Raw genomic sequence first — 230,686 nt, 5'->3', positions numbered from 1 at the left:
AAGATTTATTTTTTGCCTTATCCATTGGTTTTTACTGAAAATCAGAATCATTAAAAAATTCTTTTAGTGTAATGTTAAGCCCATCACATAAACGTTTTACGGTAATGATAGAAACATCCTCCCCTTTACTATTCATAATACTGTATACGGTAGACGGAGTTACGCCAGAATGAACGGCCAACCAATGCAGCGTAATATGGCGTTCTTTGCACAATTGCTGTAGTCTATTTGATACAGCAGATTTCATGGTTATCTTCATCACCCTCATTTTTATCATTCCCTGTTCTATTAAAATGTGTATGGAACATTTGATATGACAGGTTCCATGTTAATTGTTTTTATACTTCTACTATATCATGAATCATCTGATTGTCAATTACATGGATACAATTTATTAGAAGAAACAAAAAATTTGTCGAATTATAGTAAAATAGAATGAAAAATCGAAGATTCTTGAGTGAATTCGTAGAACCTTCGATTTTTTAAATTCATATCATTCCATTTATTTTTTGTATGATGTTTTTTTCAACTTTTTCTTGCGTAATTGTTGAAAAAAATCCGATAACAACTGGCTACATTCCTGTTGAAGCAGTCCACCTTCCAAAATAGGTTTATGGTTATAAGGAAATTCAGTCAATGGGATAACAGATTCGCAGGAACCCGCTTTTGGGTCCAATGCGCCGTAAACCACCCGGTCAATACGGGAATTGATAATAGCCCCCGTGCACATAGGGCAAGGCTCCAGTGTGACGTACAAAGTACATCCAAACAGACGCCATCCGCCAAGCCTTTTGCAAGCACGGTCGATTGCCAGTAGTTCCGCATGTGCCAATGCGTTTTTGTCCAATTCCCTTCTATTATAGGCTGTTGCAACAATGGAATCATTTTTTACAATAACAGCTCCCACTGGCACTTCCCCAAGAGATGCTGCGATTTTTGCCTGTTCTATGGCGAGTTCCATATAATCAAGATCGGTCAATTTGGTTCTCCTTATTGTTTAAATGATAGTAAATGTGCTGAATATTTGGAAACAGCAACAGATAATTACGCCAATCATAAAAATATTACCAAAGGCATACCGAATTTTTTCACTGTTGTTAAAATAAGTTTTTTTATCGTAAACAACAAATAAGTTTGGATCTCGGTTTACTAAAATAATTAGGCTTAAAGAACCAATCAGCAGGCAGATGATATAAATCATGTACACAATTGTTTGATTTCCATCCATAGAAAGCTGGATCCAGTTTAAAAATAGTACCATGCCATTATTAATAAAATGCAGTAACATCCCTGTTAACAAGCTGCCAGTACGGATGACAAAATAGCCAATAACCAACCCCATAATAAATGCGTTCATTGCGGAAGGAAGGTTTCCGTGCATTATTGCGAACAACACAGAGGAAAGGATAAGCGCAAATGTATCCCCATGACGGCGGAGCGCATACAGCATAACCCCATGAAACAAAACTTCCTCAAAAAAGGCGGGCACAATGGTTAAAGAAAGACCATATAATATCAGTGCCACAGGGTTATTTGGGTACACCGCAGCTGGTTGCAGCACGTAAATATGAAAGTGGTTTAACAATGCAGTAAAATTGGATATTCCAATATTGGCCACCACAAATACACTTAACATCATTGGGATAGACGCAATTAAAATAGTGCGGTTTGGGATACGGCACATCTTTTTAATACGATACCGGTATCCCTGAAAACTATAATACAGCAATACGGTGGGAATTAAATAAACAATTGCAAAAGTGAGGATGGAAAGAGATTGTGTGATGATTTGACCATAATCTGTATAATTGGTTTTTACCCAGTGTTGGATAATCCAGTTTTGCAAAAGTGGAACGGTAGCGGATAATAAGAGGTATAACAATAGTACAATGCCAATATTGGAAACTGTATGCACAATTGCCCTTTTTTCCAGGATAGGAGCAGGGATATTGGATATGGGAGAGTACTGATTGATAGAATCCTGTTTCGGGTATTCGTTCATTGTGACACCTCTTTTCTATTTTAAAATGGTTTATTCTATAGAGGAGGATGTTCCGATCTCAATCGTAGTCACCTGGCGGTAACGGAAGGCGTCTTCCTGGAATTCTAGCGTTACAGTATCCCCCTGTTTTAACATTGGTAAACCGTCGCTTAATTCAATGGAAGCAACATAGATTTCTTCCGGTTTTCCATCCAGAGTGAAATAGTAATAGGTATTCCCCTCTTTTACAGCACTGGTGATCTGCGCGATTGTACCGGACGCAGAAGTTGTTTCTGATTCGGGCGCCTGCCCAGAGGATTTTAACTGTTTAATATAGGAGTCCTGCGCACTGCTTAAGGTATCTCCAACCCCAACAGTCTGGTAATTTTCCACTGATACAAACGCGAATTCCTTTACCAGCCCTGCTGCGTCTTTTAAGCTGACAAAATAGGTCGGCCGTTCTGCCACATTAATTAAGATTGGGAAAGTAGCAACGTATTCTTTTTCCTGTACCTTACCTTCTGCTGAACCCATAGCGGAAGATTCATCCGCACCATTAATTTGATAGTAACGGGTTTCTTTGGTGCGTTTGTTTACCAGTAGGAAACCGATATTGGATTGGTCCGCAGTAACAGAACTTAGCCCAGTGTACATCCACAGGTCATCGTCCAATGCCAAATGGTTGTATCCGTCGGTGGTTTTAATTACATTTTTTTGCCCAATTACCGAGTTGATAAAGCCGTTGGTATATTTCCCCCAGTTGTTTGCCTGGGTATTCAATAGATCATCCGGATAAACCTGGTCGATCCATTGTGGCACATCGGCTACGGAGTAATGGGTCATTTCTCCAGATACCGCATCTACCAGAACAATACCTGTAATATCCTTACCACCAATTAAACCAATTTTATAATCATATACAGGAACCACCCAATATGGATTTCCATCGTCATCCACTTCAAAAGTAGGATCTTCAAACATCAATGTTGGGTATGCAAAACGTACATGACGTTCCAAGCGGCGGTTAAAGTACTCGCAAGGGCTGTATTTCATTGGTTTTTCTAATTCGACCAATTGGGTATCCTGGGTAGCCATATCAATTTTGATGTAGTAAGGGATCCCTTCGCTCTGATTTGTAAGCCATTTGATAGGGTCAGCGTATACCAATGGGGATACACGGGTTGGTGCATTATTCATATTAATTTGGGAGTATAATGGAGATACCTCAAATTGGGAGGTTAGTTCTACAACTTCTCCCAGTTTACGGTCTCCTAAACGGATTGCGGTATCCTTGTCCACAATTGGAATTTGAGAGATTGGAATTTCCGCTACGTCTTTCTGGAAATCACGGGTATTCACCGTTAATTGTTGCTGATATTTTTTGGCGTTGGTAATTTCGGAGGAGGTTAGCCAGATAATACCTGCGCCAACCAAAAGGATGCCAACAACCCAAGCAGCAATTTTTAGTTTTTTCTTGCTGGTAGGCTTCATATCCGCAAATACCTTTTCTCCACCATCTTGGTGCTGATCTTTAAAATCCGTTACTTTGTCGCGAATTCCACGAATGGAAAAGGTAATAATCAACCTTGTTACAATAAATACTACAATTAAAAACAGCAAAAAGCTGTAGAAGCTAGAGGATTTCAAGTTAATTGCAGGTATGGTAATATAAAACCAAACAAACCCCAATACAACTGAAACCAGCAAAGGGATTACAATTTTTTTAATCTTCTTTGACATAAGGACTCCTTTTCACGAAAGTTTCTTTTTGGTTTATGTTGATCAAAACCATAATAATTGGCATGGTTTTCCCTCCTATTATAACATACGGGATATAAAAAGAGGAATAAGACTTCAAAAAATTCAAGGTTTATTTTCAATTTTAACAATCTTCCTACTATTATATATAGCACAAATTTTTATAGCTTGTAAATAGAGAAATTTCCTGTAAAATTGCTAGCGATCCTTTGAAACAGGGATTGACTCCCTAAAAAAGGGATAATACAACGGATTTTATTACAAAACTCTTTCAGATATCCCGTTTACATTGACATATCTTTAAAAAGAGATATAATAAAGAGGTTAGAAAAAATAATAATAAATGGTGACAGTATGAAAGTATTGCTTTACTCAGAGGCGATGAATCTGATTAAAAAGTCAGGGGTGGGTAAAACTCTGAGCCATCAGATGAAGGCGCTGGAAAAAAACGGCGTCCCGTATACCTTGGACCCAAAAGATACCTATGATCTGGTACACATCAATACAATTGGCCCAAAATCTTATCAATTAGCACAGCGCGCTAAGAAACAGGGGATTAAAGTAGTTTACCATGCGCATAGCACAGAAGAAGATTTCCGTAACTCTTTTTTATTTTCCAATTTAATTTCCCCTTATTTTAAAAAATGGCTGATTAAATGCTATACTTCAGGGGATTGTATTATTACACCAACCCCTTATTCCAAACAATTGTTAGAACAATATGGTATTGACAAAAAAATATATGCAGTTTCCAATGGAATTGAAATTGAATTTTTTAAAAAGGACCCTGTTAAGTCCAGGGAATTCCGGGAACGGTTTCATTTTTCCCCTACGGATAAGATTGTGATGGCGGTAGGGTTATACATTGAACGAAAAGGGATTTTAGACTTTGTGGAGTTGGCAAAAAGGATGCCAGAGTACCAGTTTATTTGGTTTGGGCACACTCCCCTATATTCTGTCCCCAAAAAGATTGGAAAGGCAGTAAAGACGAAATTGCCCAATCTGTTCTTCCCAGGTTATGTGGAAAGTGATATCCTACGTACCGCCTATTCTGGTTCTGACCTTTTTATCTTCCCTACTTATGAGGAAACAGAAGGTATTGTGTTGTTGGAAGCACTAGCTTGTAAGCAGAATGTTCTTATTCGAGATATTCCCATTTATCAGGGATGGTTTGAGGATGGAAAAAATGTTTATAAGGCCAAAACATTGGACGAGTTTGAACAGAAAACCAGAAATATTTTAGAGCGGCGTTGCCCTGATTTAACAGAACAGGGATACCAGGTTGCAGCGGAGCGGAGTTTGGAATCTATTGGAAAGCAATTGGTTCAAATTTATCAAACAGTATTAGAACAATAAAAAGCCAGCAGGGAACGGACTGCTGGCTTTTCCTGTTTTTTCAAGGAATAGACTATGACAATTTTCGATTCTATGATATAATTTAATGGAGTAAATTGTTGAAGATAGAAGAATAACCAGATGAGGAGGTTTCTCAATTGACAGAACAAAAACCAGTAGAAAACAAAATGGGAACAATGCCTGTAAATAAGCTTTTAATTACAATGTCTTTGCCGATGATGGTGGCGATGCTGGTACAGGCAATGTATAACGTAGTGGATAGTGTTTTTGTGGCCCAAATTGATGCGGAAAGCCTAGGATTGGCAGCTGTTTCCATGGCGTTTCCTGTTCAGTCATTGATGATTGCGTTTGCCACTGGAACCGGGGTTGGCGTAAATGCGTTATTATCCCGACGCCTTGGGGAAAAGAAATTGAAAGAGGCGAGCTTAACCGCTAAAAACGGTATTTTTGTAATTCTGATTACCTATATTGTGTTCGCTTTATTTGGAATTTTTGGCTCTAGACTCTTTTTCTCCCTGCAAACAACAGATACCCGTGTGATCGAAATGGGAGTACAATATCTTTCTGTGTGTTGTATTTTTTCTTTTGGATTGTTTTTGGAGATTATATTAGAACGCCTGCTGCAATCCACCGGTAAAACGATTTATACGATGTTTACCCAAGGGGCAGGTGCAATCATTAATATTATTTTTGACCCGTTACTGATTTTTGGAATTGGTCCCTTCCCAAAGATGGGTGTACAAGGGGCGGCGGTGGCAACCGTTGCTGGACAAATTGTAGCGGCAGCTTTGGCGTTTCTCTTTAATCACTGGAAAAACCATGAAATCAATATCAGTATGAGGAAATTTCGTCCCCATGGTCAAACGATCCGACAGATTTATTCAGTAGGGATTCCGTCTATTATTATGCAATCCATTGTTTCTATTATGACCTTTGGGATGAATAAAATTTTAATGATCTTCCCTACCCAAGGAACGGTTGCGGTATCTGTTTTTGGGGTATATTTCAAATTACAAAGCTTTATTTTTATGCCAGTGTTTGGGCTGAACAATGGAATGGTACCAATTATTGCTTATAATTATGGTGCAAAGAATAAACAACGTATTACGCAGACGATTAAATTGAGCATTATCATTGCGGTTGGATTTATGGTTGTAGGGTTGCTAATCTTCCAGTTGTTACCAGACCAATTGTTGCTATTGTTTAATGCTTCAAAAGATATGTTGGAGATTGGCGGTTACGCATTGCGTATTATCAGCTTAAGTTTTATTTTTGCTGGATTTAGTATTATCATTATCTCTGTATTTCAGGCGTTGGGGAATGGTGTTTATAGTTTGGTGATTTCCGCAGCACGTCAGTTGGTGATTATATTGCCAGTAGCGTATTTGTTAGCAGTAACAGCAGGATTGCACTCTGTTTGGTTTGCGTTCCCTATTGCGGAGTTGTGCTGTGTAATATTGTGTTTTATCATGTTGCGCCATATTTATAACCAAAAAATAAAACAGCTTTAACTACAGTGGTTTTGTTAATGGGCAGGAAATTTGTTCCTGCCTATTTTTTATTACGAAATATTAAAATGTACCGCAGTAAAAGAAAATATTGCCCGTATAGAAAAGAATCCACGATTATTTTGCTTTTATTTGGTGAATTCTGATAGCAAAAAATTCCTGTGTAATTTTTTCAAACGGAGGTGATTCTTTGCAACGCACCAGTATAGGAATCTTGCAATTGGTCGTTACAAGAAGGGAATTTTGCCAGATTTATGATGGAAGCTTTCTTTTTATATGCTGTGAGTGTGGGTAATATGAAAGCATCGCTGTTGTGATGAGATATTTTCTGTTTTTATGAGACAGTTTTCGTCTGGCACAATGGACAAAAAAGAAACATATTATGGAAGAAAAGCACAGTAGAATAGGTTGTTTGAAATAGAATTACAAAATAATCCTGTATTTGACAAATAAACAAATATTTCTGGGTAAATTGACAAAATGTTATATTTTTCATCTGATGGAAATCTATGAAATAGTAATTTATCCGACAAAATAATTGAAAAAAGAACAAATTATATAATTTCCAGGAAAGAACAAAATTGTAATTTTTAGTTAAAATAATTTTGTTTTAGGGGATATTTTATATAATATTTCTCAACAATTATGGAAATTACATATTGAAATTAGAAAAATAATGATGTATACTAAAACCACAATCAAACAAATAGGAAAGTTATAACAAAAATAGACGGGATAGGGAAAATAGTAAAAAACAGTAGATAAAATAAAAATGAAGGCAAAAAAATAAATGAAAATATAAAAAATAACAAAAAACGGTTATTCTTGTTTTGCTGGCGGTTGTGTGTGCAACGGGCAGGCAGCCAACAAAACTTGCAATAAAAAAGAAGACTGCAACAAGAAGAAAAAATGTTCAAAAGAAAGGACGTGAATTTTTATGTTAAAGAAGAAAATAGCGGCTGCTCTAGCGGCAGCAATGTTAGTGGGCGCAGTGATGACAACTGGCGCAATGGCGGAAACGGTTCAGTTTGGGATTGCTCTGTCAGGCTATAGTGATCAAAGAGCGATGAAATCAGCACCTAATACAGCTGCTTCAGTATCAGTGACTAATAATACCACACGAGGGTATGTTACCTATCGTATGGCGTTTACTTCTGGATCTTTTGCTTCTGGTGGCGTGGGATTACAAAATATAGGTAATGTTACTATTGGTTATAATTCTGGTATGGGACAGCAGTACACGTATTATAAAGTATATGGAAGCGGTTCCGGTATGGTAGCTGGTTCCTTTACTCCATGATTATGACAACAGGTTATTTTAAATCAATGTAACATGTAATCCATAGTGGAAGGGAAGGACGGAAGCCTGCACCGGCCTTCCCTATTTTGATAGTTGAGGAAAGAAGGTGGAGAGAAGGATGAAACAATTTTTGTCCAGTGTATGCCTGTTGTTGGCAGCATGTATCTTATTGATTGGTTGTTCAGAGCAGAAACAACAGGAACCAACCGAAATCAACGCAGATGCGCAATTGGACTATACCGATGTAGCGGACTTTTCCAACTACCCCGACTATATCCGGAAACAGTATGATAACCGTACCTTTTTAGATATGGAGGTTGCGGTACCAACACCAAAACAGTTTAATACCTATACTGCTACCTTGAGAATACCGGATACACAGTTATGGTTAGATACATTTTATCCAAATAATCAAAACGAACTTAAAAAAATTGAAGCCCCTGAAGGTGTTATAACAGCACAACCAGATACAGATGTAGGGTATACTAATTCAAAAACAGGATCTGGAATAAAAATAAGTCGAGAGCTTCCAGCTTATGGTTCCAGTGACAATGAAGGTTATGGAGGATCATATGGATTTTTAATGCGGGCAAATGGAGCATTGTATCCGCCCATGTCCAAATACGCTTCTGATCAAGAATTAAAATCCATTAGCAAAGAGGAAGCAGTAGAACAAGTGAATAATATTAATGAAAAACTAGGATTATCAGTGGATCAACCACCAGAAGTTTATACTTTATCCTATGAAAATATGAGGAAAGTAGCAGCATTTCCCGGATACGGGAGTGGAGTAAAAGAAGGATACTTTATTGTATATCGTTGTTCATTAGATAATGTACCTATTTTTGCAGATTATCATGCAAAGGTGGAAGTAGAAGATTTAATTGCTGGATATGGAAGCGCAGTTTCAGCAATTGTGACAAAGGATGGATTGCGGCAATGGGACGCTTTAGCGTTTTACGACACCCAGCTACAACAGGAAAATGTGAGTATTATCTCCCTGCAAACAGTGTTGGACAGTGTATCCCAGCGTCTGGCAAAAGCGTTTGAGGATAGGAAATCTTTGATAAACCGTGCGGAACTCTGCTATTTCCCAATAGCAGACCAGCAATATGATTTGGAAGTTACCTTGCAGCCGGTGTGGGTAGTAGATACTTTTTCCATCGCATCGGATGATATTAGCCTGGAAAACCTGGAAAAATTCTCAAAAGGGCAACATGTGCGGTATTTTATCGACGCTACGACAGGCAACTATATTATCACTGGAGACGTTACGAGAGACCCAGTATAAATGAAACCCCAAAGGTTACAAAACAGAAACAAGCAATTGTAGGATAGTTCTATAAAAACCACAAAATATTGTGGAAAATGGGAATTGAAAACCCAAAAGAAGAGAAGTATACTAAAATTGTAAAACAAAAGGAATTGTAATCGAAAAAGGGGGAAAAACAATGAAACAATTTTTGTCCAGTGTATGCCTATTGTTGACAGCATGTATCTTATTGATTGGTTGTTCAGAACAGAAACAACAGGAACCAACCGAAATCAACGCAGATGCGCAATTGGACTACACTGATATAGCGGACTTTTCCAACTACCCCGACTATATCCGAAAACAGTATGATAACCGTACCTTTTTGGATATGGAGATTGCAGTACCCACGCCAAAACAGTTTAATATCTATACTGCAACAGTAAAGATACCTGACCAACAATTATGGATTGATACTTTTTACCCAGATAATCAAGACGTTTTATCCGTACATGTTCCTCCTGAAGGTGTAATCATGCAAATTCCAGATACCGATGTTAACTATGATGTGAAAAATAGTAATACAATCTTTGGAGTTAGTAGAGAAAATTCATCTTATTTCGTAAGTGATAGTGAAGGCTATGGGGGACCATATGGATTTTTGATGCGGGCAAATGGAGCATTATATCCATCCATGTCCGAATATGCTTCTGATCAAGAATTAAAATCCATCAGCAAAGAGGAAGCAATAAAACAGGTGGATAGTATTATCAAAAAACTGGAATTGCAGGTGGATCAGCCACCAGAAGTATACGCCTTACCTTATGAACAGATGAGAAAGGTAGCAGGGGCAGCAGTAGGATATGGAAGTATTCAAGAAGGATATTTTATTCAATACCGTTGTTCTGTAGATGACGTGCCTATTTTTGCAGATTATCATTCTCGTTTAGAAATTGATAAACTTATTTCTGGGTATGGAAGTACAATTGCAGCAATTGTGACAAAGGATGGATTACGGCAATGGAACTCTTTGGCATTTTATGATACCCAGTTGGAGCAGGAAAATGTGAGTATTATCTCCCTGCAAACAGTGTTGGACAGTGTATCCCAGCGTCTGGCAAAAGCGTTTGAGGATAGGAAATCTTTGATAAACCGTGCGGAACTCTGTTATTTCCCAATAGCAGACCAGCAATATGATTTGGAAGTTACCTTGCAGCCGGTGTGGGTAGTAGATACTTTTTCCATCGCGTCGGATGATATTAGCCTGGAAAACCTGGAAAAATTCTCAAAAGGGCAGCATGTGCGGTATTTTATCGACGCTACGACAGGCAACTATATTATCACCGGAGACGTTACAACAGACCCAGTATAAATGAAACCCCAAAGGTTACAAAACAGAAACAAGCAATTGTAGGATAGTTCTATAAAAACCACAAAATATTGTGGAAAATGGGAATTGAAAACCCAAAAGAAGAGAAGTATACTAAAATTGTAAAACAAAAGGAATTGTAATCGAAAAAGGGGGAAAAACAATGAAACAATTTTTGTCCAGTGTATGCCTGTTGTTGGCAGCATGTATCTTATTGATTGGTTGTTCAGAGCAGAAACAACAGGAACCAACCGAAATCAACGCAGATGCGCAATTGGACTATACCGATGTAGCGGACTTTTCCAACTACCCCGACTATATCCGGAAACAGTATGATAACCGTACCTTTTTAGATATGGAGGTTGCGGTACCAACACCGAAACAGTTTAATACTTATACTGCTACCTTACAGATACCGGATGTACAATTATGGCTGGATGTCTTTTATTCAGGTCATAAAAATATAGTTGAAGATCTGCCACCATCAGGTTCTATAGTGGCTCAACCAGATACAGATAAAGCATATAAAAACACTAAAACAGGCTCTAATATAAAAATAAGTCGAGAATTTCCATCTTATTACGCCAGCGACAATGAAGGGTACGGAGGCCCATATGGATTTTTAATGCGGGCAAATGGCGCATTATACCCACCAATATCTGAATATGCTTCTGATCAAGAATTAAAATCCATCAGCAAGGAGGAAGCAATAAAACAGGTAGATGGTATTATCGAAAAACTGGGATTGCAGGTGGATCAACCACCACAAGTATACGCCTTACCCTATGAGCAGATGCGGCAAGTAGCTGGCATGTCAGCAGGATATGGAAGTATACAGGAAGGGTACTTTATTGTATATCGTTGTTCATTAGATGACGTACCTATTTTTGCAGATTACCATGCAAAAACAGAAATAGAAGATTTAATTGCTGGATATGGAAGTGCAGTTTCAGCAATTGTGACAAAGGATGGATTGCGGCAATGGGATGCTTTTGCATTTTACGATACCCAGCTACAACAGGAAAATGTGAGTATTATCTCTCTGCAAACAGTGTTGGACAGTGTATCCCAGCGTTTGGCAAAGGCATTTGAAGAGAGGAAATCTTTGATAAACCGTGCGGAACTCTGCTATTTCCCAATAGCAGACCAGCAATATGATTTGGAAGTTACCTTGCAGCCGGTGTGGGTAGTAGATACTTTTTCCATCGCGTCGGATGATATTAGCCTGGAAAACCTGGAAAAATTCTCAAAAGGGCAACATGTGCGGTATTTTATCGACGCTACGACAGGCAACTATATTATCACCGGAGATGTTACAAGAGATCCAGTATAAAAACCATCTTTATAAAAAACAAATTGAATATAAGGAGAGTGATCGAAATGAAAAAAAGAATAACAGCAATTGGGTTATTGCTAGCAGTAAGTTTGGTATGTACTGCATGTTTCCCCACTGGAATGCGGACAAAAGCTGATTTATCTGTTACAGACCCCTCCCAATTAAGCAACCTTCCTGATCATTATACCGAACAATTAGGTGATCAAATCTTAGTGGACGCAGATATTTTAGTTCCAGATAATGGTATCTATAACATCTATAAAGCGCAGCTCACTACACCTGATTTTGTCGCATGGCGTGATTTTTGTTATGGCGATAAAGCTAGTGAAACCAACCTGGTTCGTGATGAAATGGCAACAGATCCTTCTCCTTATGTCCAGTCGATATATGACCATCCAGAAGGTAGTGTAATCAGTTGTTCAAGGGCCTGTACCAACTTTGCAAAACGGTTCCAACAACGGGAATATATGTTTTACAATACTTATGATGGAATTGACGCAGCTACTTATTTACCGATTTCCAGCATATTCCCCAAAAAAGATGCGTCAGATGTAAATAAAGAAGATGCATTACAAACTGCAAATGACTTGATTCATACCTTACAGTTACCTGTAGAACAGGATCCTACAGTATATGCATTTAATCAGGATGATTTGAATAGTTTATTAGAACGCTATGGAAATGCTTCGCCTTATCCAGATAAAGAAGAAGGATATTTTTGTTATTATAGATCGTATCTTGATCATGTTCCTATTTATGATGGACAGTATACCTCCTTGGACAATGTAATGATTTACGGAAGTTATTTGGGCATTGCTTATACACTATATGACTTTGACGAAGCGTGGACAGGAGGATTCTACCAGACCACAGAATGTACCCAACAAAATATTGATTTAATTTCTTTGGAATCTGCTTTATCTGTAGTACAGGATTATTTTGCTGGAATGGTTGATATTGGACCATTGCTTATCAATAATATAGAGTTATGTTATTTACCAACTCCTAATGATACCTATAATAATGACTATACTTTACTACCCGTTTGGAGAATGAATACCTATCAGTTCGTGGAAGATATTGATTGGAGTAAAGTCAAATCTGTAGAAGATATTGATCCTGAAATCATGTTTAACTATAAACAGTATTTTGTAAATGCCAATACAGGAGAAATGATCTTGACAAATTAAATAAACAGATTTAGATATATTCCATATAAGGGGGGATTTTTATGGGGCGTATGTTTTCCAGTTGGAAAGCAGATTGTAATCGGTTTATTTTTAATTCCCGTTTTTGGTTAAGTGTCTTTTGCATAGTAGCGATCTGTTTTTTGAGCAGTTCTTATTATATATGGGAAGGAACAGGCGGCATTACAACAGTAAGTAATATTTTGTATATGACAATTGTCTTTTCTAATTCTATTATTTTACTAGTATTGTTCGCATCTTTTCCCGCAGCTTCCAGCTTTTGTAGTGACTGGAATTGCCAGTATATCCGCTGCCATGTTTCCCGAAGTGGAATAAAAGGATACATTGGAGGACGAATTTTAAGCTGTATTACATCTTCTTTTTTGGCATGTTTTTTAGGAATATTGTTATTTGTACTAATATTGCTTACCTTTTTTCCTTTGGCAAATGCGGAGCGAGATGTTAGTTTGAATGCGATTCCAACTTTACATAAGTTATATCTTATTTCACCATGGTTGTACCTCATTTATCATATCTTTATTATATCATTGGCAACAGCTACCTGGAGTGTAGTTGGGTTATGTATTTCTGCATGGATTCCCAATCGGTTCATTGCCCTATTATCACCATTTATTTGTTATTATATATTGGATACATTTTCTTTGCAGTTGCCAATGTTGATAAACTTTTATCATATCAACAAAGGAACAGATATTTTAAATATGGGAAATCCTTGGCTCAACTTATTATATATTATAGCAATATATACTGTTCTAATGGCCTTATTTGGCTGCTTATTTGGAAGGACAGTAAAAAGGAGGGTTGGCAATGAGATTACTTAAAAACTCCTGGTTTGTATGTTGCCAAAACTTCCGGAAATGGCGGCATGACTACCGTATTATATTGGCGGCAATTTTAATTTTGATCGGGGTAAATTATTTTTCCGGTACATTGGGCAGTGTGTGTACTGGAATGGGATTGAAAATGTCACCTTGGCTATTTCCTTTTTTGTTTACTTCGAGTTTATCCAGTGTCATTCTGTTTTTACCATTATTGCTGATTTTTTGCAATGCCCCTTTTATAGATGCCAATCAACCTTATTCTATTATCCGTACAGGACGTACTGCATGGAGCATAGGGCAGATTGTTTATATTGGTTTGACCAGTATCGTCTATTTATTATTTATAATTTTTGCGAGCATTCTGTTACATATCGGCCACATGGAATTTACAACAGATTGGGGCAAATTTTTTACTAGTATGGGAAATTTGACCTTTCATACAGATGTTTATATTCCAATTTCCATTCCCACAAGGATTATTAACTATTTTACACCATTACAGGCAATGTGGTTTACTTTTTTATTTTTATGGTTTAGCTGTATGTTTGTTGGTTTAATTGTTTATTTGTTTAATTCGTTGACGAATACTCGGATTGTTGGCGTAGGAATTGCGGGTGCCTTTTTAGTGTTTGATGCGTTTTTATCTTTTACATTGGCACATCCAAATGTAAACTATTTTCTATACCATTTTTCACCGGTCACCTGGAGCCATTTAAACCTGATTGAGATTGATTACGGCACCACACAGCCAACTTTTCCTTATGTGATGATAATGTATATTATACTAACTGTAATTTTGACTGTAAGCTGTATTTGGGCAAACCGTAAACAAACCATTGAAGTTTTACCACCTGTATAAAAGAGAGGAGTGTCTATTATGGCAGATTATGCGATACAAGTCAAACATCTAGTAAAATCATTTAAAACAGCAACTGTATTAAACGATATCTCCTTGAATTTTGAGCGTGGAAAGATTCATGGATTGATTGGTAGGAATGGATCTGGAAAAACCATGCTGCTAAAGTGTATGTGTGGTTTTGTAATACCCACCAGCGGGGAAATTACCATCAATGGAAAACGGATCGCAAAAGATATAGATGTTCCGGATGACATCGGTATTATCATAGAAGCGCCTGGATTTTTGCCTAATTATGACGCTTACCATAATCTAAAATTTTTGGCAATGATCAAAAATAAAATTGGAAAAGAAGAAATTTTAGCGGCAATCAAACGAGTCGGATTGGATCCCGATAGCAAGAAAAAAGTAGGAAAATTCTCTTTGGGGATGCGCCAGCGCTTGGGGATTGCCCAAGCTTTGATGGAAGACCCGGAAATTTTGTTGCTAGATGAACCGATGAATGGCTTGGATAACCATGGTGTGGATGAAATCCGTAAATTATTGTTGAACCTTCGGGAAGAAGGAAAAACCATTTTGATTGCCAGCCACGGCAAAGAGGACATTGAGATTTTATGCGATACAGTGCATGAAATGGATCATGGAAAAATTATTTCCGAAATCATCAAAGAAAAGGAACAAGCTGTTACTGTGGAACCATCAGGCGAATAATTTGTTTTTCTTCCAATAAGAAATAGCTCTACTTTTTATATAAAAGGTAGGGCTATTTCTTTGGTAAAATTACCAATTGATAGATGAAACTAAACATTAGATTTGAGATTGATTGTGATAAAAATCGACAAAAAACCACAATATAGATTGAAAACATCTACCCTGCGTTGTATACTAAAAGTAGAACATAGATGTGAATACTTTGATTACTCGCTAAAATAACAGTTCCATGGAGTAAATGAGGTGGTATTATGAGGAAATTTTGGATAATTTGTATCGTTCTGACGGCTTGTTTGACCTTTACAGGATGTCCCAATACTAAAGAACAGGCACAGGATTTTAGTTACCTGGAAGTAAATGCAGATGTAGATTTATCCACCACAAATCCAGAAGAATTTTCCAATTACCCCAATTATATCCGGAAACAGTATGATGACCATACTTTTTGGGATGTGGAAATTGAGGTGCCATCCCCACAACAGTTTAATACCTATTATGCAACTATGAATCTGCCGGACCACCAGTTGTGGATTGATACCTTTTATCCAGGAAGGCAGCAGGATGTAACAGTACGTATTCCTCCGGAAGATGAAATGGTAGACTTACCTGATACGGACCAGCAGTATGTTGTAAAAAACGATACCATGATATTTACGGTAAGCAGGGAGAATTCTTCTTATTATGCCAGTGATCAGGATGGTTGTACTGGAGCGTATGGATTTTTAATGCAGGCAAACGGCGTCTACTATCCCCCATTGTCCCGTTATGCTTCAGAGGGAGATTTGCAGTCTTTATCACGGCAGGATGCGGTAGAGCAGGTAAACAATATCATTAACCAATTGGGGCTAACAGTGGATCTCAACCCAAAAGTATATCCCTTAACCTATGAAAATATGGTACGGGCAACAAAAATTGACCTTTCTTATGGAAAGAAAATAGAGGAAGGATATTTTATCCAATATCCTGTTTCGGTGGATGGCGTCCCCATTTTTTCGGACTTTCATTGCCGGTCCGAAATGACAGATTCGATTTATGGTTATGGAAGTACGGTAGCGGCGGTTGTTACGAAGGATGGAGTACGGGGATGGCAATCCTTCGCGTTTTATGATACTCGCTTAAAAGAGGAGAATGTGCCTGTCATTTCATTACAGGAATTGCTGGATAGTGTATCGCAACGACTGGCGAAAGCATTTAAAAACCAAAAATCCCTGGTAAACCGTGTAGAACTTTGTTATTTTCCAATGGTGGATACCCCGCATGCGACAGAAGTTATTTTACAGCCGGTTTGGGTAGTGGATACATTTACATTAACGTCGGATGAGATCAGTTTGGAGAGCCTGGATAAATTCCAAAGTGGGCAGCATGTCCGGTATTTTGTGGACGCGACCACGGGAGCATATCTTGTTATTGGGGATATGATTACCCATCAGTGCTAAATCTATGTGCTATAATTTGGGTGGAAATGATTACTGTATTTGGCATAATAAACGAGAAAAGAGGATTCCTCAATAAGTTAAGGAATCCTCTTTTTGTACGGTCTAGCTTGAAACACCCCAGTTCGATTACTGATTGAAAAAATTTCCACAACAGGTTAATTAGTAGTTAAGTGGTAGCTTATCTATTTGTATACAATAAAGTTGTTCCTAAAAATTTAGTAGAAAGTAAGCTGAAAGTAACTACTTCTAAAGTGGACGTACAACACCAGCTTATTGGCAGGTATCCTTTGTGGTTTGTCTTTCTATTATAATGAAATACCAAATAACCGGCAGGTGTTTTCTCTGGCGTGGGCAACCAATTCCTGCGGGGAAACCTGTTTGATTTCCGCCAGTTTTTCCACTGTGTAAGGCAGCATAGTGGAATCGCAGCGCTTTCCTCTGCATGGGACAGGCGCCATATAGGGGCAGTCGGTTTCAATCAACATCCGGTCCAATGGGACTACTTCCGCCGCGGAAACAGTTTTTTTGGCATTTTTAAAGGTAATCACTCCGGTAAATCCAATGTAGTACCCCATATTTAGCAGTTGTTTCGCGGTTTCCGCACTGCCGCTAAAACAATGAATAACACCGGTTACTTCGGGAAACTCGTTTAAAACTTCCAGAGTATCCTGGGTTGCTTCCCTGGAATGGATTACCACTGGAAGATGTAACTGTTTTGCCAATTCCATCTGTTGACGGAACACGTTTTTCTGGATATCCCTTGGACTGAGGTCATAATGATAATCCAATCCGATTTCCCCTATGGCAACTACCTTGTCATCCTGGGACATTTGCGTTAATTCTTCCAGATAGTTTTCCGCAACCCCTTCCGCTTCGTGGGGATGCACCCCAACAGCGCACCAGAAAAAAGGGTATCGGTGTGCTAGCTGAAAACTATTGCGGGAAGTTTCCATATCGCTGGAAGCATTGAGTACTGCCCGGATACCATTGGAGGAAAGGGACGAAATCAAATCCTCCCGGTCTTCCTCAAATTTTGGGTCATCATAATGGGCATGGGAATCAAAAATACCAGTTAATTGCATCTTATCACCTTCTTACGAGAATAAAAGGACCAGCCTGCGGACTAGCCCTTTTTTGTTTATCTAATTTTTGCGCCGCATGGAATGGATTCATCCACAAACAGTACTTTTACTTCTTTTTCGGAACAATCTGCTGCAAGGATCATTCCCTGGCTTTCCACACCACGCAGTTTTGCTGGCTTTAAATTGGAAACAATAATTACTTTTTTGCCAATTAAGTCTTCTGGTTTATACCAAGTGGCAATACCAGAAACAACTTGGCGTCCTGCTGCTCCATCGTCCAATTGCAGTTTTAATAATTTATCGGATTTTTCTACTTTTACGCATTCCTTAATTTGTGCGACGCACAACTGTACCTTTGCGAAATCATCAATTGTAATGACGCCTGGAACTGTTTCTTTTTTCTGCTGTTTTTTCGGAGCTTCTTTTTTTGGTTTAGCGGCTTCGATTTCCGCTTGGATTTCCGCCAGTTTTTTTGCCTCGTCAATACGGGCAAACAGTGCTTTTGGTTGACCTACTTTGGAACCAACTTGAATGCCGTTGAATCCCTCTAGGGAATCCAAACTATCTAAGCTGCTGTTGATCTGGGCAAGTATTTCTTTGGAAGTATCCGGCATGAATGGGGATAGCATTACCGCAATCCAACGAATACCCTCTAACAGATTGTACAATACCGTACCCAAGCGAGGCATAGAGGATACTTCTTTTGCCAAAGACCAAGGAGTGGTTTCATCAATATATTTGTTGCAACGGCGGGCAAAAGTCATAATGGCGTCAATGGCGTCGGAGGTTTTGAATGCTTCCATACAGGAAATAAACTTTTCTTTTGCTGTTTTGGCAGCGGAAACTAGTTCCTCATCCAATGGTTCTTTAGCGGTAGGCTCACAAACGCTTCCTTCAAAATATTTGTTTACCATGGTGACAGTACGGTTTACCAGATTGCCCAATGTGTTTGCCAATTCAGAGTTATATCTTGTAATGACATTTTCGTAGGTAATGCTACCATCCTGGGCGTAAGGCATTTCACTTAAGAGGTAAAAACGGACTGCTTCCATAGAGAACTGACGGGAAAGGTCATCGGCATAAATGACATTGCCGATAGATTTACTCATTTTGTCCTGACCAGATAACAGCCATGGGTGGCCAAAAATCTGTTTTGGCAGTGGGAGGTCTAACGCCATTAACATGATTGGCCAGTAAATGGTATGGAACCGGAGAATATCCTTTCCAATAATATGGACATCGGCTGGCCAGTATTTCTCGAAAGTTTCACTGCTGCCATCTGGGTCATATCCTAAGGCGGTAATATAGTTGGTTAGAGCATCAAGCCATACATAAACCACGTGTTTTGGATCAAAATCCACAGGGATACCCCATTTGAAGGAAGTTCTGGAAACACAGAGGTCTTGCAGCCCTGGTTTTAAGAAGTTGTTGACCATCTCATTTTCACGGGATTTTGGTTGAATAAATTCAGGGTGGTCCTGAATATACTGCATTAAGCGATCCTGATATTTGCTCATACGGAAGAAATAAGCTTCTTCTTTGGTTGGAACCACTTCCCTGCCACAGTCAGGACATTTTCCATCCACCAGCTGGGTTGGGGTCCAAAAGGATTCACAAGGGGTGCAGTACATCCCTTCATATTCACTTTTGTAAATATCCCCTTTATCGTATAATTTTTTAAAGATTTTTTGCACTACTTTTTCGTGGTAAGGGTCGGTGGTACGGATAAAAGTATCATAACTGGAACCCATCAAATCCCAGATCTGTTTGATTTCCCCGGAAACCTGGTCTACATATTGCTGTGGAGAGATACCAGCGGATTTCGCTAACTCCTCTACTTTTTGACCATGCTCATCAGTACCGGTACAAAAATGCACATCATATCCTTGCATGCGTTTAAAGCGGGCGATTGCATCCGCCAATACAATTTCATATGTGTTGCCTATATGAGGCTTTCTAGAAGCGTAGGCAATTGCCGTTGTCAGATAGTATTTTTCTTTCATATTCTAAAACTCCTTCCGCCGAATGGGGCGTATGATATTCCTAGGGCTATGATCCTTAGGGGATAAAAAAGATATATCAAAATTATTATACCATATTTCTGGAAAAACCCAATGGTTTTTATAAAAATTCTGTTTTTGTTCAATACTTATACTCTATAAACTGCGGTAATGGCAGTGTCACCTGATAATAAATGGAACAGAACTTTATTTTACAACAAAAAATATCTTTTTCTTTCCAACCATTATACATTATCGCAACAGCTATCATCGCCGAAAAAGCGTAACAAAATCCCCTTGACTTTGCCAGAATCCCTATGCTATAATAAAACTTAATATCTGGGTGTAGCGCAGCTTGGTAGCGCGCCACCTTGGGGTGGTGGAGGCCGTGGGTTCAAGTCCCGTCACTCAGACCATGACGAGTGCTCTTCACAATGGGTGAAGAGCCTCTTTTTGTATTGCAAAATAGTGGACGATTACCGTAAAGGAGCTTAAAAAATGGATTGGTTTTTTGATATTCGGATTGATATTGTTCTTTTCATTGGTTGTTTCATCTTCGGTTTGTATGTCTTAATTGGAAAACCAGCATGGCTATTAAGGATGTATCGGAAACAGAATGAGAAATACCACCGTGACAGCAAGCCAGAAGAAGAAGCAAAGATGTACCGAAATACGGGGCTTATTTTTCTTGTGGCAGCAGTAATTGAAATTATTATCATTGTATTTCATTTTACCAAAGGTGCTTAAAACAGAAAACAGGCGCACCAGCGCCTGTTTTTCCTTATCCTATTGTAATCTGAAAAAAGGGGCGACCATTAATCCTGAAAAGGTTCGCCATATCGTCCAAACGAAACTTTTTGGCTAAATTCTTCTCTTGGGCGTTGTTTTGGCTGGTAAAGCGGAACACCGACAGGGGCAATACAATAGATGTGTTTTTCCATTGGTATTCCCAGTGCTTGCTTGAGTGGGTCCTCATCCATAATTTCGCCAGCGGCAACCGTACCGAGACCGGCATCATGGCATGCCAGCCAAAAGGCATAAAAGGAAGTGGCGGCATCCGCCATAAAATATTGTTTTCCCTGCGGAGTTTCTACTTTGGAAGGATCTGCGATACAAACTACTACATACGGTGCCGTAGACAGGCATTTATAAGCGGGGTTGGTTTCTGGAATGGATTGTGCCATAAACTGCTTCGTAGCTGGATCATCTACCACAAGGTATTCCCAGCACTGGCTGTTTTTCCAGGAAGGTGCTTGTAACGCAAGTTCTAACAGCTCATGGATCGTTTGTTTACTTACAGGGTCCTCTGTAAATTTACGGACGCTGCGGCGTTCTGTAATGGCTTGACGTAATTCCATAAAGTACATCTCCGTTTCCATAGTATTTAGTTCTATATTATAGATATGGTTTTATTATAGCACCTTGTCATGTTGTTGTAAATTCTGTTTTTGCGGGAATACATTCAAACAAAATACATATAACTTTATAAGAAGTTTCATTCCTTCAACACTTTTTCATCACATTGCAAGGGTACAATACAGACATAGACAAAAAAAGAAGTTACAAACAGGAGATCACAGAAAGGGTAGTGACAAATATGGATGAAAATAAAAACTTTATGACAGGTGAACCAAACGAACCTGATAGAGATAGAACAAATAATTCCCCTTATCATGAAGGGGCACAAAACACAGCAGAACAGGCGACACCTGTTACCCCAACCAACCAGGATGCGTCTACAGAACCTTCTGCTCAGGTGGTAGGTCAAGGCAGTACAATACCAAAACAGGAACCCCCAACCCCTGTTTCCCCTTCCTACCAAACCACTTACCATGACCATACCAATACAGGTTCCCAAACATATCAGGGTTATGGTTACAATTATAATCAATACATGGCACAGCAACAGGCGGCACAAACACAGCAGCCATCAGGAAACCCAACATCAAATCCACAACAGACAGAATTTTTGGATTCTATCTCCCCTATTGTAACTCCAACCCCAGAATCGAAACAGAAGAAAAAACAAAAATCGCACTCTGGCTGGGGAGTTAAAATTGCGGCAATTGCTTTGATATGCGCTTTAGCTGGGGGGGCTGTTGGAGGTGGAACGACCTACTTGCTATTAGGAAATAATCCTACTAATAGCAATAGCTCCACACCGGCTACCAATGTGAATATTGATGAGAGCTATAATTCCTCTGTAGAGGCAATTGCGGATAAAGTATTGCCATCCGTGGTAGGAATCCGTGCTAGTTATCAGAGTGCTGGTGGATTTTTTGGACAATCAACCCAGAGTTCTTCTGAAGGCTCCGGTGTTATTTACCGGGAAGACGGTTATATCATCACCAACTACCATGTGGTAGAAGGTGCAAAGGATAGTGGTACAATCAATGTTTATATGGATGAAAACGACAGTGATGGTACAGAAGCTACGATTGTAGGATATGACGCAGGTGCGGACCTTGCAGTATTGAAAATTAATAAAACAGGGTTAACACCGATTGAAATCGCGGATTCTGACCAAATCAAAGTAGGTCAGGTTGCTGTAGCGGTTGGTAACCCAGGTGGCTTACAGTTTATGGGCTCTGTCAGCGAAGGAATTGTCAGTGGTTTGAATCGTACCTTGACTTTGGAAAGTGGTCAGAGTATGGGCTTAATCCAGACAGATGCGGCAATTAACCCTGGTAACTCTGGCGGTGCTTTAGTAGACGGTACCGGGAAACTGATTGGCATCAACAGCGCGAAATTAGCGAGCAGTTCTAGCTCCTCCACTAGTTTTGAAGGGATGGGTTTTGCGATTCCTTCCAACGAAGTAGTGGAAATTTGTGACCGATTAATCAATAACGAAGGCAAAAAAGCCGCTTACCTTGGCGTTACCATTGATATGAGATATACTACCGATGTACTGCAAAGTATGGGTTATCCACAAGGAATGGTTGTTTCCAGCGTGGTGGAGAATTCTCCTGCTGGTCAGGCTGGAATACAAGGTGGGGATATTATTACCGCTATGGATGGAACCGAACTGACCAGTTATGATATCCTTGCCAGTGAATTGGCAAAACATGCAGCTGGAGACCAGGTTACCCTGGAGGTGTTCCGTTTAGGCCAAACCTTAAATGTTACTGTAACATTGGGTGAAACCAGCGCAAGCTAATATAATTATTTTGCTATCTTCTTTTTCATATATAATCTTCTTTTTACCCTCGAAAACAGGCTGCCTTTTTGGTGGCCTGTTTTCCTTTTGTCATGAAAGAGCGTAACTGGTCCAATTTTGTCTTTTTTGTCTGATTTTATTGGAATTCTTGTTTGCAACCGTTGACTTTATAAGGATAAAGATTTATAATAAAAAATAATTATCCTAGGAGAGTATAACATTTTTTACTTTCTGCTGTACAGTCGGTTCTACCGGCATTGTCCACAAGGTTATATTTCAAGATAAGGAGAGTACGATTATGGCTTATTTTTACGAAGGAACATCCCATACCTTTAGTGAATACTTGTTGGTACCAGGTTATTCCTCTGCTGAGTGTATTCCTGACAACGTCAGCCTAAAAACACCAGTTACCAAATTTAAAAAAGGGGAAGAACCAGCGGTTACAATGAACATCCCAATGGTATCCGCAATTATGCAATCTGTTTCGGATGACAAAATGGCAATTGCCTTGGCAATTGAAGGCGGTATTTCCTTTATTTATGGCGCTCAAACCGTTGAGGATCAAGCTGCAATGGTAAAACGTGTAAAAGATTATAAAGCTGGCTTTGTTGTAAGTTCTTCTAATATTCAGCCAGATAAAACATTGCAGGATATCTTGGATTTAAAAGAAAAGACAGGGCACTCCACTGTTGCGGTAACAGACGATGGTACTGCACATGGAAAACTGTTAGGGGTCGTTACTGGCAGGGATTACCGTGTGAGCCGTATGTCTTTGGATACCAAAGTGTCCGAATTTATGACGCCATTTGAAAAATTGATCTACGCTGACAAAGGCACTAGCCTAAAAGAGGCAAACAATATTATATGGGACCACAAATTAAACTCCCTCCCTATCGTTGATGAAAACCAAAAATTATTGTATTTTGTATTCCGCAAAGACTATGCTTCCCACAAAGAAAATCCACGTGAATTACTGGATGCCAAAAAACGCTATGTTGTGGGTGCCGGCGTCAATACCCGTGACTATGAAAAACGTATCCCTGCTTTGGTAGAAGCTGGTGCGGACGTTTTATGTATTGACTCCTCAGAAGGCTTCTCCGAATGGCAAAAACGCACCATTGATTTTGTGCGGGAAAAATATGGTGATACTGTTAAAATCGGTGCAGGTAACGTAGTAGACCGTGAAGGTTTCTTGTTCCTGGCGGAAGCAGGGGCAGACTTCGTTAAAGTTGGTATTGGTGGAGGCTCCATCTGTATTACCCGTGAAACCAAAGGAATTGGCCGTGGACAGGCTACTGCAGTCATTGAGGTTGCAAAAGCTCGTGATGAATATTATGAAAAAACCGGTATCTATGTGCCAATCTGTTCGGATGGCGGTATCGTATACGATTATCACATTACTTTGGCTTTGGCAATGGGTGCGGACTTCGTGATGTTGGGTCGTTACTTCTCCCGTTTTGACGAAAGCCCAACCAATAAAGTAAACATTAATGGCAACTACATGAAAGAGTATTGGGGCGAAGGTTCCAACCGTGCTAGAAACTGGCAGCGTTATGATTTAGGCGGAAAAGGTGGGCTTTCCTTTGAAGAAGGAGTGGACTGTTATGTTCCATATGCTGGTCCATTGAAGGATAATGTGAGCTTGACATTGAAAAAGGTTAGCTCTACGATGTGTAACTGCGGTGCGTTGACGATTCCAGAATTGCAGAAAAAAGCAAAATTGACACTGGTATCCTCTACCAGTATTGTAGAAGGTGGCGCGCATGACGTCCTATTAAAAGAAAAAACCGCAACTACTGTAAAATAATATTATTTTATCATAAAAAAGGATGTTACCAGCGGATTTTGCTTGTAACATCCTTTCTTTTTCTATCTAAATGAAATCCCGAATTTTATGGAGGATAGGAAGAGGAAGCTTTACCGGAGCAAAGTAAATAGAACAGAAACCAATGGTTAATTGGACAGATTGCCGGTATCTAATGGAACCTGTTTATGGATAGTAGGGTGTATGATGTTCAGTGTCCATTGAGCTAAGTCAATAGCAGACCCATCCAGGATCTATGTATGCTACAATCTCAGCGGTTGTCTTGATAAATTATTTTTTGAATTTTAGGATTTCACAGATAAGATAAAAACACACGGTTTACAATAGAACCTATTATTCCCTGTAAAAACTGTTTTTATCGTTGCGACAGTGAAAGGAATTATAAAATAAGGTAGGCGGATAAAAAATTATCGTCACTGCTTATCAAGATTCAATACTATCATGTAAATAAAAAACATCAGTTACTCACTGATGTTTTTTCATTTAATATTCTATTACTTCAATTAATTTCCCATTTTGGTAGATTGCTCTTGGTACACGTTTGCTGATTTGACAAACCAGTTCATAACCAATGGTACCAATGCTTTCCGCAACCTGATCTGCGGTTATTTCCAAATTACCGTCTTTTCCAATTAGAGTGACAATATCCCCTTGCTTTGCGGGAATTCCTGTCACATCCAACATGAGCTGGTCCATACAGACATTGCCGATAATGGGAACTTTTTGTCCGTTTACCAATACATATCCTCGGTTCGATAATAGCCGTGGCCAGCCATCTGCATATCCAATACAGACAGTGGCGATTTTTGTTGCTTTTTTAGTGGTAAAGGTTCTAGAATATCCCACTGTAACATTCGCTTCAATTTCTTTTACCATCGAAATAACAGATTTTAGTTGCAATACTGGTTTTAATCCAGGGATTGTTACTTGGCCACTTGGGTGTAATCCATATAATACAATGCCAGGGCGCGCTAAATCATAGTGGTTCCCTTGTAACATTTGGATACCTGCACTGTTTTGTATGTGAGAAACCCCTGTGTGATATCCTTTTTGCTGTAGCTGTTGTATCATTTGGTCAAAAAGCTGCTTTTGGTGTAAGGTGAAATTTCGTGGTCCCTCTTCTGTACTGTCAGCATGACATAAATGGGTAAAATAGCCCTCTATTTTTAGATGGGGGTAGTGATAAAGCCGTTCAATCTCCCCTATTTCCCAACAGGATTGGGTTGCCTGGAAACCAATTCGGGACATTCCTGTATCCAAAGCAACATGGACTCGGACTGTAATACCAGCTTTTTGTGCTGCCAGATTTAATTCTTGAGCGAACTCAGGTGAAAACACGGTTTGTATAATGTTGTATTTTACCAATTCTTCCGCTTGTTCCACAGGGGTATACCCTAAGATTAAAATATCGCCTTGAATTTGGTCATCTCGCAGTGCAGTAGCCTCATCGATATTGGAGACACTAAAAAAATGAACTCCTAACTCTTGCAAATGCCGTGCCACAGGTTCTGCACAGTGTCCATAGCCATCCGCTTTGACGGTGGCAATGATGTCAGTCTGGGGCAATAATGCTTTTATTTGATGATAATTGTGTTCCAAACAATCCAAGTTAATTTCCGTCCAGGTACGTTTTGTATAAGGCTGCATAGCCGTTCCTCCTCGGAGAAAAATTCTGTGTTATTTATGATACTACTTTTTATAAAAAAGTGCAAATGTTGAATATTCAGGCGGTTTTGCAAGAAAAATGTAATTTATTAGAAATAGAAGGAATTAAAAGGAAAATAAATGATTACATGTGGTAATATTTTATGGAAATAAACCTACTTTCAACTTTTTCAACACACTTTTCAACAAATGTGGAAAAGTCAATTTTTAAAATCAACCCATTGTATTATGGATAATTTGCTGAAAATACGGGAACTATTTTATTTACATTTCCCTTTTTTTAAAATATACAGAAAGTTTTCATCATTTTCCACAGAGTTTTCAACTAGTTAGTAAGTTGCTGGTTTTTTTCTGGATAATAATAGGAGTTGTGAATAATTTTCAACATAGAAAAGCGGTATTCTGGAAAAATAAGAAAAACAATCAAAACAAGACTTATTCTGTAAAAATAAAAGATAAAAGCGCCTGTTGCCCACAACAGACGCTAATCTCGATCACCTGTAAAAAAGGGAATCCTATGAATTGTAGGTTTATGCAACACCGCAATCGTCATAGTCTTTCCATTTATCTTCATAAGCACGTTTGCTGGATACCTTATAGAACCAGAGCGCTACGGTAGAAGCAATAGCAGCAATGCTTAACAGGATTGATATAATTGTTATTGATCTTTTATGCGCTTTTTTACGTTCAAGCTGTGTTGACATAAGACCACCTCCATTATTTATTTATATGATAATATAACTTGGGTATTCTGTCAAATGTTTTGTAGAATGTTTACAAAAGGGAAATAAAAATCATATGGGATACAAATGGAGTTTACAACAAAGAAAAAAGCAATCCCTGAGAGGTTAACGGGATTGCTCATATTTTTCTTATCTTTTAAAAAATTAGCCGTTCAGTTTTTTCATCAGCTGGGATTTTTTACGTGCAGCAACGTTTTTGTGGTAAACGCCTTTTGCAGCAGCCTGATCCATTTTTTTGATGGCAACTTTTACAACCTCAGCTTTATTGTCAGCGTTAGCAGCTACAGCAGCATCAGCAGCTTTTAAAGCGGTTTTTAACGCGGATTTTGTCATTTTGTTTTGCAGAGTTTTGGTTTTAATCACTTTAACTCTTTTTTTTGCGGATTTAATATTAGGCATGGTGACACCTCCTTAGTATTTTCTTCCACAGATCTCGAACTCATCTGATTCAGATAATTTCGCAGCAGGCACGAGACACTGATACCTACTGACAGCATTAATTATGATACCATGTTGTACAAAAAAAATCAATAGTAAAAAACATAAAATATTCCCTGTGTTTTCAAATAATCCTGTATGAATCTGCCCATACTAAAAGAAAAGCATCGAAAGGAATGAGGTTATGGGTATTCGGACAGATTTGATGATAGAACATACCGCTTTTGCAAAAGAGATTACTCCGGATGGCATTACCCGGAATGTGATTCAAAAAGGGCATGTAACCGTTACCAGGATAGTGGTGGAAACAGAACAGGCTGCCCAACGGTTGGAAAAGCCCCAAGGGAGGTATCTTACGTTAGAGATGGACTCCTTAAAAGGATATTCCGGACAATTTGAACAGGAAGTAGAACTAATTGGAAAAGAAATTTCCCCTTTGTTACCCAAAGAAGGGTTGATTTTCGTAGTCGGTTTAGGTAACTCTCAAATTACTCCAGATGATATTGGGCCACATACCTGCCGTTACGTTTTGGCAACAAGGCATTTAATCAACGGGATTGCAGAACAGACGGGGCTCGACATGTTACGCCCCGTAGCGGTAGCTGCCCCTGGAGTATTGGGTCAAACAGGGATGGAAACAGTAGAAATAGTCGCCGGTATTTGCCAAAAAATCAAGCCCGCAGCTGTGGTAGTAGTAGATGCCTTAGCGGCTCGGGATATCAACCGTTTGGGTAGGACTATCCAAATTTCGGATACTGGTATTGTCCCAGGCTCAGGAGTGCAAAATCGGAGGAAAGAACTCTCTGTTCATACGTTAGGGGTACCGGTTATTGCAATTGGAGTTCCAACCGTAGTGGATATGGCAACAATTGCAAGTGATTTATTGCAAACTAATAATCAGATTCCAGACCGAGCGAAAACAATGATGGTGACACCTAGGGAAATTGACCAAATTGTAGCACAATCCTCGAAAATGCTCGCTATGGGGTTAAACTGTGCACTTCAGCCAGAATTGAGTGTATCCGAATTAATGGGATTAACAGCATAATTTTTTATTTCCATTCATATAATGTGTGGTAACCGAATGATATAATAAGGAGGAAACCACATATGGCAAGGCGGCATAAAACCATCCCCATAAAAAAAGCAGCATTGGCGGCCGGTATGGTGTTTGCGCTGCCGTTGTTGGGAAAAGGGTTTGTGATGAGTATCCCCTATGTCAGCGCTATGGCAGAACAAGCGGCGTTTGTTTCCGCAGGAATTACCCTGCCTGAAGGAACAATGTCGTTTTTTACCCAAGCAAAACAAGATAATGATGCTTCCCAGCCAACAGAACAGACAGAAGTTCAAACAGGAGGACAACAGGAGAATACTTCCCAACCGGAAACTAGTCCCTCGCCAGATTCTGTTTCTACCCCACAGGACGTTGGTATTACACAGGAAGAAATTGATACCTATAGCAACCATGACGGAACGATTGTTAGAAAACAATATACAGCGGGAAGTACTACTCAATATTTAAATATTGGGGGAAGCGCTTATATCTATAATACCACAAATGTGGATAATAACACAGTATTGCAGGCGGCTAACAGCTTACCAGACTTTAAAATAGCAGCGGATGGCTCCCCACAGGTATTAATTATGCATACCCATACGACAGAGAGTTATGACTTGGCACCAAGGGATTTTTATGATAACCGGGTCCCTTCCCGAAACCGGGATACCTCTCGGAATATGGTGAGGGTTGGGGATGAAATCGCCAAACAATTAGAGGCAGCAGGGATTGGAGTAATCCACAGTTCCGCAGAGCATGATTACCCTTCTTATAATGGAGCTTATGACCGTTCCCGGGAAACTGTCCAGACCATTTTAAAAGAAAACCCTTCGATTAAAATAGTATTGGACATCCATCGTGACGCAATTTCCACTAAGGATGGCACCCGTTATGCCCCTATAGCAAACATTAATGGGAAAAACGCAGCTCAGGTCATGATTGTTTCCGGCTGTGATGATGGCACAATGAATTATCCAAATTATTTAAAAAACCTTAGCTTTTCATCTTTATTACAAAAACAGATGGAAAGTGATTATCCAGGGTTAACCCGTCCCGTTGCTTTTAAATATAAATTTTATAATCAGGATTTAACAACAGGCTCCATTTTAATCGAAATGGGCGGTCATGCGAATAGTTTGAATGAAGCGGTATATTCTGGAGAACTAGTGGGAAAATCATTGGCAAAGGCTTTGTTAAGTATACAAGAATAGGATAGTATGAAACAGGAAAAAAAATATTTTTGGCAATTATTTTTTCAAGCGGCAGCAGCTACTGCTGCGGTAATCATTTTTTTTGGCTTGTTATTTGTGGTAATGAACCGCAGTCAACAAGCAATCGTGGGGGTTGGTATTCAGATTTATCCTCATGCCAATGGTGTAGTAGTCGACTTATATGGCAATGGATATCTTCTGGATTTTACCCCTTGGCAGCAGTTCCAGGCATGGTGCCAGGAACACTGGATTTTGGTCCCGCGTTGGATTCGTGCAATTGGGTATCTGTTGGGGTTGAGTTAAAATTCCAACAGATATTTTTATGTTCCAAAAAAATTGTTACAAAGGAAAGATAATAGCTGAAAAAAATAAATTTTTTGCAAAAAAGTGTTGACAAAATAAAATGAATCAGTTATAATAATAAAGCTGTTTGATTTACAGCAATATACAACTTACGGGGTGTAACTCAGTTTGGTAGAGTGCTTGGTTTGGGACCAAGATGCCGCAGGTTCAAGTCCTGTCACCCCGACCACTTTTTTAAATTTAGTGTTGACAAGTTGTGTTTTATATGGTAAAATACCATACATCCTACTATGCTGGTGTAGCTCAGTTGGTAGAGCAGCTGATTTGTAATCAGCAGGTCGGGGGTTCGAGTCCGTCCACCAGCTCCATTTTTTGTAGGAGCATTTAATTGAATATGGGAGAATTCCCGAGTGGCCAAAGGGGGCAGACTGTAAATCTGTTGCTTTTCAGCTTCGGTGGTTCGAATCCACCTTCTCCCACCAGACTGAGTCTGGACGCAATTTGCGTTCGGACTCATTTCTTTTTCCGGGCAAAGTGCTCGCATTTAAAGTGTTTACCTCTTCCAAAAAGAGTCCAGATGTAATTTACATCTGGACTCTTTTTTTGATCAAGAAACTGCCGATGAAATTGGTATCTAAACCATATACCCTTTTTAGACCTGCGATCGCTTTTTCATTGTGTAGCTTGACTATAAGTAGAATCTACCGAACTATGTCTAAATTTAAAATAGAATTACACTTTAACCATATTAAATCTATAACGAATTTATTAGATTTGCTGTACTTTAACAGTTTTTCGAATTTATGGTAGCTTAGGAATCTTTATAGTCTGACAATAAAACTAAATTAATGGGTTGCTTTTAGAAAAGTAAAAGTTATTTTCAAATGGTATGGGACCTTTATCTAATTTTTCCAATTGGAGCTATCATGTGTGAAACATATAAACTTTGTTTTTGTTACAAAGAAATAAAGTTTTTTAATTGAGTATTGGTTTATTCAAAGAATTACTTTATAATAGTTTTAAGGAAAAATACTAACTAACTTTAATTTCCCAGTTTTAAGCCTTTTTGAAATGATAGTATAATTAGGTTTATTTGTTTCCTAAATCACAGTATTTATTGGATACCAATGTTAAAAAAGCTTTGCTAGATTAATACCCCATCATGTTAGTAATTTAAGTGGTAAATCCGTTGTTTCTCAAGAGGAATTATTAGTACACTTCTTCTAACATAGATAGTAAAAATAAGTAGATACAAGTTTGAAAGGTGGTTATTATGGTTTCTTATCTGGAATATGGACCTGTAATTTGTTTGGAGGGTTCTTTTAAGGGACAAATAGGGTATCTCGATGATTTTGATGAGGATAATGGTAAAATACTTGGAATAGTGTATTTTGGAAACCCATTATTATGTTCCTCTTACTTCCTTATCCCGGTTAATTATTTGTCAAATAGTATTACAATGCACGATATTATTCAATGTAAAGAAAAATTAGCGAGCCGAATATCCCGTCAAAAAGACAATAAAAATAAATCTCAATTATTATTGGAACTAGAATTTGTAAACACACTATTTTATGAGAGGCGTATTACGACGCATACTTTATCAAAAAGTGGATTGAAATTATTTATTTCCCATTCATCCCAAGATAAAGGTTATGCCAATTTATTATATGCTGATTTAAAGGATGCAGGTTGTATCCCGTGGTTGGACCAATGGGATATCTTAGGCGGTCAGTCTATACCAACTGAGATTGAAAAGGGAATTGATAATAGCGATTTCTTGTTGATTTTATTATCCAAAAATTCCGTTGCATCTAGTTGGGTTAGGGCTGAATGGGAATCCTCTATTTGGGATGAAAATCAAGACAAACAGGTGCGAGTAATACCAATCTTGATTGAAGAGTGTACAATACCGAGATTTTTAAAAACAAAAAAATACATTGATTTTAGGCAAGACTATGGAAGTGCTTTCCGTGAGCTATTATATACAATTGATAAATTAAAATAAGTTTGGATCTATATTAGAACAAAATAAAGGGGCCAAAATCCTGTAAATTTAACCCTATACTAACATTAATGGAATGAAATACTTAGTCTCCTAATACGATTGATCAATAAGCCATAAGATACCTATTAAAAGAAGCAAAGCTGTAGGTATAGAAAAATTTTCAAATCTGTTTGAAGGATAGCAATCAGCAATTTTACATCGTATATCGAGTGCTTTCTATCATTATTTCCCAGAAAATATTTACTTGTTCTGTGACGTCGTTAGCCCTAAAACCTTATCATAACTATATCGAAAACTACATTTTAGATAAAATACCGTGTCCCTACCCTATGTGTTTACTGAAACAATATTGAAAACATCGTACCAGTTTTTTGAGTTCTCCTTTTTAAATGAAAATATACCATACAGGAACAGTTTGTAGAGATAGAGCATAGATATAATACATGATAATAGAGAGGAAAGGGGTAAAAATAATGGGGGAAATATGGGTAAAACGCCTTAGTAACCTTTTATGTGTAAAAAGCATTGTCACTTTAATTTTATCGGTAGCATTTGCCTATCTCGCTATTGTGGGTAAAGTTTCAAGCCAGGATTTTCTCACTGTTTTTTCAGTGGTAATCGCTTTTTATTTTGGAACACAAAGCCAACGGTTAAACGATAAACTGGGTACAGGTGAATCGAAAAAATCTTCCTTGCCAGAAGAAAAATAATAAGTAAATTTCATGGGAAGGATAGTTTGGAGAAAATCTATCTTATATAGGAATACCCCCATATTATAAATCGAAATAAAAAACCGGTAGGTGAAGTATTGCTCCATCTACCGGTTTTTATTATTTCTGATTGGAAGAGTTTTCTTGTTGTTCTTTCTTTTTCTTTTGGTCCATTTTGTGTAATTTGTAATGGAACCAAGGACACATCGCAATGATAGAACCTACCCAAGCGCATGGGCTGGCTAAACATACTGCAGAATATCCAAATTTTTTTACCAAAAAATACGAAACTAAAATTCTGGCTGTTAACTCGAATATACCACCTGTCATAGAAGCTAGGCCGTTCCCTATCCCCTTTTGCGAATTTGTATAGATATGTACCAAACAAAGCAATGGAAAGAAAAATGAAATGGTGCTGATATACTGGAATGCATATGGAACAGATTGTTCCCCATTGGCATTGATAAACAGCTCACAAATTTGCCAACCAAATAATTGTACAATAGCAAAACAGGCAATACTGGCAACGAGTTCCCAACGGAAAATAATCCAAAACCCTTTTCTCAACCTGATAAAATTTTTGGCGCCGTAGTTTTGCCCAATATAAGTACCAATTGTGCTTCCAAAAATGGCCATAGGGGAAACAATGATACTTTCCACTTTTGTTCCAATGGTGTAGCCACTGATTACCGCTGTACTCAAGGTATTAACACCACTTTGCAGAATAACAGAACCTATGGAGATGCCCATACTCTGGAATCCAATTGGAACCCCTAATTTTAGAAGGTCTTTTGCGATCTGACTGTTCCATTGGAAATCTTTTTTTTCAAATACAAACCATTCGGATTTTTTTCTCATATATAAATAGAAGATAATTGACAAAACCACTTTTGAGATAACACTTGCAAAAACGATGCCAGCAACCCCAAAAGAAAATACTTTAATAAACAGGTAATCTAACCCCGAATTAAAAAACGTGTTAGCGATTAAGTAAACCAGCGATGTTGTACTATCCCCCATCGCATTCATAGCGCAAGACAATAGAGATGACAACTGGGTAAAGATCATGCTACCCAAAGAAAGACACATATAGAGGTGGGCGCTGGGCATCAATTCTACCGGTGTGTTGATTGTTTCTAGCAGAGGGTATGAACAAATAATCCCCAAACCAGAAATAAAAATAACAAAAATCAACATAATATATGCTGCCATACAGATAGACTGGCGCATCTTATGTTGGTTATGCGTCCCAAAATACTTAGCAATTGTCATTGTAGTGGCGCCTACAATCCCACCGATAAACCCTGAGAATAAAAAGGTAACGGAATTTGTTGCGCCAATAGCGGCCAACTCACGCATCCCTAAAATCTGCCCTATAATAGCTGTATCAAAAACGCTCTGTAGTTGTACAAATGCGGTGCTGATAAAAATAGGGATCGCAAAGCTTATGAGTTTCCGGGACGGTATGCCGGTTGTCATATCTTTGATCATATATTTATCCTTTTCCTTTTCCTGATAAATTATAGTTTATCATTCTTATAAAAATTAGGTAGTTACCCCCTATTTTTTATAGGATTTTTTATCTCATTAACCAGAATGATAAAGTATACTTTTTATTCATTATATCATTTTTATAAAAACAAGTCAATTTAATGTAAATAATTATTATATTTGCCCTAAATTATAGTAAAAATTTTGGGATATCTGATAGAGGATTTTCTATAATCGGCAAGATTCGTCCATTTTTATGTATAAAATCGAGTTTCTTTATATGGGGTGGTAAAAAATTATCAACCCTTTTTCTGTAAAAAAGGCGAAAAATAAAGTGAAATAATTTATAAAAACAAACAAACTTTTATCTATTTTGCACAAAAGAAAAAAAGATTACGATTTGGTAAAAACACCAATAGAAAAAAACAAATTTTTTCATAAAAAACCAGGAATATCAAAATATAGTTTCGGTTTTCCAAGTGTAAATTGATACAGATTGTGTGATTATATATATTTTATATAAATATCAACAGTATTTTAGCCTTGACAATTGCTATTTTACTGCATATAATAGCTACAAAACGGTTACAAACAGTAACAATCTGCAAAACATATATCCATAGTGATATGTTTTGTTCATTAAGGAGTTAAACACATGCAATCATTTTTACGTAAACTGAAAGAGATGTGTTCTGCTAAAACAAGAACCATTGTCATCAGTGGGGTGTGCGCTTTTGTTATGCTTTCTACACCAGTATTAACTGGTATTGCAAGTTTTAATTGCAGAGTAGAAATTTATGACAACGGACAATTCGTAAAATCGGTATTGACAAATAAGCAAACAGCAGATGAAATCCTAAACGATTTAGGAGTAGAAACTTCTGCCAATGATGAAGTGCTATGGATGGATGTTGATAACAACCATGCAAACATCCGAATTAACAGGGCGTTTGATGTTTCTGTTACAGCGGATGGAAAAACAGTACAAGTACCTATGGTACGTGGAACTGTTCAGGATGCACTGGAGTTGGCAAATGTGGCGGTAGGTTCAACAGATACGGTGTCAGAGGATGTAAACAATGTAGTAAAAGAAGGAACATCCATTACCGTTGTCCGTGTTACCACCAATGAGGTAGCAGAACAAGTTGAGCTGCCATTTGAAACCATTTATCAAGAAACAGATGGTTTGTTAAAAGGGGTAACCCAAGAACAAACTGCAGGCTCTACTGGTACACGGGTAGATTATTATTCCTGCACTTATGAGGACGGCAACCTTGTTTCCCGTTCGGAACAGCCGGTTCGATCCGAAGTAACCGTTCAACCGGTAAATCGTGTCGTTTTAGTGGGGACAAAAACCCCAGTAGAACAAAAAAGTGTAGCAGGAAAATCTGTTATTTCTGAATTGGATACACCTGCGGGGATTAGCTTTGATGGAAATGGAATCCCTACCAATTATACAAAAGTAATTACAGGCCGTGGGGTAGCTTATACCGCTCCAGCAGGCGCCCGTACCTCAACAGGTAGAACGGTAAAACCTGGTTATGTTGCCGTAAATCCAAATGTGATCCCTTATGGGACAAAGATGTATATTGCCAGCGCAGATGGGCGTGTATATGGCTATGCGATTGCAGCTGATACTGGTGGATCCTGTATGAAAAACGAAATCTTAGTTGATTTATTTATGAACTCAGAAGGTGAATGCCGTAATTGGGGTTCTAGGACTGTAAATATTTATATTTTGCCATAACCAAAGAGTTAAAATACCGATGCAAAAGCTTTGATTGATATCAATCAAAGCTTTTTTGTTTTATCTAATATAGAAAAAATAGTATAACATAAACTTTGTCTTATAATGGATCGCTTAATAAAAGCTGGCTTACTATATTTCTTTATGGGAAGCAGGAATACTTTTGAGTTTTACTTCATATGCAATGGATATCCTCAATAAAAATATTGGTTATAACAATAAATCTGGACAGAAATCATGATTTGTGGTATACTCAAAATAAATAGAGATGTCCAGCCAGAAAGGTGGAATTGCAATGAGTGAATATAATGTGATGTTTACGATGTATATTATAGTATTACTGGTGAGCATATGTTTGGTCGTGATCCCGCAGTATGTATTAAATGGAATAGCTTATATGAAATTGGCAAAACGGAGGAATATGCCAAACCATTGGCTTGCTTGGGTTCCATTTGCCAATTCTTACTTAATTGGCGCTGTTGCGGATAACATCAATGGGCAATATCAAAAACCAACCAATCGTCGCGTTCTTTTATTAGTACTTTCCATTATTTCTGTTGTGACAACCACAATTTCTTCCATATTTTCTGTCAATATTATCTTTGATCTTTTATACAATATTCAATGGATTGAGCAAGGTATGTATACCCCTGACCTTTCCTCTTTTGGATGGATGATTATATTGATGAGTGTACTGATGATTATTGGGGTTACGGCATCTATTTGGGGAACTGTTTTGCAGTTTATGAGTTACTATACGGTATTTAAAGAGTATGCACCGGATAATAGCGGGCTTTTTATTGCTGTGAGTTTAGTAGCATATTTATTGCTCAGTATGACTTTTTTACCTGGGATCTTTATTTTAATTATCCAAAAAAATACCCCTCAATTTATTTTATTAAATACACGTAGTGCATATCATTATGGGCCTTATGGGCAGCCACAACAGCCTTATCAGGGAGGACAGCAGCCTCCTTATGGAAATCCTCCATATCCACCACAACCACCTTACCAACAGCAACCACCACAAAACCAGAATCAAAATAACGATAATAATCCATATCAACAGTAATAAAATTTTTCTATAAAAAAGCCCAGATTTGGTTTTTTATTTTAGTGGGAAAAATGTATTAGGGATTTTTGTAAGCATTCAAAGGGCGTAACAAACGTATAAACTGGCACTAATTTTTGTTTCATCTGTTTCTTCGTTCTATCTGCTTTTATGATGAAATTATGTGTGGATTATCGTATTTATGAATCAAATCCATATGTGGATTCCACTATTGTGCTATTGATGTTATTTTAGGCATGTTTCCTTTTCGTGATGATATTTTTACATAAAATACCCCCTGTTCTATTAGAGCAGGGGGTATGTTTGCTGTATATGATTAAAATTTTTTGGTTCTATTGGAGATTATAAAATAAAAAAGATGTTATGTACAAGGAAAGATAGTGATTTTTTATCACGAAAGTAGAGGCAGTAACTTATATTGTATTTTTATAAAATATTTTTCATATAGTTACAGGTTACATGATCTATATTGCTTTTATTTGATATAGATAAGAAGTATTTATATTCCTTTATCCGGGGTTCGAAATCTGTCTTATTGGAATTCATAAGGAAAATGTTCCAAATTGGTACTGGTGTGAATTCTTTTCCGATACTCAGATGGTGTCATTTGGTATTGTTTTTGGAACACACGGTAAAAGTAGCTTCGATTCGAGTATCCTACTTCTTCCACAATATCTGCAATAGAAAGGTCAGTCTGTTTTAAAAGCTGACAGGCATGACTTAGTTTAAACCCTTGTACAATATCAGAAAACCCCTTCCCGGTATATTTTTTCAGCAAGCTGGGTAAATACTTTGGGTGATAATTAAAGTGCTCTGATACTGATTGTACGGTTACTGTTTTATAATTTTCCGCAAGGTAAGCAATAATATTGGAGAGGTTTGCTTTTGAAAATTCTTTACGGCTAGTATCCTCCAACTGTTTTTGATAACCTCGGGTCAATTCTACAAATAAACAGGATAATAAAGATTCCACTACGCTTTGTTGATATAAAGCAGTATGAAAATATTCGGTTAAAATCCGTTTTAGATATTCTTGTATTGTCGTTTGATTTAAATATTGTTGAGAAAACACCAAATAGTTTTTCTCCTGTTTTTTTTGGAACAATGAGTCTACAAAAAAATTGGCTAATAACTGGTTGTCTAAAATTAGGTTCATAAAAGATTTTTCAAACAAATCATTGGTCATCAAAATATTTAAGGCGAGGGCATTTTCACCGATGGTAACAGGGGTGTGGATGGCATCTGGGTTCATCAGGCAAAAATCTCCCTGTTCCAGATCTATTTTGATACGGTCCACCTGGTTCTTCATTCTTCCCCGATAGACATAGATCAACTCAAAAAAACTATGCTTGTGCGCAACCTGGATTTTATTAAATTCCGGAATATGGAGGTTGATCCCAATATCGTTTAGTTTGAAGTATTTTCCCATGGATTCTTTATTGATCCTCCATCTTGCATGGGGATTTTTCAATTCTTCCGGCTGAAATGGCTTCAGTTTTTCCCGGTCAGGGTTTCTTTGCTGGTGGAGCATTGTATCCATAATTTTATCCAATTCCATAAAAAATCCTCCTTCCCTCCATTCTTTATTATAATAAAAATTGTTGTAAAAATCAATCTATTAAATAAAATAACTGGATATAGTGTACAATTTATTGAGGTTTACCTTACATTACGATACTGACAATATTGTTCCATTCTATTATACTAAAAATATCATAAATACAATGATTTTTTATTAGTAATAGAAAAAGGAGGATCTATTATGAAAAAATCTCATAAACTGTTGGCAGCAGTTCTGTCGGCAACTATGCTGTTATCTGCAACAGCGACCGTTCTGCCAGCCAATGCGACACAAGCGGATTCCAATTCGGCTATCTCTTATTTTAAGAATCCGGATTACACCGCGAAACCAATGGCAAGGATGTGGTTCCCCGATGCGACCGCTGGAATTGATGACAACGATGTTATTGAAAAACAAATCAATTCTTTGGCAGAAGCAGGGTTTGGTGGCGTTGAAATCGCCATGCTTTCCGACTCCACTAGTTATACCAATGACCAGGCGGAATACTGCGGATGGGGTTCTGATTCCTGGGTAAAATTACTGAAAAAAGTTTACAAAGCGGCAAACGCTATTGAAGGTGGTTTTGTTGTTGACCTGACGATTACCGCACACTGGCCACCATGCGTGAACACCATTGACCCCAACGACCCTCAAACTTCCAAACAAACAGCAGTATCCTTTACCCCTGTTACCGCGGAAGATATCCAAAATGGTTCTGTTGAACTAAAATTACCGGAAACCAAAACAACAGATGGCAAGAACGCTCATTTTATTTTTACCGATACGTTGGTTTCTACCAACCTGGCAAAAGTGGTTTCCGTAACAGATAAAGAAGAAAAAGGAACTCCTTATACAGAATATAACCTGGATTTCTCCAGCTTAAAAGGGATGGATGCTTCCGAAATTGAAGGAAAAACAACACCAGCAGGTATTCCAGACAAAGCGTATGCGGAATCCCAAGGCTGGGACTATCAGGAGACCCTGGATGCTTTCGGCCCAGAACAGGCGGACCCAAATGAAACAGCAAAAGTGGACGCCGATGGAAACAGAAAACGTATGGCAGATGAACAGCACTACTATCAGGCGGATTTATCTGGACTCACCGCGGATGATGTAAGCGATGGGGATTATGTGCTGGTTTCTGTTTATTACCGTGGTACTGGACAGTTGTTTAACGGTGGTTCTTCTGTAGTAATGCACAACAGATGCTATGTAATGGATTTCTTTAATGACGATGGCATCAATGCGATTACAGACTATTGGGATAACTATATCTTAAATGATACCGAGCTGGCGGCAATGATCCGTGAAAACGGCGGCAGCATTTTTGAGGATTCCATTGAAGCAAATAAAACTACCAACCTGTGGGCACCTGACCTGAAAGAAGAAATTGCCGCTTACTATGGAGAGAATTACCAATATCAGGATGTTATAGCAGCGGTTGTCGCCAGTGAACGCACCTATGGTGGATTTGGTGCAAGTGCTGATCCAAAAGATTTGGTTTATACCTATGACAATGAGGAAGAAAAAGAGTTAGGTGCCAGAATTGTTGAAGACTATAACGATATTATGGGGCATCTCTACGAAACACAACACTGTATTCCAGCGAATAAATGGGCAGAAAGCATTGGATGCAACTACCGTGCGCAAACTTATGATTTAACAGGTTTGGATATTGCAGGCGCTGCTTCAATTGTTACAATCCCAGAAGGGGATAACATGACAAAAGGGGATGGTTTACGCCAGTTGTCTGCAGCGGCAAATTTATATGACAAAAAATACCTGTCTATGGAAGCGATTACAGGACGTACTATCTATCAATACAACTGGGAAGATATTCTGTTTGAACTGACAGCCAACTTCTCCTGGGGTGTGAATAGGGCGATCTTCCACGGAAGCGCTTATTCAAAATCCATCAATGGATTCCATGCGGACTGGCCAGGTTGGGACCCATTTGGCGGTTCTTTTGGTGAACCTTATAGCTACCGTCAAACTTATTGGGACAAAATGGATATGGTAACCGATTATGTGTCCCGTAATCAAGCCCTGCTACAGTACGCGAACCAAAAAGTTGATGTCGCTGTTATACGAGATGGCCCATTGGCATTTGAATTCCCAAATGGAAACTCTATGCAGGCATTGTTGGACAACGGTTATTCTTACAATATCATGAGTGAGGCACTGATCAATGGCGAAAATGCCCATGATGTACAAAACCAGATGATCTATCCGGATGGCCCTGGCTATAAAGCGTTGGTATTAAGCGAAGTTTCCACCATCTCTGTAGAATCAATGGAAACCATTCTGGATTACGCAAAAGCTGGTATACCAATTATTTCTTATTCCAGCAATCCTTCCAAAGTATATGGGACAGAAAAATCAGACAATACGGATGCAAATGCTCATGTACGGTAAGGAAGCAAGCAACCGAAAACAAGAGATAGACCGCCAGCACTACACTATTCCGAACCAAAGACCAAAAGATAAGCATTGTGGGAAAATCTAAACTTTTGGATTTTCCTACAATGCCGACTACGGCGGAATCCCTCCCACTCCTTATATCTTTCTTTCCGTATACATTGAATTTGTATTTAGTAAATGCTATAATGTCCCTATTCAAATTATAAATGTGTTGAATTAGTTACATGTACATATTTTTTGTGCCGGAGGAAGTGAAATGAAACAAAAAATTTATCTCATTACAGGCTTAATGGCTTCTGGAAAATCTACAGTTTCCGATTTACTGGCAAAATCAATAGAAAAATGCGTCCATCTTCGTGGTGATGTGTTCCGAAAAATGATTATTTCAGGCAGAGAAAATATGTCAGCTACCCCATCAGCGGAAGCAGTCCGCCAGCTGTACCTTCGATACAAATTGACTGCTGATGCGGCAAGGTCATACTTTGACAACGGCTTTTCTGTAGTGATCCAAGATAACTACTACGGTGATGAATTAAACCGAATGATAAATTATCTGCATAAATACCCTGTTGAGGTTGTCGTTCTTTGTCCAGATGTGGAAACAATAAAAGAAAGGGAACGATACAGGGAGAAAACAGGCTATTCCGGCTTTACGGTTGAAACCTTATACGATACATTTATGCAGACAACACCACGGATCGGCTTTTGGTTGGACAATTCCAACCAAACACCACAGCAGACAGCAGAAAACATTCTGAACGCTAGGAAGCCGGTATGATTGTTACATATAAGGGGAAGAAAAATTTCTTTTAGGTACTTGCTTTCCTAAAACTGATGTGATATAATAGCTTCATTCCAGAAAAGGAGTAAAAAATATGCGGCAAGGTATTCTTAAATAAAACTATAATCAAATAGTGGGAACAAAGAATTATGATAGCTCCTTTTGTGGGGGCTTGGTTTTTTGTACCCAATTTAAGAATACTTTTGCCTTATCAATTTTGACATATTCAAAAAACAGCAATCACAAATAGGTGTATGCTGTATATGTGTATGTCCGCAAATTAGAATCCCCAGTGGTAAAAGTATTTTACTGCTGGGGATTTTTATGCCCTTTGGGGCTGTAAAGGGAGGACAATCACATGAAAATAATCAATATTGGAATTCTTGCCCATGTAGACGCTGGAAAGACGACCTTGACGGAGAGCCTGCTATATGCCAGCGGAGCCATTTCAGAACCGGGGAGCGTCGAAAAAGGGACAACGAGGACGGACACCATGTTTTTGGAGCGGCAGCGTGGGATTACCATTCAAGCGGCAGTCACTTCCTTCCAGTGGCACAGATGTAAAGTTAACATTGTGGATACGCCCGGCCACATGGATTTTTTGGCGGAGGTGTACCGCTCTTTGGCTGTTTTAGATGGGGCCATCTTGGTGATCTCCGCTAAAGATGGCGTGCAGGCCCAGACCCGTATTCTGTTCCATGCCCTGCGGAAAATGAACATTCCCACCGTTATCTTTATCAACAAGATCGACCAGGCTGGCGTTGATTTGCAGAGCGTGGTTCAGTCTGTTCGGGATAAGCTCTCCGCCGATATTATCATCAAGCAGACGGTGTCGCTGTCCCCGGAAATAGTCCTGGAGGAAAATACCGACATAGAAGCATGGGATGCGGTCATCGAAAATAACGATGAATTATTGGAAAAGTATATCGCAGGAGAACCAATCAGCCGGGAAAAACTTGCGCGGGAGGAACAGCAGCGGGTTCAAGACGCCTCCCTGTTCCCAGTCTATCATGGCAGCGCCAAAAATGGCCTTGGCATTCAACCGTTGATGGATGCGGTGACAGGGCTGTTCCAACCGATTGGGGAACAGGGGGGCGCCGCCCTATGCGGCAGCGTTTTCAAGGTTGAGTACACCGATTGCGGCCAGCGGCGTGTCTATCTACGGTTATACAGCGGAACGCTGCGCCTGCGGGATACGGTGGCCCTGGCCGGGAGAGAAAAGCTGAAAATCACAGAGATGCGTATTCCATCCAAAGGGGAAATTGTTCGGACAGACACCGCTTATCAGGGTGAAATTGTTATCCTTCCCAGCGACAGCGTGAGGTTAAACGATGTATTAGGGGACCAAACCCGGCTCCCTCGTAAAAGGTGGCGCGAGGACCCCCTCCCCATGCTGCGGACGACGATTGCGCCGAAAACGGCAGCGCAAAGAGAACGGCTGCTGGACGCTCTTACGCAACTTGCGGATACTGACCCGCTTTTGCGTTGCGAAGTGGATTCCATCACCCATGAGATCATTCTTTCTTTTTTGGGCCGGGTGCAGTTGGAGGTTGTTTCCGCTTTGCTGTCGGAAAAATACAAGCTTGAAACAGTGGTAAAGGAACCCTCCGTCATTTATATGGAGCGGCCGCTCAAAGCAGCCAGCCACACCATCCATATCGAGGTGCCGCCCAACCCGTTTTGGGCATCCATAGGACTGTCTGTTACACCACTCTCGCTTGGCTCCGGTGTACAATACGAGAGCCGGGTTTCGCTGGGATACTTGAACCAGAGTTTTCAAAACGCTGTCAGGGATGGTATCCGTTACGGGCTGGAGCAGGGCTTGTTCGGCTGGAACGTAACGGACTGTAAGATTTGCTTTGAATACGGGCTTTATTACAGTCCGGTCAGCACGCCGGCGGACTTCCGCTCATTGGCCCCGATTGTATTGGAACAGGCATTGAAGGAATCGGGGACGCAGCTGCTGGAACCTTATCTCTCCTTCATCCTCTATGCGCCCCAGGAATACCTTTCCAGGGCTTATCATGATGCACCGAAATACTGTGCCACCATCGAAACGGCCCAGGTAAAAAAGGATGAAGTTGTCTTTACTGGCGAGATTCCCGCCCGCTGTATACAGGCATACCGTACTGATCTGGCCTTTTACACCAACGGGCGGAGCGTATGCCTTACAGAGCTGAAAGGATATCAGGCCGCTGTCGGTCAGCCGGTCATCCAGCCCCGCCGTCCAAACAGCCGCCTGGACAAGGTGCGCCATATGTTTCAGAAGGTAATGTAAAGATACATAATCGTCAAGACGGCAACAATCAGAAGTTATGGAGGGTAACAATGGAATATAGTAAGGAAGATTTAATGGAAGCAAAAAAGCAAATTTGGGGAGTGGGAGAGAACATGGGAACAGAGGAAAGTAAAAAAATCTGGGAGGAGAACGCACAATTTTGGGATAATGCAATGGGTGACGAATCTAATGAATTTCACAGAGAGGTAGTGCGTCCCAAAGTAACGGAACTTCTATCTCCTAATCCTGCGGATTACATTTTGGATATTGCGTGTGGCAATGGAAATTATTCTTCGTATCTTGCACAAAGAGGCGCTTCGGTTGTCGCTTTTGATTACAGCAAAAAAATGATAGAATTGGCTAAAAGACGGCAATCACAATATGCAAAACAAATTGAATTTTGTGTGGCGGATGCGACCGATAGAAAAAGTATATTAGAATTAAAAAGAAATCGAGCCTTTACGAAAGCAGTTTCTAATATGGCAATTATGGATATTACGGATATTGAACCACTTCTTATGGCTGTTTATGAACTGTTGGAGGAAAGCGGAATTTTTGTCTTTGCAACGCAACACCCTTGTTTTATCACGTTGACTGAAAAATATATGACACCGCACAGTTACTATGGTATAGCGATTGAAGGGCAACCGGAGGAGCAGATTTATTATCATCGTTCCATACAAGATATTTTTAACCTTTGTTTTAGAGCTGGATTTGTCATTGATGGATTTTATGAAGAATGTTTCAAAAACAACAAAGAAATTCCTATGGTAATGATAGTAAGGCTTAAAAAGGTAAAACGTGATAGCTTAAAATAAATTCAAGTTTGCCGGATAAATAGCAAACCTGGCCGAGCCAGTCAACGGTCAAGATGAACGGGCTTCGCCCGCCGTTGACAGCCCCGCCCGGTTTTGCAGTTAGGCAGTCAAGGAGCGACAGCCTAAAGTGCTGCCGCCCCTTACTATCATAAAAAGCAACTACTAACCAGCCACAGCCCTTTTGGGAGGAAAGGGGGATTTTCCATGACCTGTACAGAAGAATATCGGGAACATATCGAGTACACTTTCCATGCCTTTTGCAAAGTCGTTATCCGAAATGCAACGATCAACGCAGCGAGGACACGGAGCAGGAAGCACAAAAGAGAAATATCCCTTGAATACCTCACAGACGAAAAGCACTACCCTTTAGGCACGACAGATGAATATTTCCAAGCCCCGGAGCCGGACGAGGAATACATACTTACCCTTTGCGGCGATACGGTCATTTTCAGCAGCGGCTTACTTGCGGAAGCCCTGTCACGGCTGGACGAACGGGAGCGGGAAATGATTTACCTGTCCTTTTTCAAGCGTATTCCACAGCACGAAATTGGCAGACAGTACGGGCGCAGCCGCAGCACAGCGGGCTACCATATCCGAAAAGTCCTACGGCAGCTCCAAGCGGAAATGGAGGGAATGGCATATGAGAAATAATAGGCTTCTCCCCTATGAAACAATCGTCCAAGCCACCAGCGGGGAGCCGGAAGCGGTGGGAACTGTATTGCAGTATTACCGCCGCCGCATACAATGTGCCGCCCGTGTGAATGGACGGGTAGACCAAGATACAGAGGACTACATCACCCAGACGCTTCTCACAGCTATTTTCAAGTTCCGCTTTGGGAGATAGCCCTACCGCCTACAACTGAATAACCGCCGCTTCGCCGGCAACCAGAAAGCAGTAAATCTATTCAACAGATTTGCTGCTTTTTTTCGTTCCTGTTTGGCATTTTTGAAAATCCCCAGTATGAAAAAACAAAAGGGAAAATTGCCGCCGCAGTTGGCAAAATCCCTTACTTATCCGTGGAGGGTATCAAAGAAAAAAATACTGCCATTGTCCGCCTTTTTCGGCTTGCGTGGTGTTGTAGGGAATAAGGGGAAATTCTAAAAATCTCCGTCCATTTTGCTTTGCGTGGTGTTGTAGGTAGTGAAAGGAAAATTTTCAAGATATGCCGGAATAGCGGGTAGCAAAGCCCTTTTGAAACGTCTTGTTAGCGGAAAGTACGGAAGCCGGGGAACGCCGGAGTTTTTCAGAGCAAGATTCTACCGCAGTACCAAAATTCGCTTATCGCTCATTTTGCCCCTGCGGGAATCTTGTTGGGGAGTGCCTTCCCCAAACCCTGCTTATGCGGCTTACGCCGCTGGAAAATCCCTCAAAATAATTTTTCGGATTTTTCAAAAACAGTTCCGCTTTACACCCTGTTTTTCTCCTATTAGTGAGAGGACACCACGCACAGCCGAAGGAGGTTTTACCATGCGAAAACGATATAACACGCCGCACCGCAGCCGGGTAGTCAAGACACGCATGACCGAGGAAGAATACGCCGAGTTTGCGGAAAGGCTTTCTGCTTACAACATGAGCCAAGCCGAGTTTATCCGGCAAGCCATAACCGGGGCAGCCATACGCCCCATCATAACCGTTTCCCCCGTCAATGACGAGTTGCTTGCCGCTGTCGGGAAGCTGACCGCCGAATACGGCAGGATCGGCGGCAACTTAAACCAGATAGCCCGGACGCTGAACGAGTGGCACAGCCCCTACCCGCAGCTTGCCGGGGAGGTACGGGCGGCGGTTTCCGACCTTGCTGCCCTAAAGTTTGAAGTCTTGCAGAAAGTGGGTGACGCTGTTGGCAACATTCAAACATATCAGCTCTAAAAATGCGGACTATGGCGCAGCGGAAGCCTATCTCACATTTGAGCATGACGAGTTTACCATGAAGCCCACCCTTGATGAAAACGGGCGGCTGATACCGAGGGAGGATTACCGCATTTCTTCCCTCAACTGTGGGGGCGAGGATTTCGCTGTTGCCTGTATGCGGGCTAATCTCCGCTATGAGAAAAACCAAAAACGGGAAGATGTGAAAAGCCACCACTATATCATCAGCTTTGACCCACGGGACGGGACAGACAACGGCTTGACCGTAGACCGGGCGCAGGAGCTGGGCGAGCAGTTCTGTAAAGAGCATTTCCCCGGACACCAAGCCTTAGTCTGCACCCACCCGGACGGGCATAACCACAGCGGCAATATCCATGTGCATATCGTCATCAACTCCCTGCGGATTTATGAAGTCCCGCTTCTGCCCTACATGGACAGACCAGCCGACACACGGGAGGGCTGCAAGCACCGCTGCACCAACGCCGCTATGGAATATTTCAAGAGTGAAGTCATGGAGATGTGCCACCGGGAGGGGCTTTACCAAATCGACCTCCTAAGCGGCAGCAAGGAACGGATAACCGAACGGGAATACTGGGCGGCAAAGAAAGGACAGCTTGCCCTTGATAAAGAGAACGCTGTCAGAGAAGCCGCAGGACAGCCGACCAAGCCCACCAAGTTTGAAACGGACAAGGCGAAGCTGCGCCGGACGATACGGCAGGCACTTTCCCAAGCTGGCAGCTTTGACGAATTTTCTTCCCTTTTGCTGCGGGAGGGTGTGACCGTCAAGGAGAGCCGGGGGCGGCTTTCCTACCTCACGCCGGACAGGACAAAGCCTATCACAGCCCGGAAGCTGGGGGACGATTTTGACAAGGCTGCTGTCCTTGTCCTGCTTACGCAGAACGCCCACAGAGCCGCCGAACAGAGCAAAGCCATACTCGAATACCCTGCCGCGGTTAAAAAGCTGTCACAAGGGGAAAAAACCACAAAAACCACCCCGGCAGACAACACCTTGCAGCGCATGGTTGACCGGGAAGCCAAGCGAGCCGAGGGCAAGGGCGTGGGCTATGACCGCTGGGCGGCAAAGCACAACCTAAAGCAAATGGCAGCTACCGTTACCGCCTATCAGCAGTACGGCTTTTCTTCCCCGGAGGAACTGGACGAAGCCTGTTCTGCCGCCTATACCGCCATGCGGGAAAGCCTTACAGAGCTGAAGCAGATGGAAAAGACGCTGAACGGGAAAAAGGAGCTGCAACGGCAGGTGCTTGCCTATTCCAAGACCCGCCCTGTCCGGGACGGGCTGAAACAGCAGAAAAACGCCAAAGCAAAAGCAGCCTACCGTCAGAAGTACGAAAGCGACTTTATCATAGCAGACGCAGCCGCCCGCTATTTCAGGGAAAACGGCATTTCCAAGCTGCCGAGCTATAAAGCCCTGCAAGCAGAGATTGAAACCCTTATCCAAGAGAAAAACAGCGGCTACAACGATTACCGGGCAAAACGGGAGGAATACCGCCGCTTACAGACTGTCAAGGGCAATATCGACCAGATTTTACACCGGGAGCGCAAGCCTGTGAAAAGGCAGGAACAGGAACGATAAAAACCGCCCCAAAATGTACCCGAACCTATACAGAACAAGGGGGCTGCCCCGTACCCTATCCGCAAATACCAAAGGATTTTTTAACGGGCTTATAGGGCAGAAAAAACCCGAAAATGATACCGAGATGATACAGAATTACCGCCGATACCGCCACACCAGCGGAAACGGCAGAAAGGAGCGCACCCATGCCAAGAATGAGCAAGAAACGGCGGCTGGAATGGTCTTTTTTCCTGCGGCAAGTGAAAGTCGGGAATTCCACCTGCGATCGTATCACATACAATGACCTCTGCCGGGGCTGTACCCATAGCTGCAAGCAGAGCTTCCGGGCGGTTATCATACTCTGCCCCCACTACTACTCCAAACGCCGGAAAAAGGAGGACAGGGACAATGGCAGATAACCGCAAGTATTACTACCTCAAGCTGAAAGAGAACTTTTTTGACAGCGACTCCATTGTGCTGCTGGAAGATATGAAAGACGGGATTTTATACTCCAATATCCTCTTGAAGCTGTACTTAAAATCGCTGAAAAACGGCGGGAAATTGCAGCTTGACGAGCATATCCCCTACACAGCGCAGATGATAGCGACACTGACCCGCCACCAGATAGGGACGGTTGAGAGGGCTTTAGAGATTTTCCGGCAGTTGGGGCTTGTGGAGCAGCTTGACAGCGGGGCTTTCTATATGACCGACATTGAGCTGATGATAGGACAGTCCTCTACCGAAGCCGAGCGGAAACGGGCTGCAAGACTGGAAAACAAGGCACTTTTACCGCCCCGGACAAAAGGCGGACATTTGTCCGACATTCGTCCACCAGAGATAGAGATAGAGTTAGAGAAAGAGATAGAGATAGAAAAAGAGAGAGAGGGAGAAACGGGACACCCCGCCCCCGCCGCTTATGGCAGATACAACAATGTGATACTGACCGATACAGAGCTTTCCGGGCTAAAAACAGAGTTGCCCGACAAGTGGGAGTATTATATTGACCGGCTTTCCTGCCATATCGCTTCCACCGGGAAACAGTACCACAGCCATGCAGCCACCATTTACAAGTGGGCGCAGGAGGACGCTGCCAAAGGCAAGGCTGCCCCGAAACAGGGCATACCCGATTATTCATGCAAGGAGGGCGAGAGCTTATGAAAAACGGAATTGAAGCTATGATTACGGACATTACAGCCACTACCGCCGAAGCGGAGGACTACACAGGCGAGGACGGGCTTTTATACTGCGGTAAGTGCCATACGCCCAAAGAAGCCTATTTTGCAGAGGGAAAGACTTGTTTCGGGCGTGACCGCCACCCGGCAGAGTGCGACTGCCAGCGGGCAGCCCGTGAAAAGCAGCAAGCCGCCGAAAGCCGACAGAAGCACCTTGAAAAAGTGGAGGACTTGAAACGCCGGGGCTTTACCGACCCTGCTATGCGGAACTGGACATTTGAGCATGACAACGGCAGAAACCCGCAGACCGAAACCGCCCGCTTTTATGTGGAGAGCTGGGAAACCATGCAGGCTGAAAATATCGGCTACCTGTTTTGGGGCGGCGTGGGGACGGGAAAAAGCTACCTTGCCGCCTGTATCGCCAACGCCCTTATGGAAAAAGAGGTTGCCGTCTGCATGACAAACTTTGCAACGATACTGGGTGACCTTGCCGCCAGCTTTGAGGGCAGGAACGAATATATTTCCCGCCTTTGCAGCTACCCTCTGCTGATACTTGATGATTTCGGTATGGAGCGAGGAACAGAATACGGGCTGGAACAGGTTTACAGCGTGATTGACAGCCGTTACCGAAGCGGCAAGCCGCTGATCGCCACGACCAACCTCACGCTGGAGGAATTGCAGCACCCGCAGGACACGCCCCACGCCCGTATCTATGACAGGCTGACTTCCATGTGCGCCCCCGTCCGCTTCACGGGCAGCAACTTCCGAAAGGAAACCGCACAGGAAAAGCTGGAACGCTTAAAGCAACTGATGAAGCAGCGAAAGGAGAGCCTATGACAGAAACGAAACAGACAAGCACCACCAAAACAGACCGCCGCCCGGACTGTGTGACGGAAATCCGCATGGGCAACTCCGTCCTTACCGTTTCCGGCTTCTTCAAGCAGGGCGCAACCGACACCGCAGCCGACAAGATGATGAAAGTGCTGGAAGCGGAAGCTGCTACACAAAAAACGGCGATTTGACCGACCATAAAGAAGCAGATTTGACGCTTTTGCCGCTATACAGACAGCCGCCCCATGTGGTACAATCAAGGTACGGAATAGTGGGGCTGGCTGTCGGAAACGGAGGATTTTATGTTAAGACAGACCAACCAACAACCAATTACCGCCCTTTACCCAAGACTATCCCATGAGGACGAGCTGCAAGGCGAAAGCAATTCCATTTCCAATCAGAAGCGTATCCTTGAAACCTATGCAAAGCAGAACGGCTTTTCCAATCTGCGCTGGTACACGGACGACGGTTATTCTGGTGCGAACTTTCAAAGACCCGGTTTTCAAGCCATGCTTGCGGACATTGAAGCCGGAAAAGTCGGGACAGTTATCGTAAAGGATATGTCGAGGTTAGGGCGAAACTACCTGCAAGTGGGAATGTACACGGAAATGATTTTCCCACAGAAAGGTGTCCGCTTCATCGCTATCAATGACGGAGTGGACAGCGCACAGGGCGACAATGACTTTGCCCCGCTGCGGAATATCTTTAACGAATGGCTGGTGAGAGATACGAGCAAGAAAATCAAAGCAGTAAAACGCTCAAAAGGCATGAATGGCAAGCCCATCACAAGCAAGCCTGTGTATGGCTACCTCATGGACGAGGATGAAAATTTCATTATTGACGAGGAAGCTGCACCCGTAGTCAAGCAGATATACAACCTCTGTCTTGCCGGGAATGGTCCGACCAAGATAGCCCGTATGCTCACAGAGCAGCAAATCCCCACGCCGGGAACGCTTGAATACCGCAGGACGGGCAGCACCCGCCGCTACCACCCCGGCTATGAGTGCAAGTGGGCGACCAATACCGTAGTGCATATCCTTGAAAACCGGGAATACACAGGCTGTCTGGTAAATTTCAAGACAGAAAAACTTTCTTACAAAGTCAAGCACAGTGTAGAAAATCCCCCGGAAAAGCAAGTGATTTTCGAGAACCACCACGAGCCTATCATAGACACCCAAACATGGGAACGGGTGCAGGAGCTTCGCAAACAGCGCAAACGCCCAAACCGCTATGATGAAGTGGGTTTGTTCTCCGGCATACTGTTCTGTGCGGACTGCGGCAGCGTGATGTATCAGCAGCGATACCAGACGGACAAGCGCAAGCAGGACTGTTATATCTGCGGCAACTACAAGAAACGCACCCATGACTGTACGGCGCACTTTATCCGCACCGACCTCTTGACCGCTGGTGTACTCTCCAATCTGCGGAAAGTGACCAGCTATGCGGCAAAGCATGAAGCCCGGTTTATGAAACTCTTGATTGAGCAGAACGAGGACGGGGGCAAACGCAGGAACGCCGCCAAGAAAAAGGAACTGGAAGCCTCCGAGAAACGCATAGCCGAGTTATCCGCTATCTTCAAGCGGCTGTATGAGGACAGCGTGACCGGGCGCATATCAGACGAGCGTTTCACAGAGCTGTCGGCAGACTATGAAGCAGAGCAACGGGAGCTGAAAGAAAGAGCCGCTGCTATTCAAGCGGAGCTTTCCAAAGCACAGGAAGCCACCGTGAACGCAGAAAAGTTTATGAATGTTGTCCGGCGGCATACCAGCTTTGAAGAACTTACCCCTACTCTGCTGCGGGAGTTTGTAGAGAAAATCGTTGTGCATGAGTGCAGCTATGACGAGAACAAGACCCGCAGACAGGACATTGAGATTTATTATTCTTTTGTTGGCAAGGTGGACTTGCCCGAATAACCGCCCGACCTATCCGACACAATGCGCAAGTGCCGGATAGGAACGGCAAAATTTTTTACACTTCTATTACTTCTTTATCGCACATCAGTAAAAGTACAGGAATTATATCAAGAACTGTTAAATTTTGACAATGTAAAAGAAACTTCTAATAAAGATGAAATTCCTGAAATTTTAGAATCCTTGGACATTACCGGCTACGCCAACTATAGCATCCCAAAACTGGAAACCACCATGTATCAGGATACCATTGATGGAACCAACTATTACTACATGTTTAACGATGTTTCCACTTTCCAGGGTATGTTGACCGCAGGGTCTTCTAAAATGTACAAAACTGGGGAATATGGTGAAGCGATCCAGGATGCTATTGTAACACTGGAAGGCTCCGGAACCCCTTATATGCTGGATGCTATGACCGGGGAAATCACACAAATTGGAGAATACACTGACAATGGCGATGGTACCATCACCCTCTGCCTGGATAATCTGGATCCAGGAGCATCTACCATCATTGCAATTACCAATAATACAACCGACTTCCCTGCTCCATCTGACTATGTAACAGATGTGAATGCAGACAATGGTGATTACGAAATCGCACGTGACGTGGATCATAATGCGGTATTCCGCTCCAACACAGCGGGCAGTTACCAAGTTAGCTTGTCCGATGGCACAACAAAGGATGTTACCATTGATAAATCCGGTGAGGTATTGGATTTAAGCGATGCGAAATGGAATTTGACCATCGACAGTTATGGTCCAAAATATAAGGACGCAAGTAGTATGGTAGACCCAGAAACTGGAATACAAACCGTAGATCCTTCCGAAACAGAGATTATTACCGTTGATTTTGGAGAACAAAACCTAGTGAACTGGGCAGATATCCAGGCAACGGAAGAACAGCTGGCTACTTTAGGCGTTGCTTCTATGGATAATGTATCAGGACGTGGATACTATACCACTACATTTGATTGGGATGGTTCCAAAGCAAACCTGTGGATGTCCTATGGTAATGACCAAATTACCGGTATTACGATTAATGGTCAGGAAATTGATGTGATTAACAATCTGACAGATACGGTTGATTTAGGAAAATATTTAGTAGAAGGCTCCAATACTTTAACCATCGAACTCACTACTACCTTGAACAAACGTGCACGGGTAGAAAGCGATGTATTTGCTGGTAAGAGTACAAAAGCAGCAACAGCGATTACAGATAATGGCTTGGTAAGCGCAGTATTGACCCCATATACCGAAGTTGTTTTGGCTGATCAGGAACAAGCGGACAAAGGTATCCTGAACGCAGTAATTGCATACGCAGATGCAGCAAAAGCAAGTGGTGAATATGATAATGCCATCGAAAGTGTACAAAAATCCTTTGATGAAGCGTTGATGAATGCGAAAGCAGTTGCAGAAAATGATGCAGCAACTCAAGAAGAAGTGGATGCAGCATGGCAGACCTTATTGAACGAAATCCATAAATTAGGATTTGTAGCAGGCGATAAAACAGAGTTAGCAAGCTTAATCGCAGCAGCAGAAGGAATCGACCTGAGCAAGTATGTAGAAGCAGGTCAAGCGGAATTCACCGCAGCATTGGAAGCAGCTCAGAGCGTATACAAAGACGGAGACGCAATGCAGGCGGAAATCAATGAAGTAGCGGATAAGCTGTTAAACACAATGTTGAACCTGAGATACAAAGCAGATAAATCTATTCTGGAAGAAGTAGTAGCAAAAGCAAATCAGATAGATGCGAACGCATACACAGCAGAAAGCTACGCAGTACTGGAAGTAGCATTAAAAGATGCGGATGCAGTATTAGCAAATGAAAACGCAACCCAGAAAGAAGTAGACGTAGCAGTACAATCTGTGCAGGCTGCAATGGATAGTTTAGTAGCAGTAGAAGGAACAGAAACACCATCTGATAACAATGCTACTCAGACTGGACAGGAAAGCACAACAACCAAAGCAAACGCAGCGAAAACAGGGGACTTTGCCCCAATCGCAGGGTTGGCAGTATTGGCAGTAGCAGGTGCAGCAATCCTGATTACTCGTAAGAAAAAATAATATTGTAAAACTTCTTTTTCTCTTTTCTATCATTCATGCGCATATAGTTTATGCGCTGCTATAAAAATATCCCGCGGAATCAAGTTCCGCGGGATATTTTTATATGATGTCTTTCGATCTAGAAAAGCTTCCTAGCTTTCGTGAGGGAAAAAAGAATAGTACAACAATCATAATAGCGAGTTTTATACGAGCCGAAAAGGGAAATATTGTACGAAAAATAACGAATAAAAATAGGCTCATTTACAAGTGTACGTGTGATGCAACAATATAATTTAGTATCCCTTATAGAGGCTGTGCAATCCACTGATTGAACTGGTGGTCTTGACTGCTTTTAATGAAATAATATTAATTTACAGAGAAAATATAAAATTAGACTACTGTTTGACTGGAAATGATACTTGGAATAGCAGTTGTTTTCAACGGCGTTCGTAAATGAGGCCTGTAATGCCGTTACTGGTTTGGGTTTTGATTAATTTGAGCGGAAGTGCCTGTTCCATTTGTCCAAAAAGAGGGACTCCTTTTCCCAGAAGGATGGGAATAACCGAGATATAAAATTGGTCAATTAAATTTTCACGAATCAACTGTTGTGCCAGGTTTGCACCACCACAAATCCAGATATTTTTCCCTCTTTGCTGTTTTAACCTGGTGACTAACTCACAGGGATTTTCGTTGACAAACTGGATTTCACTGGTAGATATTAATTTTTTATGGGTTACAACAAAACTAGATATTCCATTATAGACCCATTGATTAGGAGAAAGTTCTGTTACAATTTGATGATAAGTATTCCAACCTAACACAACGGTATCAATAGTTTTCATAAATTCATCATAGTTACTATCCGGTATGGAAGTGGGGTCTTGCCCATTTAACCAATCGACTTGTCCGTTACCATCGGCAATATATCCATCTAAACTAATTGCGATAAATAAAATTACTTTTTTCATAGTGCTACCTCAAATCCATCTACAAGGGAAAATTGCTATTTTACCTAGCATGTCCGGTTATTGCGATGTATATTGCGTTTTGGGCAAAAAAATTCGGCAGAGATTTTTCAATCCCTGCCAGAAATAAAAAAAGAGAAAAAGAGAAAAAGAAAAGAAGATAAGACAAATCAATTAATTGATTTGTTGACTATATCATACCATCTTTTTTTGGTTTGTGCAATGTTTCAATTTGACATATTTCTGGTAATATTGTGACATTTCATGACCTGTTTGCGATATTTTCTTTTAAAAAGGGAATATATAGAAATTTATACTATCCATTCTGTAACTATTTTTTCGATATTATTTTTCAATTTGTAAGAACATACAGAATTTTTGCTGTTAACCATTTAGTAATCCGTTTAATAAGAAATAATTTCTACTTTTTCCACAAAATCAGCAATAAAAACAAATTTTAGTTTATCGAATTTATTTTTGTTTTATTCACAAAATACCGCCAGTATCTTCTGGCGGTATGTTTATTCTAGTTTATTTGGAAAAGAACAGGTTGATAGCCTTTTTTATAGTCCATGTTGATTTTATGCGGATAAAAAGGTATTGTTTGTTCGTACCAAACCTGTAGATTCGTTATGAAGGAGCATTTGTTTTTCCGATTAACGAGACTCTTGGATGCGATTGATCCATTTGTTGGAAAATTTTTGGATTAGATCAGGATAATTTAAATCATAGGTATCAATCGTAATTGAAGGAGTCTGTATGGAAACGGTCTTTGTTTACGGATTTTCCTGGGAAAATGTTGTATTTACCAGACGATAAGTTTTATATCCGCCGCTCAGGTTATAAACATCAAAGCCATGTTGCAGCAAAATTCTGGTTGCGATATTCCCCCGCAGACCTACACGGCAGGTGACATAAATTTTTTTATTTGGATCCAGTTCACTGAGACGTTCCCGGAGTTCATCCAGTGGAATATTGATTGCATTTGGGATTGTCCCCATCAAAACTTCTGGTGGAGTGCTTACATCTACAAAAATAGAATTTTCCTGATCAATTTGTGGGATCTGTTCTGCATAGAATACCGGCATTTCCCCTTTTAAAATATTAGCTGCGGTGAATCCCAGCATATTTACAGGGCTTTTAGCGGAGTTAAATGGTGGTGCATAACAAAGTTCTAGTTCCTCCAAATCGTATACGGTTCCCCCAAACTTCATCACAGTGGCGATGACGTCAATCTGTTTTTCTACATTTTCAGCCCCAACAGCTTGTGCCCCAAGAATTTTGCCATCTGGAGCAAACAGCATTTTCATGCTGATCTGGGTTGCACCGGGATAATATGTTGCGTGGGAAAATGGATGCACATAGGTTTTAAGATAGTTCTGATTGGATTTAGCCAACTGCTTTTCATTCAAACCAACAGAAGCTGCAATTAGGTCGAATACTTTTACTACAGAACTGCCGTAGGCGATTTTTCCGTTGGTTTGGTGCTGGCCCAATACATTGGCGGCAACACTTCTGCCCTGTCGGTTTGCCGGTCCCGCCAAAGAGATCAACGCCTCTTCCCCACTGACACCATGAGTAACTGCAATGGCATCCCCAACCGCATAAATATCCGGATTGGATGTTTGGAAAAACTCATTTACTTGGATGCTATTGCCCACAGAGAGCTTTAATCCAGCTTGTTGGGCTAAACCGTTTTCTGGTGTTACCCCCATAGCCAGAACTACCATACCGCAATGGATTTGCGACTGATCGGTAAGAGAAACTATCAAACTATGATCGGATTGGGATTCTAATTTGCTGACGCCGGTACCCAATTTTAAATTTACTCCTTTTGAGATGATCTCCTGATGGAGGATATTTGCCATTTCCCGATCCAGTGGTGCCATAATCTGGTTGGTAAATTCCACCAATGTAACCTCCATCCCACGTAAACGGAGATTTTCCGCCATTTCTACCCCGATGAATCCTCCACCTGCCACAACGCAGGAATTTACTTGATTTTTTTGGATATATTCATCAATTTCTAGAGTGTTCCGTACATTGCGTACAGTAAAAATACCTGGTAAGTCAATCCCTTCAATAGAGAATTTTTTAGGGGACGCCCCTGGGGATAGAACCAGCTTATCATAGGTTTCGGTATAACTTTCGCCAGTTAGATGGTTCCTTATCTGGATTACCTTTTCTTGTGGATGGATTTGGGTTACCTCACTCGATGTGCGTACGTCAATGCGGAAACGCTTCCGCAACAGCGCGGGAGGAGTAACCAATAACGCCTCTTTTTGTTTAATTTCCCCGCCAATATAGTATGGCAACCCACAGTTTGCGTAAGAAATATCTTCCCCTTTTTCAAATAAAATAATCTCCGCCTGCTCATCCAAACGGCGTAGTTTGGTAGCTGCCCCAGCTCCCCCTGCAACGCCGCCAACAATACATATTTTCATATTTTTCTACCTTGCCCTTTCTATAGGTTGTTGTACTAATTATATTCTATTTTTCCTTTTTGCTCTGTAACTACGTCACATAGCTAAGGAATTATTGTGAGAATACATCATCTTTTTTCAAATTCGGCGTATTGGTAAGCGTCTACTATATAAAACATGAAAAACGAGACAATAGGTTTGCAGGAATTGTTTCTTATAAAATCACTAAATTTTTTATTAAAATTTATCGGTGATAAGGCTGGTATGTTAAAATAAACGAGGCACAAAACATGTAATACTGGAAATGGATATTTTTAAAAATGTCCAAATCCTATGCAACCGGATTCCTTAAAAACAACAGTTAAAATTGGAACAAAAATAACAATAACGGATATTTTCAATTGTAAAACAATTTAGGGGAAAGTTTTCGATATTCAAACAAGGTTATGATAAATTATTTTTATCATAATTTGAAGTAAAATAGTGTGCATACGCACCTTTTATTAAATAAATGATAGAAAGCAGATGTTTCATATGCTTGATAAGAGAGTTGGAAAACGAATGAAAGAACGCAGGCAAGAACTTGGATTAACATAGGAGCAGTTTGCTGAAAAAGTCGATTTATCCATAAACTATATATCAACGGTGGAGTGAGGTGACTGTTTTCCACGATATGAAAGCCAGATTAAAATCATCAATGGACTAAAAACTTCTGCTGATTCCATTGTCTTAGATGTTATCTTATATTCCCGTAACGGCCAGCCATTACAGTTCCCCGAAAAATTTTATATCCTGCCCTTAGCCATACAAAGAATTACTTTGAATATAATAGATATTATAGCAATATAAAGAAAAATAAAAAATTGTCTGTATTCCGCTATTTGTGCTATAATAGATTTTACCAAGGGGAAAACCATATTTCGGGCAAGGTTGGATGAGGAGAATTTATAAAACCATGATTACTGCTGAGATGTTAATTGATTTATTGGAACAAAAAAGGGCGCAGTCTCTACGGGCAAAGGAGGCTTTTCATATGAAACCTTCCATCGAACATGGGGTACAGATATTTACCGAGGCAAATCATTTTCGCGATGGAAGCAATGTAGAGATCACTGTACACCGTACCCCAAAGGATTTACCACAGAATGTACCACCAAACATGCTGCCCCACAAACATGACTTTTATGAGATAGCATATGTGTACCAGGGGGAATTTATCAACGAATTTCCAGATGGCAACAAGCTAGTTGCTACAGACGGTCATTTGATTTTGATGAATCCATATGCGGCACATCTTCCCTACACGGTACATCGTGAGGATATTGTATTTAATATTTTATTGCGGAAATCCTATGTGGAACAGATTTTAGTTAATTTACTTTCTGGTAATAAGTTATTTTTAAATTTCTTTTTGGATAGTATTTATGGACACCATCAAGAAAATAATTATATGATTTTCGCCAATAACCTGGAAATCCAAGATTTGCTATTTAGTTTGATTTTAGAGAACTGTGAGCAAAAATTGTATTATGAACAGGTTGTAGATTCCTATTTTGTGGCGTTATTCGCGATTTTATCCCGGCTGCACCAAACGGAGATTGAACATAACATCCAAAAGTACGTACAAAATAGAACATTAACCGATGTAATTTCTTATATTAAATTAAACTATTCGGATGTAACTCTGGATAAAGTAGCGGAAGCGTTCCATTATTCTACTGGATACCTTTCTCGGTGGATCAAACGGAAGACAGGCTCCAGCTTTTCTGACTTGGTGTCCCAGTATCGCCTAGAGGTGGCAAAACGTTATTTGCAAAACTCTATGCTTCCCATTGAAAAAATTACTGAAATAATTGGATATAGCGACACCAGCTATTTTTATAAATTTTTTAAAAAGCAGTTGGGTATCTCACCTCAGGAATATCGGAAACAGACAGTGGAAAACCAATATCATTAATTACAAGGGCTTATTTCCCAAAGATGGGGAAGATAAGCCCTTGTTTTGGAAAATATTACTTGACAAACTGACTCCAGTTTGCTATACTGCTATATTGTTAGTTGAAACTAACTAACAGGCGTTTGACAACGCTTTGTTTTTCTCACAAAAGTTAGTTAAACCTAACTTAATTAATTTCTTTGTGGTTTATGGAAGGAGGAGCTATGAACCAGAAAACTTTAAAAAACAGCGCTAGGGTGCTTAGCTTTTTGTTGGCGTGCATTTTAGTACTGTGTGCAATCCCATTCACTACTGCTTTCGCCGCCGATGCGGATAAAGAATATATTATCAATGATAGCAGTTTTGACATGGACGATTATTTAGCAGGCGCAGGGGATGCCAATATCATCAAAATCAGCGCTAACTTAACAGGCTTAGGGGAAACTGTAATTCAACAGCCAGTCACCCAACTGTTAGGCTGGACCAAAAACTTTTTTGAGGATGTCCCCTCTGTACGCACCATTAAAGACAAACAGGATGGAACACTCCGTTTTGCCGAAGGCGTTGATGTGCTGGTAAGGGATTTGATATTTGATACCGCACAGCCAGTGGTAGTAGAAAAAGGTGCAAATGTTGCCTTTGAAAACTGTACTTTTGTACAAACACCGGTGAACAATGGCACAATCATCTGCAAGGATTGTACCTTTGAAACCGGCAAAATCGAAAACAACGGTAACGCTTCTTATACCGGTACAACAGAGGAACCGGAAAATATCGCGCAGCCATCCCATACCCCATTGGATATAGAGGTTGTTCCGGATACATTGCCTTACGCAATGGTAGGGTCTGCTTATAACCAGCAGCTGACTTTCACACTATCCGGTACAAATAAAGACAATGCCACTGTACAGGCGCAAATCACCCCAGAAGGTTCTGGTTTGATAGCGAATGTGGCAGGTAACACCGTTGCGATCTCCGGCACATCGGAACAGTCCGGCGAATACACTGTTACCATTACCGCGGCCGCAGAGGGGGACTCTCCTGTTTCTAAAACGATAGCATTGCATGCGGTTGTGGAAACCGAATATATCATTGACGACAACAGCTATGATTTCAGCGATTATCTGGCTTGGGCTGGCACAGCAACAACCGTTAAAGTCAGCGCTGATTTAACCAGCTTAGGAGAAGCGGTAATCCAGCAGCCAGTATCAAAACTACTTGGCTGGGAAAAGAACTTTTTTGCGGATCAGGCCAAACTGCGCACCATCAAGGATAGCAGTGATGGGACACTCCGTTTTGCCGAAGGCGTTGATGTGTTGGTAAGGGATTTGATATTTGATACCGCACAGCCAGTGGTAGTAGAAAAAGGCGCAAATGTTACCTTTGAAAACTGTACTTTTGTACAAACACCGGTGAACAACGGCACAATCATCTGCGAAGATTGTACTTTTGAAACTGGTAAAATTGAAAACAATGGTTCCGCAGTATATACAGGAACTACAGTAGAACCTGAAAATATTGGGACAGAACAGCCTTCCCACATTGCTTTGGGAATGAACCTGGCCCCAGAAACACTGCAAAACGCCATTGCTGGGACAGAATATAACCAAACACTAAATGTGGAACTGTATGGTACCAATAAAGACAATGCCACTGTACAAGCCAGTGTCACACCAGAAGGTTCTGGCATTACCGCGGCTGTTCAGGACAACCAGGTGGTTGTAAGCGGGAAAGTGGAAAAGCCAGGCAGTTATACTGTTTCTGTTACCGCAACCGCGGATGGCGACCAGCCTGTAACCAAAACGGTTTCTTTTGAAGCAAAACAGAACATTTCTGTTTCTTTGGAAGGAACATTGGATGCTGTTACAGTGGGGCAAAGTGGTTATCAAAACTATCTGGATGTTTTTGTAACAGATGAAAACGGTGATCAAGTCAACTACTACGATTACAGCCAGGCTAATCCAAATACGAAAATCTCAGTATCCCTTTCTCCAGAAGGAAGCGGTATGCGCGCCAGCTATCTGTTTGACAGTGTTGTGGTAAGCGGCACACCAGAAAAACAGGGAACATACCAGGTTTCTGTAACAGTGACCAATGATGTTCAGACAGCAACCAGTAATACCGTTGATTTGAGAATCTACCAAGATGATAAAACTTTACAGGAACGCTTTGATGCCCTGAATCCATCCATCACTTCCTGGGATATTGAACCTTATGAAATTTCCCAAAGCGGCAATGCTGTTGTTCCGATAAATTTAAAGGAAATTTACGGCTCCCATGAATCCGGTTTGTACGCCACTTTAGGGAATAATCAGGGTTACGCAACCGATACCCTGACCATTCCAGCAGGATGTGACGTGGTATTTGAAAACATAAAATTCTATAGCAGTATTCAGATCATTGTAGAAAAAGGCGGTTCCTTAACCCTGAAAGATTCTGTGGCTTATGGTGGTGTAGTGGTGAATGGGGGTACTTTCTCAATGTCCAACTACGCTGCATTGGTTGACAGTTTGACCTTAAATGATGGCAGTGTACTGAAAAACGCTACAGTAAATTCCCATGGCCGTTACCTGACCGATGGTTCTGATAAACCGGATGCTCCGGCAGTTGTAATTGTAAATGGGACTGTTACCGCTTTAGGCAATAATACAATTACAGGGGAACCTGGTGATTCTGTCCTGGCTGGACAGGATGCATTGGTTGTAAACGGTGAACTGGTAATCCCAGAAGGTTCTGTGTTGACAGCACAGGGCGGCGGAGATTACGCTCCAGCACGTGTTGGCGGAAATGGTGTTGTATTGAATAATGGGGAAGTTTCTGGACAAGGCAAATTGGTTGCTTTGGGCGGTCATGGCTATGAAGGCGATGGCGGAGATGGTATTACCGGTGTAGGCACTATTTCTGTAGTGCATCTGGAAAGTATCGGCGGTGACGCAAAATCCCTCTTTAATGATCCAAAACAGGGTGGCGATGCCATTGGTTCCAAAGTAATCGTGACTACCGAGAATTATGTTTTAAAAGGTGGTGCTGGGAATCCAGCGGGTTCCGCTGAAATCACACCAGTTACTGCAAATAAATCTATTTTGAATCAAGTCATTGAATATGCTGAAGCGCAAAAAGCTTCTCCAGAGTTTAACAAGGTAATTGCAGACGTTCAAAAAACCTTTAACGCAGCATTGGAACAAGCCAAAGCAGTGGCAGATAACAATGTTGCAACCCAAAAGGAAGTAGATACAGCCTGGCAAGCGTTGTTGAACGAAATCCACAAACTGGGCTTTGTCAAAGGGGATGTTACCTCTTTAGAAAAACTGGTTGAAACCGCAAAAGGGTTTGATTTAAGCAAATACGTAGAAGCAGGCCAGGCGGAATTAAAAGAAGCATTGGCTGCGGCGGAAGATTTGCTTGCGGATAAGGACAACGCGATGGAACAGGAAATCCAACCAGTGGAGGAGAACCTGTTAAATGCAATGTTAAATTTAAGGTTAAAGGCGGACAAATCCATTTTGGAATCTACGGTATCACAGGCAAACAATATAGAGGCAAACCTCTATACCCAGGAAAGCTATCAGGCATTAAAAACAGCTGTTGCAGCAGCAAACGCGGTGCTGGCGGATGACAGCGCAACACAGAAACAGGTGGATGCGGCTGTTGATGCGGTAAAAGCAGCGATGAATGGTTTGGTAGCGGTTGATAATGGAGAATCCACCAAACAGAATAATGCTGTGCAGGGAATTCAGATCGGTCAAGTAACAACCAGCAACAATGCTGTAAAATCAGTAAAAACTGGCGATGTAGCACCAGCTGTGGGTATCGCAGTATTAGCATTGGCATCTGCGGCAGTAGTAGCTCTCCGCAAAAAGGAAACCAACTAATTTGATATCCTCAATACCAATATCCTTTGGTCAGAACCCTCTGCAGCTGCGGGGGGTTCTGATATTTTTCTTTTTCTATTAGGATAAAACGGCTTTATCGCGGATAATAAGTTGACAAAGGGGAGATATTCCGATATAATAAGGTAAGAAAAGTATCGTAATAAAACGAAGTGAAATATCGGATGATATTTTTGCTGCGTTGCGAAGTACATTGTACCAAAAAGGGCGGAGCCCAATAAAAAAACTGGCTGAGATGAGAAAAACCAACAAGCCAATCCCAATAGAGAGGGGCCGTTGCTGGAAGTGCCCTGGTGATTGTAGTTGGAGGCCAACTCGGAGCCTATACGTCAAAAAAACGTATCGTATTCCCTGCGTTAAAGGAGAATCAAAGTGGCTGTACAAGTATGTGCAGCAATTTGGGTGGTACCACGGAAACAGCAAGTTCTCGTCCCATAGGCGGCGAGAGCTTTTTTTATTTGTTTTTGGTACGGCCTTTGTAGTAAAAACAGAAATAGATAGGAGGAACAAATCCAATGAAATGGATGGGTTTAAATGAATTAAGGGAAAAATACCTGAGCTTTTTTGAGAAAAAAGGCCACTTAAGGTTAAAAAGCTTCCCTCTGGTACCACAAGGGGATAACAGTTTGCTATTGATTAACTCCGGCATGGCGCCAATGAAAAAATGGTTTTTAGGGCAGGAAACCCCGCCAAAAAACCGTGTAACAACCTGCCAAAAATGTATCCGTACCCCGGATATCGAAAACGTAGGGAAAACTGCCCGTCACGGTACCTTTTTTGAAATGTTGGGCAACTTCTCTTTTGGCGATTACTTTAAAGAAGAAGCAACCGAGTGGGCGTGGGAATTTGTTACCAAAGAACTGGAGCTCCCCATTGACCGCATCTGGGTTTCCATTTATGAAGATGACGATGAAGCGTTTGAAATCTGGACAAAACGCCGTGGTGTAAGCCCTGATCACATTGTACGCTTTGGGAAAGAGGACAACTTCTGGGAAATCGGTTCTGGTCCATGCGGTCCATGTTCTGAATTGTACTTTGACCGTGGTGTAGAAAAAGGATGTGGCAAACCAGACTGTAAAGTTGGCTGTGAATGCGACCGATTTGTAGAATTCTGGAACCTGGTATTCTCCCAGTTCAACAGCGATGGGGAAGGCAATTATGAACCAATGGAACATCCAAACATTGATACTGGTATGGGGCTGGAACGTCTAGCTTGCATTATGCAGGAAGTAGACAACCTGTTTGAAGTAGATACTGTTCAGAATATCATGAAACATATCAGCCAGATTGCTGGCGTAACCTATAAGGAAAATCCACAGACGGATGTTTCCCTCCGTGTTATTACTGACCATATCCGTAGCACTACCTTTATGATTGCGGATGGGGTAATCCCTTCCAATGAAGGCCGTGGCTACGTACTTCGCCGTTTGCTCCGTCGTGCTGCCCGTAATGGTAAAATGATTGGAATCCAAAAACCATTCCTGTATCAGGTAGTTGACACTGTTATTAAAGAAAACCAGCCAGCTTATCCAGAACTGTTGGAAAATGCGGATTATATCAAAAAGATTGTAAAAGCAGAAGAAGAAAACTTTGCTTCTACTATTAATAAAGGTTTGAATTTATTGTATGATATGATTGATAATATTGATTCTTCCATGGAACAGAGGATGCTTTCCGGGGATCAGGCATTTAAATTGTATGATACTTATGGTTTCCCTCTGGATTTAATCAAAGAAGTAATTGAAGAACAAAATATCGCTATTGATGAAGAACGGTTTATGGAACTGATGAACGCACAAAAAGAAGCTGCTAGAAAGAACGCAGCGGCAAATGATGTGGCATGGGATGAAAATGAATTGGTATTCACCGATGATGCTACTGAATTTTTAGGATATAGCATGTATGAATGTGACGCTACCCTAAAACACATTGTTATGGATGGTAAAGAAGTGGAAACTGCATCTGAAGGGCAGCAAGTAACACTGGTATTTGACGTGACTCCATTCTATGCGGAAAGTGGTGGACAGGTTGGCGACCGTGGCGTATTTGTGTATGGCGATAATATTGTGAATGTCACCGACTGTAAAAAAGCGAAATCCGGGCATTTTCTCCATTCTGGTGTTGTGATGGCTGGAAGCATCTCCCATGGGATGAACGGCCATCTGGCAATTGACGAAAAACGCCGTCAGGCGATTGCCCGCAACCATACTGCGGCACACTTGCTGCAAAAGGCTTTACGTGATGTTTTAGGCAGTCATGTCCATCAAGCTGGCCAGCTAGTAGACGACCAGCGGGTTCGATTTGACTTTAACCACTTTGAGCCAATGACCCCACAGGAAATCGCTGATGTAGAAGCAGCAGTAAACGAACAGATTTTGAATGCATTGGATGTCAATGTACAGGAAATGAAAATTGAGGAAGCAAAACAACTGGGCGCAATGGCGCTGTTCGGCGAAAAATACGGCGATGTTGTGCGTGTTGTGGACGCTTCCGGCTATTCGATTGAGTTCTGTGGTGGTACCCATGTGGATAATACTTCTAAATTAGGGCTGTTTAAAATTATCAGTGAAAGCTCTGCCGCTGCTGGTATCCGCCGTATTGAGGCTACTACTGGTACCGGTGTATTGAATATGATTCACGAAAATCACTTAATGATTGCTACTACCTGTTCTGTGTTAAAACTGACCAACCCTCATGAATTGCCATCCAGATGTAAAAACTTGATGGACGAGCTAAAGGAAAAAGACCATAAAATTGATGAGATGACACAAAAACTGGCTTCTTATCGGTTTGAGGAAGTATTGGATTCCGCCTTGGAAGTAAACGGAATACAGGTAATCTCCGCAAGCTTTAACGGGTTAAATACCCAGTCCCTCCGTGCTCTGGGGGACCGTGTGAAAGAACGGACCAATGTAGTGGCTGTCTTTGCTAGCATTGCGGAAGGAAAAGGAACAATGCTTGCTGTATGTGGAAAAGAAGCGGTAGAACGTGGCGCCCATGCCGGAAACATTGTCCGTGAGGTTTCTGCCCTAGCTGGCGGGAAAGGTGGCGGACGACCAGATAGCGCAATGGCTGGCGTCAATGAAATATTTAAAATTGATGAAGCTTTGGCTCAGCTTCCTTCTGTTGTGCAGAAGTTTGTGAAATAGGAGGCGTCTTATGGATTGTTTATTCTGTAAAATTGTTGCAGGTGAAATTCCATCCAAAAAGCTGTATGAGGATGACCAGGTGTTGGCGTTTTATGATGTTGACCCTCAGGCTCCAGTTCATTTTTTGGTGATTCCAAAAGAACATATTGCTTGTGCAAGTGAAATTACACCGGAAAACTCCCAGATTATCGCCCATATTTTTGAGGTGATTGCAAATCTAGTGAGCACGTTAAAACTGGCGGATGGCTACCGCATTGTCAACAACTGTGGCGTACAGGGCGGCCAGTCTGTTCCACATCTGCATTTCCATGTTCTTGGTGGCAGGGATATGTCTTGGCCTCCAGGCTGATTGGCATAAGAATAAGTTTGAATTCCCGACAAGTAGCATTATTTGTCGGGATTCCATTGAATTGGAGGATTTTATATGGCAAACGAGTATTATTCTTTAACGGTAGCGGGCTTACAGCGCCAGCTCTCTATTTGCCCGTTAAATGATAAATTGTCCATTGCAGGGTTTATTATGTTCTCTGATGTGGAACTGACAATAGCCTGTGCGGAAGAATTATTGAAAAAATGTCCGGAAGCAGATTACATTGTGACTGCGGAATCCAAAGGAATCCCACTGGCATATGAAATGTCCCGCCAGTCCGGCATCCCCTATTTGCTTGCCCGTAAATCGGTGAAACTATATATGCGGGCGCCCATTCATGAAACGGTAAAATCCATTACAACGGCGAATGAACAGACTTTGTATTTAGATGGACAGGACGCCGAAAAGATGAAGGGTAAACGGGTTTTGATCGTGGATGACGTGATTAGTACCGGAGAATCTTTGCGGACACTAGAACACTTGGTGAACTCCGCAGAAGGGAAAATTGTAGGAAGAGCCACCGTGTTGGCGGAAGGGGATTCCGCTGACCGTGACGATATTATTTTCCTGGAAAAGCTCCCATTGTTTACAAGCGATGGTACACCAATTGAATAAAACATTCAGTATAAATAATAAGGCTTGAACCAGATTGCTCTGATTCAAGTCTTATTTATTATCATTGATTAGTTGGGAAAGCAGCCAATGAAGTAAATCCTTATCAAAGGGAATCGTAGAAGCGAAACATAAAAGGAAATATTGTGTATTTATAGATAACACAACAAAGTGATACAAAAATATTCCACGTACCCGTCAATTATAGAGCCCTATAGAATCTATTCAAGCTATTAACTTAGATGATTATCCTAGATTTTCAGATTTCAAAGCGCCATCTAAAAGGACGGTTTGTTATTATTTCTGAATTCTGCCCGATCAGAAATCTTTCCTAACCTTACTAACCTCGCCGCTATTGCGCCATTTGTCCGTTTGAAATAGTCGCAAATTTCTTTTGTTGTTCGGTTTTGGTCGAACATATCGCAAAGTAGTTGCTCTTCTTCTTCTGACCATGGAGCACCATCATTTTCTGGTTTTTCACGATGCTGTTTTCCACGAGATAATTCCATTAAAACCATATAAATTGCCCGTATTATTTCTGGTTGGTTGCATATGTGGTCCTCTGGTAATACTTCGCCAGTTAGGGGGTCCACACCATCCGCTAAGCTTTTTAAAATCCCTTTTGCGCCATTTAGATCCATTTTTTCATCTCCTTGGAATAGTTTAGTAGATATTTACATTATAAACCAATTCAGAAATGAATTCAACAAATTTTGACAAATTAATCGTAAAAAAGGGTGAGCCATACCCGTTTATTTTGTTGTTTGGCATACTGGATGGTTTTTTCTGTCCCTCCTGGGGTGCCATTCCAGATTGCTAGGATGATGTCAGCGTGGTCAACCATATACTGGTTTCTTTTTAGCATGCAATTGGAGGTGTAGTATTTTTGCAACACAGTTTGTGTATCGCATTGGGATAAAATCATTTCATACCGATTTTGCAATGATTTTGACCAGCGTTTCGATTGGGATTCACAGGGGATGGCACACTCCAGTTGAATGTGAGGGTAGTTTTGTTTTAGTTGCAGCACAATTTCAGCGGCAAACAAATCCACCCCCAATGCCATGCCGGTAATAAAGTATGTTACGTTCTGTTGGGTAATCAAATACTCAATGCGTTCCCGCAATACCTTTTTCAGGTTGTTACATCTGGGGTCATGCTCGTTAAAGCCAAACGAAAATTTTTGTGGACGGTGCCCGGTAAAACAACATTTTATAATTTGTTCCATGTGAACTCTCCGTTTACTATGTATTAAAGAATTAGAATAATATGTTAATACATAGTATAACACAAAAATTTTTTAATGTATATGACAAAAAATAAAAAACCTATGTTCAAAACATAGGTTAAAATTATTTATTTGTTTTTCGCTTCTTTAATCATCAGTTCCACAATATTCAAGATCCGTTGCTGGTCTTCCATAGGCAAATGACTTAATTCTTCCGATAATTGCGAAGTTTTATAATTGGTTGAGTGAATAAGAACATCACAGAAAATAGCGTCAGCAGAGGTTTCCAGTCCGTTCAGAATTTTGATTAATTTTTCACATCTTGGAAAGGATGCACCCCGTTCCACCGTTGAAATATAATTTGTGGTTAAACCCACCTTTTCCGCAAACTGTTCCTGGGTTAACCCAAGTTCTTCCCTGCGCTCCTTGATGCGCTTGCCAATCCTTTTATCAATCATATTGCCTAATCCTTATCTATTGGTTCTCATTTGCTTATCCTTAGTATAATCAAAATTTGGGTTGCAATACAGATATGTTAATCCATAGAATCTGTATGAACGAATGAGTAAAAGGATATTTTTTCTAATTTTTCGGCAAAAAAAGAAAACGCCTGCTGTCCACAGGCGTTATTTTTCAGGTTGCCCCATCAGAATGTTGGATAAACTGCTTTCATATTCCTTTTGTAAGGTAAGATATTTTCGATATTCTTGTTTGTATTTTATTTTAGTTTTCCGATAAGGGAAAATCAGTATCAGGATTAAAATGATTGCAATGATACCATCAAAAATAAAGATTCGTTTTAGGATAGAAGAAAATTCATTCGATATTTTTTCTACCTGAAATAGAATGGTGTTCCCTTTTTGTAGAGTAGATAAAGTTTTTGATTTCAGCAAAAAGATTCCGGTTTCCCGATATTCCACTTTAACCGTTGCTCCGGGAGTAATTTCATGTAAAAACAATTCACGGTTCACCTTTTTGCTGTTTCCACTTGAAATTGCATAAGAATCATTTTCAGTAAAAATTACATAAGTTTTAAAACCGCCAATCTTGGAATAAATTTTTGTTTCTTTTACCGTGATTGTATCCGTTTGGTAAGGGCGAAAATAGGTTGAACTGGATAGAATAGAGCAACACCATGCAATGATAACGATGATTCCGATTAATTCAATGCGTTTGATAAAGCGCAGTGTGGAAAAAAGGCTATCGCATTTCTTTTTCTGGTCATGTACTGGGCGCAACGCCTGGTATTTCTGTTTTTGCTTTAACTTTTTCTCTCTTATTTTTTTGGACGCCATTTTCTTCTTTCTCTTTCTATTGTTTTTCATACAAATAATTGACAACTGCCAATAAACTGGTTATAATAAAGTTAGAAAAGGCATTACCGGATAGACGGTTTGCCCCAGTTCTTATTCATTTAAAAAGATAACCACTGGATAGCAATAGGGCGGTTATCTTTTTTTATTGCTATGTAGAATACGATCAATCAGCAATAACAATATTGCGAACATAACCAGATATTCCATGGGCAACACCCCATTTTTGGGGCAAGATTCAACCGCCTACCGTTTTACAGGTAATGTCTTACGACAAATTATAACAAATTTTTACTGCCAATGCAATACAGGAAACAGATTGATTCCAAAGGAACACAGTTGGTCTGTTTGTGTGGGGCATGATTGGATAGGCGATTGATCCTATTGTTGATCGGTGAAAAAGATAGCCGCTACATCTGAACTGTAGCGGCATCTTTTTTGCTGTATAGAATAGGATGAGTTGAGGATATTGCCAGATATTCTACGGGCAAGTTCATTTCTAAAGCAAGCTCAAACTTGCCCGCTGTTTGTAAGAATATCTTATAATAAACCAATAAAATACCACATAATTCTCATACCATACTATATTATTTTGAAATTTTCTGTGTTTGTTTTATATTTCCCTACATGATCCATTTTATTGTTTATAGAACCAAAGTTATTTTTATTGCAAAAAGGCCTGATGCATGCATCAGGCCTTTTTGTGGAAAATAGTTAGAGAATTGAAACAATGAAATATAAAAATAAAGGTTGATTGTAATATAAATATTATATATGGGTCCATATCAGGGTAAATGTGGTTCCTTTTCCCATTGTACTGGTCACCTTAACATCCGCGCCCAAATAGGAGGCGCCGTGTTTTACAATGGACAAGCCCAATCCCGTTCCCCCAATTTCTTTGGAATGGCTTTTATCCACACGGTAAAACCGTTCAAAAATACGCTGCTGGTCGGATACCGGAATTCCAATACCAGTATCCTTTACCGCAATACTTGTTATCTCATCTGTTTGTTGAATGATAACCTGTACAGATCCACCCCGATTATTATATTTAATAGCGTTGTCGCAAAGGTTATAAATTACTTCTTCAAAAATTGGCTTTACAATCTCTAATGTAGCGGAACTTTGTTCGATACAAAGCCGTACATCCATTTTTTCTGCCGCTGGAGTAAGACGGTCTAAAATTTCTTTTGCTGTTTTGTAAAGGTCCACCGTTTCTTTTTCGTATGGTAGAACACTTTCATCCAACTGAGAAATTTTTATAATATCACTTACCAATGTGATTAAACGTTGTGATTCTGTAAAAATCCGTTCTGCAAATTTTGGGATATCCTCTGGTAACACAAGGCCATTTTGAATGATTTCCGCAAACCCTGAAATAGAAGTCAGTGGAGTTTTTAATTCATGGGAAATATTTGCGGTAAACTCATTCCGCAACTGTTCCCTCTGCATTTTCTCGGTAATATCAATTAGAAGAAGAACAGCCCCCTCTATTTCGTCATGATGGAAAACAGGGTTCCCAGTCAACCGATAAAACAAATCGTTTATCTGCAAAACAGCTTCTGTCCGTTCCCCAGACAGTGCTTTGTTCACCACTTGGCGGAACGGTTCACTGCGGTTTAAAATAAAGATGCTGCCCTGTGGTTTGGTTTCTTTTGCCCCTAGCAACTGCAACGCGCTGTTGTTATAAGAAAGAAGTTCTGTCTGTTTGTCAATTACCAGCAGCCCTTCTTCCATATGATTAGTAATCAAGGAGAATTCTTCCTGTTGACGTTTGGCTTTGGATAGTTGACTGCGTATGGTTCGTTTTTGACGGCTGATTTTCGTTAACAATGGGGCAATTTCTTCATAGGGTTCATTGATGTCTGGATTATTCAAGTCCAGCTTATTTAATGGTTCCACAATTTTTTTAGATGCACGGAAAGAGAAAATGGTTGCCAGTAATACAATCAAGGCGAATATCCATAAAATTGGTTGGATTAGATTGAGCAGCAAGGTAGCCACATTATATTGTGTGCTGGATACACGTAAAATCTGGCCGTTGGAGAGTTTTAAAGCATAATAGATATTTTTATGGCCTAAGGTATTGGATTGCCGAACAGCTTTTCCTGATCCATTTTCTCGTGCTTCTTGCACTTCTTCTCTGGTATTGTGGTTTTCCATGGTTGCTGGATTGGAAGAGGTATCATATAGTACGGTACCATCCGTACCTATAATGGTAATCCGCTCCTTTCCCTCTGGAAGGTCATCTAGAGCCGAAATCCCTTCATGTTCTACGGCAATGGAAAGATAATAGGCCGAATTTTCTAGTTCCCGCATTAGTTGGTTGTCAAAATATTGATATAAAATTCCAATAACAAAGGCAAGGCCTACAAAACAGGAAGCAATGGAAACCAATAAAATAGAGCGAAAAATCCGTTTTGTCATTTGTCCGCATCCTCTATTTTATAGCCTATCCCCCGCACTGTTTTAATTAGGCTACCAGCTTCGCCTAATTTTTGCCGTAACGTACGGATATGGACGTCAATCGTACGGCTCTCCCCGTCAAACTCATAACCCCAAATGCGATCCAACAGCTGGGATCGAGTAAGCACTGTACCTCGTTCCGCCAATAACAGGCAAAGCAACTCAAACTCTTTTAGCGTTAATGTGATGTTATTTCCATCCACAGTCACAATATGGCGAGATGGGCAAACATATAAATTCTCAATTTGATATTCCTCTATGGCAGCCTCTTCATCGCCAGCGCGGCGTAGGGTAGCGCGGATACGGGAAAGCAGTTCCATCATACGGAATGGCTTTGGAATATAGTCATCCGCACCGCTATCCAGTCCACGAACGGTATCATATTCGCTTCCCTTTGCGGTAAGCATAATTACCGGAAGCCGTTTTGTCATGGATGAAGTGCGGATTTTTTTTAGGATGCTAAACCCATCTTCTTCTGGCAACATAATATCCAGCAAGATTAAATCCGGAATACTTTTCTGCATCGCCTCCCAAAATTCACTGGGTTTGGAAAACCCTTGGGCTTCTAGGCCCTGAGTATTTAAGGTATAGGTAACTAGTTCGCGGATGCTTTCATCGTCTTCTAAACAGTAAATCAATTGTTATCGCCTCTTTTCCGCCTTTTATTGTAACATAAATTACTTTTTATGAAAACCCAAGACAGAGTATTCTACACACTCAGCTAAATTTACTGCATGGTCACCAATGCGTTCAAAGTATTTTGCTACCATTAAAAGGTCCAATGCAACCCCTGCGTCTACTGTATCCTGACGGATTAAACCAATCAGTTCTTCTTTTACACTATCAAACATTTGGTCTACTTTATCATCATTTTTTTCTACCTGATGTGCCAAATCCAAATCCTGCTTTACAAAAGCTTCTACACTATCGGTCACCATAGATACAGTAGCTACAGCCATTTCTCCAATATGGACTTTACTTTGCACCATATTATCCGCAATATACGGAGCCAGTTCGGAAATATCAGCAGCTTGGTCGCCAATACGTTCCATATCCGATATCATTTTTAACGCTGCGGATACCGAGCGTAAATCCCTTGCTACTGGCTGCTGTTGTAAAATCATTCTCATACAGAGAGATTCAATATCCCGTTCCATGTGGTCAATTTCACGTTCCAAAGAGCAAACCTTTTGTTTTTGCTCCTCATCATTATTTTGAAGCAGTTTTGCAGAGATCGAAATAGCCTCCTCACACAAACTACCCATTGTAATTAGTTTTACATGTAATTCTTCTAATTGGCTATCAAACTTTGACCGCATGATTATCCAAACCTCCCTGTAATATAGTCTTCTGTGCGTTTATCCTGTGGCATAGAGAACATCTGCTCAGTATCATTGTATTCTACCATTTCACCTACCAAGAAAAATGCTGTATAATCAGAAATACGGGTTGCTTGCTGCATATTGTGGGTAACAATAGCAACTGTATATTTCTCTTTTAAGCTGCCCATTAACTCTTCAATCTTGGAGGTAGAGATTGGATCCAATGCTGAGGTAGGTTCATCCATTAATAAAACTTCTGGTTCTACAGCCAGCGCTCTAGCAATACAGAGGCGCTGTTGTTGCCCACCAGAAAGCCCTAACGCGGATTTTTTTAGCCGATCCTTGACTTCATCAAAAATTGCGGCATCCCGTAAACTTTTTTCTACGATTTCATCCAGCTTAACTCGAGAACGAATTCCATGGATTCTCGGTCCATATGCAATATTATCGTAAACGCTCATGGGAAAAGGATTTGGCTGCTGGAAAACCATCCCAACCTTTTTTCTCAACAAGGTAGTGTCTACTTTTGGGGAATAAATATCTTCCCCATCCAGCAACACTTTTCCCTCTATTTTTACGTTTGGAACCAAATCATTCATTCTATTTAACGTTTTTAAAAAAGTGGATTTCCCGCATCCAGATGGTCCGATAAAAGCGGTAATCTTATTTTTAAAAATATCCATATTTACATTTTTTAACGCATGGTTTGTTCCATAATGTAAATTTAAATTTTCCACATGGATTGTAACTTGTTCTTTTTCCATACTGTCCTCCAACTTGTTATTTTTCTTTATTTACATCAAGTTTACGGCTTAAAACTTTTGTCAATAGATTAATGGCTAGAACGATAATAATCAGTACAAACGCAATACCAAATGCATCATCATATTTTGCCTTTGTCATACTCAAATACATTTGGATTGTTAAAGTGCCACCCGGTGAAAGAGGATGTGTAAGCCAATTATGTACCATTAAATAACCGCTTCCCGCTGTAAACAAAAGGGCTGCGGATTCCCCTACAATTCTACCAATAGACAAAATAACCCCGGTTATAATACCTGGAATCGCACTGGGGAGGATAATAGTGCGAATCATATACCATTTTGTCGCCCCAATGCCCAGAGCACCACTACGATAGCTTTCTGGAACGGTTTTTAAGGCTTCCTGTGTTGTTCTTGTAATAATTGGTAATATCATAATAGTCAATGTCAAGGCGCCGCACAAAATAGAAAAACCGAGCCCTAACACGTTTCCGAAAAACACCATACCGAATAAGCCAAAAATAATGGAGGGAATCCCAGATAACGTCTCTGTCGTAAATTCAATTAGTCTTACTAACTTTCCGCCCTTTGCATATTCGTTTAAATAAATGGCAGAGCCAATACCAATTGGTGTTGCAATGACTAAGGTAATTACTATAATATATATCGTATTAATAATATTAGGCAATATGCCAAATGTACCTTCTAATGCACTTTGTGCCTTAGAAATAAAATCCCAATTTATTGATGGAAGCCCACGGTATATCACATAACCAATAATCCCAACCAATAATAATACTGCTAAAAATGCACAGGCGTAGATTAAAACAAGTAAAATAATATCACCTGGACGCCGTTTTTTATCATAAATACTTACGCTAGTTGTCATCTTTACTGCCTCCCTTTTTCAGGATAGCACTCAGTATAATATTAATTATCATAATAAATGCAAATAATACCAAACCGATTGTAAACAATACTTCACGGTGCAAACCACCAGCATAACCCATCTCAGAGACAATGGCGGTTGTTAATGTTCGAACTGAATTAAATGGTAATGGAAGATTTACTGAGTTTCCACATACCAGAACAATTGCCATTGCTTCCCCAAGAGCTCGTCCAATACCGAGAACAACACCAGTAATAATACCGGATTTTGCTGCTGGTACTGTTACTTTAAAAATAGTTTGAATTTTACTTGCACCTAGCGCTAAAGAAGAATTTCTATATTGTTGTGGTACTGCGCGTAATGAGCTTTCACTAATATTGATAACAGTAGGCAAAATCATAATAGCTAACACAATTACAGCTGATAATAAATTAGCTCCACCTGTAAATTGATGGTCTGGATCATTTTTAAAAATAAATTGTTCCAATTTATATATAACGGGGTTTATCATTAAAATACCCAATAAGCCATACACAACAGAAGGAATGCCCGCCAATAGCTCAACTGCTGGCTTTACAATATGCGCTAATTTTTTATTCGAAATCTCTGATAAGAATATAGCTGTCATTAACGCAATTGGTACACCAATTAAAATAGCTAATGTAGTAGCTATAATAGAGGTTAAAATAATATACAATATACCAAACTTAGGATCTGTAGCTGTAGGAGCCCATTCTGTTCCAAATAAAATATCTAAAATCCCAACTTTAAATAATGCAGGAGCCCCTGAATAAATCATATAAACTGTAATTGCAAGAACCGCAAGAATCGCAACAACTGCACATATAAAAAAGATAACATTAGCTGTAAGCTCAATGGCGGACTTTGTTTTGTGGCTTCCAATAATGGAAATAGGTTTTTTTACTCCACCATGGGGTTTCATGATATTACACGCCTCCTTTTTCTTGACCACACATAAATTTCATGACGATATCCCCAAGAATTTTAAAATCTTGAGGATATCGAATAGTATGTAAGATTTTTTCTTTTTTATTGTTTATCTGGAACAATCAGTCCAACTTTTTGAATGATTTCCTGACCCTTGTCAGATTCAATATATTTAAACAGTTCTTGAACAGCTTCGCTTTGTTCAGAAATTTCACCTTTTGTTGCCATTACAAATGGACGGCTTAAGAAATAATCACCGGATTTAATATTTTCTTCTGTTGCTTCTACACCTTCCAAATTTACACAGGTTACAGTATCATCCAAAACATCTAAAGAAACATAACCAATTGCGCCTGGAGTAGAAGCTACTTTTGCCATAACACCACCAGTGGAATCAACTTCTTGTGCATATTTGCATGCGTCTTCAATTTCAAGCAATTCTTCAAATGCGCTACGGGTACCAGAGCCGGATTCACGTCCAATTACAACAATCGCTTGGTCATTTCCGCCTAATTCACTCCAGTTCGTAACATCACCTTTATAAATACTAATCAATTGGTCTTTTGTTAAATTTGTTACTGTGTTCGCAGTATCAACTACTACTGCAATGCCATCAATCGCTACAATATTTTCAACAATTCCTGCAGATTTTTCATCGTCTTTTAATGCTCTGGAAGCGTTACCGATATCAACGGTACCATTGGTTACTGCTTCGATACCAGCGCCGGAACCTGTATACTCAGCGGTTGCGGCTGCGTTGCAATCTGCGTTGAAAGATTCGGTTAATGCGGAACAGAATTTTTCCATAGAAGTAGAACCGGACATTGTAATTTTAGCTCCACCTAAATCAACATTACCAGAAGTTGATGTAGAAGATCCTGTAGATGCATTAGAACTACTATTTCCATTGCCTCCACATGCGGTTAAACTTACTGCCATAACGCCAGCTAATAAAGCGGCAAGAATTTTCTTTATTGTTTTCATTGTTTGTTTCTCCTTTATCATTAGATTACGTTTTACAGTATATAAAAGCTATGTAAAGTGTAAAATCACAGTTATGTAAAATATAAGTAAAACAGAAAAAACCCAAATGTAAAATGATAAACTAGTTCTTGTTTGCTTTTTCATACAAGAACTAGTTGTAAATTGTTTCCGAAATCCATCTATTTTGACTATTTTTTGTAAAATATACGAAATCTGGAGATTTTTCTTAAAATCTATGTTATAATGGTAAAAAATGGAGTGTTTGATAGAAAAGGAGGGCTTATATGTATTTTAGAATTACAAAAGGAGAAAAAGGGCTTAACATTAAAACATATCCTTCTAATACCGATAAAATGGTTACTTGGACAGGGATACCAGCTACCTGTACTCCTACTTACCCAGAACTGGATAAACTGTTTTGGAAATTGCAGGATAGCCGAAAAATTGTTAAATTTTGCAAAGCAGAGGTGTACCCAGAAATCATTATTGGAACCTTGGGTATTCCAGTAAAAATGTATCAGGATCACTATAACTCAGCTTCTTTTTGTATTCAAAAAGATCAGATTATTATTTTAGACCACACAAATTTTATAGATCATCTGATATTACAAATTCCACTAACACATTATGGACGTCCCATTAAGATGGGAAAATTCCTATATGACCTGTTAAATTTGTTAATTGATAGAGACTTAATCTTTATGGAACAACTTGAAACAAAACTTTTACAGCAGGAAGAAGAAATCGAAGAAGAGGAAGGGGAAAAAGCAGGTGATATTCCATATTCGGTACAGATACGAAAAAAAGCGTTTTGTCTTTACCGATATTACAAACAACTGGCTGATGTAGGAAGAAAATTAGCGGAAGATGAAAATGAGTATTTTGAGGAACAGGACCGATATATTTTTCAATTATTTGTGGAGCGTGTAGAGCGTCTAGCTAGTGAAGCAAAGATGCTGCAGGAATATTCTATGGAACTATGGCAGTTACACCAGGCTAAACAGAACGAAAAACAAAACCGTACCATGTTGGTATTGACCATTATATCGGCTATTTTTATGCCATTGAGTTTAGTTGTTGGATGGTATGGAATGAATTTTATAAATATGCCAGAATTACATTGGAAATATGGTTATGCATTAATTGCGGCACTTTGTGGGTTATTTCTTTTTATTAGTTTAGGTTATTTAAGCTACAAAAACTTTTTTATGCACCCCAAAAAAGAGAAACAGAAAGACGAGCAAAATAAATAGGAGGCTTCTTACAAGGAAGCCCCCTATTTATTTTATGGTTCCTGTTTATAGGGCAAAATAAACCGTTTTGCCTAGGGTAGATAGAAAAACCATAATAACCAATTCATCTATTCGATAAAAACAGATTTCATTTATCCGGGTTCTAGATAAGCTAACATACACCTGTACTACGTTAATCACTATAGTTTACAAACTATATCAGTGTTGCAAGGATACTGTTGGATACCAAAAAACCTGTTGGAGTAAAATGAATACGGGAATCCTCCTGTACGATAAAACCTGCTTTTTGGAATGGCTCTATCTTTTTAGCTAGTTGGCTGGATTCAACTGGATATTTCTCTTTTGCCTGTACCAAGTCAATCCCTTTTTTTAGGCGCATTCCCAACATAATATAATCTTCCCAATCCCCACCGGGTTGGGAAAATTCCCGTTCTTGAATCCCCAGTTTCAAATAAGACTGGATATCCCTACTATGCCCATAGCGGATTCCCTGATAAAAGGAATGGGCGGCAGGACCAAATCCGATGTATTCCCCACATTCCCAGTATTTCAGATTATGCCGGCTTTGCTTGCCTGGTTTCGCAAAGTTGGAAATCTCATATTGTTCAAACCCCATATTAAAGAGACTTTCCACTGTTTTCAAGTAAATATCCGCTGTTTGGTCCTCATCTGGACAAAACTTTAAACATTCCGCGCCAAAATAACGAGTTCCTGGCTCGATTTTCAACAAATAAGCAGAAACATGTTGAATGTTTAACTGATTGATAAAATCGAATGACTGTTCTATGCTGGAAACCGTTTGGTATGGAACTCCCAACATTAAATCAACCGAGATATTTTCAAATCCTGCCTGTTTTGCCATCTTCACCGCCCGCTTCACCTGTTCTGGAGAATGTTTCCGTCCCAAAGTTTCCAATTCCCTCGGTACTGCGGATTGCATCCCAAATGAAATCCGGTTGAACCCGCCTTTTCTCAATTGCGTTAATTGGGACAAAGAAACAGTATTCGGATTCGCTTCCAAAGTAATTTCACTGGAATCCTCCAATTGATAAAAGCGTTTCGCCTGTGCCACAATCTGCACCAGTTGTTCCGGATACAGTAATGTTGGGGTTCCCCCACCAAAATACAAGGTATCCGCCTGCTTGGTATGGTCCGCCCGTTCCAGTTCGGTCAAAATGGCTTGGACATATTCCTGCTTCAACGTTTCAGAGGCTGCCGTGGAATAAAAATCGCAGTAAGGGCATTTTCCATTGCAAAACGGTACATGTACATATAAGCCAATCTTATTCATCTAATTTGAGCACTGCCATAAATGCTTCCTGTGGGACTTCTACGCTGCCCAACTGGCGCATACGTTTTTTGCCTTCTTTTTGTTTCTCCAGCAGTTTCCGTTTACGGGTAATATCCCCGCCATAACATTTTGCCAGTACGTCTTTTCGCATCGCTTTTACGGTTTCCCGGGCAATAATTTTTCCGCCTACCGCTGCCTGGATTGGCACCTCAAACAATTGGCGTGGAATTTGTTCCTTTAATTTTTCCGCAATTCTGCGTGCCCTTGGATAGGCTTTATCCTTATGCACAATAAAGGAAAGGGCATCCACAATGTCTCCATTTAATAGGATATCCAGTTTTACCAACTGGGATGGGGCGTAACCCATCATCTCATAGTCAAAAGAAGCGTAACCTCTGGTTCTGGATTTCAGCGCGTCAAAAAAGTCGTAAACAATCTCATTCAATGGCAGTTCATAATGCAATTCCGCACGGGTTTCCTCTAAATATTTCATGTCCTTAAAGACGCCACGGCGATCCTGACACAATTCCATTACATTGCCTACAAAATCGGTTGGTGTTAAAATAGAAGCCTTCACCATTGGTTCTTCTGCCAATGAAATAATTCCTGGGTCAGGGTAATTGGTTGGGTTGTCAATGTACTGTACTTCCCCATTGGTCAAAGTAATTCGATAAATTACGGATGGGGCCGTAGTAATGATATCCAAATTATATTCCCGTTCAATCCGTTCCTGAATAATTTCCATGTGCAGCAAGCCAAGGAAGCCGCAACGGAACCCGAACCCCAGCGCAATTGAAGTTTCCGGTTCAAACGTCAAAGAAGCATCGTTTAATTGGAGTTTTTCCAGTGCTTCCCGCAAATCCTCATATTTTGCACCATCCACAGGATAAATCCCAGAGAACACCATGGAATTTACCTGGCGATAGCCCGGCAATGGTTCAGTAGCAGGGTTGTCCACCGTGGTGACGGTATCCCCCACCTTGGTATCCCGGATGCTTTTAATGGATGCGGCAATATATCCAACTTCCCCGGCAACCAGCCCTTCGGTTGGAACAAGGTTTACAGCGCCCATATAACCCACTTCTACTACGGTGAATTCCGCGCCGGTTGCCATCATTCGGATGGTCTGCCCCGGTTTTACCGTCCCTTCCTTGATTCTGACATAAACAATAACACCACGGTAGCTATCATAATAAGAGTCAAAAATCAACGCCTGTAGTGGTTTTGTTTCATCTCCGGTTGGCGCTGGGATATCGGTTACAATCCGTTCCAGCACTTCCTCAATATTAATGCCGTTTTTGGCGGAAATACGTGGTGCGTCCAGCGCTGGGATTCCAATAATATCCTCCACCTCGTGACAGACACGGTCTGGGTCAGCGGATGGAAGGTCAATTTTATTGATGACTGGCAAAATTTCCAGGTCATGGTCAATTGCCAAATAGGTATTTGCCAATGTTTGCGCTTCAATCCCTTGTGAAGCGTCCACCACCAATACAGCGCCTTCACATGCCGCTAAGGAACGGGATACCTCATAATTAAAGTCCACATGCCCCGGTGTGTCAATCAGGTTAAATTCATAGGTTTGTCCGTCTTTTGCCTGGTAGTTTAGCTTTACCGCGCGGGCTTTGATGGTAATTCCACGTTCTCGTTCAATTTCCATGTTATCCAATAGCTGAGATTCCATATCCCGCAACGCTACTGCGCTGGTTTTTTCCAGAATACGGTCCGCCAGGGTGGATTTTCCATGGTCAATATGTGCAATAATCGAAAAGTTACGAATGTTCTCACGTTTGGTTGACAAATTAACACTTCCTTCTAAATGGTTCAAAATTTTATCAGGTTGTTTCTATTATAGTAGCTTTATCGGCGTAAACACACCATCCCAATCAAAAACGCATAGAATAATAGAAATCTGGTTATACTGAATATACAATCATTTTTATAGTAAGGATATTATACCACAACCACAAACAGGATGACAATAAGAATCCCTGCTGTGAAACCGCAGAATTTTGGGATAAAATTGGGGTAAAATAACCATAAAACAGGAAGAAAAAAATTTTTTGAATTTTTTTCGAAAAAAGTGTTGACAAAACGTTGTAGGGCTGTTATAATAAATAAGCACTTTGATGAGAGACAACTTCAAACACCAAGTGCTTTTTATAAGAGTGAGAGCCACTAGCTCAGTTGGCAGAGCATTTGACTTTTAATCAAAGGGTCCGGAGTTCGAATCTCCGGTGGCTCACCATAACAAACGGTCTATTAAATTTTATCTGAATGACTTAATATCGCAATGACGCAATTGCTCGGAGTGGTGTTAAGAGGCGTTGGGGCGTCAGGTGTAAATTTAATAGACCGTTTCATTTTATCCAAAACCAGACGGATGTTGTGATCTTATTCTGGTTTTTCATACTTTTTCATTCATAAGGAAACAGACAAAAAAAGACCCATATCGGGTCATAATTAATATTCAACAGCATATTAAAGCTAAGCTTGAAAAAGTATACATATCCTAATGCTTTATTAAAAAATTGGACATTTACTTTATCCGTTTATAAAAGACAGGAAATGAAGATGAAAAAAGGAATACAGCTGAATCCGGTTTTAGACCGGATTACATTAAAACAGGTCAATCGGATTTTATCTGTTATTTTTATTATTTCTTTAGCGCCATTGTTGATACTGGCATTTTTTGACCATCCAGCAATTGACGATTTTGTGTTTGGGGCACAAATCCATCATACAATCCAGGCAGGAGGCTCTATATTTGATACAGTAAGAGTTGCGGTAGAACAGACAGCCCAAGTTTATCAGGAATGGCAGAGGAGCTTTGCCGCAGTGTTTCTATTTTCTTTCCAGCCTGCTGTATGGGGTGAATCTTTTTATTGGATCACTCCGTATATTATGCTGGGTATTTATGTGATAAGTACTTTTTTCTTTGGAAAGGTTTTGTGTGTGGATCTGTTAAAGGCATCTAAAGCACAGTGGTGTTTGTTGTCAGTCTTGATTATGGGGATTTCGATTCAGACAATGCCTTCACCGGTTCAAGGAATTTACTGGTATAACGGTGCGGTTTATTATACCTTCTTTTATTCTTTGAGTTTATTGTTATGGGGCTGGATTTTACAGGAACACTTGAAACATCCTTCTTTCTTGCGAAAGGGTATCATCCTTGTCTTTTGCGTTTTGATTGGAGGAGGAAATTATATAACAGCTTTGTTAAGTGTATTGTTGTTATTTATATGGCTTGCGGTTCATATCTATCGCAAATTACCTGGGCGCTGGTTTATTTTTGTTGCGCTTGTAGTGTTAGCAGGGGCTTTTGTCGTTAGCATCATTGCTCCAGGGAATCTCGTACGTGCTCAAAGCTATGAGAAACAATCCATTTTAATGACGATTTTAGACTCCTTTTATTATGGTAGTTATTTTATTCGGGAATGGAGTGAGCCCCTCTTTTGGGGAGTCTCCATTGCAATGGCACTGGTGTTTTGGAAGATGGCTGGAAAAACGACCTACCATTTTCGTTATCCGTTGCTGGTTAGTGTAGGAATTTTTTGTCTGTATTGCGCGCAATTTTCTCCAGCACTATACGGTATGGGAAGCTATGGGGAAGGGCGTATCCTCAATATTATCTATTTTTCGTTTTGGTTATTATGGGCTGCGCAATTGTTTTATTGGTGTGGATGGCTCCGCAGAAAAATAAACCACTATTGCGCAACACATAGGGAAAACCAATGTGGAATGAGAAAGGGTTTTCGAAAATCCAAACCTTATATGATTGCTTTCTGCACCTTAATAGTAGTTGCTGGATGCGGCATCCGTATGGTGAAAGATGACTCTGCGGATTTTCATGGGCTGATCAGCTTGGAAGCGACCTATTCTCTGGTAAGTGGGGAAGCGGCCAGCTATGACCAGGAATATCAAAATAGGTTAGAATTGTTAGAGGACCCCGCTATCCGACAGGCAAAACTTACCCCCTATACTAAACGCCCCTATTTGCTTTATTATGGAGATTTAACACAGAAGATTGATTATCCATGGTCCAATCGAGCGATGGAAAGATATTACAAAAAAGAATCTGTCTGGGCTGACTGGAAAACCTATCATCAAATATTTCCAGATTAAAACTGCAATCCAGCTATTACTAACTAGGAATTTTAGCACAATAGAAAAATGAAAAATAGGAGACATAAATATGTCTCCTATTTTTTAAGGTAAAGATATTTTTCCATTTTCTTGTTTCATAGATGGAATAGCCATATTATCTTTTTTCCAAGAAGCATATTGCTTTGGGGTAATTTGAAAAGCTTTTTTAAATGCTTTTTCAAAGCCATTTCGGTCGCTGTATCCCAGGTTGGCGGCAATGGTTTCGATATCCAAATCACTGTTGCAAAGAAGTTCTTGCGCTTTCCTCAATTTTAAATGGTTGACGGTTTCACTAAATTTTTTTCCAGTCTGTTTTAAAATAAATTGTGAAATATAATTTTGGGAATAATGGAACTGTTCCGACAATTCTTTTAAGGTAACTGTTAAAAAATGGCTGTTGATATATGCTAGTACATCAAAAATTTGTAGGCTTTCCTTTTGTTTTGCGGATTTAAGCTGTTTTTCATATTGGCGGGATAGTTCTACCATAATGGAACAAAGCATATAACACATCATGGATTGGTTCAGCCTTTGTTTTTCCATATATTCCTGTAATAGGCGCAATAAATAAAACTCAATGTGGCTGTTATTTGTTACGTCAAACTTGATAAAATCAGGGATAGGACTGGGATCATATAAGGAGCGGGTAAAAAACTGGTAAAACATATCGTTGCTATCCAACATGGATAAGATTTTATCGGTAAAAGTAGAGCGTTTTACTAAAATATTAATTAAATTAGTGGTTTCATCCACCAATAGAACGCTATGGGATTGCTGAGTATTTAAAACACAGATGGAGCCAGGCTTTAGACGGTACTCTTTCTGATTGATGAAGCAACAGCATTCTCCGGAATAAACATAGTACAGCTCAAAAAAATTGTGCTGATGCAGAAATTTTTTTGCAAGTTGATACCGATTTTCAAACGAATCCCCCTCTTTGGATGGAAAGATAGGGGAGATAAAATCAAGATAAACGGTAATTTCCTCATTTTCATCCAAAAAAGCCCGTTCATCAAATCTAAACTGGGCTGGAGGAGCAAGTTCTCCAGCTTGGATTTTTTCCCTTAACCGCTGCATACGATGGATCATATTTGTCATATGTACTGGATGTTCCCGTATATTTTGAATAATAGCATCAATCTGTTGACGGATTGTTTTTTCCATATACTCTTCTCCCTTTCTTGGTAATTTTATCATAACAAGTTGGTTCTGATTTGTCAATCTTGCTAATAAATATTTTAAAGTGATAGAAATTTTACGAAAAACAGCCTGTTTGTAGAGAAAATGAACCTGTATTTTCCACTTTTATATATGGTAAACTAGAGGTGTTGTGAAACGGAAATCACAAAAAATAAAAATGGAGGGAAATTTATGAAGAAAACAAAAATGAAAATTGCTGCTTTTGTGGTAGCGGCAGCGATGGCAACAACTATGGTTCCAGCAACCTTATTTGCTTCTGCTGCACCTGATGTATCAACCACAATTGTAAACATGAAAACCGATGGTTTGGTTAACCCATTGGGGATTGATGATACTGTGCCAGAATTCAGCTGGCAGATGGATTCTAATGTAATTGGAGCAAAACAGGAATCCTATCATATTGTAGTAAAAGATAAAAAAGGTGCTGTAGTTTGGGATTCTGGTATTGTAAAAGATTCGAAATCCACCTTTATCAAATATGCTGGTGATGCTCTGGATACAAAATCTACGTATACCTGGACGGTAACTGTAACAGATGAAAATGGAAAAACCTATACATCTGATCCTGCCATTTTTGAAACAGGGCTGATGAGCACTTCCCAGGATGCATGGGGAGGAGCAGAGTGGATTGGTGCAGATGAATTGACATTTGATGCAACTTCTGCCTGTTATTTTGATTTAGGTACTACCATTACCATTCCAGAAGGAAATACCAAAGCATCCTTAATTTTAGGCGCAAATGATTTTCGTCTAAATAACGAATATTTTAATATCTGGCGGGATGGTGGAGAAAATTATTTCAAATATGAAATTGATATCACTGATCCAAACGCAGCCAAATTAAATATTTATGTGGTTGGCATGCCAGCAATGCTTCCTGTATTTGACGAAAATGGAGACCCTGTCATGGAAGATGGCTGGGGTGGTCCAACACAGAAGATGGAAGCTCAGGAAGTAGAAAATGATCCTTCTGTCCCCGATATTACAATTGATATCAGTAAAGTAATCAATGCGGAGAACGCACACCAACCAATCACAATTTCTGTGGATACTGCTTCTCAGGAAAGCAGTAAGGTAACCTGTACGATTAATGGTACTGTAGTGGATAATGGACGTCAACTTAACCCATTAGGAGCAGGCGGGAACTACAACAGTTTCCCAAATGTAAATTCTGTTGGCTTTGCGGTTCCAGCTGGTGAAACCGCTACTTACAGTAATTTTGAAATCCGTAATCCAGGTCCATATAGCACTGGAATGCTGTTTGACGCTACAACAGGTGCAACCTATGATATCTTTAAAGGGTTGGATGGTGTTACGGTTAACGATGACAACACCATTACTGTTGGAAAAAAGGATGCGGATGTTCTAGCATACGCTGACCCATCCTATGGTTCCGCCCCAATGTTGCGTACAGAATTTAACGCAGACAAAGAAATTGCTTCTGCCAGAATGTATGTTACCGCAGCTGGTATTTATGAAATGTATATCAACGGCGAAAGAATGGGCGATGACTGGTTTAATCCAGGAAACACCGAATACCGAGAAGAAATGGCCTACCATACCTATGATGTAACCGATATGCTCAAACAAGGCGAAAATGCAATCGGTGCAAAATTAGGGGAAGGCTGGTGGAGTGGTTATATGTCCTTTACTGCCAGCAATTACAACTACTATGGCGATAAACAAGCTTTGATGGCAAAACTGGAAGTAACCTATGCGGATGGTTCCACTGAGACCATTGTAACCGATGATGCAACTTGGGATTATTATGGGGATGGTCCAGTAGAATATGGTTCCTTCTTCCAAGGGGAACGCTATGACGCTACCAAAGAAGCCGCCATTGAAGGATGGGATGAAGCTGGCTATGATGATTCTCAGTGGAGAGATGCTGAAGTGATTCCATTCCGTGCGCAATTCGATGATTTTGATATGGTTACCCGTTATGACGAACCAGCAGGTATTGTAAACGAAATTCCTGTGCAGGAAGCTTTAGGGGAGTCCCGTCCAGGTTCTGGTTCCTACATCTACGATATGGGTGAAAACGTAATTGGTGTTCCACAAATTACAATTCCAGAAGGATATGTAGAAGAAGGACAGGAAGTAACTATCCGTTACGCGGAAATCCTTTATCCAGATAACCTAGAAGAATATACAAGCGCGGATATTGACGGCCTACTGATGACAGAAAACTACCGTGCCGCAATGTCTACTGATTTCTACACTGCAAAAGCTGGCGAAAATGTAATTGAACCTCATTTTACCTTCCATGGGTACCGCTATCTAGAAATTACAGGATTAAAGAAAGAGTTACCAGCAGACTGCATTAAAACGTTAATCATCTCCTCTGTAGATACCACTGCCACTTATGATAGCTCCAACGCTTTAAGCAATAGGTTGTTTAAAAACGTTCAAAACTCCCAGACAAGTAACTTCTTATCTCTACCAACTGACTGTCCACAGAGAAACGAAAGAATGGGATGGACTGGCGACGCTCAGGTATTCTCCCGTGCGGCAAGCTATAATGCAGATGTATACAACTTCTATCGTCAATGGTTAAATTCTTTACGTGCAGAACAGGGCGAGGCTGGTGACCTGCCAGTATATGCTCCAGCATTTGGTTCCTATGACTTAGAAGATACTTCCAGTGAAGTTGGTACAGGAAATCCAGGTGGCTTTAATGGTGTTTCCTGGGATGCGGCTTTAACATTGGTTCCATGGCAAATGTATCGTCAATATGGAAATCCATCCATTATTGAAGATAATATTGATGCAATCTACAAATATTTGAATTATCTTGACAATAATGATATGACATACACCAATGAGGATGGCGAACAAGTAACAGAACCATCCTTAACCAGCAAAACTGGTTTCTTGGCAGACTGGCTCTCCCGTGTATCCACAGATGCTGCGTTAATTAATAACGGCGTATACATTTATTTAATGGATGTTGCTTCCCAGATGGCAGAAGTTGTTGGAAGAACCGATATGGCTGCCGAACTGCGTACTCGTTACGATGCGGCAAAAGAGGCTTGGAATAGAATTTATGTTGATCCAGAAACCGGTAAAACAAAAACTCCAAATGGAAAAATTCAGGATACAGAAGCTTCCTATGCAACCGCACTGGTTTACAATGTATTTAATGAAGCAAATAAAGAAAAAGCGGCCGAAAACTATCTTAATACTGTTAAAAATCCGGACCAATCTTTTGTAGATGATAATGGAAATATCAAGCCTTATACGATTACCTCTGGATTCTCTGGTACTCCAAATTTAGTTCCAGCATTAACCCAAAATGGTTATATTGATGATGCTTATAAATTGTTTGAATCCACCGATTATGCTTCCTGGTTGTATCCAGTAACCCAGGGCGCAACCTCTGTATGGGAACGCTGGAACTCCTATACCGTAGAAAACGGTTTTGGTGGAAACAACTCAATGAACTCCTTTAACCATTTCTCCTTAGGTGCAATCTCCGAATGGATGATGGGTTACCAATTGGGGATTACAGGCGATGACGCAAATCCAGGTTATCAGGAATTTATCCTGCAACCAACAGTAGGTGGAAGCTTTACGTATGCAAATGGTTCCTTTGAATCCAACTATGGTGAAATTTACAGTGGATGGACAGCGGATAATGGTACAATGACTTCTTATGAAGCAGTAGTACCAGCAAATACAACAGCAACCTTATATTTACCAGTAAGTGAAGAGGCAGTTGCAGAATTTGAAAATATTGCAGGCGTTACCTATGAAGGTATGACAATTAACAACGAAACCACTGTAGCGAAATTTACAGTAGAAGCGGGCGGCTACAACTTTGCACTGCAAGATGGTAAATTGGTAGCAAGCATTGCAGATGGCTATGTAGCAGATGAAACAGAAACAGCAGATAAAGGTATCTTAAATTTTGTTATCGAATACGCAGATGCAGCGAAAGCAAGCGGTGAATATGATAACGCCATTGAAAGTGTACAAAAATCCTTTGATGAAGCGTTGACAAATGCGAAAGCAGTAACAGAAAATGATGCAGCAACCCAGGAAGAAGTGGATGCAGCATGGAAAACCTTGCTAAATGAAATCCATAAATTAGGATTTGTAGCAGGCGATAAAACAGAATTAGCAAGCTTGATCGCAGCAGCAGAAGGAATCGACCTGAGCAAATATGTAGAAGCAGGTCAAGCGGAATTCACCGCAGCATTGGAAGCAGCTCAGAGCGTATACAAAGACGGAGACGCAATGCAGGCGGAAATCAATGAAGTAGCAGATAACCTGTTAAACGCAATGTTGAACCTGAGATACAAAGCAGATAAATCTATCCTGGAAGAAGTAGTAGCAAAAGCAAATCAGATAGATGCGAACGCATACACAGCAGAAAGCTACGCAGTACTGGAAGCGGCATTAAAAGATGCGGATGCAGTATTAGCAAATGAAAACGCAACCCAGGAAGAAGTAGACGTAGCAGTACAATCTGTGCAGACTGCAATGGATAGTTTAGTAGCAGTAGAAGGAACAGAAACTGAAACACCAACTACCGACAACAATGCTACCCAAACGGGACAGGAAAGCACAACAACAAAGACGAACGCAGCAAAAACAGGGGACATTGCCCCAATTGCAGGCATCGCAGTATTGGCAGTAGCAGGTGCAGCAATCCTGATTACCCGTAAGAAAAAATAAAATCTAATTTTATTTTAAAGACATCCTTTTCTCTTTCTCTATTAAGAATCCCCAGGAAATTTTTCCTGGGGATTCTTTATTGCTGCCCATAGGCTTAACAAAACCCCTGATAGAATCAGGGGTAAAAAAGCATTGGCAGAGTAAGAAACTTTTGCAGATGTAGAATGCCTTATGGTTGAAAATGGAATGGAAGATTTCGGAAAAGAAATTCGGGGGTTTTTGCATACAGTTTTATTTTTACATAAGGGTATGGAAAGATAGACCAAACTGGTTACCAGTAGCGGAACAAACGTTGTGATGGTAGCCCTTCAATATCCCTTCCGTGGGTTAGCAAGTACTAACCTGTCTGGGATCTGAGCAAACCACTAGTTTACTAGTGGCTTTGAGACCATTCCTATTACATGAAAATAAATAAAAAATAATAAATAATAAAAGGGCGAATCTATTGCTTGATTTTTCCATGTAAACTAGCAATGTTCTAAAGTAATTCTCGTGTAAAACTTTTTCTCTACTTCTGATAAAATTAAGAGGTTATCATGGTTAAACGACAAAAAAAGAGTCTGAACGCATTTACATTCAGACTCAACTTGGCGGAGAGTCAGGGATTCGAACCCTGGGTCCCTTTTGGGGACACAGCATTTCGAGTGCTGCACCTTCGACCACTCGGACAACTCTCCATAATAAAATATTATACCTTGTTCCGAGCAGATTGTCAAATTCCTTCTTTTTTTCATTAAAAAGAGAACACTCTATTTGCTCTAACCGAATTTAATAACCAGTGTCTTTAAAATCTTTATAAATGGGAAGAAGTTCTAACAGCAAATTTAGATTTTACTTTTAGGACAAACTAAAATTGCCAATTATAAGTTGGTTATCCTTAAATTTCAAAAGAAGATATTGTAAAAACGCCCAGGAAAATTTTCCCTGGACGTTTTTATTATGGAAAAGGAAAAATAGTGGAAAAACTATTTCTTTTTGCGTGTTACTATAACAGTGGAAACAGCAGCTGCTAAAACAGTAGCTATTCCAGCGATTGGAACAACATCCCCTGTTTTTACCGAATCAGTGTTGCCAGTATAGTCACTTCCCTGTGACGAAGAACCTTGCTCTCCTTGAGAAGGGGTAGAAGATGGATCTTCTAGCTGTTCCGCATGGGTTATTAACATAGTATCCTGGTAAGGAGTTACCACAGTACTCATCAATCCATGGGTTGTTCTATCTGCAGATTGATGGGTTGCATTAAAGCGATTGGTAATGGTGCTGTCTACTTTGACAGAGATGGTATTTTCTCCTGCAACAAGGTAATGGGATAGGTCTACAGAGGTTGCGAATGTATCAATATTGTGTATCACATTGCCATTTATAGTTACTTCCACTACTTCATCGTTTTCATTTTTCGCAAAATTAAAGTATGCGCCATTGTTGATGTTCCAATCCTCTGACAAGGTAAAGGTTGCAGAGTAAGTCCCGATACCGGATACATCCGCCATTGAATTAACTTCAAGCTGTTCTAGTTGTTCTGTTGTTGCAGGCAGCTGATCCCAAGTAGTACCTGTTGCCACATGGTTGAATAAAACAGTTGTTTTTTTACTAATGGTTGGGTTAACATCATTTACAGATTCATCTGGGCCCCAGCTTTCCAGAGATAAATCCCATTCCTGTATTGAAATTGGGGATTCTACATCTTGATCTACAATCTGTTTGATAGAACCATCTGACATTACCACACCGTAACTTCCGTTTTCAGTTGACCGATGTATGAGAGATTCCCCATCGTAAACAGCTTGACCTCCTGTAACAGCTGTCACATGGGTATCCTCTACTTTTGGAAAATCTCCACCTTCCGGTGCAACTGCAATGATTACAGATTGTTTTGCGCCTAAATCAAGGTGGATAGAAACCCCGTCTTCCTGTTCTGTATAGGTTGCAATTGGTGTTATCTCACCTGTCCATGGATCTAAAGTGTAAGGTACACCATTCCCTTCCAATTGTACAGTAGTGGACACCGGTTGTTCTGTATTATCGTTAAACAAGTAGTAATAATCCCCCACATTATCTTGACGATGGGAAGTTTCTAATCCATTGACATCGGTATACTGTGCACTGGAAGAAATATTTAGCTCTGCCAACACATCCATTAATTCCTGTTCTGTGGTAACAGATTTTACGTTGTCCATGTTTTTCAATTCTGCAATCCACGCAGTCAAATTATCCACATTATTTTCACCTTTTTCTGTCCCATAAATTCTTTGTGGATTACTGTTTTTCAAAATGACTGGTAAACCTGCTTTTGCATATTCAATTAGTTTGAAAGCGGTAGGAGCAGACAACATATTAACATTATCCAATACAATGGCCTTGTAAGCAGGCCCGTTTTCATTTAATACCCTATTGGTAACAACAGCAGAATCCAAATTTAATACGCTTTCATCCAAAATATTGTAGGAATATCCGTTATTTAATAACTCCTGGTTGGAATTTTTAGTAATTAAATGAAAGGATTGCTCGGTGTCGTTTAAGATTGCTAAGTCAACTTTTGCGGTACCATTCTGCATCACTGCCTGCGTTCTAGTAATATATCCATTGAGTGCATCAGCATCATCCCAGAAAATTTGGCGGCTATCCCATGCTGGAAATCCTGTCCCACCACCCCAGTTCCAACCTGGCCAAGAATCTTGGTAATTATTTAAAGTAACAGGATAAGCGCTTCCATGTACAATGACGCGGTTTACTCCCTGGGAAGTGTTTTGATTCATTTCTTTTAAAATGGTCTGCCAATTAAAATCCGCCTTTGCAAAGGTACAGGATTCTAAAGAAAGGAATTTTTCCCCTTTCATATTGACGGCACTGGAAAGTTGGCGCAACGCATCCTTATAAGTGGAGTTGTCCCCTTCTGTTACATCAGTCATCAATGCCGCCCCTACAATACTTAATCCTGGTAAAGAGTATGCTGGCGCACGGTAATTATAGTTAAACCCAGCAGCCCAATCTTGAATAGTCTTTACATGTTCTGTCTCAAACAAGTGCGCCAATGCTAAATTATAATCCTCAATAATCCGTTCGGATTCATCATTTTCCGATTGGAAAATAAAATCGGCGTCACGTGTAACAATAATATCTGGCGCTGCTTGTCCAGGTACATCCACGAATGTTTTGCTTGTTCTTCCGGACATATAAACCGGAGCATATAGGGTAGTATCATACCCTAAATAGTTGGTCATATCTTCCATTAAGTCAGCGGACCAGAAGGGACCATTGTGGGTAGTTTCGATGGAATCCTCAAAAATGCTACCACCGTTTTTCTCCATCAACGCCCTTACTTCGTCATATAAAATACATTCGTTCCAAATATCCAACGCTTTTTGGATACCATCGGATTCAAAATAGTTGGTTACATAAGTGCGATTTTTCATCGTTGTATTTGCGCCGGAAACGGCTTGCCCTGTTCCACGGCAGTAGCTGCCAAATAGCACATAATCTCCAACAGCAAAGGTTTCGTCGTTGTTTGGATGGTAATCCTGTAAATTGAGTTTTGTCAAATCAGTTTCGTAAAGGTATTGCCAATCCGCCATTCGTTTGCGGTTTCCGTCTTTGTCAATTTTTCCTTCAAAATCATTGGTAGATGGTTCTGGACCAAATTTGGCTAAAATCTGTGTATCGTAATCAATACCATCCGCTTCGGCTACTTCCCTGGAAGGAATACCAGCCGCATACCCAGCGTATTTTATACCGTTTTCTTCTTTATAGCATTCCCCTTCCACTGCAATTTTTTTGGTAGTTACGTCAGTTAGGTCTCGCAATGTTTCAAATTGAAAGATCGGTTTATTTGTTTTTTCCTCAAATCCAATCACCTGCGCTACAGTAGCTGCAACAAAACGGTCAGTTTTATAAAAGGGTGTTCTAGCCAAATCTGTTTTTTCTTGTATAGGAAGGGGAGTATCAACAGTACCAGCAGCCAAATCATCCGCTGTAATCTTTTTATAAGCATAGGAAAGCTCTGTCGCGGCTTCATCGTCATTTGGATCTATTGTATTGGAAATTGGTGGCCAATGAGGCGTAATGGTAAAATCTACTTTAAATCCACCTTCAATGGTATTAGCGGCTTTTAAAATCTTTTTCACTGTTTTTTTCCAGTTTTCTGTGCCCCAACCATATTCTCCTGCTTGATCGTTTGTCATGTTGGAATTATCTGCTAATAAGGCAATTTCCACTCCACCAAATCCGGATTTTGCCATACCTGCCAAATGCTCGGCAATGATATCATTTTCAATCGCTCCAGCCTGCCCATCTACAAACCACATTCTTGCCATCGGTTTAGCATCTAAATCCGGATTTTGAAATGCAGAAATAATATCTGATTTTGTGTATTGTGGAATAGCACCTACTGAAACCATACTGGTAGCTGTTACACTGGCGACAAGAGCTGTAGTAGTAACTGCTGCCAACAATTTACGAATTGATTTTTTCATTTTTTCCTCCTTAAACGAAATACTTTTGTGTATAAAGTATAATTTTGTTTATTATAGCATTGCATTTTTCTTCTAACAATGTACTTCTAGTACCTATTTTGGTATTTCTATTACCTTTTGATTGTGATACAAATTTTTTGGCGGAGAAATTTTATCCATTAAAAAATGTACAAATGCGAATTACTTTCAAGGATAGATATCAATTTTTTATAGTTTTTGCTATTCATTGATAATTACGGTAATGATATGTTCTTCTTCTCGGAAACCAATAATTTTTTACTTGACTCTGATAAAATTTAGAAGGCTCATTATATTAAAATAGGAAATTAAGGATAGCATATGCGATTGAAATTTAGAGAATCTAAATTCAATATATACGGAATTTTACCATAGCATCACATAACAATCTGTTTTTTCCTAAAAAAGATGTTTTAATCATAGGAATATGTTAAAAAATCCAGAGGCAATATACCTCTGGATTTTTTATAAAAGAAAAGAGAAAAAGAAGTTTTACAATATTATTTTTTCTTACGGGTAATCAGTACCGCTGCACCTGCTACTGCCAATACTGCCATACCTGCGATTGGGGTAAAGTCCCCTGTTTTCGCTGCGTTTGCTTTTGTTGTTGTGCTTTCCTGTCCAGTCTGAGTAGCATTATTATCAGATGGTGTTTCTGTTCCTTCTACTGCTACTAAACCGTCCATTGCACTCTGTACATTTTCTACTGCTGTGTCTACTTCTTCCTGAGTTGCGTTTTCATTTGCTAATACTGCATCCGCATCTTTTAATGTCGCTTCCAGTACTGCGTAGCTTTCTGCTGTGTATGCATTCGCATCTATCTGATTTGCTTTTGCTACTACTTCTTCCAGGATAGATTTATCTGCTTTGTATCTCAGGTTCAACATTGCGTTTAACAGCTTATCTGCTACTTCATTAATTTCCGCCTGCATTGCGTCGCCATCTTCAAATACGCCTTTGGCTGCTTCCAATGCTGCGGTGAACTCTGCTTGACCTGCTTCTACATACTTGCTCAGGTCGATTCCTTCTGCTGCTGCGATCAAGCTTGCTAACTCTGTTTTATCGCCTGCTACAAATCCTAATTTATGGATTTCGTTTAGCAAGGTTTTCCATGCTGCATCCACTTCTTCTTGAGTTGCTGTACCATTTTCTGCTACTGATTTTGCATTTGTCAATGCTTCATCAAAGGATTTTTGTACACTTTCGATGGCATTATCATATTCACCGCTTGCTTTTGCTGCATCTGCATATTCGATAACAGAATTTAGGATACCTTTATCCACTGTAGATTTTTGTTCATATAAATTCAATCCAGCTTTCGTCAAACCGTAGTTAGCAGTTGCTTTTCCATCTTCACGATTTTCCAACGTTGTGGTCAACTTAACAGAGATTGTGTTTTTACCAGCTGTTAATACCTTGCCTAAATCAACAAATTCATTTAATGGGTTGATATCCCGTATAGTAAAGGTACCATTTTCATTGGTGACTGTTACAGCTGTAATCATATCCTGGTTAGTTTCCATAATTTCTTTGGTTTCACCGGAACCGCTACCAGAACCGCCTGGGAAACCGCCACCGGATTGTACAAGACCTTTGTGTTCAAAAGTAAATTCTGCGCCCATATTGTCAGTATCCCAATCATCTGGCATGGTTACATCAATGGAATAAGTACCAATACCGGAGAGTTGCCCTGAGCTTTCAACGCCAGCTTTCGCGAGTTCTTCTTCGTTGATGGTCAAGTTTTTCCATAAGTCAAGGTTGATCTCACCAGCAGTAATTTCTGTTTTTGTAGATTGTGATGGGTCATAATCATTTACAGATGCGTCTGGCCCCCAGCTTTGGATATCTAAATTCCATTTTTCGTTGCTTAAATCAATGCTATCTGTGTAGGTTTTTTCCGCTGGAGCAGTAGATGGATCTGGAAAATCTTCCGTATTACTGGTTACTGCTAAAATAGTTGTGTTAAGTGCTTCGAGAGAAAGGGTCATTTCAATTTTTCTATCTTCTGTTACAGAGTAATCAGAGATTGGGGTAATCTCACCGGAAATCGGGTCTAACATATAAGGAGTGCCTTCTCCTTCCAGAGTAACGGTGGTTTCGATTGGCTGATAATCAGCTTTGCTGAAGTCCGAACCAATTCCCATGCCACCAGAAGGGTCTTCCCCAATATTGTGTTCATTAAAGAAGAAATAATAGTTTGTATCATCGGCACTATCTTTTACATGGGTAACTTCCAACCCTTCTTGGTCATAGCTAACTCCTGTTTCGATATCACAGGAATCCAGGTATGCTAATAATTCTTCTTCTGTAGTTACTGCTTTAAAGTTTGCGTTTGTTTGCAGTTGAGCATATAGTTCTTGCAGTTTAGCATCAGAATTATCCGCTTTTTCTGTGCCATATACGCTAGTCGGATTGCTGTTATAAGAAACAATTTTCACACCGGCATTGGCGAAGCCAATGATTTTTTCCAGTGTTTCACAGGACATGCTATTCACTTCTTTTAACACCAGAACCTGATAACCCGCTGTATCTGGGCACAGAACACCATTTGCAGCAACCGCACCCTCATCTTCCAATACAGCTTCACTTAGAATATTGTAAGTATAGCCATTGTTCAGCAAGGTTGGGAACATGGTACCGTTCAAGCATTGGAATGATTTTGTTTTATCATTCATAATAGCAACTGGAATTTTTACTGTCCCCTCTTGGGTAACAGATTGGATTCTCGCAAAGTAGTTGCTCATAAGATCCATGTCCTCCCAGAATGGTTGGCGAGGAGCCCAACAACCGTATGACATAAAGGTCCAGCCTGGCCACTCGTTGTTTACATCGGTATAGGATTTTGTAAATGGGATGCCATGTAGGATAATGCGGTTTATCCCATCGGATAAATTCATATTAATCTCACGAAGTGCTTCATACCACACTGGATGGTCACTAGCGGAGGTCAGGGCTTCCATCGAAAGGAATTCTTTGTCACCTACATTTGCAGCGGACGCCAAATTACGGATACCATCTCCAGCTGTAGAGTTATCCCCTTCTGGAATATCAATTGCATTTGCCGCACCAGCAACATCCAATCCAGATAGTGTGTAAGCTTGAGCACGGTATGTATAGCCAAAGGATTTTGTCCATTCCATAATCTTATCAGCATGGTCGGAGGAATACAGTTCCCCTAATACCAAATTGTAGTCTTCGGTAACACGTTCCGCTTCATCTGCTTTATTAGTGGAAACTCCGGCGATAACACCAGCGTATTTTCCAACATCATAGCCTTGGCTGGCTTCAAAGTCTTCCAACATGTTTGCAGTCCAAATGCTACCTGTACGATGGATTTCAATGGAGTCCTCAAAAATACTACCACCGTTGATTTTCATCAGTTCCGCCAAACTTTTTCCGCCACAGTCTGGGGAAACATGTGGCAGCATGTTTTCATTCCAGTAATCAATGACTTCCTGAATTCCCTCTTCGTTGAAATAATCAACAGCATACGTCCTGTTTGGCATAGTAATGGTTTGTCCACCGGACATAATCTGACCGGTACCTCTGCGGTATGTATTAACCAAAACATAATCGCCAGCTTGGATGGTGTCATCAGAAGAATTTTGGATTGCTTCTACTGCTTCTGCACTGAGATCGCTTTCATTTACCTGATAAATATCCTGCCAATCCGCCATCCTTTCCCGGTCACCAAAAGTATCGTTATTAACTACAGCTACTAGCCCTTCGTTAGAGTAAGTATCCGTAGCTTCATCGTATTGTACTAAAGTCCCTTTATCAAATATTGTTGCCTGAGATGTGATATCTTCCCCATTTAATGTTACTTTTGTAGAAGCCCATGGCATACCGGCATTTTCTATTTCCACAATAGCGCCTTCGATGATTTTACCTTTATTTTCTCCAGTTTTCCAAATAACCGTTTGTTCGTCTAAAAGCATATATCCATTTTCACCAGGAGTTACCGCAACCATAGCGCCGGATTTATCCTGTTTTAAAGCGGATACCCCTTGTTCTGGAATACCAACCGCATAACCTGCGTCTGGTTTTACAGATGTGTTTAATTCTGTAAGGGAATCATAATCAATTACTGGATTGCCGTTTTCATCTACAGAGGCAACTTTCGCAATTGCAGAAGAAACAATTTTATCCTGGAACAGGAAAGTAGCAATTAAATTTTGGGTATTGGAAAAATCCTGTGTTTTCATTTCTGGCAAGTCCAGGTCGATTGTGGTATCGCTTAAATCCGCATTGGTCAGTTTTTGTACCACATAAGTAAGTTCCTGTTGCTGTTGGTCATCATTTGGATCAATGCTGTTAATAACTGGTGGCCAATGTGCTGTAATGGTAACATCCACACGGAAGCCGCCCTCAATTTGATTGGCAGCATAAACTGCTTGGGAAAGCACTTCAGCCCACGCGTCGGAACCCCATCCGATTTCTGCGGCTGTGTCGTTGTCATAACTGTTGGAGTCAGCCAGCATGGTAATTTCCACACCACCAAATCCACCATCAGCTAGTTGGCGGATCAAATCTCCTACCATGTTCTTATAATCCGAATCTGGCAAACCCGCACCGGCATCCGGGAACCAAAAACGCGCCATTGGTTTTGCTTCTGAAGATGGGTCTTTAAACGAATCCACAACCGTTGCGGTTACACTGTCATCTGTAGCGAAAACCGGAAGGTTTGCCCCTACTACAGAACCAGCCAATGCCGCCGCCAAAAGGGCGGAAAGCACTCTTGTACGTTTTTTCATAGTTCATTCTCCTCCTTAAGAACGTCAATTTTACCTATAAAATAATCCATTAAAACGTTATGCTATCTTTTTATCAAAAAACAGCATGATTCATAATATTTTATAGGTAGTTTGTATAAATAACAGAAGTTATTTTAACGCTTACTCCAATAAAAAACAACGGTCTCCCATGACCTTACAACGGTTTTTTATGACTGTTCTTTCTTTTAAAAGAAAAATATTCCCTTGATTTTTCTCCTTATATCAGGTAGTATGAAAGAAAAAGATCATTGATTGAATGAAAGGATAAAGAAGATGGCAACTCTGGATTACTATACTATTCGGGAACACATTCCTGCCCCCATTGTTCTACCTAACACAGAACCATTGCATTCCATTATGCAGCAGATTGAAAAAACAGGGGAGTTCCGCATTTTACAAAGCAGTTTGATGGAACATGGCTGGGCAGTTGATATAAATCTTCATGATCCTGTCACTCCAGGACCTCATATTAAATATCCCCATTATCACGATTTTTTTGAACTAATCTATGTTTATAAAGGAGAAATGCACACCATTGTAAACCAAAAAGAAGATATTTTACTAAATCCAAAACAGCTGCTTTTGATGAATCCCGATACCCGCCATGTCTTGAATTGTAACGATTCCAACGCCGTTATCTACAATATTATGATCCAACGGGATTTTGTAGAAAAACAGCTTTTAAATATTATTGATAAGGATTATACAATTTTCCATTTTTTCTTTCATTCTACCTATCATGATGAAATGATTAAAAATTACCTGGTGTTTCCCATTGATCCTGAAATGGAACAGTATATTCACGCCTTAATCCTAGAACATTTTGACCGGAAGCCATTCTATAAACAGATGGTGGTAGCAAATTTAATCTTAGTATTAGGGCAGATTGCCAGGATACACAAAAACCAAGTAACGGAGCAAAATCATCAGTTAATACAATCGGGAAAGCTACCGGAAATTTTACAGTATATCCAATTGAATTACGCTACCGTAAATTTAGCTTCAATGGCGGAGCAATTCCATTATTCTGAGGCCCATTTATCCCGCATGATTAAAAAACAGACTGGAAAAACTTTTTCTGAGATTTTATCCGATATACGGTTTCAGATTGCGGAAAATTATCTTTGCCAATCAGATTTAGGCGTAGAAACCATTGCGGAAATGGTAGGATATCAAAACGTGAGCAATTTTTTTCGCAACTTCAAACAAAAATACCATTGTTCCCCAAAAGAATATCGAAGCCAGCATAGAGCTTCCCGATAAAAACAGCAAGGAAATCCACCTGGATTTCCTTGCTGTTTTTATTGTTCCTATTTGTTCGTTGTATATATTGCACAAAATAAATCGGTATTTTTTTGCTTCACGCAAATAGATGTCAAGTTTCGCAATTCTTATCATCATCTAAAGTCATTGTTGTACAGGATATAAGGTGATAAAATGATAGCAACATAAACCATTTCACACAAGATAATGTTTTATTAGGGAGGAAAAAATGAAACGAACAAAATTATTGGCAGCCGTCTTGGCAACCGCTATGGTAGTAACCAGTGTTGCCACTGCTTTGCCAGCAGGCGCTACTGACCAAACAGCATCCGGTTCTGTTATTTCCGCATTTCAGAACCCAAGTTATACACAAAAACCAATGGCTAGAATGTGGTTCCCAGATGGTGGTGCTGGTATTGATGAATATGACACTGTGGAAAAACAGATTATGGAATTGGCAGAAGCCGGTTTTGGTGGTGTAGAAGTTACCATGCTGTCAAGCTCTAGCAATATTGCTAGTGAAGATGCAAAAGTAGTAGGCTGGGGTACTGAAGCATGGAATAATACTTTAAAAAAGGTATTAAAAGCCGCTAAAAAAGTAGAGGGTGGATTTATTGTAGATATTACGATTACTGCACATTGGCCAACAACCATTAATAATATTGACCCTAATGATGATGCTGCTTCTCAAGAAATTACAAGTACAGTTACAAAAGTAACCGCTGATGATTTACAATCCAATTCTTACAAACTAACTTTACCGGAACAAAAAACACAGGATAGAGTAGAAGCGCTAAAACCAGGAGTATTTCTCTTTACAGATACTTTAGTATCCTCTTCTTTGGTAAAAGTAGATTCTGTAAAAGAGGATGGCACCGTAATATATGATTTGGATTCCATCATTGATTTAAATACTTCCACCACAGGGGATGGATATGCGGCCGGCGTACCGGATGAAGCAACCTTCAATGAATATCAGGCAGACGGCCGCGTTGACGCCTCAATGAATTACCAAAACAATGTATTGAATATCTTTGGTGAGGCTCCAGCGGAAGACGCGGATTTTTCTCAAAGCTTTAACAAAAAAATTGATGAAAATGGAAACCGCAAACGAATGGCTGACTGGCAGAACTATTACCAAGCTGATTTAAGTGCCACAAATATTTCTGGTTATACTTCCAGTGAAGGAGACGCTATCCAAGCCGGCGATTATGTTGTTGTTACTACCTACCGCCGTGGTACAGGACAAATTATGTCTGATGCTCCATTTGGTGGAATCAGTGATGCAATGTACGCAAGATCTTATGTTACAAACTATTTTAATCGCGATGGTGTTGATGCGATCTTTGATTATTGGAATAAAAGTATCTTAAATGATGAAGAACTAGTCTCTTTATTAAAAGAAAATGGTTCCAGTATTTTTGAGGATTCTATTGAAGCCAGTCATACCGGTGCTTTTTGGTCTTATAATCTAATGGAGGAATTGGAGCAGGAAAATTACCAATATACCGATGAGTTCCCAATTGTTATGGCGTTGGGAACAAACAGTTTTAATGATACTTCTTTAAGCGAAAAAATCTCACAGGATTATAACAACCTATTGGGTGAATTATATGAAACTGTCCATGCCGCTCCAATTAGCGAATGGGCCTCTACTTTTAACTACACCTATCGCGCGCAGCCATACTCCTTACCAGGTTTGGATATTGCTGGTGCTTCCGCAACACTGGATATCCCAGAAGGAGATAATGGAACCAAAGGTGATGGTTTAAGGAACTTATCCGCAGCAGTAAATCTGGCTGACAAAACCTATTTGTCCATGGAAGCTGTTACTGGATTTGGTAATCTACAAATTAATTGGGCAGACGTTGCGACAGAAGTAACCCAAAACTTCTCGGGTGGGGTGAATCACTTGATTCTTCATGGAACACCTTATTCCAAATCCTATAATGGCTACAACGCAAGCTGGCCAGGCTGGATGGCGTTTGGCAACAATTTCTGTGGTTCTTATTCTTACCGCCAACCTTATTGGGAGGATATGGATACCTTAGCAAACTATATGGCACGCAACCAAGCAATCCTGCAAACAGGAGAAGCAAAAGTAGATTTAGCTATTCTAAATGATAAGTTGACAACCTTCTCTAATGCACACGGAAACAATTTCCAAGAATTATTGGACAACGGCTACTCTTACAATATTATGAGTGAAGCTCTGTTGGATTTGGACAACGCAACTGTAAAAGATGGCGTTATCTACCCAGAAGGTCCAGGATACAAAGCACTGGTCTTAAACGAAGTTTCTACCATTTCCACCGATGCGATGCAAACCATCCTGGAATACGCACAAGCTGGTTTACCAATCATCCTCTATAATTCCCAGCCAACCCAAGTATATGGAACCGGTACTGCTACTAATAATGATAAGGCAATGCTCGCATTATTTGACCAGTTAAAAACCTATAACAATGTAAAAATCGCTTCTACCGAAGCAGAAATTTTAAGCTTATTAGAGGAAATGTCCGTTTCTTCTTATGCTTCTTATACTGAATCTCAGTTGGAAACCTCCCATTATGTGGATGCTACAGATGCAAGCAACTACTATTTCCTTTACAATAATCCAGTACAGCAAAACTCCGGTATGATTGATGATGGTGAAAATGAAAAATATAAATCCGGCAAAAAAGTGGATACAGATGTTACTTTAACCGGAGATGGTATCCCATATATGTTGGATGCTTGGACAGGAGAAATTACTCCAATAGCGGATTATACCGTAAATGGGGATGGAACCATCACAACCCACATCAACTTATCCGGCGGCGAATCCACCTGGATTGCGATTACAAATGATACAACAAACTTCCCTGAAGTGCAGGATGTGCATGCGGTTTCTAAAACTGGCGGTACGGTACAATATAATAAAGATGGAGAGATCACCCTGCGTTCCAACGAAACTGGAACCTATGAAACTACCCTATCAGATGGATCCACAAAATCTACAACCATCAATAACCATTTTGAAGATATCGATTTAAGCGGCGAAGGATGGAGCCTAGAACTACAAAGTTGGGGTCCAGACAAGTCTACTGATAATATACAGGATGAAATGATTCCAGGTGTAGAACCAACCTATCCATTGTATAAAGACCCAAGCAAATCCGTTGTTACCACAGTAAACTTTGATAATGTTGCTTTGGGTGATTGGAAAGACCTTCCTGTGACTGAAGAACAATTACAACAATTAGGTGTAGCTTCTATGCAAAATGTGATTGGTATTGGATATTACACCAAAAAATTTAACTTACCAGAAAACTGGACCAGCGAAAATGGCGCAACCATGAAGTTTGCATATAACCATGACCAGGTAACAGAAATCTCTATTAATGGTATGACAATCCCAGACATTGATAACATCACCGATACTGTCGATTTAGGCGGCTATCTAAAAGCCGGTGAAAACGAAATTACTATTAAATTGGCGACTTCCATGTTTAACCGTGCAGTGGTAGAAAATATGGCGTATACACCAGAAGGTGGCATGCCTCAAATGAATGGTACTGATCCAATTTCTTTGGGATTGACCTCGGTTATATTAAGCCCATATACAGAGGTTGTCATTTCTGCGACACCACAGGAAACAGCAGATAAAGGCATCTTAAATTCTATTATCGAATACGCAGATGCAGCAAAAGCAAGTGGTGAATATGATAATGCCATCGAAAGTGTACAAAAATCCTTTGATGAAGCATTGACAAATGCGAAAGCAGTAGCAGAAAATGATGCAGCAACTCAAGAAGAAGTGGATGCAGCATGGAAAACCTTGCTAAACGAAATCCATAAGTTGGGATTTGTAGCAGGCGATAAAACAGAGTTAGCAAGCTTGATCGCAGCAGCAGAAGGAATCGACCTGAGTAAGTATGTAGAAGCAGGTCAAGCGGAATTTACCACAGCATTGGAAGCAGCTCAGAGCGTATACAAAGACGGAGACGCAATGCAGGCGGAAATCAATGAAGTAGCAGATAAGCTGTTAAACGCAATGTTGAACCTGAGATACAAAGCAGATAAATCTATCCTGGAAGAAGTAGTAGCAAAAGCAAATCAGATAGATGCGAATGTATACACAGCAAAAAGCTACGCAGTACTGGAAGCGGCATTAAAAGATGCGAATGCAGTATTAGCAAATGAAAACGCAACTCAGGAAGAAGTAGACGTAGCAGTACAATCTGTGCAGGCTGCAATGGATAGTTTAGTAGCAGTAGAAGGAACAGAAACTGAAACACCAACTACCAACAACAATGCTACCCAAACGGGACAGGAAAGCACAACAACCAAAGCGAACGCAGCAAAAACAGGGGACATTGCCCCAATCGCAGGTATGGCAGTATTGGCAGTAGCAGGTGCAGCAATCCTGATTACCCGTAAGAAAAAATAGTTATAATAACAAAACTGAAAGCCTTATTAAGGCTTTCAGTTTTGTTTCTATGTTTGTGAAATTTTCAATATAATGTTATTCAATAGCATTTTTTAAACATTCAACAAATTAAAAGTTGAAAAAATAAAAGAAATAAATATATTATTGTTAAAAAATGAATCTAAGTACAATAATTTAGGCAGTATTTTAAAAATACTTAACAAACAATTCCTATTATTTAAATGTTAAATTATATCAGTACAAGTAAAATATTTTCATATTACATGTAATATGAAGAGTTTATATCGCCTATACAGATATTAACAATCAATGTATATGGCTTAAAAATTGATTTTTTATCTTATTTCTTAAATAAACCATGCAGTTGAAACAGGAAAATAAAGTTTATACTAATAAAAAAGACCGTACCTAACCGATACGGTCTTTTATTTTTTGTTTATTATAATGCAGTATGATAATAGCACATATCCAACAGTTCACGGATTTGATGAGTGGTTGGAACACGTGGATTAGAAGGAGTACAAGCATCCGCCATTGCATTTTCTGCAATAATATTGCGGAACCCTTTGTAATCATCTTCATTAATATCCTGATCTCTCAAACTTACTGGAATACCCAAAGCGTCAATTAATCCTTCTACTAATTGAATAAAGTTCTTTACACTTTGGCGATTACTTCCTGCACCGACACCCATTAAATGGGCTAATTTTGCGTATTTTCTCATAGCATAAGAACAATCTTCTTTGGAAATTACACGCATACCAGCATTAAATGCAATAATATACGGTAAAATAATTGCATTGGCACGGCCATGTGGAACATGGAATTTAGCGCCGATTGCATGGGCAATGGAATGGTTGATTCCCAAATTCGCGTTATTAAATGCCATGCCAGCCATACAGGAAGCGTTGTGTAATTTTTCACGCGCATGAATATCATTTCCATTATCATACGCCATTGGCAGATATTTAAAAATAATCTGTACGGCTTTTTCTGCTAATGTATCAGAAAAATCAGTTGCACCAGTAGAAACATAAGCTTCAATCGCATGGGTTAAAACGTCCATACCAGTATCTGCAGTAACAGCCGGTGGAACGCTTAAGGTTAATTTAGGGTTGAGGATTGCCACATCTGGCAGCATAATATCATCAACCAATGGATATTTTACATTTTTTTCTTTATCAGAAACAACTGCAAATGCGGTTACTTCAGAACCAGTACCAGATGTAGTAGGAATAGCAACACAGAATGGTTTTGGAACCTGAGCGATTTTCATGTAAAAATAGCTGATTGCTTTTGCAGTATCAATCGCAGAACCGCCACCCATCGCCATGATGGAATCTGGTTTTACTTCCATTGCCTGGGCAATACCATCGATGATAACATTCATTGGTGGATCAGCAACAACATCGCTGAAAACAGTATATTTTGCTCCCATCTGATCCAGAACATCGGTCAGGTTTTTAATCATGCCAGAAGAAGCTGCAAATGGGTCAGTAATAATATATACATTTTGGATTGGATAGCCCTTTAGATATTCAAACGCATCTACGCCTGAAAAAACTTTTGTTTTTACAGCAAAAGAACTCATAATTTTCTCTCCTTACTATTTAGAAAATTCCGAAAAAGATAAGAATCTAATTTATATTATACTCCATATACAAGCTAATGTCAAAACATTGTCAAAGAAAATTCTATTTTTTGATGTAAAAAATTTGTCATAAAAAAAAGGATATTTTTATTTAAAAGATTCAACCCTTATTTCTAAGTTAATTTAATCTGTAAAATCGTTTTTTACCCCGTCCCGTAGCAGTTCTAGAGCTTTTTTTTCTATCCGGGAAACATAGGAACGTGAAATCTTTAAGAAACTGGCAACTTCCCGTTGTGTCATTGGGCGGTTTCCATTAAGGCCATATCGCATACAAATAACCTTTTGTTCCCTAGGAGAAAGTAATTTTCGAACACTTTGATAAAGCTGTTCCGATTGCAGTTTTAAATCTACCATATCAGCCATATCGGTTTCATCTGCGATAATATCCAGCAGTGACAGTGCGTTTCCATCCTTATCAGTATCAATCGCATCATTTATGTAAACATCGCCAGCAGTCTTTTTTAAATTCCGAAAATGCATTAGAATTTCATTTTCTATACATCTAGAGGCATAAGTAGCGAAACGGGTGCCTTTCGAGTAATGGAAAGTATTTACTGCCTTAATAAGGCCAATGGTTCCAATCGAGATGAGGTCATCCTGGTCATCGGTAGAGGCATAGTATTTTTTAATAATATGGGCTACGAGACGGAGATTATGCTCAATTAAACGGTTACGGGCATTGGTATCTCCTTGTTCCATTTTCATAAAGCATTCTTTTTCTTCTTTTGCAGAAAGCGGTTTTGGAAACGACTGATTTCGCTCCACGTGCAATGCCAGATAGCATAAGTGCCGGATGATGGTTCCGAAAAATTCAAATAGCAAAGTCATCACATCCTTTTCCATTGCTATTAGTTTATGAAAGGAAAAACAGAATGTTGTATGTCCGCCAGAATTCCAATTGGTTTCAACATAGGATATGATGTAATTTATAAAACTTTTTTGTTCTATCAATAGATTTGTCATATAAATTCATTATCCTTTATACTAGGATCGTATTCATATTAAGAAGGGGAATATATGGGTCAAAAATTACGTGATTTTTGGAAGCACAATTGGATCTATTTAGCAGTATTGCTTTTTATCTTTGTTTTTTGCCATTTTGTCGCATGTTTTTCGTTGGTAAATGGTCCTAGCATGGAAAATACCTTACAGGATCGTGATTTTGTAATTGTGTGGCAGTTAGGGTATACCCCAAAGGCAGGAGATGTTGTAGTTACAGATAAGGAAAATGATTTTGATGTGAATTTGGTAAAAAGGGTAGTTGCAACAGAAGGACAAACAGTAGAGATACAGCAAGGTAAATTGTTCATAGATGGGAAAGTAAAACAGGAAGATTATCTCAAGGAAGGCAACTGGTATGGAGATATGCCACCTATTGTTGTACCAGAAAATTCGGTGTTTTTAATGGGGGACAACCGGAATCATTCCAGCGATAGTCGTGAAATTGGCTGTTTTTCCAACGATGCCTTACTAGGAAAAGTTGTATTCCGTGTGTTTCCATTTCAGAGGATAGGAGCAATTCATTAGTGATAAAAAATGTTATTTTAACTGGAAAATGGGCCTCTATGACTTGGTAGGCTAGTTGGTTTACCAAAATTAGTGGCAAAATTATTTTTTGTCGGGAAAGCTATTGACTTTTTTCCGATGTTTTCATTATAATAAAAGTAAGTTATTTATGCAGTTTTACTGGGAAGAAGATTTTCTTCCGGGAATATGGTGAAAATCCATGACAGCTCACACCTACTGTAAGCAGTTACGAAACTTCAAATCCCACTGATTATTGCGCCATCGGGAAGGGGAAGGATTAGGTTTGAAACTGTAAGTCAGGATATCCATAAATAACAGGAATCATTTATCTTTTGGTGAGAATAGATAGGGGATACATAATCAAGAAAAAACAGGTGTATTGCCTGATTTTGTTATGTCAGCCTTTCTGTCTATCAGAAAGGCTTTTTGATTGGAATGGATTCCATACTCTAAACTTCCTCACCATAAATTAAGGCGTTGCCTAAAAATGGAGGAAATGGATATGAAACAAAAATTAATTGCTTTATTTACCACTATGGCAATTATGGTTGGGATGTTTGCTTTCCCAGTCAGCGCGGCAGAAAAAAAGGATTTAAGCCAGGATATCCAGGATACTGCAGCATATTTGCAAACAATGTATGATATGGAAACAGAGCAACCAAATGAAAGCAGTTATTGGGATATGATGTATCTTGCTCGGGCAGGAGTAGAACGCGATAATATTTTATTTAAACTATACCGCAGCAATATTGCTACTGAATTACATGAAACCGGAAAATTGGAATATGAAAATTGGGATGGAACAAAATCCGAAAGCGCTATTTATTATGCAGCAAACGCTTTGGCACTAGCGATGATTGGGGAAGACCCAACTAATATAGATGGATTTAATCTAGTAGATAAATTGGTATCAATGGACCGTAGTGCTGTTACCTCATTATACTATACCAACTTACCAGTTGTTTTGATTGCAGCAACCCAATTTGATGATGAAATTACAGATAAAACCTTTGCGGAAGATATCATCAATGTCTTGAAAACAGAATATAACGCCAGCCAATGGGGGGCCAGCTGGGGTGCAGATAGCCCAGCAATGGTAGTAGCTGCTTTGATAGATTATACTGATACAGACCCAGAAGTAAAAACCATAGTCGATGAAACTGTAGCATGGTTGCAGGAACAAGTAAAAGCGGATAAAATGACAGTTTCCAACACTGCGGAAAAAGTGTTGACCGCTTTGAGCTTAGCGGGACCAGAAGCGGTAGCAGCCGCAAATGATTCTACTGGTAAAAACATTGTGGATATTGTATTAAGCTTTCAATCGGAAACCACACCAGGTGCGTTTACCTATAATGGAAGCGATAGCTATATGGCTACCCAGCAAGGGATGGAGGCTATGTTAGCATACCAGAGAATGGTAGATGGTAAAGTTGGTTTATACGATCTTTTCGATACTCCAATCCAACAATACAAACAATTAATTGAAAAAATTAGCCAATTACCAGAAGTAATTGATTTAGAAGACGAATCGGCCATTGTTGCGCTACGCCAACTGTATAATAGTTTGCCTGCTGCGTTCCAGACAAAAGTAACCAATATTGCGGATTTGGAAAAAGCGGAACAAGTGCTCCAAACCTTAAAAGAAGTTGCAGGATCGAAACCAGATTCCAGCAAACCAGAATCCAAACCAGAAAGTACAACATCTTCCCATCCTATTCCAGCGACAGGGGATATGGGAGTAGCTTCTGTTGTTGCCCTTTGTGGCTTAGCTGGTGTTTCCCTGGTTGCTTTGCACAGAAAACAGAAATAATAGTAGGATTGTTCCAAACAAGGACATTTCCAAAATAAAGATAAGCTGATACCTTGTTGGAGCCTCCTGACTGGGGGCTCCAACCTGTTTATCTTATGAAAAAGTAATTTATTATAAGTTATTTTTTCATAGGACAAACCAGAATCCATTGAAAAAGGAGAGCATAACCATGAAACGTTTTGTTTGTTTCTTATTAAGTCTTATGATTGCGATTTCTTTTGCCGGATGTGGAGGATTTGAAACCGTGGAAGAACATAATAAAAAACTGGAGTCTTCCTATGGTTCCAGTGAAGCATCTTCTTCCCAAGAATCTAGTTCCTCTTTCAATCAAGAGAAAGAGGGGTCCCAAATAGAGGATAATCCAACTTCAGGTTCCGGTCAAGAAGCAGGAGGGGAATCTTCTAAATCAGGAAATGAAAAACAGCCCTCTTCCGCCAAACCAGGCGGAAACCAGCCTGCGGCAAACCAACCATCTGAGGATCAGCCAAATTCCGCACAACAGCCATCTGGGCAGACTCCAGCAGCACCCCCTGCGGAAACAACGCCATCCCAAGCACCGGAAACCCCACAAACCATCCAGGTCACTATTTCAGTACAGTGTAAGGTGTTAGTTGGGAACAACAATTTAGCGGAACCATACCGCCCATATGTTCCTTCAAATGGGTATATTCAAGGGACAACTCAGGTGACAATTCCAAAAAACGGAACGGTGTTTGATGCTTTACAGGCATTGAATCTAAACCCTGCCCCAACTTATGATGGCTCTGTGAAAAGGAAAGATGTTTACATTACATCGATTCACCATATTCCGCAAAGGGCATGTGGAGGACAAAGTGGATGGAAGTATAAAGTAAACCAGGATATTCCCAACCTGTCTTGTAGCGCATATCAGCTACATGGAGGGGAAACCATTGAGTGGTATTATACGGAACATATTTTTGATTAATTAAGGGGGAAAACAGATGCGTACCAACTATTTCTCACAATTACATCCTGGAGTATGCTGCTGTTTTTTTCTATATGCAGTGACATTTAGTGTTTTATTTAATCATCCTATAATGATGGCCACCAGCTGTTTAGTAGCTTTATTTTGTGCAGGTTCTACGAGTGGGTGGAAAACTTTAGGGATTAGTGTTTTGTTTACGATACCTACCATTGTGATTTTTGCGGTGGTGAATCCTTTTTTTAACCACCAAGGAACTACCCCACTATTTTATTGGAATGACCAACCAATTACATTGGAATCCACCTTATATGGATTGTGTTCTGGTGTTATGATTATCTCTATGATCATGTGGTTTATCTGTTTCCAAAAGACGGTGGAAAACCATAAGCTACTCTATTTGTTTGGTAAGGTGATCCCCACCATTGCACTGATGGTGACGATGATTTTGCGATTTATCCCTTATTTTAAAAGGAAGTTGGATCAGATCGCAGCTACTCAACGGATGTTTGGAGTTTCTACCAGTTCTGGAAGTATCAAAAACAGGCTAAAAGCGGGTGGTAGTATTTTGTCTGTGCTATTTTCGATTAGTATGGAAGGAACGGTAGGAACATCGGATTCTATGCGGGCAAGAGGATATGGATTAAAGGGAAAAACCCATTACAAAAGTTTTTGCATGAAACCGCGGGATTGGTTTTTCCTTGGAGTATTGTGTGGCGCGTCAGCTTTTCTCATCTGGGCTTTTTATGCAAAGCAATTTCAGTTTTATTTTTTCCCTGCTATGACGGATTGGCGGCTAAATCCTATCCAATTGGGGATTTGTATTCTTCATTGCATCATACTTTGTTCACCACTGCTTTATAATGGATGGGAGGGATTGCGTTGGCACAGAATTCAGGTAACAGCATAATGCCAGTATTTCAAGCAAAAAATTTGAGTTTTTGTTATCATAACAGCACACATTCTGTTTTACAGGATGTGAATTTTACCATTCAACCAGGGGAGTTTATTTTGCTGTGTGGACAATCTGGCTGCGGAAAAACAACCCTCTTGAGGCATTTAAAGCATTTAATTGCACCGGTAGGGAAGATGACTGGAGAGTTGTTGTTTGAAGGAGAACCAATCCAAACAATCAAAGAACGCCGGTTGGTTTCGGATATAGGGTTTGTATTCCAAGTACCGGATGATCAGATTGTTTGCGACCGTGTTTTCGCGGAAATGGCATTTGGTTTGGAGAATTTGGGGATACCTTCGGATGAAATTCGACGCCGTGTTGCGGAAATGGCGAGTTTTTTTGGAATTGAACACTATTTTTCCCAAACCATAGAGACTCTTTCTGGTGGACAAAAGCAGATTTTAAATCTAGCTTCAGTGATGGCTATGCAACCTAAAGTATTGATATTGGATGAGCCTACTTCTCAACTGGACCCGATTTCCTCCTCGGAATTTTTTGCGGTTTTATCCCGGTTGAATCAAGAACTGGGTTTGACCATTATTATAACAGAACATAAATTAGAGGAAATCTATCCATTGGTAGACCGTGTTTTTTTAATGGAAGAAGGAAAATTTTTGGTGCAAGATACACCGAAAGCAGCAGCATCCTGGATTGGGAAGCACCAGCATAACATGAGGTATGCTCTACCAACTGCCAGTAGGATTTACCAGCAGTTGGATTGTCCTGGCGAAATTCCTTTGACAGTAAAAGAAGGACGGGAGATGCTGGGGCAATTAGAGGTTATTAAAACTACCCCATTGGAGAAATGTACCCAGCCGAAACAAAAACCGGTATTAAAAGTAAAAGAGGTTTGTTTTCGCTACGAAAAAAACGGGTCTGATGTTTTACATAACCTTTCGTTGGAGGTATTCCCTGGGGAATTGCTTTCTATTTTGGGTGGAAATGGTGCGGGAAAAACCACCTTATTGCATTTGTTATGTAAAATGTACCGTCCTTACCAAGGCAAAATCAAGCTCAATGGCAAGGATTTGGCAAAACTACCTCAAAAAGAAATTTGTCAGAACCATTTGGCGTATTTACCTCAGAATCCTTTAATGGTTTTTGTAAAAGACACGGTAAAACAGGATTTACTCTTTTTAGCGGAAACACAAAAAATTGATCCAAAACAAATTGAACAGACCATCCAGGCATATTCTTTTTTCCAGGATATCCTGCCGTTGATGGAGCGTAATCCCATGGATTTAAGTGGTGGTGAACTGCAGCGAGCAGCATTTTTAAAAATTTTGCTGTTAAAACCCCAGGTTATTTTATTGGATGAACCCACCAAAGGATTGGATGCGTTTTCCAAACATGATTTATCCTTTATTTTAAAGGAACTAAAAGAACATGGTATCACCATTTTAATGGTAACCCATGATATAGAATTTTCAGCGGAATACTCTGACCGGTGTGCCTTGTTATTTAACGGGGAAATTGTATCAACCGGAACCCCAAAAGAGTTTTTTTCTTCTAACCATTTTTATACTACGGCAGCCAGTAAAATCAGCAAAGGAAGGTTGGAACAGGCTGTGACTTGTCAGGATGTGGTAGAACAATGCAAAAAATAACCAAAATAATTGCGTATTTGCTGTTTGGGGTTGCCATTTTCTTGTTGGGATACGCAACGGTTACGGGAATGACCCATAATTATATGCTATTTAGTTTTTTACTGGCAGCAGGAATCTGCGGTTTGTTTTTTGTGTCATTTGAATCTAGAAGGCCAGCACTACGGGACATTATGCCTGTGATTATTATTTGTACACTTGCTTCGGCAGGAAGGGTTATTTTTGGATTCCTTCCACAGGTGCAACCTGTGACGGCGATTGTGATTATTACAGGCATTTGCTATGGCAGGCAAACAGGATTTTTAACCGGAGCCCTTTGTGCATTGGTATCCAATATGATTATGGGGCAGGGACCTTGGACGCCTTGGCAGATGCTAGCATGGGGAATTATTGGATGGATTGCTGGTATATTCGGAAAATTTTCCTGGGGTAAGCGGTGGATTCCAGTATTGTGTGATGGTGCTTTATCAGGGATGCTGTTCAGTATGATTACGGATATCTGGACCGTGGCCTCTTTGGGGATGAGCATTACCGCGGCTTCTACCTGGATGATATTTGTAACCGGATTTTTATTTAATATCTCCCACAGTGTGGGGAACGTCATCTTTTTATTGTTGTTATACCGCCCAATGTCAAAGAAAATGGAGCGAATGAAACAAAAATATGGGGTGCTGATTTCATAAATGATATTAGGAAAAGATGAATATCCCTACTATACTTAAGTAAAAAAATAAATTCTCCTTTTGATATCATGGTTACAAGTTTAGTAATTATGATATCAAAGGAGGATTTCTATATTTTAAGAGAAACACTCAAGTAGATAGAATTATTACATAATTTTTTATTTTTATACTTAAGAAAAATAGAATAAGTATGAATATATTTGAAGTAAGGATAATAGAAAAAATCAGAAATATTTTGTCCTGTTATCAAAATATAGAATGGATTTGTTTCATGAAAAATATCTTCTGAAAAGATATACAATCAATATTTTTTTCAAAAAAAGATGGTTGAAAGCCAAACAAATTGGTATAATAGAATGAATAGATGTTATTACGAACAATGGAGGATGAAGTTATGGAACAGACCTTGTATTATGGAGGGCCAGTAATTACCATGGAAGGAAGCCAGATAGCAGAGGCAGTCCTGACCGAAAATGGTATCATCCGTTTTGTAGGAAAAATAGAAGATATTGCGGATACGGATATTGCAGGTGCTCGATTAGTTGATTTGAAAGGAAAAGCATTGCTACCTGCATTTATTGACAGTCACAGTCATATTACCGCGTTGGCTACCACTATGGGTATGGCTTGCCTTTCCAATGCCAACAGTTTTCAAGAAATAGTAGATATTCTGAAAAAGTCCTGTAACCAGTTAAAAGAAGGCCAGTGGCTCATCGGATTTGGGTATGACCACAATAATCTACAGGAGAAACAGCATCCTGATAGGACTGTATTGGACCAGATTTCTACTGAAATTCCTATCTTGATTAGCCATGTTTCCGGACATATGGGGGTAGCGAATACCATGGCACTGAAAGAGATGGGGATCACTCAACAGTCAGACGATCCTGCTGGTGGAAAAATTGGTAGAAATGAAGATGGCAGTTTCAATGGGTACTTAGAAGAAAACGCCTTTTTTATGGGAAGTTCAAAAATTCCATCTCCAACGATAGAGCAGCAATTAAATCAATTGAAACAGGCAGAAGAGGTTTATCTAAAAAATGGAATTACCACAGTACAGGACGGCTTAACCAAGCAGCCAGAATGGAGCCTGTTGCAAACAGCATCTGCGCAAAAACAGCTGACTGTAGATATAGTAGCCTATCCAGATTATATACAGGCAAAGGAATTAGTGCAGAAAAATAAACTATATGTAAAAAACGACTTAAACCACCTGAAAATTGGAGGATATAAGCTAATTTTGGATGGTTCCCCACAAGGAAAAACCGCATGGATGAGCCAACCTTATGAAGGGGAGTCCAGCTATTGTGGCTATCCGGCTCATACAGATCAGGAAGTATTAGAATGCCTGTCTACCGCTTTGGAAGAAAAACTGCAAGTTTTAGTCCATTGTAATGGGGATGCGGCTGCCCAGCAATTGATTGACCAATATAGGTTGGCAAAAGAACAAACTGGCAGCACACAAAATATCCGTCCTGTTATGATACATGCTCAGACTGTACGGAAAGACCAACTAAAACAGATGGCTGAATTGGATATGATAGCCTCTTTTTTCATTGCCCATACCTATTACTGGGGGGATATCCACTGTAAAAACTTAGGGCAACGAGCAATGTCAATCAGTCCCGTCCAATCTGCCATAGAAAACCATGTTGTATATACATTTCATCAAGATACCCCCGTACTTTTACCAAATATGATGGAGACTGTCTGGTGTGCGGTAAACCGCATTAGTAAACAGGGGACAGTAATAGGACAACAGGAAAAAATTTCAGTGTTAGATGCGTTAAAGGGAATTACCATAAATGCCGCATACCAATACGGGGAGGAACGGAAAAAAGGTTCTATTAAGATGGGAAAACGGGCCGATTTTGTAATCTTAGATCGGAATCCGCTTAAGACTCCAAAATTGGAGCTCAACCAAATTCAAATATTACAAACCATCAAAGATGGAATACCAGTATATCAATCCTTTCAAAATAAAAAATAAAATATTTTAAACTTAAGTAAAGAAAAAGGATATCCAAAAAAATCTGGATATCCTTTTGTAATTGATTTTGAGCTATTTCAAGTTAACAATGAGAGTATGCTATTTTAAATTTTTTCCGATGGAGTACGCTTTTTTCATAATGGCTCCGTTTTCTTTCAGGTCCGAATCCCCACCAACCACAATTTTTCCAGCCAGCTCCATCCCTTTAGCGGTGAATAAACTGAGGTACCAGTCGTAATTAGCTTGATATTTTTCATAATTTTCTGGAGCTCCTTGGGCAAATACACCAATTAACTGGATACCCGGTTGTAATCTTGAGGAACGGTCTTGATTTGTCATACAATAATGTCGGTTCATAAACGTAATCATCTGGCCAGAAATCTGAGAGTAGTAATTTGGGGAAGTAATCAATAATGCGTCACAATGATGTAATTCGCTATAATAATCCTGCATGCCATCATGGATGATACAGTCCGTACCGTTTCGGCGGCAGCTTCCGCAGCCAATACATCCTTTTAGTTCCATCTGGAATGTTTCGTAAATTACAACTTCATATCCATTTTCTTTTGCTCCACGGATAATTTCCATTGCCACTTTTTTGGAAGCGGATTGTGCTCTGGAACTTCCTAATACAGCTACTAATTTTTTCATGCGAGACCCTCCTTTTCATTACTTCTATTGTATGACAAAATTTTATGTATTTCAATGCTAATGCGAAAATATGTGAAAAATGACGATAAAAATCAGGTTTAATGAAAAAGAAAACCAGAACACTTTATAAAAATAAGGAGTATATTATGTTGCTTTTTCACATAGATCCGCAATATAATACCATAAAAAACACTTGTTGTTTCTACCAATAGTTTGCAAACGTTTTCCCATGGTAAAAACAGAGCGTTTATTTTGCTTAGGTTGATAAGAAAATACCGTTACCAAACAATCCGATTAAATAATGGCATTTTTTATAGAAATATGTACTACCTTTCCATCACCTTTTCCGGTAATTGTGATTTGTTGCCTTTTTTGTAACGCTTCAACCGCATCTTGCGGCTCTTTATAAAAATAGTATAGAACTTCAATCATAGTGTATTCATTCCGTCCATCTTGTAAAATAAGATATAAAGGTTCTAAAGCGTGTGTGGTGGATTGCCAAGGTAAGCAAACTATATCAAAGGAATCGACAGGATAGTATCATTATTTTGGATTAACGAAAAAACTTTCGGTATTTGAACTAGATGATCTACTATTCGAAATGGGAGAAAAAGCAATTGTCATATTTGATTCGTAAAATAGAAAAGAAGGATGGGGAATAGGATAGAATATTATCGTTAAAATTACAGTTTTTCCAGTTCAAATGGAAGGACAAAACAAAAAAACGCACAAAATATTATTGTTTTTGATAAAAATTATAGCGAATAGGTTGACTGAAATTGATTTGTTTGTTATTATGAAATGGGGAATTGTTGAACTAGAAAAGATAGGGCGAACAACTGATATTATTTTATCAAATACAAAGGAGGTTTTCCACAGTGGTACAGCAAAATAAAGCCGGCTGGTTCAAATGGATTAGCGTTATTTTGGCTGTTTTGTTGGGGTTCTCTTTTTTTACTTTCGTATTATATTGTATATTGTGTATTCATTCTACCCATTTGTCCTATAAAGCTGTCCCTTCTAACCTACAGACAGTTCCCATGATGGCTACATCCCATTCTCACCATATCATAGGACCAGAAGCTGTATTGGATGTAAAAGCCACTACAGAAAGTAACAATGATACAGATATCGAATTATATAAAGACCACCCTAATGAAAATAGGCAGTTTCAAATCACAGATCTCCGTCCAGGAGAAACTATTACAAAAAATATCCATATTAAAATTTACCATAACCAAAAAATAAATTTGTATTACAAAACAGAGATTACAGCTCAAACTGACGCGATAGCGGATCACCTGACGATTCGTGTCGTCTCTATGGAGGACAATTCTGTTTTATATGAAGGGAAACTATCTGCCTTTTGTGGGCAGGAGCTTGCTATATCTGTGAATAAGAATGAACAGAACGTAACGATTCAGGATTTCCGTATAGAACTGGTAGTAGATGATTCCGTCAATTCAATAGAGAATTCATCCGAGATTGGGTTGGCAGCGAACTGGTATGTAAAAGAGGATGTTCCCAGTAATGAAGATAGCGGTATTATCAATCCCCCAGCTACAGGAGATTTACCGCCTATGTCAATTACCATTATTCTTGCAGGTACTTTATTATCCCTTGGTGTAGTAGCAATGATTTGTAAAGAAAAGAAAGACAAAGAGTAACCATAGAAGCAATTACCCCTCAACTATAGTAAACCTGTAGTTGAGGGGCTTTATGATAATAAGCACATACTCTTTCTATCTTGGAAAGGGCAGGCTGTTTTCTATTATAGAAAACAGCTATACCTTCCATATCGTTTTTGTAACAGACAGAATTTGGAGGAGTTGTTGTGCTGTTACGCAAGTTTTTATGGGAGTGGATTTTATAAAGACTGATTGATTATTTTAGTTACTGTTTTAGAAGGATATTTTTATTTAAGATAAATCTTTCTACTCAATAATATACAATGTGATATAGGGTTCGGAAAGGGGTTATATGGTAGTACTGAAATAGCTCCATTTCATTAAATTTTTTGGTTTCAGCTCAAAATTTATTTTTGCGTTGTGTCTTTTGCATGAATAAACAAATAGAATCATTTGTATTTTGATTTGACTATGAAAATAAACTGATGCCAATCTGATAAAATAATGTAGTATACAAAAATGAAATCACATCCAGCACACAAACGAATTCGTTTGTGTTTTTTTATTGTTATAGAATCCACTGGATATGCCGGTGGAGGCTCTCGCTCAAAAGCTTTACTTTAAGCATCGAGCAAAGCGAGCTACTAACAGCAATCTTATCGTAACGAAAAAACTATCGTTGGAAAGAATTGCTCATTTACGGGCAGCAGTACAAGTGATGCAAAAGACAGATATTTCAGTACATCTTTAATGCTTTCTGGTACTATGCCCTTCTAGGGCTTACTCAAGCCACCAGCTTAGCTGGCGATCATGACTCCTATTTACTGGACAATTGATATACTTCATCCGAAGCTTTCGCAACCGCTGGAGAGTGGGTAACTAAAATGACACATTTTCCATCTTGATGCGCCAGCCGCTGAAAAATATCCATAATCTGGTCTTGGGTTTCCCCATCCAGATTCCCAGTGGGTTCATCTGCCAAAATAATTTCTGGATGGTAGGAAAGTGCTCGAGCTATAGCAACTCGTTGCTGTTCTCCACCGGATAATTTTAAAATCCGCCTTTTCGCTTTGGCTTCATCTAATTCAACACTTTGCAGCATACGAAGGGCATACTCATTTTTGTTTTCGTATTTTTTCCCTGATAAATCCATGGATAGGCGAACGTTTTCCAAAGCTGTCAAATGGGGAAGCAGGTTAAAACTTTGGAACACAACCCCAACATACTGGCTACGGTAACGGTATTTATCCATTTCGGCTATATCATTTCCCTCAAACAGGATTTTTCCTGAAGTTGGCTTTGCCAATCCTGACAATAAAGAAAGTAATGTTGTTTTACCTGCTCCAGAACGTCCAACAATCGAATATACCTTTCCTTTTTCAAATTGATAACAAATATTTTGAAATACTGAGGAAGACCGTTCCCCATAAGAATATCCTAAATGGTCTAATGTTAATACACTCATTTTTATTTCCTCCTTATACCCGGTTAGTTAAAATTTTAAGTGGTTCATAACGCATGACAAATCCTACTGCAACACAGCTGGAAACAATGGTAAGTAAAATACAAATTCCCATCAATTCTAATACTACCGTCATATTGGTAGCGGAAGAAATCTCGTCCACATAGTTGGTCACCTTTTGTCCAAATCCTGTAAACCCTCCCTCTTCGGGCTGTACACCACTATCCGGTTGTTGTCCACCAGGCTGGCCGCCTTCCATTGGGATTCCTCCCATCATTCCAAAGTTTTCTTGCTGCTGGGTTTGCTGTTCCTGTTGGGCTGTGACTTGAGTTTCCAGCAATGCGTTTGTTGTTGGGACGGATAACACAGCGCCAATTCCTGTGCCGATTAGGATAGCTGCCAATGTAACGGTAAACATCTCCATAATAAATTGGATGGCTACTTTCCATTTTTTCATGCCAATGGCAGTTAAAACTCCAATTTCGTATTTACGTTCCCGAATTTGGAAAATGCTAAATACCACTAAGATAATACCACCTATAATTAACACAACAATGACAAAATAACTTGCGAATTTACTTAGGTTTTGAAGGGGAACTAAGCTTTGTTCATATTGTTCCACATCTGTGGATACCACCGTATAATCATCGCTTAATCCCATTGCTGTAACATCCTGCTGGAAATTTTCGTAGCTTTCCACATTAGAGAAAGCGTAGGTTCCAGATGTCTGGCTACGTAAAGCGGTTGTCAATTCCATTCCTGTAGTTGAATCCGTACTTGTTTCTGCATTGGCATTGGATTGATCCAATATTGCCTGTAAGCTGGATGCTGTGGTATAAATCTGGTTTGCTGGATCGGATGCAGCTTGGAATCCCCTCATATCGATTCCATTTACTGCGGATTCACTGTTAGTATAGATTCCTGTGACGGTAAAAGAGTAGGTTTCCTCCTCATTATTTGGATTTACCAATGTAATGGTATCTCCAACGGAAACCTCGTTATAAGCGGCAAGTTCATCACTGATAATACACACAGTGTCCGAAGTGGTTTCATCAAATATTTCCCCATCGGATATTTTACAGCTGCCATCCACAAAAGAGGTCATAGCGGAATAGGAGCTGTATCCAATTACAGTAAAATCCCCCTGCGATCCCATCCCTCCTGGAGGTATCATTTCACCATTCATATTGCCACCTGGCATCACCATACCACCTTCTGGCTGTTGTTGTGTAGTTTCCGTATCTGTTTCTGATTGGGTCGTTACTGCCTCCAGGCTATCGTTACCGTTTAGCGAGGAGGAAATGGTATAATAAAAATCTTTTACATAGTTAGAAGTCGCATAATTTTGCAGTTCGCTTAATGGGAGTTCTTGAGTTTGTTGGAACATCTCTTTTAGATCCCCACCATTTTGCTCCATATTCTCCATCATTGCCTGACGATTGACAGAAATTTGGGCTGTTACCTCTAAATTTTCAATCCCACTTTTCCTGGCAGATTCCGCTGCTTCCCGAATGGAAAGGGCAATACAGCTGGAAACTGCAATTACAAGTACAATAATGCCAATTAAAATATTCCTTGCTTTCGATCTGGAAATACTAATAAGAGCGTTTTTTATCATCAACATAGACATTCTCTCCCTTAAATTTTAATCTGGTATTATTATAATAGGGTTATGTGTTCAACTAGTGTGGGATAGGTGATTGACTGGTGTTAAAAATATTAATTTTTTATGACATAGTTATAACGCAATCAATAATAATTAGTAAACAATATAGGATAGTCTACCAATTAATAGGCTGCATAGCCACTGAAAGGAGTATCAAAGCACAGCCATAATATCCCACGCCATCCATCTATCGAAAAAACCTATTTTTCAAACAGACCAAAGCTAGCACCAAACTGCAACACGATCTATCTAATCACAACAAAAAACAGAGGCTCAGCCAGAGCCTCTGTTTTTCCAATGTATCTCTATTATTTTTGCATAGATGTTTTATTTGGCATATTACAGAGCTTAATAAAACAGATAATTGCGGTAAATAAAAATCCAATCCCTCCAAGGATACCAATCAGATCAGGACCCAAAAATGGATTTGTGGGTTGACTCATTAACAGGGTGGAAGGAGCCCATAAATCCATACCATTTAGTGCTGCATGGAAAACCACAGGAACCCATACGGATTTTGTTTTCAGAAACAGATAGGATTGTATAGTGCCAATCACTAAGCAGAATAATACCATGGCGAAAACTCCCAAGACAGGGCGTTCCGTTCCATAATTATATCCCATGGCGATAATGGGGGCATGCCATAATCCCCAAATAATACTGGACATCAATGCCGCCGTAGGGACCGAAAACGTATTACATAGTTTTGGAAACAAATATCCTCTCCAGGCAAATTCCTCCCCAAAGCATTGTATCAATCCCATGATTGGGTTGATGAGGACTGCCATAGGGATCATGGTTGCCAGTAATTTTAGATATTCGGGCAGGGTGGTAACACCGGATTCAACCGCAAATTTAGAACCCAATGGGTCAAACTGATTTGGAAATACGAAAAAATAAACCGCAGCCCCAATCAAGGCAATCAACGGGACAACAAGATAAGCGCCAAGATACCACTTAATATTTCCTCGAAAACAAGGGCTTAAATATAATCCTTTCCAGCCTTCTTTCGTAATGAGCCTAGTTAATATTACGCTAATTGCTGGTGTCATCATTAAAATGGTTAACAATACAGCATTATGGCTGAAAAAGTAAGCTGTACTGAATATTGCCAAAAAGGCAAGGGTAAACCCTGCAAAAATGATAAGCCGTTTTGTTTGTTTTTTTCCCATAGGGATTCACCTGTTTTCTAATGGGAGGAGACAGCAATCGAAATATCGCCGTACTCCACTGTTGCTCGAATTTGATTTTGACTGGACATATTTTGAGAAATACTTTGAGGTTGCTCGATACCGTTGATTTCCACACAACCTTCCGCGGATTCCAATTGATATCCATAGGAGGAGGAATCCATGGTAGGATGGAGGGTAACATCGCCTTCAACGGCATTTAAACTGGTTATACCCTGAAAATCACCTGTTAAGTCCATGTCTCCATAGTGATTGATGATCTGCATTCCTTTTGTTTGGCAGGATACCATATCAAGATTTCCATCTTCTATAGAACCTTCTATCATTTCAAACATGCAGTTGGAAAAAGAAGTATCCCCATTGTTGGTAATATGGACTAGTTTTGTAGTAGTGACATGATTGGCAGATATATCACTGGTATCCAATTTATTTTCCCATTGTGTTGTAGTTACATCCTGTAAATCAAAGGTAGCTGAATCACCTTCTAGTGTTAATCCATCTGTTTTTAACCCTGCAATGGTAATATTTCCACCGGATACAACAGTAGTTATTTGAAAATTGGCGTCCGATGGATAATAAATTGTAACCTCACCCCAATAATAGGGTGCCCCTGCGTTTATAAAGGAAAAATCCCAATTCAAACCGAGGTAGTTTTCTGATTGCTGTACTGTGAGGCAGCCATCCTTGATTTCCCAGGTAATGGTTTCGTTATTGTCTTGATAATGGGTTTCAATTCCGTAATGGTCGGATGGTTCTAATTTTACAGAAGCGGATCTTGTATCAATCGAAATACTGGTAAACTTTTCTAACTGTTGTTGATCGCTTATGACCTTCGTGTCGCCTTTTATGGCATGGACCCCTGTGGTATTTAATACAATATGTTTACTTGCCCCCATGGTATATCCGATAGCTGTTAGAATGAGGCCTACCCCAAATATAACTCCAATTACTGTCCATACTATTTTCATGGATCGTTTCATCGTTCCATAACTCCTTTCTGTAAATGATGGATTGGCTTTTTAATATATTGCATTCCTTGTTTTAGAAACCATCCAAATAATAAAATGGAAATGCATCCAATCCCTATGAAAGCACCAATGATCTGTTTTATTTTGTACATGATTTACCTCTCCTGTGGGATAAGAATTTTTTTGATAGTGTTACAAGGCCACGTACCAGCTGTTTGCTCAGCCATATTGTAAAAACGCAAAGAGCCATACCAATCGTTCCGCACAACAATCCAATTCCCAAGAAAAACAAACAAGTTGCCGGATCCGAAGCAATCAGCATTAAGGCGACCACCGAAGTAAAAATCCCCATTGCCACCATACCAATTGCAGTGATCCCGATAGAAAGAACAATGGCAAAGGCGCATACCGCTAAAGCGAGGATTATCGATACCATCGCAACCGCAATTGGTATTGCGATCGGGGAAGCAAAAATAGCTAAAATGACAATCCATAGAATATGGAGCCCCTTATTGGAACCTTTATTCAACTCTTTTACCGCAAATTCACCAATCATATCCGCAGCAATCTGGTCTGGGGAGCCCAACTCTTGGATAACTTCCTGTTCCTGTTCTGGGCCAGCTTCCTCAAAATATTCTTGGTAATAAAGCATTATATTTTCCCGTTCCTCTTGTGGAATACGGCGCAACCGTTTTTCAAGGCGGGCTAAAAATTGTTCTTTATTCATCATCACCCAAAACCTCCCCTAATAAAATAGATTCTATTGCTTTTTTATAATCGTCCCATTCCTGTAGATACAGCGTCAGCCTTTCCTGTCCTTCTACGGTAATCTTGTAATATCTTCGGTTCCGTCCATCCATAGGCTGATCGTATGTAGCGAGGAATTTTTCTTTTTGTAGCCGTCGAAGTACTGGGTACAAAGTGGATTCCGAAACATCAATTGTTTGTTTAATCTGCTGTGTTAAGCTGTAGCCATAGGCGTCCCCACGGCTTAAGGCAGCTAATACACAGGCGTCCAATAAGGATGCACTAATTGGAAAAGCCATGTTTCACACTCCTTTTTATTAGTTTAACAATATTATATATCATATAATATTGTTTTGTCAATATAATAAGAGGTAAAATTTTTATTCCATAAAAATACATTATTTTAACCAGTTTTACGAAATGGAAATGATTTTTCCTTTTGGATATGTTACACTTTAAAATAAACCTATTATTTTAAAGGAATATTAGCCATAGTTCAACGTACCTGTTACGATACAAAACAGCGGTACAATGTAAAACAGTCTGATATGATAATTTTTCTATCAGGGAAACGCAAAAAGTGAGGTGTCAATATGAATCTATTGTTAACCGACTGTCCTGTCAATCTGCCGTTTGTTGATAACAAGACCAATCGGTATCTTGACCTATCCCAATTAAATATAAAAAACTGTATTGGATGTTTTGGATGCTGGACCAAAACACCTGGAAAATGTGTCATCCGGGATGACGCTACAAAAGTTTATCCCTTGATTGCGAAGAGTGAAAATATTATTTATGTGAGTAGAGTAAAATTTGGAACATATGATGCCATCATGAAAACCATGTTGGAGCGGGCAATCCCTATTCAAAAGGCGTTTATCCAATTACATCATGGGGAAACCCACCATATGCAAAGGGATGTTGTGGAAAAAAATGCTGTTATCATCGCCTATGGCTGTGATAATAGGGAAGAACAGGATTTGTTTCAGCGTCTGGTTGCTAGAAACGCTTATAATATGCGGTTTCAAACACATAAAGTTTTATTTGTTTTCAAAGAAGAACTGGAACAAGCGATAATACGAGAGGTGGAAAAATGGGAAAACTTTTGATTATAAACGGAAGCCCCAGGGCACCGAAATCCAATTCTAAGCAGTATGTGGCCCTATTCCAAAAATACTGGAATGGAGAATCCTCCAAAGTCAATATTACACCAAAAAACCATACGGAGATTTGTGAGGATATGGCCCATTATACCGATGTTTTGTTGGTGTTTCCACTATATGTGGATAGTATCCCTGTCACACTCCACAACTTTTTAAAAACACTGGAGCAGCATCCGCCAAAACAAAAACCAAGGATCAGTATGGTTGTCAACTGCGGTTTTCTGGAACCAGAACAGAACCAAATTGCGGTTGAAATGATAAAGCTGTTTTGTAAACAGCAAGGGTATCCTTTTTTGTCTGTGCTGTGTATAGGAGGCGGAGAGGCAATCTTAAATACTCCATTTCGGTTTTTGGTTAAAAGGAAAATAAAACAATTGGTGAAGTCGGTGGCATCCCATCAAAGCTTATCATTTCAAGTTACTATGCCCATCTCTAAAGAAACCTATTTAAAAGCATCCACAAAATATTGGATCCGCTATGGGGCAAAAAATGGAGTTACCAAAGAGCAGATGGACACTATGGAAATAGAAACCAACTAAAACAAAAACGTCACATTTTATGATTTTATTTCACCATAAAATGTGACGTTTTATATTAATTAGTACAATATAAGAAAATCTAATAATAGAGCATTATTTATTACAATCTAAAAAATTTGTAAGTTATCTGTTTTATAGCTTCATTGCGCTGGGATAGGTATAAGTTCGTTATTAGCTAATATTTTTTCCGTTTAAGTCCGAGAATCAATCCTAATGCTGTCACTGTACCAATTACAAACAGGAAACTCAAAGTGGAATCACCCGTTTGAGGGATTAGTTCCTGTGATTTATTTTGATCACCATAATTTGTTTCCCCTGTTTGCTCCACCAAAACAATTTCTTCCAGGTCGTTCAACTGTACCTTGCCTTGGTTGCCCAGCATACCATAATCCTGTGGAACTGGCTCTGCATCTCCAGTAAACTGCCAAATTGGGCTGATTAAACCATTTACCAATGCTGCGTTAATCAATGTACTCGCTGTAGTAACCGTAATGGTATTTTCGCCTTGCCGTAAGTAAGGGGCAAGGTCTACTTTGGTATCGAATTGGTTAGCTGGTGGTAAGTCCATCCCATTTACCGCAATGCGGAAACTGCTGTTTGCAACTTTTCCTAAATCGAATACAACATGGTCTGCAACGGTTTCCATTGTCACTGTTGTTGAGTATCTACCAATACCGGATACATTCTCCATCCCTCGGATATCACGCCATGGGATGAGGGTTTCCATCGAAACCGGCTCCAACATTGTTTTTGCAATGATGGCGTTGTTGGATGGATCATCACCAGGATGCCAACTTTCTACTGAAAGTGTCCAGCTATTGATCGAAACAGGCTGGTGTTGCCCTTTCCCTGTTACTGTTTTTACGGTCCCATCACTGAGCACAACAGTATGTGTTTCGTTGTCCTCTAAGACTGCAACTAGTTCACCATCCTCATTGTAATCAACTTCACAATCGCTCTGAACTGCATGCACCGAAGGGATTGGATATTCTGTCAATTGGTCGGATGTGAATGCGTATAAACAGGTTCCGTAAGCCGGTACTGTCACGGTTATAGTTGTTTGGCCTGATTTCTGCTGGTAAAGGGCAACAGGCTGGATACTACCATCCCATGCATTCAGTTCATATGGGGTTCCTTCAGCATCAAATGTAATGGTTTGGGTGATTGGCTGGGAGGATGGATTATACAAATAGTAATAATCATTGTTTCCATCTACATTGTGGTAGCTGGACAATTCATTGGCGGACTGGTACTGGGTATCTGGCATAATGCCTGCGCCTTTTAAAGCGGAAACCAACTGGGTTTCTGTATCCAACAAAGTAGTGTTGGCATGGTTCTTGATTTGTTCCATTACTGCTATCAGTTGGCTATCCTCCATTGAATCCCCATAAGACGGTGTCATAGAAGGTGTTTTCCCAATAAAGAATAATTTAACACCTTGGTCAAGGTAAGATAGCATTTTTTTCGCTGTATCAAGAGGCATGTAGTCCTCGTTATCAACTACTAATGCCTTATAGGATGGACCCTCTGGCGCAATCACACCATCTTTGGCATTTGCTGTATCCAGGTTTAACAAATAAGGGCTGACAAAATCATAGGAATAGCCGTTTTCTTCCAGATCAGGAGTTACCATATCCTCAATTACCTGAACCTCAAAGTATTCAAAGCGGTAATAGGCAATATCCACATCCTGGTGACCCTGCCGCAAAACATACTGATTTCTGGCAACATACCCCATACTATCCGCGAACTGGGTAAAATCAGGTGTTTTGTCCCATGAATTAGAGAAAAATCCACTCATTCCATCATAGCCGCCCCAGTTGCCTTCGTATTTGCCTTGGTAAACGCCATTGTTACTATATCCATGGACTACAGAAAGGTTTACGCCAGCAGCCATATTGGAATTGATCATATTCAATAAATCAGAGGTACTTTGTTCATATGCTCCGCTGCGTAATGGTGAAAGTTCAGAAGAATAAACTTCTTTTCCAGTTAGGTTTACCATACCTGTCTGCATCCGGTATCCATCCCTTGTTCCAGAATCCATTAATTTAGGGGATCCATTCCCGGGCAATTTCGCAAAATATAAGGATTCTGTTTCCGCAATCCCAGCCTGTGCAGCAGATTGAGTCATTTCCATTGGAGCACCGTAAGCTACTTGGCCACGATAATCCCATCCATGGCTTTCGCACCATTGCTGTAATGATTCAATATGGTTTTCGGTATACAAATCAGTTAGAGTTTGGTAGTAATCCATCCGTACACGTTCTCCCATTGTGCTTTGGGTATCAAAAACAGCGGGATCATCGGTTGATGGACGGTTGTTAGTATCAAAATGTAATCCGGGGACAAAAATCAACGGCAAATATGGTGTTAAATCATATCCACGCCGGTCTTTGAACTCTTCCAACAATTTTGGCGTCCAAAGATAATCAGGGGAAAGTTCCAAAGAATCCTCAAAGATTCCATCTACAATTTGATTTTTCTCATCCCCCCAGGTAATCATCCTGGTATCCCAATAATCTGTTAAAGCTTTTGTGGCCTCTTTGCTAAAATGGTCGATTGGTGGATATTCTTCATCGCTGGCGCTCTGCATATAAAATGATAGGATAATCCAATTCCCCTGATCCGGAGCGGTCCATTGGATGGTATTATCCTGCTGGTTAACCTGGCTGGTCAGTACAGTAAAGGAATCCTCTTTTATATACTGTGTCTCGGCGGTTTGCACTGATTCATCCAACTGCACAGCAACCACAGCCAGCAAGCTATCTGTATTGGTCTGAACCTCCGGGGCAGGAATTGCCCCGTTGTATTGTTGCCCAGATGCAATCGCTTCGGTCTTTCCATACCCAATCTGTTTGATTGCCAGAGGGTTATCACAACTTTGAATTGCAGGTGTGACAGCTGGCCATCCAGATGAAATAGTGAACGTTAAATGCAGCCCAAGATGTTTTGCTTCGTCCAAAGCAATCTCCATACTGGCTAGCCAGTTATCACTGCCCCAGCTGGTTCCATCTTCCCCGTCAAAAGAACTGCCTTTGCAAATGATTTCCGCACCTCCAAATCCGGCATTTGCAATGGATTGTATTTGGGAACGGATTTCTGTTTCGTCCACCAGCCCGTTGGGCCACCAGTAACGGATTTGCGGTTTTGCTTCATTGCTTACATTGGTAAAGCCAGCTACAAAATCCGATACTTTGGTTTCTGTTGCCTGTGCAGGACCGGTTAAAATACTAGCGCCCAATGCCAATGCAGTTAAAACAGCAAGTAGTTTCTTTGCCTGCTTCCATTGTTTCTTCATCTTTATTTTCCTTCCTGAAATATAAATTTCAACTTAGCAGCCATTGACAAACCCAAATGATTGCTTTATAATATCAAAAACAGTTAATATTACTAAAAGTTGATATATTTATAATATCATTTTAGCAAATAAATAGATATTTAAAAAACATACCTTTTAGGTTGTTTTTTGGTATATTTTTAAAGGGGGAAGTAAATGATGGAACCATTTATTGAAAAAATATATCATATCACAATTGACCGATTTTTGTTTAACGCTTCCCGCATGGATCAATTTTCTTTACAGGAAAATGGAGTTGATATTCTTCAGCAAAGTTCTTTTTTTGATTCAGATGCAGAAATTTTTATCAATATGCATCTTTCCCTTTCCCAGGTAAAGGAGAGATTACCTAATTTACCACAAGATAAGAAAAAAACACCTTTCCATAAACACGATTTTTACGAAATGATTTATGTTTACCAAGGTAAAGTAACAAACTATATTGACTCCTGTCAAACGGTAAAAGAATTAAATTTAAAGCAAGGGGATCTATGCTTACTCACCCCAAATGCAGCGCATCAATTGCAGGTTGAAGGCGATTGTAATATTATTTTTAATATTCTTGTGAAAAAAACGTTATTCCAACGGCTGGCACAGGAAATTTTAAGCCACGATAACCCTTTTAACCACTTTCTAATCAATTCTTTATTTGAAAAAAACCAGGAAGAAAGCTATTTGCTGTTTTCCAAACAGTTATGTAATACCATTGATCAATCTGTCTTACAGCTGATAAAAGAGTACGCAGAAACAGGAAACCAATACTTTTTAAAACTCAACGGATATTTGATGATCCTTTTTTCCGATTTGTTAACCGCTTACCAGAACTATCTGGATGAAAACAGTATCCAGCAAGTATGCCACCCTAAAATATCTGAGATCCTCTCCTACATCATTGAAAACTGTTCTACTGCCACCTTAGAAAAAACTGCGGAACAATTCCATTATAATCCCCAATATTTAAGCCGCTTGCTCAAACAATATACTAACCAAAGTTTTTCTAGTTTTAGGAGACAGATCCGCATGGAACGGGCAACCTACCTGCTGACCCATACTGATCGTCCGATTCAGGAAATTATCGACCGTTCCGGATTTGAAACAGCATATTTTTTCCGTATTTTCCATGAGAAATACCACATTTCTCCCTTGGAATATCGAAAACGCTTTACAGTATTATAATTTATCCTATTGTTTTTCACATTTGTCATAACAACACTGGATAAAACAAAAAGCTTATCAACAATTCCCTATAAAAATGTTGATAAGCTAATTTACCTCAATTGTGCCAACAAACGGTCTTTTATCCTGCTAGAAATGATACTAAAAATTAACATACCCATATTAAGGACAATGATTTTTTCAGTGTATAACTCTTTATTTTAGTTTTTAAAATTACCAGTGAGCAGGTGTAGTCCTTTCAGGAAGTTAAGTGGTTATCATACGGACACCTAAAACGGACTGAATTTTATTCTGTAAAAATACTGTCCATTTATTTGTGGTGTTCCGTTATACAAAAATAGACCTTCAGGTTATTTCCCTGAAGGTCTAATCTATTTATGAGAGATTACATTAATATGCAACGCCTTGAGCAATCATAGCGTTTGCAACTTTGTTAAATCCTGCAATGTTAGCACCAGCAACCAGGTTGCCATCTACGCCGTATTCTTTTGCAGCTTCATAAGAAGCTTTGAAGATATCTTTCATGATACTTTGCAATTTTGCGTCTACTTCTTCAAAGGTCCAGCCATAACGCATGGAGTTCTGGCTCATTTCCAAACCAGAGCAAGCAACACCGCCAGCATTAGCAGCTTTAGCAGGTCCGAACAGAACGCCAGCAGCCTGGAATGCTTCAACAGCTTCTGGAGTAGAAGGCATGTTTGCACCTTCTGCTACAGCCATAACACCGTTTGCAATCAGCTGTTTTGCTTCTTCGCCATTTAATTCGTTCTGGGTAGCACATGGCAGAGCAATATCACATTTAATGCTCCAAATGCCACGGCAGCCTTCTGTATAAGTAGCGGAAGGAACGCGTTTTGCGTATTCGGAGATTCTTCCTCTTTCCACTTCTTTAATTTGTTTTACAACGTCCAGTTTGATTCCTTCTGGATCGTATACGTAACCCTGGGAGTCAGACAGAGCTACTACTTTTGCACCTAGTTCAGTTGCTTTTTGGGTTGCATAGATAGCAACGTTACCAGAACCGGAGATAACAACAGTTTTACCTTCAAAAGAAGTGTTTGCCATATGGGTTAACATTTCTTGTGTGAAGTAGCACAGTCCATAACCTGTTGCTTCTGTTCTTGTCAAGGAACCACCATAAGTCAAGCCTTTTCCGGTTAATACGCCAGTAAATTCGTTGCGTAAACGTTTATATTGGCCAAACATAAAGCCAATTTCACGGGCACCTACGCCGATGTCACCAGCAGGAACGTCAGTATCAGCACCAATATGTTTGCTCAATTCTGTCATAAAGCTCTGGCAAAAACGCATGATTTCCCCATCGGATTTTCCTTTTGGATCGAAATCAGAACCACCTTTACCACCGCCCATTGGCAGGGTTGTCAAGCTGTTTTTAAAGATTTGTTCAAAGCCCAAAAATTTGATAACGGAAGCACAAACAGTTGGATGGAAACGCAAACCGCCTTTGTAAGGGCCAATTGCGGAGTTGAACTGTACACGGAAGCCACGATTTACCTGAACGTTACCGTTATCGTCAACCCAAGAAACACGGAACTGAATAAAACGTTCTGGTTCTACAATTCTATCGATTACACCAGTTTTTTCGATTTCTGGGTTTTTTTCTACTACCAATTCCAAAGATTCAAGAACTTCTCTTACAGCTTGCAAAAATTCTGGTTCATTAGGATTTCTTTTGCAAACGGTTTCGTATACGTTTGCCAAATATGTACTTTTAAAAGCCATGGGTTTTGCCATCCTTTCTTTAGTTAAATGATTTGATCTACAATTTAGATTATAACCTTTCAACCTCCGAAAATCAAGAGGAAAATCAATAAAATTTAGATTCTTATTTAAATTTTGCAAAGAAACGTTAGTTTCACATAAAAACCATATTATCACAAAAAGTTTTTTTGACAAACTGTAAAAACGGAAAAGCTTTTATTTTTGGTTTTTGCAATTTTAAAAAAACAATATTGCAATAAATGATTAAAAAATTTTTTATAAATTTGGTTTTACAAGCGAGTGCATCTTCTTGCCCACCATTATCCGGTAGATCCCCAACAAAGAACGAATATTTACAAACATTTGTTTGATTTTCAAGAATAGATATGGTATCCTATATTTAATAGAAAAAAACACGATAAAGGGGTATTCCGTTGCAAACACAACAATTTTTGGTGACATGGATTGAACCACAACAGGACAAAACCAAATGCTTTCAAATCAGGGAACAAGTATTTGTAAAAGAACAGGGTTTCGAAAACGAATTTGATGAAATAGATGAAACCGCATACCATCTGTTAATTCAGGCAGGGGAGAATCCCATTGCAACAGCAAGAATTTTTCAGCAAGATGATAAATGGATGATTGGAAGGGTTTGTGTGATACCTCCTTATCGAAAACACGGTGTTGGTCGCATTGCCGTAGAGGAGTGTGAAAAACAAATCCAAGTACTAGGAGGACATTCCTCCCATTTAAGCGCACAGCTCAGGATTCAGGGGTTTTATGAATCCATGGGATACCGGGCGGAAGGGGACTGCTATTTTGATGAATTTTGTCCCCATATCGCAATGTCAAAACAACTAGATTGATTGGAGGGATTGTTTTGAAACGAAATTATAATGAAGAAATTTACCAATATATACAACAACGCTGCCAAGATGGGATTCCCCCAACTATTCGAGAAATCTGTAAAGATTTAGGGATCAAATCCACCTCTACCGCGCACAAATATGTTTCCATTTTAGTGGAACAGGGATTAGTAGAAAAAGATAGTAACCTGACCCGTACTTTGCGTATACCAGGTTCTGATGCCACTTTAATTCCATTGGTAGGTACAATTACTGCAGGGGAGCCCATTACTGCCATCCAAAATATCGAGACCTATATTCCGTTTTCCAGTTCTTTTAGCCGGAACAAAGAACACTTTGCCCTGAAAGTAAGAGGGGAAAGTATGATTGAAGCTGGCATTTTTGACGGAGATGTTGTGATTATTGAAAAAACCCCTGTAGCAGAAAATGGTGAAATCGTGGCAGCGTTAATTGATGATGAGGCAACAATTAAAACTTTTTATAAGGAAAACGGCGGTTACCGTTTGCAACCACAAAACTCTACTATGGATCCGATCCTGGTAGACCATGTAGAAATTCTAGGAAAAGTAAAAGCATCCATCCGTTACTTTTAAAGAACAAAAAATTCTGAACTTTAGGGAATGTTAAGTTTGGTTGACAAGATTCCAACTACAACGGCAAAGAATTGAAAATGATTTTTTAGTAAACCAAGAAATTTTATGAATTAAATAGGAAAAAAGAGCTATTCATCGTTTGAATAGCTCTTTTTTATAAGAATAAAAATTAAAAAAAATATTTTACAGCTGGATAAAATTACAATATGAAAATCAATTTAGCTAGATTAATATCGATAAATGAAATAGTTCAATCAGTTCATTTGGGATATAAAATCGCTTTATTGATTATGAAATTCATACTCATTATTTATCAATATAGAGCACCAAAAAATGATATTAAATAGAAAAATTTATGTTAAAAGCAAAATTGCTGATAATAAAAAGTTAAAGTTGTTTATTAAGATACAGTCAAAAATTAGTTCGTTGACGAATTAATTTTCCATGAATAATTTGTTAAACTGCATAAATGTATGTTGACTATTTCGTGCAATAAGCATACTATATATTTAGTCAACGAATTAATTTTGGGAGGTGAATTTGATTGGAAGACCCACGGTTTATGGTAGGGCAGATTATGCACCTTTATTTTAGCCGCTCCTTTACTATTGTAAAAGAGTTGGGGGTACACCCCGGCCAAGTACCTGTTTTAAAACTGCTGTTTCATCAGCAAGGATTGAGTCAAAAAGAGATTGCGGAGCACCTTTGCGTGAAACCGCCTACTGTTACGGTTACAATCCAAAGGATGGAAAAATTAAACCTGATTTACAAAAAACAGGATGAACATGACCAACGTATTTCCAGGATATTTTTAACCGAACAAGGAAAAGATGTAATAAAAAAACTAGAACGAAGCCATTTTTATCTGGAAAATGAGGCTTTTCAGGGTTTTTCGAAAGAAGAGTTAACAGAATTTAACGAGTTTTTAATTCGTATCCGAAAAAACTTGAAAGATGTTTCTGGAAAAGATGCGTTTTGTTCCTTTGCTTCAAAATCACAATAAACGAAAGGAACATTAGCCTATGCTAAAATTGATTAAGTATCTAAAACGCTCTATCATTCCAATCTTGGCAATACTAGCTTTATTGGTTGTGCAGGCAATGTGTGACCTAGCTCTGCCAGATTATACATCAGTTATCGTTAATGTAGGGATTCAACAAAATGGGATTGAATCCGCTGCCCCAGAATATTTAAGTAAAACGACTAAAGACCATTTGGGTTTGTTTTTAACCCAAGACCAAAAGCAGCAATTAGATAATAGTTATACAGAATTATCTCAGGAAGAGTTCCAAAAAACAAAGTATTATAAACAGGAATTGTTCGATGAGCAATTGGAACAGAATCCAGATTTGGCCATAGAAACTTTTTTTAAAAGAAATAAACTTTCCGAACAGGAACTTTCTGATTTGGAAACAATGTTGGCAAAACCTGTGCTGATTAATGATTCGATCAACCAGGCTTCCTTAAACCAGGAAGATAGTTCTCAAACCAGTGAAAACGCAGAAAAAATGCAGCAGATGTTTTCCCAGCTAACAGCAGCTATTCCGCCTCAAGCACTACAAAATGCCACTAATTTATGGGATATTCTTGAACTAGTTCCTGAGCAGCAGATGCAAGCAATATTGGAGGAAATGGGGAAACAATTCGATGATATGCCAGATAGCATTCTAGCCCAAAGCGCTATTCCAGGGATAAAAGCGGAATATGATGCCATCGGTTTAGATACAGGCACGATGCAAATCCACTATATTATTTTTTCCGGTTTGCAGATGTTGGGCATTGCTCTAACGAGTATGTTGGCAACAGTTATTGTAACTTTCTTGGCAGCACGGGTTGCCGCATCCCTTTCCAGAGAATTGAGGAAACAAGTATTCACCAAGGTAGTATCCTTCTCCAACACTGAATTAGACCATTTTTCTACCGCTTCTTTAATTACCAGAAGCACCAACGATATCCAGCAGATCCAGCTGGTGATGGTAATGCTGCTTCGTATTGTGTTCTATGCCCCGATTATTGGCGTTGGCGGTGTGTTAAAGGTAACAGGGACCAACGGCTCCATGACTTGGGTAATAGGAATAGCGGTTCTTGCAATTCTGGTAATTGTAGGAATTATGTTTGCGGTAGCGATGCCAAAATTTAAGAAAATGCAAAAGTTGGTGGACCGCTTGAACCTAGTTACCCGGGAAATCTTAACTGGTTTGCCCGTTATCCGTGCATTTATCACCCAAAAATATGAAGAAAAACGGTTTGACAAAGCAAATAAGGATTTGACAGGGACGAACCTGTTTGTAAACCGTGTGATGTCCTGTATGATGCCAGCTATGATGTTTATTATGAACTCTATCGCTATTTTAGTCGTATGGGTAGGCAGCCAAGGGGTAGATGCCGGTACCATGCAGGTAGGGGATATGATGGCTTATATCCAGTATACCATGCAGATTATTATGGCATTCTTGATGATTTCCATGATTTCGGTTATGTTACCCCGTGCTTCGGTTGCAGCAAACCGTATCCAGGAAGTATTGGACACTGATGTCTGTATCAAAGACGTTAAGGCTCCAGAAAAATTGGATCAGGTAAAAGGGGAACTGACATTCCAGGATGTTTCTTTCCGTTACCCAAATGCTTCGGAAGACGCTCTTTCCCATATTTCCTTTACTGCGAAACCAGGGCAGACTACTGCTATTATTGGTAGTACTGGAAGTGGGAAATCCACGCTGTTAAATCTGATTCCGCGTTTTTATGATGTAACAGAGGGCCAAGTTTTATTGGATGGTGTTGATATAAAAGAGATTTCTCAGCACTTTTTAAGGGATCAGTTGGGATACGTACCACAAAAGGGTGTTTTGTTTACTGGAACTGTTCAATCCAATATTAACTATGGCGTTCCGGAAGAAGATACAGAACATGCGAAAAAGGCGGCTGAAATTGCTCAGGCAACGGAATTTATTGATAAACTGCCGAAAGAATACGATGCTCCTATCGCCGAAGGGGGTACTAACGTATCTGGCGGACAAAAACAGCGTCTTTCCATCGCCCGTGCGATTGCGAAAAATCCGAAAATTTATCTGTTTGATGATAGTTTTTCTGCGTTGGACTTTAAAACAGATGTTGCCTTGCGGAAAGCGCTGAAAAAACAAACTGGAAACAGCACTGTTATTATTGTAGCGCAGCGTATTAGTACCATTTTAAATGCAGAACAAATTTTAGTGCTGGATGAAGGAAAGATTGTAGGAAAAGGCACTCATAAGGAATTGATGCAAACTTGTGAGGTATACCGCCAGATTGCTTCATCCCAGTTATCAGAGGAGGAGTTGGATCATGAGTAATAATAAAAGAAGAGTTGGTCCAATGGGGCCTCATGGCGCAGGCGGAATGGGTTCCGGTGAAAAGGCAAAAGATTTAAAGGGTACCATCAAAAAGTTGATGAAATACCTTGGAAAATTTAAAATCGCCATTTTAGTTGTTTTTGTGTTTGCGATTGGTAGTACTGTCTTTTCCATTGTAGGGCCAAAAATATTAGGGAATGCTACCACTGAGGTATTCAATGGTATTGTTGGGAAACTCTCTGGTGGAGCAGGAATTGATTTTGGAAAAGTTGGTCAGATTCTAATCTTTTTGCTGGGCCTATATATTGTTAGTATGCTGTTTGCCTTTCTACAGGGCTTTATTATGACAAAAGTTTCCCAAACTGTTTCTTATCGGATGAGAAAAGAAATTTCTGAGAAAATCAACCGATTGCCAATGAAATATTTTGATACCAAAACCCACGGTGAAGTGTTGTCCCGTGTAACCAATGATATTGATACCTTAGGTCAGAGCTTAAACCAGAGTTTGACCCAGTTGATTACCTCGATTACATTGCTCATTGGTATTTTGGTGATGATGTTTTCCATTAGCTGGTTGATGACAGTAGTGGCATTGCTGATTTTACCAATCTCCATGGGATGTATTTCAATCATTGTAAAGCATTCTCAAAAATATTTCCGTTCCCAACAGGAATATTTAGGGCATGTTAATGGTCAGGTAGAAGAAGTATATGGCGGACAGAACATTGTAAAAGCGTTTAATAATGAAAAAGGTGTTACAGACGAGTTTAACCAAATGAATGATACACTCTATAGTTCCGCATGGAAATCCCAGTTTTTATCTGGTATGATGATGCCAATCATGACTTTTATTGGAAACTTAGGCTATGTTGCGGTTGCTGTATTGGGAGGATGGCTAGCAATTAACCAGACCATTACCGTTGGTAATATTCAATCCTTTATCCAATATGTAAAAACATTCACTCAACCAATCAACCAGATTGCCCAGGTAACGAACCTGTTACAGGCAACCGGTGCTGCAGCAGAACGTGTCTTTGAATTCTTGGAAGAGGAGGAAGAAGATCAGTTCGCAGAACATCCAAATCCAATTACCGAATTACAGGGAAGTGTCCAGTTCGCTCATGTTAATTTTGGATACCGCCCAGATAAAACCATTATCCATGATTTCTGCGCAATGGTAGAACCAGGACAGAAAGTGGCAATTGTAGGACCAACTGGTGCTGGAAAAACCACGATGGTAAAACTGTTGATGCGGTTCTATGATGTTAATCAAGGTGCGATTTTAGTGGATGGATACGATATTAAGGACTTTAACCGCAGTGACCTTCGTAAATTGTTTGGGATGGTATTGCAGGATACCTGGTTATTTAATGGAACCATTATGGAAAATATCCGTTATGGCCGTTTAGATGCTACAGATGAAGAAGTAATCGAAGCGGCGAAAGCAGCCCATGTGCATCATTTTATATCCACATTGCCAGATGGGTACAATATGGTATTAAATGAAGACGCAAGCAACGTATCTCAAGGACAGAAGCAGTTGTTGACCATTGCCCGAGCCATATTAGCGGACCCAAAAATCTTGATTTTGGACGAAGCGACCAGCTCGGTTGATACCCGTACAGAGGTACAAATTCAAAAGGCAATGGATAACCTGATGAAAGGCAGGACCAGCTTTGTCATTGCCCATCGTTTGTCTACCATACGGGATGCAGATATGATTTTGGTCATGAAAGACGGAGATATTATTGAACAGGGGAACCATGAAGAATTAATGGCACAGCATGGTTTCTATGAAAACCTGTATAACTCTCAGTTCGATAAAACATCCGAAGTAAGCGCGTAATGATAAAATGGCAGATTCGATTAAGAATCTGCCATTTTCATTGTGATTCGCTTTTTCTATAGGGTTTCTAAGAGAAATAGTGGATAAGATATTGAAAAAGTGGAAAAAGCTTATTGTTGAACATGTAATACAACATAAAACATATTTGCTAGCTGTTATGATAGATTGCTGAGTGAAAAAATTACTGATTCTTTCATAGGATGTTCCCTAAAAAGCCAGTTTTTCTATTTTGAAACCGCCATCATACATCATGTTGATATGTGAACTTGTTTATACATTATCCCTTATTCAAGGCGAAAACATACTAGATATAAAATCTCTCTTTCTATCCGACTTTTTTAATTGTAATATCTCCGCTTAAGGAATTAAATGAAAATTCAGACTTTCCATTTTTATAGTTGCCTTTATCCTCTTCCTGGGTAACAGAAAAATCACATTGTAGTTTACCACTCACTGTATCTTTGTAATAGCAGAAACCATCATTTTCCGGAATGGAAACAGTAACTTTTCCACTAACAGTATCTGTTGTAATTTGATCAGGACACACTTGGGAAGTGAGGTTTAACTCTCCTGAAACACTATCAAATTCAACATCTCGTATAGAACCAGAAAGGATAACGTTTCCGCTCGTGGTATCTACATCCATTTTTTCATTTACTACCACTTGTTCCCCTTGTATACTTCCACTGACAGAATCTGCAGATAGGGCACCTGTTGCGCATTCTCTCAATTTTGAATCCCCAGAAGTAGTATTCAACAAGATTTTTTCTGTTCGGATCCCCGAAATGTCAATTTTGGAGGATACACTATCTATACTGCATTCGTTTAGATGTTCCGCAATGCTTTTGGGGAGCTTAATTTCCAGGCTTTTTCCTTTTCCATTGATACTGCCAAACAGGAATGGGAAATGTTTAGCCCCCTTATATTGTATGGTTAATTTTCCATCTTTGTATAAATAGTGTAATTGATCCTTTGGGGCTAAATTCTGGGCATTAGTCTCGGAAAACTGTACAGTTGTTCCATCGTAAGGAAGAATGGTAATAGTGCCATCCATCCAGTTTACCTCCAATTCTGTCATGTCAGTTAGTGTTAGTTCATTGGAACCAATCTGATACTGTTCCGAATTGGCGTAATTTCCACCGAAATTCCAATTCACGCCTGGAACAAATGGGATTCTTCCAAACAAGCTGAGGACTAATATTACAATTAGTATAATAGCTGTGCAAGAATAGGCTACAATCCGGATGATAGCTGAGGTGTTTTTTTGTTGACCCATTGTACTACCTCCTTAATTCAAACACGGCCTTTACTACTCCTTGTACAGCAGCAGCGATTAAAAAGAGAACCCATGTAATATGCCAGGCAAATGTGGTAAAGCTGATTATCATATAAATCACTACTGTTATTGACCAGATTGCGCTGTTAATTGCCTTCATCGCAGAACGGTTTGGGCTATATTGGTTGGTTTTCCACTCTTTGAATTCTTCTACCATGCTATCATCTTTTTTGAGATATTTGGGTTTTGTCATGGCATTATAAATAATGAGACCTGTCGCAATTGCCACCATGATAAACATTAAGCTAACACCAATTATTTCATATCCAAATTGTTCAAATAAAATAACAGGGATTACACTGAGAATATATAACATAACGGATATGGAAATTAGGATAGCGGATTTTTTACGTCGATTTTCCAGTTGCTCTTGGGAAAAAGTTTGCGTCCCCTGTTTTAATGTGGAAAGGAGTTCATCTGTATCCCCAATACTGGCAACCGCGATATTATAGGCGGCTTCTGGAGATTTGCCTTCTGCCAGCAAATCGTGATATTTATCCATTAAATTTTGCAGGATTTCCTCTTTTAGTTCAACTGCTTGTTTGGTTGGAGTTACTTCAGAAAATAGTTCTTCCATATATGCCCTTAATTTGTTTTCCATGATGACTTCCCCTCACTTTCTTCGTTTTCTATTAATAGGTCAATTAGTTTTTTAGAATGATTCCACTCTTCTTTTAGCCTGTAATAAGCCTGCTTACCTTCTGGCGTAATAGTATAGTATCTCCGCCTTGCTCCAGTAGTTTCATTCCCCCAATAGGAACAGATGTAACCAGCATCCTCCAGACGGCGGAAAGCAGTATACAATGTAGCTTCTTTTAGTTCATATTGGTTTGCTGTTTTGCGTTGGATTTCTTTGTTGATCCGATAACCATAACTATCTTCTTTTAAGAGGTGGGCCAGAATGATAGTATCTGTATGGCCTCGGATTAAATCAGATGCAATTGACATGACCGTACCTCCTTTTTCTATTATACATTAAATCATATAATACCTCGTCTGTCAATGTATATTGGCAAAAAATCTAATAATCCTATTAAAATAGTTAAGTTGTACAAATAGAAATAAAACTGATTGTACAATGTTTCTATTCTTTTTCCAGTATTGCTCTGGAAAACAAGTTTATTTTATGTTACAATAGACCCTGTTTATCAATGGATTATTCTAATACTGTTTTCGATAGAAAAAAGAAAGGAATTCAATATGATTACTGTATCCAATGTTAGTATTAATTTTGATGGGCAAAATTTATTTTCCCATGTGGATTTAAAGTTCGCGGCAGGGAACTGCTATGGGGTAATTGGGGCGAATGGCGCCGGAAAATCTACCTTTTTGCGTATTTTATCCGGCGATTTGGAGCCTTCTACCGGTGAGGTTTCCATTCAAAAGAATACCAGAATGTCTGTGTTAAAACAGGACCATTTTGCGTATGATGAATTCTCTGTGCTAGATACGATTATTCAGGGGAATCCACGTTTATACGAAGTGATGCAGCAAAAAGATGCTTTGTATGCCAAAGAGGATTTCAGTGAAGAAGATGGGGATTTGGCTGCTGAACTGGAAGCAGAATTTGCAGAACTGAACGGATGGGATGCGGAAACGGATGCGGGAAAAATCCTGCAAGGATTGCGTCTGAGTACTGACCTGCTCTATGAACAGATGGGAAGCTTGGGGGATAAGGAGAAAGTAAAAATCCTGTTGGCGCGGGCATTATTTGGCCAGCCGGATATTATCCTGCTGGACGAGCCTACCAACCACTTGGATGTGGAATCCATCCAATGGCTGGAGGACTTTTTGATGGATTATGAAGGCACTGTAATTGTGGTATCTCATGACCGTCATTTTTTAAACAATGTATGCACCCATATTGTGGATGTAGATTATACCCAAATTAAAATTTATGTGGGGAACTATGACTTTTGGTATGAATCCAGCCAACTGATGCAGCGGATGATCAAAGACCAGAATAAGAAAAAAGAGGACAAAATCAAAGAACTGCAAAACTTTATCCAGCGCTTTTCCGCTAATAAGTCCAAATCCAAGCAGGCGACTTCCCGCCGTAAACTGCTGGAAAAACTGGCCGTGGAAGAAATGCCAGCTTCCTCCCGCCGATACCCTTATGTTGGGTTTGAGATGGAGCGGGAACCAGGAAAGGAAATCCTGGAAGTAGAAGGCTTATCCAAAACTATGGATGGACAGTTGCTGTTGGACAATATTTCATTCCGCTTAAATAAAGGGGACAAAGTCGCATTTGTTGGAGAAAATGAGCTGGCGATTACAGCGCTGTTTCAAATCCTAATGGGAGAATTGGACGCAGACCAGGGAAGATATAAATGGGGTGGGACAACAACCCAATCCTATTTTCCAAAGGATAATAATAGTTATTTTGATGGCTGTGAGGATAGCCTATTAAATTGGTTAAAACAATATTCCACCGATGATACAGAAACCTATTTGCGTAGTTTTTTAGGGAAAATGTTGTTTTCTGGAGATGACGTTTACAAACCAGTTAATGTTTTATCCGGTGGGGAGAAAGTCCGCTGTATGCTTTCCCGTATGATGATGTTTCACTCCAATGTGTTGGTATTAGACCAGCCAACGAACCATTTAGATCTGGAATCTATTACCGCTGTCAATAACGGGTTGATTGACTTTAAAGGGGTCATTTTGTTTGCTTCTTATGACCATCAGTTTATCCAGACAATTGCGAACCGCATTATCGAGGTTACGCCAGAAGGGAAGCTAATCGACCGCTTATCCACTTATGATGAATATTTGGAATATAAAGAAAGTTTAGAGGCTTAACCGAATAGGTATTGCTAGTGCTTTCAATACAATAACAGGGTACCCCTTACAAGGGGTACCCTGTTTGTTCGACAATTATCATTTTAATAAAAAGGCAATCATTACATTTAAGCGGTGTGTTCTTTTTTCATTTGCAAACGCAACTTGTCCGCAATCATTGCGATAAATTCAGAGTTAGTTGGTTTCCCTCTGCCATTGTGGATCGTATAGCCAAAATAGGAATTTAAAGTATCCACATCTCCACGGTCCCAAGCAACTTCGATTGCGTGACGGATTGCACGTTCTACACGGGAAGAAGTGGTATCGAATTCTTTTGCAACGGTTGGATACAATACTTTTGTTACCGCGTTAATCATATCGGAATCTTCGATGCAGTGCATGATAGAAGATCTTAAGTAATGGTATCCTTTAATATGTGCAGGTACACCAATCTGGTGGATTACCTGTGTTACCATAACTTCAATATCTTTTTCGGTTGGGTCAGAGTGGATAGAGTGAGGAGTATCATTTTTATGAGAACAAAAATCCTCAATAATAGATGCGACCATATCCATCTCAAATGGTTTTAAGACACAATAAGCTGCACCGTTCCTCATTAACTCTTTTTCCAAAAACTCGTTGTCGTAAGCTGTCATGACAATAAAGATTGGTTTTGGAAGTTGACGTTGGTTTACCGTTTTCATTACGCTAATTGCATCCATTTTTGCCATAAAGGAATCCATTACAACAACATCTGGATGTTCCAGTTCAATCTTTGACATAATTTCTCCGCCATCTTTTGATGTCAAGATAGTTTGAAAACCTCTACCTTCTAACACTTTACGAAACAATATGCCAAAGTTTGCTGTATCGTCACCAATTAAAACTTTTATCTGCTGATTCATATGCTATCCTCCTATAAGGTGAAAAATCTTACAAACATAGATTACCATAATTTGTAATATGATGCAATAGCTTATTGGAAAAATTTCCTAAAAAAAGAAAAACTTGTAGATTATATCATTATCATCTTGATTCGGCAAAACTTAATTGTCAATATTTAACAAATTAGTTTTTTTATTTCCGAATCATCAAATAGTAAATTTATCTTTTTTTCAGGAATTAAGAGGGAAACCATAAATATTCCATATTATGGATACTATTATTATATCAGTTCCCAATCTATGATACAACTAGAAAATACGAATAGCTTTCTTTTTCGACATATTTACTAAAAATAAACTGGAAAAATTTCTACAGAAATGACGGAAAATGTCGTATTAGAAAGAATCGTTCCATCCAAAGAAGTTGTTATGATGTTTGTCAAGTGCTTTTGTACTATTATTTTTGGAAAAATTTCAATTTTCCCAAAATATATATGGGAAGCAAAAAGAATTAGTTTGTAATAATATGGGTAAATTGACATTGATGATTTGTCAAAATAAAAAAGATTAGAGCCTATTTTGTGACAACAAGGAAGAAAAGGCGTATATAATTGTTAATTGTACAAAAAAACTGTGGGTAATGAAAAATAAACCCACAGTTTTTTCTTATCCAACAATTGTTTGATAAATATTTATAAATCCACTAATGGTTACAATTAAAACTAAAATAGGGGTTAAAAACCGGATACATAATACCCAAACTTTTTGCAGTTTAAATCCAGGACAACCATCCTTGATTTCGTCTACCAGGATATTGGGATTCCACTTCCAGCCTACAAACCAGCACATTAAAATTCCGCCGATTGGTAACAGGAAGTTATCCGTTAACAACCCAACCAAATCAAAGAAAGTATAGCCAGCTAATGTAACATCAGCCAAAGGACCAAAAGAGAGGCAACTTGGGATACCCAGTAAGAAAATAAGCCCACCTACTAATAGTACAGCTTTTTTACGGCTCCAGCCCATGCTTCCCACTACAAAAGAAACAACAACTTCTAGCAGAGCGATTGCGCTGGTTACAGCAGCAAATAGTACTAGTGCGAAGAAAAGGATCGCAAAGATGGAACCACCAGCAATTTCAGAGAATACCTTTGGCAATGTTCCAAAAATCAGACTTGGACCTTGGCCAGGTTCTAGACCAAACGAGAACACCGCAGGGAAAATTGCAATACCAGCCAATACAGCAATAGTAGTATCCATAATGGCAACATGACCACAGCTTCTTGGGATATTTTCTCCTTTTTTTAGGTAACTTCCGTAGGTAATGGTAATCCCCATACAAAGGCTAAGGGAATAAAAAACCTGCCCCAGTGCTGTGCTGATAGAAGATAAGGAAAAACTTGATTCAGATGGGGTAAAAATAAATTTTAATCCTTCCCCAGCATTTGGCAGGGTAACATTTCTCACAATTACAACTAATAATAGAATAAACAAGGTGGGCATCATAAATTTACTTGCTTTTTCAATGCCACTAACCCCTTTTAGACAAATCAGTACTGTAATTGCCATAAATACAAAGTGCCACAGGGTTGTTTCTGGACCATTGCTGGTAAAAGCAGCAAAATCCGCTGGCGCCTGAAATGTGGTAACATAACTGATAACATATTTGATAATCCAGCCACCAATGACGCTGTAATAGCTTAGAATCATCATCGCAGAAAGCACGCCGAATACACCTACAATGCCTGCTTTTGGATGGATTTGTCGATAGCTTGCTACAGGGTTTTTTCCAGTATAACGGCCAAGGCTCATTTCCAGCATCATCACTGGTAAGCCTAAAATAACAATAAACACTAAATAAGCGATCAGGAAGAAAAATCCCCCATTACTTCCCATTAAATAAGGAAACTTCCATAGGTTTCCTAAACCGATTGCCGCGCCTGCTGTTGCAAGCACAAAGCCCAACCGGCTGGCCCATTGATTTTGTTTCATTCTTGATACCTCACAATTATTATAATTTTTGTTTGTTAGGGCATTCTTTATTTTTGGCGAAATAAGCCATATTTACTATCATAACAAAAACAAAGAGCTGAATCAATGAATTAAGTTTTATTTTGTCAAAATTCATAAATGTTTTATAATTTGATTGTAAGAAACATCCTATCTTGGCAGGATAATTGTGAAAATAAAGATAATTGCTTAAAACAAAAAACATAAGTGCTGTAGATCATCTACAGCACTTATGCCATTGAATGGGTTATCTTTATTTTACGTTGATTTTGTGTTTCATCAAATACTTGGTGAGGAAAAATAGCACAATGATAAAGAGGATAGAGGTGAAGATACTTCCTACACCAATTGCATTTGTAGTAGTAGAAATAGTAGTTGTCGCACCTGGGTCAGCGGTAGCGCTATTGATTCCCTCCACAATAGCATTTTTCATTTCTTCAAACATGGTGTGGGTAGACCATGTGGCACCTCCAGTGATTGGGTCAATGACAATGGTAAGGGGAATAAACAGCATTGCGACAACACCAAACAATTCTACAATAATATAGGTAATCAACAAAAATACGACAGAAAAAGCAATATTGTTTTTTAGAAATTTTGAAGTGTTCGCCAAAGAGATGGAAAAGAATACTTCAAAAGCAAATAGCAAAGTAGAAGCTATCATAGCGATTAATAAATAGAGGAACATGGTTGGACTTGTGCCGTATAATGTTTTAATGATTTCAAAAAATTGTTTCGGATCCGCATCTAATGCCAAAAATGCAATTCCAGCACATGCGAATAGTACAACGATTGTGGTTGCGATTAACCAGGTGACAAATACAATAATCCTGCTAGAAAGTAATGCGCTTTTGGATACTGGAAGAGTCTGGGTAAGATAACCTTCCCGCCCATACATACTGCGATAAAACCGCATGATAATCACAACATATGTGAAGATAAACAAAAAGATAGTACCTAATACCAATAGGATAATTGGAATAATCGTGGCTGCAAGGATATTTTTAAAAATCAACTTAAACATCCAGCCTACCAAAAACAATACGACAACCCCTAAATAGCTAATAGGGAGTATTTTTCCAGTTGCGTGGAATTCATGTTTTAATAATTTGCCTAACATCGAAATACCTCCCTGAACAGTTCATCTACTGATTTTCCAGTTTTCAACCGAATATTGTCCACTTCGTCCTGCATAATCAATTGGCCGTATCCCAATAGGATTACAGAATCGAAAATACGTTCCACATCATTGATTAGGTGGGTGGAAAGAATAATCGAAGCATTTTCATTATAATTATTTAGAATTAGGTTTAATAGGCTATCACGGGTAGCAGAATCCACACCACTTAAAGGTTCATCTAAAATATAAAGCCGGGCAGCACGGGACATTACTAAAATTAGCTGCAATTTTTCTTGCATCCCTTTGGACATCGCTTTGATTTTCTGTTTTGGATGAAGATGGAATCGTTCCAATAATTCCATGGCTTTCTTTTTATCAAAATCATGATAAAAATCTTGGAACATATCAATGGCATATTCCGCTTTCATAGAATCAGATAAATAGGTTTTTTCTGGAAGGTAAGAAACAATGGATTTGGTGTACCGATCCGGTGCATGCCCATCAATCAGTACGTTGCCTTGATAATCGTTGATTAAACCAGCCATAATTTTCATCAATGTAGTTTTGCCGCAACCATTTGGGCCTAATAGACCAACAATCTGCCCTTGTTCGATTGTGAGGTTTAAATTTTGCAGTACAGGAAAACGGTCATAAGATTTATTTAGATTTGAGATTTGTACCAATGGATTCATTGTTTCACCTCCATAATAATTTTGGCAACCTGCTCTTTGGTATAACCCAAAGAGTACATTTGGTTTAAAAATTTTTGGATCAATTCTTCCGCATAGGTTTTTTGCATCGTTTGGATCACCTCAGTATGTTCTGTCACAAAACGACCAGAGGTACGTTCGCTGTACAGCAAACCTTCTCTTTCTAATTCTGTCAACGCACGCTGCATCGTATTAGGGTTTACACCAAAAACGGTGGAAAGGTCGCGGACAGATGGAATGCGTTCCCCTGGTTTTAATTCGCCAGCAACAATGGATTGTTTTATCTTCTGCATAATTTGAAGATAAATTGGTATATTGGAATCAAATGCAACTTGATTCAAAAGATCAGCCTCCTTATTTACTAGTTATTTCACAGAAAGCTCACCTCTAAAAGAGATCTCTTTGTATTATTGTATTAAACTTATAATACAATAATACAACTGAAAATAGAATTTGTCAATAGGGGAGACAAAGTTTCATTCACCATTGTAAAAGGTTCCCTTGAAGAATTTTTTCAGATATGGTATCCTTGTTAGTAAGTAAACATACAACAATTCACTCATACAGTAGAATTAGAAATGGAAAGGATTCAAAGTAAAATGAATTTATTATTTATTGGTGATGTGGTCAGCCAACCTGGCTGCAATATCATCCGTCAAAAATTATCCAATCTAAAAAAGGAATACCAAGTAGATCTGGTAATTGCCAATGGTGAAAATTCTGCTGTAGGAAATGGCATCCTGCCAAAGTCAGCTGATTTTTTGTTTGATTCTGGTGTGGATATTATCACATTGGGGAACCATACCTTTAAACGGCGTGAAATCTACGATTATTTAGAAGAACATGAACATATTATACGTCCTGCGAACTATCCATCTAGCGTACCAGGAAAGGGTTACTGCGTTTACGATATGGGGCGTATTTCAGTGGCGGTGATTAATCTGATAGGTCAGGTTTATCTGGATGCTAACAATTGCCCATTTCAAGCAGTGGATGAAATCTTAAAACAGCTGGATACCAATATTATTATTGTGGATTTTCATGGGGAAGCCACTGGTGAAAAAGGGGCGATGGGATATTATTTGGACGGCCGTGTCAGTGCAGTTTTAGGGACACATACCCATGTACAAACCGCTGATGAACAGATTTTACCACAAGGCACCGGCTTTATCTCAGATGTTGGGATGACCGGTCCAATCCAATCTATTTTAGGGGTTGCACCAGATTGTATTGTAAGGAAAATGACGACCCATCTGCCAACTCGGTTTGAAGTGAGGGACACTCCTTGTATGATCAATGCTGTTTTTCTGCAAATTGAGGAAAAAAGTGGTCATTGTGCCTTAATTCAACGGTTAAAAATAGTGTAAAGATACAAAACAATAAACAAACTATTGAAATTTTTATAAAATTATTATAATATTATAGTATTAGAAAAAACATCGCTATAGGTTAAAACAATTTACAATCTTAGCACACTATATGAAGGAGGGTTTTAGCAATGGATATTCTAAAAGTTTCATCAAGATCAGTTCCCAATTCAGTAGCAGGAGCGATTGCTGGAGTAATCCGTGAAAAAGGGGCTGTAGAAATTCAGGCTGTTGGTGCAGGGGCTACCAACCAGGCTGTTAAATCAATTGCCATTGCTCGGGGCTATTTGGCTCCAACAGGAGTAGATTTGGTTTGTATTCCTGCATTTGGTAATGTCGAAATTGATGGGGTAGAAAGAACAGCAATTAAGATGATTGTTGAGCCAAGATAAATCAGCTTAAAAATAAAAGGGGAGGTATTGTACCTCCTCTTTTTTGCTGTAAACAGAAAAGTTAGGGGTTTTATTTAGGCAATGATTGAATAAGAATAGATCATATGGTATAATATATAAAATAATAAATGATTGAAATGCAAATCAAGTGGTTTACAAACGGGAATTATTTTGCTTATGGTACATTTGTGACGCATCCCAATAAAAGCAGCATTGTATTCGTACAGAGAGTATTATTAGATATGAATTTTATAGTGTACGTAGGAAGATGTAAGATCCCGATACGAAGCAACTTTATACGGTCGCTATTTTATTTCACCTAGTTTTCTATCAAGATAGAAGTTATATCAAAGCTTGGTTATTTCTAAAAACGGGTGTATTTCGACCATTTGTAAGGAATCATAATTTTGTTTTTGTCTCATAAAGGAAACAGAAAATTACTGTAATGTACCATAAGGTTTTTGTTGATATTGGTATTCAATAGGACACCTATTATAAGGAGGGAATGTTCATGATTAAATTGGAAAACCATTTGGGATGGATTGATATCTCCCACGAGTTTTTAGTCAACTTAATTGTCAATACAGCTACCAACTGTTTTGGGGTTGCGGGAATGTCCAACTGCAATAACCGCCAAGGACTAAAAGCAAAACTGTTACACAAGGAGCCTTTGGATAAAGGAATTTTAGTGCGGTATAAAAAAGAAAAATTGATCGTGGATTTGCACATCCTTGTTATTTATGGTATGAATATTTCAGCTGTTGTAAAAAGTATTATCAATAAAGTACGTTATGCTGTGGAGGAAGTTACCGGCATTACAGTATCCAGTGTAAATGTATTTATTGATGGGATGAAGGCATAATGGAGGATGATTGAAAAGTGATTGATGGACAGATTTTTAAGGACGCTGTAATTTCTGGCGCTTACCATATTGCAAACCAAAAAAACCGTGTGGATGAATTAAATGTGTTTCCTGTACCGGATGGGGATACAGGGACCAATATGTCCATGACAGCTTTGGCTGCTGCGGAAGCTTTATTGGCGTTGGAAAATCCAACGGTATCCCAGGTAGCGGATACAACGGCATCTGCTATGTTGCGGGGCGCCCGTGGAAATTCCGGGGTTATTTTGTCCCTGCTGTTCCGTGGAATATCCAAGGGGTTAAAAGACCAGAACGAATTGACAAGCAATAATCTGGTGGATGCTTTGCAGTCTGGTGTAGAGGCAGCTTATAAAGCGGTGATGAAACCAACAGAAGGGACTATTTTAACGGTTGCCAGAATGGCGAAAGAAAAAGCGGAAGAATTGGAATACTCTACCAATGACCCTGTGGTTTTATTGGATAGTGTGGTTGCTGCCGCGGAGGATGCTTTAAATCAAACCCCTGAAATGCTTCCTGTTTTAAAGAAAGCTGGTGTAGTAGACGCTGGCGGGATGGGATTGCTGGTGATTTTACAGGGAATGTTAAGCGTGATCAAAGACGGTGTAAAAATAGAGCGAGAAACCGATGCTGTCACTACGAAACTGAACAATCCTGCTGCGGAGTACGAAGGGGAAATTACCTTTACCTATTGTACTGAATTTATTGTAAACCGTAATAGCCAATCTTCCCAAGACCCAGTTGCTTTGCGGGCTTATTTGGAATCGATTGGGGATTGTGTAGTTGTTGTGGATGACGAAGAGATCATCAAAGTCCACGTACATACGGACAATCCTGGAAATGCGATTCAAGAAGGGTTGAAGTATGGCTATTTAACCAATATGAAGATTGATAATATGCGCCATCAGCATGCGACCAAAGCCCATCAGGCAAAACAGGCGAAAAAGATGGCAGAATATGTTGCGGTAGATCCAGATGTGGAATTTGGATTTGTTGCTGTCGCTGCTGGACAAGGGTTACAGAATTTATTTGTCGATTTAGGGGTGGATAAAGTTGTAAGTGGTGGTCAGACCATGAATCCTAGTACAGAGGATATTTTAGAGGCGATCCACTCTGTTCCAGCAAAACATGTTTTTGTCTTGCCAAACAATAAAAATATTATTATGGCAGCAGAGCAGGCTGTAAAACTGGCAGATAGGAAGGTATGTGTATTACAGAGTAGGACAATTCCACAGGGGATTACTGCCATGATGGCATTTGACCCGGATGCCTCTTTCTCAGATAACCGTGTTGCTATGACAAAGGCTTTGGACCATGTGGCAACTGGTCAGGTGACGTTTGCAGCAAGAGATTCTGACTTTGAAGGCCATAAAATTAAAAAAGGCGAAATTTTGGCGATTGCCGATGGAAAATTGAGCTTTACAGAAAAAGAAATCAATAAAGCGGCGTATAAATTAATCAAAACATTGAGTAAGAAGAACAGCCAGTTTGCTACCATTATCTATGGTGCGGATGTAACTGACCAGTTGGCAGAACAGCTATATGCAACTGTTTCTTCCAAATTGGACCATTTGGAAGTCAATATGATCAATGGCGGGCAGCCGGTGTATTATTATATTGTTTCGGTGGAATAAGATGAAATTTTTAGAACAACCGATCCATTCTTTAAAGGGAGTAGGCGTAAAGCGCGCCCAGCTGTATGAAAAGCTGGGTGTCCTTTCGGTCTATTCCCTTTTAACCTATTATCCAAGGGATTATATAGATTTTACCCATCCCAAACAGATTTCTGACGCAATCATAGGGGAGAGCTGTGCTATTTTTGCCAGAGTATATAAAAAGCAGCCAGAACAGAGGATACGGAAAGGCCTGGTGCTGTATAAGGTATTTGTAACAGATGGAATCTCCGATATGGTTATTACCATTTACAACAACAAATATGCCTACATGGGCTTGGAATTGGACCATGATTATCTGTTTTACGGCAAAATTTCGGGGAATTTTGTGCGAAAGGAAATGAACTCACCGCTAGTTCTGCCGCCAGAGGGCCAGTTGACCATGCAACCAATTTATCCTCTAACTGAAGGGCTCACCTCTAAAATGATTATTACCAACCAAAAAGAAGCTTTATCCTATGCGACGAAAGAGGCATGGGAACCGTTCCCTAAATGGATTTTGGAACAATATCATCTGTGTGGATGGAATTACGCCATGCAGCAGATTCATTTCCCGAAAAATAAATTTGAGTGTGCTATTGCCCGAAAACGGCTGGTATTTGAGGAACTGTTGGTTTGGCAAATTGGTATGATGCTCCTTCGGCAAAACGGGCTGGAACAAACAGCCGTTCAAATAAAGGATACAGACTTATCCCCATTTTTACAGCAGCTTCCTTTTACTTTGACAGATGCACAACTGCGGGTAATTCAACAATGTGTGGAGGATTTCCAGAAAGAAACACCAATGAACCGACTAGTGCAGGGAGATGTTGGATGTGGTAAAACAATGGTGGCGGCAGCCTGTTGCTACTTGATGGCGAAAAGCGGCTTTCAATCCGCTATGATGGCGCCAACTGAAATTTTGGCAACCCAGCATTATGAAACCCTGTCCAATTTATTGGAACCATTGGGTATCCATGTCTGCCTTTTGACTGGTTCGATGACCAAAAAACAAAAAGATACAGTAAAATCGGGGATTGAACTGGGAAGCTACCAACTAGTAGTTGGTACTCATGCGTTGGTGCAGGACAGTACTGTGTTCCAAAAATTAGGGTTGGTGATTACCGATGAACAACACCGTTTTGGCGTGGGACAACGGCAAAAACTCGCCAGTAAAGGGGATCACCCTCATGTTATGGTCATGTCAGCAACCCCAATCCCCCGTACGTTAGCGTTGATTTTATATGGGGACTTGGATTTATCTGTGATTGACCAACTTCCAAAAGGCAGGCAAACTATTGATACTTTTGCCATTCCTCCAAGCAAACGGGAACGGGCTTATGGGTTTATCCACAATTTATTGGAGCAGGGTAGGCAGGCATATATTGTTTGTCCGATGATTGAGGATTCCGACCGGGATGCTGCCAATGTTGTGGCTTATGGGGAACACCTAAAAAAAACCTGTTTAAAGGATCATACCATTGGAATTTTACATGGAAAATTGGCAGCCCAGGAAAAAGATGATATTATGAACCAATTTAAGCAGGGAAAACTGCAATTACTAATTTCTACTACTGTAGTAGAAGTTGGGGTGGATGTCCCCAATGCGGTGGTGATGATGATCGAGAATGCCGAACTGTTTGGGTTATCCCAAATGCACCAATTACGTGGGCGTGTTGGACGTGGTACCGAGAAATCTTACTGTATTTTGGTTTCTGGCTTAAACACACCGGAAAACCGACAGCGTCTGGATACTATGTGTAAAACTACCAATGGCTTCCAGATTGCGGAACAGGATTTAAAACAGCGGGGACCAGGAGACTTTTTTGGTAAACGCCAGCACGGTATGGTCAATTTTAAACTGGCAAATATGGTAGAAGATATGAAAACATTGGAAACTACCCAGGCTTTAGCACAACAATTGGTGCGGGATGATCCCGGGTTTTATTCCCCGGAACATCAAGGTTTAAAATGGCTAATTGAACGGCTGTTCCAAGAAAAAGAAACCGCATTATAAAAATTTTGATTGGATGATGGTGGGAAACATATAAGGTTAACAATCGAAAAAACGCAAGATTTTTTGATAAATGACAAAGGCTTATTAATTTTTTCAAGAATATAAAATGATAGATTTATTTACAAAATAGGTTCTGTAAAAACCGTATGATGATAAAAATATGGGGTTGACAACCATTTTATTTCGTGCTAGTATAAAATCAATAAAACAAAAACGTTGATGAGGACGGCTTTATTACAGGCGTTTGGAGAAGAGAATTACCGCCACCCGGCTGAAAGCGGTAAACAGATAGTAGTAAAGCATACCACCTCGGAGCGTGTGGTGAACCACATCGGTAGCCAACCGTTATTTTGGCATACAAGTGGCATCTGTTATTAGGTGCAATTTGGGTGGAACCGTGGAGTAATTAGCTTCATCCCATAATTGGGATGAAGCTTTTTTGTTTTGGTAATCAATAAGAAAGGACTTGAGTAAATGATTCAGGTAACATTAAAAGGCGATGTTGTAAAAGAATTTGAATCCGGTATTTCTGTTGCGGAAATCGCGAAAAGTATCGGTATGGGCTTGTATAAAGCCGCATGTGTGGCAAAAATCAACGGTGAGATTTGCGACTTGCGTACCCCTGTGATGGAGGATGCAAAAGTAGAGATTTTAACGTTTGAAGATGAGGAAGGGAAAAAGGCATTTTGGCATACTGCTTCCCATATCTTAGCTCAGGCAGTAAAACACCTGTACCCACAAGCAAAATTGGCAATTGGGCCAGCTGTGGATAATGGGTTCTATTATGATATTGACTGTACACCAGCTATCACATTAGATGACTTGGCAAAATTGGAAGCTGAAATGAAGAAGATTGTAAAATCTGGGTTGGAACTGGAATGCTTCACCCTTTCTCCAGAAGAAGCAATCAAATTGATGGAAGAAAAGCAGGAACCTTACAAAGTAGAATTAATTCAGGAACATGCTGGAAAAGGGGAACCGATTAGTTTTTACCGTCAAGGTGATTTTGTGGATTTGTGCGCTGGGCCCCATTTGATGAGTGTTTCTCCTGTGAAAGCATTTAAATTGACCTCTGCTACTGGTGCTTATTGGAGAGGGGATGCAAACAACACCCAGTTAGTTCGTATTTACGGGACAGCATTTCCAAAAGCAAGTGAGCTGGAAGCACATCTTGCAGCAGTAGAAGAAGCGAAAAAACGTGACCACAACAAATTGGGCCGTGAATTGGGATTTTTCACTACTTCTGACTTGATTGGTCAAGGATTGCCAATTTTATTGCCAAAAGGGGCCCGTGTAATCCAGCTGCTGCAACGATTTGTAGAGGATGAAGAACAAAAACGGGGTTGGCTGCTGACCAAAACTCCATTTATGGCAAAAAGCGATTTATATAAAGTATCAGGCCACTGGGACCACTACCAGGACGGCATGTTTGTTTTAGGCGATCCAGAAAAAGACGATGAAGTATTTGCGTTACGTCCAATGACCTGCCCATTCCAATATCAGGCATATTTAAGCAAAAAACGTTCTTACCGTGAGCTTCCTTTGCGTTATAACGAAACATCTACTTTGTTCCGTAACGAAGCAAGCGGAGAAATGCACGGCTTAATTCGTGTACGCCAGTTTACTATTTCGGAAGGACATCTGATGTGTCGGCCAGACCAGCTGGAAGATGAATTTAAAAGCTGTTTGGAACTGGTCATCTTTATGTTGAAAACCTTAGGATTATATGAAGATGTGTCCTACCGTTTCTCCAAATGGGATCCAGAAGACCGCGAAAAATACATTGGTACACCGGAACAATGGGATGAAGCACAGGGTAAAATGGAAAACATTTTGAATCACTTGCAAATTCCATATAAAATCGGTATTGGCGAGGCTGCATTCTATGGTCCTAAACTGGATATTCAAATCAAGAACGTACATGGAAAAGAAGATACTTTGATTACCATTCAAATTGACCAAATGTTGGCTGAAAAGTTTGGCATGGAATATGTAGATGCGGATGGACAGACCAAAAATCCATATATCATTCACCGCACCTCCATTGGTTGTTATGAAAGAACCCTTGCCCTGTTAATTGAAAAATATGCTGGCGCATTCCCATTGTGGTTGGCTCCAACTCAGATAAAACTGTTGCCAATCGCAGACCGTCATCTGGATGCTGTCTATGAAATTCAGAAAAAACTACAGGCTGCTGGCATCCAACGTGTGGAAATAGATGACCGCAGTGAAAAGATTGGTTATAAAATCAGGGAAGCACAACTAGAAAAAGTACCATACATGCTATTGGTGGGAGATAAGGATATCGAAAACAATGTAGTATCCGTCCGTTCTCGTAAAGATGGCGATATTGGTGCTATGAGCTTAGAGGAGTTCATTGAAAAAGCAAACGAGGAAATCCGTACCAAAGCAATTCAATAAGGGAATCAGAATAGATCCAATGGGTAAAGATCCGTTGGGTCTATTTTTTTACCAAGGTATTAAGATAAACGATTTTTCTTGTTATATTTTCCTGGAAGTTCAATGAAAAACAGTTATTGATTTGAACTATAAGCGAAGTTACTAGATAGGAACGATTTTAAGTTATAATCGTTACTTTACAAAGCCTTGATAGATCGAACCCATATTTTTATTGCATCTTTGTGTCCTGCTGCCACTATTAAGTCCTCTTATAAAAATAATATTTGAGCGTTGTAGTTTACATAATAGAAATTTTTTCTTATAACACGTTTAATTTCTAAAAATAAAAAAGCATATTATTACAAGAAATACTTCGTAAAATCACATGTTCTTTTGGTTTCCAAACGTTTAAAATAGGAATATAAAGATCAATTGATATTTATCATTTGATATTGCCGTTTGAGTCGGCAAAAGATCAAAGGAGGATGAAGTAAAAATGAAAAAACAAAAAACGTGGAAGAAAAAGGTGGTTTCGGGTTTACTGGCGGCTTTACTGGTTTCTTCTACAGTAGCTGGCAGTGTAGCGGTATCCGCTACCAATCAGGGAACCAGTTTTCTTGACCAGTTAAACGCAAACTATAATAAACCCGCACAAAGCAACGCTACAGAGGTAAGATGGTGGCTTCCAGAAGGTGGGCATACTGACAAGACCATTATAGAAGAAATTAATACCATGCACGAACAGGGATTTACAGGATTTGAACTTTGTATGTTAGACGAAGCGGGCGTTAGCGCTGATGTTTATGGTTATGGTTCCGAATCCTGGCAACACGATGCGAAAGTGGCCATTACAGAAGCGGCTAAATTGGGCATGCGGGTTGGCATTACCAGCGGTACACATTGGACACATGCCAACATTCCTGGGTTAGATCCAAACTCAGAAGCAGCTGGGCAGGAAATTGGTATTTCGGTTGAAAACGTAAAAGCAGGACAAAAAAATCAGGGAACCCTTATACTTCCTCCAGTAAAAAGAGGGATTGCTACAGAGGATGTGAAAAAAACTTTTGTAGGAACTTATGCTTATCGTGTTGGTTCTAATGGAAATGGGCAACAGACAATTTTAGATACCAAAGTGGGTGCTATTAACCTGACTGATCAAGTAAAACAGGTAGATGATCAAACATGGACACTGGATTGGACAGCGCCAAACGATGGAGACTATGTGATTTATTCCATGTGGCAACAGGGTACATGGCAGTCTCAAGAACCAGCACAAGAAGATTCCTATGCAATTAACTATTACGGCAGTGCCGGTGTAGAAGCATTAAAGGAATTTTTAAAAAACTATTATTTCTCCGACTCAGAATTGGTAGAGGCAATTAAAAATGCAGATATCCAATTCTTTATGGATTCTCTGGAAATTTCCACAAGCCAGGGGCAGCGAAGCTTATACTGGAGCAATGAGATGCGGCAGGAATTTATCAATAAAAAAGGCTATGATGTTGTTCCTTATCTGCCGCTGCTTTACGGTATCAGTACTGGTGCAAACTTTACTGGTGCGGGTAAACCTGATGGTGTAGACGGCGTGCGTATTGGGAATGTGGCACTCAGTGGTTCGGATGGCGCTACAATCGATGAGATGACAACGTGGAGAATTACAAACGACGTATACGATGTGCAAACCCAGCTGATTCAAGAAAAAATGATGGAACCATTGAGAAAATGGTTGAAAGAAAATTATAATATTACTCTTCGTTCCCAAATGCCATATGGTACTTACATGGAAACCTCCGAAATGGGTATGGCAATGGACTATGTGGAAACGGAAACCTTAAATATGAAGGATCAGACAGATACCTACCGCTTGTGGAGTGGCGCAGCCCACATTATGGATATGTTATATTCCTCTGAAACCGCTTGTGTAACCGGCTTAAACTATGGCCTGACCGAACAAGATTACATTAAAATCGCCAATTTGGAATATGCAGCGGGTGTAAACCGTGTTATCTGGCATGGACACGCCTCTTCTTGGGGCCCAGAAAGTAATACTAGCTGGCCAGGATATGAAGGAATGGGCGCAGGTCTATCCACCCGTTTGGATTCCCGTAACCCTGATGCAAAAGATTACTCTGAAATGAATGATTACTATGGGCGTGTACAGAAATTGCTTCGTGAAGGTGTATCCCGTACCGACCTTGGTATCCTCCACTTAAACTATGGTGAAAACACAGAATGGCCAACCCAATATGCAGACTGGATTGGTAACCATCAGGGAATTTACTGGACAGATATGTCCTTACAAAATGCCGGTTATACCTATGACTATTTCTCACCGGATTATCTCAATAAGATGGAATACAATGCAACGACAGGAACCTTAGGCGATACAGTTGGATATCAAGCAATTTTGGTACAACAGCAGAGGATGCCAGTGGATGCAGCAGAACGGCTGTTGGAATTAGCAAAACAAGGTTTAAAAGTAATCTTTGTAGATGACGCTGCTACAATAACCCCATATTACAGCGAATCTAATGAAGATTTGAAAACGGTTATCGATGAAATCAAACAACAGAAAAATGTTGTAACTGTTGCTTCTGAAGCAGAAGCTTATCCAGCATTGTTGAACATGGATGTAAGACCACGTGCGGAATTGGTTGGCTCCAATGAGCAGATTCTCACACAGATGAGGGAAGATAAAGACAATAATCGGTATCTCTACGCTTATAACTACTGTGATGACCAACACAAATTCTTGCAGTATAAAACTACTAACCCACAATCCCATGGGACAGTTGCCAATACTGATATGTCTATAGACGGAATGTATGTTCCATATTGCATTGACCATTGGACTGGGGAAGTGGAGAAAATCGCTAACTATCGATATGAAGATGGCAGAACGATTTTCAATTTAACACTGGAATATAATGATGTTGCTTTATTTGCGTTTGAACCTGTATCTGAAGAAGAATTACATGTTGTCAATACAGATGCTGATGTAAGTAACCACAATGGCGATTTTACGGTGCGTGCAGTAAAAAGTGGTACTTACAATACGACCTTGAGCAATGGCAATACCTATATGACCACGTTGACTGTTCCAGAAAAAACCGAACTGACCAACTGGGATTTGTCTGTTGAGAACTGGACAGCAAGTGATGTAACAGATAAACGTTCCGAAACTCGGAAAACTACCGTATATGATAAAGACACCGATTCTTTCCAGGAAGTCGATCTGACAACCGAAGAAGTACGTTACCAAACCAACAAAGATATTATTTCGACTCATTTGGATACCCTTACCACCTGGGATAACATTCCAGAAATCGGAAAAGAGGTTTCCGGTATTGGCTATTACACCACCACTTTTAATTGGGATGCTGATTCTGCGGATGGCGCATACCTTGACCTTGGAACATTCCTCCAGAACGCAGTTGTGGAAGTAAACGGCCAACGTGCAGAAACAGTGGATGTGGTTGACTCTGTAATTGATATAGCTGACCTGCTCAAAGATGGCGAGAATAGTTTGAAAATTACAGTAACCACTACATTGGAAAACCGTATGCTTGCTATGGGTAAAGTTTCTGAAGGAAGCAATACCTATGATGGAGTAGATAAGCTGGTAGGATTTAATGGCTACAGATGTACTTACCAATCCAACGGCTTATCATCTGTCACATTAATCCCATATGCGGAAGAAAAAATTGCTTTGCCAGAAGAAAATTTGGTGATGTCAGCATCTGCGCCGGAATCCGCTATTGTAAACGAAAACTTCGATGTTACTGTTGTAACACCTGCAACGGTTGATGACATTAAGATTTATGATGAAGCAAACAAAGAGATGCCTCTTAATACAATAAAATCGGTTGTAAATGAGGATGAAACCAAAACCTGGACAATTACCATGGCAGTTGATACTGTCGGAAACGACCGTACTTTTAGCATTGCCGCAAAAGGAAAAGTTGGGTATTTCATCAATTCCGGTGTGACCTTTACTATGGATATTATAGCAGAAGGTTCCTCTTCTACTGGCTCAGAAAGTTCTTCTGGTTCAGGAAGCTCTGATGAGAATCTCCCTAGCACAGGGGAAAGCATGCCAATCGTTGCAGCAGCTGCCCTAGCACTGCTTGCAGGTGCAGGAATTGCCTTGGCAAAACGCAAAAACCATAAATAATATAAAATTGATATAGTATTTATTTTTCCTTTTTCATTGATTAAACAAAAAAATACCAGCCTTTTTAAAAGGTTGGTATTTTTTGTTGCTATTTAAAACGGTAATTCAGGTGATTAACGAAAACTGTACTATACACTCATATTTGAGTAAGAAAATTCTCCATTAAACAAAATAGAGTAAAAACCATCCTTAAAGGAATACCAGACTGGATAAGTAAATGGATAATCCATTAGTATGGTTCAATTTTACAGCAAGTTTTAGTAAATGCTATGTTTCAATTCTATATTTCTTGAGAAAAGGTCTGATACATACCAGTTTTACTGGCTTATCATTGTTATTATAGATCTAATAGGACAGTTAAAAATTATACTGATAAATTTTGAAATGAATGGTTTGCTTGAACAATTTTTCGGTATTCGGATGGAGAAACGCCGTATTGTTTTTTAAAGACATGGTGCAAATAACTCGCATCGGTATAGCCAATTAAATGGGCGATGTTTTCCATTGAGGTAGAACTTGTTTCCAGATATCGTTTCACCAGTTCAAGTTTTGATTCTTGCAGGATTTTGGAAAAGCTTTTTCCAGTATATTCATGAATTTTTCTGGAAATATAACTTTCTGAATAATGGAATTTTTCCGACAGTTCTCCTAATGAAACAGTGGTGAGATTACTGTTGATATAAGTAATAAGATTGCTCATCAACTGTTGTCCTTTTTGTTGATGAGTAGTATCGTAAATACACATTAAAACTGTGATTAAGGCGATTAATGAAGACTGTACCATGGATTCATAATAAGGCCTTTGTATGGTTAATTCGTCCAGAAGGTTATTGATGTAAGGGTCAACAGAGTAAGCTGGAGAGCAGGGAAAATAGATATAGTCCATCATTTTTTGGCTATCGCAAATATAGTTGATGAGAAAACCAGACATCATATCATTGCTTTTTTGCATAGATAAAATGGTTTGTTTAAAAATATCTTTTTGAATGATAATGTTAATAACACAATCGTTTTCGGATAAAGTGCCTATCGCATGGGTAATATTTGGATTAAATAATATTAGATCTCCCTGCTTCATATGAAGCCTTGATTCTGGCATTAAATTGATACAGGAACCCCGATAAACATACGCAAGTTCAAAAAAATCATGGCGATGGTAATAGTAGCCATCTGGGTCAAAGATAGGAGGCCAATGGAGGCAGACATCCACTAATGGACGGTTTTTCATTGGTAAAATAGTGATGTATCCGTTGGATTCTAGTTGAGACTTAATTCTAGTAGGAGTGTTTTTTAAGGTGCAAACAGGAGGACGTGTCTGTTGAAAAGTTTGTACTTTTTGCTTTAAATCTTCCATTTAGTTTTCTCCTTTCCACCAAAATACTTCCCATAACATAAAACTCATTTTCTAAATAATGCCTAAAATTATTATATATTTCATTCAATAATTTGTCAACATGCTTTTAAATTGAGAAAAAATAATATTTAGTGTGGTATAAAGCTGAGAAAATTTTTATCACAGATAGTTGAACTATATTATATACAAGAATTGTTTTTACAATTTTTTTGATATAAAAATGAATTTATGTTAATTGTTAAATCTCGACAAAAAACAACAAATTGTTTTGTTGGATTCAATTCTATCTTATGACCAAAAATATTGGTATAATAATTTATAAGAATCAATATAAAAGGAGGATTTTCTTGTGGAAGATATTATGTTTACTTCAGGATTTAATTTTGAAGGATATCACATAACAAAATATTATGGTGTATTTACTGGGGAAGCTGTAATAGGGACAGGACCTATTAGCGAATTAAAAGCGAATTGGTCAGATGTGCTTGGTATTAATAATAAAGCGTTTTGTGATAAATTAGATATTGTAGAAGGAGATGCAATTGTAGCGTTAAAGGAAAATGTATCTAGACATACTCATGCTAACGCAATTATTGGGGTAGATATTGACTTTAATATGTTTGCGAATAATTTGATAAGCGTTATTGTAAATGGTACAGCGGTAAAAATTGAAAAGGACAAAATAAAAGAGGAATACTCCAAAATATTGGATTGCCCGGTAATGGACTATAATTTTTCGATTGATATACGTCCTTGTAAGGCAAGATTTTATATTAGTGATTCGAAACCCACTCTCATGCAGTTACAGGTATATAGCTATTCGCCTAAATTTCTTTCCGCCATGCAGTTTGATCTATCGGTTAATACCTTATTAGGGGACCAATACAAAGTGACAGATATGATTTTAGCGGATTTTAAAATAGATCAAGAACAATCTACTAAAACAATCGGGGTTTATCAAAGTGAAAGAATGCCCATTGAGCTTCCAATCTCCAATTTTAGAGCAATTGAATCAGTAAATATCAATGTAAAAAAATATAAGCAAGGACAAGAAATTGGAAAACCGGCTTATGCCAATACAGTAGTATCATTCCCAGTAACAGCTTTGATCCAGTTAAAGAAAAGATACGGGGATGACGCAGTAAGTGAGATATTTGAAACAGACGATACATGGACCTGTGCTTGTGGATACCAAAATTCACTGGTATTGGATCATTGTAGTTTATGCCATCGCCAAAAAGGAGAAACAATTTGTGGTGACCCACAAGAGACAATCGAAAAATATTCCCTTTACCATACTATTTTAGATGAGGTGCAACCATTAGGAAGTGCAAAAGAAATTTTGGAAGGACTGAAACGTCATCAAGGTGAAATTCCAGACGAAATTATTGAGAAAATTGAAAAAATGGCTACAAACGAAGCGATGTTTGGGAATATGAAGCGGGATTGTATCCAGTATTTAGAACAACAGCTACCTCATTAGAAAATGGAATAAAATAAGGCGGAACCATTTGGTTCCGCCTATTGTATTATAATAGAGAAAGAGAAGAGGTTATTTTTTCTTGCGAGTAATCAGGATTGCTGCACCTGCTACTGCTAATACTGCGATGCCTGCAATTGGAGCAATATCCCCTGTTTTCGCTGCATTTGCTTTTGTTGTTGTGCTTTCCTGTCCTGTTTGGGTAGCATTGTTGTCGGTAGTTGGTGTTTCAGTTTCTGTTCCTTCTGCTGCTACTAAACCGTCCATTGCACTCTGTACATTTTCTACTGCTGCATCTACTTCTTCCTGAGTTGCATTTTCATTTGCTAATACTGCATTCGCATCTTTTAATGCCGCTTCCAGTACTGCATAGCTTTCCGCTGTGTATACATTCGCATCTATCTGATTTGCTTTTGCTACTACTTCTTCCAGAATAGATTTATCTGCTTTGTATCTCAGGTTCAGCATTGCGTTCAACAGGTTATCTGCTACTTCATTGATTTCCGCTTGCATTGCGTCTCCGTCTTTGTATACGCTCTGAGCTGCTTCCAATGCTGTGGTAAATTCCGCTTGACCTGCTTCTACATACTTACTCAGGTCGATTCCTTCTGCTGCTGCGATCAAGCTTGCTAACTCTGTTTTATCGCCTGCTACAAATCCTAATTTATGAATTTCGTTTAGCAAGGTTTTCCATGCTGCATCCACTTCTTCTTGAGTTGCCGCACCATTTTCTGCTACTGATTTTGCATTTGTCAATGCTTCATCAAAGGATTTTTGTACACTTTCGATGGCATTATCATATTCACCGCTTGCTTTTGCTGAATCTGCGTATTCGATAACAGAAGTTAAGATGGATTTATTGGTTTGGATTACATAACCGTCCGCAATGCTTGCTACCAATTTACCATCTTGCAGTGAAAAGTTGTAGCCACCTGCTTCCAAGTTGAATTTTGCTGTCATTTGGCCATTGTGTTCTTCCATGCCCACATAAGTAATACCATCTATTGCTGTAAAGTCTGCTACTGCTTCTTCACTTACTGGCAAGTATAGGGTCGCGGTTGTATTTGCTGGTACTACGGTTTCATAAGATGCCAGCTGTCCTTGTTCAGAAGTCCAGTTGCTTTCAATTAATCCATAATAAGAATCATAACTGCCATATACTTGGCTGATACGGGATTGGTCGTTGTATTGTTCACCAGTGTCAAGAGTTGGTTGTAAGATCACGTTTTTGAATCCTGGATTGCTCGTATCAGATGCAATACCAACCATGTATTTGTACATCCATTCCAATACGGAACCATAAGAATAGTGGTTAAAGGAGTTCATTTCCTGATGACCAAATCCATCTTCTTTGGAATAGGAGTTCCATCTTTCCCAAATGGTAGTTGCGCCCTGTTTGACTGGGAACAACCAGGATGGCATTTCGTCTTGTAATAACAGGTCGTAAGCCACATTTGCGTTTCCTGTATCAGTTAAAACTGGAGTAATGACATTGGAACCTAAGAAACCAACCGCCAATGTGTTTTGTGTATAACCAGCACGAACGCTGTCTGGATCTGGGTTTTCATTCTTAATGTTTTCCACTAACAAGTTTTCTAACTGTTGTTTCATATTGTCATCATTGTAGAAACCAAGTTTTAACATCCACAACAAGCTAGTCTGGGAGTTTGGCTCCATCACACCACCTTTACCAGAAGAAGAAGCAGTACCAACATCGGAATTTACAGTAATACTGCCATCATCATTGAAAGTCACGTGGTTTTGAATAAAGGTTTGTTTGATGTTTTCAAAACGGTCAGAATAGCTGGCAGCCAGCTCAGTTTCGCCCATAATTTCAGCTACTTGAACCATGATTTGTGTATCGTAGCCATAGAAAGCATCTGTCATAAGTTCTACACTAGTACCTTGGAATGCCAACCAATCTCCGAATGCCATCCAGCTGCCTTTTGGGCCAGCGTATGGTTCCCGTTCATGGGAGATAAGATAATCCATATACTTGATCATAGCGTCCCAGTTTTCTTCTAGGATAGAAACATCACCAGTTTGTAAGTATAATGTCCAAGGAAGGATAATTTCGATATCGCTCCATCCAGTTGCCCATAAATATGAGAAGAAGCTATTGCTAGCTACTGCGCCAGGAAACCCTGATTTCATGGTATTATCAGAAAGCATATTTTGGAATGTTTCCAAAAACGCCACAGAATCGTAGTTGTATAATCCAGTTTGGCTAAATACTTGAGCATCTCCTGTCCAAGCTTCCCTTTCGTTACGCTGTGGGCAGTCAGTTGGGATGGTAAAGTAGTTGCTCAACTGTCCCCATCTGGCGTTGCTAATCAATTGGTTTACATCAGCATTATTGGTTTCAATAAAACCTGTCTGGTCGGAAACAGAGGAAATTGCACGGCTGCGGACAGATTGAATCGTAATATCATCGGTTGCTGTTAAAGAGATGTAACGGTAACCGAAGAAAGTCATAGCTGGCTGATAAGTTTCGTTCCCTTGTCCAGCAAAAGTATAAGTAGCGGCTGCTTTTGCAGTACGCAAACTTTTTAGGTAAACAGAACCTTTTGGACCATCCCCAGAATAGAGGGCATCAGGATCTGTGTTACCGATTTCCAAATCAGTATTGTAATCACCACTATATACTTTGCTGCCATCGTTTAACATTTCCGCAAAGCGCATAGTAACGGTAGTACCTTGGTCAGCAGAGAATACGAAATTTGGAATTGCTGCCATATTCTGGCCCAGGTCAATCACCATGGTTTGCCCTGCTTTTAGGGAGATGCCACCATCAAAGATTTCTTTGTCTTTCTCTACAATGGTAACATCTACACCATCATTGTAGAGGGCATCGTCGGATTTTTCATAAGCATAATAGTTGTTTACGTTGATTTCCCCACCTTCATAGGAGGATTGTTCTTTTGCTCCAGTATAAACGGTAGCAGAAATTGGATGCTGTTCTAGTTCATCCAGGATACTACCCTGTTCCCCAGTGGAAGCGATAATTGGCTTGTCATAACTACTGGTATTGCAGCTAGACCAATTGGAATCATCATAACCAACCTGCGTATAATCCCCTAAGGCAACCGCTTTGTTGGCATCATAGGTTTCTCCATCCCAAATACTATTGAAAGTAATCGCACCATCCAGAGTTGCTTTCCAGTCAGTGGTATTAGTAAGAATATCCTGAGTAGAACCATCTTGATAACTAATTTCTAACATTGCTTTTACAGCGGGTGTTCCTGTAGTAGAACCCATTCCGCCATACCATCCAGTACCAGCTAATACAGAAAGGGCAACATTAGATTGGTCAATTAAATCCGTTACATCATAGGTTTGATAGGTCAATGAAACACCCGTGTTTCCATAACCCGGGCTCATATGGTTGTAGGTCATAGAACCATCGGATTGGACATTGCCCACCTGTTTTCCGTTGATGTATGCCTGATATGCGCCTAAAGAGGTAATATACAGCCGTGCGGATGCAATTTTATTACCGGTTAAGGTTTGTTCTGTACGGAAGATCGGAGCAGAAGAACTTTTTTCCAAACAAAGGAAAGCTGCTTTTTCCCAGTTGGCATCTTCCCCTAAACCAGTTTCAAATTTAGTTGGTTCGGAAGTAGTTGTTTCTCCATTTCTGTCCCAAATGGTAACCGTCCAGTAGTATACGGTTTTTGGTTGCAATGGTTCCCCATCATATTGGATTGCAACTGAAGAATCATCTTTTACTTTTCCGGTTGTCCAAATAGGCTGTCCAGAAGCCTCGCCTTGATACAGGTTTACCTGGTAAGCGGTTTGTTCTTGCCCAATTAAGTTAGAATCCATCTTCCAGCTAAACCGTGGGGCATCAGTATCAATCCCAATTGGTTGGTCACGGTATTCTGTTGTTAAATCAACAATGGATGTGCTGGATGTCGAATCAGTTTGCGCGGTTGTGGTAACTGCCATCGCAGAGGTCAGCATACAAACAGCGAGAATCGATGCCAACACTTTGTGCTTCAGTTTTCTTGACATACACTTTTCTCCTTTACAATAAAAATAAATAAAAAGTTTTTTCACTTTAGTTCTATTTTATCAATTTTATCCTTTGCTTGTCCAACCAATTTGGGCAATAAACGGAAAGTTTTTGGGCAATAAACAGTAAACTATGGATTGCGCCTAACCGAGAGATTTGTTATAATCAAACTAAAGTAAACAGAAAGAAGGAAAATAGGGATGCTTTCTATGGTGGAGTTGCTCAAACAGCAGGTAGAGCAAATTGTTCAATATCAACTTGATACAGGGGAACAAATGAAATGGTCCCAGGAAAAAGGGAATAGGGCAAAGCAAAAATTTTTGAAATTGCCTCCCTCCAAACAGGAAGAACTGTGGAACAAGTATTTCAAGGAGCAACAAGCAGGGCTTTTAAAATTTAATGATACCGGTTTTATTAAATCAGATGCCTTGATTGGGGTATTTATGGATTTTCAAAAATATAAACCATTAAGATCCATAGAACAGGAAAAGAAAAAAGGGGCACCATTACATAGCCATAATTATTTTGAAATGTTTTATGTTTACCGGGGGCATTGTTTTTCCAGCATTGATGGGGTAGAACGAGAATTTAAAGCTGGGGAACTTTGTCTATATAATCTGCAAGCAGCCCATTTTTGTACCCTGCCCTCCGAGCATGATATTGTATTCAATATCATCATACGGGAATCCGCGATTGATGACACCATGATTAAAATGATGTCGGACGAGAATATATTTAGTAACTTTTTTCTTGGCTCTTTGCGGAATGTTAGCAGTAAAACCAGTATGATATTTTCCACCCGTTCCAATGAAGAACTGTTATTTTATCTTTATAAATTGATTATTACGTATTACAATGCCCCTATTACCAATAATAGTTTGATGCGTTCTTTAATGGTCTGCCTGTTCCACGAGCTGGCGAAACAGTATCAAAAACAGGCGGATGAGCAGAGCCGTAAAGAATCAAAGGGAATTCCAATCAGTGAGATTTTGACCTATCTGGATCAGAATTACCGCAATATTAGTTTGCAGCAAACGGCGGAACATTTTTATTACTCCCCCCGTTCTTTATCCAATTTGCTGCAAAAGTATACCAACAAGAAGTTTTCTCAAATTTTACAGGAAATCCGTTTGCAAAAGGCATGTAATTTATTAAAGGATCCCAATATTCCATTGGAGAGCATTCCCCAGATTGTCGGGTATAGCGACCGGCATTATTTGGATAAGCTCTTCCGAAATGTCTATGGCGTTTCTATTTTAAAATATAGGAAAACCTATTGCCAAGAATATGAGTGATCATCAAAAATGATAGAAATTTACACATACAAAAAGGCGGCTCCAAATATTTTAAAAGAAAAATTTTATAAAAAGGAAAAACCCTTTTGATGTAAAAGAAACATCAAAAGGGTAAAATAATATACTGTTATCGAATCTAGAATTGTTTATTGTGGTTAATTAACGAGGAACATAATCAAATGGGTCTAATTTTGTTCCGTTAGAACGAATTTCAAAATGGAGATGGTTACCAGTGGATTGACCAGTTGTACCAACGTAGCCAATTTGTTGGCCGGCACTTACGGTTTGACCTGCACTAACCCCTAATCTGGATTGATGCCCATACAATGTTTGCACACCGTTGCCATGGTCAATAATGACACACAAACCATAACCAGAATACCATTTCGCTAAAATTACAGTACCGGAGGCTGCCGCGTAAATCGGAGTACCGGATGGAGCTGCCCAGTCGATACCATGGTGACCATTTCCGACACCACGGCTTACTTTACCAACACCAGAACTCAGTGGACGTACAAAATTTACACCAGATAAGCTTCCACTACCAGTAGAAGCAGGTAGTACCTTATTATTATCAGAAGTTTTTACTGGTTCTTTTGTCCCCTGCAATTTAATCTCATTTACTGGTGCGGATACTTGCGCTGTATTGGTAACAGTTTTGCTCACTTCTTCTCCGTTTACTACCTGAACCAATGCGGTAACATGGTTAATTCCATTTTGACCTGCCTGCGCAATAGAGGTTTGACCCTGATACATATTCCCATCATCTTGAGTGATGGATTGATATGGTACCTCTTCATCATATTCGACCTGTTTAGTAGCGGTTACACTTAAAAATGGAATGGTCTTAGAGATTTTAACTTGTTGTCCAATTTGGATGGTTTCCTCTGGGATTTCTGGATTTAATGCCTTAATCTCTCCAATGCTGACGGATGTCTTTTGTGCAATGGTAGTGAAAGTATCACCAGGGACAACAGTGTAGGTTTGCTCGCTTTGAACATCAGAATTAACCAGATTTAACAAATCTTCTTCTGGTACAATCGCATCCTGTAAGTATAATCCGGTTTTTAAAACAATCGGGCTTACAAAGGAAGCATCGGTTGTACCGGTTTGTTGCTGATATTCAACCAAAATATTTTCCAGGGTAGTTTCCAAGTTAGCGGAATTTGTGGTTGCACCATAAAACTGGTTATCAATATACAATCCTGTTGCAGTGGAAATATCCGTAGAGGAACAGCTAATCAGTTTGTTTGCTAATTCAGCCGAATTGACTAAATCCTCTTTTTCATGAATTTTTGTCAAAGAAAATTCTGGCTGGATGTCAAATTCAGATTCGTCATTTACATATACCATTTGTTGGGCAATCAGATCTGTCGCCTCATCAAAATCGCTTTCTTTTTCAATATAAGCAACGACTTCTCCATCGTGGGTAACAGCAATTGCATATTCTTGGCTGGTAAAGTGATGCACTACAAAGCCAAATGCTACAATAACAACAACAGGGACAACCACATTCAAAAATTTTCCAAAGGTAACTCGACCGGAATGGACTTGGTGCGCTAGGACTTGTTTTGTCCGCTGGCCTTTTGCGCCAACACCTTCAATTTCTTTCAATTCCTGATGTAAGTTGTGGATACTGCGGAATGGGGAACCAAAACCGTTTGCCACACGTTCCGCAAAACGGCCTGCTCTTTGCCAAAACCCCATAAAAAAGCTTTTGAACCACCTGCCGCATGCAAACACAGGACGCTTGATAAAACGACCAAAATGAACTACAGCAGAACTGGTATAAGTTCCGATATAAGAAAAAATAGATGATAATGTAATTTGTTTTTTAAATTGTTCAACTTCATCTGTTTCAGCCGGCAGTTTCGTTTCTGCCTCATTACAGTTGTGAAGTGCCATAATAAGTTCTCCTCATAATAAATTTGTCGGTTTTCAAAAGAAAGATTTCTAAACCGTAACAACTTATTACAATTCAGTAACAAGCTTACTCCTATTATACAATAAATTAGAAAAAATGCAACTGCAACACAAAGAATGTTTACAAAATATCAGCGTATTCTAGTAGCCTTAACTAGTTTTAATAAATAATTTTGTGCGTATTAACAGTTATATTGCAGTTGTTCTACGGAATAGTTTTCTAATTTTTCTAAAATTTGGATAACGTCCCGTTTGGCGGAAGGCAAATCATGTTCCAGATAATTTCCACATTCCGGTTCTGTTGCCCCTGGGATTTCCCCTTCAAAATCTTTGATAAACTCCATGGATTGACGAACAATTTCGATTGCGGTTTCGTGAGGTAGATTACGGGTAATAAAATAGAACCCAGTACGGCACCCCATTGGCCCTACATAAACCACATGGTCAGCATGTTCTGTGTTGCGTGCATAAGTGGCAAAAAGATGTTCTATTGTATGCATAGATGGATTAGAAAGGTAAACCCCTCCATTGGGTTTTACCATCCGGACATCATAGGTGACAATGTCATCATCTATACGAGAGATATACATACCAATCCCCAGTTTGGTGTGATCAACAGTAAAGCTGGCAATTTTTTTCATAATAGGTTCCTCCTATCTTTCGGTTTGTTCCGTAGATTCTTCTGTCTTTGTATGTTGTTCTACTATTTTTTCAATTTGCTCTGTTTGGTCTTGTTGGTGTAGGCAGTCCAATATTGCTCGGTCCATTGTTTCATCCGGGGAAATGACCAATAAGCTGGGTTTCCCAGTGCTACGGGAACGGAAACAGATATATTTATTGTTCTTATAATCGGGATGTTTTGTAGCATATAAAACCTGTTCGTAGTTGGACTTTTCTAGATTAATTCCATCTTTATTTGTATAAGAAAGAAAATCATGTACTGGACGGACAAACATTCTGTCTTGTTTCCGCTGCGCTGTTAACAGAACAGTAAATCTGCCTTCGTCTAGGGTATAATCATAAACCTGTTTGGTCTTACCTACTACCTTGCAGGCATAGTAAACCACGGCAATTGCTACAATATATCCGATAATTGAGAATATCCCCATTTTAGAGGCAAAAAAGAAAATGCATCCAAAAATAAAAATACAAATAAAAACCAAAAGGGTTTGCTGACGTTTCTCTTTTTTGGTTACTTCCCGTTTTACTGTTTGGTGGATATAGTCCATTTTCATTCCTCCATATAGATATTCTTATAAAAAGGATTTTTTCTGACATTATGGCAGTTTATACAATATTTTAGCATAATTTTTTTATTAGTACAATAGAAATCTCTTGCCTTTACAGGAGAATCTTGTTATAATAAAAAAATAGAATTAATTTTAATAATATTGTTTTCATTAATGGTACCTATCAATGTACTATTAAAATGAGTTTTTGTTTTCACAAACACATAGACCGGGTTTTAGTAAGAATCAGAACCGCATGGCATCAGAGAGGTTTGCCACCGTCTGTAAGCAAACCACATGCCTGATTTCCGAATTTCCCCCGTGAGTGGCTCTGTTGAACTTGAGTAGGCAGTGACGGTTTGCCCCCGTTAAAGGTGTTGAGTGCCTGGCTATTTTGAGCTGGGAATCAGGGTGGTAACACGGAACCAATGGCTTCGTCCCTTATAGGGGCGGAGCCTTTTTTGTTATATGAGTTTGTGGAAACACAATTTTAGGAAAGTAAATCAAAATAAATCGAGGAGGCAAATACGATGAAACAAGCGCTGGAACAGATTAAAGCTACAGCGGAACAAGCACTGCATGCCTGTACAGACCTGAAGGAATTGGATGCCATAAGAGTAAAATTCCTAGGCAAAAAAGGTGAGCTGACTTCTATTTTAAAACAAATGGGAAAACTCTCCCCAGAAGAACGCCCCGTTATTGGACAATTGGCAAACCAGATTCGTGGGGATATTGAGCAGGATATCACAACCCGTATGGCTGAAATCAAACAAGCGGAGATGGAACGCCAGTTAAAAGCAGAAAAAATTGATGTTACCCTGCCAGGACAAAAATTCCAAATGGGGAAAAAGCATCCGTTAACCGCTGTTTTGGATGAAATTAAAGATATCTTTTTAGGAATGGGGTTTGATATTGCAGCAGGTCCAGAGGTAGAAACCGACTACTATAACTTTGAGGCGTTGAACCTGCCAAAAAACCATCCAGCACGGGATACCCAGGACACTTTCTACATTACAGATAATATTCTGTTGAGAACCCAAACATCCCCTGTACAAATTCGTGTGATGGAAAACAAGAAGCCTCCAATTCGTGTGATTGCACCAGGTCGTGTATACCGTGCGGATGCGGTGGATGCAACCCACTCCCCATTATTCCATCAAATTGAAGGCTTGGTTGTGGATAAAAACGTTACCATGGCTGATTTGAAAGGGACTCTGGAGATTTTCGTGAAAAAATTATATGGGGAAGAATCGGTTGTCCGGTTCCGTCCACACCATTTTCCATTTACAGAACCATCCGCTGAACTGGATGTTCAGTGTTTCTCTTGTAAGGGGGAAGGCTGTCGCTTGTGTAAAGGGGAAGGCTGGATTGAAATCCTTGGTTGTGGTATGGTTCACCCAAAAGTATTGCAGAACTGTGGGATTGACCCAGAAGAATACAGCGGATTTGCGTTTGGTATGGGTCTGGAACGTGTGGTAATGCGCCGCTATAATATTGACGACCTGCGTATGTTCTTTGAAAACGATATGCGTTTTTTAACTCAGTTCTAATGGAAACCAATTTAAATCAAAATAATTCCGAAATAGGAGGAAGATCGTAATGAATTTGTCCGTGAAATGGCTTTCTGACTATGTGGATGTAGACGTAACCCCAAGGGAATTCTCCGAAGCGATGACTATGTCCGGCTCCAAAGTAGAAGGCTATGAAATAGAAGGGGAAGAAATCTCCAAAGTTGTAGTAGGAAAAGTATTATCCATTGAAAAACACCCAGATGCGGATAAACTGGTGGTTTGTCAGATGGAAGTTGGCCAGCCAGAACCAATCCAGATTGTAACAGGTGCCACCAATTTAACTGTAGGAGATTTGGTGCCAGTTTGCTTGGATGGTGCAATCCTGCCAGGGGGTAAAAAAATTAAAAAAGGAAAACTCCGTGGCGTATTGAGCCAGGGGATGATGTGTTCTTTAGGGGAATTAAAACTAACCAAGAACGATTTCCCTTATGCCATTGAGGATGGTATTTTTGTATTGCAGGAAGATTGCCAGATTGGCCAGGATATCCGGGAAGCAATTGGATTAAACGACACCTGTGTAGAATTTGAAATTACCTCCAACCGTGCAGACTGTTTGTCCGTTTTAGGTTTGGCAAGGGAAGCAGCAGCAACATTTCAAACACCATTGCATTGGAACAAACCAGAAGTAAAATCCTGTGGTGGTGATATTAATGATGAATTGAATGTAACAGTGGAAAATACCGACCTCTGTACCAGATATATGGCCAAAATGGTGAAAAACGTAAAAATTGGGCCATCTCCACGTTGGATGAGGGAACGTTTACGTGCAAGTGGCGTGCGTCCTATCAATAACTTGGTGGATATTACCAACTATGTGATGCTGGAATATGGTCAACCAATGCATGCGTTTGACCTACGGTTTGTAGAAGACCATTCCATCCACATCCGCACCGCAAGAGAAGGGGAGGTCATCACGACACTGGAAGGAGCAGAACACAGATTAACTCCTGAAATGCTGGTCATCTGCGATAGCAAAAAACCAATTGGCGTTGCAGGCGTTATGGGAGGGGAATACAGTGGTATTATGGACGACACCACAACTGTTGTATTTGAATCCGCTATGTTTGATGGGGCTTCTGTTCGAACTACAGCCAAAGCATTAGGAATCCGTACAGAATCTTCCGCCCGGTTTGAAAAAGGTTTGGATGCCCGCAATTGTGAGGATGCTATCATGCGTGCATGCGAATTGGTAAATATTCTGGGCTGCGGAGAAGTTGTAGATGGAACCATTGACAAAACTTACTTTGACCCAACTCCAAAAACAGTTACTTTTGAGCCAGAGTGGACCAACCAGTTCCTGGGAATTCAATTGACCAGGGAAGAAATGGTGAAAATTTTAGAAAGCCTTTCCTTTAAAGTGGATGGAGACCAAATTGAGGTACCAGCTTTCCGAATTGATATTGAACACAAAGCGGATATTGCGGAGGAAATTGCTCGGATTTACGGTTATAACAATATTCCAACTACAGTTATCCGTGGAGTTGCGGAAGCAAGCCTGACTCCTGAACAGCAGTTTGAAAAGAAAACAGGGGAGATTCTCCGCGCTTTGGGATGCAATGAAATTGCAACCTATTCGTTTATCAGCCCCAAATATTACGATAAAATTAATCTTCCAAAAGATAGCCAATTGCGTGAATCTGTTACCATTTCCAATCCATTAGGGGAAGATACCAGCGTAATGCGTACCACAGCAATCCCCTCCATGTTGGAAGTTTTGTCTCGCAACTACAACAACCGTAACCCACAGGCTTGGATGTATGAAATTGCTACTGTTTATCTGCCAAAGGGAAAAGATGTTCAGCCAGATGAGTTGAATAAAATTGTCATCGGCTTATACGGTGGTAGCAGTGATTTCTACACCTTAAAAGGTATGGTGGAATTGTTGTTGGATCGTTTGAATATCAAAGATTGGGACATTGCAGTTACAGAAGATGCAATTCCATTCCATAGTGGACGCTGCGCTACCATCCTGAAAGATGGTGTGGAATTGGGTGTATTGGGAGAAATCCATCCAGCGGTATTAAACAATTATGGAATTGGAACGAAAGCATATGTGGCAAACTTTGATATGCAGGCTTTGTTTGCAGCACAATCCGAGGAGGCTACCTATCATCCATTGCCAAAATTCCCAGCAAGCACCCGTGATTTAAGCCTTGTTTGCGAAGAAGAATTGCCAGTGATTGAGATCGAAAAAGTAATCAAATCCTCTGTAGGCAAGATTTTGGAGCAATTGGAACTGTTTGATATTTTCCGTGGTGAACAAATCGGGGAAGGTAAAAAATCTGTTTCCTTCTCTCTAGTAATGCGTTCCCATGACCATACATTAAATGATGAGGAAGCGGACAACGCTATCAAAAAGGTACTGAAAAATCTAGAAAAAATCAATGTTGTTTTGAGATAACAATATTGTATTATAAAAGAAGCACCGATTTTTGCTTGAAAAAACCGGTGCTTCTTTGTTTATGAAAAGTAAATTATTAATGCTATATTTTATAAAAAAGAATATTCAAAAGAAAACTTTGATAAAATATGAAATGCGAAAGATAAGTGATTTACAGATAGTAAATTGATAGGAAGAACAGAGCGAAAAAATATGGGTATGAGTTTTATTGGCAGTTCGCCTTGAACCTTATTTGAAGAAATTTTTATCAGTTCTACAAATTAACAGCCCTACTAGTGGAATCCCATAAAAAGCTTTCGCTTGAAGCATCAAGGAATGTAATATATGAAAAGAAAACTTCTGTTAGAATGATAGTTACAGGTTTATAAACTGTAGGGTCAATAATACAAAAATTTAGTACATCCATAGGATATTGATGTAGGTGCTTATGAGGCTATATTACAGTCATAAGAGTGTATAGGTAAAATAAAATCGTTTCTACTAAAAAATTACTAAACTTGAATCTAAAATAAAACCCTATTTTGATATAAAATAGGATTGGTCTAATCATTTACAAAATTCAAAACCACCGGTTGAACTGGTAACTTGCACGACCCCTAAAAGACTGGCTATTACTGGTTTAACTCCTATTATTACGTTACATCATAAATAGGGCAAAAATAGTACTTTTTAATTCGCTATTTTTTGTATATTCTTTGACTTTTCGACTAGCATAAAGCTCGCCGTTATAATTGTTGCATTACTCTTTTTCATCCCTGGTAAAACCAAGTTTTTTTCACGTCTAAATACACTAAAAAACAAGGCAATCTATTTAATAGATTGCCTTGTTTTAAAAATATAGGAAAGGATAAGAACGCTATTATTTTTTCCTACGGGTACAATATACGGTTGCACCAGCTACAACAATGGCGGCTAATCCTGCAATTGGAGCAAAATCTCCTGTTTTTGCTGCGGTCGCTTTGGTTGTTGTAGTTGTGTGCCCAGTTTGGGTAGCTGTTGAAGGATTGTTTTCGCTTGGTGTTTCAACTGTTCCATTTACTGCTACTAAACCATTCATTGCACTCTGTACGTTTGTTACTGCTACGTCTACTTCCTCCTGAGTTGCATTTTCATTTTCCAATACTGCTTTTGCGTCTTTTACTGCTGTTGCCAGTACTGCATAGCTTTCCGCTGTATATGCGTTTGCATTTACTTTGTCTGCTTCTGCTACTACTTCTTCTAGGATAGATTTATCTGCTTTGTATCTCAGGTTTAACATTGCGTTTAACAAGTCATCCGCTACTTCATTGATTTCTGCCTGCATGGCATCCCCATCTTGGTATACCCCTTGGGCTGCTTTCAATGCTGCGATGAATTCCGATTTGCCAGCTTCTACATAACGGTCTAATTCTCCGTTAATTTCTTCCGCTGCTGCGATTAAGCTTGTTAATTCTGTCTTATCCCCTGCGATAAATCCTAATTTATGGATTTCATTCAGCAGTGTTTGCCATGCTGCATCCACTTCTTCCTGGGTTGCTCCTACATTGTTTGCTACTGCCTTCGCATTTTCCAATGCCGCGTCAAAGGATTTTTGTACACTTTCGATGGCATTATCATATTCTCCACTGGCTTTTGCATTTTCCGCATAAGTAATGACAGAATTTAAAATGGATTTATTACTTTGTGTTTCAGTTACTGGAACTTTTGTCATAGTAACCAATTTTACTTCACCTGTTAAGCCATAGTCATCTGGCTGTACATCATTTAACCAGGAATCTTTATCTTTCCATCCAGCATAATCCAATTTGCGCATGATGTTTCTTAAGCTGGAAGTAACTCGTACTTCAATTTTGTTTTCTCCAGGAACACAGTATTGACTGATATCTGCATCACGACCATCCATATTTAATCCAACTTGTTGATCGTTTACAAATAGTGCTGCTGTTCCATTATTAAAGGACTCTGCGTTGAATTCAATGGACTGGTTCTCACTGGACCAATTTTCTGGTAGGGTAAAGGTTGTGGTGTAGTGTCCAACACCGGATACATCTTCCCCTACTGCTTCAATATCTTTCCATGGTTTCAGTTCGCTTAATTCGCCTGCGTTCTTTTCTACTTTATTCGTGCTATAAGTAACTTCAGTTGTGGTATAACCGAAACCTCTATCTTCTGTACGGGTTAGTTTATCACCTGGCTCCCAGGATTCTACAGTCAGATTCCATTTATCCAGATTAATGTCATCCAAAGCTTCTACATTGGTTTTAAAAGTTGAGCCATCACTATAGGTAATAGTAGCTGGTCCACTCTCACTGACATTCATAACAGTTTGACCGTCTTCCACGGAAAGTTTATAAACATTGTCTTTGTTTACAATTGTTTTTTCGGTTGGGTCTTCTACATCAGGGTTTAATGTGAAAATCATCACTTCACCTGGAGCGATATCCACATTTAGGATTGTTCTGCCATCTTCATAAGAGTAGTCCACTACTTCATTGACTTCACCTGTCCAGGTATCCAGTACATAAGGGGCATATATACCATCTACTGAAACCTGTCCAACATAATTTTCGGTATCTTCATACATGTAGTTATAGAGGAATAAATAAGTTGCATCTTCAGATTTTCTCATTACTGGAACGATATTCTGGTTGATTTCCACGTTTTCGGAACGAGGTTTTACGTTTAATTCCGCCAACGCATCGTAAGCTTCTTCTACAGAGCCAATACATTTTACATTGTCCAATTGACGGATCTGATCCATAACAGCAACCATTTCTTCATCTAATCCATCATTAGAACCGGTTGTGATCGCTGCGCCATCATTGTATTTATATACTCTGCCTGTTTGGTCAGAGTTCCGTACAAATTCGGTGCTTGGGCCGTCTACCAGGATGACAGGTAAACCACTTTGTGCCCATTGCAATAGAACTTTGGCGCTTTCATAAGGCATTTCTTCTTGATATACCACAATTGCTTGGTAACCAACTCCATCCGCTTGGATTAAGCCGTCGCTACATGTGATATCTTGATCTTGCAGCAAGTATGGGGAGAAGTAATCATAGGTATAACCTGCATCTTGTAAGGTCGTATCCTGCCAGTAAATACCTTTATGCTGATGGAAATCATTGTTGATATAGTCTTTGGAACCATCATTTCTTAATAGGCCACAGTTAAAGAAGTAGTCATTTCTCAAAATAGCCAAATCCATTTGAGGAACGCCTTGTTCCAACACTTTTTGGACACGGTTTAAATGGGTATTTAGTTCATTATAATCCATGGACCATGGTTGGCGTTTGTTAATACGTTCGGAGAACCTTGGCATCATACCTTCGTATCCTGGCCAAGAGCAGTTTTGTTCTGGTCCATATTCAGAGGAATATCCATGGGTTACAACTTTTTGAATACCGGAAGCATATTGAGTATAGTAAATTTGACGCAGGTAATTATTGTTATTGTAATAGTTTTGATAATACATTGCGCCGGTTTCAGAGGAGTAACGTTTATTATAAAGATGAGCTGCACCAGACATACCACGGAACAATTCTGGTTCTACTCCCATTTCAAAGGATTCGGTTTCAACAAAATCCAAATCTTTAATTGGCTGGGAAATTTCCAACATAGAACCATAAGAGTTCTCCGCACGCAGGTTCATTCCAAAAGAATCCAGCCATTGTTCCAGTGGCTGTAAGCAGTTTTCACGGTACAAATCTGTATCGGTTTGATACATATCGTTACGAATGCGGTCAGTAAAATCACAATCTTCATCTCCAGCCAGTTCGTATTGGTAGCGTAGGTTACCTTTATCGTTCCCAGCTTTGGAGCCTTCCCGTAAAATCATAAATGGAAGGTAGAGGGATGGATCATAGCCTCTTCTGGTTTCAAATTGCTCAATGTAATCCGTACACCATAATTGGCCTGTTGTGTTGGTTCCCCTTGGGCGAAGTTCTAGAGAATCCATGTAGAAGTCCGCTTCATCCACCTGTTTTATGTAGCTTTGCATCTCTTCATCCAAAACATGTTGCTGCCAATAGTCAATTAAAGCATTCACACCTGTTTTGTCAAAGTAGTTAATAGTATAAGATTTTCCGGTAGTTGCCGGTTTATAAGATTCACTAGTACCGTATTTCCAGAACGCGAAGATTACAGTACCATCATCCGTTGCGGTATAGTTTAAGCATGGGTTTCCATTTTCATCGAATGAAACCTGGTCCGTTAAATCGGTTAAGGAATTTTCATCCAATGTAATGGCGTCATCCACACAGTTCCCAACCTGCATTTGCCTTGTGCCCACTTTTTTCGCGGAGATTACTTTTACTAAAGTTTGTTTGGTTGTTTCTCCTGGCAATTCACAGGTTGGTAATGCACTGTTAAAAGATTCGCCTGCTGCCAAATCAATTGTTTTATAGCCCAGCTCCTGAGAAGCTTTATCTTCATCTGGAGTAATATTAACTAGGTTAGAAGTAGCCCAATGGGTACCACCTGTCATACTAAAGCCCATCCCCAGTTCTGCACAGGTTTTGGCTACTAGATGGGAGTCATGGATCCATTCTTCAGAACCCCATGCGTATCGTTCATTGTCTAAATATTTGGACTCATCCAAAGTGACAAATTCAATTCCCCCAAATCCAGCGTCATATAACTCGTGGACAGATTCAATAATCGTCTGGTCAGTGTGACTACCTTCTGCCATCCACCAACGAGCATATAATTTGTGGGTCATTTCCGGATTTTCAAACCGGTTTTCCATTTTCTGAGCGAATTCATCTGTTTCTACAGCTGAAACAATTCCAGTGGAAGAAACAGTTGCGGCAGCTAACATGGATAAACAAATAGAAGCCGCGATAATCCGCTTTAAAGTACTTTTACTTTTCCTCATTGTGCTTTCTCCTTTGCAACAAATTTAGTTGGAATTTAAATCCTCTTACAGGATACCACAAGGAACTAGAGGAATATAGCATAATTTATGATTCAATCAGTACATTTTTTATGATATACCATGTCAATACAATAGATTGTTAATTGTGCAAAATAACTAAATAAATCGTTGACATAGGGAAAAATAGAATTTATAATGAGGTATAAAAGAAAGGGGAGAGGCTAGATGGAAACTTCTTTGCATAAAAAGTTTGGGGAACTGTTGGAAGAAATGCGGCAATCGCCAGATATTTGTGAGCATCGTACCAACCGGATTAGTGACCGAAAAAAGATCGATTTAGACCTTAGCCAGTTTGAAGTTCCACCAGAGGATATACAAGAGTTTTGCAAAGAAAGAAAGTGGAATCCGATTCCAACCAAACGGCGTTTTTTATCCGAACAAAAATATTTTTTGCCGAACCAAAACATAGGTGTGGTGTTGGATTGTGTTTCTAGATGGGAAGGGCTAGCGATTACATCGGAAAGCCAGCGGTTTTTAAATTCAAAAGATATATTTTACCATCCTACCCATTACCATGAGTTTTTTGAGCTAACCTATCTTTACTCTGGTACTTGTTATTGTTATATGGCTGGAAATGAATACCGAATGAAAGCCGGACAATTTTGGATTTATAATTCCCAAATCAAACATGGAATGTGCATTGTAGGGCGGGATACGAACCTAATTAATATCTTAATTCGAAAAACAACCTTTGAGCAAACTGTTGTACCTATGTTGAAAGAAAATAAGATGTTTTTGGATTTCTTTTTAGAATCAATTTATAATTTTAAAGAAGGGCCCAGCTGCTTACAATTTGAGGTGCCACAGGAAAGCTCTGGCCAGTACTGTCTTTATAAATTGACTCAGGAATTTGTAAAAGATGATATGTATTCCCAACAAATCATGTTGTTTTCCCTTTGTTCTTTATTGATGGAGCTCAGCCGGCAATATGCTCAAGTTGTTGACCAGCAGCCAGAGAAAATTTCCAGGGAATTGACCATAGAACAGGTCATTAGTTACCTCAATGATAACTACGCTGCCGCTACTTTAAAATCTACTGCCACTTTTTTTAATTATTCTTCCGAATATATTTCCCGATTAATTTCCCGCAAAACAGGAAAGTCTTTTTCAGAATGGCGTCTGGAAATTCAAATGCAGCATGCGTCGGAACTGCTGTCAAAAAGCCATTTACCAATTGATTTGATTTCCCAGCAAATTGGCTACTCAGAACGTCGAGCATTTGACTACGCTTTTAAAAAATATTTCCAAGTTACTCCGGCTCAGTACCGGAAAGAATTTTTTTCATAATAGATAAATAACGCCTTCCATTGTAATATAAAGTTGCAATAGAAGGCGTTTTATGATGATGTAGAAAATTAGAGAAAAAACAAATATAGAATTTATCTTTTCCACTATTATGGTTAGATGAAGCTGTACTTGTATCAAATAAGACCATATCTGTTTTGTAAATGAATGATTTGATCCTTTTGATCGAAAATAAACAACCAAAGTATACGAAACAAAATGATATTTGGTGAAACGATTTGCTTTATGCTAATGCATAACCATGTTATATTGGCTTTGTATGACAAAGTTTTCTATCTAAAAATAGATAGAAAACTTTTACGCCAGTGTACCAAAAAAGCGAGGTTTCATGTGAAAAGCCCAGTGTAAACTCCAGATTTATTGTGTTGTTTCTGCTGATAAGAAGTAAAATTGTGTCCTGTTTATAAAATTGTATAAATCACCAATTAATGCGTAATTTTAATGTTTTTTCTTTATTGTTCAACAAAAATATTTCTTAATTATTTTTAATAGGCGAAGGTATTATTTTTGCTCATATAGGGTAATTGCATCCGCTAATTTTGCGAAAATTGGACCAGCAGTATCGTTTCCAGAGGCCCCTTCTTCTACCAAAACTGTTATCACATATTTGGGGTCTTCTGTTGGAAAAAATCCGGTATACCAAGTTTGGCAGATTTCTACCCCGTTTTCATCATAGGTTCCAGTCTGTGCTGTTGCGGATTTTCCTCCAGCTGTTGTCAATTTTGGTTTCAGTCCCTCGGTATCCTGCCCCTTTAATGCTAGGATTAAATCTTCTTTTAAAATCGATGCAGTTTCTTCACTCATTACATAGGTAGGAGGTTGCGCCTGTGTAGGTTCTATTAAATCCGTTCCATTTTCTGTAGTCCCTAAAATTAGGCTGGGTTGAACTAGTTTTCCCTGGTTGAGTACACTTAAAAGCAGTCCGCTTACCTGAAAAGAATTTGCGGTGAGTTTTCCTTGCCCAAATCCAAAGTTTGCTAATTCTGCTGGGTTTTTTAAGTCATCCGTAGAGGGGAGAGTCCCTTTGGCAGCAACAATCCCACTTGCCAGTTCTAATTCTTTTCCAAACCCCATATCGGATGCGGTTTGTAAGATGGCATTTCCACCTGTTTGTAGTGCCAGATTGATATAGTAAGGATTACAGGATTTCTCTAAAGCTTGTTGCATATTTAAAGATCCGTGTCCAGCTAGGTGGTGGCATTTGAATACTTGACCTTTTACGTCAATTTTACCTGGGCAAAAAAAGGAATAGTTTGGAGAGATTCCCTGTTCCAATGCGGTGGCAGCGGTGGCGATTTTAAAGGTAGAACCAACATTGTAGGTGTACAGGCTGCGGTTAATTAAGGGTTTATTCTCATCGTTGATACTGGCTGCTACGTCATTTTGGGAATAGGTTGGAAAGCTGGCGCAGGCAACGATTTGGGACGTTTTTACATCAAATACGGTAATTGCTCCTTTTGGAATGGATTGTCCCCCTATTTTTTGCGCTAATTCCTGGATGCCACTATCCAACGTGAGTACAACGCCGCCATCGGAATTTCCCTGGATGGTCTGTTCCATTTCTTTTCCTTTGATTAAATTTCCTGTCCCATCCAACTGAAATGTTATCTGATAGTTGGAGGTGAAATTTTGCAATAATTCGTTGTAGGATTGTTCAATCCCACATACCGCTTCCCCATCCCCGTTTAAATATCCAATTAGATGGGGAGCAATACCGTTATCCCGGTAACGTTCTGAAACAGGAAATACCTGAATGCTGGAATGATTGCTGGAAGCCTTTTTGGATTCCACTAAGAATGGTTTGCCCTGTTGAATTTGTTCCGCGATTTCTTCTCGTTTTAATTCCGGATTTAAGTCTAATACTTGTTGAATGCAAGAAGGGTCAGGGAACACAACAGCAACATATTTTGTGGTTTGATTTACCATATTGTTAAAATTTCGGTCATAAATTCCTCCCCGTTGAGTGCTTAAGGTTAGGGTATAACTACTTTGCCTTTGTGCTGCTTGCGTTAAGTCAGTAGAACTTGCAAGGTAAACAATCCTTGTGGCTAGGATAGAGCATAATAAAATAAAAACGATAAATAATTTGGTTGCCCGTTTTAGCATATGTTTTCACCCGCTTTGTTTTTTGTCTGTCCATCCAAATTTTCCTGGAATCCTTTTTATTTTCTTCCCAATTTGCTGATTCATACAGAGGTAACGAAAAATAGCTTGAAATTTGTGAAATTTATTTGTACAATAATAAATGATAGGATGGGAAATAGCAGGGAACCTGTTATTTTTTCAATCACCCAAAAATTTAGTGAAGAAAGGTAATTGAATATGGCACATCAAAAAGTATTGGTCATTGACTTTGGTGGACAGTATAACCAACTGATTGCCCGGCGCGTTCGTGAATGCGGTGTGTATTGTGAAGTGGAACCCTATACCAAAGGGCTTGCTGTTGCAAAACAAGAAAAACCAGTTGGTATTATTTTTACTGGCGGTCCAAATAGTGTTTATGAGGAGAACGCCCCTAAAATTGATAAGGAAATTTTTGAACTGGGAATCCCTGTGTTGGGGATTTGTTATGGTGCTCAGGTGATGGCCCATTTGATGGGAGGTACTGTTTCCAGCGCTACCATGCGGGAATACGGCAAAACCGAAACAAACTTTGATACTTCTTCGTTAATGTTCCAGGGATTATCCGAAAATATGATTACCTGGATGAGCCATACGGACTATATTTCCGGCTTGCCAGAAGGGTTCCGTGCTTCGGCACATACCAAAGAATGTCCTGTGGCTGCGATGGAAAATCCGGAAGCGAAACTGTATGCAGTACAATTCCATCCAGAGGTAATGCACACCGAAAACGGCACAAAAATGCTGCATAACTTTTTGTATCACGTTTGTGGTTGTGTTGGTGACTGGACCATGGGGGACTATGCGAAAACCGCAATCGAGGATATCCGTGCAAAGGTTGGCGATGGGAAAGTATTGTTGGCACTGTCCGGAGGGGTGGATTCCTCTGTTTTGGCTGCATTGCTTTCTAAAGCGATCGGTCATCAGCTGACCTGTGTATTTGTAGACCATGGTTTAATGCGGAAAAACGAAGGGGACGAAGTAGAACAGGCTTTTGCTGATTGGGATTTGAACTTTATCCGTGTCAATGCAGAAGAGCGTTTTCTCTCCAAACTGGCTGGCATGAGCGACCCAGAAACAAAACGGAAAACCATTGGAGAAGAATTTATCCGTGTATTTGAAGAAGAAGCCAAAAAAATTGGTGCAGTTGATTTCTTAGCACAGGGAACAATTTACCCAGATGTGATTGAATCCGGTACAGGGGATGCTGCTGTCATCAAGAGTCACCATAATGTAGGCGGTTTGCCGGACTATGTTGATTTTAAGGAAATTATCGAGCCATTGCGTCTGCTGTTTAAAGATGAAGTTCGCCAATTGGGAATAGAGTTAGGTCTTTCCGATGTATTGGTATGGCGTCAGCCATTCCCAGGCCCAGGGCTTGCAATCCGTGTTATTGGAGAAATCACCAAAGAAAAACTGGATATTTTACGGGATGCTGACTGGATTTTCCGGGAGGAAATTGCAAAAGCAGGTCTTGACCGGGATATCCATCAATATTTCGCTGTGCTGACATCCATGCGTTCTGTTGGCGTAATGGGGGATGGCAGAACTTATGATTATACCTTGGCCCTGCGTGGCGTTACAACTACTGATTTTATGACAGCTGATTTCGCAAGAATCCCTTATGACCTTCTTGCCACAATTTCCAGCCGTATTGTCAATGAAGTAAAAAATATCAACCGCGTTGTGTATGATATCACCACGAAGCCACCATCTACAATTGAGTGGGAATAATGTTATGTTACAATTAGAACAAGGACAAACATTTACAAATAGAGCTGAAATCAGTAAACTGTTGGGAGGAAATCCACAAAGTGGAATTACCTTGGCGACAAAAGGAAAAGCAATTCTTCTATTTAAAAATGAAGAAGAACTTTATTCTGATTATTTCTATCCAAGAGGTACTTATGATTATTGTATGTACACTGGCATAGGAAGAGTGGGCCATCAAGACAGTTTATCCAACAAAATGTATGATTTAAATATTGCTGTTTTGTCGCATAAAAAACAAAATACGCCGCTACTAATTTTTGAAAAGAAAAAAGGAAATTATCATTTTGTTGGAGAATATGAGTTAACAGAAACACATCAAAATGTTCAACCAGACGATAATAATTTTTTGCGTAGAGTTTTTGTGTTTCATCTAAGAAAAGTTTCAGATTTTATCAAATTAGATTTATAGAATTAATAAATCTCGCTGACGAATCAGTAAATGGCAATAAGATGAATTGCTTCTGATTACCTAGCGAGATTTTTTCTTTACATTTAAACATCAAAGCAATATAATGAAACCAATGATAGGAGAAATAGAAAAAATGATTGAAACCATTTTGGCATATGCTCTTTTATGGAAATTAAATTTTATTCAAAAGGCATCATACGATGAGGCAGTAGATAGGCTTTTTTTTCAGTATGAGGATGAACCGTTATTGTTGGAATTGGAATGGAATTCGTATGATTGTGAGGAAAATTTGCAGCTTATTTATCAGTATATGTATGATAATCAATTAAGCTGTCAATATAATGCGTTTGGGAAGATATTGTTTCAGCTTTTAGAAAATATTTATTATAGTGGAATAAACAGTATTGAAGAATTTGGAAGGAAATCCTTTCAGTTATCTCGTCTATTTCCTGAACAAATTTTTCAAACAGAACCATTTTGGACGTTATCCTATGCTGATGATTGTTTAGCCTATGACGATGAAGCTCAAACGAGAGAGCTTTATGAAAAAGCGTTTCAATTTTATCAATAGTTAGATAGGAGTGGTAATGGTGAAAATTTGCATTGTATTATCTGGAATAGGGAACGAATAATTGAAAATTAGGAGGATATCAAATGACTATTCCAGATAAACAAATTTATCCCCGTACAGGAGACCAACAAACAATTTATTTGAAAAATGTAATTACCAACCCCAATATTATAGTTGGAGATTACACGATTTACAATGATTTTGTCCATGATCCAGTTATGTTTGAGCAGAATAATGTACTATATCACTATCCAATCAACAAAGACAAACTGATTATTGGAAAATTTTGTTCCATTGCTTGTGGAGTACGATTTTTGTTTAATAGCGCAAATCATACCCTATCTTCTTTATCCACCTATACATTTCCTCTTTTTTATGAGGAATGGGATTTGAAACAGCAAGATGTTGTTAATTCCTGGGATAATAAGGGCGATATTATAATTGGAAATGACGTTTGGATTGGTTATGAAGCAGTTATTTTATCCGGTGTTACCGTTGGGGATGGCGCAATTATAGGAACTCGTGCAGTGGTAACAAAAGATGTTCCACCATATACTATTGTTGGCGGTGTTCCTGCAAAACCAATTAAAAAACGGTTTTCAGAGGATACGATTGTTTCTTTGTTGAAAATCAAGTGGTGGGATTGGCCAAAAGAAAAAATTACAAACAATCTTTCTGCAATACAATCCGGCGACATCAAACAATTGAGATGATAGAATTGTCGATGCAACAATAAGGAAAAATCTTGGCTGTGAGATGGATAGTCTATATTTAAAGATATTGAAATTACTTATGGTAATTGGTGAGAAATAGTTAGCAAAAAGGCTTATGGAAAGTTCCATAAGCCTTTTTGTATATTGGTGTAAATTGAAAATATTTTGATTGTAACACAATAGGATAATCAGATTTCGGTTGTAAGAGAAGCTTTAATATGATAAAATTAAATGATATAAAAAAATAGTATTTGAAGTAAAAATCTAGCATAATGTAAGTGAATCTCCATTTTTCTACCTTACAATGAAGCTTATACAAATCAGTGTTATTTTACTTGTGTATATTGACATTATGATATAACATTAGATTCAATAGAACAGTAATGATCTTATTCCATTAAGATATTGTTACATCATAATAAAATAACTTATTAAAAAGGAGTATTTGAGTGAAGCCACAAAAATTATTACAAAAGCCTATTATAGTGGGAATATTAGCACTTATTTGTTGTGGGTTATGGGGGAGTGCCTTCCCTTGCATTAAAATTGGTTACCAATTATTAGAGATTCCTTCTGACGCTGTGGGGGATCAAATTGTATTTGCAGGCTATCGATTTGCGTTGGCAGGAGTTTTAACTATTTTATTGGGCAGTATATTGCAAAGAAAGCTGTTATTGCCTCGAAAACAAGCAGCTGGCAAAATATTTCATCTTTCTTTGTTACAGACGGTCATCCAGTATCTGTTTTTTTACATGGGATTGGCCCATACCAGCGGAGTAAAAGGGGCTATCATTGTAGGTACGAACAGCCTGTTGGCAATTTTAATTGCCAGCTTGCTATTCCGGCAGGAGAAATTAACTTTGCCAAAATTGATAGGGTGTATGGTAGGATTGATTGGAGTAATACTAGCAAATTTGAGTAGTGGTGGAATTGATTTTGATTTGAGCTTTCAAGGGGAGGGATTTGTTTTTATCTCGGCTATTTCCTATGCTTTTTCTTCTGTTTATTTGAAAAAATATTCGAAGGATGAAGATCCAGTAATGCTTAGCGGATACCAATTCCTGTTAGGTGGAATTATTTTAACCGGAACTGGTCTATGTATGGGTGGGCGTATTACAAATTTTCATTGGGATTCCAGCCTCATGCTCATTTATCTTGCATTTTTGTCCGCAGTTGCTTATTCTCTATGGGGAATTTTGTTAAAATATAATCCAGTATCCAAAGTGACCATTTATGGCTTCATGAATCCGGTTATCGGGGTTTTATTATCAGCTATATTGCTAGGCGAAGGGGAACAGGCATTTAGTCTTAAAAATATTTTCGCTTTGGTTTTGGTAAGTCTGGGAATATTTATTGTAAACCGTTTTCAATCCAAAACAGAATAATTGAATCGTGATAAAAAGAGACGATATGGAGGTTATCATTGAAGCATCACATTGAAAAAGAATTTACCTTTAAAGAACTGTTGGAGTTTGCTTTTCCAACCATGATTATGATGATTTTTATGTCATTATACACTATTGTGGATGGTTTTTTTGTTTCCCGTTTTGTTGGGGCAGAAGCTTTGTCAGCAGTAAATATTGTATATCCTTTGATTAGTATCAATATTGCAGTTGGCGTTATGTTTGCAACAGGGGGAAGTGCGGTTGTTGCCTGGACAATGGGACAGGGCAAGGAACATCAGGCGAAACGGTATTTTACTGGGTTGGTGATTGTTGCTTTTGTCTTATCAGTAATTATTGCGGTTTTAGTATTGTGCAATATGGACCGTTTGATTGAGTGGCTGGGAGCTGAAGGGGAGTTAAAGCAATATTGTAAAGATTATTTGTGGATTATGATGCTATACTCCCCTGTTTCCACGTTACAGTTGATGTTCCAGGATTTTCTGGTAGTGGCAAGCCGTCCTCATCTGGGATTAGGGCTTTCCATTGGTTCTGGTATATTCAATATGGTATTTGACTATTTGTTAATTGCGGTATTCCATATGGGTGTTCAAGGTGCCGCCTATGCTACCGTGGGAGGATATTTTGTTTCAGCAATTGGGGGAATCCTGTTTTTCCTGTTCCATAAGAAAGGGTTGAAATTTACAAAACCAGCATTTCCTATCAAAATGATTTTGAAGAGCTGTGCCAACGGCTCCTCCGAGATGGTCACCAACCTTTCTACCAGTATTACAACGGCATTGTTTAATTTTTATATGTTGCAATTCGCCGGTGCAAACGGTGTGGCTTCGATTACAACTGTGTTGTACTGCCAATTTTTAATGACCTCTATTTTTATTGGCTTTTCCATTGGTGTAGCACCGGTCATTTCTTACCATTATGGGGCACAAAATCAGACTTTTTTAAGAAAAGTATTAAAATGGTGCGTCCAGTTTATTTTAGTTTGTTCAGTAGCGATGTGGTTGCTTTCTCTATTGGGGGCGGATTTTGTGGCAAAAGTATTCTTTACATCAGGTACAGAAGCATACTCCTTAGCCGCGCATGGGCTGCGTTTATTTGGTGTTTCGTTCCTGTTCGCAGGGATTAATATCTTTGGGTCGGCAATGTTTACCGCTTTGGGAAATGGACTTATTTCCGCAGGAATTTCCTTTTCCAGAACATTGGGCTTTACCGTTATTGGAATAGTAGGGATGTCTTATATTTGGGGAATGGATGGGTTATGGTTCGCAGTACCGTTTGCGGAGTTGGTGACTATATTTGTTGTAATAATATGTGCGAGAAAATTAAAAACACAATATCATATTTTCTAGAAAAATAAAAATGAATAAGAGGACTGCCCTATAAAACGAGGATAAAAAATTCTTTTGGATGTTGATCCAATTGAATGGAAGTAAATTGTTTGAAAAGGCAGCTTTTTATCATACAATGCAAAATAAAGTTTGTGATAACATAGGAATTGTATTACAAATTATGTTGATATCAATGCAATCATTTTTGTGCTTAAAAGGAAACTTTTGTGTGAGTTTGCTTTTTTGCCTATACGAACCTTACATCAATAGGTATTCATGGATTTTATGTGAAATGCCAAAAGTTTTTTCACAATTATTTGTTATACTTAATAAATCGATATAAATTAGGGGGGATACAGTTGCGTTTTTATACCAAAATAGATATATGGGTACATGTTGCATGTCTCTGTATTTGCTACCAGACAATTGTATTTACCTGGTTTTTAATAACACAGGATACTTCCAATTTATGGGTAGGGCTTGGTACTGCAGTGGGATGGATTTTGAGCATTTTGCTTGTATTGCCTTTTTATGTATTGTCTTATAGTGAGATAAAGAAGGATACTTTAGTATTGCGTTTGGGCTTTTTAAAGCAAGCTGAAATTCCGTATGAGTGTATTTTAAAAGTGGCACCTACCACAAAGGCTTTTTTCTCTTTTGCGCTTTCTTATGACCGATTGGAGCTGGTGTGTTTAACACCAGAACATGGAAAACAGACTCTGCTAATTTCACCAAAAAACAAAGAGGAATTTATTCGACAATTACAAAAAAAGAACCCAAAAATTGACACAAATTGTCCAGGAAGTGGACTAACTGTGGAATCAAAAAGTTAAAAAATTTTCGTAAAATTCGCCAAGTTTTAAGGTTGTATTTTTAACTAAACGTCGAATTACGCAGCATATTAACCAAAATAGTGCGTTAATATATGTATTGTTGTGCCAAATGCTGATTTTACTAAAATACCGTTGACATTTGTCGATTATATGAGTATACTAAAGTTGTAATCAATCAAGATCTGAATCAACATAAAGTTCTTTTCAATTTGATTATTTGATTTATACAGTACCTGATATGTATAAAATAAATTAAATTGAAAAAACAGTCTGCACCGTATCGGTTTTATTCCACATCCTCCTTGGTGGAAACGCAGAATGGTTGGTAACAAGATATTTTTCTCGATTTTGATTTTAAAATATATCAAATAATATTACTAAGGCAGCAGCCCAACTGCCAAGTACCCCAAAAACAGGAGAAAAATAGTTTAACGTTACACTTTATGTTGCGATTTTAGTTGATTTCAACACTTTTTCTTCTTCTCAGAAATCGCAGGAAAATGGATTTTTGGAGCATGCGCCCACATCGCTCCGCCTACGTACGTGGTAGGTTCCCCTTTTAATCCTTATAGTTTCACTGCAGATTTCGATTTTTTCCTCTCCAAATTTAAAACGTGAAAGAGAAAAGCCTACTTTATGCCCAAAAGTAGGCTTTTCTCTTTTTTGTTTTTCTTGTCAACTCATCCAAAAACATGTATAATAAAACGTAAATTCACAATATAAACATGTTACTACCATACGATTGGAAAACATGTAAATTGAAAATTCCAGAACAGGAGCTTTTATGGCAATTAATAAATTGATGAAAGCCGCATTAAAAGCGCTTTCTTATCCGGATATCAACCTAAAGAAGAATTATAAGCTGGAACGTACTTTTATGAACGTAAAAGGATACCATCCAATTAAACCCAGCTATAATGTATGGGACCACAGTGTTTTTTATCAGGATCATAAAATACCAGTGCGTATTTTTTCTCCCGTTTTGGGCAAGAATCCATCTGAGGAGATTGTGGATGAACACAATTGGAATAATACCAAGGAATACCCAATCCTTTTATTTTTCCATGGTGGGGGATGGGTTGCTGGAAATATTGACAGCTACAATCGGGTTTGTTTAAACCTGGCTACCAAAACCAAACATTTGGTTGTTTCAGTGGATTACCGTTTGGCACCGGAACACCCTTTTCCAGCAGGATTGGAAGATTGTTATGCAGTAGCGAAAGAAATTTTTCAAAAGACAGATTTACTCCACTCTAAACCGGAATATATCACCTTAATCGGGGATAGTGCTGGAGGAAACTTGGCAGCAGCAGTTTCCCTGATGGCTCGGGATCGTGGGGATTTTGAGCCCAAACGGCAGGTGCTAATTTATCCGGCTACGTATAATGATCATGGTGATACTTCCCCTTTTGCTTCCATTCAGGAAAACGGGAGTGATTATCTACTAACTTCTAAGATGTTGCAGGATTATATGGAACTGTATATGGGAAACCAGAATGATTGGGAAAACCCCTATTTTGCACCATTGTTGGCCAAGGATTTTTCCCGTCAACCAGATACGTTAATCCTTACCGCAGAATATGATCCTCTACGGGATGAAGGGGAAGCCTATGGTGAGAAACTGTGGCAGGCAGGAAACCAAGTGGAGATTATCCGGATTTCAGATGCGCTACATGGTTTTATTTCATTGCCGCTAAAATTTCAGCAAGTGAAAGAATCTATGGAATTGATCCAACAATTTATTCAAAAACATTCTGAGCCAAATTTACCAATTACATAACAGCGAATACGAAAGGGGAGAACCAGCTTTGAAAAATACATTGTATGTTGTAATTCCCTGCTATAATGAGCAGGAAGTTTTATCAGAAACAGCAAAACAGATGAAAGATAAAATGGAACAACTGATTCGCCAGAAAAAAATTTCTGATTTAAGCAGGGTTGTATTCATCAATGATGGTTCCAAAGATAATACATGGCAGATGATTTGTAAATTGCATCAAGATAACCCTCTTTTTAGTGGGATTAACCTAAGCAAAAATCGTGGGCATCAAAATGCGTTGCTAGCTGGATTAATGACAGTAAAGGAATATGCGGATATGGTAATTTCCATGGATGCGGATTTACAGGATGATATCAATGCAATAGATCAGATGGTGGATAAATATTTAGCAGGCTGTGATATTGTATATGGTGTGAGAAGCAAGCGGAAAACCGACAGCTTTTTTAAACGGTTTACTGCTGAAGCTTTTTATCGGATTATGAACCACTTAGGGGCAAATACAGTGTTTAATCATGCTGATTATCGCCTAATGAGTAAACGGGCATTGGAAGGGTTAGCTCAATTTAAAGAGGTAAATCTATTCCTGAGGGGAATAGTGCCTATGATAGGGTATCCTTCTGATATTGTCACTTATGAGAGAAAAGAACGGTTTGCTGGAGAAAGCAAATATCCGTTAAAAAAGATGTTGGCATTGGCATTGGAGGGTATTACTTCATTGAGTATTAAACCAATCCGTTTGATCACAGGATTAGGGTTTATGGTGTTTTTTGTTAGTATTGCCATGCTTATTTATATTTTAGTTCGTTTCTTTATGGGAGCCACTGTCGTTGGATGGGCTAGCGTAGCGGTTTCGGTATGGGCTATCGGAGGACTTTTGCTGTTATCCATTGGTGTAGTAGGAGAATATATTGGGAAAATCTATTTGGAGACCAAGGAGCGGCCTCGGTTTATCGTTGAAAGTTTTTTAGAGGAAGAACACAAACAAGGACATCAATAAAAAAGGAATACAAGGAGCAAAAGGGCGGATATGATAGTTCAGTTACAAGAATGGGTAAATCAGCAAGTAGAAGAAGTGGTACAGACACACCAAAAAGATTGCAGGGAACAGCGAAAAAAGGTAATACCAGTTTGTATCGTTGTGGGAATATTAATCCCAATTTTGTTTGGGCTAGCACGGAAGGGACCCACGCAAAGGGTGTTTTTCATTTTTGGAATAATTGGAATTATCCTTGCTCTTTGTATGACAGTGGTGGTTTTTATTGGTTCAGCCAGCACGAAAGGAATAAAAAAATTTCAACAACGATACATACAACAAGTGGAAAAAAATTTGACCGAATCTGAACAGCAGTTATTTTCAGATGAATTACAATCTGGTTCCTTTGAGGTGATTCCATTAAAATGTGGAAAAAATAAATTATTAAAACCTAAATTATTATTTGGGGATCCTTTTTGTGTCTATTGTGATGAATATGGTGGCTGTAGCTTTATTCAATTTGCTCATTTAAATTTTGTCGAATTTGAAGGAAATTTGTTTTCCCACAAGGAAAATGAATCTGCAGATACAGTGGTGATTCGTTTTCATTTGAAACAAGAGATAAACGAGAAGGATTGGGAAGATTTTTATATTTCAATGAGAGAAGCAGAATGGGCTTATCAAACGATAAGAAAAATATTTCCGGAGCTTACAATTAAGATTACTCCGGTTCAAAATTAACCCAAAGAAAAAAGTGCTTAGGATATTTTTGGAAAAAATAGTATAAAGCTGGTAAAGTTTTATCATTTAAGGCGGAATTATTCCATGAAAATAAAAAAGATAGTGGAATTAATAAAAACCCACTATCTTAAAATTTTAGTGTTATAAAAATACTTAGCTTTCAGTGCAGGTATCTAATTTTGGACAAAAAAAGAGTCTGAACACAATTTGCGTTCAGACTTTTTTGGTGCCGCTGACCGGACTTGAACCGGTACGGTATTATCTACCGAGGGATTTTAAGTCCCTTGCGTCTGCCTATTCCGCCACAGCGGCTAATGAATTAACCTATATTATTCTACATGATAGTTTGAGATTTGTCAATAGGTTTTTGAAAAAAAGTTGCTTATTATTTTATAAAAAATGAAAGGAAAAAGAGAAGAAATTATTTTTTACGGAAAACCAAAGTGATTACTCTGTTATTGCTATCCTCGCAATAGCACAAAATTCCCGATCTTTGCAACAATTGATTTTGATAATGGTGGCTTTTTAGTCCTATCGAAGTAGCGTTGTTTGTGATAGGAGTTTTATTCTCTCTTCCCACTATTGTGATTCGTTTATCCATTCTACTGGTATGTTTACTGCATTTATTTCGCTCTGGAGTATGTTTTCGTTTGCTAATACTGGCTTTTACATTATTTCATATAATATATCGTTTTCCGCTGTATCGCAACAATTTGCGATGGAGAAAACTTTTTTCAAAATGAATTTATCCTCTTCAATTTTTCCGTTTAATATGTGTTTAACGGGTTGCTGAATACTGGATTGAATATTATCCATCTTATTTTAACAAACAAATGTGGAAAAGTGGAAAGTTTAAATTACATGAAGATATTTTTTTGGAATCTCCCCAATAAACCGGCTGATTTTCTTCGTCCTTCCGTCAATAGAGAGGGAACAGCTAAAATAGAGCTGCTTTTTTGCCCGGGTCATTGCCACATAAAAAGTTCGTCTTTCTTCTGCCAAATTGCCCTCTTTTTGAGAAAAATAGGAAGGAAACATATCATCCTGCAATCCAGCGAGAAATACGTAGTCAAACTCCGCTCCTTTTGCCTGATGTACGGTGATAATCGGAACCCTTGGCTTTAGTGCCAGCATACGGTCCAGGCTAGTAGCGGATAAGCTGGAAATCTCCAACAGGGCGTGGATATTGTCCCAACAACTTTTTTCGGGTTGGGATAATTCCCGTACCAGGTAACGGATTTCCTGGATATGATTTTGTTGCTGCTGTGTATTGTTAAGCTGTTCAATATGAGCGGATTGTATCACCTGTTCTACTAATTCCTGTAGCGGGGTTGTTTTGGCATCTTTTTGTAATTGCTGTAACATCTGTGCCAATTTAGCGAATTTTGGCTGGTATGCCAGATAAATTGGTTGACGCTGCAAGGCAAATTCTGGCAATTTTTTTGTCACCAAATGGATCAGGACATCCTTGGTTGCCAGAATATCATCCATTGCGTCATGGCTGGATTTTACCTGGGTATCTAACAATTGGCTTAGTGTTTCCAACTTATGGTTTGGAAGTTCTGGATAAAAACGCCGTGCCAAATCCAACGTGTCAAAATCATCGATGTAACCGGCCTGTGGCAAGCCGAGGCGTGCCAACTGGCTGGAGAGTATTGTTAAATCATAGCTTACGTTGTGGCCAACCACAACACGCCCATATAAAAACTGGTTGAATTCCTGTAAAACCTGTTTGGCATCTCTTCCATGTTTTTGTAAATAGGAATCACTGAAATGATGGACTGCTTCAGAGCTACCCACAGGTTTGGAGGGAATTAAAAGCTGCTCAAATTGTTCCAATACTCTACCTTCCGCATCAATCCTGACAGCGGCAATTTGAATAATTTCATCGCTGGAGGTGTCTGTCCCGGTGCTTTCTACATCAAAAACAACTACATTTTCGTTTAACAGTGCTTTTTGCAGTGGATCATACGGGTTTCCAGTCTGGATACCAGGGCGGAGCCAGTCGTTTAGGCGGATTCCAAGAGTACGATAATCTTTGCTTTCCAGCTTTTGGAGGGTTTTTATCCCCACCCCACGTACATATCCCAACATGATTCTGGCTAAACTGGTATCATCGTACCGATTAACAGCGAGGCGCAAGAAAGCCAGAATATCTTTGATTTCCTTTGTCCGGAAAAACTTATATTGGTCCGCCAACAGGAAATCAATCCATTTTTCACCTTCCAAATTGATTTTTAATAGCTCTTCACTCAAGCGATAGGCATGGATGTTATTCCGGCATAGTACCGCAACCCGGGATAGGTCCACATCTCCTAACTGTTGGATTTGTTGATGGATCCATGCAGCTTCATCCGCAGGATGGTCAGCGCAATGGAGTAAAATTGGATTTCCGGGGTCAGTGGCTTTTGCCTGCATCTGTTCCCCATAAATATCCTGTACTTGTTGGGGAAAGGATGTTTTTAAAAAGTCATAGGAGGCGTTTAACAACAGTTGGGTAGAACGGTAGTTTTGGTCGAATACAATGCGGGTAGGGTGATATTCCTTGGTAAACCTGCCGAAGATATCCCTTGGTTTGGACCCCCTCCATTGGTAGATGGTTTGAAAATAATCGCCGCAGAGCATTATCTTTGCGTTGCCAAATATTTTTTCTACAATTTGGTATTCAATTAGGCTGGTATCCTGTACTTCGTCAATGTGGATAAAATGGTATTGCTGTTTTATCCTGTCGCAATAGGTTTCATCACTTAACGCGTCCATCCCTTTTGCTAAAATATCGTTAAAATCTACACTATGCCGTTCTTCCAACAACCGATTATACCGTTTGACCAATCCAGCGCCGTATTTTAAGAGAAACCGATATTGTACTTGGTTTAAATTTCCACGGATACTGCATACCTGTTCCAACTTCATCCTGTCATGTTGGTAACAGTATTGAATAATCTGTTGAAAATTTAGGGTGGGAAAAATCATTTTTTGTTCTTTGATGTGGTTGATAAACTGCTGTACTGGCTGTAAATTATCGCAGCCCATGGCAGATAAATCCAGCTCTTTGAGCAGGTCAAGGCAATCATCCTCATCGCTAATCATCAAATCAGTTGAAATATTGCTTTGTTTGGCATAACCACGCACAAGTTCAAAACAAAAGCTGTGGAAAGTGCGTACCGTAATATCCTTTGCGGATTCCATAGAAGAAATCCGCTCTTTCATCTCTTTACAGGCGCGGTTGGTAAAGGTAAGGCATAAAATCTGATTTCCTTCCGCTAGCCCTTGCCGCAGAATATTGGCAATCCGCAGTGCCAATGTATTGGTTTTTCCCGTTCCTGCGGCCGCCAACAATAGAATATTTTGGTCCAGCCCATCCACAACCCGTTTTTGCTGTTGGTTGAGCTGCTGATATTGTTGTTCAAATGTCATATGAATCCCTCAATTGCTCGAGAATTTTTCATTGCACCATCGGTGTATATCAATCGGATACAAAGTTGATATTCTAAATCAAATCAGATCAGATAGCCTCCGTTTATGGTACACTTTTATAGCTTATATTTTGGAATACAATTAAAAACCAATACGGTTTTTTTATTTTAGTATATCATATAAACTACGATACAAGCAACGAAATGCAGGGGATTCGACAGGTTAAAAGTTGACTTTCGGGATTTTTCCAGTTAAAATAAGAATTTAGAGCTTAATTTTTAGGATGAAAGAATAGAACAAGCATTTGTATGGACAAGGAAAAGCAGGAGAGTGCAAATGGTAAAAAAATCAAAAAACACATACGATAATGATAGTATTTCCTCCTTAAAGGGTGCGGACAGGGTCCGGAAGCGCCCAGGGGTTATTTTTGGTTCCGATGGCCTGGAAGGCTGTGAACATTCTGTATTTGAAATTTTATCCAACTCAATTGACGAAGCCCGGGAAGGGTTTGGGCATAAGATCGTGATTACCCGGTATCAAGACCATTCGGTAGAAGTAGAGGACTTTGGACGGGGTATCCCAGTGGACTACAATAACAATGAGCAACGATATAACTGGGAGCTGGTATTCTGTGAATTATACGCTGGTGGTAAGTACAATACCAATTCAGCGGAGAGTTATGAGTTCTCTTTAGGGCTGAATGGGCTTGGTCTGTGCGCTACCCAATATTCTTCAGAATATATGCAGGTGGAAATCCACCGTGACGGATTATGCTATGAGCTGGAATTTGAGCATGGCGAAAATGTAGGAGGATTGAAAAAATCTGAGAGTTCCCGCAAACAGAGTGGGACCCGTATCCGTTGGAAACCGGATATTCAGGTGTTTACTGATATTGATATTCCAGCTGATTATTACCGGGATATTTTAAAACGGCAGGCGATTGTCAATAATGGGCTGCTTTTTGTGTTTCGCAACCAGACGGATAAGGGATTTGAAACCGAAGAATTCCTCTATGAAAATGGAATTGAGGATTATGTGAAAGAGATTGCTGGGGATACGGCGCTGACCTCAGTACAGTACTGGTCCACTGAGCGGGTAGGACGGGATAGACCGGATAAGCCGGAATATAAGGTAAAATTATCCGTGGCGTTGACTTTTTCCAACCGGGTAAAATGCACAGAATATTACCATAACTCCAGCTGGCTGGAACATGGGGGTTCTCCAGAACGGGCGGCAAAACAAGCAACTGTTTCCCAGATTGATGCTTATTTGAAACAGAACGGAAAATATTTAAAGAATGAAAGCAAGATTTCGTTTTCTGATGTAGAAGACTGCTTGGTTTTGATTTCCTCTTCTTTTTCCACCCAGACTTCCTACGAAAACCAGACCAAAAAGTCGATTACCAATAAATTTATTTACGAGGCAATGACGGATTTCCTGAAACATCAATTGGAAATCTACTTTATTGAAAACCCAATGGAAGCGGGAAAAATCGCGGAACAGGTATTAATCAACAAACGCAGCCGCGAAAAGGCAGAAAAGACAAGGTTGAACTTGAAAAAGACCTTATCCGGAAATATGGATATTGCCAACCGTGTACAGAAATTTGTGGATTGCCGCAGCAAGGATATCTCCATCCGGGAACTGTACATTGTGGAAGGGGATTCCGCTTTGGGGGCTTGCAAATTGGGGCGTGACGCCAATTTCCAGGCGATTATTCCAGTGCGGGGGAAAATCCTCAACTGTTTAAAAGCAGATTATGATAAAATCTTTAAAAATGATATCATCAGTGATATTGTCAAAGTGTTGGGCTGTGGCGTAGAGGTCAAAAGCAAGGCGAACAAGGATTTATCCATGTTTGATTTGAATGGCTTGCGTTGGAACAAGGTGGTTATCTGTACCGATGCGGATGTGGATGGATTCCAAATCCGTACTTTGATTTTAACTATGATTTACCGTTTGATGCCTACTTTAATTGAGGAAGGCTATGTGTATATCGCGCAGTCCCCTTTATTTGAGATCAATACCAAACAGAAAACCTATTTTGCCTATAGTGAATCCGAAAAGACTAAAATCCTTTCGGAGCTGAAAGGGCAGAAATTCACTTTACAGCGTTCCAAAGGGCTGGGGGAAAACGAGCCAGATATGATGTGGCTCACCACCATGTGCCCGGATACTAGGCGGTTGATTAAAGTAACTCCAACCGATGCCCAGGCAACCTCTGAAATGTTTGACCTGATGTTGGGGGACAACTTACAGGGAAGAAAAGATTATATTGCTGAATTTGGCGCCGATTATATCGACCAAGCAGATGTTTCTTAAGGAAGGAGGACCAAATGGCTCGAAAAAAATCTGACACAACACCAAAAAAGGTAAACCATGAAGCTTATATTGAAGGGGCAGGGATTGTAGAAGAACAAGCGATTACCGAAACCTTGGAGAAAAACTACATGCCCTATGCCATGAGTGTTATCCTTTCCCGTGCTTTGCCGGAAATTGATGGGTTTAAACCATCCCACCGGAAATTATTATACACAATGTATAAAATGGGGCTGCTAACAGGGCAAAAAACCAAATCCGCTAACGTGGTGGGACAAACGATGAAACTGAATCCCCACGGGGACGCCACGATTTATGAAACCATGGTGAGGCTCTCCCGTGGCTATCAGGCGTTATTGCACCCTTATGTAGACAGTAAGGGGAACTTTGGCCGTTCCTATTCCAGGGATATGGCATATGCTGCTTCCCGTTACACTGAGGTAAAGCTTGACCCAATTTGTGGGGAGCTTTTCCGAGATATTGACAAGGATACTGTGGATTTTGTTCCAAACTACGATAATACCACAACAGAACCATTGTTGTTGCCTACTACCTTCCCTTCGATTTTGGTCAATGCCAACGTGGGGATTGCGGTATCCATGGCAAGCTCGATTTGTCCATTTAATTTGCAGGAAGTGTGCGAAACCGCCATTGCCTATTTAAAAAATCCGGATTGTGAGATTTCCGAAACTTTAAAAGGGCCTGATTTCCCAGGCGGCGGCTTTTTGGTGCAAAACCAGGAAGAACTGGAAAAAATTTACCGGACGGGTAGAGGTTCCGCTAAAGTCCGTTGCCGGTATGCTTATGATAAATCCCAGAATTGCATTGATATTACGGAAATTCCGCCAACCACTACCGTAGAAGCGATTATGGATAAAATTATTGATTTGATTAAATCCAATAAAATCCGTGAGATTTCCGATTTAAGGGATGAAACCGACCTTTCCGGCTTAAAACTGACATTGGACTTAAAGCGTGGGACAGATCCGGACAAATTGATGCGCCGTTTGTTTAAAATGACGCCGTTGGAGGATTCTTATTCTTGTAACTTCAATGTACTGGTTGGGGGGACGCCACAGGTATTAGGTGTCCGGGGCATTCTGGAAGAATGGTCTGCGTTCCGTATGGAATGTATCCGCCGCCGAGTATGTTTTGAGCTGAATAAGAAAAAGGACAAGCTCCATCTGTTGACTGGTTTGCAGAAAATTATTCTGGATATTGATAAAGCCATCCGGATTATCCGGGAAACCGAAGAAGACAGCGAAGTTGTGGCAAACTTAATGATCGGTTTTGGGATTGATGAAATCCAGGCGGAATTTATTGCAGAAATCAAGCTGCGTAACCTAAATAAGGAATACTTGTTAAAGCGCACCCAGGAAATCGAACAATTAAAACAGGATATCCAGGAGATGGAAGAGATCCTGGCAGAAAAACGCAAAATCAAACAGATTATTATCAAAGAACTGAAGGATGTTATCAAAAAATATTCCCAACCAAGAAAGACGCTCTTTATTTATCCAGAGGAAGACTTGGAAGATCTGGAGGAAGAAACAGTTCCAGATTATCCAGTAAACTTGTTCCTGACAGCGGAGGGATATTTGAAAAAAATCACTCCCCAATCTTTGCGCATGAGTGGGGAACATAAACTAAAAGAAGATGACCAAATCATCACCCACATTGAAACAACCAATAATACCGATTTATTGTTTTTTACCAATCAAGCACAGGTGTACAAAACCAATTTAAGCCAGTTTGCGGATACCAAAGCCAGCGTAATGGGGGATTATGTACCTGCAAAATTAAACTTTGATGAGGAAGAAAGAATTGTGGGGATGGCGTATACCAAAGATTATTCTGAAACCATGTTATTTTTCTTTGATAATGGCAAGGTCTCAAAGGTACCATTAAGTTCCTACGCAACCAAAACCAACCGTAAAAAATTAGCAAAAGCTTACGGAACGAAGGCTCCTTTGGTGACTTGTTTCTGCCAGCAGGAAGATCAAGAATATTTGATGGTTTCCAATAACCAGCGGTATTTATTGTTCCATTCTGGTATGATTCAATCCAAAACGACCCGTGACAATCAAGGGGTTGCGGTGATGACCTTAAATAAGAACTGCTTGCTGGAGCAGGTAAAGCCTTATCAGGAGGATATGCTGGAAAATGCCCATCGTTTCCGTACCAAATCGGTACCCGCCAGAGGGGCTGTTTTGCGGGAAGAAGATAAAGGGGAACAGTTAAAACTTTCCTAACCACAATGTAAAAATTAAAAATTTTTTCAAACTGGGGTTACTCTTATCCTACAATTTTGTGGCATACTAATAGTAAACATTTTTACAAGATATACTCATGGTGTGCCTATGTAAAATTTTTTCTTTTACTCATAACAAAATAATTGTGTGGGAAAATATCAATTTTTAACATCTGATTTGATCTGTGCCCTGGATCTGTAGTTGATTCACTTCAGTTAGTTTTTTGCTTCACATAAAAATACCGCCAGTTTTCTGGCGGTAACATCACAATTTAGAAAAGCAAACGCAATTTTTAGCAGATTAAAAAACAAATTTTATTATAAAATAAAATTACTTTCTAACATGCTGATTTCTTTTTTGTTGTGATGTACTTTTAGTATCAACAAAAAATTTTAATATATTCTTAGAAAATTGTTCCATTGTGTAAACAAAATACTTGCATTTTTATGGTTTGTATGTTATCATATGAAATGCACATAATTTTTTTAGATTATGATGGAGGTTACATTCATGAGCGTATTACAAATTGTCGGCGGGGCTCTGCTGTTACTGGCTAGTATTATAATTATCGTTTTGGTTATGCTGCAAGAAAGCAAAGACAGAGGTTTGTCTGGTCTGACAGGTGGCAGTACAGAATCTTATTTAGATACCAATGGTAACAGAACAAGAGATGCACAGCTTTCTAGATTTACAAAATTCGTTGCAATCGCATTTTTTGTATTATGCATTGCTATCAACGTTGTTGCGGTTTTTGTAAAATAAGAGCACATGAAACTCATAAATGCCCTGCGTTTTCTGCGCAGGGCATTTTACTAGTTACAAGGAGAGACTCATGAAAAAAAATATTGATGATAAATTATTGGCGGCAATTGTAAGATCAGGCAAAAAAGGGCTCTTATTTGGGGAATTAAAGAAAGTGGCAAGGGGAAAAAATATTACGCTGGATATGGTGCGGAATTCGATTCAGCGCCTTTGTGCCAACGGAAAAACCGTATATTTGAAAAACCGGTATTATACACCAAAGGCATTGGGGATTTATCCTGCAAAAATTGTGCGGAACAATCGGACATTTTGTTTTGCACAGCGTTTATCGGATGATGCCCAGATTTTTATTCCTGGCAAACATAGCCAAGGGGCAATGCAGGATGACTTTGTTCTGGTAAAGCCACAAAAACAGCTTGGTGAGAGTGAGGAAGGTGTTGTGGTTTCGATTACCCAATATGGTCCATCTACCTTTACTGGTATCTTACAAAAACAAGGAAAGCGTTATTTTGTTCTGCCGGATTCCCTTTCCAAAGACCTGATCCCTGTTATAATACCGGAAGAGATGGAAGCTGCTATAGGGGATAAAGTGATAGCTAAGGCAATTTCCCGTGGAAACCGCCACAGTGAACACAGGTGCGAACTGGTAAGCAGCCATGGAAGCGCTGAAACTGCCGCGGCATGTGCGGCAGCTATTTTAGAAGCAAACGGAATTAGTACAGAATTTCCTTCTGAAGTACAAGATAATGCGGCCAGAATTGCACAGAAAGGGATTTCTGATGTGGAACGTCGCCACCGCTTGGATTTGACGGACTTGCCCATTTTTACAATTGATAGTGCGGAATCCAAAGATTTAGATGATGCCATCTCGATTGAAAAAGGGGAACATTGTTATTATGTTGGGGTGCATATTGCAGATGTCTCCCACTATGTAAAATACCGTTCACCATTGGACTTGGAAGCATTTGAACGGGGCACTAGTATCTATTACGCCAACAAAGTAGTTCCTATGTTACCAAAGGAACTTTCCAATGGAATTTGCTCTTTAAATCCAGATGAGGAACGTTTGGCATTTTCCGCATTATTAAATGTTGGTTTTGATGGGAAATTAACCAATTTTACCTTTAAAAAGACGATTATCCGTTCCCGAATCAAAGGAATTTATAAAGAAATTAACAGCATTTTGGATGATACTGCTACAGAAGAAATCAAGCAAAAATATGAGATTGTAAAGCCAGAAATCCAATTGATGTATGAACTATACCAAATCCTGTTGAAAAATAAGATCAAACGAGGTGCCCCACAAATTGAAACAACCGAAAGTAAGATTTTAATTGATGATCGGGAACAGATTGTAGATATCCAGCCAAGGACGCAGGGAATATCAGAAGGGATTATTGAAGAATTTATGTTATTGGCAAATGAGGCAGCCGCTACTTTTGCCAGAAAACAGGATATTCCATTTGTTTACCGTGTTCATGAACGACCATCCCCTGAAAAGGTTTCCAGCTTGAAACAGATTTTAGACCGGTTAGGGTTACCATCCAACAAGGTAGAACCTAAAATGAAGCCCGGGGTGATATCCAAGATATTGGAAAAATCCAGAGATACAGAATTGTTCCCCATTGTAAATACACAGGTTTTGCGCACCATGTCCAAAGCAAAATACAGCGAATTCCCCATTGGACATTATGGTTTGGCATTGGAAAATTATTCTCATTTTACTTCTCCAATTCGCCGTTATCCTGATTTAACGATCCATCGCATTTTAAGTGACCTGCTGTGTTATCATGATAGTATGGATGCCATTCAAAAACGTTACCAGAAATTTGTGGTACAAGCTGCTCGTCATTCCAGTGAAACTGAAATGCTTGCTATGCAGATTGAACGTGATTGTGAGGATTGTTATAAAGCGGAATATATGACCCACCATATTGGTGAAATATTTGAAGGGATTATTATTTCGGTATTGGGGAGGGGATTCTATGTAGAACTTCCTAATACAGTGGAGGGATATATCAAAATAGAAAGTTTGGATGGCCCTTATGAATATGATGGGTTCATCCGTTTGAATAATTCTGTGACAGGAAAATCCTATCAAGTAGGGCAGCATGTTATGGTGCAATGTGTTGCTGCGGATGTGAATGCGGGAAATATTGATTTTGAACTGGTTGAACCAGAAAAATAGAATATTCAAAAAAGTAGCCTCTAATTTTAGAGGCTACTTTTTTCTCATATATGAAATTCAAGCAAAGAAAGTTGTAATAGAATTTGGATTTACCTGATATTAGAAATATACTATAGAAGTTTTCTTTTACCTAATGGTGATTTATGGTTAGGTTTCTATCAATACAATAAGGTATATTATTTTATTGATAGATGATTTTGGATTATCGGTAGTTCATCATTTTTCCAGTAATCGCATCTACATAATCCTTAGTAACATAGTTTTGTTCTTCTTCCGGCAATTCTGGATTCACTTTTGTTTGTGAGGATATTACCCAGGCAGGGCGTAATTCAAAGTTAAAATCTTTTTCATATTTTGGAACATATAACAATTGGATTTTAAACACTTTTCGCGCTTCTTCTTCAAATGCGTTTTTGTATTTTTCGGCGTATACCGAGATTGCCTGTTCCATGCTGATGCAAGACAGGTTTTTTTGTGTTGTTTTTACATTATAGATATCTCCAAAATAAAAATAGAAAACACCATTTTGGTTGACAAATGCCTGTAGAACGCTTCCGGTTGTCATGACAGGGTCATTGTATACTTTGCCAGCCAGATTAGGGGTGCTGCTGTCTGTAAATTTGACACCGCCTAACATCATGTTGTAAGTAATATAATAGCACTCTTGATTTTGATTGGTCCATTCTGTTGGGACACCAGCGGCATATTGGATGCTATCCGCATTCGGTTTTACTTCATTTTGAATCCATTTATTTACAGATTCTATATCCAAGGCATACACATTGGGGGCTCCTAAATTTTGGATCCCCAGGGCATTTATTTTTTCTTCCACCATTGCAAGGGCAGAATCTTTATTAAATCCAGCTAATTTCTCTTTTGGAAAGCGGTTTCTCAATACGATGTCCTTTGATTCGGATTGCCCTACACTAAGGATGGGGATTTTGGCTGGATTACTTAGGTCATCATAAATTGAAGTTATTTTACTCGAATTATCTGTGAACATATGGAAATTATTGCTAATCCATAAACTTTCTCCGTCTATTGTTTGATCTTGATAATTGTAGTTTGGAATTGTGTCATCGTTCAGCATCATATCCTGCATATGGTTTTGCGAGGCAAACTGCTTTCCAGGAATGAATGTATCTACCCATTTTTGATATACTTTTTCAGTATCTTGTAGGGTAGCCTGATATAGGTTATAAGTACCTTCTGGATATACTTCAATATCAGCTTCTATGGTAAGGTATTGTTCCAATGACCCTTCTAAATAATCCGGAAGTTTTGAAAGGTCGGTTACCCCTTTAATGTCTTTTAGGCTACCTGGGCGTTGTCTGCTTGCGTTTGGCGTTGTGGCATCTGCATTGTTATCTCCCTCTGTGGTATGGCTGCCATCGTCTGATTGGGAAGCAGATGGGCTATTACTGGAGCCACTGTTTAAAGCAGCTGAGTTTGTTTCTTCCCCTTTGTTCGAGCATCCAGAGCATCCGCTACAACAGAGCAAAAACAGCCCAACGGCTAGTAGGATACTGATTATTTTTTTTAACATACAAATCCACCTCCATCAATCTTTCTACTTTTTGTTACAACTTAATCAAGCAAAATGAACTTGCTATCTACTTATATCGTACCGTAACTATAAGAAAAGCAGATAAAATATCAATATTTATCGAAATTTAGTATAAAAATCAATTGATAATGATTCAATAGGTTATTTTTGTAAAAAAATTCACTAATTGGTATGTGAAAAATTATAAAAGAAAAACAGGTGCTGTTCTTTTACAAAAAAGCTTTCTAATTTTTTAAAAGTTTTTATATTTTAATGGAAGGTCATTAATTTTCCTGTGATGGCATCAACATATTCATATTGTTCAATATCATTTGACGTATCCATATCTGAAGTATTATGCCAAGCAATAATCCAGGTAGGATGTAGCTCAAACTCATTTTTGGATAGTGTGGTTTCTTTAGGGACGTATTGTAGACTAATATAGGTAACTGTTTTGGATTCTTCAGCAAAAGTGTTTTTATAATTTTCTAAAAATTGCTTCAAAGCATTTTCTAAGCTGATAATAGAAATATTTTGTTGAGTTGCATTTGCCTGGTAAACATCGGTTGCTTCAAAAGAAATAATTCCATTTTGATTGATAAAGACTGCAAGCTTTGTACCATACGAATTGGTGACTATCGGTGGTTGTATCTGGTTATGGGTTATTTTTACACCATCTACACAGCAGTCGTATACAATATAATAACATTCTTGGGAACGATCCCAGCTAGCTGGAACACCGGTTTGACTCAAAACAGGGTCATTTTTAATAGAATTCACCCAGTTATTTACAGAATCCACATCCATTGCGTATACACGGGGTTGTGATAGGTTGGATATCCCCAATGCTTGGATTTTTTCATTTACCTGTTGGATAGCGGATTCTTTAGGAAAGTTTTCTAGTTCTTGTTTAGGAAAACGTTTCCTTAAAGTTAATTCTCCCATATCATCCGCAAAAGCAATATAATGATAAGGCTGACTATTATCATCGTAAATGGATGTTACCTTACTGGAGAGGTCTCGGTATTGCTGTTTGTGGGTATCTAGAATCAAGTACTCGTTGTCTATTGTTTGGTAATTATATTGGTAGTTGTAATCTCCGTTTTGAGGTTCAGATAGATTTTGTGTAGCCAGTTCTTTACCAGGAATAAAGGCAGAAATCCATTGTTGGCAAATATCCTTTGGTTCTAACAGGAACGCTTTATAAAGGGAATAGTTTTGTTCTGGATATACCTCAATATCTGCTTGTATGGTGATATATTTTTCTAAGGAACCTTCTAGATAATCTGGAAGGTTGGATAAATCTGTAACCCCTATGATATCCTTTAAACTGCCTGGATTTTGTCTAATTGTATTTTTTGTTGTGGAATCCGTTTCTGTATTCTTTTCTTCCCCGTTTCCGATATTTTCATTATCTACAGATTGGGAAGCATATGGGCTGTTATTTGCGCCGTTTTCTAAAATTGATGAATCTGATCCATCCTCTTTTTTGGAACAACCAGAGTACCCACTACAACATAGGATAAATAAACCAGCTACCAATAAGATGCTAATTGCTTTTTTTAACATGTCAATTCACCTCTTTTTGTTTTGACGCTTGGCTTAAAATAAATTGATTTCACATAGATTACTATCTACTTATATTGTACCGTAATTATAAGAAAAGTAAATAAAAATATCAATATTTGTCGAAATTTAGTATAAAAATCAATTAATAACGATTCAATGGGTTATTTTTGTGCAAAATTAGGTATTTTGTAAAAAGTTCACTAATTGGTATGTAAAAAATTACAATTAATGTATTTCAATAAATCATAGAACCGTTACCAAAAGAAAGAGAAAAAATAGTTTTAAAAATTATCACTTAAAGTGTACTATTTGAGACAGTTTTTGAAAAAATAAAAATGATAAAAGCGAATAAAGTAAAATATATGTTATATCTAGGTAAAAAATAAGTAAAAACAAGAGGAAACCTTGGCATAAATGACAGGACTAAATTTTAAAAAAACTCTGTACAACTGATTTCGGAAAATGGTATAATAAAAAAGTACATGGATTTTAACGGCATCAACAATACTTTTATTTTACCGGAGGACAACCATGAACTTTTTTACTGTTGTATCCCTTTTTGGTGGTTTGGCACTTTTCCTGTATGGTATGCACGAAATGAGTGCTGGACTAGAAAAATTTTCGGGGGGTGCATTGGAACGCACCTTACAAAAATTTACCAGCAATATTTTTAAGGGAGTTTTATTTGGTTTAGTAGTAACAGCGTTGATACAAAGTTCTTCTGCAACTACTGTATTGATTGTAGGCCTTGTAAACGCAGGTATTATTAAATTAAAACAAGCTGTAGGGATTTTGATGGGTGCTAATATTGGTACTACGGTTACTGGACAGATTACCCGTCTACTCGATTTGGATGCTACTGGCAACCCAATTTTGGAGTTTTTTAAACCCTCTACCTTAGCCCCTTTGGTTGCTGTAATTGGTATTATTTTGATTATGTTCTGCAAAGGCAAGAATCAAAAGATCATTGGACAGATTGCAATGGGATTTGGCGTCCTGTTTACCGGTTTGTTAAATATGTCGGCATCTGTAGAGCCATTAAAAGATAACCCGGTATTTTTGGGTATCTTGGAGAAGTTTTCTGCTTTTCCTATTTTAGGGCTATTAGCTGGTATTGTGATTACCGCAATTATTCAAAGTTCTTCCGCTTCGGTTGGTATGTTGCAGGCTCTTAGCTCAACTGGAGCATTGACATTTGGCTCCACTTACCCTATTATTTTGGGGCAAAATATTGGTACCTGTGTGACATCTTTGATTTCCAGCATCGGTGCGAATAAAAATGCGAAACGTACTGCTGCTGTCCATATTTATTTTAACGTAATTGGAACTCTTATTTTCCTGGTTGCCATGACAATCTTACATATGTTGGGCGTATTTGATGGAATTTGGAATCAGGCAATGTCTAGCGGGGATATTGCAAATTTCCATACTGTTTTTAATATCGTAACAACTTTACTATTGCTGCCATTTGCTAGCGCTTTAGAAAAGCTGGCAGTGGTTACCATTAAAGACAAGCCATCTGAAGAAGATGAAGATGAGGTAGCAACTGGTTTGGAAGGATTGGACGACCGTTTTCTCGTATCTCCAACTTTGGCACTGAACCATTGTTCTACTATTGTAGGGAATATGGGGAAAAAGTCGTTAAAAAATTTCCATGCTTCTATCAAACAAATCCGTGAATATGACCCGAAAAAAATAGAACGGATTCAGGAACGGGAAAATACCATTGATATGATGGAGGATTCCCTTGGAAATTATATGGTAAAATTAGCAGATTGTGAGTTGTCCGACGACGACAATAAACAATTGACTTATTTACTGCATATTATTTCTGAATTTGAGCGGATTGGGGATTATTCAATCAACCTGGTTGAACAGGCAACAATATTAAATGATAAAAAGATTAAATTTTCTGAAAACGCGCAAACGGAACTAAAAGTGTTGGCTAGCGCAGTAGAGGAAATTATTACCTTATCCTTACAGACTTATGAACAAATGGATTTGGTTGCAGCAGTTCGTGTGGAACCCTTGGAAGAAACCATTGATAGTATTCAAGAAATATTGAAGAGCAGGCATATCGAACGCTTAAAAACAGGATTATGTACGGTGGATACTGGTGTTATCTATTTGGATTTATTGACTAATTTAGAACGTATCTCTGACCACTGTTCCAATATTGCGGTGTATACGATTGGGGCCCATTTAGGGAAAAGCGAAATCAATCGACATGAATATATTCAAAAAATCCACAATAGTAAAGAGGGCTCCTACGTTTCTGATATGCAGTATTTTTATCAGAAGTATACTGCTCTAATCGAACAGGAAGAATCCTTTTGACAAAAATAAATTTGAACAGGACCCTGGCTACTACTGGGGTTCTTTTTGTATTTTTTCAATGGAAAGGAGTAGGGAAAATTTGAATCAGCAAATAGGGGGAAAAAATAATAAGAAAAAACCAACCATGAAAGACGTGGCAAACCGATCTGGGGTTGCGCTGTCCACAGTATCCCATGTGATCAATGGAACTGCGCCAATTACAGAGGAAGTAAAGCGGAGGGTAAATCAATCCATCCAGGAATTGCATTATATTCCAAATGCGCTGGCACGTCGTTTGCGGCAGGATAGAACCCATATGATTGGGATTATTGTACCGGATATTTCTAACGAATTTTATTCCAAAACGGCTTCTACGATTATTCGCCATTTTAGCAATGATGGATATACTACTGTTATGGTGGATACAGGATATAGTTTAAAACGGATGCAAAAAAATGTGGATACCCTAATTGAACAACGGATAGATGGTTTAATTGTATTGGGCGGAGGGAACGATGAACATATTCTCAACCATGCTGCAGAAACAGGGGTTAAAGTGCTTTTGGCAGATCGGCATTATGAAGATTATCCTTCTGTGGAATTTCAATATCAAGAATATATGGATCAAACTATCTGTTACCTTCATGAAAAAAGATTTCGAAAAATAGGGTATATTAGTGAATCATTGGATATGGTCAATTTACAGGAACGATACGATGGGTTTATCCAGGCGATGAAAAAGTACCATGTCAGGATCAATCCAGACTGGATTATTACAGACCGCTGGCTACAGTTAGAAAAAATGGATAGTGGAAAAGTTGTGATGCAGGAGCTGATTCAAAAACTAGAGGGATATGACATGCCGGAGATTATAATTGCCTCCAGTGATATGATTGCCATTGGCATTATGGACGCCCTACAGGAAAATGGGTACCATGTTCCAGAAGATGTTGGAGTCATTGGCATTGATGATATTGCGTTGGCACGGTATTGCAGGCCTTCCTTAACTACGATCCGACAGGATTATGAGGTGTTTGGAAGAAAATGCTATGCAACATTAAAACGATATATGGAGCACAATTTGCGGCAAAAACATTATTATATTCCCGGAAAACTGGTAATCCGTAACTCCATTCGAAAATTATAGTGATGAACAAATTTTATAGCATATTTTTGTGTAAAATATACCTTGAAAATACCGCAAAAAAGAGATATAATGAAAACGGTTTTGTTGTTTGATGGAGTGGAGGAATTGCAGTGTTAAAAGGAATCCCAAACATTTTATCTCCTGAATTATTAAAGGTTTTAGCTGAAATGGGCCACAGTGATACTATTATTTTGGCAGATGGAAATTTTCCGGCTGAGTCAAAAGGCAAAAATGCGAAGGTAATCCGTTGTGACGGACATGGTGTACCCGAATTGCTGGATGCGATTTTACAGGTGTTTCCGTTGGATACTTATGTAGAAAAACCAGTAAAATTAATCCAAGTAGATCCAGGTTTCGAAGTAGAAACCCCTATTTGGGATACATTTTATGAAATTATTGGGAAATATGACGAGCGTGGCGCATCCGCTGTAGGTACAATGGAACGGTTTGACTTTTATCAAAAATCAGAACAAGCTTATGCCATTGTTGCTACCAGCGAAAAAGCATTGTATGCTTGTATGTCTTTACAAAAAGGTGTTATCCAGCCAGAGTAATCAAAGAGAGAAGAGAACAAAAATCCCCTGTGTAAATATGACACAGGGGATTTTTGTTGGTTACGGAAACCATCGGCTCTACCAGTGGTTATATCCTGTAAAAAATTTTAGCTTCAAGTACTGAGTGAAATGAGCCGCTAACAGTAATAATTTTCCGATGAGATACAGATTGTTAGAAGGATGATTTGACCGTTTACAGGCTGTGGGACAAGCAATATAAGTAAAATAAATTTGGTGCATCTTGCGATGTTGCCTTATAGGGACAACTTATAACACCGGCTTAATCAGTAGTTGTAGCTGAAAAAACCTAAAAATATTGATAATATCCAATAAGGAACAAGAATTGCCATGATTCCAACGAGAAATTTTGGAACTTTTGAGAGAACCCCAGAATGAGTTGTGACAAACAAAGTGCAGATAGTAGTTTTTGCCAGTTAAAGTTCAAACAATTTAATCTCTGCAATTTAGTTTGGAGCGAAAAAAGTCCATTTTTTAACTGGCAAAGATAATATTTGTTTTGGGCGTTGATAAACGTATAATGAAAAGAAATACAGTATACTCAAAGGCAAATTGAAATAAAATACTTACTATTCTAGTAGTCTTTCATTATATCTTAAAAAAACAAGCTAGTAGACACTCAAAGAGGAAGTGTCTACCAGCTTTAATTATTTTTATGATGGTTAAAGTTTTATGAATCTATTTGAAAGAAATATAATGAAACTATAACTGGAAACATCGGGAAACCTGATTTAAACCATAGGACTAGTTTTTTGTTACATTAAATGGGTGTCCTCTAGCCGCTCGTCAAAGAACCGGTTAAACTTAATCAATGGTCTTCGCAGGACTAATCCCAGCAGTAGGGCAAATGGTAGGAATGCGAGAACCTGTAAAAGATAAATCAGGTATTGATTGCCATAAAATCCCGCAATGGTTTCCCGCATAGCATTGATTGCATAGGTAAATGGCAGGAATGGATAGACGTTTTGGAAAAATTTTGGTGTTACTTCGATTGGGAAGGTACCACTGGAGCCAGCAATTTGAATGACCAGGATGATGACACTGAGTGCTTTTCCGATATCCCCAAACGAAACGGTCAAGGTATAGATAATATTGGTAAATACTAGGCTGGAAATCCAACCGGAAATCATAAACAGCATTGGATGCAAGCATTGGATTTTTAAGAAGTATAAATCCCCTAAACAAATAATGGTTGCCTGCACTAAGCCTAATAGCATAAATAAAAGATAACGTCCTATATAGGCTTGATATGGTTTGATATTCCCCAACCGTTTATCTTCATCCACCGTTACTTTCATTATCGCTACTAGGACAATTCCACCTACCCAGATAGCCAATGTAGAATAGAATGGAGCCATAGCGGAACCATAATTTTCGATAGGATACAACTGGTTGGTTTCCAACTGTACAGGAGAGGCCATAAATCCGCCTAACATAGAAGGGTCCTGTTGTAATAATTCTAACAATTTTTCAATTTGTTCGTTATCGGATGTGTTTTCTAAAGTAGTACGTAAGTTATGGATTTTTTCTTGGGTTGTTTTAATAATAGCAGAAGTGTTTTGCAATGCGCTATTTCCGGATGTAATTGCCTGGTTTACTCCGTCCAGTATACCATCTATATTTTGTATGCTGGAACCTGCTGTACCTAATAGAGAAGAAAGGCTTTGTAATGCACTATAGGTAGAACTCATAGTAGAATCTAGGGTTGGACGTACAGTAGTAGTGTATTCATTTTGTACGGATTGTAAATCTGATTTACCAGAAGCAATCCATTGTTTTAAATTGGTTTGCGCGTTTGCCAAGGCGGTTTGAAGGTCTTCCCCACTGGTAATAATCGTATTGATGTTATCCACAATCGATTGTAAGGACTGGTTTGTGCTATTTATTTTATTTACTAGTGGTTGAATTGCATCTGAAAGGATTGGCAACTTTTGCTGAATTTGAGTGAGTACACTGAGTACTTTTGAATTGATCTCCATAATAGAACTAGCCTGTTTTTGAATATGTTCTAACTCCGCTTTTGCCTGGGTTGTGTCCAGGTTTGGCAGGCTATCAATACTTTGATCCACAGAATCCAGCATTTGGTTTACAGCTGTAAAAATATTGCCAATGGTCTCACTGGTCCCCTGGGAATTTTGTTGTGCCGCTGAAATTAAGGATTGGATATCGTTAGTTGCAGCCTGACCATCGGATGCCATAGAGGAAACATCTGGCAAGGTCAGTTTTGCAGAATCCACAATGCCTTGTACAGCAGTAGTAGTATCGGACAAGGCAGTAACTGTGTTGTTATACAAGGTTAAATCATTGTCCACTGTTTGGAGGATTGTTAAGAAATGGTCCATAACAGTTTGGCCATCCTCATCAATTACAGCAGAGGTAGTATTTAATACATTTCCGATTACTTCGGCAGCTGTTTGAATAAATGTCTGGTTGATTTGCTGCTGAACCGTACTGGCTCCGGCGTTTGTAATTTTAGGGGCAATGGCGTTTTTCTTTTCATTAATATAATATTCCAGTTTTGGAGTGGTGATATCGGTAGTTAAAAAGCTTACCATATCCTCACTAAAGTGAGAGGGGATAACAATAGCAGCATAATAATCCCCCTTTTTAACCCCTTCAATCGCTTGTTCAGAATCTACGAATTTCCAACCGATATCATCGTTGGATTTTAATTGTTCAATGATTTGGGAGCCAAGGTTGACCGAGATCGTTTCTACTGTACTGCCTGTGTCCTCACTTGCCACCGCAACCGAAATACCGTTGGTGCTGCCATATGGGTCCCAGTTGGCGGCAATATTAAACCAGGCGTATAAAGCAGGAATTACACAGACGCCGACTACTACAATCAATGCGATTACGTTATGGCGCAGGCGTTTTAAATCCCGTAGAAAAATATGTAGAATTGTTTTCATATCGAATCTCCTTCTTTCTTTGGCAGATGTAAACGTTTACGGTAACGGTAATCCATATATTCAAGGACAATTAAGTAACATGCGATGCCAATAATAGAAAGGATCCATAAACAGAGGGAAATTAACTTTGCCTCTACCGTAAACATTAAAATAAAGAATACTAGAGGGATTAAAATAATTGCGAGAAATCCACCTTTTACCCTGCGGGGATATTTTTTTTGGAACTGTTGGTATTGCTCCAGCTCTTTTTGATGCTGTGCTTCCCGTTTTAAACAGGAGTATAGCCCAAACATGACAAACAATTCCTGATAAATTTCCTTTTCTTCCATGCCTTCCTGCTGGCACATATCATGGGCTTGTTGTAACTGTTTTTCCAGTTCCTGTTGGGCAATTGCTGAGTACTGATCGTCGGGCAATAGTTTCATTGCTTCCTGAATCTCTTTTTGGAATTGCACCAGTATCATCTCCTTCTTAGCGGGTTTTATTTTAACACTTTTTTGAGATTGATTCAATAGTTCTACAAATAATAGTCATTATTTTAGAGATGCTTATAGCAAGGTTTACAAATATATTTATAAAAATTCATAAATTCATAAAATATCTATATTTTTGTTGAAGATAAATCTTTTTCTGTTTTTTAGCATACAGATCTTCCTTTTTCAAAAGAGCTTATTTCAGCAAAAAATCCAAGGTATACTGAAATTTCATTTATTCATATAGCCCACCATCTATAAATAAGTATTATTATACCAATTAAAACATACAAATACATCATTTACTTATTTTATATTGCTCAATATTTACAATGAAAACTTTGCCCTCCTTAGTAGAGCAAAAATTTTATTTTACGGAACAGGGTAAAAATAAAAACCGCTCAAAAAAGAGCGGTTCTATTCTATGTTTGTTGGTGTCCATTTTCCTTGAACTAATTGATAAATGGTAGAAAATCCAGAGGATTTTAAAAGTTCTGCCATTTCTGGAAACATAAAATCCAAAGAATCCGGGTTGTGGGCATCGCTGGTGATGATGACTTTTGCGTTTTTTTCCGCCAAACGTTTTAGCAAAAAAGGGGCGGGGTAGGGTTTATCGCAATATCCCCGGTACATCCCCCCAGTATTTACTTCAAACAGGCAGCCTGCTTCGATTGCCCTGTCTAGTCCCTGCAAAGCGATGTTTTGATATTCGGGAGAATCCTCATCAAAATAACGGTTCCCTCTGTTTAACTTGGTAATAATATCAAAATGCCCAATGATATCCGGATCCATCCAGTGGGGGAGTTCCCCCATTTGCTCATAAAAGGAACGGAGCATTGCCTTTACATCTCCATGGAATCCCTGATTGAGACAGGCTTCCATCATTTCATGAGTATCCTCGAAGGTATATGGAATCCCAGTTTCAGGGCTACGCAAATAGTGCATAGAACCAATGATATAGTCAAACTGGGAGCGGTCCACCGTATCTGAATAAGCATCCCATTCTAATCCCAAAGAGATGGAAATTTGGGATTGATAAGCTTGCTTTAACCGGTTGATCTCCTGGCAGTATGCCTGGGTACCTTCCTCACTCATGGTCCAGCCGCTGTCAAATGACAGGTAGGAATGGCCGGAAAAGCCTAATGAGGTAAACCCTTTTTGAATCGCACCCAGAACCATTTCTTCCGCTGTGTTTTTGCCATCACAAAAATTGGTGTGGGTGTGAGCATTGGAGCAAAATTTCATTATTGCATCCTTTCTTGTTTTACCTTATGGTCAATCACATGACGTTTTGCCAGTTCATCCTTGATTTCGCTTAGGGAAATTCCCATTTCCACCATTAATACCATTACGTGGTAGGTTAAGTCAGCAATCTCAAAAATGGTTTCCTTTTTGTCCGCACCTTTTCCAGCAATGACTACTTCGGTGCATTCTTCCCCGACTTTCTTCAGGATTTTGTCAATTCCCTTTTCAAACAGATAGGTGGTATAAGAGCCTTCTTTTTTATCTGTTTTTCTTCCCTTAATCAATTCATAGAGGGAGTCCAGGGAGAATTCTTTAATTTCCGGGCTGATATACAGATAATTTTCGAAACAGGAATCCGTCCCTAAATGGCAGGCAGGACCGTCCTTTACTACTTCCACGACCAAAGCATCATTGTCACAGTCGGACTTGATGGTGACAATATGCTGGTAGTTTCCGGAGGTTTCCCCTTTCCGCCATAACTCTTGGCGGCTTCTGCTCCAAAAGCAGGTTTTGCCTTCTTCCATGCTGATTTTTAAACTTTCCTGGTTCATATAAGCAACGGTTAATACCGCTTTGGTGTAATAATCCTGTACAACAGCGGGGATTAGACCGTTGGCGTCAAACTTTAAGTCCTCAATTTTTGTCATAATGATTCTCCTTTATACCATACGCACTTCAACCCCGTTTTCACGGAGGTGCTGTTTTAAATCTTGAATCGCAATTTCTTTAAAATGGAAGATAGAAGCTGCCAAACCAGCGTCTACTTTGGGGATGGAGTGAAATAGTTTCGAGAAATCTTCCATTTTTCCAGCTCCGCCGGAAGCAATGATTGGGATGGAAACTCGGTCAGCCGCAGCTTGCAGCATTTCTAGGTCAAAGCCATCCTTTACTCCGTCGGTGTCAATGCTGTTGACAACCAGTTCCCCGGCGCCGTTTTGTTCCCCCATCTGCGCCCATTCCAGAGCGTCGATACCGGTATCTTCCCGTCCTCCTTTGGCAAACAGGCGGAACTTTCCATCTACCCGTTTTACATCCATGGATAAGACTACACATTGGTCACCGTATTTTTTTGCCGCCTGTGCGATCAGACTAGGGTTTTTGATCGCACCTGAATTGACGCTTACCTTATCCGCGCCGCATTTTAACACGCGGTCAAAATCCTCAATGGTATTGATGCCTCCCCCCACTGTCAGAGGGATAAAAATTTGGCTGGCAACCTGGGTGAGGATATCGGTAAATAATGAGCGTTCCTCCACCGAAGCGGTAATGTCGTAGAATACCAGCTCGTCAGCTCCGCTTTCATTGTAGAACTTTGCCAGTTCTACGGGAGAAGAAACATCCTGTATTCCTTCAAAATTAATCCCCTTTACGACGCGCCCATTGCGGACGTCCAAACAGGGGATGATTCGCTTGGTAATCATGTTATGCCCTCCTTTTCCGTTATTTTGCCAGCTGGATGACACGGTCCAACTGGAGGGTATCGGTATAAATCGCCTTGCCTACAATGGCGGCGTATAAATTCATTTTTTTTAATTGAACAATTTCTTTTTCATAGGAAATGCCGCCGGAAGCCACAATATCTAATCCTTTTATCTGGCTTAGTTCCTGGTAGATTTCCAGGTTTGTCCCAGAAAGCTGCCCATCTTTGGAGATGTCGGTATAAATTATGGTTTTTACCCCGATATCAGCCAACTTCTGGCAAAAGTCAACTGATTTGGTATCAGTGATTTCTTTCCATCCGTTGATGGCAACATAGCCGTCCCGCGCATCTACTCCAACGGCAATTTTCTCTTTGTATTTTTCCACCATCTGTTGCAGAAAAGGAAAATTAGTAATGGCGACAGTGCCCAAGATAACCCGGTTGACCCCCAATGAAAGGTATTGCTGAATCCTTTGTTCGTCACGGATTCCACCGCCAACCTCTACAAATAATCCGCCTTGTTCCACAATCGAACGGATGGTATTAAAATTGACCAGTTTGCCATCCTTCGCACCATCCAAATCCACTACGTGTAGGTTGGTAGCCCCTTTTTGTTTGAATTGTTGGGCGATCTCCGTAGGATTGGAAGAATAAACATCCATCCTGTTGTAATCCCCTTGGGTAAGCCGTACTACCTGGCTGTTTCTCAAATCTATTGCAGGAAAAATTTCCATGGTAACCTCCGTTTTACAGTTCGGCGAATGCCCGTAATATTTTTAAACCAACCTCGCCGCTTTTTTCTGGATGGAACTGGGTTCCGTACACGCTGCCTTTATTGACTGCCCCAGTGATGGTGATATCATATTCCGAGGTAGCAATGGTATCCTCCTGGCAGTTTTTGGCGTAAAAAGAGTGGACGTAATACACGTAATCTCCCTCTTTGTTATATTGGAACAGAGGGTTTTCTTTTGGAAAATGCAGGCTGTTCCAACCAATATGGGGTACTTTCAAAGGTTGTGTTAAATCGTCTTGAATAGGGCATACTTCCCCGTGGATCAATCCTAAGCCTTTGTGTTCCCCATATTCATAGCTTTTATCAAATAAGAGCTGCATTCCTAGGCAGATACCGAGCAGTGGTTTCCCGTTGTAGGTTTGCTGCTTGATGGTATCAATCAGGTTGGTCTGCTCCAATTTTTGATAGGCGTCCGCAAAAGCACCCACACCGGGGAGGATAATATGGTCTGCTTGTTCTATCTGCTGAGGGTCACGGGTAATCGTGTTCTCCAGCCCTAAATAGGAAAGGGAACTGCTGAGAGAAAACAGGTTTCCCACGCCATAGTCGATGATTGCAATCATGGAAGTGGCTCCTTTCTATTTATTTTAGTAATCCTTTTGTAGAAGGGATTTCATCCGCATATTGTTGGTCGATTGCCACAGCCTGTTTTAAGGTACGGCCAAACGCTTTGAACATCGCTTCGATTATATGGTGGGAATTACTTCCCGCCAGTTGCTTGAAATGCAGGGTTGTTCCAGCAGCACGGACAAAGCCCAGCATAAATTCTTCTACCAATTCCGTATCAAAATCCCCAACTTTTGCTGTTGGGATGGCAACATCATAATTCAAATAGCTGCGCCCACTGAAATCCAGAGCGCACAGCATGAGGGTTTCATCCATTGGAAGGAGAAAGCTGCCATACCGGTTGATTCCTCGCATATCACCCAGCGCTTTGGAAAAGGCTTGTCCTAAGGCAATGCCAATATCCTCTGTGGTGTGGTGGTAATCAATCCAGGTATCCCCCTTACAGGATACCTGTAAATCAAACCGTCCATGCCGTGTGAATAAATCCAGCATATGATCTAAAAAGCCGCAGCCAGATTGATTCTGGTATTGTCCCGTTCCATCCAGATTTAGTTGGATGGTAATTTGGGTTTCGTTTGTATTCCGTTCTATGGTTACTTTTCTCATTGTGTTTCCTCCTCCATCAGCCTTTTGGTTACCTGAAGGAACTGCTCCATTTGTGCCGGTGTGCCAATGGTAATACGTACAAAATCTTGAATCCGTTCCTGGTCAAAATGCCGTACCAGGATGCCGTTCTGTTTCAGTTTGCTGTAATAGTCCTCACCGCTGATTTTCGGGCAGCGGGCAAACAGAAAATTGGTTTTGGAATCCAGGACAGTAAAACCTAATTGTTCTAAAGCGCATTTTGTCTTGTTACGTGTTTGGATTACTTCGTTAGTACAGTATTCCCAGTATAGACGGTCCTGCATAGCGGCGGAACCTGCCAATATACTCAGGCGGTTGACATTATAAGGATTGTAAGAAAATTTTATTTTGTTTAAATCCTGGATAATCTCAGGGGAGGAGATGGCGAACCCAAGGCGGGCACCGGCCAGGCTCCTGGACTTGGAGAATGTCTGGATTACCATTAAATTGGAATACTGTTTTAACAATGGGATGCAGGTTGTCCCGCCAAAATCCACATATGCCTCGTCAATCATCACCAGATGGTCTGGATTGGTTTTCAGGATCTGTTCGATCTCCTCTAATGATAAGGACAAGCCGGTTGGGGCATTGGGATTGGCGATTACGATGTTTTTCCCACAATCGCAGTAGTCCTGATAATCCACGGTAAAATCCTGTTTTAAAGGGATGGGGTTTTGCTGCAATCCGAATAGCTGGCAGAATACCTGATAAAAGCCATAGGTAATATCGGGATAACAAATTTGCTGTTGCTGGTCGCAGAACGCCATAAAGCTAAACGCCAACACCTCGTCCGAACCATTTCCTACAAATACCTGGTCGGTGGATACCTGGTAAAAATCAGCGATTTGCTGAATCAGTTGTTTTACTTCTGGATCAGAATACAGCCTTAATTTCTCCACCTCTTTCTGGTTAACTACCTGCAATACACGGGGAGAAGGAGGATAGGGGGACTCATTGGTGTTCAGTTTAATATATTCAGTATCTTGGGGTTGTTCCCCAGGGACATATGGTTTTATTTGAGAAAAACGCTGGCTTAAAAACCGGCTCATAACAATCACTCCAATCAGCTAGGATTCAAACCGGATGGATACAGATTTTGCATGGCCTGTAAGACCTTCCCTGGTGGCAAAATCCACAACCCGTTCCTGTACTTGGGAAAGGGCGTCTTTGGTGTAATAGATAAAAGAGGATTTTTTTACAAAATCATCTACTGACAATGGAGAGGAAAACCTGGCTGTACCACTGGTGGGGAGGGTGTGGTTTGGCCCTGCGAAATAGTCTCCCAACGCTTCTGGAACATTTTTCCCTAAGAAGATGGAGCCAGCATTTTGGATGGAATTTAGTACAGCAAATGGATCATCCACACAGATTTCCAGATGTTCTGGTGCAATACGGTTGCTGATTTCCACTGCTTGCTGGATAGAATCGGCCACAATAATTTTCCCGTTTTGTTCAATGGAAGTCCGTGCGATTTCACTGCGTAGCAGTTGCGGAATCTGTACTTCCAACTCCTGTTGTACCTTTTCCGCCAAAACTTTGCTGTCTGTAATCAGCACAGCGGTTGCCAGTTTATCGTGTTCCGCCTGAGAGAGCAAATCCGCCGCTACATAGGACGGGTTGCAGCTTCCGTCTGCGATTACTAGAATTTCACTTGGACCAGCAATCATGTCAATATCCACAATACCATATACTCGGCGTTTTGCAGTAGCTACAAAAATGTTGCCAGGTCCTACAATTTTATCCACTTTTGGCACGGTTTCAGTGCCGTATGCCAATGCAGCCACCGCCTGTGCTCCACCGGATTTGATAATGCGGGTAACACCGGCTACTTTTGCGGCGGCTAAAATCGCTTGTGGTAAACTGCCGTCTGGGTTGGGAGGAGTGGTCATGACAATCTCTTTCACCCCTGCGATTTTAGCGGGGACAGCATTCATCAATACGGAAGAAGGATAGCTTGCTGTTCCCCCTGGGACATACAAGCCAACCTTTTCGATTGGAGTTACCTTTTGTCCCAATACAATACCTTCCTTGTCGTTGATCACAAAGTTTTTACGCACCTGCTGGCGGTGGAACACCTCAATATTGTCCCGAGCCATCTTCAGTGTTTGGATAAACTCAGGGTCAATGCTATTGTAGGCGTCATCGATTTCTTCCTGGGATGCTTCCAAGGAATCTAAATCAGCATGGTCAAATTTTTTGCAGTAATCCAATAGTGCCTGATCGCCATTGGCACGGACATCATTAATGATGTCCGCTACAATGTCTTCCACTTCGTCGTTATTTTGGATTTCCCGGTTTAAAATATCGGATTCTTTCATTTCATTGGAATAAAACAGTTTTATCATTGGTTCAATTCCCCCGTCAGTTTGGATAACATTTGCTCAATTGTGTCGTTTTTAAATTTAAAACTGGACTTGTTTGCGATAAAACGGGCACTGATAGGAACAATGTCGTTATATACCTTCAAATTGTTTTCCTTTAATGTGGTACCGGTTTCCACAATGTCCACGATTACATCGGACAGCCCTAAAATCGGAGCCAGTTCAATAGAACCATTTAGTTTGATGATTTCAATTTCTCTGTTCAGGGAAGCATAATACTGTTTGGCGATGTTAACAAATTTTGTTGCCACCCGCAGCGTCCTATCGGTGTCTTCAATATAATCTGTTTTCGCTGCAACAGCTACCCGGCATTTTCCCAGGTTCAAGTCCAATAATTCGTAGATATCCGGTTCGCTTTCCAGCAGGATATCCTTACCCACAACCCCAACATCAGCGGCGCCATGTTCGACATAAATGGCAACATCGCTGGGTTTTACCAGGAAATAGCGGACACCATTTTCCGGGTTTTCAAAAATAAGTTTCCGATTATCCTCATAGATGGATTTACAGTCGTATCCGATTTTGGAGAACAGTTCGTAAACTTTATCCCCCAAACGTCCTTTTGGCAATGCGATATTAAGCACGGCTATCCACCTCCTCCAAAATATCTCCATTTATTTTCATCAGTTTTTTATAACGCAGGTCAGCAGGAATCTGCTTTCCAGCCCGAACCCGTTCCCCAGAGGAAACTAGCTTGTTGATCTGCTGAGAGAGTATATTGCAATCGGCATCATTTTGGTACAAAACAAAGGTATCCACATCGTAATCCATAGCAACGGGGTAATATCTGCTTAATTCATCTAGATAAAGCGCAAATCCGATGGCACCTGCATCACGGTTGAATTTTTTTAGCAGGTTATCATACCTGCCGCCAGAAAGCACTGCGCTTGGGGATTTTTGTACATATCCTTGGAAGATAATCCCGTTGTAGTAATCGATATCTTGGATGATGGAAAAGTCCAGCCGGATATGTTGAGCAAGTTGGTTTTGGGAAATGATTTGATAAATGGCTTTAAGCTCATTTACCGCATCCTGCATGTTGTCATTGATGACCAATTCCTGTGCCGCTTGTAGGGTGGATTCAAATTCCCCGTCCAAAGCAGCAATTTTTTCCAGCTTATCCCGATAAAAATCAGAAATATGTTCCTGCTCCACAATTCGTTTCAGGTCGTGCAGATTTTTGGAGCGGAGGCAACCCAACAGTTGCATTTTTACACTGTGTTCGACCGAGAGACTATCAAATAACCCGGAAACAAACCCCATATGGGAAATATCTAAAATACAGTTGGGATCAATCGCTGTTAAGCTATCCATTGCCAGTTGGATTACTTCCAACGTGGCATACAGGTCAACATCTCCTATGTATTCCAATCCCATCTGGTTAATCTCTTTATATTCATGATTTTGGCGGGACAAACGGTAAACGTTTTCGATATAATAAAGTTTTTCTGTCTGTTCACGGTTGGCGTTGGTGTTTTTAATAATGGACAGTGTCACATCAGGTTTTAATGCCAGCAACTTTCCATCCAGGTCATTAAAAGTAATGATCTGCTCACTTTTTAAAAAATTTTTGTTTTCTAGGTAAAGCTCATATGCTTCAAATTTGCTTACTTTATATTTTTTATAGCCAAACTGCTCATACAGTTTGCGTAAACTCAAAGACACCTGTTCGTCTTTTTTCAAGGTATCCAGTGTGAATTCCATTTTATACCACCTTCCAATATGTTTTTCCGTTACTTAACAATTACTATCATACAACGCTTTAGCGCTTTAGTCAAATAAATCAATAAAGTATTTACAAAATATTCATAAATTTTTAGTATAATAAAAACCGTCTTTCCTGGCATAATTTTCTGCCAAGTAACAAACGATAAAATAAAGATGAAATTTAATTTGTTTAATCATTTATATAAATATTATACCACGCAACTGTTTGATAGGACAGTGTCACAAGGGAGAAATATCATCGGAAAATTGGAGTGATTTCGTTTTGTTTCAACTAAAAAGATTTTTGCGCCCCTATTTAAAACAGACAATTATCGGGTCTGTTGCAAAACTGGTAGAAGCAATATTGGAACTATTGCTACCTTTGCTGATGGCGAGGATTATTGATGTGGGGATACACAATATGGATATTCCTTATATTTGGAAAACTGGGATACTGATGCTGGGTGTTATTATTGTAGGGCTTGGCTCGGCAACGTTATGCCAATATTTTGCGTCTGTTACCTGCCAGAACGTTGGCAATGATATCCGCCGGGAATTGATCCAGAAAATATCCCAACTTTCTTATCAGGAGCTGGACCAATTTGGAAACGCCACTTTGATTAACCGTTTGACCAACGATGTAAACCAGGTTGTAATGGCAGTTGCCTATTTGATCCGTTTGGTTAGTAGGGCACCTTTTTTGTGTGTTGGCGCACTGGTGATGTCGATTTATATTGACCCACAGCTTTCACTGGTGTTTGTGGTGCTGATTCCTATCTTTGTATTGGTGTTGGTAGTTATCATGAAAAAGACGGTTCCACTTTATCAAAACGCCCAACGCAAATTGGACCGGTTAGGGCAGGTTCTGCGGGAAAATTTAAGCGGTGTAAGGGTAATCCGGGCTTTTGCCCGCCATGAAAAAGAACGGGAACGGATGGACGAAGCAACCGAACAGTTGGCTAGGGCGAATATCCATGTTACCAATCTTTCCGCTTTGATGAACCCGATTACCTCAGTGGTAATGAATGCTGGCATTATTGTGCTGCTTTATTTTGGGGGTATCAGCGTAAATGCGGGTAATTTAACCCAGGGAAGTATTGTGGCTTTGATCAACTATGTCACCCAAATTTTGATGGCACTGATTATCGTGGCAAACTTGGTAGTGTTGTTTACCAAAGCATCTGCTTCTGCCAACCGAATCAATGAAGTATTGACTTGTGATGTTTCGGTAAAAGACCAACAGGCGGAAAGGGAACTAGATCCAACCGCTCCTTTCGTAGAGTTTGACCATGTTTCCTTTGGGTATAACCAAAAAGAAGTGTTGGAGGACATCTCATTTACCTTGCCAGTAGGAAATATCCTTGGGGTTGTGGGAACCACAGGAAGCGGGAAATCCACCTTGATTAATTTGATTCCACGGTTTTACGATGTAAACCAAGGGGAAGTAAGGTTTGGAGGCAAACCAGTGAAGCAGTTAGCACAGGATTATCTGCGCTCCAAAATCACAATTGTTCCCCAAAAGACAGTGCTATTCTCCGGTAGCATTGCGGACAATATTCGTTGGGGAAAAGAGGATGCAACAGAACAGGAGATCATAGAGGCGCTGAAGGCTGCGCAAGCATATGATTTTGTAAAGACATTGAATAAGGGAATCCATTCCCAAATTCATGAGGGTGGTAAGAATTTTTCCGGTGGACAACAGCAGCGGCTGTCCATTGCCCGAGCATTAGTTCGGAAGCCAGATTTGTTAATTTTAGACGACAGTTTGAGTGCGTTGGATTATCAGACAGATCTGAAGCTGCGCCGCTCTTTAAGGGAATATCTGAAAAATGGGACAATTATCATCGTTTCCCAGCGGATCAGTTCCGTCACTCTGGCGGACCATATTCTGGTGCTGGATGATGGAAAATTGGTTGGACACGGGAAGCATGAGGAATTGTTACAAACCTGTGAAACCTATCAAGAAATTTATCAATCTCAAAGCAAGTGAGGAGGGACAAGATGAAAAATTTTCGCCGTTTGCTTGGATACGCCAAAAAATACTGGTTTCAAATCCTGCTTGCGTTGGTTTGTGCCTTGGTTAGCAGCTTGGGCGTAGTGGCTGCTACCTATCTGAATGGGGTTGCCATTGACTACATCCATGGTCCAGGCGCAGTGGATTTTCCAGGTCTGATTCAAATTCTGATTGGATTGGGGGCCATCTATGTGATCTCCTCCTTGTTCCAGTGGTTTATCTCCCGCTATGCCAATAAAGTGTCCTACCTTGTGGTGCGGGATATGCGACGGGATACCTTCCACAATTTAAATTTGCAGCCACTTTCTTATTACGACAACCATCCCCATGGGGATATTATTAGCCGTTTTACCAATGATTTAGATAGTGTCAGCGATGCTATGGCAGTATCCATCACCAACGCGTTTTCTGGAATTGTTACCCTGATTTCTGCAGTGGCGTTTATGTTTTATCTGAACGTGACAATTACTGTTACCATTTTGGTGTTGACGCCGATTTGCCTGATTGTGGCATATTTTATTACAAAGTTTAGCCAGAAAACCTTTACCAGACAGCAACAGTCGGTTGGGGAATTATCTTCGTTTGCCGCTGAGATTGTAGGTAATCAGAAGATTGTCAAAGCGTTTGGTAGGGAAGGGCTGGAGTGCGAAGAATTTAACAATATTTCCGACCGCCTACGGAAAACAGCTACCCATGCTATGTTCGCTTCCGCAATGGTAAACCCAAGTACCCGATTTGTGAATAATATCTGTTATATTGCTGTAGGTATTGCAGGGGGGATAATCGCTGTTACGCAGGGGGTTTCTGTTGGAATTATCTCCAGTTTTTTGATTTATTCCGCCCAATTCGCCAAACCTTTTAACGAGATTTCCGGCATTACCGCTCAACTACAAACGGCTTTCGCTTCGTTGGAACGCATTTTTGCGGTGATTGATGCTCCACCGCAAACATCAGATATCCCAGATGCCATGGAGTTACATGACTGCAAGGGTCATGTTTGTTTTGACCATGTTTCTTTTTCTTATCGTTCAGACCAGAAATTAATTCAGGATTTTTGTTTTGAGGCAAAGCCGGGTCAGACAATCGCCATTGTTGGACCAACAGGTTGTGGAAAGACCACACTAGTTAATCTGTTAATGCGGTTCTATGAAGTGACGGATGGGGCGATTTTGATTGATGGAATTGATACCCGCCGAATTACTCGGGACAGCCTTCGCCAAAGTTTTGGCATGGTGTTACAGGATACCTGGCTGATGGGTGGAAGCATCCGGGAAAACTTGACTTATGGAAAACCGGACGCTACCCAAGAAGAAATAGAACAGGCGGCAAAGGCCGCTCATGCCCATGGATTTATCACCCGCTTAAAATATGGATATGATACGGTAGTTTCCCAAGAAGGGGGGCAGCTCTCACAAGGGCAGCGGCAGCTGCTCACCATTGCTAGGGCAATGTTGGCAGACCCAGAAATGCTAATTCTGGATGAGGCTACCAGTTCAATTGACACTTTAACGGAAATACGGATTCAGAAAGCCTTTTTAAAATTGATGGAGGGGCGGACCAGTTTTGTTATCGCCCATAGGTTATCCACGATTGTGAATGCAGACCAAATTCTTGTGATGAATCAGGGGAATATTGTGGAACAGGGAACCCATACCCAATTATTAGAGAAAAAAGGCTTTTATTATGAATTATATAATAGCCAGTATGCAAATTCATAAAGGAGGATATTGCGATGGTGGCAGAAATTTTATGTGTAGGAACAGAGCTTTTGTTGGGAAATATTTGTAATACGAATGCCCAGTATTTAGCTAAAAAATTGGCGCATCTAGGGATTGATGTCTATTACCAAACGGTGGTGGGGGATAACCGGCAGCGTTTACGTTCGGCTTTAGAGATTGCTTTTACCAGGGCTGACCTGGTGGTGATGTGCGGAGGGCTAGGGCCTACCAAAGATGATTTGACCAAAGAGGTTGCCGCAGAGTATTTCGGAAAAACTTTGGTAAAAGATCAAAAGGCTTACCATTGGATTGAGGAAAAGATTGGGCAGCTGCACATTGCAATGACGGATAGCATCGCCAAACAGGCTTATTTGCCAACTGGCTGTATTCCGTTGTATAATGATGTTGGGACCGCACCGGGCTGTATTATCGAACGAAATCGCAAGACAATTGTACTGCTTCCTGGACCTCCAAGTGAAATGCAGCCGATGTTTGAACTGTGTTGCCATCAATATTTAAATTCCCGTAGTAATCGGGTATTTGTTTCGGTCAATTTGAAATTAAAGAGTATGCAGGAAGCTCCACCAGAAATAGTAGGGGAAGCACCAGTGGCAGACTCCATTTCTGCTCTGTTGGATTTAACCAATCCTACTGTTGCTACATACGCAAAGGATGATGGTACTCTAATCCGCATTACCGCTTCTGCGGATAATAGAGAGCAGGGGATGCGTCTGATTATCCCCATTGAACAGGAGTTAACCAGAAGATATTCCGGATACATCAAACAAAGGTATGAAGAATAGGAGGGATTTTTATGTTAGAAGAAATTAAAAACCAGGCCCGTCAGGCGGTAGAAGAACTGCTGGAGATTGCAAAATTAAAACCACAGGAAATTTTGGTGGTTGGATGTTCTTCCAGCGAAATTGGAGGGCATAAAATTGGTTCTGATTCCAGTGTGGAACTGGCAAAAGCGGTATTTGAGGGGATTTATCCAGTGCTGCAAGTGCATGGTGTCTATTTAGCGGCACAATGCTGTGAACATTTAAACCGGTGTATTATTTTAGAGCAGGCGGCAGCTGAAAAATATGGGTATGAGCCGGTCAATGTGGTTCCCCAGCCAAAAGCAGGGGGAAGCTTTGCCACAACAGCATACCAGAATTTCCAGAACCCAGTTGCAGTAGAAACCATAAAAGCTCATGGTGGAATGGATATTGGGGATACTTTGATTGGGATGCATTTAAAACAGGTAGCGGTACCCGTACGCCTATCCCTTTCTTCGATTGGAGAAGCCCACCTGGTTTGCGCAAGGACACGCCCTAAATTTATTGGCGGAGAACGTGCCCATTATGATACTGCAAAAATCTAATTGGAATGGTATGAACGATATAAACATT

General features: G+C 39.5%; 168 protein-coding genes, 7 tRNA genes, 1 riboswitch and 1 other annotated feature. Of the genes, 100 read left to right on the top strand and 75 right to left on the bottom strand.

What is annotated here, in order from left to right; all coding sequences use genetic code 11:
* Positions 1-31 precede the first annotated feature (31 nt).
* The 4 genes from H8Z77_RS09330 to H8Z77_RS09315 form a co-directional block, all read right to left on the bottom strand.
* The gene (locus H8Z77_RS09330; RefSeq protein WP_069987734.1) at positions 32-268 is read right to left on the bottom strand and encodes a helix-turn-helix domain-containing protein; all 237 of its coding nucleotides are present in this window, start codon (positions 266-268) and stop codon (positions 32-34) included.
* A gap of 234 nt (positions 269-502) precedes the next feature.
* Complete coding sequence (gene tadA / locus H8Z77_RS09325) at positions 503-979, bottom strand: tRNA adenosine(34) deaminase TadA (protein ID WP_069987732.1); 477 nt, start codon at positions 977-979, stop codon at positions 503-505.
* A gap of 18 nt (positions 980-997) precedes the next feature.
* Positions 998-2,002: a CPBP family intramembrane glutamic endopeptidase gene (locus H8Z77_RS09320; RefSeq protein WP_069987731.1), complete on the bottom strand. Its 1,005-nt coding sequence runs from the start codon at positions 2,000-2,002 to the stop codon at positions 998-1,000.
* A 30-nt stretch (positions 2,003-2,032) separates the two neighbouring features.
* Positions 2,033-3,721 (bottom strand): hypothetical protein, encoded by a 1,689-nt coding sequence (locus tag H8Z77_RS09315; RefSeq protein ID WP_069987730.1) that lies wholly within the window; start codon positions 3,719-3,721, stop codon positions 2,033-2,035.
* A gap of 372 nt (positions 3,722-4,093) precedes the next feature.
* On the opposite strand from H8Z77_RS09315, the gene H8Z77_RS09310 reads away from it, so the two are divergent.
* The 11 genes from H8Z77_RS09310 to H8Z77_RS09260 all read left to right on the top strand — a co-directional run bounded on the left by H8Z77_RS09310 (position 4,094) and on the right by H8Z77_RS09260 (position 16,892).
* Positions 4,094-5,095, top strand: a complete 1,002-nt coding sequence (locus H8Z77_RS09310) for an LTA glycolipid anchor biosynthesis glycosyltransferase, IagA/BgsA family (protein ID WP_069987728.1) — start codon at positions 4,094-4,096, stop codon at positions 5,093-5,095.
* Between the two features lie 137 nt (positions 5,096-5,232).
* Complete coding sequence (locus H8Z77_RS09305) at positions 5,233-6,606, top strand: MATE family efflux transporter (RefSeq protein WP_494545908.1); 1,374 nt, start codon at positions 5,233-5,235, stop codon at positions 6,604-6,606.
* 934 nt (positions 6,607-7,540) lie between these two features.
* Positions 7,541-7,903 (top strand): hypothetical protein, encoded by a 363-nt coding sequence (locus H8Z77_RS09300; protein ID WP_186996840.1) that lies wholly within the window; start codon positions 7,541-7,543, stop codon positions 7,901-7,903.
* Positions 7,904-8,021: 118 nt separating this feature from the next.
* Positions 8,022-9,194: a hypothetical protein gene (locus H8Z77_RS09295; RefSeq protein ID WP_186996839.1), complete on the top strand. Its 1,173-nt coding sequence runs from the start codon at positions 8,022-8,024 to the stop codon at positions 9,192-9,194.
* Positions 9,195-9,354: 160 nt separating this feature from the next.
* A complete protein-coding gene (locus tag H8Z77_RS09290) occupies positions 9,355-10,527 on the top strand; it encodes a hypothetical protein (RefSeq protein ID WP_186996838.1) in 1,173 nt (390 codons plus the stop codon).
* Positions 10,528-10,687: 160 nt separating this feature from the next.
* Positions 10,688-11,857 (top strand): hypothetical protein, encoded by a 1,170-nt coding sequence (locus tag H8Z77_RS09285; RefSeq protein ID WP_186996837.1) that lies wholly within the window; start codon positions 10,688-10,690, stop codon positions 11,855-11,857.
* A 47-nt stretch (positions 11,858-11,904) separates the two neighbouring features.
* Positions 11,905-13,050 (top strand): hypothetical protein, encoded by a 1,146-nt coding sequence (locus H8Z77_RS09280; protein ID WP_186996836.1) that lies wholly within the window; start codon positions 11,905-11,907, stop codon positions 13,048-13,050.
* 41 nt (positions 13,051-13,091) lie between these two features.
* The gene (locus tag H8Z77_RS09275; protein WP_186996835.1) at positions 13,092-13,889 is read left to right on the top strand and encodes a hypothetical protein; all 798 of its coding nucleotides are present in this window, start codon (positions 13,092-13,094) and stop codon (positions 13,887-13,889) included.
* On the top strand, positions 13,876-14,748 hold the full coding sequence (locus tag H8Z77_RS09270; protein ID WP_186996834.1) for a hypothetical protein: 873 nt from the start codon (positions 13,876-13,878) through the stop codon (positions 14,746-14,748). Before H8Z77_RS09275 ends, H8Z77_RS09270 begins: the two co-directional genes overlap by 14 nt.
* An 18-nt stretch (positions 14,749-14,766) precedes the next feature.
* Entirely contained in the window at positions 14,767-15,456 is a 690-nt protein-coding gene (locus H8Z77_RS09265) for an ATP-binding cassette domain-containing protein (RefSeq protein WP_069987715.1), read from the top strand.
* Positions 15,457-15,707: 251 nt separating this feature from the next.
* The gene (locus H8Z77_RS09260; protein ID WP_186996833.1) at positions 15,708-16,892 is read left to right on the top strand and encodes a hypothetical protein; all 1,185 of its coding nucleotides are present in this window, start codon (positions 15,708-15,710) and stop codon (positions 16,890-16,892) included.
* Between the two features lie 305 nt (positions 16,893-17,197).
* Here H8Z77_RS09260 and H8Z77_RS09255 read toward each other — a convergent pair whose 3' ends face one another.
* Positions 17,198-17,974, bottom strand: a complete 777-nt coding sequence (locus tag H8Z77_RS09255) for a TatD family hydrolase (RefSeq protein ID WP_186996832.1) — start codon at positions 17,972-17,974, stop codon at positions 17,198-17,200.
* Between the two features lie 56 nt (positions 17,975-18,030).
* Positions 18,031-19,977 carry a methionine--tRNA ligase gene (metG, locus tag H8Z77_RS09250; RefSeq protein WP_186996831.1) on the bottom strand — a complete coding sequence of 649 codons (1,947 nt, stop codon included), beginning with the start codon at positions 19,975-19,977 and terminating at the stop codon, positions 18,031-18,033.
* A 336-nt stretch (positions 19,978-20,313) separates the two neighbouring features.
* Here metG and H8Z77_RS09245 point away from each other — a divergent pair.
* Both H8Z77_RS09245 and H8Z77_RS09240 read left to right on the top strand, forming a co-directional pair.
* Positions 20,314-20,390 (top strand) — tRNA-Pro (locus H8Z77_RS09245).
* Positions 20,391-20,472: 82 nt separating this feature from the next.
* The gene (locus tag H8Z77_RS09240) at positions 20,473-20,721 is read left to right on the top strand and encodes a hypothetical protein (protein ID WP_069987709.1); all 249 of its coding nucleotides are present in this window, start codon (positions 20,473-20,475) and stop codon (positions 20,719-20,721) included.
* Between the two features lie 68 nt (positions 20,722-20,789).
* On the opposite strand, the gene H8Z77_RS09235 is transcribed toward H8Z77_RS09240, so the two are convergent.
* On the bottom strand, positions 20,790-21,332 hold the full coding sequence (locus H8Z77_RS09235) for a nitroreductase family protein (RefSeq protein ID WP_186996830.1): 543 nt from the start codon (positions 21,330-21,332) through the stop codon (positions 20,790-20,792).
* A gap of 239 nt (positions 21,333-21,571) precedes the next feature.
* On the opposite strand from H8Z77_RS09235, the gene H8Z77_RS09230 reads away from it, so the two are divergent.
* Both H8Z77_RS09230 and H8Z77_RS09225 read left to right on the top strand, forming a co-directional pair.
* Entirely contained in the window at positions 21,572-23,131 is a 1,560-nt protein-coding gene (locus H8Z77_RS09230; RefSeq protein WP_186996829.1) for a S1C family serine protease, read from the top strand.
* A gap of 298 nt (positions 23,132-23,429) precedes the next feature.
* Entirely contained in the window at positions 23,430-24,938 is a 1,509-nt protein-coding gene (locus H8Z77_RS09225) for an IMP dehydrogenase (protein ID WP_186996828.1), read from the top strand.
* 501 nt (positions 24,939-25,439) lie between these two features.
* Here the strand turns inward: H8Z77_RS09225 and alr are convergent.
* The 3 genes from alr to rpsT all read right to left on the bottom strand — a co-directional run bounded on the left by alr (position 25,440) and on the right by rpsT (position 27,763).
* Positions 25,440-26,603, bottom strand: coding sequence for an alanine racemase (gene alr, locus H8Z77_RS09220; RefSeq protein ID WP_186996827.1), 1,164 nt, complete (start codon positions 26,601-26,603; stop codon positions 25,440-25,442).
* Positions 26,604-27,151: 548 nt separating this feature from the next.
* Positions 27,152-27,325 carry a hypothetical protein gene (locus H8Z77_RS09215; protein WP_159427354.1) on the bottom strand — a complete coding sequence of 58 codons (174 nt, stop codon included), beginning with the start codon at positions 27,323-27,325 and terminating at the stop codon, positions 27,152-27,154.
* A 183-nt stretch (positions 27,326-27,508) separates the two neighbouring features.
* Positions 27,509-27,763 carry a 30S ribosomal protein S20 gene (gene rpsT / locus H8Z77_RS09210; RefSeq protein ID WP_069987698.1) on the bottom strand — a complete coding sequence of 85 codons (255 nt, stop codon included), beginning with the start codon at positions 27,761-27,763 and terminating at the stop codon, positions 27,509-27,511.
* Positions 27,764-27,986: 223 nt separating this feature from the next.
* Between rpsT and gpr the strand changes: the two genes are divergently transcribed.
* The 8 genes from gpr to H8Z77_RS09170 all read left to right on the top strand — a co-directional run bounded on the left by gpr (position 27,987) and on the right by H8Z77_RS09170 (position 33,091).
* Positions 27,987-28,850 carry a GPR endopeptidase gene (gene gpr, locus H8Z77_RS09205; protein WP_186996826.1) on the top strand — a complete coding sequence of 288 codons (864 nt, stop codon included), beginning with the start codon at positions 27,987-27,989 and terminating at the stop codon, positions 28,848-28,850.
* 62 nt (positions 28,851-28,912) lie between these two features.
* A complete protein-coding gene (gene spoIIP, locus H8Z77_RS09200) occupies positions 28,913-30,070 on the top strand; it encodes a stage II sporulation protein P (protein ID WP_069987694.1) in 1,158 nt (385 codons plus the stop codon).
* A gap of 6 nt (positions 30,071-30,076) precedes the next feature.
* Positions 30,077-30,373: a hypothetical protein gene (locus H8Z77_RS09195; RefSeq protein WP_186996825.1), complete on the top strand. Its 297-nt coding sequence runs from the start codon at positions 30,077-30,079 to the stop codon at positions 30,371-30,373.
* A gap of 152 nt (positions 30,374-30,525) precedes the next feature.
* A tRNA-Pro gene (locus H8Z77_RS09190) sits at positions 30,526-30,602 on the top strand.
* Positions 30,603-30,665: 63 nt separating this feature from the next.
* Positions 30,666-30,741 (top strand) — tRNA-Thr (locus H8Z77_RS09185).
* Positions 30,742-30,769: 28 nt separating this feature from the next.
* Positions 30,770-30,855 (top strand) — tRNA-Tyr (locus H8Z77_RS09180).
* Between the two features lie 791 nt (positions 30,856-31,646).
* Positions 31,647-32,381: a toll/interleukin-1 receptor domain-containing protein gene (locus H8Z77_RS09175; protein ID WP_186996824.1), complete on the top strand. Its 735-nt coding sequence runs from the start codon at positions 31,647-31,649 to the stop codon at positions 32,379-32,381.
* A 473-nt stretch (positions 32,382-32,854) separates the two neighbouring features.
* Positions 32,855-33,091, top strand: coding sequence for a hypothetical protein (locus H8Z77_RS09170; RefSeq protein WP_186996823.1), 237 nt, complete (start codon positions 32,855-32,857; stop codon positions 33,089-33,091).
* A gap of 120 nt (positions 33,092-33,211) precedes the next feature.
* On the opposite strand, the gene H8Z77_RS09165 is transcribed toward H8Z77_RS09170, so the two are convergent.
* Positions 33,212-34,582 carry an MATE family efflux transporter gene (locus H8Z77_RS09165; RefSeq protein WP_069987685.1) on the bottom strand — a complete coding sequence of 457 codons (1,371 nt, stop codon included), beginning with the start codon at positions 34,580-34,582 and terminating at the stop codon, positions 33,212-33,214.
* A gap of 655 nt (positions 34,583-35,237) precedes the next feature.
* Here H8Z77_RS09165 and H8Z77_RS09160 point away from each other — a divergent pair.
* Complete coding sequence (locus tag H8Z77_RS09160) at positions 35,238-36,329, top strand: resuscitation-promoting factor (protein ID WP_186996822.1); 1,092 nt, start codon at positions 35,238-35,240, stop codon at positions 36,327-36,329.
* 295 nt (positions 36,330-36,624) lie between these two features.
* Complete coding sequence (locus H8Z77_RS09155) at positions 36,625-37,401, top strand: hypothetical protein (RefSeq protein ID WP_186996821.1); 777 nt, start codon at positions 36,625-36,627, stop codon at positions 37,399-37,401.
* Positions 37,402-37,933: 532 nt separating this feature from the next.
* Here H8Z77_RS09155 and H8Z77_RS09150 read toward each other — a convergent pair.
* The gene (locus H8Z77_RS09150; protein ID WP_069987678.1) at positions 37,934-38,959 is read right to left on the bottom strand and encodes an AraC family transcriptional regulator; all 1,026 of its coding nucleotides are present in this window, start codon (positions 38,957-38,959) and stop codon (positions 37,934-37,936) included.
* Positions 38,960-39,163: 204 nt separating this feature from the next.
* On the opposite strand from H8Z77_RS09150, the gene H8Z77_RS09145 reads away from it, so the two are divergent.
* From H8Z77_RS09145 to H8Z77_RS09080, 14 genes are all read left to right on the top strand, one after another.
* Positions 39,164-41,377: a glycosyl hydrolase gene (locus H8Z77_RS09145; RefSeq protein ID WP_186996820.1), complete on the top strand. Its 2,214-nt coding sequence runs from the start codon at positions 39,164-39,166 to the stop codon at positions 41,375-41,377.
* A 262-nt stretch (positions 41,378-41,639) separates the two neighbouring features.
* Positions 41,640-42,161: a P-loop nucleotide/nucleoside kinase family protein gene (locus H8Z77_RS09140; protein ID WP_102732904.1), complete on the top strand. Its 522-nt coding sequence runs from the start codon at positions 41,640-41,642 to the stop codon at positions 42,159-42,161.
* Between the two features lie 361 nt (positions 42,162-42,522).
* The gene (gene tet(W), locus H8Z77_RS09135) at positions 42,523-44,442 is read left to right on the top strand and encodes a tetracycline resistance ribosomal protection protein Tet(W) (protein ID WP_002586627.1); all 1,920 of its coding nucleotides are present in this window, start codon (positions 42,523-42,525) and stop codon (positions 44,440-44,442) included.
* A 50-nt stretch (positions 44,443-44,492) separates the two neighbouring features.
* Complete coding sequence (locus H8Z77_RS09130) at positions 44,493-45,260, top strand: class I SAM-dependent methyltransferase (protein WP_186996819.1); 768 nt, start codon at positions 44,493-44,495, stop codon at positions 45,258-45,260.
* Between the two features lie 204 nt (positions 45,261-45,464).
* Positions 45,465-45,911 carry an RNA polymerase sigma factor gene (locus tag H8Z77_RS09125; protein ID WP_003505338.1) on the top strand — a complete coding sequence of 149 codons (447 nt, stop codon included), beginning with the start codon at positions 45,465-45,467 and terminating at the stop codon, positions 45,909-45,911.
* Positions 45,901-46,104, top strand: a complete 204-nt coding sequence (locus H8Z77_RS09120) for a helix-turn-helix domain-containing protein (RefSeq protein ID WP_003505336.1) — start codon at positions 45,901-45,903, stop codon at positions 46,102-46,104. Before H8Z77_RS09125 ends, H8Z77_RS09120 begins: the two co-directional genes overlap by 11 nt.
* Before the next feature lie 624 nt (positions 46,105-46,728).
* On the top strand, positions 46,729-47,127 hold the full coding sequence (locus H8Z77_RS09115; RefSeq protein WP_002569238.1) for a plasmid mobilization protein: 399 nt from the start codon (positions 46,729-46,731) through the stop codon (positions 47,125-47,127).
* Positions 47,099-48,721: a relaxase/mobilization nuclease domain-containing protein gene (locus H8Z77_RS09110; protein ID WP_002569237.1), complete on the top strand. Its 1,623-nt coding sequence runs from the start codon at positions 47,099-47,101 to the stop codon at positions 48,719-48,721. The genes H8Z77_RS09115 and H8Z77_RS09110 overlap by 29 nt, the downstream gene beginning before the upstream one ends.
* 185 nt (positions 48,722-48,906) lie before the next feature.
* Positions 48,907-49,119, top strand: a complete 213-nt coding sequence (locus H8Z77_RS09105) for a hypothetical protein (protein ID WP_002569236.1) — start codon at positions 48,907-48,909, stop codon at positions 49,117-49,119.
* Complete coding sequence (locus H8Z77_RS09100; RefSeq protein WP_002569235.1) at positions 49,109-49,858, top strand: phage replisome organizer N-terminal domain-containing protein; 750 nt, start codon at positions 49,109-49,111, stop codon at positions 49,856-49,858. Before H8Z77_RS09105 ends, H8Z77_RS09100 begins: the two co-directional genes overlap by 11 nt.
* Positions 49,855-50,709, top strand: coding sequence for an ATP-binding protein (locus H8Z77_RS09095; protein WP_002569234.1), 855 nt, complete (start codon positions 49,855-49,857; stop codon positions 50,707-50,709). Before H8Z77_RS09100 ends, H8Z77_RS09095 begins: the two co-directional genes overlap by 4 nt.
* Entirely contained in the window at positions 50,706-50,894 is a 189-nt protein-coding gene (locus H8Z77_RS09090) for a transposon-encoded TnpW family protein (RefSeq protein ID WP_002569233.1), read from the top strand. The genes H8Z77_RS09095 and H8Z77_RS09090 overlap by 4 nt, the downstream gene beginning before the upstream one ends.
* Positions 50,895-51,005: 111 nt before the next feature.
* Positions 51,006-52,616 carry a recombinase family protein gene (locus H8Z77_RS09085; RefSeq protein ID WP_002569232.1) on the top strand — a complete coding sequence of 537 codons (1,611 nt, stop codon included), beginning with the start codon at positions 51,006-51,008 and terminating at the stop codon, positions 52,614-52,616.
* A gap of 21 nt (positions 52,617-52,637) precedes the next feature.
* On the top strand, positions 52,638-54,680 hold the full coding sequence (locus H8Z77_RS09080; protein ID WP_186996818.1) for an FIVAR domain-containing protein: 2,043 nt from the start codon (positions 52,638-52,640) through the stop codon (positions 54,678-54,680).
* Between the two features lie 416 nt (positions 54,681-55,096).
* On the opposite strand, the gene H8Z77_RS09075 is transcribed toward H8Z77_RS09080, so the two are convergent.
* Both H8Z77_RS09075 and H8Z77_RS09070 read right to left on the bottom strand, forming a co-directional pair.
* A complete protein-coding gene (locus H8Z77_RS09075) occupies positions 55,097-55,627 on the bottom strand; it encodes a dihydrofolate reductase family protein (protein WP_069987535.1) in 531 nt (176 codons plus the stop codon).
* Between the two features lie 773 nt (positions 55,628-56,400).
* Positions 56,401-58,068, bottom strand: coding sequence for an FAD-dependent oxidoreductase (locus H8Z77_RS09070; protein WP_186996817.1), 1,668 nt, complete (start codon positions 58,066-58,068; stop codon positions 56,401-56,403).
* 1,012 nt (positions 58,069-59,080) lie between these two features.
* On the opposite strand from H8Z77_RS09070, the gene H8Z77_RS09065 reads away from it, so the two are divergent.
* From H8Z77_RS09065 to H8Z77_RS09045, 5 genes are all read left to right on the top strand, one after another.
* Entirely contained in the window at positions 59,081-60,004 is a 924-nt protein-coding gene (locus H8Z77_RS09065) for an AraC family transcriptional regulator (protein ID WP_186996816.1), read from the top strand.
* Positions 60,005-60,207: 203 nt separating this feature from the next.
* A complete protein-coding gene (locus tag H8Z77_RS09060; protein ID WP_186996815.1) occupies positions 60,208-63,855 on the top strand; it encodes an FIVAR domain-containing protein in 3,648 nt (1,215 codons plus the stop codon).
* Between the two features lie 533 nt (positions 63,856-64,388).
* On the top strand, positions 64,389-67,022 hold the full coding sequence (alaS, locus tag H8Z77_RS09055) for an alanine--tRNA ligase (RefSeq protein ID WP_186996814.1): 2,634 nt from the start codon (positions 64,389-64,391) through the stop codon (positions 67,020-67,022).
* Between the two features lie 10 nt (positions 67,023-67,032).
* Positions 67,033-67,371 carry a histidine triad nucleotide-binding protein gene (locus H8Z77_RS09050; RefSeq protein ID WP_069987541.1) on the top strand — a complete coding sequence of 113 codons (339 nt, stop codon included), beginning with the start codon at positions 67,033-67,035 and terminating at the stop codon, positions 67,369-67,371.
* Positions 67,372-67,446: 75 nt separating this feature from the next.
* Positions 67,447-68,007: a phosphoribosyltransferase family protein gene (locus H8Z77_RS09045; RefSeq protein ID WP_186996813.1), complete on the top strand. Its 561-nt coding sequence runs from the start codon at positions 67,447-67,449 to the stop codon at positions 68,005-68,007.
* A gap of 275 nt (positions 68,008-68,282) precedes the next feature.
* Here the strand turns inward: H8Z77_RS09045 and H8Z77_RS09040 are convergent, their stop codons facing one another.
* From H8Z77_RS09040 to H8Z77_RS08990, 11 genes are all read right to left on the bottom strand, one after another.
* A complete protein-coding gene (locus tag H8Z77_RS09040; protein ID WP_186996812.1) occupies positions 68,283-68,645 on the bottom strand; it encodes a hypothetical protein in 363 nt (120 codons plus the stop codon).
* An 80-nt stretch (positions 68,646-68,725) separates the two neighbouring features.
* Entirely contained in the window at positions 68,726-69,232 is a 507-nt protein-coding gene (locus H8Z77_RS09035) for an SLOG family protein (RefSeq protein ID WP_186996811.1), read from the bottom strand.
* 128 nt (positions 69,233-69,360) lie between these two features.
* Complete coding sequence (locus tag H8Z77_RS09030) at positions 69,361-69,690, bottom strand: helix-turn-helix domain-containing protein (protein ID WP_186996810.1); 330 nt, start codon at positions 69,688-69,690, stop codon at positions 69,361-69,363.
* A 168-nt stretch (positions 69,691-69,858) separates the two neighbouring features.
* Positions 69,859-70,527 carry a hypothetical protein gene (locus H8Z77_RS09025; RefSeq protein WP_186996809.1) on the bottom strand — a complete coding sequence of 223 codons (669 nt, stop codon included), beginning with the start codon at positions 70,525-70,527 and terminating at the stop codon, positions 69,859-69,861.
* Positions 70,528-71,313: 786 nt separating this feature from the next.
* Positions 71,314-72,972: a sensor histidine kinase gene (locus tag H8Z77_RS09020; protein ID WP_186996808.1), complete on the bottom strand. Its 1,659-nt coding sequence runs from the start codon at positions 72,970-72,972 to the stop codon at positions 71,314-71,316.
* On the bottom strand, positions 72,969-73,649 hold the full coding sequence (locus H8Z77_RS09015) for a response regulator transcription factor (RefSeq protein WP_186996807.1): 681 nt from the start codon (positions 73,647-73,649) through the stop codon (positions 72,969-72,971). The genes H8Z77_RS09020 and H8Z77_RS09015 overlap by 4 nt, the downstream gene beginning before the upstream one ends.
* 39 nt (positions 73,650-73,688) lie before the next feature.
* Positions 73,689-74,330 carry a phosphate signaling complex protein PhoU gene (gene phoU, locus H8Z77_RS09010; protein ID WP_069987549.1) on the bottom strand — a complete coding sequence of 214 codons (642 nt, stop codon included), beginning with the start codon at positions 74,328-74,330 and terminating at the stop codon, positions 73,689-73,691.
* Between the two features lie 2 nt (positions 74,331-74,332).
* On the bottom strand, positions 74,333-75,097 hold the full coding sequence (gene pstB, locus H8Z77_RS09005) for a phosphate ABC transporter ATP-binding protein PstB (protein ID WP_186996806.1): 765 nt from the start codon (positions 75,095-75,097) through the stop codon (positions 74,333-74,335).
* Positions 75,098-75,113: 16 nt separating this feature from the next.
* A complete protein-coding gene (gene pstA / locus H8Z77_RS09000) occupies positions 75,114-75,983 on the bottom strand; it encodes a phosphate ABC transporter permease PstA (protein WP_069987551.1) in 870 nt (289 codons plus the stop codon).
* A complete protein-coding gene (gene pstC / locus H8Z77_RS08995; RefSeq protein ID WP_186996805.1) occupies positions 75,973-76,926 on the bottom strand; it encodes a phosphate ABC transporter permease subunit PstC in 954 nt (317 codons plus the stop codon). The genes pstA and pstC overlap by 11 nt, the downstream gene beginning before the upstream one ends.
* Before the next feature lie 107 nt (positions 76,927-77,033).
* On the bottom strand, positions 77,034-77,915 hold the full coding sequence (locus H8Z77_RS08990) for a phosphate ABC transporter substrate-binding protein (protein ID WP_186996804.1): 882 nt from the start codon (positions 77,913-77,915) through the stop codon (positions 77,034-77,036).
* A gap of 284 nt (positions 77,916-78,199) precedes the next feature.
* Between H8Z77_RS08990 and H8Z77_RS08985 the strand changes: the two genes are divergently transcribed.
* A complete protein-coding gene (locus H8Z77_RS08985) occupies positions 78,200-79,168 on the top strand; it encodes a magnesium transporter CorA family protein (RefSeq protein WP_069987554.1) in 969 nt (322 codons plus the stop codon).
* Between the two features lie 193 nt (positions 79,169-79,361).
* Here the strand turns inward: H8Z77_RS08985 and hemW are convergent, their stop codons facing one another.
* Together hemW and lepA are read right to left on the bottom strand one after the other, a co-directional pair.
* Entirely contained in the window at positions 79,362-80,459 is a 1,098-nt protein-coding gene (gene hemW / locus H8Z77_RS08980) for a radical SAM family heme chaperone HemW (protein ID WP_186996803.1), read from the bottom strand.
* Positions 80,452-82,260, bottom strand: coding sequence for a translation elongation factor 4 (gene lepA, locus H8Z77_RS08975; RefSeq protein ID WP_069987556.1), 1,809 nt, complete (start codon positions 82,258-82,260; stop codon positions 80,452-80,454). The genes hemW and lepA overlap by 8 nt, the downstream gene beginning before the upstream one ends.
* Before the next feature lie 371 nt (positions 82,261-82,631).
* On the opposite strand from lepA, the gene H8Z77_RS08970 reads away from it, so the two are divergent.
* Together H8Z77_RS08970 and H8Z77_RS08965 are read left to right on the top strand one after the other, a co-directional pair.
* Positions 82,632-82,707, top strand: a tRNA-Lys gene (locus H8Z77_RS08970).
* 326 nt (positions 82,708-83,033) lie between these two features.
* On the top strand, positions 83,034-84,584 hold the full coding sequence (locus tag H8Z77_RS08965) for a hypothetical protein (RefSeq protein WP_186996802.1): 1,551 nt from the start codon (positions 83,034-83,036) through the stop codon (positions 84,582-84,584).
* An 84-nt stretch (positions 84,585-84,668) separates the two neighbouring features.
* On the opposite strand, the gene H8Z77_RS08960 is transcribed toward H8Z77_RS08965, so the two are convergent.
* Positions 84,669-85,769: an AraC family transcriptional regulator gene (locus tag H8Z77_RS08960; RefSeq protein ID WP_186996801.1), complete on the bottom strand. Its 1,101-nt coding sequence runs from the start codon at positions 85,767-85,769 to the stop codon at positions 84,669-84,671.
* A gap of 207 nt (positions 85,770-85,976) precedes the next feature.
* Here H8Z77_RS08960 and H8Z77_RS08955 point away from each other — a divergent pair, with 207 nt between their 5' ends.
* Positions 85,977-90,485 (top strand): family 78 glycoside hydrolase catalytic domain, encoded by a 4,509-nt coding sequence (locus H8Z77_RS08955; RefSeq protein ID WP_186996800.1) that lies wholly within the window; start codon positions 85,977-85,979, stop codon positions 90,483-90,485.
* A 588-nt stretch (positions 90,486-91,073) separates the two neighbouring features.
* Here the strand turns inward: H8Z77_RS08955 and H8Z77_RS08950 are convergent.
* The 3 genes from H8Z77_RS08950 to H8Z77_RS08940 form a co-directional block, all read right to left on the bottom strand.
* Positions 91,074-91,162 (bottom strand) — tRNA-Ser (locus H8Z77_RS08950).
* Positions 91,163-91,450: 288 nt separating this feature from the next.
* A complete protein-coding gene (locus tag H8Z77_RS08945; RefSeq protein WP_186996799.1) occupies positions 91,451-94,954 on the bottom strand; it encodes a glycosyl hydrolase family 2 protein in 3,504 nt (1,167 codons plus the stop codon).
* 518 nt (positions 94,955-95,472) lie between these two features.
* A complete protein-coding gene (locus H8Z77_RS08940) occupies positions 95,473-99,726 on the bottom strand; it encodes a glycosyl hydrolase (protein ID WP_186996798.1) in 4,254 nt (1,417 codons plus the stop codon).
* A 294-nt stretch (positions 99,727-100,020) separates the two neighbouring features.
* Between H8Z77_RS08940 and H8Z77_RS08935 the strand changes: the two genes are divergently transcribed.
* Together H8Z77_RS08935 and H8Z77_RS08930 are read left to right on the top strand one after the other, a co-directional pair.
* Positions 100,021-101,010 carry an AraC family transcriptional regulator gene (locus H8Z77_RS08935; RefSeq protein ID WP_186996797.1) on the top strand — a complete coding sequence of 330 codons (990 nt, stop codon included), beginning with the start codon at positions 100,021-100,023 and terminating at the stop codon, positions 101,008-101,010.
* Positions 101,011-101,239: 229 nt separating this feature from the next.
* A complete protein-coding gene (locus H8Z77_RS08930) occupies positions 101,240-105,442 on the top strand; it encodes an FIVAR domain-containing protein (RefSeq protein ID WP_186996796.1) in 4,203 nt (1,400 codons plus the stop codon).
* A 439-nt stretch (positions 105,443-105,881) separates the two neighbouring features.
* On the opposite strand, the gene H8Z77_RS08925 is transcribed toward H8Z77_RS08930, so the two are convergent.
* Complete coding sequence (locus H8Z77_RS08925; protein WP_186996795.1) at positions 105,882-107,033, bottom strand: 1-propanol dehydrogenase PduQ; 1,152 nt, start codon at positions 107,031-107,033, stop codon at positions 105,882-105,884.
* A 183-nt stretch (positions 107,034-107,216) separates the two neighbouring features.
* Positions 107,217-107,921 carry an RNA polymerase sporulation sigma factor SigK gene (gene sigK / locus H8Z77_RS08920; RefSeq protein WP_186996794.1) on the bottom strand — a complete coding sequence of 235 codons (705 nt, stop codon included), beginning with the start codon at positions 107,919-107,921 and terminating at the stop codon, positions 107,217-107,219.
* 189 nt (positions 107,922-108,110) lie between these two features.
* Between sigK and lepB the strand changes: the two genes are divergently transcribed.
* The 7 genes from lepB to H8Z77_RS08885 all read left to right on the top strand — a co-directional run bounded on the left by lepB (position 108,111) and on the right by H8Z77_RS08885 (position 116,605).
* Positions 108,111-108,620, top strand: coding sequence for a signal peptidase I (lepB, locus tag H8Z77_RS08915; RefSeq protein ID WP_069987576.1), 510 nt, complete (start codon positions 108,111-108,113; stop codon positions 108,618-108,620).
* 129 nt (positions 108,621-108,749) lie between these two features.
* Positions 108,750-108,947: riboswitch (cobalamin riboswitch) on the top strand.
* Positions 108,948-109,122: 175 nt separating this feature from the next.
* Complete coding sequence (locus H8Z77_RS08910; RefSeq protein WP_186996793.1) at positions 109,123-110,430, top strand: hypothetical protein; 1,308 nt, start codon at positions 109,123-109,125, stop codon at positions 110,428-110,430.
* Between the two features lie 169 nt (positions 110,431-110,599).
* A complete protein-coding gene (locus H8Z77_RS08905) occupies positions 110,600-111,376 on the top strand; it encodes a DUF4430 domain-containing protein (RefSeq protein ID WP_186996792.1) in 777 nt (258 codons plus the stop codon).
* Positions 111,377-111,392: 16 nt separating this feature from the next.
* Positions 111,393-112,283 (top strand): energy-coupling factor transporter transmembrane component T, encoded by an 891-nt coding sequence (locus H8Z77_RS08900; RefSeq protein WP_186996791.1) that lies wholly within the window; start codon positions 111,393-111,395, stop codon positions 112,281-112,283.
* On the top strand, positions 112,256-113,935 hold the full coding sequence (locus tag H8Z77_RS08895) for an ABC transporter ATP-binding protein (RefSeq protein ID WP_286165543.1): 1,680 nt from the start codon (positions 112,256-112,258) through the stop codon (positions 113,933-113,935). Before H8Z77_RS08900 ends, H8Z77_RS08895 begins: the two co-directional genes overlap by 28 nt.
* The gene (locus H8Z77_RS08890) at positions 113,923-114,615 is read left to right on the top strand and encodes an ECF transporter S component (RefSeq protein WP_186996790.1); all 693 of its coding nucleotides are present in this window, start codon (positions 113,923-113,925) and stop codon (positions 114,613-114,615) included. The genes H8Z77_RS08895 and H8Z77_RS08890 overlap by 13 nt, the downstream gene beginning before the upstream one ends.
* A 394-nt stretch (positions 114,616-115,009) precedes the next feature.
* Positions 115,010-116,605, top strand: coding sequence for an amidohydrolase (locus H8Z77_RS08885; protein ID WP_186996789.1), 1,596 nt, complete (start codon positions 115,010-115,012; stop codon positions 116,603-116,605).
* 99 nt (positions 116,606-116,704) lie between these two features.
* Here H8Z77_RS08885 and H8Z77_RS08880 read toward each other — a convergent pair whose 3' ends face one another.
* Both H8Z77_RS08880 and H8Z77_RS08875 read right to left on the bottom strand, forming a co-directional pair.
* Positions 116,705-117,256, bottom strand: a complete 552-nt coding sequence (locus H8Z77_RS08880) for a flavodoxin family protein (protein ID WP_186996788.1) — start codon at positions 117,254-117,256, stop codon at positions 116,705-116,707.
* A 294-nt stretch (positions 117,257-117,550) separates the two neighbouring features.
* Positions 117,551-117,688 (bottom strand): hypothetical protein, encoded by a 138-nt coding sequence (locus tag H8Z77_RS08875; RefSeq protein ID WP_159427351.1) that lies wholly within the window; start codon positions 117,686-117,688, stop codon positions 117,551-117,553.
* Positions 117,689-118,134: 446 nt separating this feature from the next.
* Here H8Z77_RS08875 and H8Z77_RS08870 point away from each other — a divergent pair, with 446 nt between their 5' ends.
* On the top strand, positions 118,135-118,923 hold the full coding sequence (locus H8Z77_RS08870) for a hypothetical protein (protein WP_186996787.1): 789 nt from the start codon (positions 118,135-118,137) through the stop codon (positions 118,921-118,923).
* A gap of 778 nt (positions 118,924-119,701) precedes the next feature.
* On the opposite strand, the gene H8Z77_RS08865 is transcribed toward H8Z77_RS08870, so the two are convergent.
* From H8Z77_RS08865 to H8Z77_RS08835, 7 genes are all read right to left on the bottom strand, one after another.
* Positions 119,702-120,349, bottom strand: a complete 648-nt coding sequence (locus H8Z77_RS08865; protein ID WP_186996786.1) for an ABC transporter ATP-binding protein — start codon at positions 120,347-120,349, stop codon at positions 119,702-119,704.
* A 13-nt stretch (positions 120,350-120,362) separates the two neighbouring features.
* Positions 120,363-121,970: an ABC transporter permease gene (locus tag H8Z77_RS08860; RefSeq protein WP_186996785.1), complete on the bottom strand. Its 1,608-nt coding sequence runs from the start codon at positions 121,968-121,970 to the stop codon at positions 120,363-120,365.
* A gap of 350 nt (positions 121,971-122,320) precedes the next feature.
* Positions 122,321-123,184, bottom strand: a complete 864-nt coding sequence (locus H8Z77_RS08855; protein WP_186996784.1) for a CPBP family intramembrane glutamic endopeptidase — start codon at positions 123,182-123,184, stop codon at positions 122,321-122,323.
* A gap of 17 nt (positions 123,185-123,201) precedes the next feature.
* Positions 123,202-124,182, bottom strand: coding sequence for a DUF4097 family beta strand repeat-containing protein (locus H8Z77_RS08850; protein WP_186996783.1), 981 nt, complete (start codon positions 124,180-124,182; stop codon positions 123,202-123,204).
* On the bottom strand, positions 124,179-124,322 hold the full coding sequence (locus H8Z77_RS08845) for a hypothetical protein (protein WP_159427352.1): 144 nt from the start codon (positions 124,320-124,322) through the stop codon (positions 124,179-124,181). The genes H8Z77_RS08850 and H8Z77_RS08845 overlap by 4 nt, the downstream gene beginning before the upstream one ends.
* Positions 124,310-124,900, bottom strand: coding sequence for a DUF1700 domain-containing protein (locus H8Z77_RS08840; protein ID WP_186996782.1), 591 nt, complete (start codon positions 124,898-124,900; stop codon positions 124,310-124,312). Before H8Z77_RS08840 ends, H8Z77_RS08845 begins: the two co-directional genes overlap by 13 nt.
* Entirely contained in the window at positions 124,890-125,216 is a 327-nt protein-coding gene (locus tag H8Z77_RS08835; protein ID WP_069987598.1) for a PadR family transcriptional regulator, read from the bottom strand. The genes H8Z77_RS08840 and H8Z77_RS08835 overlap by 11 nt, the downstream gene beginning before the upstream one ends.
* A 294-nt stretch (positions 125,217-125,510) precedes the next feature.
* Between H8Z77_RS08835 and H8Z77_RS08830 the strand changes: the two genes are divergently transcribed.
* Positions 125,511-126,026 carry a flavodoxin family protein gene (locus H8Z77_RS08830; RefSeq protein WP_069987600.1) on the top strand — a complete coding sequence of 172 codons (516 nt, stop codon included), beginning with the start codon at positions 125,511-125,513 and terminating at the stop codon, positions 126,024-126,026.
* Positions 126,011-126,619 (top strand): hypothetical protein, encoded by a 609-nt coding sequence (locus tag H8Z77_RS08825; protein WP_069987602.1) that lies wholly within the window; start codon positions 126,011-126,013, stop codon positions 126,617-126,619. The genes H8Z77_RS08830 and H8Z77_RS08825 overlap by 16 nt, the downstream gene beginning before the upstream one ends.
* A 175-nt stretch (positions 126,620-126,794) precedes the next feature.
* Here H8Z77_RS08825 and H8Z77_RS08820 read toward each other — a convergent pair whose 3' ends face one another.
* On the bottom strand, positions 126,795-129,920 hold the full coding sequence (locus H8Z77_RS08820) for a glycosyl hydrolase (RefSeq protein ID WP_186996781.1): 3,126 nt from the start codon (positions 129,918-129,920) through the stop codon (positions 126,795-126,797).
* Between the two features lie 195 nt (positions 129,921-130,115).
* Between H8Z77_RS08820 and H8Z77_RS08815 the strand changes: the two genes are divergently transcribed.
* On the top strand, positions 130,116-131,135 hold the full coding sequence (locus H8Z77_RS08815) for an AraC family transcriptional regulator (RefSeq protein WP_069987606.1): 1,020 nt from the start codon (positions 130,116-130,118) through the stop codon (positions 131,133-131,135).
* A 390-nt stretch (positions 131,136-131,525) separates the two neighbouring features.
* Here the strand turns inward: H8Z77_RS08815 and gdhA are convergent, their stop codons facing one another.
* Entirely contained in the window at positions 131,526-132,878 is a 1,353-nt protein-coding gene (gene gdhA / locus H8Z77_RS08810) for an NADP-specific glutamate dehydrogenase (RefSeq protein ID WP_069987608.1), read from the bottom strand.
* Positions 132,879-133,291: 413 nt separating this feature from the next.
* Here gdhA and H8Z77_RS08805 point away from each other — a divergent pair, with 413 nt between their 5' ends.
* From H8Z77_RS08805 to H8Z77_RS08785, 5 genes are all read left to right on the top strand, one after another.
* A complete protein-coding gene (locus H8Z77_RS08805) occupies positions 133,292-133,726 on the top strand; it encodes a GNAT family N-acetyltransferase (RefSeq protein WP_207726006.1) in 435 nt (144 codons plus the stop codon).
* A 14-nt stretch (positions 133,727-133,740) separates the two neighbouring features.
* Positions 133,741-134,319, top strand: a complete 579-nt coding sequence (lexA, locus tag H8Z77_RS08800) for a transcriptional repressor LexA (RefSeq protein WP_069987610.1) — start codon at positions 133,741-133,743, stop codon at positions 134,317-134,319.
* A 544-nt stretch (positions 134,320-134,863) separates the two neighbouring features.
* Positions 134,864-135,322: a MarR family winged helix-turn-helix transcriptional regulator gene (locus H8Z77_RS08795; RefSeq protein ID WP_083256376.1), complete on the top strand. Its 459-nt coding sequence runs from the start codon at positions 134,864-134,866 to the stop codon at positions 135,320-135,322.
* A 19-nt stretch (positions 135,323-135,341) separates the two neighbouring features.
* A complete protein-coding gene (locus H8Z77_RS08790) occupies positions 135,342-137,648 on the top strand; it encodes an ABC transporter ATP-binding protein (protein WP_186996780.1) in 2,307 nt (768 codons plus the stop codon).
* Entirely contained in the window at positions 137,641-139,494 is a 1,854-nt protein-coding gene (locus H8Z77_RS08785) for an ABC transporter ATP-binding protein (protein ID WP_186996779.1), read from the top strand. Before H8Z77_RS08790 ends, H8Z77_RS08785 begins: the two co-directional genes overlap by 8 nt.
* Before the next feature lie 325 nt (positions 139,495-139,819).
* Here the strand turns inward: H8Z77_RS08785 and H8Z77_RS08780 are convergent, their stop codons facing one another.
* Genes H8Z77_RS08780 through H8Z77_RS08770 form a run of 3 tightly spaced genes read right to left on the bottom strand, consistent with a single transcriptional unit; the run spans position 139,820 to position 141,778 of the window.
* Complete coding sequence (locus H8Z77_RS08780) at positions 139,820-140,770, bottom strand: DUF4097 family beta strand repeat-containing protein (protein WP_186996778.1); 951 nt, start codon at positions 140,768-140,770, stop codon at positions 139,820-139,822.
* 4 nt (positions 140,771-140,774) lie between these two features.
* Positions 140,775-141,431 (bottom strand): permease prefix domain 1-containing protein, encoded by a 657-nt coding sequence (locus H8Z77_RS08775; protein WP_186996777.1) that lies wholly within the window; start codon positions 141,429-141,431, stop codon positions 140,775-140,777.
* On the bottom strand, positions 141,416-141,778 hold the full coding sequence (locus H8Z77_RS08770) for a PadR family transcriptional regulator (RefSeq protein WP_069987620.1): 363 nt from the start codon (positions 141,776-141,778) through the stop codon (positions 141,416-141,418). The genes H8Z77_RS08775 and H8Z77_RS08770 overlap by 16 nt, the downstream gene beginning before the upstream one ends.
* 252 nt (positions 141,779-142,030) lie before the next feature.
* On the opposite strand from H8Z77_RS08770, the gene H8Z77_RS08765 reads away from it, so the two are divergent.
* The gene (locus H8Z77_RS08765) at positions 142,031-143,632 is read left to right on the top strand and encodes an ABC-F family ATP-binding cassette domain-containing protein (RefSeq protein ID WP_186996776.1); all 1,602 of its coding nucleotides are present in this window, start codon (positions 142,031-142,033) and stop codon (positions 143,630-143,632) included.
* A 107-nt stretch (positions 143,633-143,739) separates the two neighbouring features.
* Here H8Z77_RS08765 and spo0A read toward each other — a convergent pair whose 3' ends face one another.
* The 5 genes from spo0A to H8Z77_RS08740 form a co-directional block, all read right to left on the bottom strand.
* Positions 143,740-144,516 (bottom strand): sporulation transcription factor Spo0A, encoded by a 777-nt coding sequence (gene spo0A / locus H8Z77_RS08760; RefSeq protein WP_069987625.1) that lies wholly within the window; start codon positions 144,514-144,516, stop codon positions 143,740-143,742.
* A 645-nt stretch (positions 144,517-145,161) separates the two neighbouring features.
* A complete protein-coding gene (locus H8Z77_RS08755; protein WP_186996775.1) occupies positions 145,162-146,487 on the bottom strand; it encodes a sodium-dependent transporter in 1,326 nt (441 codons plus the stop codon).
* A gap of 271 nt (positions 146,488-146,758) precedes the next feature.
* Positions 146,759-147,625, bottom strand: a complete 867-nt coding sequence (locus H8Z77_RS08750) for a hypothetical protein (RefSeq protein WP_186996774.1) — start codon at positions 147,623-147,625, stop codon at positions 146,759-146,761.
* Positions 147,619-148,317 carry an ABC transporter ATP-binding protein gene (locus H8Z77_RS08745; protein WP_186996773.1) on the bottom strand — a complete coding sequence of 233 codons (699 nt, stop codon included), beginning with the start codon at positions 148,315-148,317 and terminating at the stop codon, positions 147,619-147,621. Before H8Z77_RS08745 ends, H8Z77_RS08750 begins: the two co-directional genes overlap by 7 nt.
* Positions 148,314-148,676, bottom strand: a complete 363-nt coding sequence (locus H8Z77_RS08740) for a GntR family transcriptional regulator (protein WP_333724051.1) — start codon at positions 148,674-148,676, stop codon at positions 148,314-148,316. Before H8Z77_RS08740 ends, H8Z77_RS08745 begins: the two co-directional genes overlap by 4 nt.
* A 258-nt stretch (positions 148,677-148,934) precedes the next feature.
* Here H8Z77_RS08740 and H8Z77_RS08735 point away from each other — a divergent pair, with 258 nt between their 5' ends.
* The 7 genes from H8Z77_RS08735 to H8Z77_RS08705 all read left to right on the top strand — a co-directional run bounded on the left by H8Z77_RS08735 (position 148,935) and on the right by H8Z77_RS08705 (position 161,217).
* The gene (locus tag H8Z77_RS08735; RefSeq protein WP_186996772.1) at positions 148,935-149,702 is read left to right on the top strand and encodes a TIGR00282 family metallophosphoesterase; all 768 of its coding nucleotides are present in this window, start codon (positions 148,935-148,937) and stop codon (positions 149,700-149,702) included.
* A gap of 131 nt (positions 149,703-149,833) precedes the next feature.
* Positions 149,834-150,094: a stage V sporulation protein S gene (locus H8Z77_RS08730; protein ID WP_069987638.1), complete on the top strand. Its 261-nt coding sequence runs from the start codon at positions 149,834-149,836 to the stop codon at positions 150,092-150,094.
* Positions 150,095-150,605: 511 nt separating this feature from the next.
* Positions 150,606-150,956, top strand: a complete 351-nt coding sequence (locus H8Z77_RS08725; RefSeq protein WP_069987641.1) for an Asp23/Gls24 family envelope stress response protein — start codon at positions 150,606-150,608, stop codon at positions 150,954-150,956.
* 17 nt (positions 150,957-150,973) lie between these two features.
* Entirely contained in the window at positions 150,974-152,608 is a 1,635-nt protein-coding gene (locus H8Z77_RS08720) for a DAK2 domain-containing protein (protein WP_186996771.1), read from the top strand.
* 1 nt (position 152,609) lies between these two features.
* Entirely contained in the window at positions 152,610-154,643 is a 2,034-nt protein-coding gene (gene recG, locus H8Z77_RS08715) for an ATP-dependent DNA helicase RecG (RefSeq protein ID WP_186996770.1), read from the top strand.
* Between the two features lie 474 nt (positions 154,644-155,117).
* Positions 155,118-157,064, top strand: a complete 1,947-nt coding sequence (gene thrS / locus H8Z77_RS08710; protein ID WP_186996769.1) for a threonine--tRNA ligase — start codon at positions 155,118-155,120, stop codon at positions 157,062-157,064.
* A gap of 475 nt (positions 157,065-157,539) precedes the next feature.
* Complete coding sequence (locus H8Z77_RS08705) at positions 157,540-161,217, top strand: glycosyl hydrolase (RefSeq protein ID WP_186996768.1); 3,678 nt, start codon at positions 157,540-157,542, stop codon at positions 161,215-161,217.
* Between the two features lie 364 nt (positions 161,218-161,581).
* Here the strand turns inward: H8Z77_RS08705 and H8Z77_RS08700 are convergent, their stop codons facing one another.
* A complete protein-coding gene (locus H8Z77_RS08700) occupies positions 161,582-162,571 on the bottom strand; it encodes an AraC family transcriptional regulator (protein ID WP_186996767.1) in 990 nt (329 codons plus the stop codon).
* A gap of 349 nt (positions 162,572-162,920) precedes the next feature.
* Here H8Z77_RS08700 and H8Z77_RS08695 point away from each other — a divergent pair, with 349 nt between their 5' ends.
* Positions 162,921-164,054, top strand: a complete 1,134-nt coding sequence (locus tag H8Z77_RS08695) for a YbjQ family protein (RefSeq protein ID WP_069987655.1) — start codon at positions 162,921-162,923, stop codon at positions 164,052-164,054.
* Between the two features lie 69 nt (positions 164,055-164,123).
* Here H8Z77_RS08695 and H8Z77_RS08690 read toward each other — a convergent pair whose 3' ends face one another.
* A complete protein-coding gene (locus H8Z77_RS08690) occupies positions 164,124-168,065 on the bottom strand; it encodes a family 78 glycoside hydrolase catalytic domain (protein ID WP_186996766.1) in 3,942 nt (1,313 codons plus the stop codon).
* 210 nt (positions 168,066-168,275) lie between these two features.
* Between H8Z77_RS08690 and H8Z77_RS08685 the strand changes: the two genes are divergently transcribed.
* Positions 168,276-169,361, top strand: coding sequence for an AraC family transcriptional regulator (locus H8Z77_RS08685; RefSeq protein ID WP_186996765.1), 1,086 nt, complete (start codon positions 168,276-168,278; stop codon positions 169,359-169,361).
* 159 nt (positions 169,362-169,520) lie between these two features.
* Here the strand turns inward: H8Z77_RS08685 and H8Z77_RS08680 are convergent, their stop codons facing one another.
* The 3 genes from H8Z77_RS08680 to H8Z77_RS08670 all read right to left on the bottom strand — a co-directional run bounded on the left by H8Z77_RS08680 (position 169,521) and on the right by H8Z77_RS08670 (position 172,513).
* On the bottom strand, positions 169,521-171,266 hold the full coding sequence (locus H8Z77_RS08680; protein WP_069987663.1) for a peptidoglycan DD-metalloendopeptidase family protein: 1,746 nt from the start codon (positions 171,264-171,266) through the stop codon (positions 169,521-169,523).
* A gap of 200 nt (positions 171,267-171,466) precedes the next feature.
* Positions 171,467-171,925, bottom strand: coding sequence for an S-ribosylhomocysteine lyase (locus H8Z77_RS08675; protein ID WP_186996764.1), 459 nt, complete (start codon positions 171,923-171,925; stop codon positions 171,467-171,469).
* Positions 171,926-171,937: 12 nt separating this feature from the next.
* Complete coding sequence (locus H8Z77_RS08670) at positions 171,938-172,513, bottom strand: DUF6106 family protein (RefSeq protein WP_069987667.1); 576 nt, start codon at positions 172,511-172,513, stop codon at positions 171,938-171,940.
* Positions 172,514-172,729: 216 nt separating this feature from the next.
* Positions 172,730-172,958 (top strand) — a binding site (T-box leader).
* 85 nt (positions 172,959-173,043) lie between these two features.
* Here H8Z77_RS08670 and pheS point away from each other — a divergent pair.
* Both pheS and pheT read left to right on the top strand, forming a co-directional pair.
* On the top strand, positions 173,044-174,063 hold the full coding sequence (gene pheS, locus H8Z77_RS08665; protein ID WP_069987669.1) for a phenylalanine--tRNA ligase subunit alpha: 1,020 nt from the start codon (positions 173,044-173,046) through the stop codon (positions 174,061-174,063).
* 49 nt (positions 174,064-174,112) lie between these two features.
* Positions 174,113-176,485 carry a phenylalanine--tRNA ligase subunit beta gene (gene pheT, locus H8Z77_RS08660; RefSeq protein ID WP_186996763.1) on the top strand — a complete coding sequence of 791 codons (2,373 nt, stop codon included), beginning with the start codon at positions 174,113-174,115 and terminating at the stop codon, positions 176,483-176,485.
* A gap of 859 nt (positions 176,486-177,344) precedes the next feature.
* On the opposite strand, the gene H8Z77_RS08655 is transcribed toward pheT, so the two are convergent.
* Positions 177,345-181,340, bottom strand: coding sequence for a glycosyl hydrolase (locus H8Z77_RS08655; protein WP_186996762.1), 3,996 nt, complete (start codon positions 181,338-181,340; stop codon positions 177,345-177,347).
* A gap of 225 nt (positions 181,341-181,565) precedes the next feature.
* Between H8Z77_RS08655 and H8Z77_RS08650 the strand changes: the two genes are divergently transcribed.
* Positions 181,566-182,687 (top strand): AraC family transcriptional regulator, encoded by a 1,122-nt coding sequence (locus H8Z77_RS08650; protein WP_186996761.1) that lies wholly within the window; start codon positions 181,566-181,568, stop codon positions 182,685-182,687.
* Between the two features lie 519 nt (positions 182,688-183,206).
* Here H8Z77_RS08650 and H8Z77_RS08645 read toward each other — a convergent pair.
* Complete coding sequence (locus tag H8Z77_RS08645; RefSeq protein WP_186996760.1) at positions 183,207-184,811, bottom strand: peptidoglycan D,D-transpeptidase FtsI family protein; 1,605 nt, start codon at positions 184,809-184,811, stop codon at positions 183,207-183,209.
* A gap of 216 nt (positions 184,812-185,027) precedes the next feature.
* On the opposite strand from H8Z77_RS08645, the gene guaA reads away from it, so the two are divergent.
* From guaA to H8Z77_RS08595, 10 genes are all read left to right on the top strand, one after another.
* Positions 185,028-186,560, top strand: coding sequence for a glutamine-hydrolyzing GMP synthase (gene guaA, locus H8Z77_RS08640; protein ID WP_186996759.1), 1,533 nt, complete (start codon positions 185,028-185,030; stop codon positions 186,558-186,560).
* A gap of 4 nt (positions 186,561-186,564) precedes the next feature.
* Positions 186,565-187,008 (top strand): SRA domain-containing endonuclease, encoded by a 444-nt coding sequence (locus tag H8Z77_RS08635; RefSeq protein ID WP_186996758.1) that lies wholly within the window; start codon positions 186,565-186,567, stop codon positions 187,006-187,008.
* 133 nt (positions 187,009-187,141) lie between these two features.
* Positions 187,142-187,579 (top strand): hypothetical protein, encoded by a 438-nt coding sequence (locus H8Z77_RS08630; protein WP_186996757.1) that lies wholly within the window; start codon positions 187,142-187,144, stop codon positions 187,577-187,579.
* An 83-nt stretch (positions 187,580-187,662) separates the two neighbouring features.
* A complete protein-coding gene (locus tag H8Z77_RS08625; RefSeq protein ID WP_069987528.1) occupies positions 187,663-188,292 on the top strand; it encodes a CatB-related O-acetyltransferase in 630 nt (209 codons plus the stop codon).
* A gap of 449 nt (positions 188,293-188,741) precedes the next feature.
* A complete protein-coding gene (locus tag H8Z77_RS08620; RefSeq protein ID WP_069987527.1) occupies positions 188,742-189,677 on the top strand; it encodes a DMT family transporter in 936 nt (311 codons plus the stop codon).
* Positions 189,678-189,715: 38 nt separating this feature from the next.
* Entirely contained in the window at positions 189,716-191,044 is a 1,329-nt protein-coding gene (locus H8Z77_RS08615; protein ID WP_069987526.1) for an MATE family efflux transporter, read from the top strand.
* 338 nt (positions 191,045-191,382) lie between these two features.
* Positions 191,383-191,856, top strand: a complete 474-nt coding sequence (locus H8Z77_RS08610; protein WP_069987525.1) for a PH domain-containing protein — start codon at positions 191,383-191,385, stop codon at positions 191,854-191,856.
* Between the two features lie 784 nt (positions 191,857-192,640).
* On the top strand, positions 192,641-193,636 hold the full coding sequence (locus H8Z77_RS08605) for an alpha/beta hydrolase (RefSeq protein ID WP_186996756.1): 996 nt from the start codon (positions 192,641-192,643) through the stop codon (positions 193,634-193,636).
* Between the two features lie 28 nt (positions 193,637-193,664).
* Complete coding sequence (locus H8Z77_RS08600; RefSeq protein ID WP_186996755.1) at positions 193,665-194,633, top strand: glycosyltransferase family 2 protein; 969 nt, start codon at positions 193,665-193,667, stop codon at positions 194,631-194,633.
* A gap of 30 nt (positions 194,634-194,663) precedes the next feature.
* Complete coding sequence (locus H8Z77_RS08595; protein WP_186996754.1) at positions 194,664-195,350, top strand: hypothetical protein; 687 nt, start codon at positions 194,664-194,666, stop codon at positions 195,348-195,350.
* 224 nt (positions 195,351-195,574) lie between these two features.
* Here the strand turns inward: H8Z77_RS08595 and H8Z77_RS08590 are convergent.
* A tRNA-Leu gene (locus H8Z77_RS08590) sits at positions 195,575-195,662 on the bottom strand.
* Between the two features lie 540 nt (positions 195,663-196,202).
* Positions 196,203-198,767 carry a 3'-5' exonuclease gene (locus H8Z77_RS08585; RefSeq protein ID WP_186996753.1) on the bottom strand — a complete coding sequence of 855 codons (2,565 nt, stop codon included), beginning with the start codon at positions 198,765-198,767 and terminating at the stop codon, positions 196,203-196,205.
* A 336-nt stretch (positions 198,768-199,103) separates the two neighbouring features.
* Between H8Z77_RS08585 and H8Z77_RS08580 the strand changes: the two genes are divergently transcribed.
* The 4 genes from H8Z77_RS08580 (at position 199,104) to rnr (ending at position 206,288) form a co-directional block, all read left to right on the top strand.
* A complete protein-coding gene (locus tag H8Z77_RS08580; RefSeq protein ID WP_186996752.1) occupies positions 199,104-201,089 on the top strand; it encodes a DNA gyrase/topoisomerase IV subunit B in 1,986 nt (661 codons plus the stop codon).
* Positions 201,090-201,103: 14 nt separating this feature from the next.
* Entirely contained in the window at positions 201,104-203,338 is a 2,235-nt protein-coding gene (locus H8Z77_RS08575; RefSeq protein ID WP_186996751.1) for a DNA gyrase subunit A, read from the top strand.
* A gap of 510 nt (positions 203,339-203,848) precedes the next feature.
* Complete coding sequence (gene secG / locus H8Z77_RS08570) at positions 203,849-204,100, top strand: preprotein translocase subunit SecG (RefSeq protein ID WP_069987518.1); 252 nt, start codon at positions 203,849-203,851, stop codon at positions 204,098-204,100.
* Between the two features lie 70 nt (positions 204,101-204,170).
* Positions 204,171-206,288, top strand: coding sequence for a ribonuclease R (gene rnr / locus H8Z77_RS08565; protein ID WP_186996750.1), 2,118 nt, complete (start codon positions 204,171-204,173; stop codon positions 206,286-206,288).
* A gap of 202 nt (positions 206,289-206,490) precedes the next feature.
* Here rnr and H8Z77_RS08560 read toward each other — a convergent pair whose 3' ends face one another.
* Positions 206,491-207,834, bottom strand: a complete 1,344-nt coding sequence (locus H8Z77_RS08560) for a hypothetical protein (protein WP_186996749.1) — start codon at positions 207,832-207,834, stop codon at positions 206,491-206,493.
* A 270-nt stretch (positions 207,835-208,104) separates the two neighbouring features.
* Positions 208,105-209,403 (bottom strand): two-component system regulatory protein YycI, encoded by a 1,299-nt coding sequence (locus tag H8Z77_RS08555; protein ID WP_186996748.1) that lies wholly within the window; start codon positions 209,401-209,403, stop codon positions 208,105-208,107.
* 531 nt (positions 209,404-209,934) lie between these two features.
* Between H8Z77_RS08555 and H8Z77_RS08550 the strand changes: the two genes are divergently transcribed.
* From H8Z77_RS08550 to H8Z77_RS08540, 3 genes are all read left to right on the top strand, one after another.
* Positions 209,935-211,740, top strand: a complete 1,806-nt coding sequence (locus H8Z77_RS08550) for a Na/Pi cotransporter family protein (protein ID WP_069987514.1) — start codon at positions 209,935-209,937, stop codon at positions 211,738-211,740.
* Positions 211,741-211,819: 79 nt separating this feature from the next.
* Positions 211,820-212,866 carry a LacI family DNA-binding transcriptional regulator gene (locus tag H8Z77_RS08545; protein ID WP_186996747.1) on the top strand — a complete coding sequence of 349 codons (1,047 nt, stop codon included), beginning with the start codon at positions 211,820-211,822 and terminating at the stop codon, positions 212,864-212,866.
* Between the two features lie 110 nt (positions 212,867-212,976).
* Complete coding sequence (locus H8Z77_RS08540; RefSeq protein ID WP_186996746.1) at positions 212,977-213,420, top strand: RbsD/FucU family protein; 444 nt, start codon at positions 212,977-212,979, stop codon at positions 213,418-213,420.
* A 773-nt stretch (positions 213,421-214,193) separates the two neighbouring features.
* Here the strand turns inward: H8Z77_RS08540 and H8Z77_RS08535 are convergent.
* The 12 genes from H8Z77_RS08535 to H8Z77_RS08480 all read right to left on the bottom strand — a co-directional run bounded on the left by H8Z77_RS08535 (position 214,194) and on the right by H8Z77_RS08480 (position 225,557).
* Entirely contained in the window at positions 214,194-216,350 is a 2,157-nt protein-coding gene (locus H8Z77_RS08535; protein WP_186996745.1) for a YhgE/Pip domain-containing protein, read from the bottom strand.
* Complete coding sequence (locus H8Z77_RS08530; RefSeq protein WP_069987510.1) at positions 216,347-216,805, bottom strand: hypothetical protein; 459 nt, start codon at positions 216,803-216,805, stop codon at positions 216,347-216,349. The genes H8Z77_RS08535 and H8Z77_RS08530 overlap by 4 nt, the downstream gene beginning before the upstream one ends.
* 435 nt (positions 216,806-217,240) lie before the next feature.
* Entirely contained in the window at positions 217,241-218,068 is an 828-nt protein-coding gene (locus H8Z77_RS08525) for a histidinol-phosphatase (RefSeq protein WP_186996744.1), read from the bottom strand.
* The gene (gene hisIE, locus H8Z77_RS08520) at positions 218,068-218,715 is read right to left on the bottom strand and encodes a bifunctional phosphoribosyl-AMP cyclohydrolase/phosphoribosyl-ATP diphosphatase HisIE (RefSeq protein ID WP_186996743.1); all 648 of its coding nucleotides are present in this window, start codon (positions 218,713-218,715) and stop codon (positions 218,068-218,070) included. The genes H8Z77_RS08525 and hisIE overlap by 1 nt, the downstream gene beginning before the upstream one ends.
* Positions 218,716-218,727: 12 nt before the next feature.
* The gene (gene hisF, locus H8Z77_RS08515) at positions 218,728-219,489 is read right to left on the bottom strand and encodes an imidazole glycerol phosphate synthase subunit HisF (RefSeq protein WP_069987507.1); all 762 of its coding nucleotides are present in this window, start codon (positions 219,487-219,489) and stop codon (positions 218,728-218,730) included.
* Between the two features lie 19 nt (positions 219,490-219,508).
* Complete coding sequence (gene hisA, locus H8Z77_RS08510; RefSeq protein WP_186996742.1) at positions 219,509-220,222, bottom strand: 1-(5-phosphoribosyl)-5-[(5-phosphoribosylamino)methylideneamino]imidazole-4-carboxamide isomerase; 714 nt, start codon at positions 220,220-220,222, stop codon at positions 219,509-219,511.
* 13 nt (positions 220,223-220,235) lie between these two features.
* The gene (gene hisH / locus H8Z77_RS08505; protein WP_186996741.1) at positions 220,236-220,844 is read right to left on the bottom strand and encodes an imidazole glycerol phosphate synthase subunit HisH; all 609 of its coding nucleotides are present in this window, start codon (positions 220,842-220,844) and stop codon (positions 220,236-220,238) included.
* A 19-nt stretch (positions 220,845-220,863) separates the two neighbouring features.
* Positions 220,864-221,454, bottom strand: coding sequence for an imidazoleglycerol-phosphate dehydratase HisB (gene hisB / locus H8Z77_RS08500; protein WP_186996740.1), 591 nt, complete (start codon positions 221,452-221,454; stop codon positions 220,864-220,866).
* Positions 221,451-222,521, bottom strand: a complete 1,071-nt coding sequence (hisC, locus tag H8Z77_RS08495) for a histidinol-phosphate transaminase (protein ID WP_069987503.1) — start codon at positions 222,519-222,521, stop codon at positions 221,451-221,453. Before hisC ends, hisB begins: the two co-directional genes overlap by 4 nt.
* Positions 222,522-222,539: 18 nt before the next feature.
* A complete protein-coding gene (gene hisD / locus H8Z77_RS08490; RefSeq protein WP_186996739.1) occupies positions 222,540-223,817 on the bottom strand; it encodes a histidinol dehydrogenase in 1,278 nt (425 codons plus the stop codon).
* A complete protein-coding gene (hisG, locus tag H8Z77_RS08485; RefSeq protein ID WP_186996738.1) occupies positions 223,814-224,437 on the bottom strand; it encodes an ATP phosphoribosyltransferase in 624 nt (207 codons plus the stop codon). The genes hisD and hisG overlap by 4 nt, the downstream gene beginning before the upstream one ends.
* Complete coding sequence (locus tag H8Z77_RS08480; protein WP_069987500.1) at positions 224,430-225,557, bottom strand: ATP phosphoribosyltransferase regulatory subunit; 1,128 nt, start codon at positions 225,555-225,557, stop codon at positions 224,430-224,432. Before H8Z77_RS08480 ends, hisG begins: the two co-directional genes overlap by 8 nt.
* A 286-nt stretch (positions 225,558-225,843) precedes the next feature.
* Here H8Z77_RS08480 and H8Z77_RS08475 point away from each other — a divergent pair, with 286 nt between their 5' ends.
* From H8Z77_RS08475 to H8Z77_RS08460, 4 genes are read left to right on the top strand one after another with little or no spacing between them, the layout of a single operon-like run.
* A complete protein-coding gene (locus tag H8Z77_RS08475; protein WP_186996737.1) occupies positions 225,844-227,550 on the top strand; it encodes an ABC transporter ATP-binding protein in 1,707 nt (568 codons plus the stop codon).
* Between the two features lie 11 nt (positions 227,551-227,561).
* The gene (locus H8Z77_RS08470) at positions 227,562-229,292 is read left to right on the top strand and encodes an ABC transporter ATP-binding protein (protein WP_186996736.1); all 1,731 of its coding nucleotides are present in this window, start codon (positions 227,562-227,564) and stop codon (positions 229,290-229,292) included.
* A gap of 14 nt (positions 229,293-229,306) precedes the next feature.
* The gene (locus tag H8Z77_RS08465; protein ID WP_069987497.1) at positions 229,307-230,095 is read left to right on the top strand and encodes a molybdopterin-binding protein; all 789 of its coding nucleotides are present in this window, start codon (positions 229,307-229,309) and stop codon (positions 230,093-230,095) included.
* An 11-nt stretch (positions 230,096-230,106) separates the two neighbouring features.
* On the top strand, positions 230,107-230,658 hold the full coding sequence (locus H8Z77_RS08460; protein WP_069987496.1) for a TIGR01440 family protein: 552 nt from the start codon (positions 230,107-230,109) through the stop codon (positions 230,656-230,658).
* Positions 230,659-230,686 lie beyond the last annotated feature (28 nt).

The sequence above is a fragment of the Clostridium facile genome (assembly GCF_014297275.1).
Lineage (GTDB): Bacteria > Bacillota > Clostridia > Oscillospirales > Ruminococcaceae > Massilioclostridium > Massilioclostridium facile.
This window is presented reverse-complemented; position numbering and strand designations above follow the sequence as displayed.

Coding starts and splice junctions, on each gene's coding strand:
- H8Z77_RS09265 (WP_069987715.1), top strand. CDS start 14,767: ATGGCAGATTATGCGATACAAGTCAAACATCTAGTAAAATCATTTAAA.
- H8Z77_RS09065 (WP_186996816.1), top strand. CDS start 59,081: ATGAAACCTTCCATCGAACATGGGGTACAGATATTTACCGAGGCAAAT.
- H8Z77_RS08525 (WP_186996744.1), bottom strand. CDS start 218,068: ATGAAATTTTGCTCCAATGCTCACACCCACACCAATTTTTGTGATGGC.
- H8Z77_RS08580 (WP_186996752.1), top strand. CDS start 199,104: ATGGTAAAAAAATCAAAAAACACATACGATAATGATAGTATTTCCTCC.
- H8Z77_RS09105 (WP_002569236.1), top strand. CDS start 48,907: ATGCCAAGAATGAGCAAGAAACGGCGGCTGGAATGGTCTTTTTTCCTG.
- hisB (WP_186996740.1), bottom strand. CDS start 221,454: ATGAGAAAAGTAACCATAGAACGGAATACAAACGAAACCCAAATTACC.
- H8Z77_RS08955 (WP_186996800.1), top strand. CDS start 85,977: ATGAAGAAAACAAAAATGAAAATTGCTGCTTTTGTGGTAGCGGCAGCG.
- phoU (WP_069987549.1), bottom strand. CDS start 74,330: ATGCGGTCAAAGTTTGATAGCCAATTAGAAGAATTACATGTAAAACTA.
- H8Z77_RS08750 (WP_186996774.1), bottom strand. CDS start 147,625: ATGTTAGGCAAATTATTAAAACATGAATTCCACGCAACTGGAAAAATA.
- H8Z77_RS08555 (WP_186996748.1), bottom strand. CDS start 209,403: ATGTTAAAAAAAGCAATTAGCATCTTATTGGTAGCTGGTTTATTTATC.
- H8Z77_RS08855 (WP_186996784.1), bottom strand. CDS start 123,184: ATGGGAAAAAAACAAACAAAACGGCTTATCATTTTTGCAGGGTTTACC.
- H8Z77_RS08465 (WP_069987497.1), top strand. CDS start 229,307: ATGGTGGCAGAAATTTTATGTGTAGGAACAGAGCTTTTGTTGGGAAAT.
- H8Z77_RS08905 (WP_186996792.1), top strand. CDS start 110,600: ATGAAACGTTTTGTTTGTTTCTTATTAAGTCTTATGATTGCGATTTCT.
- pstC (WP_186996805.1), bottom strand. CDS start 76,926: ATGAAACCCCATGGTGGAGTAAAAAAACCTATTTCCATTATTGGAAGC.
- H8Z77_RS08840 (WP_186996782.1), bottom strand. CDS start 124,900: ATGATGAATAAAGAACAATTTTTAGCCCGCCTTGAAAAACGGTTGCGC.
- rpsT (WP_069987698.1), bottom strand. CDS start 27,763: ATGCCTAATATTAAATCCGCAAAAAAAAGAGTTAAAGTGATTAAAACC.
- H8Z77_RS09195 (WP_186996825.1), top strand. CDS start 30,077: ATGAAACAGGAAAAAAAATATTTTTGGCAATTATTTTTTCAAGCGGCA.
- H8Z77_RS09170 (WP_186996823.1), top strand. CDS start 32,855: ATGGGGGAAATATGGGTAAAACGCCTTAGTAACCTTTTATGTGTAAAA.
- H8Z77_RS09225 (WP_186996828.1), top strand. CDS start 23,430: ATGGCTTATTTTTACGAAGGAACATCCCATACCTTTAGTGAATACTTG.
- H8Z77_RS09315 (WP_069987730.1), bottom strand. CDS start 3,721: ATGTCAAAGAAGATTAAAAAAATTGTAATCCCTTTGCTGGTTTCAGTT.
- H8Z77_RS08675 (WP_186996764.1), bottom strand. CDS start 171,925: ATGAAAAAAATTGCCAGCTTTACTGTTGATCACACCAAACTGGGGATT.
- spoIIP (WP_069987694.1), top strand. CDS start 28,913: ATGGCAAGGCGGCATAAAACCATCCCCATAAAAAAAGCAGCATTGGCG.
- H8Z77_RS08775 (WP_186996777.1), bottom strand. CDS start 141,431: ATGGAAAACAAATTAAGGGCATATATGGAAGAACTATTTTCTGAAGTA.
- H8Z77_RS09145 (WP_186996820.1), top strand. CDS start 39,164: ATGAAAAAATCTCATAAACTGTTGGCAGCAGTTCTGTCGGCAACTATG.
- hisC (WP_069987503.1), bottom strand. CDS start 222,521: ATGAGCCGGTTTTTAAGCCAGCGTTTTTCTCAAATAAAACCATATGTC.
- H8Z77_RS08745 (WP_186996773.1), bottom strand. CDS start 148,317: ATGAATCCATTGGTACAAATCTCAAATCTAAATAAATCTTATGACCGT.
- H8Z77_RS08730 (WP_069987638.1), top strand. CDS start 149,834: ATGGATATTCTAAAAGTTTCATCAAGATCAGTTCCCAATTCAGTAGCA.
- H8Z77_RS09300 (WP_186996840.1), top strand. CDS start 7,541: ATGTTAAAGAAGAAAATAGCGGCTGCTCTAGCGGCAGCAATGTTAGTG.
- H8Z77_RS09155 (WP_186996821.1), top strand. CDS start 36,625: ATGAGTGAATATAATGTGATGTTTACGATGTATATTATAGTATTACTG.
- pstB (WP_186996806.1), bottom strand. CDS start 75,097: ATGGAAAAAGAACAAGTTACAATCCATGTGGAAAATTTAAATTTACAT.
- H8Z77_RS09255 (WP_186996832.1), bottom strand. CDS start 17,974: ATGCAATTAACTGGTATTTTTGATTCCCATGCCCATTATGATGACCCA.
- H8Z77_RS08885 (WP_186996789.1), top strand. CDS start 115,010: ATGGAACAGACCTTGTATTATGGAGGGCCAGTAATTACCATGGAAGGA.
- H8Z77_RS08880 (WP_186996788.1), bottom strand. CDS start 117,256: ATGAAAAAATTAGTAGCTGTATTAGGAAGTTCCAGAGCACAATCCGCT.
- hemW (WP_186996803.1), bottom strand. CDS start 80,459: ATGAATAAGATTGGCTTATATGTACATGTACCGTTTTGCAATGGAAAA.
- H8Z77_RS08655 (WP_186996762.1), bottom strand. CDS start 181,340: ATGAGGAAAAGTAAAAGTACTTTAAAGCGGATTATCGCGGCTTCTATT.
- spo0A (WP_069987625.1), bottom strand. CDS start 144,516: ATGAATCAGCAGATAAAAGTTTTAATTGGTGACGATACAGCAAACTTT.
- H8Z77_RS08625 (WP_069987528.1), top strand. CDS start 187,663: ATGACTATTCCAGATAAACAAATTTATCCCCGTACAGGAGACCAACAA.
- H8Z77_RS08790 (WP_186996780.1), top strand. CDS start 135,342: ATGCTAAAATTGATTAAGTATCTAAAACGCTCTATCATTCCAATCTTG.
- H8Z77_RS08680 (WP_069987663.1), bottom strand. CDS start 171,266: ATGGCACTTCACAACTGTAATGAGGCAGAAACGAAACTGCCGGCTGAA.
- pheS (WP_069987669.1), top strand. CDS start 173,044: ATGAAACAAGCGCTGGAACAGATTAAAGCTACAGCGGAACAAGCACTG.
- H8Z77_RS08985 (WP_069987554.1), top strand. CDS start 78,200: ATGTATTTTAGAATTACAAAAGGAGAAAAAGGGCTTAACATTAAAACA.
- H8Z77_RS09275 (WP_186996835.1), top strand. CDS start 13,092: ATGGGGCGTATGTTTTCCAGTTGGAAAGCAGATTGTAATCGGTTTATT.
- gpr (WP_186996826.1), top strand. CDS start 27,987: ATGGGTATTCGGACAGATTTGATGATAGAACATACCGCTTTTGCAAAA.
- H8Z77_RS09280 (WP_186996836.1), top strand. CDS start 11,905: ATGAAAAAAAGAATAACAGCAATTGGGTTATTGCTAGCAGTAAGTTTG.
- H8Z77_RS09285 (WP_186996837.1), top strand. CDS start 10,688: ATGAAACAATTTTTGTCCAGTGTATGCCTGTTGTTGGCAGCATGTATC.
- H8Z77_RS09140 (WP_102732904.1), top strand. CDS start 41,640: ATGAAACAAAAAATTTATCTCATTACAGGCTTAATGGCTTCTGGAAAA.
- H8Z77_RS08765 (WP_186996776.1), top strand. CDS start 142,031: ATGATTACTGTATCCAATGTTAGTATTAATTTTGATGGGCAAAATTTA.
- H8Z77_RS09165 (WP_069987685.1), bottom strand. CDS start 34,582: ATGATCAAAGATATGACAACCGGCATACCGTCCCGGAAACTCATAAGC.
- metG (WP_186996831.1), bottom strand. CDS start 19,977: ATGAAAGAAAAATACTATCTGACAACGGCAATTGCCTACGCTTCTAGA.
- H8Z77_RS09060 (WP_186996815.1), top strand. CDS start 60,208: ATGAACCAGAAAACTTTAAAAAACAGCGCTAGGGTGCTTAGCTTTTTG.
- hisH (WP_186996741.1), bottom strand. CDS start 220,844: ATGATTGCAATCATCGACTATGGCGTGGGAAACCTGTTTTCTCTCAGC.
- H8Z77_RS09290 (WP_186996838.1), top strand. CDS start 9,355: ATGAAACAATTTTTGTCCAGTGTATGCCTATTGTTGACAGCATGTATC.
- H8Z77_RS09025 (WP_186996809.1), bottom strand. CDS start 70,527: ATGGCGTCCAAAAAAATAAGAGAGAAAAAGTTAAAGCAAAAACAGAAA.
- H8Z77_RS08850 (WP_186996783.1), bottom strand. CDS start 124,182: ATGAAACGATCCATGAAAATAGTATGGACAGTAATTGGAGTTATATTT.
- H8Z77_RS08630 (WP_186996757.1), top strand. CDS start 187,142: ATGATTGAAACCATTTTGGCATATGCTCTTTTATGGAAATTAAATTTT.
- H8Z77_RS09030 (WP_186996810.1), bottom strand. CDS start 69,690: ATGATTGATAAAAGGATTGGCAAGCGCATCAAGGAGCGCAGGGAAGAA.
- H8Z77_RS08965 (WP_186996802.1), top strand. CDS start 83,034: ATGAAAAAAGGAATACAGCTGAATCCGGTTTTAGACCGGATTACATTA.
- H8Z77_RS08785 (WP_186996779.1), top strand. CDS start 137,641: ATGAGTAATAATAAAAGAAGAGTTGGTCCAATGGGGCCTCATGGCGCA.
- H8Z77_RS09235 (WP_186996830.1), bottom strand. CDS start 21,332: ATGGAATTACGTCAAGCCATTACAGAACGCCGCAGCGTCCGTAAATTT.
- H8Z77_RS08755 (WP_186996775.1), bottom strand. CDS start 146,487: ATGAAACAAAATCAATGGGCCAGCCGGTTGGGCTTTGTGCTTGCAACA.
- H8Z77_RS09045 (WP_186996813.1), top strand. CDS start 67,447: ATGGCAAACGAGTATTATTCTTTAACGGTAGCGGGCTTACAGCGCCAG.
- H8Z77_RS08825 (WP_069987602.1), top strand. CDS start 126,011: ATGGGAAAACTTTTGATTATAAACGGAAGCCCCAGGGCACCGAAATCC.
- lepB (WP_069987576.1), top strand. CDS start 108,111: ATGGGTCAAAAATTACGTGATTTTTGGAAGCACAATTGGATCTATTTA.
- H8Z77_RS08700 (WP_186996767.1), bottom strand. CDS start 162,571: ATGGAAGATTTAAAGCAAAAAGTACAAACTTTTCAACAGACACGTCCT.
- H8Z77_RS09310 (WP_069987728.1), top strand. CDS start 4,094: ATGAAAGTATTGCTTTACTCAGAGGCGATGAATCTGATTAAAAAGTCA.
- H8Z77_RS08960 (WP_186996801.1), bottom strand. CDS start 85,769: ATGGAAAAAACAATCCGTCAACAGATTGATGCTATTATTCAAAATATA.
- H8Z77_RS09070 (WP_186996817.1), bottom strand. CDS start 58,068: ATGAAAATATGTATTGTTGGCGGCGTTGCAGGGGGAGCTGGGGCAGCT.
- H8Z77_RS09095 (WP_002569234.1), top strand. CDS start 49,855: ATGAAAAACGGAATTGAAGCTATGATTACGGACATTACAGCCACTACC.
- H8Z77_RS09040 (WP_186996812.1), bottom strand. CDS start 68,645: ATGGATCTAAATGGCGCAAAAGGGATTTTAAAAAGCTTAGCGGATGGT.
- H8Z77_RS09320 (WP_069987731.1), bottom strand. CDS start 2,002: ATGAACGAATACCCGAAACAGGATTCTATCAATCAGTACTCTCCCATA.
- H8Z77_RS08595 (WP_186996754.1), top strand. CDS start 194,664: ATGATAGTTCAGTTACAAGAATGGGTAAATCAGCAAGTAGAAGAAGTG.
- H8Z77_RS08865 (WP_186996786.1), bottom strand. CDS start 120,349: ATGAGTGTATTAACATTAGACCATTTAGGATATTCTTATGGGGAACGG.
- H8Z77_RS08650 (WP_186996761.1), top strand. CDS start 181,566: ATGGAAACTTCTTTGCATAAAAAGTTTGGGGAACTGTTGGAAGAAATG.
- H8Z77_RS09330 (WP_069987734.1), bottom strand. CDS start 268: ATGAGGGTGATGAAGATAACCATGAAATCTGCTGTATCAAATAGACTA.
- H8Z77_RS08470 (WP_186996736.1), top strand. CDS start 227,562: ATGAAAAATTTTCGCCGTTTGCTTGGATACGCCAAAAAATACTGGTTT.
- H8Z77_RS08930 (WP_186996796.1), top strand. CDS start 101,240: ATGAAACGAACAAAATTATTGGCAGCCGTCTTGGCAACCGCTATGGTA.
- guaA (WP_186996759.1), top strand. CDS start 185,028: ATGGCACATCAAAAAGTATTGGTCATTGACTTTGGTGGACAGTATAAC.
- H8Z77_RS08685 (WP_186996765.1), top strand. CDS start 168,276: ATGGTGGAGTTGCTCAAACAGCAGGTAGAGCAAATTGTTCAATATCAA.
- pstA (WP_069987551.1), bottom strand. CDS start 75,983: ATGACAACTAGCGTAAGTATTTATGATAAAAAACGGCGTCCAGGTGAT.
- H8Z77_RS09150 (WP_069987678.1), bottom strand. CDS start 38,959: ATGGAATTGGATAAAATTATGGATACAATGCTCCACCAGCAAAGAAAC.
- H8Z77_RS09125 (WP_003505338.1), top strand. CDS start 45,465: ATGACCTGTACAGAAGAATATCGGGAACATATCGAGTACACTTTCCAT.
- H8Z77_RS09160 (WP_186996822.1), top strand. CDS start 35,238: ATGCAATCATTTTTACGTAAACTGAAAGAGATGTGTTCTGCTAAAACA.
- H8Z77_RS09120 (WP_003505336.1), top strand. CDS start 45,901: ATGAGAAATAATAGGCTTCTCCCCTATGAAACAATCGTCCAAGCCACC.
- H8Z77_RS09270 (WP_186996834.1), top strand. CDS start 13,876: ATGAGATTACTTAAAAACTCCTGGTTTGTATGTTGCCAAAACTTCCGG.
- H8Z77_RS08585 (WP_186996753.1), bottom strand. CDS start 198,767: ATGACATTTGAACAACAATATCAGCAGCTCAACCAACAGCAAAAACGG.
- H8Z77_RS09035 (WP_186996811.1), bottom strand. CDS start 69,232: ATGGAACAAATTATAAAATGTTGTTTTACCGGGCACCGTCCACAAAAA.
- H8Z77_RS08560 (WP_186996749.1), bottom strand. CDS start 207,834: ATGTTAAAAAAAATAATCAGTATCCTACTAGCCGTTGGGCTGTTTTTG.
- secG (WP_069987518.1), top strand. CDS start 203,849: ATGAGCGTATTACAAATTGTCGGCGGGGCTCTGCTGTTACTGGCTAGT.
- H8Z77_RS08725 (WP_069987641.1), top strand. CDS start 150,606: ATGATTAAATTGGAAAACCATTTGGGATGGATTGATATCTCCCACGAG.
- H8Z77_RS09295 (WP_186996839.1), top strand. CDS start 8,022: ATGAAACAATTTTTGTCCAGTGTATGCCTGTTGTTGGCAGCATGTATC.
- H8Z77_RS08935 (WP_186996797.1), top strand. CDS start 100,021: ATGGCAACTCTGGATTACTATACTATTCGGGAACACATTCCTGCCCCC.
- H8Z77_RS08890 (WP_186996790.1), top strand. CDS start 113,923: ATGCAAAAAATAACCAAAATAATTGCGTATTTGCTGTTTGGGGTTGCC.
- H8Z77_RS08535 (WP_186996745.1), bottom strand. CDS start 216,350: ATGAAAACAATTCTACATATTTTTCTACGGGATTTAAAACGCCTGCGC.
- H8Z77_RS08735 (WP_186996772.1), top strand. CDS start 148,935: ATGAATTTATTATTTATTGGTGATGTGGTCAGCCAACCTGGCTGCAAT.
- hisA (WP_186996742.1), bottom strand. CDS start 220,222: ATGGAAATTTTTCCTGCAATAGATTTGAGAAACAGCCAGGTAGTACGG.
- H8Z77_RS08770 (WP_069987620.1), bottom strand. CDS start 141,778: ATGTCAATTGCATCTGATTTAATCCGAGGCCATACAGATACTATCATT.
- thrS (WP_186996769.1), top strand. CDS start 155,118: ATGATTCAGGTAACATTAAAAGGCGATGTTGTAAAAGAATTTGAATCC.
- H8Z77_RS08940 (WP_186996798.1), bottom strand. CDS start 99,726: ATGAAAAAACGTACAAGAGTGCTTTCCGCCCTTTTGGCGGCGGCATTG.
- alr (WP_186996827.1), bottom strand. CDS start 26,603: ATGCAGCCTTATACAAAACGTACCTGGACGGAAATTAACTTGGATTGT.
- H8Z77_RS08945 (WP_186996799.1), bottom strand. CDS start 94,954: ATGAAAAAATCAATTCGTAAATTGTTGGCAGCAGTTACTACTACAGCT.
- H8Z77_RS08820 (WP_186996781.1), bottom strand. CDS start 129,920: ATGAAGAAACAATGGAAGCAGGCAAAGAAACTACTTGCTGTTTTAACT.
- hisF (WP_069987507.1), bottom strand. CDS start 219,489: ATGATTACCAAGCGAATCATCCCCTGTTTGGACGTCCGCAATGGGCGC.
- H8Z77_RS09240 (WP_069987709.1), top strand. CDS start 20,473: ATGGATTGGTTTTTTGATATTCGGATTGATATTGTTCTTTTCATTGGT.
- alaS (WP_186996814.1), top strand. CDS start 64,389: ATGAAATGGATGGGTTTAAATGAATTAAGGGAAAAATACCTGAGCTTT.
- H8Z77_RS08690 (WP_186996766.1), bottom strand. CDS start 168,065: ATGTCAAGAAAACTGAAGCACAAAGTGTTGGCATCGATTCTCGCTGTT.
- H8Z77_RS08835 (WP_069987598.1), bottom strand. CDS start 125,216: ATGGCTTTTCCAATTAGTGCATCCTTATTGGACGCCTGTGTATTAGCT.
- H8Z77_RS09100 (WP_002569235.1), top strand. CDS start 49,109: ATGGCAGATAACCGCAAGTATTACTACCTCAAGCTGAAAGAGAACTTT.
- H8Z77_RS08900 (WP_186996791.1), top strand. CDS start 111,393: ATGCGTACCAACTATTTCTCACAATTACATCCTGGAGTATGCTGCTGT.
- H8Z77_RS08645 (WP_186996760.1), bottom strand. CDS start 184,811: ATGCTAAAACGGGCAACCAAATTATTTATCGTTTTTATTTTATTATGC.
- H8Z77_RS08670 (WP_069987667.1), bottom strand. CDS start 172,513: ATGGACTATATCCACCAAACAGTAAAACGGGAAGTAACCAAAAAAGAG.
- H8Z77_RS08480 (WP_069987500.1), bottom strand. CDS start 225,557: ATGGAATTCACACTGGATACCTTGAAAAAAGACGAACAGGTGTCTTTG.
- sigK (WP_186996794.1), bottom strand. CDS start 107,921: ATGACTTTGCTATTTGAATTTTTCGGAACCATCATCCGGCACTTATGC.
- H8Z77_RS09260 (WP_186996833.1), top strand. CDS start 15,708: ATGAGGAAATTTTGGATAATTTGTATCGTTCTGACGGCTTGTTTGACC.
- recG (WP_186996770.1), top strand. CDS start 152,610: ATGAAATTTTTAGAACAACCGATCCATTCTTTAAAGGGAGTAGGCGTA.
- H8Z77_RS08845 (WP_159427352.1), bottom strand. CDS start 124,322: ATGTACAAAATAAAACAGATCATTGGTGCTTTCATAGGGATTGGATGC.
- H8Z77_RS09215 (WP_159427354.1), bottom strand. CDS start 27,325: ATGTCAACACAGCTTGAACGTAAAAAAGCGCATAAAAGATCAATAACA.
- H8Z77_RS08925 (WP_186996795.1), bottom strand. CDS start 107,033: ATGAGTTCTTTTGCTGTAAAAACAAAAGTTTTTTCAGGCGTAGATGCG.
- H8Z77_RS08815 (WP_069987606.1), top strand. CDS start 130,116: ATGATGGAACCATTTATTGAAAAAATATATCATATCACAATTGACCGA.
- pheT (WP_186996763.1), top strand. CDS start 174,113: ATGAATTTGTCCGTGAAATGGCTTTCTGACTATGTGGATGTAGACGTA.
- H8Z77_RS08460 (WP_069987496.1), top strand. CDS start 230,107: ATGTTAGAAGAAATTAAAAACCAGGCCCGTCAGGCGGTAGAAGAACTG.
- H8Z77_RS08780 (WP_186996778.1), bottom strand. CDS start 140,770: ATGGGTCAACAAAAAAACACCTCAGCTATCATCCGGATTGTAGCCTAT.
- H8Z77_RS08575 (WP_186996751.1), top strand. CDS start 201,104: ATGGCTCGAAAAAAATCTGACACAACACCAAAAAAGGTAAACCATGAA.
- H8Z77_RS09085 (WP_002569232.1), top strand. CDS start 51,006: ATGTTAAGACAGACCAACCAACAACCAATTACCGCCCTTTACCCAAGA.
- H8Z77_RS08635 (WP_186996758.1), top strand. CDS start 186,565: ATGTTACAATTAGAACAAGGACAAACATTTACAAATAGAGCTGAAATC.
- H8Z77_RS09130 (WP_186996819.1), top strand. CDS start 44,493: ATGGAATATAGTAAGGAAGATTTAATGGAAGCAAAAAAGCAAATTTGG.
- H8Z77_RS09230 (WP_186996829.1), top strand. CDS start 21,572: ATGGATGAAAATAAAAACTTTATGACAGGTGAACCAAACGAACCTGAT.
- hisD (WP_186996739.1), bottom strand. CDS start 223,817: ATGATAAAACTGTTTTATTCCAATGAAATGAAAGAATCCGATATTTTA.
- H8Z77_RS08910 (WP_186996793.1), top strand. CDS start 109,123: ATGAAACAAAAATTAATTGCTTTATTTACCACTATGGCAATTATGGTT.
- H8Z77_RS08550 (WP_069987514.1), top strand. CDS start 209,935: ATGAACTTTTTTACTGTTGTATCCCTTTTTGGTGGTTTGGCACTTTTC.
- H8Z77_RS09075 (WP_069987535.1), bottom strand. CDS start 55,627: ATGAAAAAAGTAATTTTATTTATCGCAATTAGTTTAGATGGATATATT.
- H8Z77_RS08705 (WP_186996768.1), top strand. CDS start 157,540: ATGAAAAAACAAAAAACGTGGAAGAAAAAGGTGGTTTCGGGTTTACTG.
- H8Z77_RS08830 (WP_069987600.1), top strand. CDS start 125,511: ATGAATCTATTGTTAACCGACTGTCCTGTCAATCTGCCGTTTGTTGAT.
- H8Z77_RS09080 (WP_186996818.1), top strand. CDS start 52,638: ATGCGCAAGTGCCGGATAGGAACGGCAAAATTTTTTACACTTCTATTA.
- H8Z77_RS09020 (WP_186996808.1), bottom strand. CDS start 72,972: ATGACAAAACGGATTTTTCGCTCTATTTTATTGGTTTCCATTGCTTCC.
- gdhA (WP_069987608.1), bottom strand. CDS start 132,878: ATGGCTTTTAAAAGTACATATTTGGCAAACGTATACGAAACCGTTTGC.
- H8Z77_RS09050 (WP_069987541.1), top strand. CDS start 67,033: ATGGATTGTTTATTCTGTAAAATTGTTGCAGGTGAAATTCCATCCAAA.
- hisIE (WP_186996743.1), bottom strand. CDS start 218,715: ATGACAAAAATTGAGGACTTAAAGTTTGACGCCAACGGTCTAATCCCC.
- H8Z77_RS08990 (WP_186996804.1), bottom strand. CDS start 77,915: ATGAAAACAATAAAGAAAATTCTTGCCGCTTTATTAGCTGGCGTTATG.
- rnr (WP_186996750.1), top strand. CDS start 204,171: ATGAAAAAAAATATTGATGATAAATTATTGGCGGCAATTGTAAGATCA.
- H8Z77_RS09115 (WP_002569238.1), top strand. CDS start 46,729: ATGCGAAAACGATATAACACGCCGCACCGCAGCCGGGTAGTCAAGACA.
- H8Z77_RS09090 (WP_002569233.1), top strand. CDS start 50,706: ATGACAGAAACGAAACAGACAAGCACCACCAAAACAGACCGCCGCCCG.
- H8Z77_RS08605 (WP_186996756.1), top strand. CDS start 192,641: ATGGCAATTAATAAATTGATGAAAGCCGCATTAAAAGCGCTTTCTTAT.
- H8Z77_RS08875 (WP_159427351.1), bottom strand. CDS start 117,688: ATGATTGAAGTTCTATACTATTTTTATAAAGAGCCGCAAGATGCGGTT.
- H8Z77_RS09175 (WP_186996824.1), top strand. CDS start 31,647: ATGGTTTCTTATCTGGAATATGGACCTGTAATTTGTTTGGAGGGTTCT.
- H8Z77_RS08860 (WP_186996785.1), bottom strand. CDS start 121,970: ATGTTGATGATAAAAAACGCTCTTATTAGTATTTCCAGATCGAAAGCA.